Below are 175,159 nucleotides of genomic sequence, written 5' to 3' on the forward strand. Positions count from 1 at the left end.
AGGGGAAAGGGGAAAGGGAAAAGGGGAAGGGGGAAAGGGAAAAGGGGAAGGGGGAAAGGGGAAGAGGGAAGGGGGAAGGAAGATTTTCAGGCTTTCAAGGTGTTGTTTTTGCTCTTTGCTCGTCAGGATAAATACTATAAAGTTAGTACAAAACTCAAAAATATAGGCCTAAAGTATTATTTATACGTCATTCTCAACTCTTGAGCAAAAATATCAACGTATCCAAAAGCAGTTGATAGCCGGGGCGATCGCTCTTGGTGGTGTTTTCATAATTGGCACTTTGTGGTACTCGTTAGTGGAGGGCTGGTCATGGGAAGATGCAGCTTATATGACGGTCATCACCTTAGCTACCGTGGGATATGGAGAAACCCATCCATTGGGTAGCCGAGGACGGTTGTTTACAATTGCCCTGATTTTGTTGGGTGTAGTCAATATCGGTTACATTGTCAACAGATTTACAGAAGCAATTATTGAAGGCTACTTTCAACAAGGAATTCGACTACAACAACAGAGGCGGTTAATGGAATCCCTATCAGAACACTACATCATCTGCGGATTTAGTCGGACTGGTCGCCAAATTGCCAAGGAATTTAGAGCAGAAGGTGTACCCTTTGTAGTCATTGATTCGGAGATGGAATCTGTGCAAAGGGCGCAATCAGAGGGTTATACGGTATACCAAGGTGATGCAACGTTAGATGATACACTTTTGAAGGTGGGCATTCAAAGAGCAGTTTGTCTGGTTGCGGCGCTGCCTTCTGATGCTGAAAATTTATATACTGTTTTGTCAGCAAAAACGCTTAACCCAGAAATTCGGGCGATCGCTCGCGCCAGTACGGAAGAAGCTTTACAAAAGTTACAACGTGGTGGCGCAGATGAAGTAATTTCACCATATATTACTGGTGGAAAGCGGATGGCGGCTGCGGCTCTGAGGCCGCAAGTTTTGGACTTTGTAGATGGAATTTTGACTGGTGCAGACCGCCAGTTGTACATGGAAGAATTTTTACTCGACCCGGCTTTTTGTCCTTTTGTTGGTCAAACTTTACAAAAAGCGAGATTGCGATCGCAAACTGGGGCATTAGTGCTGGCAATTCGCCGCCTTGATGGTACTTTAATCGGCGGCCCCACCGGCGATACGGTGTTAATGCCGGGAGACCGGCTAATTGGTATGGGTACAGCTGAGCAGTTGCGTAACCTCAACCAAATTCTCGGCCCGATTAATTATAAACAACTGCGACGACCGAAAAATAGCTGATACAGCAGATTTCAGGGAAATGAGGTACAAATGCTAAAAACAAAGCCATATACCAGGAGACTTTCAACCTGTTCCTCGTTAAGAGTTCCCTGTTTCCTGCTGTAATTTGCTTTTTTATACTAAACGCTCCATTTGCAATGATTATTCCCTAATTGGGTAAATTTGCTTCCATTGGGATGCTTCCGTTTTTTATTTCTGGTCAATAGATGTATTAGCAGCCTTGAATTCCTGACCTTTCTGAATCTTTAAAACTTCAAGTTGTATACCTCTAGAAATAGCTTCATTAAATGCATTGTTTAAACGAGCTAAAGATTCATCAAAAGAATAACTACTGCCTCCGTAGACCATAGCAGCGGTTTTGTCGTCTAGTTCTACCAAATTTTCTTTTGTGATAAAATTTTCTACATTTATTCTGTTCATTTTAAATAATACTTTTTACAGCTATTTTGGTTAGAAAAATTATATATTAGACCCGAATTGATTACAAGCCATAGGACGGCACGGCTCATAATCCTTACCCAGAATATGTTTTAGGCATTTTTCATATATATTAAATATCCTCTAACCAGCGCAAAATACTAACTTTACTTTCTACCAAGCCTTTATAAATTAATGATTCTGGTGTCATAGACTCAATTGCAGCATAAAGTTTAGAATTTAATATTGAATCTTTTTTAACTACAGCACAATCTCTAAAGTAAGTACGAATAGTAAACAGCGCTGCTTCATATTCTGGTATTCCCCAAATTACCTGTCGCTCAATTCGCAGATAAAGCCTGGGATTTTGCAAATCAAAGTTTCTACCTTGCCATTGGCTAACTGACACATTAGGCGGTGGTTCGGGATGGTGGTTGAGGCGGGTATCGGTACTCAAACCCCAAGCAAAACGCACCATAGGTTTGTGGGTAATCATTGTATTAGCGATCGCTTTCCCTCGGCGATTTATTTTTTCCATACCCGCCACCGGTGCATGTATTTTGGCAAAATCCTGACCAATTTTTTTTTCGGCTGACCAGTGGTTGGGATAGCACAGATGGACTGCACTCAAGAAGCTGTTACCATCAGCTAAACGACAAATAATTCCTAAATCTTCTTGTACCTGTGCTGCTAAAGCATCAAGAGTAGAAGCGTAAGGAGGGACAAATTGGCTACCTTCAACTTTTTGTAACTGTAGCTGTGCATCGAAATAAAGTGTTTCTTTGGTGAGTCGGCTATGAAATTTGAGGGTGTTATCTATTAACTTTTCGCACTTAAAATAATTTGGGTGTTCTTGGGTGAGACGATTAATTATTAAACGAGCGATCGCACTAGCCACAGCTTGAGAATAATTGCAAGTTTGGTAATACTTACTCAATCTTTCCTCACGAGCTAAAAGCTTAGCTTGACGGTAGTCGCTAAAATTATCATCAATTTGAAATACCTGGCCATCAACCTGAGTGTTACCTAAACAGCAACCAAAGGGCATCATCCCTGGCTTAACTTCATAGCGTCCACTCATCAGGGGAAAGTAGTAAGCCGCATTATCAACAGCTTCCACCGTCCTAACTTCTTGGAACAAGTTGTTTAGAGACACAAATTTATAATCTTTGTTTGATTTTTCAATTTCCAATATAAAAGAAGAGGGAGAGGTTCTGATAAGCGCAAGCCCCTAACTACACTAGCGTGGTTGTTAACTATCAACAGTCAACAGTCAACAATCTAATCGATTAACGAGTGTTCTATTCGTACTAAATCCATCCTTTGGTTTCCTCATCATTTAATAATCTTTTCAATTTGAGATACTCCCTTTGTGCGGCTTGTAGGATGTGTTTCATCATCACTGGTTCATCGGTGTCGGCTGCTGTAAAAGCGGCATTCATGGCAATATTGCGGATATTACCGCCAGCAACCTTGAGTTGTGCTAATTTTTCGTAGTCTAAACCTTGGGTGGGTGTTTGAGGGGGGAAAATGCGCTGCCAAATTTCACTACGTGAGGAGGCTTCTGGGAAGGGAAAGGCAACCAAAAAGCGGATACGGCGTAGAAAAGCAGAATCTAAAGCATTTTTTAAATTTGTAGTCAAAATCGCCAAACCTTGATATGCTTCCATACGTTGGAGTAAATAAGATACTTCTACATTGGCATGGCGATCGCGGCTATCTTGAACTTCTGTACGTTTGCCAAATAAAGCATCTGCTTCATCAAATAGCAAGATTACTCCTCCGGTTTCCGCTGCTGTGAATATCCGCTCTAAATTCTTTTCTGTTTCACCTATATATTTACTGACTACGGCACTAAGATCGATGCGGTAAAGATCGAGACGAAATTGATTTGCTAATACCTCTGCTGCCATCGTTTTACCAGTTCCGCTTTCCCCGTGGAAGAGGGCGCTAATCCCTAAACCACGGCTACCTTTGCCAGCAAAACCCCATTCTTGGTAAACTTTCGCTCGTTGTCGCAGTTGAGTAGCCATATCTGCAAGTACCTGGCGTTGTTGTTCGGGTAACACTAAGTCATCCCAAGTGGCGGATGTATCTATGCGTTGGGCTAAACCATCAATGTGAGGGCGGGCTTGATGGCGGCAAAAATCCCACAGTAAGTTAGCGTCGAGAGTGTCAGCTGCTTTTTGAAGTTGGAATTGCAGACAAGCTGCTTGAATGGTGGCGTTACTGAGGTTAAATTGAGATACTAACTTGGTAATTTCTCCATTGAATTGTTTGGCTGCTGTACCAAGATGGGTTGCCCAAATTCCTGCTTGTTCTTGATAGCTCAGTTGCGGTACATCAAAGGTAATCAGATGATTTTGTTTAGCGTATAGTCGTTGTCCACTGGAAATAATCACAGGTGTTTGCAGATGTTCCACAAACTGAGAAACAGGGAAAGCAGGTTTTGGTTCGTTGGGGAAAATATCATCGCACTCAAGTAACAGCAGACTATTATTTAATAACGCTTCTCTTTCCCAACGTTGTTTAATTTGGTAAATTTCGTTGGGCGATTGGCTAAGCACCACCGCAGACATAACATGCAAATTATAGCCAAGGCGAATCGATACAGCTTTGGCAATGGCATATTTAGCGGTTATTTCCCCACCACACAATTGCAACGCCAAAGAAGAGGAGGAAAGCTCAGACCAAATAGTAACTAATTGTTCTACAATCTTTTCCTGGGAGGGAGCTAAGGGTATTTGCTCAAGGTGGAGGGGAAGGGGATGAACAAAACCGATTAATTGCTCGTCAAAAGCTGCTTCTCCCACAAGATAACTGAGAATTCGTGGATTGATGCGGAGGGGGGCTTGGGTGAGGGTAAAGCCCGTACCAATTTCAATTAATTTCCAGGATTGTAAGGGATTTTGCCCAGAAACCACAGACAAACTAGCTTGGGGAAAAGTGGTTAAAGCTAAGGCAAGGGTAGGATAATTGAGTTGCGGATTTCCCTGGAGTTTGGCACATAGTTGGCCGAGGGTGGGGTCAATTTCCAAAGCTGTGCATAAAAGCAGGATATCCCGTTCAAATTCCGTGAGGTAGAACAGGCGACATAAATTTGCTAAGGCGGATGTAGGTAATATTGTTTCGGTGGTTAGGGGCTGTGGCGCTTTATTTTCCAGCTTATTTTCTAGATATTGACGGATATAGCCAGTAGCTTGAATAAGTGTAGCAAGGTTTTCTTGATGCCAATGGGATATGGGGGATGTTTTCATAAGGCTTGAGAACTCCGATAATCGCCTATGATAAAACCAGTTCCACCCAGTTCATAGAGCCGTACCCTGCGGGAAGGCAGAGCCTACGCCCTTACGCTCGTATTCATATCACAAATAAAATGAAATGGTATAAGTCCTGAGTTCTAAAAGGTTCGTAGTAAGCACTTTAGTGCTTAAAAATCAAGGACTAAAGTCCTGACTACGAACATTTTTTTCTACAAAATTAATGCTATGAACCACTAGTAGTTCGCCAAGTCAACTTAGCGGGGAAAAGGGTAAAGGGGAAAGGGAAAAGGTTTTAAATCCCTTACCCTTTTCCCCTTTCCCTTTCCCCAGCCCTCACCCAGCAAAATTAATGGGACAGAGCACTAGGTGTACTTAGTAATCTTTGGTTAGATGCAAAGTAAAGGTCACTCAATTCTGCCAAAGAAACATCAGTGTGGGATTGTGGATTACGGAAGTAGGAATGGATGGGAAGGAATTCAGCGCGGGGGCGCGTTTTTGCTGAAGACACAATTTGTTCAAGCAAATTCAGGTAGTTTTCAGCAGTACATTCCCAGGTGTATGTCTTTAATACTCGTTGCTGACCAGCTTGGGCAAAATACTCCCACTCGTTGACATCACATAACAACCGCTCCAAGCCCCGCGCAATATCAGCAGGATCTTCTGGGTCAACGAGTACGCCATATTCCTTATTTCCCTGTCGCAAGCTTTCGCTAGGGCCGCCATTTTTGGTTGCTACCACCGGTAAACCTGCTACTGCTGCTTCTAAGGGAGCAAGTCCAAAGGGTTCGTAGAGTGCAGTCAGCGCAAATACCGAACGGCGTTTAACCATAAATCGATATGCTGCTGCTAGTGATTCTTGAGATTGATTTGGCAAGCCAAATGCAGTGATTTTTCCCCACAAGTCGTTTTCTTTGACTACCTCTCGAATGGGGGCTAATACTTCCTCCGTTATGTCGTCGCCAGTCGCCTCTCGTAAAGGATCGTCCAGTCCCCCTGTGAGTAACATTAAGTTAGCTCGTTCCTGGAGTGTGGGACTCATGGCGAAAGCTTGCACCAGACCTAATATATTTTTTTTCAGTTCTAATCGACTAGATGCGATGATTGCTGGCAAATCTTGACGTGACTGGGCAATATCTCGCGCCAATCGTTCCTGAATGAATTCCTGGGTAGCTTCCTCGTTTTCGGAACGCGCCTTTGCACCGAAAATCGAAAAATCTGCTCCTGGTGGAATCACTGCAAAGCGATCGTCGTTGTCTACATCCACTGCACCACCATAAACTGGATGAGAATACTGTTCAAAACGTTCGAGTCGCGTGCTAGTGATATTAATAGCCGAGCGATTCATACTCAAGCGTTCGGCTAAAATGCGATATTTGAAGTGGAATTGCTCGTTGATTTCTGTAATATTCTCCGGAGTGACCTCTAGTTTGTCCATTTTTTGAGCGCCGAGAGAATGAGCGGTAAAGGTAAAAGGTATGCCTGCCTTTTCCTCAATCAAAACACCACACAGTCCTCCATCACCGTAGTGGGCAGTCATGGCATCGGGTAAGCCGCCTTCTTGTTGATAGAATTGCAAGATGTTGGTTACCCAATCTTTAACTAGGTGAGGCCACAATAACTCTTTAGGTAAAAATTCTTTTGGCCCGGCTGTTAATCGGATAATCCGGACATTATCTACCCCTGGATAGGTGTCAATTACTTCAGCAAATTCTGGCCACTCCGGGTCAATAATTTGACGGGTGAGAATATCAACTTTGTGTCCCTGCTGAGCTATGGCTATAGCCACTTGCTTAACGTAGATCAGCTGACCACCAAAATCTGGGTGTTTGGTTATGTGACTATTGCCAGAATCAAAATTGCCTTGAGGGTTGAGAAATCCAATGTGCATCGCCCACTTCCTAATACAAATTAATTTCTACTAGAGGTTTTTGCCAAACATGGCAGCAGAACACTTTAGTGAGCTTGTTAAAACTCTCAAGACTCAAAAACACAAATAGCCAAGGTGTACACAAATACAAATGAGAAGTAAGTCAAAGGACTTTTATTGATTCCCTTCAACTTCAACCCGGCCAATCCGCGCATTTTCCTATGTTTAAGTTAATCGCTACTGTACTTGGCGTACATATACCCAATGGTATAAATCCTATGGCGATCGCTAACTTCTACTATTCTTTCTTGATACTGAATTAAACTACCACCCCTTCTAATTGTTCATCTGTTAATTCATATAATTGGCGTAACTTATCTAATTTTTCATCATCAGCTTGCCAGAAACCGCGGCCGTGTGCTTCTAACATTCTGCCTACAATATTGCGGAAAGCTTCGGGATTTGCTTGGCGTAATTTCTCAGCCATTTCTGCATCTAAAGCATAAGTATCAGCCGCTTGGTCATAAACCCAATTATCGGTAAAATCGGCAGTACCACCCCAACCAATTAACGCCGTCATGCGTTGAGAAATTTCAAATGCACCACCCGAACCTTGATTAGCCATTGCTTGGGCCCATTTAGGATTTACTAATTTACTGCGATATTCAATTCTGAGTAAATCGTCTAAATTGCGGGGGGTAGTATCTTTAGAGAAACTTTCTACAAAACTGGTTGTAACTTTTTGATTGCGTTGTTTTTCTGCTGCCTTTTTCAAACCGCCGGTATTAGCGTAATATTCTTGAATATCAGTTAAACCATATTCTACCGAATCGATTTCTTGAACGATGCGATCGCTTGTTTTTAATAATGCATTCAAAACTTCCGGTCTCGCTTGACCTTTATCGTTTCTACCATAGCTAAAAACATTCCGACTTTGCCAAGTATTCCCCAATTCTTCACCAGATTCCCAGTTACCATCAACTACTTTATCGTTCACCAAAGAACCAAAATCACCCGCCGGATTAGAAAACAATCTCGCCGACGCATTTTCTACACCTTGCGCCTGCAAAACTAAAGCATGTTTTCTAATAAAATTTTCTTCTTCCGATTCATCAACATCAGCCGCCCGTTGAAACAAATCATCCAACAATTCAATAATATTCACAAAACTATCGCGGAAAATTCCTGATAAATTTCCCAACACATCAATGCGGGGATGTCCAACTTCCGCCAAAGGTTTTAATTCATAACGAACAATTCGCCCAGTTCCTTCCTTTACAGGTGCAGCCCCCACCAATTCCAACAGAATTCCTAATGATTCACCCTTGGTTTTAATCGCATCTAATCCCCATAACATCACCGCCACAGTTTCCGGATATTTGCCATATTCTGCCAAATGCTGGGCAATAATCTTTTTCGCAATTTCCCTTCCCCTTTCATAAGCCCCAGGCGAAGGCATTCGATAAGGATCTAAAGCATGAATATTCCTCCCAGTTGGTAACACACCAACTCCATCCCGCAACAAATCACCACCAGGCGCAGGCGGAATATATTCCCCATTCAATCCCCTTAACAAATTCGTTAATTCATCCGTAGATTGCATTAACAAATCCCTGATTAATCTCTCCTCCTCTTCTCTGTGTTCTCTGCTTCTCTGTGGTTCGTTTCTTCCTTCCTCTTCCCCAAAATAAGCCTCCAAATACGAAGCCAATTTCTCCTCACTCGGTCTTTCCCCCAAAGTATGTAACCCCGAAGAAAATAACCGATTTTCTAAAACTTGCAAATATTCATATAACTCCACCAAATAATCTTCAAAAGCATGATTGCTAAACATGCGGATATTTTCCGGACTAAAGGCAATTCCCAACTGTTTCGCATCTTCAAAGGGGCAATCGGCATCTAAACCAGTGTCCACAATTTTCTTACAAATCACCGACTTGAGAGCATAATTTTTTTGGGTATCTTCTCGATATTCCGAGATTAAATCTCGCAATGCCATTAATTCCTTATACAAACCTGCACGTCCATAAGGTGGTACATTATGGGAAATTAACACACCATAACCGCGACGTTTTGCCAAAATCGACTCCGAAGGATTATTGGCAGCATATATATATAAATTGGGCAAATTTCCTAACAAAATATCCGACCAAGAATAGCCAGTATTTCCCAAAGGAGAACCAGGCAACCATTCCACAGTACCATGCATTCCAAAATGAACTATGGCATCAGCTTGAAACTCATTTTGCAGCCATTTATAGTAAGCAGCATATTGGGGATGGGGCGTTAAATCCCGTTCAAACATTAACCGCATGGGGTCGCCTTGAATTCCCAATGGTGGTTGTACGCCTATCCACACATTTCCTAATTGCACACCATTAATTTGGAATTCATCACCATAGGTTTTAATACCAGTTCCGGTGAGAGATTTCCATTGTTTTTCGATGCGAGATGTTCGCAGATATCCCAGCCATTTTTCTAATGTGCGGACGTTGACAGTATTTGTGGGGTGGACATCTTGTCCGCCATTCTCAAAGGGCAGGCGAGACGACTGCCCCACAAGCGAATTGTCTTCATCTGCTTCTTTTACCAAGCGAATTAATTCTTCGCCATCTTCTGGTAAATCTCCAATGGTGTAACCTTGGTCTTTGAGTGCAGCAAGAAACTTCAAAAGGCTACGGGGGACATTTAATAATGCAGCTGTGCCCACAGCCCCGTAACCTGGAGGAAAGCCATATAAAATGATGGCTATTTTTCGTTCCGATGCAGGTTTTTGCCGTAAAGCTACCCAGCTTTTCACCCTACCAATTAATCGCTGCACCCGTTCGGGAACTAAATAAATGTTTTCGCCCACTAAACCGCCAAGGGGAACGGTATCAATTGCGCCATCCAATTCTGGTAAAGCATACAAGACGACACTTTGCAAGCCACCGATTCCTTGACGCGTCCAGGAGTATATATCTTGAATTAATAGTGGTGCTGCAACAATATAAGGTACATTCTTGGCAGTGAGGATGCGCTTTGCTACATCTACCTGACGGCCTGCTTCCATTGAACCAGCAGGGCCACCCACCAGAGGAAAGCCAATTGTGGAAACTATCGCGTCTACCTTTACTGCTTCAGTTGAAAGTGAGGGCGTTTCGATATTACCTAATTTTCGTTGCCCAATTTCATAGTCCGTTGTCATCCAATCTCGTACCGCCACATGTCCTTCCACGCCGTTAATGAAAATCGGCAAAGGAATTAACCCGGCTGCTTCAAAACGGCGAATTAATTGCGGAATGTATGGTTGTTTTGTAATAACGTGTTTGCGGTAAAGAAGAATGCCTATAACTGGAGAGTGGGAAATTTTTTCTATGCTTTCTTTTTGATACCATTCCAAATATTCACGGGGCGATGCAAAAAACCCCGGATAGTCGGGATGCAGTAATCCCATATTCGGCGTTTCCACTGGCGGGGGAATGTCGCCGACTTTTAAACCCAAGTATTTTTCTGCCAGTGTCCAGAATAATGAAGCTACGTTTTCAGAACCGCCGGCATTCCAGTAACCATAGATAATTAGCCAGTTGCGTAAGTCTTGGACTTTTTGCACTGGTATGTATTTCAGGAGTTTCGGGCCAATTTTTAAGAAGCTGATGTAACCAGCGAGTTTGTCTTCTTCCCTTCCATTGCTAAATTTATCGAGGATGAATTTAACTGGTTTGGGCATTCCTTTGGGTTTATCGCCAATGGCAAAATCCCCCAGCTTGGTTAAACTCATTAATTCCAAGGCTGACTCAAACACCAGTCGGATGGGAATTTGGGCAATGCGATCGCGCAACCACACAACCTGGTCATAATCAAATAGTAAACTACCAAAAAACACATCCGCGCCATCGAGTGCTGCTTGTACTTCCTGGCGCTTGCTTGTAAGATCGCGATCGCTAAATACCCGAATATCCAACTGGGGACAGCCGGAGTTAGCCAAAAAAGCCGCTTTTCTGTATAAGTCGGCGTTAAATGATTCAAACCCAGCAACCAAGACGATGCGTTTCATGCCCATAAGGAAATTTTTCTTCACTTAAATTTTAAACGCGCTTCCAAGCTGATTGTTATACTAATCTGCGTTGTCAAAGGTAATTCTAACTCTGGGGAGATGGGAGAAATGCTATTGGAAAATTTTCAAATACTGCTAAAGGATGATTCAACTATAGGACTCATATTTGATTTGTGTGAAGCTAGTAGTACGCCAAGGCAACTTAGCGGGGGAAAGGGGAAAGGGGAAAGGGGAAAGGTTTTAAATCCCTTACCCTTTTCCCTTTAACCTTTACCCAACCCCACTTAACATTTTTGGGTCTTTTTACCTGTTCGGTGTTCTGTGTCTCTATGAGTAGTTCTTTCAATCAAACTAGATTCCTATAAGTACATTTGTCATAGCTTTCTACTTTTAACAAGCGTTATTATCTGAATAATGGGGGTAATTGCTGCATTTCAATTTATTGCAAGAATTACTAGGTGATTCTCGATTTTGATAAATTATGAGGGTTGTGTTTTTTCTAGCAATTTTTCTTTCTGGAATCTCTGGATTTAACCTAAAAATCTTTGATTACCTTTGGCATAGAAATTTATTTTTATGTCAGGTTACTAATGCTTAAAATAATGCAATATTTTTCAAAAAAAAACTTGAAAAACAAGTATTAACAAAATTTTTTATTTATAATTTTAAGAGTTTTGGACTAGTGTAAACAGAAGTCAATTGAGGATGGAATCATGAAATTTGGAATTGATAGCGGCCATAATTGTCCACCAGACACGGGAGCTAGAGGAATCAAAGTTGAGGATAATTTAACTTTAGATGTCGGCAATAGAGTTATAACCAAGTTGAGAGCTTTAGGACATGACGTTGTAGTATGTAAACCAAGTAGTGCGAACACAGTCACCGAATCACTTTCAAAAAGATGTGCTACAGCCAACGCCAGTAGAGTCGATACTTATGTCTCGATTCATTTTAATGCCTTTAACGGACAAGCTAATGGCACAGAAGTCTTTGCAACCAGTGACGCTGGAAGAAAAATTGCTAAACCTGTATTAGATGAAATCGTCAAATTGGGATTTTTTAATCGCGGCGTTAAAAGCGGTTCCCATTTGTATGTTCTCAAAAATACAAATATGCCTGCCATTCTTATAGAGTGTTGCTTTATTGATTCGGCAAAAGATATGAATCTTTTTAATCCAGAAGCAATGGCCAATTCCATCGTCAAAGGTTTAACTGGTACACTGCCAACAAGCCCAGTTACCCCAGTACCAGACGAAGAAGACAATATAGATACTACTATTAAGAGACTGCAACAAAACTTAAATCGACTGAAAGTAACTGATAAAAATGGTAAAACCTTAGTGGAAGATGGCATCAACGGCGCTAACACCAAATCTGCCACAGAAAAATTTCAGACTATTATCGGAGTGCAGCCTACTGGAATTGCCGATACAAATACCTGGAATGCCATAAATGTAATTTTGGCAAAACGAATCATTCGGGTAAACCATGCTGGAGGCGCAGTTGTCAGATACTTACAATACCGTGTAGGTGTTGAAGTTGATGGTGTTTACGGGCCACAAACAGAAGCTGCAATTAAAAACTTTCAAAGGCAAAACGGTTTGGAAGCCGATGGAATTGTTGGGCCTGCTAGTTGGCAGAAGTTAATTGGTTAAACTCAAGGTGTTTGAAGTTTAAAGTATGAAGGATGAGTTTACTGTTGACTGTCTTGTAATTCATACTTCATACTTTATGCTTCAACTTTGAGTGTGACTAACCACGGTTCCGTTCTAGCAGTAGCATCATTAACAAACTTAATAAAATTTGCTGTTCTTGGCGATCGCTGAGTTGATCCACAGCTTTGATGATAAATTTTCTAGAGAGGAAAGTGGGGATTTTCTCCAAACGCATCACAATTGTGCCATCATCTCGGCTCACCAAGTACACTGGATTAAAAACATAACCAGTGAACAAACCCAGAATTGGAATTTCTGCAAACAGGGCATCAGCAACTTTCACCCACGGGTTTTTCTCCTGGATGTTCAAAGTAGTGGTTTCGCCATCAAAAATGTCATAACGCGCACGCCAAATAGATTTTAATCCCCGTCGTTTTACTGAACCAATGTAACTACCATTACTATCTGTAAAGTCATAGCGTGCGGAGAAGTCAATAATCCGGTCTGCTTTGATGTAGTATAAGGGACGAGTTTGCTCTCCATCCGCAAAGATTGTAATTGCTTCCTTGAGCTTGAAGAGTTTCTGTTTAACATAGAAAATCAAATTATTTTGAGCATCAACAACAGATATTTGTGGTGCCAATGCCCACAATTTAAAGGTGAGTTCCAGAGGATATTGCATAGTTTTGGACTAGACAAGAAAATATGACTTTATTAATCCCAATTGTGGGGGAAAAGTAACATTGTTAGGTCATTTCCATCGCAACAGTGGATAGTCGTATGGGGCATAGAGCATCTTTCAAGGGTTGGTATTTAAAAAAGCCATAGATAAGCAAGTAAAATGCTTATCAGATAGGGGACAGCAGAAATACCAGTGTGGAACTTCTGGATGCTCCAGGGTGTGTAGGAGGAGAAATGCAGGTAGGAAAAAGTAAGGAATTAAGGCTTTCCACCACATCGTGGTGGCAATGCTCCTGTCAATTGGTCTATCTTACACAACTTTTTCATTACGATCGCCCGCAAACTTGGTTTGCGAACTATTCCTCAAACACAACGTGCCCTATCTAACCAACTGCACAAAGTTTTTTCTTTCTTTGTATGAAACCACCCTGCTCCCCGCTTGCGGGGAGGGGAGGTTTTGCGCTAGCAAAGCCGGGGTGGGATCAATACGGTTCGGATAAGCAGTATGAACTTACCTTGTGGTCTGGGAAAAGGTTAATGGTTCGACAAGCTCACCAACCGGGGTAAGGGGATTTGGATGTATTTGAAACCTTTCCCCTTTCCCCTTTTCCCTTTAACCGAACCATATTGGGGGTGGGATGACTGGGGATTAGTTAGTAATGGAGTAAGTTTGCTCTAACGTCATTACAAGGGTTTTACGTTAACTTGACACCAACGGTGAGGACACCAATCCCACAATAAAATCTATTACAACATTTTAGCCTTGCCACGCCACTACATTTATTTACATTACGTATGACGTTTTTTTTAGGTTGAGCTACTTATCAACAAAATGACTTTTCAAACATGCTTTGATAATTGTTATATTTTTCTCTAAAAAAATAATATACTACAAATAAATATTGTATATCATACATTCTATCAGTTACTAAAAAGTATAATTTTTAATTTTATATAAACAATATGACAATTTTTGATAATTTGATTGAAATTAACATATCTAAAAATTAGTAAATCTGCGATTATGAAGATGTTTAAAGAATCCTAAAAATGGGGTTTCGCTGCATGGCTAAATCTGAATTAATGGCATCTTTACAGCGGGCTTATAAAATTGCCAGAACATCACTGAAAACCGGCGTTCCCACAGATGAAATAGTTGACATTTTAAAACAAAAAACCACTCGCCGCCGCTTACTTTATGGAGGTTTGGGGTTGGCAAGTGCATTGGCTACAGCTACCTGGGGTAATGGCCGTGATTCTGCGGCTTTTGCAACAATTCCCAAAGTGCTGATAGTGGGTGCGGGAATTGCTGGTTTGACTGCTGCTTATCGCTTGCGTCAGGTTGGGGTTCCTGTGGACATCATCGAGGCCAGAGGCAGTGTTGGTGGTCGGATGCGTAGTTTAGCCAACGCGGCTGGTACTGGTGTGACAGTGGAAATAGGTGGAGAATTCATCGATACAGATCATAGAAAATTGCGATCGCTTGCTCAAGAACTGGGTTTAACAACCATCGATTTACTGGCTAGCGATAAAGCATTAGTACCAGAAATATGGTATTTTCAAGGTCGGAAAATTTCTGAATTAGAAATTATTAATTACTTTATTCCTTTAGCAGAAAAAATTGAAGCAGATTTAACTGCCATTGGTGATGGAGATGTGACTTTTCGCTCTTACAATCAGGCGGCTTTCATATTAGATAATACCTCCATTGCAGATTATTTGGAGCAAGCACAAATTAACCCCATTCTCCAAGAATTGCTCAAGTTATCTTACACCACAGAATATGGTCGAGAAGCCACAGAACAATCTTGTTTAAATTTAATATTTTTAATTGGCACTAACACCGATATATTCTCAGTTTACGGCGAAAGTGATGAACGTTTCACGATTCGTGGAGGTAACGACCAAGTACCGCGTTTACTAGCCAATTATGTAGCCAATGTTCTGCAAACCGACACAGAATTAGAAGCTATCCGTATTCTTTCCGATGGTCGTTATCGAGTTAGTTTGCGGTCTGGGTATAGAACCTTCGATCGCACCTATGAAAGAATATTACTGACATTGCCTTTTACCACCTTGCGTTTAGTGCAATTGGATGTGGATTTACCAGCATTTAAAAAGAAAGCGATCGCCCAATTAGGATATGGTACAAATGCCAAATTAATTACAGCCTATCAACAAAGATTGTGGCGTACTCAATATAATTCCACAGGAGCGACATTTACCGATTTAGAATTTCAAACTACATGGGAACCAACTCGCTACGAAAAACGCACCAAAGGTCTAATTACTAACTTTACCGGTGGCGAACATGGTTTATCTTTGGGCAAAGGTTCCGCAGAATTTCAAGCTCAAAAATTTTTACCACAATTAGATAAAATTTTCCCCGGAATTCAAAACCTGCGTCAAGGTGAAGCCATTCGCGCCTACTGGCCCGGAGAAAAATACACACGAGCTTCCTATGCTTGTTATTTAGTCGGACAATGGACAAGCATCGCCGGAGCAGAACAAAAACGCATAGGTAATCTATTTTTTGCTGGCGAACACTGTTCTTTATCCTACCAAGGATACATGGAAGGCGGGTGTGCCACAGGTGAAGTTGCAGCTCGAAGAATCCTCAAAGATTTAGGTTTCCGCAATATCCCTGCTTCACAAGAGTCAATTAATACCAATCAACTACATCGTTATCGAAAAATACCCAGGGCGCAACGTTTTTCTGATGATTTCACAGAATAGTAGTTTGCCAAGTTCACTGGGAGGGGCAAAGGGGAAAGGGCAAAGGGGAAAGGGCAAAGGGGAAAGGGCAAAGGGGAAAGGGCAAAGGGGAAAGGTTTTAAATCTTCACCTTTACCCCTTCCCCTGTCCCCAGACCTCACCCAGCATTTTTGGGTTGGTAGACCAATAGTGATTTGTTTCATTAATTTTGTAGGAAAAAATGTTCGTAGTAAGGACTTTAGTCCTTGATTTTTAAGTACTTTACTGCTTACTACGAACCCATCAGAACTAATGCGACAAACCACTAAATCTAACCCGCAAACCATCCTTCGGGCGATTAGGAATTCCCATTGTGTCTAAATTTTGATTGGGTAAGATTTCCCAATCATAGCTGCGTAGCAAATGAGCAGCGATAATTTTCATTTCCATTTTGGCAAAAGCTATGCCAATGCAAACACGTGGCCCCCCACCAAAACCAACTAAACTAAAGGGATATTGTTTGTGTTCTTGACGTTGGGGACTAAAGCGGTCTGGGTCAAAACGCTCTGGTTGAGAGTAAATTTCTGGTAGGCGATGAGTTAGTGCAATGGCATAACATAATTGCCAACCAGCAGGAACATGAAAACCTTTAAATTCAAATTCTTTAACAACACCACGAAATCCCGCGCCAACTGACGGACGCAGCCTTTCAACTTCCCATAAAACTTGGTCTAAATAAGGCATTTGCCCCAGCTGTTCTAAAGTTACAGAACTAGCATCAGCAAATTTTAGTTGTTCTTCCCTGGCGCGTTGCAGTACCTCTGGATGACGGGCTAATTCTAAACACAACCAAGTCAACATTGTAGTTGTGGTGTCATGTCCGGCAAAAAGTAATAGTACGGCTTGGGCGATGAGTTCTTTTTCACTGAGACTGTTACCATCTTCATCTTGGGCTTGTACCAACAAACTCAGAGCATCTTTAGTTGGGTTTTGTTGGCGTTCTCTCACCACCTGAGTTACATGCTCTAAAATTTGATTGCGAGCTGCTATGGCTTTACCAAATTTGGTAAATGGTAAAGGCAATGGATTAATTGCAAACAAGCCACTAGACAAAGTTGTAAACAAATTACTCAAGCGCGCACCTCCAGCCCCAGGAGGCGTACCCAATAATAATTCACTAGCAATATCGAATGTTAGTTGTTTAAATTCCCCAAACCAGCTGAACTCCTGCTGCTTTTCCCACTTTTGCAGATAACTGCGGGTGATATCTTCCATTGTGCTGACATAATGTGCCAATGCCGGCCCGTGCAACGCCGGCATCATCAAGCGGCGATTTTTGCGATGTTCCTTTCCATCTTGCAAAAAAAGTGATTCCCCCAGCAATATCCTGAAATTGGCAGGCCATCCCTCGCGCCAAGAAAAATTCTCTGTATGGCTTGACAAAACAAACTCTAAGGCCTCTGGCCCCACCATGAATACAGTTGGTCTACCAAAAATATGTGATTTGAAGATAGACCCATACTTTTGATAGCGTTTTTTACCAAACTGGCGGTCAAAAAAAAAGGAAAGTGTTTCACCTAATCCAGGTAAACCAAAGCTTCCAGGAGGAATTTGATTACTTTTCATCTTGTTATAAACTTAATATCAATCACAGCCAATATTAAAAAACAAAGCGATCGCAGAATTCGGATATTACAGCAATTTTCAGGTAAATACACCACGCACTAAGGGCGCAAAGTCTTGCACCCCTACAACAGATGTGGTTCAAATAGATAAAAACTGCTGTAATTACAGTCTACTGAAGATAATTTTAAAAGTCCCAAATCGGCATTGCCAAATCTAGTAGTTCGCCAAGTGAACTTGGCTTTTTAAAGGGGAAAGGGAAAATACCAAACATGCACCCCCTTTCCCCTTTTCCCTTTCCCCTTTCCCCTTTCCCCTTTCCCCTTTTCCCCTTCCCTTTTTCCCGACTTCTCTTAGAAGTCTAATTTACTATCTTTTACTCTGTCCCAGTTTTTTAGATATCAATGGGTTAACGATATCAAGTATCTGCTGTACTATCTTCGGTGCAAGCAATACAATAGCCACTGTATAAGTTATTGCACCTAACACTATGCAAATAACTAATAATGTTTGTATGTTAACAACATTTCTCAACAACTCCTTAGTTGCAAAAATTACACCTGTCATAGCCAGGACTCCAGTTAATGGAATCACGTACTGCTGTAGATAAGTAGTCAATTTAATACCAATGAGTTTGCGAATAAACCACAAATCTACAGGTGTCAACAAATAACTACGAATTACATAAACTGCTGCCACAGCGACAATTCCCCAGTGTACAGCAATGGCAAAACCGATAACATTCGCTATGGAATGCATAAAGTTTAGCCTCAGTTTCCAAGCTGGTTTACCCATCGCTGTGATTACAGTGGTGTGGAAGTAGGCAACTGAGTGAACAATTCCAATAAAGGCGAGTATTTGCATCACTGGAATACTTGGCAACCATTGTTCTCCGAATAAAACTCTGACTAATTCGGGTGCTAGTGCTGCCATGCCCAAAAAGGCTGGAAAAGAAATGAAGCTAGTAAGTTGGGTTACTTTGTAGAAACCACTTCTCAACTTTTCAGGTTCTTGCTGTAACCTAGAAAACGCAGGCATCGCTACCTGATTGATTACACCAGTTAATAACTGGGTAATAATTAACAGTAAACGGTAAGCGACGGAGTAATAACCCAAAGCAACTGGGCCTAAAAAATAACCTATCAGTAAGTCATCGGATCTGCGATTAACAAAGTTGAGTATTTGAGTGCCAACTACATTAATACCGAAGGAAAATAATTCTCCAAAATGTTTTTGAGAAAACTTGAATCTCGGTCGCCAATTGCTAGCCGACCAAAGAACTATCACCTTCACCAAACTATTTACTAACTGCTGACTAACTAGACTCCAAACACCAAAGCCCATAAAAGCCATGACCACGCCAACCACGCCACCGACGCATACCGCTACGAGTTCGCGTACCGCTAAGGGTTTGAAATCCAGGTTACGTTGAAAAATTGCTTCCTGAGTACTACTGAGGGAAATAATTAGAAAGCTGAGAGACAGCCAGCGAATGATTGGTGTTAACTGCGGTTGAGAGAAAAAGTCGGCAACTAATCCAGCCGACGCAATACTCAAACCTGTCATCACCAAACCGATACCCAAGTTAGTCCAAAAGGCTGTATCCAGATGTTCTGGTTCCAGTTCCTTACGTTGGATAATCGCTACAGAAAATCCTTGGTCAAGGAAAATAGTTACAAATGCCAGGAATATACTAGCTGAAGCAACTAAACCAAAGGTCTCAGGCCCAAGCAGACGGGCAAGCAGCGCAAAAACAACAAAAGCGATCGCTTGGCGTCCCCAATTCTGAATTGCAGACCAAAATACGCCTTTTAATGCCTTCTGTTGAAAATTCGATGATTTTTTGGGTGGTTCCATTGGTTAAGTCTCTAAAAAAATTAATTCCTTCTGCTTGTACTGATATAGCCACAACGATGGTTGTGATTTTTGCCAGCAAAAAACTGTTACTGCAATTAACTAAATCCCTTCATATCAGGCTTGTTAAATAAATTACATCAAAAATACTCAAACATTCTTCCACCTTGGGGCGAAAGTGCCAGAAATATCCTTGATTGAGAATAATGTTCTGTGTATGTTTAGGCATTCTTGTTGACAAGTGTCTTCAAGCACATGTTTCCTAACAATACCCTATTATGATTTTGGATTTAATCAGCTAATTTTTCCTGACTGGAATTAGAAACTCCAAATTTGACAGGTATCAAAATATCATCAATGAACTACAAAGTTAAATATATGACATAAAGTATTTTTTTACTCATTTAATTTAAGTATATTACTCACATTGTAGCTATCCTAACGCATCAAGCCTTAGTAACTAAAATCTAATACTCACGGAATTGCAAAAAATCAATTATTGAATTTTTGGTATCAAAATAGCTTTTTTTGGCTGTGTTAGCTTTTCCCATGTCTTAAAAGCAATGGGATATTTTTCTATTTATAAGGTTCAATATCCTCAGTCAGCCTTAAAAAACAGAAAATTTATCAAAGCTTTAAATTCTAATGGGTTAGAGATAGTAATTTGGGGTGGGAGTGGGGAGTGATATTATGTCCGGTTGAAGACTTATTATTAGGACTGACGCTCTTACGCGGGGAATTTTTTTGATAAGTGATTAGGCGGACATGATATGACGCACAAGAGAGAGATTTTGATAATCAGTGATTATCCGAAGTTGATATAAAACGTAGTTTTTGCTGTAGAGAGATGGAAAATAAAAATTATGAAATTACGTTTGATGAATGCAAATTGCCAAGCTCAAAAACTTAACACCAAGGATTTTCAGCCTTTTTTATTGTAAATTCGTGTCCATTGGGTTTCGTTCATCAAGTCATATCGTGTCTGAGTGGGATGCAATGGCTGTGGGAATCATAACTAATTATGCGGATATGATATCAACTTGGGAGAATTTTAAATTATCAATAAATAGAGGTGAATTTGATATATTTTTAAACAATATATGATAAAATCAGGCGCATTTCAGAGAACTCCAAAAAATCAATTATTTCAGTGAAAGCGTTGACTGTGGACTGTCAACGGTCAACAGTCAACACTCTTCTATGGAATATTTTTTGGCGTTGCATAATTGCGGGATGATTTGAGAATTTGCATCAAAATATAATCCCCGCGTCTCCGTGTCTTTGCGTCCCCGTGTCCCCGCGTCTCTATGTCTCCATGTCTCCGTGTCAGCCTAAATCATCCCATTATTCAGCAACGCCTATTTTTTTACTTGGAAGTCCCTTACTGCTAAATCTCTACCAGGACTTACGCAAAAATAACGTAATTGGGTCATTACGAGCGATAGCGTACTCCTACACAGAAGCAAGCTACGCACAGCGTCTCGTAGAGAAGTAATCCCCCCTAACGCTGGGATTGCTTCCCTACACTCCGTTTCGGTCGCAATGACAATATCGACGTTGCGTAAGTCCTATCTACTTCAAAATAAATCTAAATCCGTTACAGCACCAACACTACTAGAAGATACTAATTTGGCATATTTAGCCAACACGCCTTTAGTGTAACGTGGTGTAGGAGGTTGCCAATTAGCACGGCGACGCGCTAATTCTTCATCGGAGACGTTTAATTGCAATAAACGAGCTGGTGCATCAATGGTAATGCTATCGCCTTCTTGGACAAGAGCGATCGCACCTCCAACTGCTGCTTCTGGTGCAACATGACCAACCACCATCCCATAGGTACCACCAGAGAATCGCCCGTCAGTAATTAATCCTACGGCATCTCCCAAGCCAGCACCAATAATTGCCGAAGTGGGAGCCAACATTTCTCGCATTCCAGGGCCGCCCTTTGGCCCTTCGTAGCGAATCACTAAAATATCCCCTGGTTGAATTTTACCCGCCAAAATCGCATCCAAGGAAGCTTCTTCTGATTCAAATACCCGTGCGGGCCCAGTGATTACTGGCTTTTTCACCCCGGTAATTTTAGCTACTGCTCCTTCTGTTGCTAGATTGCCTCTGAGAATAGCTAAATGTCCTTGGGGATACATGGGGTTATTCCAAGGACGAATGACATCTTGGTTGGCAGACGGTTCCTCTGGAATATCTGCTAATATCTCTGCAATGGTTTGTCCGCTAATTGTAATGCAGTCTGGATGTAGTAAATCATGCACAAGTAGCATTTTCATGACTTGGGGAATGCCTCCAGCTTTGTGCAAGTCAGTAGCTACATATCTGCCACTTGGTTTTAAATCACACAAAACGGGGACGCGACCGCGAATAGTTTCAAAGTCGTCTATGGTTAACTCTACCTCTGCGGCACGAGCGATCGCTAAGAAATGCAACACTGCATTTGTGGAACCACCCACCGCCATAATTACAGAAATAGCGTTTTCTATGGATTTGCGGGTAATAATTTGTCGGGGTAAGATTTGTTTTCTGATGGCTTCCACCAACACAAATGCCGATTTTTCGGTACTATCAGCTTTTTCGGCATCTTCCGCAGCCATTGTGGAGGAATAAGGCAAACTCATACCCAGCGCCTCGAAAGCAGAAGACATGGTATTGGCTGTGTACATCCCACCACAGGAACCAGCACCAGGACAAGCGCGACTTTCAACTTCTAATAATTCTTTGTCGTCAATTTTCCCAGCACTGTATTGACCGACGGCTTCAAAAGAACTAACAACCGTTAAATCCCGTCCGTTGTAGTGACCAGGTTTAATGGTGCCACCATAAACAAAGATAGCTGGAATATTCATCCGCGCCATGGCCAGCATTGCCCCTGGCATGTTTTTATCACAACCACCAATGGCCAGTAAACCATCCATACTTTGCCCAGTACAGGCGGTTTCAATGGAATCAGCAATCACTTCTCGCGACACCAGGGAATATTTCATCCCTTCAGTTCCCATTGAAATCCCATCACTAATGGTAATTGTCCCGAACAATTGCGGCATCGCCCCAGCCGCTTTAATCCCAACTTCTGCCCGTTGTGCGAGTGTATTAATCCCCATGTTACAGGGGGTGATTGTACTATAACCATTGGCAATGCCCACAATGGCTTTGTTGAAATCTTCATCTTTAAAACCAACTGCACGCAGCATAGCTCGATTTGGCGATCGCTGCACTCCTTGGGTAACAATTTGGCTTCTCAAATTCTCCGACATCTTTTTTCCTTTCGTGCCATCATCGCAACTGTCGCGATTATATTACCTGATTTTCTCATGCCTGGGCAGCGCGATGGAGCTTAGACTTCTAAGAGAAGTAGGGAAAAGGGGAAGGGGAAAGGGGAAAGGGAAAGGGGGAAAGGGTAAAGGGGGAAAGGGAAAGGGGGAAGGGGGAAAGGTTTGGTATTTTCCCTTTCCCCAATAAAGATGCATCCCTTTGACCACAAGAGTGCAAAAAGAATTGAGTGCAAGAGGTCTGATGTATTTGAAACCTTTACCCTTTCACTTTTCCCCTTTACCCTTTACCCTTTCCCCTTTCCCCTTTACCCTTTCACCTTTCCCCTTTACCCTTCCCCCTTTCCCCTTTACCCTTTACCCTTTCCCCTTTCCCCAATTTGGAAGTTCCTTAAAGAATAATGTCGCTTCCTGCCAATCCTGCTGCTACGGAAAGCGCCGGTGTTCCCACTAATTGAATCTCAAAGTCAGCAGCAAGACCCGCATTGACGTTACCTTGGAGAATACCTCCAAAATAACGAAGTTGACCAACTCCGGTGAATGCACCAGCGCCGATGAAACTAAAGGCTTGGTTACCTGCTAACAATGTATTGGCGTCAATGGTGGAAAGATCGATTTGATCGCCTAGTCCAAAACCATTGCCAGAGAAGCCATTGATAACATCCCGAAGCACACCAGGTTGACTTTCAGTAATTGAGTTGAAGTCAAAAACATCGTTACCGGTTCCTCCGGTGAGAACATCAGTTCCGTTACCACCAGTAATGGTATCGTTGCCAGCACCGCCATTAATGTTATCGTTGCCATTACCACCGGATAATTGGTTATTTTGACCGTCACCAATAATGCTGTCATTGGCATTTGTACCAATGACGTTATCAAAGTTCACCGCAGTAAATGACAATGTTCCCAAAACAGGAACGTTATTAGCAGCCAAACTTTGGGTTTGCAGGTTAACAGTGATGGATACTCCAGGTAAAGATGCCGATGCATCTATAGTGTTATTTGCAACACTGGCATTTGCAATCACATTTTCGACTTTAAAGAGTTGGTCTTGCCCGAATCCGCCAGCTTTTTGAACTGTTCCAACACCTGACAAGGTAATGCTTTGATTCAGTTGACTGTAGTTTGCGGTATCAATACCATCTCCACCATTAATGCTGTCGTTGCCTAGACTAGCTATGAATGTGTCATTACCAGCACCGCCATTGAGGGTATCGTTGCCACCACCACCATTGATAGTATCGTTACCACCATTACCGTTGATAATATTATTGCTTGAGGAGCCAATAATCGTTTCACCACCTTGGCTACCTTCAACGTTCTCGAAACTCAGGATAGTTTCAGTGTTACCGCCGCTAACAGAGGTTACACCTGTAGCCAAGTTGATGGTGACTACTCCATCAGCAAAGGTGATGCCTGAGTAATCAATTGTGTCAACGCCAGTTCCACCATTATGAACATCGAAGTTCACAAAGTCGGTATCAATCACGCGATCGTTGCCGCTACCTCCATTGGTGGTGTCAGCTCCATCGCCACCATTGATGGTATCGTTACCGCCATTACCATTAAGGACATTAGTCGCTGAGGAACCAATGATTGTCTCACCACCTTGGCTACCTTCGACGTTCTCAAAGTTACTGATAGTTTCAGTATTACCATTACTAACAGAAGTCACGCCTGTAGCCAAGTTAATGGTGACTACTCCATCCGCAAAGGTGATACCAGAATAATCAATTGTATCGATACCAGCCCCGCCATTATGATTATCAAAGTTGACGAAGTCAGTATCAACAATGCGATCGTTGCCATTGCCGCCATTGGTGGTGTCAGCCCCAGCGCCACCATTGATGGTATCGTTACCATCTAACCCAGATAACACGTTATTGCCACTGTTACCGTTAATAACGTTGTTTCGAGCGTTACCTGTACCGTTAATTGCTGCACTTCCTGTTAATGTCAGATTTTCCAGGTTAGCACTCAAACTGTAGGTTACCGAAGACTGTACGGTGTCTACACCGCCTAAAGCATCACCAAATACTTCAGAAGCAACATCGAAAATGCTGTCTACGATGTAGAGGTCATCGTTGTCCCCTCCATCCATGTTGTCGTTGCCTGTACCGCCATTGAGGGTATCGTTGCCATTACCGCCTCTGAGGGTATCGTTACCAATACCACCAACAAGGCTATCATTACCATTACCACCAACAAGGCTATCATTACCACTACCACCGTTGAGGGTATCGTTGCCGTCACCGCCATCAATTGTATCGTTACCGCCATTGCCGTTGAGAACATTATTCACAGAGGAGCCAATGATTGTCTCACCGCCCTGACTACCTTCCACGTTTTCAAAGCTAGTGATGATTTCAGTATTACCATTAGTTACTGAGGTCACACCTGTTGCTAGGTTGATGGTTACTACTCCATCAGCAAAGGTGATGCCTGAATAATCAATTGTGTCAGTACCAGATCCACCATTATGATTATCGAAGTTCACAAAATCAGTATCAATAATGCGATCGTTACCAGTGCCTCCATTGGTAGAGTCCGCCCCAGCACCGGCATTGATGGTATCGTTACCAGAGACACTATTGGCATTACCACCAACAGCCCAGCCAAATATCGAATCACTTGCTGAAGTTCCAGATAACAAATCACCATTTGTAGTGCCAAAAATAACTGCCATAATATTGCTCCTTAATTAATAGTGTAAATAAATAGCCTCATCACTTCCTGACAAAGAAACGAACAGGAAAATGAACAGATAGCCATACCAAACCTGATTGAGGCAGGTCTTTGCTACCAAATCTTCAGATTTAAAAAGCAGTGCATATATAGATAATGTTGGCATCAAAAATTCTGCCAGCATTAATGTTGGTTGTTGATATCTTCACTGGTTATCAGACCAGACTGTGAAGAAAGAAGCAACTTTTTTTGTCTGCAACTGTGTGTATTTCTAAGATGCTATTACTTTATGTCAGAGTAATAGATGATGATAGTACCCTCAGGGGTACTATTTCTGTTGGTGGAAGAATAAGCCAGTGGAACATCAGGCAATATAGAGTCGCCAATTATAGTATATTTATACTATACTGCCAACGTATTTGTAAGCCGCTCGACATTTAAATTGCACCATCCAACCTACAACAGTCTTCACAAATTCAGGACTTACGCAAAAATAACGTAATTCCGTCATGACGAGCGATAGCGTACTCCTAAACAGAAGCAAGCTACGCACAGCGTCTCGTAGAGAAGTAATCCCCCCTGACGCTGGGATTGCTTTCCTACACTGCGTTTCGGTCGCAATGACAATATCGGCGTTGCCTAAGTCCTAAAATTAAAATATCCAAGCTAAATATGAAAAAGCCGATTGAATTTGTGAAAATGCAAAATCTAAAATCCAAAATCTAAAATTGATTGTTTTATGCAAAAAAATAACAAAATTGCTGTTGAATTTCGCAATGTTACCTTTAGCCGCAATCATCGCCCTTTAGTGTCAAATCTCAACTTTAGTATCAGCCAAGGAGAAGCACTAGTATTACTCGGTCGTAGTGGTAGCGGCAAAACTACAACAATGAAGTTAATTAATCGCCTATTCACACCTACACAAGGAGAAGTTTTATTTGATGGTATTCCTACAACTGAATGGAATGAAATTCAACTACGGCGAAAAATTGGTTATGTAATTCAAGAAATTGGTTTATTTCCTCATTTTACTGTAGAAAGGAATGTGGGTTTAGTTCCTTCTTTAGAAGGTTGGCAACCAAAAAAAATTAAAACGCGGGTTTATGAATTATTGCAATTAGTAGGTTTAGAACCTACTAAATTTGCAATGCGTTATCCACAGGAACTTTCGGGAGGACAACGGCAAAGAGTCGGTGTCGCCAGAGCTTTAGCAGCAGATCCACCAGTATTATTAATGGATGAACCCTTTGGCGCACTCGATCCAATTACCCGTATAGAAATTCAACAAGAATTCCGGAATTTGCAACAAGAATTAGGCAAAACAGTTGTTTTTGTCACCCACGATATTCAAGAAGCTTTTATTTTGGCATCTAGAATTGGTTTAATGTATGGCGGAGAATTGGTAGTATTGGGGACAAAAGATGAATTTATGCAATCTCAACATCCAGAAAGCCTTGCTTTTATGGCATGTTTACCAGACTTAAAAAATGCGTAATAAGGAAACTTATGAAAATTATGCTGAATTATGACTTGTAATTTATGAAAAATTTTTTCCTCGTTAAGTATGCACCAGAAATTCTTCAACATACTCTAGAACACTTTTTTTTAGTAGGCATTGCCATTGGAATTGCCATATTAGTGGGGATTCCATTAGGTATTTTAATTACACGTAAAACTTCTTGGCGTAAACCAATTCTCAGCATAGCCAACATTCTGCAAACTATCCCTAGTTTGGCGCTATTTGGCTTACTTATTCCCATTGCCGGCATTGGTGTAGTACCTGCAATTGTGGCTTTAACTTTATATTCTTTTTTACCAATAATTCGCAACACTTACACAGGAATAACTGGGGTAGATGCAGCAATTCGCGAAGCTGCCAGAGGTATGGGAATGACAGACAGACAATTATTATTACAAGTTGAGATTCCCTTAGCCATGAAAGTAATTCTAGCGGGGATACGAGTAGCAACTGTGATTGCTGTTGGTACTGCTACCATCGCAGCTGCAATTGGGGCTGGTGGGTTGGGAGTATTTATTTTTCGTGGGATATCACTAGTTAATGGTGAGTTAATTTTAGCTGGTGCTATTCCAGCAGCGGTAATTGCATTACTGGCTGATTTAGCAATTGGGTGGATAGAAAATCAATTAAAAATAGGCATAGATGAGTAGCAAATTAGGGGTCATATATATAGGAATTCGGTTTGATATTTGAAATGATTTGCGTAGTCAGGCAAAAGGCAACAGGCAACAGGCAATAGGGTTTCAGAGAATATAGGTATACGGAGTTATTTTCAAAAATCAAATAGGAGTCCTATATAAATGTAGAGACTAGCAATTACTAGTCTCTACCAACAATTTTTTGTGTAGCAAGGCTTTGCGCCCCTACCGCGTGGCCTATTTACCTGAAAATTGCTGTAAAAAAAGAATGTCACAGATACACACTGCAAAAACCTGATTCGATGGGCTTTCTTAATGTGTAAATTTTGAATTGGTATGAGAATTTAGAGTTAGAACTGGGTGAAAAATATCCTAATATGAACTAGGTGTACTTTGTTCCATTTGCTTGCGGAGGCTGAGTGGTCTCATATCAGTCCAAACTTCATCAATGTAAGCCAAACACTCTTCTTTAGAGCCAGTTTTGCCAGCATCTTTCCAGCCAAGAGGAACCTCTCTATCGGCTGGCCATATCGAATACATCTCTTCAGAGTTTACTACAACTTTGTAAACTGTCTTATCTACAGATGCATCAGTAGTTGTTGTCATCAGAACATTCGTACTGCTGAAATTAAAAGCAAAAGCAGGGGTTACTGGCCATGAAAAGACAATAGAAAGCAGAACACTAGCTACAACTGCTAGTTTGACGATCGCATTCTTCATAATTCAACTTATTTGTATTTTGTTGATACCGAAAGTTATTTTGTGACTTTTATTATCAAAGTGCAAGGACAGATAAGACAGTTAAGACAGTTAAGCAAATTTTTCATAAAAATTAAAGAATAATACCAATTTTGGATTTTTAATTTTAGATTCAAAGCCTTTACTAAAAAGCCGTTCCAAGAATTTGAAGCAATACTTCCTATGTCAATTTGGTATAAATTCTGTTTTTACTGGGACAGATTAGACGCTTGAGAGTTACTTCTCGATTGACTTTGATTTTCAGGTAAATGAACCAGATTATTTGTATATTAGTCCATCCCATTAATTTTGCGACAGACCGCTAGTCTGTTTTTCCTATTTGCTCTTCTTTTTGAAGTTGATGTTTTTGCCAGTTGTACTTTCGCAAATTAGTTTGCCACGACTCCATATAAGTGTAAAAAACTGGCGTTAAATAAAGCGTGAGAAACTGCGAGAACACTAAGCCGCCAACAACTGCTAAACCAAGGGGACGGCGTGTATCTGCTCCGGCTCCCAAACCAAGGGCGATGGGCAATGTACCCATTAGTGCTGCCATTGTGGTCATCATAATTGGGCGGAATCTCACCAAGCAGGCTTGATAAATTGCATCATAGGGAGTTTTCCCTTCTTGACGAGCTTCAATTGCAAAGTCAACCATCATGATCCCATTTTTCTTGACAATGCCAACCAGTAAAATGATGCCCACAAAGGCATAAATATTTAAGTCAACATCAAATATTAACAAAGTTAGCAGTGCCCCAAACCCAGCAGAAGGTAAGCTCGAAAGAATAGTCAGCGGATGAATGAAGTTCTCATAGAGAATTCCCAAGACAATATAAATTACGAAAATGGCAACCAGCAGTAGTATTCCTAAACCCTGAATTGAAGATTGGAACGCCTGGGCTGAACCTTGAAAGCCTGTACTAATAGTTGCTGGTAGTATTTGCCGAGAAATTTGTTCAATTTTTCCAGTAACATTACTTAGCGATATTCCAGGTTTGAGATTAAAAGAAAAGGTAACAGAAGCTAGTTGTCCTTTATGGTTAATAGTCAACGGCCCTACATCTTTAGTTAAAGTTGCTACAGCATTTAAAGGCACAAGTTGTCCATTGGGGGCACGAATCGAAAGCAAATCTAGGGCTTGGGAATTTTGTTGATATTTTGGTTCCACCCCCATAATCACTTGGTATTGACTGTCAGAGGCGTAGATAGTAGAAACTTGACGAGTACCATAGGCATTACTCAGGGCAGTTTCGATTTGATTAACAGTCAAACCCAGAGCCGACGCTTGGTCGCGGTTGATGTCTACTTTGACCTGGGGATTCTTGATTTGTAAGTCGCTGTTGACATCTTGTAATTCTGACAAGTTGCGGAGTTGATTTTCTAGAAGTGGAGCGTATTGATAAAGCTCTTGAATATTGGGACTTTGGAGAGTAAATTGATACTGCGCTTTTGTTTGTTGCCCGCCAATATTGATGGCAGGGGGATTTTGTAAGAAGACTTTGATTCCAGGTACACTTGACAACTTCGGTCGAAGTTCCTCCACTATTTCATCGGCACTGAGGTGGCGCTCGTGGCGGGGCTTGAGTTCGATTAACAGCCGTCCACTGTTAGCAGAGGCATTTGGGCCGCCGGCTCCCACACTGGAATTAATGGAATCGACATTAGGATCGCGGTAAGCGATCGCAGCTACAGCCTGTTGATGTTTTACCATTTCATCAAAGGAAATATCCTCTGATGCTTGAGTAGTTGCAGTAATTTGCCCTACATCAGCGTTGGGAACAAATCCTTTAGGTACAACGATAAATAGATAGATAGTCGCTACAAGAATTGCCCCTGAAATCACCATTGTTGTTCGGTGATACTTGAGCGATATCTTCAAACTCCAATCGTATCCCCGCAACAACAAATCAAAGAAACTTTCCGAAATATTGTAGAGACGAGTCTGGAAATTTTGGATTTTAGATTTTGGATTTTGGATTTGGGCATCGGGCGTTTCTCCCCCTGCTCCCCCTGCCTCCCCATCTCCCCATCTCCCCATCTCCCCATCTCCCTCATTCCCCTGATGATGAGGTGGACGCAAAAATCTAGAACACAGCATTGGCGTTAAGCTCAGGGAAATTACGCCAGAAACTAAGATGGCAACGCTGATGGTAACGGCAAACTCACGGAACAGTCGCCCTAAAATGCCTTCCATGAACAGTATAGGGATAAATACTGCTACCAAGGAAATGGTCATTGATAAAATTGTGAAACCAATTTCTCTAGAACCATTAAGGGCTGCTTCCAAACGACTTTCGCCCATTTCCATGTGGCGGACAATATTTTCTAGCATGACTACAGCATCATCCACCACGAAACCCACTGATAAAGTTAACGCCATCAGCGATAAGTTATCCAGGGAATAGCCAAGCAGCAGCATGACTGCAAAGGTGGCTACGATTGATAGCGGTACTGCCAAACTGGGAATGACTGTAGCCGAGATATTGCGAAGAAAGAGAAAAATTACCAGTACTACCAAAGCGATGGTGAGTAACAGCGTGAATTGTACATCATCTACGGATTCGCGAATTGATTGGGAGCGATCGTAGAGAATATTCATGTTCACAGCCGCCGGAATCTGTTTTTGGAAAGTGGGTAGCAGTTTTTTAATTGCATCCACCACCTCCACGGTATTAGTTCCCGGTTGGCGCTGAATTGCCAGAACGATCGCCCGCACGCCAGGATTTTGGATTTGGGTATGGGGAGTGCTGAGTGAGGAGTTAGGAGTTAGGAGTTGGGAGTTATTCTTTTTATTTCCTCCTGTCCCCATCTGTCCTATTTTCTGCTCTTTATTACCCTGTTTTGTCGGAAAATACCAGCTGGCAATCTTATCATTCTCAACGCTATCGAGTACTTGACCGAGTTCGCTTAGCTGCACGGGTGCGCCGTTTTGATAAGTTACAGTTAGGGAGCGATAGCTGGCGGCATCGTTGAGTTGGCCGTTGGCTTGAATTGTATAGTTCTGTTGCTGTCCGTAAAGTGTGCCGGTTGGTAGGTTGACATTTCCGTTAGCGATCGCATCAGCCACTTCATCGATGCCAATGCCTTTAGCACTCAATGATTCTGGATCGAGCTGAATCCTTACCGCGTACTTTTGCGAGCCGTACACCTGCACTTGCGCCACCCCATCCACCATTGACAAACGTTGTGCCAACAGTGTTTCGGCGTACTTATCTACTGTTGACAGCGGCAAAATAGATGAATTCAAGGAGATATAGAGGACTGGTTGATCTGCTGGGTTTACCTTGCGGAAAGAAGGGGGATTGGGCATATTAGTCGGTAACTGCCTCGCCGCTTTAGAAATAGCAGACTGTACATCCTGTGCAGCTCCGTCAATATCCCGATTCAAGTCAAATTGCAGCGTAATTTGTGCGCTACCCAAAGAGCTAGTAGAGTTCATTGAACTCAATCCGGCGATGCTAGAAAACTGCTGCTCTAAAGGAGTTGCAACGGAAGAAGCCATTGTTTCTGGACTGGCTCCAGGCAGGTTAGCCGTTACCTGGAGTGTCGGATAATCCACATTGGGCAAGTCACTAACAGGTAGCTGTTGGTAACTCATCAGTCCAAATATTAAGACGCCAACCATCACTAGGGTTGTCATGATTGGACGCCGGATGAATAGCTGGGAAATGTTCATGTGAGGAGTTAGGAGTTAGGAGTTAGGAGTTAGGAGTTAGGAGTTAGGAGTTAAGAGTTAAGAGTTAAGAGTGAGGAGTTAAGAGTTATTATTTTCCCCTCTGCCCCCTGCTCCCTGCCCCCCTGCTTTCCCTCCTACTTCGGGTTTCACCTGCACTGTGGCACCAGGTACTAGGTTGAATTGTCCATCGGTGACGATTTGCTCGCCTGGTTGCAAGCCTTGTTTGATTGCTGTTTGGTTGCCAATGGTGTCGCCTACGGTAATTGGACGCATTTCTACTGTTTTGTCTGGTTTGACTACAAATACAAATTGCCCTTGCTGTCCGGTTTGCACTGCTTGGGAAGGCACTGTTATGACATTGCGTTCTTCGGTTAGTTTGAGGACTACGTTGACAAACTGCCCTGGAACTAATCGTTCATCTGTGTTGGTAAATGTGGCTTTGAGTTGAATTGTGCCTGTTTGGGTATTAAGTCCGCTATCAACAAAGGTTAGTTCACCCCGTATCGGACGCCCTGTGTCTTTTGGAGGTATGGCAATGACTTCTAATTTGCCGTTAGCACTGTACTTCTTCAAATCTGGGAGTAACCTTTGAGGAATAGAAAAGGTCACGTAAATCGGTCGGATTTGGCTGATGGTAATTAATGGATCGGTGGCGTTGGCTTCTACCAAGTTGCCTCGATCGAGCTTCAGACTACCTGTACGTCCGGTAATTGGTGAGTAGATGGAACTGTAGGAAAGCTGAATTTTGGCATTGGCGATGGCAGCTTCGTCTGCTACTACTGCCGCTTGGGCGTTTTGCACGTCTGCTTGGGCTGCGGCTACGGCTGCTTGAGCGTCTGCGACACCGTTGCGATCTGCGTTCACTGTTGCCCGTTGAGCATCTGCTGTGGTTTGAAACTGATCTGCTTGTTCTTTGCTGATTGCCCCTTCCTTGAGTAAGCTGTTGTATCTTTTGGCCTGGACATCTGCGTTGGTGGCTTGGGCAACATCCTTGGCGACATTGGCTTTTGCTTGGTTGACTTGGGCGATCGCTTTCGTCACATTTGCCTGTGCCTGTTTCACCTGGGCTAAATCTTTGGCTTTAGCAGCATTAGCTTGCATCAGCGCTGCTTCTAAGGAACGGGAATCAATTTTAAATAACAAGTCTCCTTTCTTGACGTTCTGTCCCTGCTGAAAATAAACTCCAGTCAGTTGCCCGCCTACTTGGGACTTGACAGATACCGTGGAATATGCTTCTACTGTTCCCGTAGCCGATAGCTGTATTGGAATAGTTTTTTGAGTTGCAGTGGTAACCACCACTGGCACAGCCCGCTTTTTACCTGCTTGTTTGCCACTTGATTGAGCTTCGGAAGCGTTACAGGCAGAACATAAGTATGTCAAACCTAATATCACAAGCCATAACCGTCCTCTTGGAATCAAGCCAAAAAGACGAGGAATCATTTGAGTAACTAGAAATACAGGGGTTTTCGTCTTAATGGAGATGAAACAACGCATATTAAAAAATTAAAGGAAAGGGAAAGCACAGATATGTAGTAGTAAAGCAATGGTTTGAATATAGTCAACCAAAACTAAGCGACTGCATTAGCGATCGCCTGCTTTTAGTTGGTACTTAATTATCACAATGAGTGTCACCTATTTCCCTAAAGTAGGGTTTGTTGCCAAACATTGCATTTTCCGCAAAATCGTTGCGATCGATTTTTAGTGGATTCACTTAATATTAGTATTTCTAACTATTAGCGTACTAAATAATTTATTTTTTAGCTTAGCTCTTAAGAAGGAAATTTGTGTGAAGCTGGCTTGACATTCGTATGAATATCTGATGACATTTTGTCAATAATTTAATTCCAAATATCTGATTATTTATAGTTACTGTTAATTAAAAAATTTATAGCGATTCCCAGTTAAGTGAGGTACAGATACTATTTTGAAACCCTCCAGGGATGTGCAGTAAAGCGCAGCAAAAAGTCTGTAGCTTGCTTCCCACAGGTGCGCCGGCTTGGGGCGATAGAGTAGCGATTCGCTGTGCTTGCATGTATCTGGCTTCTCTTCTCTACGAGACGCTGCGCGAACGACGAACAGAACTTTTCAAGACAGAGGTACGCAGAGATTTGTACCCAGTAAACTAGGAAACGCTAAGGAAAAACTAAAAAATGAAAAAGTATTGTTTAAAATAGCAATACTTTGCCAATTAGAGGTTAACTTAATGAGATGTAGTGAGGCATTTAAAATGTTAATTCATTCGTTCATAAAATATAAGTTTGTTATTTTTGTATCAGTTTTTATTTTATTAGCAAATCCATTTAAAGTTATAGCCAGTTATGACCCCACTTTTACTAATTATCTAGAACAAATCAAGGATAAACTTCCCTCAGGATGGCAGATGCGTTTACCCTCTAAAATTCGTGTTAATAATTTAGTAGATGGAAAAAATAAGCAGTATTTAATTCGAGTTATTTGGGAAAACTCTTCATCCCGATTAACAGTTAATGTCTTTAGTTGTGACACTGGTGAATTATCTTGTTTGGTGGGTAGTTTTTCAGTAGATAGCAATACTTCAGTAAATGCCCAACAAGCATTTAAAAAACATAAATTAGCAGCAGCACCTATTACCCTAAAAGATGGTATCCAAGGATATTTCTTTGATGAATTAAAACAACAGCCTTCAACTGAATTTTCCTCAGTAATGTGGGAGCAAGAGGGTTTCCTCTATACCGTCGAATTTAATGCTCAAGAACGTCAAAATATTTTATATATGGCCTCTTCGATGGCCAAAGAGACACCAATTTATAGTGCGGTAGTTTCTACTGACACGAGATCTGAAGTTAATCAAACGGTATCTACTTCTCCATCTACTCCGTCAAATATTATCCAGCCTCAAGAAACTGTTAACAAGAAATACCTACTTCTGAATTTGAGCGATCGCCGTGTATATGTGTATAAAGATGGAAAATTACAAGCCAGTTATCCAGTTGCAATAGGCCGTTCCGGGTGGGAAACTCCTACTGGAACATTCGCAGTCATCAATATGGAACAAAATCCTATTTGGCAGAATCCTTTCACCCAAGAAATTATTCCAGCCGGTTCTCAAAATCCTCTAGGAGTTGCTTGGATTGGTTTTTTGTCGAATGGAGGTGCAGAAATTGGATTTCATGGTACTACCAATGAGAAATTAATCGGACAAGCTGTTTCTCACGGCTGCGTTCGGATGCGAAATCAAGACATCTTAAAATTATATCAACAGGTAACTATCGGTATGCCTGTCAAGGTAGTTCCGTAATGTAATCGTGATTAGTATCAATTTTTTTTTGCAGTGATGCAAAAATTTAGTATTATCGAAAATTAGATTTATTGTTATTTTGTATATTCAACTATAGGCGTATTCTCTAGCTTAATATTATCTGAAACGTTTGTTAAAATTATTGTTTTAGCTTGAGAAAACGCTATAGGACGATTACCAGAATTTAGATTTACTAGTTCAATACGTAACTGTTTAATACCTTGCTTTTGATTGGGAAGTGGTGGTTTATTAGCAAATTCAAAAATAGTTTGGACAGTTTTATTTTTACCAAAATCAACATCAATTTGCATCGGTTTATTTTTGACATTTATCACTTGATATTTTGCTTCGACACCAAAAAGTCCAAACTGAGATTTGTTAATGATAAATAATTTGTTATCCTCAGTAAAAATATAAAACATAGTTTCATTTGAAGATGGATCTTTTCCTTGCCACTTACCCTTGAGTTCTTTAATTACATCTTCCTCTGCTGTAGATTGCTCATTTGTCTCAGGTTTTTGATTTTGGTCAGAGGAATTAGTTGCGTCAGGTTTTTGATTTTGGTCAGAAGAATTAGTTGTCTCAGGTTTTTGATTTTGGTTAGAAGAATTATGTTCTGGATTAGTAGAAGTTTGAGCTAAGGAACCTGTTGGTGTAGCGATTGCCTGAAAACTCAAATTTGGCTCTAAAACAAGCAACATACTCCAACATAAACCAATTAAAAATTTTTTGTTTGGAATAAAAAATAAGACTGCCAAATTTTTCATAAATCGTACAATTTTTAAATTATAATTCAATTGGGAAAAATGCATTGACTTGATAGACATAACAACCTTTTGAGTATTGATTGAAGTACCACAGATTAATTTTGGATTTCCATTGAGAAATCATTACTATTTACCAACAACGTCCAGAGCGACCACTGGCAAGACAAGGATTAGTAATTGGAGGATTCTTTTTGCCAGTCGAAGAGTTATTAGGATTAGGTGTAGGCGTAGAATTGTTAGTTGAAGAGTTATCAGGATTAGGCGTAGGGTTAGAACTAGTAGTTGAAGAGTTATCAGGATTAGGCGTAGGGTTAGAACTAGTAGTTGAAGAATTATCAGGATTAGGCGTAGGGTTAGAACTAGTAGTTGAAGAATTATCAGGATTAGGTGTAGGCGTAGAATTGTTAGTTGAAGAGTTATCAAGACTTGGCGCAGAGATAGAACTGGTAGTTGAAGAGTTATTGCTATTATTCGCAAAATTAGAACGTCCAGTGCCTAAGTTCTCTAAAGCTTGTTTAACAGCTGGAATTTCTTCAGCTTTTTTTAGAAAAGATTCAATAGCGATGCCTCCACCGTCTCGTTGATGAATACCTACCAAGCTACCATTTTTGTTAACTACAGCACCACCACTACCACCACCACTAGTCCAAACCCCATCATATTTTATCTGCATGACTGGACTCAAATTAGCATAACCATTAAATTTCCCAATCTTACAGAAAAACTTTACCTTTGCCTCATTTCCATCCTGGAACTTAGGCCAACCAGCCACATAAACTATATCTTTTCCCAGCTGTAATTGTTTTGATTCTCCTAAAGGCAAAAAATCGGTAGTTAATGGAGTCTTTGATTCAAGTTGAATAATAGCTATATCATCAGATTTAGGAGAATTGTCTAATCGACGAAATTCTAGAGGATTATTATTACTATTTGGAAAATTTGCATAAACGTTAGTTGATGGGATATTACTAGTAAGAACATGACCGACAGAAAAGGCATATAGAGTTTTATTATCTTGGGCAAATAAGACAGCAGTGCCATAAGGTGAAGGTTTTAATTGAAACCCTTCTGAGAAATAGATAACCAGCAAATTTTTTTTCACACTTGCCTGAATTTCAGCAGGGCAAGTTGTTGTTTCTGTTTGTGAACTAGGTTGTGCCATCCCAATGTACGAATTGGAAAAAATAAAGGCACTACTGATTAATGCTGTGTGAATAATTAAACTTAATTTCATATTTCAGTCTTCTTTTACCAAGTTTTTTTACATCGAGTTGTTAGTCAATTTTAGTTTGACATCAAAACTTCTGGAGGAACCATTTTGAGAAAGTCATTTAGAGGAATTACATCTCCTGTTGAGGAATGAATCCCAATTAAATTGCCTGATTCATCAAGTATAATCCCGCTGCTGAGATTAATAGAATTGTTGTACATTAGTTTGGCTTCATTTTGCGAATTTACTACTTTTGTTAGTTTGCTTGGAGTTATATTCAATTGAATAGTTTTACCTAGAATAGTCGCACCAATTATATAAATAGAAGATTCTGGAGTTAAAGTATTGGGACTATAAGAATATCTTATAAATGGAACTTGATAATTTATAGAACTACTGAATTGTAATAAAGCTAATTTTAAATCGGGTCGGTTGCTAATAATCTTAGCTGGATATTGTTTTGTATCTAATTGATTATAAGTTCCTACTTCATAATAATCCTGAGTAAAAACCACATTAGAATTAGTTAAAACATAGTAAATTCCACCATGTTTTTTAGCAATTATAACTCCAGTACCAGAAAATTTAGTGGAGTCTGACAAGCTAGGTCTAATAATTTTGACTGTAATTTGTGCTGCTAATTTTTGTATATTTTCATTAGAAGCCTGCGATCCCAAAACCACAGGAGTTTTGATAGTTGTTGGTAGTGGGATACTAGTAACATTGTTACTATCTCTTTTTAAAGATAAAAACTGTAAGTCACGATGATTAACAATTGTTTGAATGGGAATTGCCCAACTTGAAGATTTTAAGACTTCTAGAGGTTCCGGAACTTGGGTTCCATCTCTATATAAATAGAGATTGCGGTTCACAAAAATGGCGGGTCTACCTTTACCATTAATACCAACGACTTTACCTTGTTCATTAAACAGTGGCCCTCCGCTCATCCCGTTTTGAACCTCTAGGTAATACCCCAATTGATAACCTTGTTTCATCGGCGCTTTAAGTTGAAGAGAAACATCTGCTAAGGAGGTGCAGAAAATGTTTCCTCTTTTGTGAGGGGGATTAGGAGTCATCGGAAAACCAGCAGCCAAAACTTTTTGTCCTTGTCTCCATTGTTCAATTTCAGCTGTTTGGTAGGATATTAAAGGGCTATTAAATTGTAAAATAGCTAAATCTAAATCGTTTTCAGCAGAACTATTTTTGCTAAAGATTTTGGAGACATTAGCTTCATAGGTCTGGTAATTGTTGCCGTCAAAAACTTGGATAGGGTAGCTTTTTTTATTCCCTTTGAGGACATGTCTATTTGTTAGGATGTAATAAACCGTACCTCGCTTTTGAATTAAAATACCTGAACCCCAAAATTCTCCATCTAATATTCTGACGGTATTTATTTTTGCAAGTTTACACAAGTTGCTCTCAGATAGAGGAATAGATGACTTCTGAGTTAAACTAAGCTGAAAAATAATTTGAGCTAATACAAGAAAATTAGGAGTTTCAATTAGTCGCATAAGTAACACGCTACTAAGTCCAACTCCTAATATGAATAAACGCCAGTTCATTTTTTGATTTGTTTACAGGATATGTTCATTTGTTCAATCTATACCTGATGTTAATTCCAACCAAATTAGGGTGATAGTTTTACTTAAGAATAGTTAGTTGGATCTTCGGCAAAGTCCGTTTCTCCCCCTTATACAACCACCGTCATAGGTGGAAGGTTCTTTAGGTCGGAGATTTTGGTTCATTTTGAAAACATCAATGATAAGAAACCCTTCTCTCATTTTTGTCAATCCTCCTGATTCTAGTAGTTCTCGTGTCGTTCTTTCTTCGGTTTGAGCCGCAATTTGCTCGATCGCTGGTTGGGCATCTTTTCGTGATTTGAGAGTATATAGTATTTGTCTATCAGGACACGTAATAGGTTTGCTTGTCTGAACTCTTGAGGCACACAGAACAGGTAGCCCAGCTTGAGCAGCATCCGAGCCAGAGGTACCAGGAACAATAAAATTCAAGTTGTTATCTTGCCTATTCTGCTCAAATTTTTGGGAAACCTTCTGACAACGTTCCTGAGGTGTTGCAACCTTAGAAAAGTAATTAGATACCCACAATATAAATACTAGTTCGCTAGTACCAGATTGATAAATGGTGGCTGGATCTTTACCACTAGTCCCACAATAGTAATACCCTGGTATACTTTGAGCCGTGCTGGTTTGGGTAACAATCGCAAGGCTACCGAAGGCCACAGCGATCGCAGTTATTTTTCGTGTAATAAATTTAAGTCTCATCGTTTACTCAATGCTCCTATGGAAATCAAATAGAAAGCTGCAAGAGCTTGAGTCTATTTTCGGTTACAAATCACCAAATTTAATGATTTTTGCATATAATTCACGTATTTTTTATAAAAACTCTAATTGATATTTTTCTCCGGACGAAAATTATTTTTTACACAAACCGAGAACCCCTCTTGAACAGTCAAATGGAGTTGTATAAGGCTTAAATGTCCGCCAATAACTAGCAATAAGAGCTAGACAAGCAGCCACAGCACTTACAACAACTGATACTAAAGTAATGTATACAACCACTGGCCGCTCTGAGGGTTTAAGATTTCGGGACATTTTCATTCGCTTCAGCAATTTCAGCGATACTTTATGATTGATATTATACGGTTTATATATACGCATTAGTGAAATTTACATTACACTTTTTGAAATATTTTATTAAGTATTTTTAACTACGATTAAGTATTTTATTTATCATAATTCAAATTTAAAAATCTTGTCCTACGAGTGTGAATGTAAAAACCCCGCTCTGCAAGAGTGTAGAGCGGGGTAGTTAGTAGTTATATGTAAATACAGCGTGAGTTCGGGTTTTTTTCTTGCTCAAGGACTACTCAAGTCAAGTAGCTTAATAGGTAAATTTATAGAAAGCCAAAGATATTAAGCTATGCGTAGTACTTCAAATTAAGGTAGGCATAGACCTGTAGCGCCAATACCATCTCCAGTTGCACATTTTTTGCGAATATCTGTAATTTCATTATTGATTCGTCCAATTTGGCGATCGCATTTTTCAATTTGCTCCTTTCCTGGCTCCAAAATCAAAGATTTAGAGTAATCTAAAATAATTCTATTAAGTTTTTCTAACGCTAGATCGTATTCAGCTTTAATTTTGTTTAGTTGTGAAATCCGTCTAGTTTGACCCTGTTGAAATTGTTCTAAGGCTTGATCTGCTGTATTCACTACGATCGCAGCTTCATTCAATAACTTTTGAGCTTTTTGTTCGTAGTCTAAACGTTTTTCTAAATTGCTCAATAGACTCCTATAAGAAGATAAATGCTCCTGTAACTTCACCGCAAGAGCGTTAGTAGCAGAAATTGACTCTAGAGTATTTATTGCCTTCTTCAAAACACTTTCTGATTCCTGAAGATCCTTAATACTTTTAGCATTGTCCATCAGTTTAATTGCTATTTGAGCAAAACCTTCTGCTTGAGTCAGTTGTTCTTGTACCTGTACTTTGCCTGTAGGTGTGGGTGTAGGTGTGGGTGTAGGTGTGGGTGTAGGTGTAGGTGTGGGTGTAGGTATTGTAGGTGTGGGTATGGGTGGCGGAGGTGGTGGCGGAGGCGGAGGCGGTGGTAGTATTGAGGTAATTCTACTCAATAGGAAAATTCCAAATACTGCACATAAACTAATAACGACATAAACTATTATCGCTGCTTGATTCCATGCTCTAATTTGCTTAACATCTCCCTTGCATTTAGGACAGGTGGTTGTATCTCCTAAATCTTCTTTTGCAACAAATTTAGGACAGTCATGTTCAGCGTCTCCTTTACATACAGTTTTAACAATTGGTCTTAAGTGGAGAAATTTCATTTTATTCAAAACTCTTTGCGTAAATAAATTACAACACGATTAGCTATTTTTTGATATTTCTGATATACAGAACTGTCTCTTCCATATTCTTGAAAACGTTCGCCAACACAAATTTTAAGTTGATTCTCTATTTTTTGTAAAACTTCATAATTAAGACGTGCATCCTGACATTTTTTCATGAATTTATCTGTTAATAACTCACGAGCAGTTCTAACTTGTTCGTTAATAGGATGATTGGCAATAGAATCATTTATAAAAATTGTAAAAACCTCATCCCATTGGTATCCTAGTACATAAGATTGAATTCCAATCAGCCCATCTTGTTCAAATTCATAGCGAATTTCATTTCTATTAGTTTGTTGATTTTTGATAAAACTTATCCAACCAAACGCGCGAGCTAGAACAAAAACTTCTTCAGCATTTTGAATTTGTTGCTGTTGCTGTTGTGTTAGCAGATAAAGATTATACAGATTAGGCACAACTTTTTTATCAATATGTAATGCCTGTTGATGCGGGTAACTTTCATAACGCTGCTTTAAAGTTGATAAACATTCGATAAAACGTAGAGGAAAGGCTTTCTTTTCTTGCAAAAAAGTAATTCTATTTCCATCATTAGCGTTATGAGTTTGATAAACTCCCACAGATTTTATATCGTCTATTACTACAAGATGGTTAGGACGGCCTTCATGTCCGATTTGTCCTTGATTCTTATCTAGATTGGGAACACTTATAATCTCAACCGATGTTGGAACTATTTGCGTATCAAGCTGTACTTCTGACGGAGCAAATTTCAGAAAAGATGTAGATAATCTTTTAACATCATTTAAAATTTGCTGGCGTTCTTCGCTGTTAGGATATTGATTAATAAATTTATCATAGAGTGTAAATTTACTGACGTTTGCTGGAAAAGTTTCGCTGCATACCCAATCATAAGCCGTTTGATACAAAAATCTTTCTAGATTGTGTTGTTTAATTATTTGCGTCAAATCTAAATCTTGTTGTCCTAGATTAATCCGAATCCGATTTTCGATTTCAGATTTGATAGTTTGATTATTGACTTGATTAGTTAGCTCTTCTAAGCCTATTTCATTAAAGATAACTTTACCGTTTTCTTGAGTTCCCTTACTTAATTGTTCTAGTAAATCTTTTAATATGCCATTGAGTTTATTGAGTAGTTGCTCGGCTAGATTTTTCCAGGTTCCTAAATCTTCTTGAATTTTATCGATTTCAGGAATTATTTTCCCTAAAAAATTTAATGCGTATTTATTAGCTTTCAGACCCGCAAGGGTTATTAAATAATCTTTAAGTTTATCACTAATCTCCTTACGATCTTGCTGAAAAGTCAGATATAAAAGGCCAACTTCCCTTTTTTTAACTGCGTCAAGAACTTTAGCTAAATTTTGCCTGCTTCTGGTAACTCTTTGCTCGTATCTATCATTAGATTGTTCGCCCAATCTAGCTTTAAATTCATCTATTATTAGCTTTAATTCCGATATAAATTTTTCAGTATATTCGATGCCAAAATCAGGATTAATTAAATAACTTGTTATCTTTTCTCTGGTGAGATTAACTGCAACTTCAACCGCTCCTTTAGCATCTTTATCTAGTTGTTGATAAAAATTAACTATGCCTATTCCTCTAAATTTTTCTTCTATATTTGTACGGATTATCTCAGTATTATCTCCTAATTTTCTTGCAGCAATTCCACTTAATTCTCTATCTATTTGGTTATTTATTTCAACTTCATAGTTAAAATAACTCTTATTTCCAAAAGGATCGCTATCTCCCAGCAAATGAGAGAGAGAAAGACGAATGCTATCTAGCTCAGTTTTTACTCGTTCATTAATATTTTTGGGATAATTTGTTTCAGCAGTCCAAGAAAAGACAACAATTGTAGCAAGTTTATAAGCTAAACACTTATAAATTGCTTCTCTAGGATAGCTAACAGTTGAAATGCCAAATGTTGAAAAATAAGAAGCGTGTTGATCTCCTGTTACTGGATCTCTTTTTAGATTTCCTAATGATGGGTTGTCCATAATAGCATCAACCCGATCTGCTGCTTCTCCACCTTGAATGTTTAAAAAGAGTCTCTGAGCAATTAATAGGGGTAAACTAGCCAAGTCAATAACTGTACCATCAGAATTGCGAGGTTCTAAAAGATAGCAATTATTATAGGGAACTTTCTCTGGTGCAAATGGATAATAATTTAGTTCTTTTAAGGCAGCATAAGCATTAGAATGATAACGTTCATGCCAACCTGTGATTGCAAGAGGTGGAATGACAAAAAAACCATAAAATTTATTTTGGTTATTCCCTTTTTGGTATAAATGCCAATTTTCTAAATCCCAAGAAAAAGGTAAAAACATACCACTTCCTGTTCCACCACTTAGTCCACAAATGAGATAAAATCTCCAATCTGTCAATTCTCTATGAGAGTGATTTAAAGCGTCATAGCAATTAGTACAAGCCTGTTGTACTCTTTGTTTATTTTCACTAAATTCATAAATCAGTCTGCCATAGGCACGAATACCTTTAGCTCCATTACCAGGTTCACCGATGTAATTACTAATAGTTGGAAGCCAAGCATCAATATCTGGATAATTTACTGAATTCTGTACTAATGGGCCAAGACGATCCCCTGTGATAATTATTTTTTCAGCAGGTGTCAAACTAATATTTTTACCTAGTACCGACCAATTATGTCGAGTAATATCATTAATATCTGTATCTATATAAAGAAATTTAACTGCTGATACTTCTGATGCTTGTAATCCCTGTTCATAGCGTTCTACAATCAGCCTACGAATTTCACGAATCGCTGTCAGTCCTGTTCCACCAATGCCAATAATGAGCGTTTTTTTCATAATTTATCACTAATTAGTAGAGTCTTAGGTTAGCTGTTGCAAATGCTGAAAAGGCTTTCGAGGATAAAGTTCACCTTTAGTATGAACTGAGGCGCAATATCAAAATGTGTGGACTAGAGTTACTGTCCACATTTATAGATTGGTATTTAAAACAGTCTTTATTCGGCAATCACACAACCAAATTAATACATCATTATTATGGGGTCAATAGACTGCTACTATTATTCACCTATAGTTCATAGTTCAAGGTTGCTTTGTAACACTGTTTGGTGTAGAAAATAAATAAAATTTTAGACTCCAAGTATCTCAAAGCCTTGATAAATCGTCAGTAGTTCAGGGCGATTAAAAAATAAAGTTTTAGAATTGAGGGTAACTCTGACTAGACAACCATAACTCAAAAATCTAGAAGTATGGAAAAACCACAAGGTTGCAAGTGGCCTTTGAGATACGTAGAGACCAAACAAAAGGCTTACCGTAGGGCAAGCCAATAAGAAGTCGAGAAATTGGATGATTTATTGTTTTGAGTTCCCTAACGCTCTTTCATCACTCTCTCTAGAGAAAAAAGCAATAATCCTTACTAAACAGGACTTATATCATGTCCGCTTGATTACTTATTAAACCCGAAAAACCCCAAAGAGCCAAAGCTACGCTTTGTCTCCCCTTAGCAAGGGGTGGGGTGCAATGGCTGTGGGAATCATAACTAATTATGCGGACATGATATTACAGCCAAAAGAAATAATTTTAGCCATAATATTAGAAAATAAAGCTCCAAACCCAGTTTATGTCTGTAGTTGAAAACTTAGCTGAGATTTTTATTTGACCAGAGTGATTTAAAAGCGCTAAGCTCAATCTACAAAAAAATGATGAAGGTTTTGGTGGGTGCTAAGTTCAATATTTTGTTCAAGCAGCGCAAACAAAAGGGGCAGACTTAGAACCCGCCCCTTTTGGTTGTGATATGCTGCGCCCAACGGCTGTTGCTATGAGCTTTAAACTATTAACTAAATCCACCATATCTTGTAAAGAAAGTGCTTGACGGGCGTCAGAAACAGATTTTTCTGGTTCTGGGTGACATTCAATTATTAACCCATCTGCACCGCAAGCGATCGCAGCTCTAGCTACCGGCGCTACTAATTCCCGTTTACCTACGGCATGGGAAGGATCTACAATCACAGGCAGGTGAGTTATTTGTTTGAGTGCTGCTACTGCACCTAAATCTAGAACGTTGCGGGTGTAATCATCGAAGCTGCGGATACCCCTTTCACACAACACCACATCAGGATTCCCATGACTGAGAATATATTCAGCAGCCATCACGAATTCTTCAATTGTCGCTGCTAAACCACGCTTGAGCAGTATGGGTTTGCCAGCTTGCCCTAAAGCTTTGAGCAAATCGAAGTTTTGCATATTGCGGCTACCAACTTGCAGCATATCAGCGTAAGCCGCCACAGATTCAATTTGGGAAATTGACATCACCTCAGTGACAACTGGCATATTGTACTGCGATCGCACCCCCGCCAAAATTTCCAATCCTTGCTCCCCCATACCTTGGAAAGCGTAGGGAGATGTCCGGGGTTTGTAGACACCACCACGCAAAGCTTGTACCGATGCAGTAGATAGCTTTTGGGCTACTGTCTCCATTTGTTCCCAGCTTTCAACCGTACAAGGGCCACCGATAATTACCAATTCCTCACCACCGAAAGCAACTTTTTCTGAAAGTTTAACGATTGTCTGATGGTTGGGATGAGATTGTGCAGCCAGTTTAGCGTTAATCATGGTTTAATTCTCCTAAGAAATTGAGTATTTGGAATTGAAAGTGTTGACCGTTGACTGTTGACTGTTGACCGTTGACTGTTGACTGTTGACTGTTTAGCAAGGAGTCAAGAATTATTCTTTCCATGCCCAATGCCCAATGCCCAATGCCCAATGCCCAATGCCCCATGCCCCATGCCCCATGCCCTAATAAAAAAACCCAGAACCTTGGAAAGTTCCGGGCGCGTTGTGCTTTATCGGCATTACGCTATTTACCCGGAACTGACTCTGGGCCAAAAGTAAAAGCCGTAAAACCAACTACTGAAATAACTCGTCACAATGAAATTCTCCTTAAAAAACAAAAACCGCAGAGTTCGCTCTGCGGTTCACCGGGGGGTTTCCATGTGGAAACTTAATTCACCGCCGGTGAACCACCCTAAACCAGAAATAAAAATAGGAATTTGTGTTAAACATTGGCGAGGCGTTTTAGCTGGAAAATTTAACTAAACTAGATAAATCTATGTATAGTAACATTAACAAAAGGAATTAGTGTTGTCAAGACCCCCACAACAGCTAAAAAAGCGATAAACTCAGTACAACTGGGGGAATCAAGACTATAAGCATTTCTTCATGAAATGCTTGGTGTAGGTTGCTTTTTGTAGAGGAGTCACCAAAATTCACTCATCAAGCTTGTTCTGATGCCTATGACAAGTCGTCTTTTGCGCGTCTAGGCTCAAAAGTGGCGCATCGTACCTGAAATGAGTTTTCAGATTTTTCTTTGAATTTAGACGCTTACATTTTAAGCTTTTTTATCCTCAATTTCCCAGAATTTGTATCATGAAGTTTTCGTTGATTGTTTGCCTAGAAGAAGAAAGTGGCTTGCCATACGACGTTGTGATAGTTATATAACTTTACAAGTATTGGTATGTCATAACTAAATAAATAGTGTAAATAATCAAAAATCAATGAAAAAACTTGAAAAGTCCAGATGAATAGATACAGCAAATTTACAGTGGCATAGCCTTTCAAAAATTGGGAAAGCTACGATTCCAAAATCAAAACATCTAATTTTCCTGACTTTTGTTTTTACCTTGCGAAAGCTAATTACAGACAATTGAGAAATGGCATACATTATTCTTTCCCAAGTCTTTATTCAGCAGATCAACTTTTTAGAATCAACAGTTTCATTATGCCCAGTCCCAAAATCTTAGCCAAATCTTTTGACTATCATGGAGTTTACCCCTGCCCAGTCTGTCGGATAGGTAAGATTTCTCACATGCCATTGATGGAAGCGATGGCTTGTGACTTTTGCCAAGAGATTTTTACGGTGAATCTAGAACTACAGCAAATCAAGATGCCTTCTAGGCAACCACCCTTGGTTTGGCGTTGGAATGGCTTTAGTTGGACAGAAGCCCAGTTAGAAGGGGTGGAATTGGGTTGGGGTTATGGACTAGCTGCTATAGCTTTTGTAGTCCTTCCTACTACTCTCATTGGCATAGTAGCTTATTATTTTCCTCCTAATATCAACGAGCCGATTACGTGGATGCCATATATTTGGACAATATTAACTTTCCTGTCACATTTATCAATTATTGTTTGGATTTTTATTGAAGTTTATCAAATTCCAGTTGCTGCATATTTGAGAGCGATCGCTCGATGGAGAAATGGGGAGATGGGGAGATGAGGGGGATGGGGAGATGGGGGGATGGGGAGACTTGTACTGAGCGGAGCCGAAGTATGGGGGAGACGCGGGGACGCGGGGACTCGGAGAATAACCAATCCCCATGCCCCATGCCCCATGCTCCATGCCCAATGCCCAATGCCCAAATAATAAAACATGCAGCCGATAGACCGCTGCATAACTCATAATTAAGTTGATTGTGTACCAAAATGACGTATGAGCGATCTGGAGCGGTACTATAGAATTTTGGAGTTAGAGCCTGGGGCAACGCTTGAGGAAGTGAACCAGGCTTATAAAGATTTAGTCTTTGTTTGGCATCCGGATCGCATTCCGAAGGAAAATCTCCGCTTACAACAAAAGGCACAGGATAAGCTCAAAGCAATTAATGAAGCTCGTGAAAAATTGCGCTCTGTAAAAACCAAGCATCAAAGCACACAGAAGCCATCGCCATCACCGTTTCATTATGAAACAACATCTCAAATTAAGCAGCCACCGTCAAAGCACAATCCAGATTTGAGTGGTAAAGACTATAGTCGAGCAAATTTGAGCAATAAAGACTTATCTGGCAGAAATCTCAGTTATGCCAACTTGAGCGGTGCTAATCTCAGCGATACTTTTATGCACAAAGTTAATCTCAGAGGAGCGAATTTATCTGAAGCTAATTTGTTTCGAGCCAACTTACTTTTAGCGGATCTCAGGGAAGCAAATTTACGTGCTGCTAATTTAATTGGTGCGGATCTTAGTGGAGCCGATTTACGGGGAGCCGATTTAACTGGAGCGCGAATTCGTTCTGGTGAAAGGCTTCTGGTTAAACTAATTGGTGCTAATTTAGCTGGAGCAATTATGCCTGATGGTGCGATTCATCAGTGATAGGGCAATATGCTTGGGTTAAGAAAGTTTGTTTGTGGAGGTAAGGGAACAGGGAATGGGGAATAGGGAATAGGGGAAGAAAAAACAGGTTTATCTTAACTGTATTGAGTGATGGCAAAGACGCAAAAACGTTCGCTAAATCAAGATTCATCCAAGCTATTTTCAATCCAAAATCTAAAATCCAAAATCCAAAATTGTATTACTCGCGCAGTGCGTAACCTACGCCACGTACTGTGTGAATTAGGCGTTTTTCCTTATTTTCTTCTAATTTCAGGCGTAGATAACGAATATAGACTTCGATAATATTAGAATCACCCATGAAGTCGTAACCCCAAACTTTTTCAAGAATTTGGTCTCTGGTAAATACTTGACGGGGATGTGAAAGCAAATATTCTAATAAATCAAATTCTTTTGCTGTTAATTCAATGCTTCTTTTACCACGAAATACTTGACGAGTGCGGCGATTTAAGCTTAAGTCTTCAAACTGTAATAAGTCTTCGTCGGTTTCTTGAGTACGGCGTAAATGAGCGCGGATTCTTGCTAGTAGTTCTTCTATACTGAAGGGTTTGACTACATAATCATCGGCTCCTGCATCTAATCCGGCGACGCGATCGCTAACTTCATCTTTTGCTGTCAATAAAATTACTGGTACTGTGTTACCTGTGGCTCGCAAACGACGGCAAATTTCCACACCTGAGAGTCCTGGTAACATCCAATCAAGGACGGCTAAATCTGGCGACGACTCCCGCGCCAAAGTCAATCCAGTAATTCCATCATGGGCTATGCTAACTTTGTATCCTTCACTACTCAGTTCTAATTCCACAAATCGTGCTAGTTTGACTTCATCTTCGACTAAAAGAATGTGTGCTGTCATTTTTTACTCCTAAATAAATGATTTCAAAATAAAGATGTTAAATTGACCTAGCTGTAATATATTTGATACCAAAATTTATATATCGTTCGCACTTTAATATGTATGAGCGTCAGAAAAATGAGTTTTTGCTGAATAAAGTGATAATTTTTGCTGAAAAACTGTAAAACCTGATTTTGCAAGCTTTTTTGTACCGTCTCAATTAAAATATTTTTCTCATAAAATTAACCTGGAAATCTCAGAATACTTTAATTAATGCATCAGCTAAAACTCAGTGTGATGTTGGAATCTAATCATTAAGAAGTTTAGTTGATACAAAAGCGAGGATTCGATAATGAAAGGTTTAATTTTTGGTAGTTTATCTGCTTTAATACTCACTACATCTACTGCGGCTATGGCTACACCTGTAAAGTATCAACAATCAAATTCTGATACACATACAGTTTCTCAAATTGCATTGAAGGTAAAGGTTCCTCATATCACTAATTCTGGTGTCAGAAATGATACTCATTTTATTAGAGTAGCAGTAGTTGGTATGTCTTTACAAGATTTAATGATTTCCCTACCAAGCCAGATGGAAAGCTTTAATAAAGTTAGAATTGTAAACCAGTCTGGACAAGAAATTGCAGCTAAAACAGAGATTAGTAAAGAACGTGTGTCAATCACTTTTGACCAGCCTGTAAATTCTGGTGGTTCTGTGGAAGTACAATTTACTGGCGTACAAAGAAGAATTCCACTTGAAAAAATCTTACTCTATGGAGTAACTGCAAAAAGAGTTGGATTAAACGGAGATATTCCTATTGGAACAGCCAGAATTGATATTCCTGATAAAGGTTAGAAGTGAGAATTCAGGAGTCAGAATTCAGAATTCAGGAGTCAGAATTCAGGAGTCAGGAGTCAGGAGTCAGAATTCAGGAGTCAGGAGTCAGGAGTCAGAAGTCATATATTTTAAGTGCGGACTTTGTTAGTCAAATCCGCACTTTTACATATAGAATAGCGTGCAAGTTAATAAAGAATATCTTTTCAAATTAAAAAACAGATACAAACCAATACGCTTAAATTAAAGGCTAATTATACAAAATCGTGGGTTTACAAGACGCGATAAATCGCCATTGTTACAAGTGTTTTGGTCTTATTTTAACTGTTTTGAAATATAAACTAATACACTTTACTGAAAACTTTGTTCTGACTTCTGAATTCTGACTTCTGAATTCTGACTTCTATTTAATTAAATTGGTAAAGTAATTGTAAAAATACTCCCTTCTCCTAATTTGGATTGTACGCTGACATTACCACCCATACCTTCTACAAGTGTCTTGACGATTGATAAACCTAAACCAGAACCTCCAGTAGTATGAGAGCGAGATTCATCTACGCGGTAAAATCTTTCAAAAATACGTGCTTGATGTTGTAGAGGAATTCCATAACCGTTGTCACAAACTTGAATAATTACTTTACCTGGAAGTTGGTCTAATTTAAAAATTATAGGCGTACCAGCTTCCGAATATTTTACAGCATTATCAATTAAATTCAGTAATACTTGTTTGAGACGACTGTAGTCTACTTTTGCTTCAATTGGATAAATTGTAGACTCAATATTAATTTGGCGATCGCTATATTTTTCTGCCATCACTACAATTTCTTCAACTAAGTCATTTAAAATATAAGATTTCATTTGAAAATGTAGGTGACCACTATCTGCTCTTGCTAAATCAAGTAAATCTTGTAGCAGGCGAATAGTACGTTCGGCTTCTGATGCAGCAGTTTCTAAAGCTTCTTGTTGAGTTTGAGTTAAGTTATTTTGCCGCCGTAAAACGCTTTGTAAGTAACCGTGTACAATTGTCAAAGGTGTACGTAATTCGTGAGAAACATTACTGACAAATTCTTTTTCTTGCTCCCACGATTGCGAAAGACGCGACAGTAACATAGTTAAAGTTTGAGCTAATTCTTTAACTTCGCTTGGTGCATTATCGAGATATAATTGTGGTTCTCCTAAATCTTCTGGGGAAATCACAGCAGCCATTTGATTTAGCTGACGCAAAGGCTGTAGGGAATGCTTAATATAAATGGCGATCGCAACTGTTAAAATAATAATTGCAAACACACTAATCATCACTAAACTCCGTACCATCGCCACTAACATTTTCTGTTCGCGGGTAATATCTTTAGCTATAAATAAATTCCCCAGTAACCTACCCTGCACTTCTATAGAACTACCACATAAAATAAAATAATTTTGATTAATTTGATAAACTTGTGCTTTAATTGGCATTTTCGTTAAAGACATTAACTCCGATACCAGAGAATTAGATAATAAAGTTAAAGTACTAGATTGTACCAAAATTTGATTTTCCGAATTTTTTACCCATAATAATGTATTGTGATTCGTTAAGTTATTGATAGCCTTCTGTAACCCGGTTTCAGGTTGCATCATTTCACTATAAATTTGTACATCTCGCGGTAAACGTTTAGCTACTTGTTCTATATTATGTTTATGATTATCAATTAAAACTTCTTGGGTTTTCCAACTCGTCCATGTAGCCACACCACCTAATACTAAAGCCGAAAAGCCAGCTATACCAAACGTTAGGCGTAACTGTAATGAAAATGGGTCTAGATTTAGCCAATTTTTTTTTATTTGCTTCACTGTTTTAATATTTTGAAAAATAAAATTGTGAGTAGAGAATAGCGTATATTAAGTTTTAATTTTTAGCTAAGTAAAACGACTTGAAAAAACCAAACTATGTGAAGTAATCTAAAAAGCTTGGTCTAAATAGTTCGTAGTAAGGACTTTAGTCCTTATTAAAGGACTGAAGTCCTTATTACAAACCTTTAATTATTTACACCATTCTACTTATGGCTAACCTACAAAAATTAGTTATTGCCAAAATTTTGCTGTCTTTTATTGTACTTTTATTTCAATTTTGATAGTCTCTCTAATTATAATTTATATGTAATTCATCTCAATTAAATTAATTTTGTCTGAGAATTACCTGAAAATTTTTTAAATACACGATTTCCGCAAAAATCAGGTAATTTCGTGATTACGAGAGATAGCGTAGTCATCCCCCCTGACGCTATGATTGCTTTCCTACGCTTTGTTTTGCTTGCAATGACAATATTGACAGTGCGTAAGTCTTCAAATCAACTGAACTTTTTTAAAGACAATAACCCTGGTGATTAAACAAACCAGGGTTATGAACGATTGTTTTGTGAATAAAAACTGAATTTTAGTAAGATATTTTTACCTGAGAACATTTTGTTTGCTGGGCTTGAATTTTCTGTTGAATCCCTGGTGGTAAGCCAGGTTTAATTTTGGTATAAAGACGAGCAAATTCCCGCACATAATGAGCAGCAACAATTGGATTTTCAATGACTAAAAGTGTCTCGTCGTTACCGTTATTGGCTGCATCAGACCAATTATGAGAACCTGTAATTACTGTTCGATTATCAATAACGGAAAACTTATGATGTAATAAATCTCCTTTTGGTAATGTAGGTACGCCTACAGTGGTAATTGGATTTTTCCAAGGATGATTGTCAAGTTCATATTTACATTTATTACTGAGAGCAACTCCCATCATATCTAATGCTTCGCTATAAGGACGATAAGCAAATTGTGGCTCAATTAAAGCTCGAATTTGGACATTTTGTTGATGTCGATTTTCCAAGATATTAGCTAGACGCTGTTCGGAAAAGACAAATAAAGCCAAATCAATAGATTTTGTTGCTGAATCTAAAGTTTTGCCAATTAAACCATTACTACTATGACTCCAAGGTTGAGTAGGAGAAGTAGGAGAAAACTGCACAGTAATTTTGGTTTGATTTAATGTGATTTGTTGGGGTAAGCGTTGTGGTTTTTTAAGGCCAAATCGACTATCTGGCTTACCTCCTGGGCCGTCGCCCCACATAATGTTAAACTCTTGTGTAAATAAAGATGCTAATTCTGGGCTATCAATTTGCAATAAATTATTGGCATTCCCTAAACTGCTAGGATTTGTATAATCACCAAAAGTATCGCTCAAGGTGAAATTGGCGGAAGTAATAATTACAATGCGATTATCTACAATTACAAACTTATGGTGCATTAAACTACTACCAGCTGAACCATCTGCTTTATCGTCCAGCCAGGGAATGTTTGCATTTTGTAAAATTATTAAAGCATCTCTTTGATTTATTTCTGCGGGAGTTAGTTGATTGTCGTGGTTAATATCGATGAATTGATAAAATTCTTGATAGCGTTCTCGCTCTCTTTTATCTAATTTACTTACTTCTTCTGGTGTAAAACTACTCCAAGGTCGGCTATAGGTATTTTCTAAAATTAACCTGACTTTAACTCCAGCTTTTTGTCTATCAACCAATGCCTGGGCGATTTTAGGTAAACGTAATTCTTGCACAGCTACATCTATTGTAGATTTAGCTTGAGAAATAGCATCAACAATTTGTTTTTCTAAGTCATCTCCCAACCGAGTTTGCTGGCGGTAAGCTTCTTGATATTCTGAAGCTTGAGAATGGTTAAAGTAAACTTTAACTAAGGGATCTTGTGGTAAAGCTGCTAGAAGTTTATTAGATGACTGGACTCGTTGACAACCGGCGAGGGCAAATATCGGTAAAAAGATATATAAAAAAAACCTTTGTCTAGATAAAAGTTGCACTGTAATCTGTTAAAAGTGGATTGAGAGGGGACATGTTTATCATTCCCAAAATTTGGGGTTATGAGATGAAGTAAAAAAATAGCTTTCCCAGGCAAGAAAAACTCACTCGAACATCCAAAATTACAGAGATTTTCTCAGATTTGCTAAAAAAATCAGCAGCCTATTGCCAGCGTGTGTTCTCATCATTATCGGTTATATGCAAATTTATCTAGATTACAGTGCGACTACTCCCACTCGCAAAGAAGCGATCGCAGTTATGCAAACAATCCTCACTCAACAGTGGGGGAATCCTTCTAGCTTACATGAGTGGGGAAAACGGGCTGCAACGGTTGTGGAACAAGCCAGAATCCAAGTTGCTTGCTTAATTAACGCCGCCACTCCAGAATCGATTGTTTTTACCTCTGGGGGTACTGAAGCAAATAATCTAGCAATTATGGGTGTGGCTCGCTTGTATACTGTTCCGCGACATATAATTATCTCCAGTGTCGAGCATTCTGCAATTTCTGAGACAGCGCGATTGTTGGAAATATGGGGTTGGGAAGTTACACGCTTAGATGTAGATACCAAAGGTAAAGTCAACCCCTTGGACTTAAAGGCGGCATTGCGACATAATACAGTGTTGGTTTCCATAATTTACGGTCAAAGTGAAGTTGGCACTGTACAACCAATTGCAGAATTGGGAAAAATTGCGCGATCGCATGGTGCTTTGTTTCATACAGATGCAGTGCAAGCTGCGGGACGTTTAGGCATAGATGTACAAGAACTTCCAGTAGATTTACTTAGCCTTGCCAGTCATAAAATCTATGGCCCCCAAGGTGTAGGCGCGCTGTATGTCCGTCCTGGCGTAGAATTGATGCCTTTATTATGTGGTGGCGGGCAAGAAATGGGATTGCGTTCTGGTACACAAGCAGTACCGATAATTGCCGGCTTTGGTGTTGCAGCTGAATTAATAGCAGAGGAATTACCAAAAGAAACACCACGGTTGATTCAGCTACGCGATCGCGCCTTTGACCAATTAGCTGAAATTCCTGGTTTAATTCCTACAGGGGATACCTGCGATCGTTTACCTCATCATGTGAGTCTGTGCTTAGAATACGCCGATGGCGAAAAACTCAGCGGTAAAACCTTAGTAAAACAGCTAAATCTTGCAGGTATTGGTATTAGTGCCGGTGCTGCTTGTCATAGTGGAAAACTCAGCCCAAGTCCCATATTGTTAGCAATGGGTTATTCCGAAAAAGCCGCCTTGGGCGGAATTCGCATCACATTAGGGCGTGATACCACCGAAGCCGACATTGATTGGACAACAATGGTATTAAAGCAAGTTTTAAAGAGACTAACCCCAGATTTATCTATTATCAAGCGTTGAGTTTTCTAACTAAAATTTCAGGCGTTGTTGAGAGACTATTTATTCTGATTCTCTTTATAGAGAAGGAGATTGGATTTCGGTTTCAGGATTGCAGGGTTTTGTACAGGTAATGAATATTGGATTTAGAACTACAACCTTGCATGTCTACCAATGGGGTTCCATTGTCAAAATGCCCAACTCTAGGATGATTACCGGAATTGTAGAAAATTGGTCACAAAATCCTGGTGAAGAATTAAAGTGGGGTATTAGTTTAACTCTCAAAATTGATAATATTTCTGCCCAACAAACTGCCAAAATTTGCAATGCTATTCGCGAAACACCTTCGTATATTCAGGGATTATCGCAAGAGATAATTGTCCGTTTTTCCAGAATTGAAAATAATGCTCGTGTCATTAACATTGTTGCCTTTGTTAATGATGATAAGCTTTATTATGATGCTGAGAAAAATTTGAATTTAGCTATCTTAGAAATCTTAGAAAAAGAAAGTATTGATTTCTTGTACGTGGATCTCCGAACCGATCCAGAAAAATATAAACAGAATCAGCTAGCAGCTAATAACTAATTTCATACCAAAAAAAGCTGTGAATGATGGTGGCTAGTAGTCTACCAACCCAAAAATGTTAGGTGGAGGTTGGGTAAAGGTTAAAGGCAAAAGGGGAAGGATAAAAAATATGAGTCCCTTTTCCCTTTCCCCCTTCCCCTTTAACCGAACTGTATTGGGGGTGGGGTGACGCGGATGGTGATGGTAAGCGAGAAAATTTCAAATCCTGCTTTAGCAAGGGTTTCACATTGCGTTTGTGTTGGTGCTAACGAAAATCACAGCCAATGCTGGAACAATAGAAGTAATGCTAAACCAACGATAATAAATCATGAGTGAACTTCCCAATAGTCTTGAAGATGCGATCGCCCAATCTCAGACAGCTGTCCAAGCCGCCCTTGCCGATGGTTGTAATCGCCTACAAGTTGATTTCCTGTTCCCAGAACTGAAACTCATGCCCGTGGCAGAACAATTTGTGCCGTTGTTTGCTGAATACGATTCTCGCTTGAAGATTTTCTTTGCTGATGCTGGGGCTGCGGCCTTAGCCCGCCGCGATTGGGCTGATGCACCATTTCAAATTTTGGATATCGGGACGGGGAGGGCTGCTTCGTTGCAAACAAAAATCCAGCCAGAGGATGAAATTTTCTTATTTATCTCTCCCACTTCCGTAGAAGTACCACAGTTAGAAAAGTTATGTGACGAAATTGGCGATCGCCCTTTAGTATTTTTAAATCCCCGCCTTGAAGATTCGGGAACTGTGGGTATTGGTTACGCAGCTAGAAAAATCCGCGATCGCTTCATTAATACCATTGAATCCGCCTATTACCTGCGGCCGATAGACGATCAAACCGCTTTATATCGCTGCTACCCAGGACAGTGGGAAATTTGGGTAGAAAACGGTGGTGAATATCAAAAAATTGCCGAATTACCCACAAAACCATCGGGGGATGAGTTGGATCTCATCCTGATGAAGGGACAACCCCAAACAACAACCAACGCTATACCAGCAAGAAAGCCGAATGTGTTTAAGAGTTTACAACGGTTTTTAAAAGCTTTGAGTAGTTAGGAAAAAGCAGAGGTAGCAGGAGAAAACTTAATCGCCTGCTGCCTCATTGTCAATTTTCTATTACTATGAAATTTCCTTAACTAGCCGGGAACTCCAAGGACACCAGAAGCCACCTGGTAAAAATGGGCCGCCTGCCTCATCTAAATGGTCTTCGGTGTATTCAATTGAAGCATCACAAACTTCTATCGCCACTTGAAAGAAATTGATAGACGCTGGGTCTAATTGGTAACTCCAACCTGGATTGTATGCGGCTGGTCTTTTTATGATTCTTCCGTATATATGGGTTGTATCTTTTTCTTTTCCACTGAGTATATCCCTCGCTTGTTGAATTTTACTCTCATCAGTAAGTTCCACAACAAATTGACCGCGAGAAGGTGGAGTTTCAAATACAAATCTGGCAGGAGTAGCGGCGTATGATGGTGAACTAAAACCCATAGCAAGGATAGCTACAACAGCCAACACAGTTAGTACTCGACGGATTAATTTTCTTGCGATCGCAATCATAATTTTCCCTATGTAGGTACAAATGTTGCGAGTAAGCTAACACGATCGAGAAAGTTACACAAGGACAGTTAAGACAGTTAAGACAGTTAAGAAAAAATTATTAAAAAAAATCAGAATTGTATGGAAAACTCAGTTTTTGCACGTGGGAAATTTGGGTAAAAAACGGCGGCGATTATCAAAACATTGCCGAATTACCCACAAAACCATCAGGTGATGAATTGGACTCATCCTGATGAAGGGACATGTCCAGTAAATTACTTGTGATATGTCATTGCGAGTGCAACGAAGTGGAACGACGCAATCGCAAGAATTCTGCGATTACTTCACTTCGCTATCGCTACGTACCCTGCGGGAACGCCAAGGGCGAACGTAATGACAAGCATTTAGCCGGACTTGATATTATATGGAAAAGTCTACGGAAAATCTAACTTCCAAACCAAGAATTCAAAGTCTCTCTCCTCGCAGGAGAGAGATTTAGAGAGAGGTTTTCCAGATACCGTGAAAAGTTAGGTTGATTGTTGGCTAGTATTTCCTTCTCAAATAGAAATTTAATGTTGAAAACCCTATACATTGTGCGACATTGCCAAGCAGTTGGTCAGGAACCTGACGCGCCTCTGACATCAGAAGGGTATATTTTGCCAAAATGCTGTCCGAACAATAAGAGTTAGGAATTTTAATATTAACTCCTAACTCCTAACTCCTAACTTTTTTAATTTGCTTGCAACGGCGCATTCAAGATTTTTTCAATGCGATCGCGTGTTTCTAGAATATGCGCTTTGGTATATTCATCATCAGAATTAACATCTTTGAGTTTCTCATCCAACTGTTTGAGTTTATACCATGCCAAAGTGCGAGCATCTTCTGGAACGTATTCTTTTCGCAAGACCATATTGCTTAAAATGTCTAAATACTTTCTCTGCAAGCCTCGCCGCAAGCTAGCAATCTTCATTGGTTTACCTTTTGGTTTGATGACTTCCGTCCAAATACCTGACTGTAATGTGTCAAATAATTCTGGAAGAGTCAATGCATTTTCTGGCTTACTTTTAAGTTCGATATCCTTGAGACGCGAAAGGCGATCGCCAGAGAGTAAATCTCGCAACACAGAACCCTGCAACAATAATACTAAATCGTGAATTGGATAATCCAAGCGACCAACTTGGGGATAACTACCCCAATGTCGCCAACGGGAAGGTGCTAATTTATTCAGTAGTTCTGGGGAAAAGCTGAGGGCATCTTCGGCAAATAGATATTTTTGCAGTGTTTCTAAAGCCTGACGTTGTTGATCTACTGGTACTGGTTCAAATGGTAATCGGCGTTGGCTAACTTCCAAGGGGATTTCGTTGGGGCGGACGCGGTAGAAAGACTGCCCGCCGATGTATTTTGTGGTGTAGTATATTTGCTGAAAATAGTTACCCAATACTGTAGTAAAACGTTCGCTGACATCGCTGTAACTATCTCCATCCACAGGGAAACGTTTATCCAGACGATCCCACATAACACGGGAATTATTCAATTGCCACTGAGAATAAAGTAGCACGTTGCCGCTATTATCCCAGGCATCAGCAGTTGGGTCGAGGTCATACACATCTTCGTCGGTGGAATAACTCAATTCAGGTTTGTAAGATTGTGCAGCAATTTCTTGTAAAACTTGCTTTTCTCCTATTGCATTTGATGTCTGAATTGGTATGTAGCCGTACTTAATCGCCCATTCATCATAAGGCCCCACCATACTAGGAAAGTAATCTCCCTGTTTTGTACCTTGGGGGGCAATGTTTGGGGGAATATAATCCATTACCGAAGTCGTCAAACCTTTAGTTTTGGTAATTTCTGTATTATTCATTTCTTCTGGTGGTAGCAAGGTACTACCACGGAAGTTATGGCGTAAACCAAGGGTATGTCCGACTTCGTGGGCGATGATTAAACGCAAATATTGGTTAATATATTCTTTCACCTGGATTTGATTGGGTGTAGTATCTGGCAGCAGTGACATTGCCAAGGAACCAAAGGCAAATTGATTCGCTGCTTCCATGCCATAACACAAATCGTACTCCCCTGCCATTTTAGATAAATGACGCAAAAACCCTTGACTTTGCTGGGGTACATTCCGATCTTTGGCATTTAAACCATTGGCGCAAAGTAAACGATTTTGCATCAATGCCGTTAAAGTAGTGGTATTTTGTGTATTTTGTACTTCGTTGGGTTGGATAATTTTGCGATATTCATTCTTGAGTGCCCGCACAAAACTAGCATCTACAATAATGTCTGCATCTAAAATTTCTCCGGTCAATGGATTAACACGCGATGGCCCCATTGCAAAGTATCCGTCTACCGTGTTAATCCAGCGAATCGTGTTGTAACGAATATCTGCTGGATCCCAAGTGGCGTCATCTGGCATTTGGCGGGCTTCAATGGCGTCCTTGAATCCGGCTTTGAGGAAGGCTTTGTTCCACATAACGATGCCTTCTTTAATGGCATCGCGGTATTCTAAGGGCACAGCGTTATCAATCCAAAAGACAATAGGTTTTTTGGGACGAGAAATTGCTGCTTTTGGGTCTTCTTTTTCCAAGTTCCAGCGGTTGATGTAACGCACAAAAGAATCGCCGCGATCGTCTTTGGATAAATCTTGGTAAGCGGTGATAAAATAGCCGATGCGATCGTCGGCAATGCGGGGGCGATAATTATTATCGGCAAGTTGAGAGAGGCTGTAGTGGATGCGTAACGTAAAACCACGGTTATCAGCTAGTGAGGCAAAGCTTGGCACTTCACTGTCTTTACCACTACCACCGGAGAAATTTAACACAGATTCAACTTCTATGTTTTGGGGAAAAGCTTTAGAATTACCGAAATATGACTGGTCTGTGGTTCCTGGAACTCCTAAACTTGAAGATAATCCCGCTAAGTCTGTGAGTAACAAATCCCCCAGGTCAATGAGAATGGTTTTGCGTTGCGGATGAATGCTTTTAATAGAAATATTATAGAGAACAGAGTCACTAAAGGAACGGGCAAGCGATCGCGCCTGCGGATCTCCCTCACGAGTCCGGAAATTGACATTGCGAATCACAAATTGTAAATTATTATCCACTTGCCGGAAATAAAACAAAAAATCTTGCAAAGGCATCCCGCTGTAAATACCCCGTTCGCCAATGCCCGATTCCAAGGTTGCCGCAGCCAGAAAATTTTTATTTAGTTGCTCTGGTTTAATTTCTAAATAAATTTTATTCTTTTCTTTATTTTGATAAAGGGTAAACAATCCTCCCTGCTTCACAGTATCTTTGATTACTTCATCAAAGGCTTGTAAATCATCCTTTGCTTCTGGTTTAGTACTAGAATTCGGTTTGGAATTCGGTTTTTGTGATGGTTTGATAACTTGTAAAAATGGTTGCTGTGTTATTTTTTTTAGGTCTTTTACTACCCACATAAAGGGTTGAGGCTCTACCTGTTGATGTTGATTAACTACCCAAACTTGCCCTGCTGCTAGTCTCTGTTGGGGACGGCTATTGCTATTTTTTAGTGATAAGCTTGAGTTTTTGTTGGAAAAAGTTTCGGTCTTTGAAGGGTGATGAGACTTTTGTTTACTTGTTAATACTGTCTGATGTTCGCTAGATAACTCCGAATTTACTTTATTCACAGCCAATGACTTGGCATTAGTCGTTACTATTCCTAAAAACAAACCTTGTAACAAAATCACATAAAAGCCAAATCTGGTCATTGCATTCATCCCCAATAACTATCTTTCGTTAAGTTTTAACTTTTGCAAAGGTACGCAGCCCTTGTGGTGTTGATTCAATACCTGCTTTATATCCAGCAGCAAAGTTTGACTTCAATTTTAATTGTCATTTTTTCGATTTTTTGTGTTGTTTTGCAGTAGTATTTTTCCTAATAATTGCGTCTCTCACAAAGAGTAAGTATTATTTTTACATCACACCAGTAAATATCGTGGGAAAAAAATATAACGAATTTGTCAAGACCGCAAAATTATGTGATTTTTGAAATAATTTTTCACTTGACAATTTATTGACATTAACAGTATCAGTTTTAGGCTGAAAACGCCTTCTAGCAGTACCTATGACAAGTCACACTACAAATTTAGAAAGCATATAATAGTAAATATTTATACGAGTATCTTCATCATGGGAACAAAACTAACTTAGTTCAGGATTATCGCAACAATTACTTTAAATGTATCAACGGACACAGAAATGTCAACATATTTATCTCAAGTCTGGAAACTGCTGATAAATTATGTGAGGGGTACAAGGTTACAACAGATGTCAAAAACTGCATCTTTGGAAACCGAAGCAGTTTTGCCTCTAAGAAAAAATATTAAAGAACCAGACGAAAGCCTTAAATTTGTTCAAGATTATTTGCCTGAATATTTATTGTGTGAAAAACTGCAAAAAAGTATCCAAAAATGGACATTAACAGGGAAAACTGAGAACTCTAACATAGACGAAAAGATATTGAGTAGGCAACCTGCTGGGTTATGCTTTGCAGTTAGCGATCGCCAACTACATGAAGAGATTTACAATTTACTGGGTGAAGCGGCGCTGAAACCCGAAATAGTCAACCAACTAATGGAATTGGTGGTTACAGATCGAAAAATCAACCCAGAACTACTTTTTTGGCGGTTAGAAGATTTTTATCGTCGTTGGTGTCAGGGAGAATTTATTGATGCCACACCAGAGGATAACCTACCTCAGAAAAAAATGTTACAGTTGGCAGCAAAAAATGTGGCGATCGGACTCAGACAGGTAGATGTATATACAGGGCTAAACGTCCTGATTTTACTACTAGAGTTACACCGCTACGCCCAAGAACAAGACCGACTCAAACAAAAAATTATTTTTTATCCTTCAGCTCAACCAGACACAGATAATTTTTTCACATCCGAACTACTGCGAATTGTTAACTACAGCGATGCCCTAGCAATTGGGAACTTTAGCACCATAATCGGGCAATTTCTCAAAAGTGGTAACTTTATCGGTGCTTACCTCGGCGATGCTAACCTCACCGGGGTAGACTTTAGCAACGCCAACCTCAGCCGTGCTTACCTTGGGGATGCCAACTTAACAGGAGTCAACTTTTGCGGTGCTAACCTGACCGCAGCAAACCTTGGCGATGCCAACCTCAGCGCAGCCAACCTCAGTGGTGCTAACCTCAGTGGTGCCGACCTCAGCAGCGCCAACCTCAGCGGTGCTAACCTCAGCGGTGCTAACCTCAGCGGTGCTAACCTCAGCCGCGCTGACCTTAGTAGTGCTAACCTCACTCGTGCCAACTTGAAAAGCGCCGACCTCAACCGCGCCGACCTCAGCAGTACCAACCTCAACTGTACTGACTTTAGTAACGCCATCCTTTTCGGTGCTAATTTGAGTGACGCCAACCTCAGCAGCGCCAACCTCAGCCATGCTGACCTTTGCCGTGGCGACCTCAGCGGTGCTGACTTGAGTCACGCCATCCTTAACGGTACGAACCTCAGCGACACAATTCTTTTCAGTACCAATCTGAAGGGCGCTATCCTCGTCGCCGCCGACCTCAGTTATGCCAAACTCAACGGCGCTAAGCTGAACAACGCCAGACTCGACGGTGCAATGTTCTTAGGTGCAGACCTCAGCAGCACAGACCTGAGTCGAGTCACTCTTAACGAAGCCGACCTCAGCGGTGTAATTCTCAACGACGCCGACCTCAGTGGTGCAGACCTCACCGACGCCATACTTTTTGGCACAGACCTCAGCTATGCCAACCTAAATAATGCCAACCTCAGCGGCAGTAACCTCAGTGGTGCGATGCTCAATGGTGCAAATCTGAGCCATAGTAATCTCAGTAGCGCCATTCTTGGAGGTGCTGACCTCAGCGACGCCAACATGGAACAAATGACCTGGGGTCAAAAGCAGCAGTGGGAAAGTGTACGGGGATTAGACACAGCAGTTAATGTGCCAGAGGCGTTGAAGGAAGAGTTGGGGTTGAAGTGAGGTGAGGGAAAGAGGAAGGGGGAAGGGGGAAAGGGGAARGGGGAAAGGGGAAGGGGAAAGGTTTCAAACACATCCAAATCCCCTTAACCCTTGATTTTTTCCCAGACTACAAGGGAAGTTTATACTGCTTGTCCGAACCGTATTGGGGACACGGGGAAATTTTTAGTCTTTGCGTTATTTGTAGTTGGTTATTCTCGTAGAAGAATTTTCAAGTTCAGAACACAAGTGTTTTGGTTGACAACACAACTACTTTGGTTAACAACACAAGTGCTTTGGTTAATAACACAAGTATTTTGGTCAACAACACAAGTATTTTGGTCAACAACACAAGTGTTTTGGTTCACAACACAAGTATTTTGGTCAACAACACAAGTATTTTGGTTCACAACACAAGTGTTTTGGTTCACAATACCAAATTAATAGGATAATGCGATCGCTATTTCTCTTCCTCTGTGTCCTCTGCGCCTCGGCGGTTCGTCATTCTTAATACACCCCATCAACCCTAAACTTTAGACTAGACTTTAAATACCAGTAATTATACGAATCCAAGCGAATGAAAAAGCGCTTATCACAAATATGGCAGCAGTTGAGGACATCCTTTTCGGTAGGAGAGACTGTAAACACCACAGTTGAAACTGGCCAAGCAGTTTTAGAAGCCGCAAAAACCCTTCAAGAACAAGGTGCCAGCATAGAACTCTTAAAACCTCTCCTGCAAAACTCATCCTCACTGCTAGATGTGTTGTGTTCGCCCTTAGCACAGGTGGTAGGTGCGGGTTTGCCATTCGTACCGCTAGGAATTGCCTTGCTGAAGTTTTCCCGCGACATAACTCAACAAGATCCTTCTTTAGCAGATTGTGTATTTATACTTAGTAAAGTAGCTTATTTAGAAAGTACCAAAGAAATTTTATCCTTATATTCATCTATTCAATTGAATGATGACACCAATATTAATCAAGCACTAACCAAACAACTACAAAAACTCAACGATATTGAATTAGATTATAAAAGTGCAAGCAAAGCTGTAACCTGTTTCCATGAATCAGAATTAGCCATAGCATTTAATGAAGTATTATTTGCACGATTAGAAGCAGCAAACATTCCCAACAATAATATTAATATTTTGACTCAAAGAGTAGCTTGGAATACTCATCGCTACATAATTCAAGCCTGGATAGAATCAGGTGATGCTATTAAAAATATAATTCAGCCTTCTTTTGGAGACTGGCAGAAAGAACAGCAAAAGTTCTCTAGCATTGATGAATACCTAAAAATTCATATTGCTAGCAAGCCATTAGAGCAAGTTTTTGACGAGAGTTTCTCATTTAAAGATATTTATGTACCTTTAAAAATCAAACCTGTAAATACAAATGGTGAAATAGATAAAAAAGCAGACTTTTTAGATTTAGAAACATGGGCTAAGGAAATTCTTCTAAATCCAAGTAAGCTAGAACAAGTGATGTTTGTTCAAGGAGGCCCAGGAAGAGGTAAAAGTGTCTTTTGTCGGATGTTTTCTGATTGGGTGCGGCAGCATTTACATCCAATTTGGACACCGATTTTAATTCGGTTACGAGATTTAGACTCCTTCGAGCAGCGTTTAGAAAACACTTTACAAGCAGAACTGAAAATTAGTTTTATTCAAAACGATAAAAATTGGTTAACAAATAAAAACACCCGTTTCTTGTTTATCCTTGATGGGTTTGATGAATTGCATATTGAGGCTAGAACCAACCTCAACCTAGAAGCATTTATCAAACAAGTATCTGGATTTCAGCAGGAGTGTAAAAATTACCAGGAAATGAGACATCGAGTATTAATTACTGGTAGGTCGATGTCTTTACAAGGTATTCCTCACTTGCCTCGTAATTTAGAGCGAGTGGAAATTGTCGAAATGGATGGACAACTCCAACAAAAATGGTTAGATAAATGGGAAGAATTACCAGCCAATAAAGGAAAAACCGCAGCCTTTGGACAGTTTTTACAAAGTGATAAATGTCCATCTGAGGTGAAAAACTTAGCCCAAGAGCCGCTGTTACTTTATTTGTTAGCAGCAATGTATCGAGATGGGAAATTGGCAATTGATAAATTAGAGCAAGCGAATCAACGCACAGCCAAAATTATAATTTACCAGGAGGCTTTAAACTGGGTACTGACGAAACAGCGTTCCGAAGCGGATGGCACTAATTTAAATACTGAGTTAACCCAACAGAAACCCGAAGATTTAAAACGTATTCTTACAGAAGCGGCTGTTTGTGTTGTGCAGTCGGGAGGCGAATTCGCTTCTATGTCAATGTTAGAAGCACGTTTACAAGATGACGAAACAGCAAAAGCTCTCATTGAAAAAGCTAAAGAAAAACTGGGTAACGAAGCTCTCAAAACAGCTTTAGCTGCTTTTTACATTCGTCCTGCTGATAAACAAGAAGGTGGGGTTGAGTTTTTTCATAAGAGTTTTGGCGAATTTCTCTTTGCTGAACGCTTGAAAACACGCCTGAAAGCTTGGACGCAATACTACGAAGCTGAAGACGGAAGACAACTAGTTATTCCTGAAGCCCAAATGAATTGGCAAATTTATGATTTATTGGGTTTTGGTAGACTCACACCAGAAATTATGGAATATTTGATGGGGTTGCTGACTGAAAATCAAAGTTTTCCTTGGGAACAGTTATTTAAACGCTTAGAAAAGTTTTATGGTAACTGGTGTAAGGGAAAATTTATTGACTCTGCTGAAGAGACTTTGCCTCAAAAAAAGCTGCGACAGTTGCAAAAGTATGGAATTCAAGAGCTAGGTCAGCGCCAGATAGATATTTATGCAGGGTTGAATGTGATGGTTTTGCTTTTGGAGTTGAACCGCTATGCTCAAGAACGAGATGATCTGAAAAAAGAAATTATCTTCTATCTGTCTGGTCAACCACAAAAAAATTCTTTGACATACCAACTGGTTCGCATCATTAACTACAGTGATTGCATTCAGTTGGGAACTTTTAATAGTGTAGTTGGGCAATTCCTCAGGGGCGCAGACCTCAGCCGCCCAGACCTCAGGGGTGCAAACCTCAGCCGCGCAGACCTCAACGACGCAGACCTCAACGACGCAGACCTCAGGGGCGCAGACCTCAGTGCCGCAGACCTCAGTGCCGCAGACCTCAGTGCCGCAGACCTCAGGGGCGYAGACCTCAGCCGCGCAGACCTCAGTGGCGCAGACCTCAGTGGCGCAGACCTCAGCGGTGCAGACCTCAGGAGCGCAAACCTCATCAGCGCAGACCTCAGAGGCGCAGATCTCAGCGGCGCAGATCTTAGCGGCACAGACCTCAGGGGCGCAGATCTCAGCGGCACAGACCTCAGGGGCGCAGACCTCAGCGGTGCAGACCTCAGCGGTGCAGACCTCAGCGGCGCATACCTCAGCGGCACAGATTTCAGCGATAAAGTTTTTGGAGATATCCGCTGGGATGAAAATACAAAATGGGATTATGTCAAAGGGCTGGATACAGCAGGGAATGTGCCAGAAGCCTTAAAACAACAGTTGGGGTTGAGTTTAGAAGAAGTATGAGGAAAGGAGTAGGAGAAAATTATTCATTACGATTCTTGTTTGTATGCAACACACTGTAGGGACGCACAGCTGTGCGCCCCTACGAATCGGTGTATTTTACTCAATTGATAAAATTTCACCGTCATCATTCGAGTTGCAAACTCGATTTTTCTACTTCCAATGCCAAAAGATGGGCATCTTCCCTTGAACAATCACCAATACTACCTCAAAGCTGGTTCTGAGAATGCTAACTGCACAACAGAGGGCTATGTCCCGCTTGCTAGAGTGTGAGTCGTTCACGTAAAATATAGTGCCATTGTTCCGGCAGTTCTCATGATATCATCTGCGTCGTTCGACACGTTAGAGTCTTTACAGGCGGATATCGCTGAATTAATCGTTCGTCTACCGACATTAAAAAATCGGCAATTTATTCAGCAAGCACTTGCTACTATTGTTCGCCTTGCTGATACTGAAATTGAGCGCCTTGATTGGAAAATCTTGTCGGCTGCGCTGGCAGATATGGAGCGAGGTTTCCAGCTGTTTTATGATTACCGACATGTTCGTAAAGTCACCATTTTTGGTTCTGCTCGTCTCGCAACAGATACACCAGAATACCAAATGGCGCTGGAGTTTGCTCGCTGTGTAACTAAATTAGGATTTATGGTGATGACCGGTGGCGGCGGCGGAATCATGCAGGCGGGTCACGAAGGTGCAGGACGAGAAAATTCTTTTGGCTTGAATATTCAGTTACCCTTTGAACAGGAAGCCAACCCATTTATAGATGGCGATCCTAAGCTAATTCACTTTAAATATTTCTTTACCCGCAAGCTGTTTCTTTTGAAAGAAAGTGATGCTGTGGCTTTGTTTGCTGGGGGCTTTGGTACTCAAGATGAAGCTTTTGAATGTATGACATTAAGCCAAACTGGTAAATTTGGCCCCGTACCTTTGGTTTTAATTGACCACCCCGGTGGTGATTACTGGCGCTCTTGGAGCGAATATATTGATAAGCAATTGGTTCATAAAGGTCTTGTCAGTCCTGACGATCCCAGCCTTTACACAGTGACAGACAACTTGGATGTGGCTTGTGATGCCATCACCCGTTTTTACCAGGTTTACCATTCTAGCCGCTACGTTGGCGATCGATTAGTCATTCGTCTCAAAACAGATTTATCAGATGCCCAAGTCGAGCAACTGAATACTGAATTTAATGACATTATTATCCAAGGAAGAATTGAAAAAAGTCAAGCTTTACCCCAAGAAGCTCAAGATGAAACTGTTGAATTACCCCGATTGATTTTGTATTTCAATCAACGAGATTTAGGGCGTTTGTATCAGATGATTGCAATAATTAATCAGATGGGTACTCCTTCACTGGAAGATGCAGCACATCCCGAAAGAAAGTAAGATTTATGGGTGGATTTTTCCACCCGTACCCCAATATTTTTGACGCCGTAAAAATAAATACAGGACTTACGCAAGTGTCACAAAAAATAAATTTTTTTTGCTTGTAGTAAGGACTTCAGTCCTTATTAGAGGACTAAAGTCCTTACTACAAACTTAAAATAATATGCCAGTTGCGTAAGTCCTATAAATAAAAAGGTTCAGGATTAAACAATCAAAAGTAAATCTGAATTCTGTTAATGCAGCGGGGCATAGCCCATTCTGAATTCTGACTCCTATTTTATAATCTTACCTCTATATTTATTTGTTTTATTTTAAGTAAATATAGGACTCCTATTTGATTTTTGAACAAGATTCAGTACACATCTATACCCTTCTTTTCTGTTCCCTGTTCCCTATTCCCTGTTCCCTACCTACGCAGATAATTTCAGGAATCAAATCGGATTACTATAGTCATGATTAAATCTAAGATGTCATTGCGAGCGAAGCGAAGCAATCGCAAAGTCTCTGGGATTGCTTCGCTTCGCTCTCTACGAGACGCTACGCGAACGCAATGACAGAACATATTATATTTATTTATGTCCATCTACTTATCAAAATTTTCGTGATTTATTTAGTACTTTCAATCTATTTTGACTTGAATATAATATTATTAAAAACAAAATTAAAAATTAAGCATTATATCATTGAATTATTTATGATTTGTGGCTGAATAAATGATTTTAATTTGACCACCAAATCGTTTGTAAAAAAAAATAACGAATTGGTGATTTTATAGCTAATACCAATTCTGTATGAAGATGCGCCAAACTATATGCAAAACAAACCGCAAAGGGCGCATTCGCGCAGCGTCTCGTCAGAGAAGGACACAAAGAAAGAAAGAAAATTAGGCGCACGCTCACAAAGAAATGGTATAAGTTATCCCATTGAAAATATGAATTTACATATCTAATGAAAAGTTAAATCAGAGGGCAGACGATCGCTAAAAATTCCCAATCATGCCCACAGCTTTTTAATTGGTGCAGCTTGTTCTGATGAATGGCGATCGCAATTCAAAGAACTAGAAAAAAATCACTGTGAAAATTAATCGAAAAAATGATTCAATATGGCAATGCAATTCGCTCTATCTACTTTATACTGGCTTTCAAGAGACGTGACTCTTGTAGTTCGTCTTTTTTTGGTAAAAAGTGTAACGAAAATCAAGTAATTAAACTTACTTCCCCATGAAAAAAACACCAGTTATGATGACTCAATCCCGAACGCGATAAAAAAACGTGTATATTAGCACAGTAAATAATACATTAACATCCTAAAACCGACATAGAGGAATAAAATATGCTGGAAATACTGGGTTCTGGTTTGGTGTCACTTTGGCTAGAAATGGCTGGGGTACACATCAAGCCTCTAGATGCCTTAGATGCATTGGCTTGGCAAAGTAGCCCCGGCTTAGTTCTCGCCCCCGATCCAAATCCAGCTGGGGCAACTACAGTACAGGCATATCTCAAGGAATTAATCACAGCCAAGGTGGTAGGACAAAATCTGGCTGAAAGTCAGGGCATTTGGATGCAGTCAGGGCCGATGCTCATGGCAAATCATCAAGGCACAACACCTCTACCAGCAGCTTCTTTAACTAAAATTGCCACTTCATTAGTTTCTTTGAAAACCTGGGGGCCAGACCACCAATTTGATACTTTGGTAAGTGTCACTGGGCCAATGGTAAATGGCGTTGTGCAAGGCGATTTGGTAATTACTGGTGGCGGCGATCCGATGTTTGTTTGGGAAGAAGCGATCGCCCTTGGTAATACTCTCAATAAAATGGGTATCAAGCAAGTAAAAGGAAATTTGGTCATTACTGGCAATTTCGCCATGAATTTCCAACGTCAGCCGATGCTGGCGGGTCTCATACTCAAGCAAACACTCAATTCTGCCACTTGGGGTCGCCCCGCTAATTACATATATTCCATCATGCCCAAGGGAACCCCCAAGCCGAAAGTCGTAATTGCCGGTGCTGTGAAATTTGAAGCACAACCAAACCCCCGACAAACTTTGTTGGTGCGTCATCGTTCGTTACCTCTAAAGCAATTGATTAAGGAAATGAACGTTTATAGCAACAATGAAATGGCAGAGATGTTGGCAGAGTCAGTGGGAGGAGCTGCTGTAGTACAATCAACTGCTGCTTATCTTGCCAGAGTACCGCAATCGGAAATTCAGTTAATCAATGGTTCTGGACTGGGGACAGAAAATCGCATTTCTCCAAGAGCTGCTTGTTCTATGCTCATGGCCATTCAACAGCAAGCAAGCGCCCATCAACTAAATCTCGCTGACTTATTTCCCATGTCTGGATTCGATCGCCGGGGCACACTCCACTCTAGACACCTCCCCTCTGCTACTGTAATTAAAACAGGCACTCTCCGCGATGTCAGCGCTTTAGCCGGAGTCATGCCCACCCGCGATCGCGGTTTGGTTTGGTTTGCCATCATCAACCGTGGTACAAATGTCTGGAGTTTACGTACTGAACAAGACCAACTTTTGCAACGTGTTGTCCAACAATTACAAGTACCTGCAAGCGTTCCCACTGCCCTCACTCCCCATTCAGCCATCAACTCTTTACCCCAGCTAGGTGCAACCACTCGCAACGAAATTTTATTCCCCGGTTAGTTTATTTTTAATTGAGCCACCATTTCAGAGAAGATTGTTAATTGTTGACGGTTGACTGTTCGCTGTGAACGGTCAACCCCAAAACCGGAATCATTTCTTTTTTGCAGCTCCTGAGAGGAGATTCCTGGGTAAAAACCAATACGCTTCGGTTAAGAAAGATCCTCTGTGAAGGTAAGGGAACAGGGAACGGGAAACAGGGGAAAGAAAAAACAGGCTTATCTCAGCTGTATTGGGGTAAAAACCGAACTTGTAAAGTGTAAATCCCCATAATAGCTTTTGGGGTAAATTTTCCATTAATTTGATTAGAGAACTCCAAAAATAAACAACAACTAAAAGTAGTTGATTGTTGACCGTTAACTGCGAACCGTCAACGGTCAACAATCGCAATAAATTTGTAAAAATAATTGTAAATAGATTTTTTACGACTAAGTAACAATTGAGCCTCTAAGTTTAGGTTGTGATTATGCGATTTCCCAAATTACCCAGGTCTATGCGTCAATTCGGCACTCATGTATTAGCGATCGCGCTAGGAGTTGTACTCACAATCAGCACATTACAGGTGTTGCCCTCCCAAGCCGAACCTGCCCCCATTGCTCCCAGTGTGGATAGTCCAGAAATCATTGCCCAACGACAATCACCAGCAACTTCCGCCATTGGTAGCAATAGCTTTGTTACCGCAGCAGTTAATCGTGTGGGCACAGCAGTAGTCCGTATTGATACTGAACGTACAATTACTCGCCGCATCGATCCATTTTTACAAGACCCCTTTTTCCGGCGCTTTTTTGGCGATGGTTTACCCCAACAAATGCCTTCTGAACAGCTGCGGGGTTTGGGTTCGGGTTTCATTATTGACAAGAGTGGGTTAGTTTTGACTAATGCTCACGTGGTGGATAAAGCTGATAAGGTAACAGTCCGGCTCAAAGATGGCCGCACCTTTGAGGGCAAAGTCCAAGGAATTGATGAAGTTACAGATTTAGCTGTAGTCAAGATTAACGCAGGTAACAATTTACCAGTAGCGCCCCTTGGTTCTTCGAGTAACGTACAAGTGGGAGACTGGGCGATCGCAGTTGGCAATCCTTTGGGATTTGATAACACTGTTACTTTGGGAATTGTCAGCACCCTCAAACGTTCCAGCGCCCAAGTGGGTATTAGTGACAAGCGTTTAGACTTTATTCAAACAGACGCCGCCATTAACCCCGGTAACTCTGGCGGGCCGTTGTTAAATGAACGAGGGGAAGTAATTGGTATCAACACCGCCATTCGTCCTGATGCAATGGGTATTGGCTTTGCTATTCCCATTGATAAAGCCAAAGCCATAGCCTCTGCACTGCAAAGAGATGGCAAAGTTGCTCACCCCTATTTAGGTGTGCAAATGGTCACCTTGACACCCGAACTTGCCAAGCAAAATAACAACGATCCCAATTCTCCCATTCAGATACCAGAAATTAATGGTGTTTTTGTTATGCAAGTTGTTCCCAATTCTCCAGCCGCATCTGCGGGTATTCGACGGGGGGATATAATTGTTCAAGTCGATGGAAAACCAATTACCAGCGCTGAACAATTACAGAATCTTGTAGAAGACAGTCGCCTTGGACAAGTATTACAAGTCAAGGTACAACGGGGTAATCAGACACAGCAAATTTCAATCCGCACAGGTGAATTGCAAAACGCTTCTTAATTGCAACATAGCCGATTGATTATCGTAGGGGCGCACAGCTGTGCGCCCTTACAGCATTTTTGTTGTATCAAATTTAAGTTAGAAAAATTATGTTTATTTTACAAGAGGCGATCGCTTGTCCTCTTTGTCATCAATCTTTAGCCGCCACACCACAGCACTGTGATACTTGCCACAATTACTTCCAAAAGGAACTCCAAAAAACTCCTTCATCGTTGATGGATTTAACCCCAGAAGCCGCACACCAACAGATAAAAGGCAATGCCATTCAAGCAAAACCTTTACGCACACAATTATTCCGTTCTCCTATAATTTCTTTTTTTTATGAACGCGTCCTACCACCAATTTGGGCAGCAGGACTGCGTAACCCTGGTGGTATTGATGTAGAGTTCGCCCAATGTACACAATTCTTTGGTGAAAACCCTGGAATCGTAGCAGATATTAGTTGCGGTACGGGTATTATGGCGCGACGCCTAGCACTGACAGGGAAGTGCAAACAAATCCTCGCTGTAGATTATTCGGAGGCAATGCTGTCACAGTTACAACAACAAATGAAATTAGATGGCATTTCATCCTCTGAAATCATAGTCATTCGTGGCGATGTTGAAGCACTACCTTTGGCGTCAGATTCCATAGATGCAATTTACGCTGGAGCCGCAATGCATTGCTGGCCTAATGCGGAAGAAGGAATTCACAACATTTACCGAGTGTTGCGTAGGGGTGGCAAATTGTTTGCGACTACTTTTCTCAAGCCATTTCCTAGCATTGTTTTTCGATTCTTTTCTGTAGACGAACTACGACATATTTTACTGAGGGCAGGCTTTAATTCCGAATACGTGCAGATAGAAGCTCGCGGACTTTATGCAATCATCCGATGTATTAAGTAATTCCTTATGATTTGTCCTTTTTGGCATCAGGAATTTGAGTTATTAAATATGAGAGCTATGTCTAAGGACAAGCCGCTCCGCGTCTAGGCAATTATAATACTTACAGAAAATAGCAGAAATCAATTGCATTCGTGCAGGGTCTAATTTTAGAGTAGTTAATAGCCGCAAACATTCTGCTTTTACTTGCGGGCGTTCTTGCGGTGAAATATTCATTTTTGCCATTAATGCTGCTGCAACTGGGTTTTGTTGGGTTAAATAATCTCGCCAACTAATTCTGTTTAATTGAATTCCTGCAAATTCAAACTTTAGTACATCTAAATTAGGAAACGTAATGCTGTGTATTTTTGGTTCTGGTCTGAGTGGTTCATCAAAAGAGAAAATTACTACGGGATAAATTGGTAAATCGTATTTTTCGTAAAGTCTGGCAAAGTATTTAAACATTCGTTTAGTGAAATCTTGCTGTGTATAAGATTGAGATTCCACATGAATTAAGAAAAAAGTATCTTTTTCTTGATATTTGACTTTTGCAAGTAAATCTATAATTTTTTTATCTCCGGCAGTCACATCGACAAGTACTTCCTCTGGTAAAAATTGAATGGAGTTTTTATCTATATCACAGGCAATATCAGGAAGAAATAGCTCGATGAATTCAGTAAAAAATGTAGAAATTAATTCTTTAAATAAGCGGTCACGATCGATAGTCATAATTTCTTCAATATAACTTTTGATTATGCTATCATTAGAGGGTAATTGACCGCCGTAGGTATTAGCTAAATAAACTATCTTAGTGGACAAAATCCATTCCCAAACAGTAAGTGCTATCTTCGTGAAATAAATCTTTGACACGAACAATTAGAGACGCGATTTATGGCGTCTTAAAAAAACAATTATCTACACCAATCACTACTGTTGATTAACCCCTGCCTTTTTTCAAGACACTCTACCAACAACTTTCAATCATTTACCAACAACCACTACTAGACCTTCATGAGCTAGCGATGCTTCAGGAAAAGCAGATTTGACATAGGCTTGAACTTTGTCTAGAAAATCATCATGGTCATCTGGGTGGTGATGAGAAATCACTAATCGTCTAACGCCACCATCTAGAGCCACATTGACTGCAACTTGCCAAAGTAAATCAGCAGAGTCATGGTCGTGAGATGTTGGCGGAGTGTAGGTAGCATTGGCAATCAACAAGTCAACACCTCGAACAAACTCTAAAATTCGCTCTCGTTCTACTTGGTCTGCATTTTGGTGCAAATCTGTGACGTAGGCAACACTATATTCCTGCCAACTCACTCGGTAGCCCATTGAACGCTGAGTTTGATTGATTAATGCAGTTGTAATAATCACATCATCTAGCTTCAGGTCGCTATCTGGAGTGAGATTGTAAAACTGTAATTCCGACTGCATTACCTGTAAAGGGTAAGGAAAGTGCGGCTGGAGCATCTGGTCGCACAGACATTGTTTAATTGAGGCACTATTTGAGGCAGCTGTGCCGTAAATATGGAAGCAATTTTCAGGAATAAATGCGGGAGCAAAAAAGGGAAAACCTTGAATGCGGTTAGATTGGGAATTGGTAAAAAATAAATGTGCTTCTAGTGGTTCTTGTACTTCTTGCCAAGTTTTACCAAGTATCCGTAAGCCAGTACCGCCATCAAAAATCAAGCGTTTTCCGGCTACATGCATTTCTACACAAGCAGTATTACCACCATAACGACTGGTGTTTTCGCTGGGAGTGGGAATCAAACCCCTGACACCCCAGAACTTTACTAGAAACTGACCTGCTGGACTATTGAGCAAGCTAGTTGATTTTTGAGGTATGTAACTCTCGGAACCCGACAACTCAAAATTAGACATTTTTTTTGAAATTAGACCTTACTGAGCAGGTCATCATAGCGCCGCACTTCTAAGAGCCTGTTGTTTTCGTCCACAATGACTACTGTAGGTGAGTAGCTTTTTAACTCCTCTGGAGTGAACTGCCCGTAAGTCATTATAATCAAGCGATCGCCAATAATGCCTAGACGTGCCGCAGCCCCATTTAACTCAATGATTCCTGAATTAGCTGGAGCCGGGATTGCATAAGTAATAAAGCGCTCGCCATTGGCATTATTCACCACTTGCACTTGCTCATAGGGTAAGATGCCAGCTTTTTCTAGTAGGATGCGATCGATACTGATACTACCCACATAGTTAATATTCGCCCCAGTAAGGGTGCAGTTATGAATTTTTGCCAAAAGGAGAGTGCGCTGCATTTTGATTTGGGGTTAGTGGCAGTTTTGCGATCTGTAACAAGCGAAAGTTATCAAAGGTGAGAAGTTTGGAGTGAGGAGTGAGGAGTGAGGAGTTTGGAGTGAGAAGTTTGGAGTGATGAGTGAGAAGTGAGGAATAAAAATTCATAACTCTTAACTTTTAACTCCTAACTGTTAATTCTCAACTCTCAACTCCTAACTACTAACTCTCAACTCCTAACTCCTAACTCCTAACTCTTAACTCTTCTATTATGCTTTATAAGCTTTGACGGATTTTTCGACTAAAGCAGCAACCTTATCTACATCTTGCCAACCGAGAATTTCAGTTACCTTTTTTTCCAAATTTTTATAACTACGGAAAAATTCAGCAATTTCATCCAAACGGTGTGGTGCTACGTCTTTCAGGGATTTTACATTAGCGTAGCGTGGGTCTTTGTCTGGAACACAAAGAATTTTTTCGTCGCGATCGCCTCCGTCAACCATCTCCAAAAAGCCAATTGGCCGTGCAGCAATAATGCAGCCTGGAAAGGTTGGTTCATCAACGATCACCATCCCATCTAAAGGATCGCCATCATCAGCCAAAGTATTTGGTACAAAGCCGTAGTCATAGGGATATTTCACCGACGAATAAAGTACTCGGTCTAGAGCAAAAGCTTCTAGTTCCTTGTCATATTCGTATTTATTTTTACTCCCACCAACAATTTCAATCAGAACGTTGATTAGGCCTGGTTTTGGTTGAGCAGGAATACGAGATAAGTCCACAAAAAACTCCTCTGATAACCGTAGATTATGGGGGCACTCAGCTTCACTCCCCGTGTAGAATTTTAGGGCAATATGGATCTCTTCCCAATAGATGGGAGTGTTGACTGTTGACTGATGACTGTTGAGTTAAGAGTTAGGAGTTAGGAGTTGAGAATTATTCTCCTTGTCTCCCTTATCTCCCTTGTCTCCCCATCTCCCCATCTCCCCATACTTCGGCTCCGCTCAGTACAAGTCTCCCCACCTCCCCATCTCCCCACCCCCTTACCCCAAACAATGGAAAAAGCGTTGCGAGCTAAACTTCGCAACGCTTTTTCCAAAAGGGTAGTAGGAATTTGCACTCTACAGCACTCGAACAAACGCAAGCATTAGTCAAACAGTTTTAGACATTGCTTGTGTTGTTTGTTAATCTTTGGTTTCTTGTAGGTTTTGGATCGCGGGTTGCTGGTTATTTTGAACATCATTTGAAGAATAATGCGCTATGACAAATACCGGTAGAGTAAGAGTCAACAAAGCGATCGCAGTTCCCACAATGTCTGCCAACCTGTGTGAGTATGTGTCGGCAGAACTGGCAGACGGACTATTTGAATTCATACAATATTCAAGTTATTCGGATTGTTGTGTACGTTGACTTTCAAAAGAGACTTTTGAAGTTATTTTAGCTAGTTTTAAACTCTGAGAGATGTAGCATTGAACTAGCTAAACCACTTTTATAACTGTCATAATAGCGATTTTATACATCCCATTCGGAACACAAAGTTACACCAAAATACATCATGTTAAATTTGACGATCGGTATTTTCAATTCTTTATCTGTGTTGTCTAATTAATTGCATAGTCATAACCTTTGCTGGCAGCATCATAGGTTACATTTTTTTCCCTGCTAAAAGATTAATTAGAAAAACGTATCTTTTAGATACTTCATAATTATAACATCTTTCAACGCCTTTGGTTTGCTTATCTTCATATAATTGAGAATTTGTAATATGGAATACAAAATTGTAAAAACAATGAAAGATATTTCTAATTTTTGATTGTTCTATATTAGTTACATTCAAAAATATTTGACACTAGAGAAAAAACGGTAGCAAATAATTTTTAACATTTTTCATCATCACCGAATAAATACAGAGCTATCATCTGTCTGATGTAGGATATATTCAGTAATATCACTAAATGAATATTTTCTAATTTAAATTTCTGAGTCTATTGATAGTCGTAGCAGATTTGTCAATCTATATATAGGTAGAAATCAAAACTAAATAAACTTAGGTTACAATACGGTTCGGTTAAAGGGGAAAGGGGAAAGGGGAAAGGTTTTAAATACATCCAAATCCCCTTACCCCTTAACCCCTTCGGGGTTCGCCAGTCGCTCATGGGGGAAACCCCCAAGACCGCGCTGGCTCACCTTTTCCCAGGCCACAAGGGAAGTTCATACTGCTTATCCGAATCGTATTGACTTAGGTTAGGGTTAACTTTAGGTTAAATTTTGGGGTTAAGCCAAGGCAGTTGGGAGATTAACAAGATGATATAGCAGTCCGATTTGATTAATGAATCGGTCTGTATGGGCAGGCAAGAGGCAATAGGCAACAGGGTTATAAAACAATACAACCAAAACACTTGTAGAGACGGGGATTTATCGCGTCTGGTAAAACCCACAAATTTTTACCACTAGCCCTTAACTAAACCGTATTGGGGCATAGGGGACAGTCAACAGTCATCTCCCCATATTCCCAAAGTTAGAATTACCTTTGATAACGCAGATTTGCATAAGAGTTTGTTTGTATAACTCTATGGCACAACAATTGTTATGCGCTTATTTTCTATAAGGCTTTGAGTTGGCGATTTCGCACGCGTTCGGGGCTTCCAGTGGGAATTGCAGCAATTAATTTTTGTGTATATTCTTGTTGAGGTTCTTGGTAGATGCTTTCGGCTGTTCCTTGTTCGACAATTTGACCGCGATTCATGACTAAAATGCGATCGCTCATGAATTTGACTACGCTTAAATCATGGGAAATAAAAATGTAAGTCAGCTGAAAATCTGATTGCAATTCTTTAAGAAGATTTAATACTTGTGCTTGTACAGAAACATCGAGCGCTGAAACTGATTCATCGCAAATAATAAATTTGGGATTTAATGCCAAAGAACGGGCGATGCAAATTCGCTGGCGTTGACCGCCAGAAAACTGATGAGGATAGCGGTTCATTGCATCTGCACTCAAACCCACTCGTTCTAAAAGTTCGGCTACGCGTTCCCGTCGTTGTTGTTTTGTCTTCCCAACTGAGTGAATAAATAACGGTTCCATCACCGCGTCCCCAACCTTCATCCGTGGGTCGAGGGAACTAAAGGGATTTTGGAAGACTATTTGCATTTCCCGCCGCAATTTTTGTAATGGTTCTCCTTTGAGATTGGTAATATCTTGTCGGTCAAAGATAATCTGACCGCTCATTGGTTCAATTAATCGCAGCAAGGTTCTACCAAGGGTCGTTTTGCCACAACCAGATTCTCCCACCAATCCCACAGTTTCCCCTGGTTTAACATTAAAGGAAACACCATTTACTGCCATGCTGTAGCGTTTAGTACCACCAAAGATTCCACGTACTGGAAAACCAACTTTTAAATTGCGAATTTCTAATAGGGGTTCTTTCTGTTCTAAGTTTACCAACCTTGCAGCCATCTCTTGGCTGCTTACTTGTGGAGGTTGTGTAGGTTCTTTTGGCTGAATTACTATTTGTCCTGTAGGTGTTTCTTCTACACTCATGTAGTCAGAAACCGTCAGTAATTTTTCGGGACGGCGGTCAAGGGTGGGGCGACAAGCTATTAAGCCTTTAGTGTATGGGTGTTGGGGATTGGTAAAAATTTGCTCAGAAGTGCCAGATTCGACGATTTTGCCTTTGTACATTACCGCGACTTGGTCAGCAATTTCAGAAATTAGCCCCAAGTCGTGGGTGATGAAAATCATCGCCATGTCACGGCTTTGCTGCAATTCTCGCAACAATTCCAAAATTGTTGCTTGTACAGTTACGTCCAAGGCTGTGGTTGGTTCATCCGCAATTAAAATTAATGGGTTGCAAGAAATTGCCATTGCAATCATCACCCGTTGCAACTGACCCCCAGAAAGTTCATGCGGGTAGCGTTCCAGCATGGCTTCTTTGTGTTCTTTAACCAACTGTGCCAACTTTGGCGTATCTGGTTTCGATGAATTGGCGTTGGTTTGATGCCAAGTTTCAATATACTGTTGTTGGATCTCTTCATCGCTAGGTAAAAGTTTTACCTCTTGTAGACCGGCGATCGCAATTTGTCTAGCTTCGGCAGCTGAGACATTTTGATGCCGCATAATTGCTTCTGTGAGTTGAAATCCAATGTTATAAACCGGATTCAGGGAACTCATGGGTTCCTGAAAAATCATAGCAATGTCGCCACCACGATGTAGCTGCATTTCTTCAGGCGACAATTTGACTAAATCCATCGCCTTGGCATTTTCTTGAGGACGAAACAAGATTTCACCACCAGCCACTCTACCGGGAGTCTGCAATAAACCCATCACAGCTAAGGATGTGACTGATTTGCCGCTTCCAGACTCTCCTACTATCCCCAGAGTCTCACCTCGACGCAATTCAAAGGAAATACCATCCAAAGCTCTGACGATATTGCCATCACCGGGAAATTCAACTTGTAGATTGCGAACCTCTAGGACAGTTTCTCTCATAGGAGTCGGGTAGGAGTTTTAACTGAAAATTATTTGGATTTTAACAGTAGTTTTGATGAGTATGTCAGTTTTTCCACTGCTGACATCATACTTTCCACAATATACACGCATCTCCAATGTAGAACTGCTTGGAATTTGCGGAAATTGCCATCACCTCATAGTATCTTATGTTTCCATGACTTCAGTGTTTACATCACTTTGCATCACGAATAAAACAGCCAGATAGCCTAAGGGCATAGGCTCCAGCTTACCGTAGAGTACCACCCTACGACCTTAGAGGTTCTTGCATGTGTATCAAGAGATATTCACAGCAATTTTCAGGTAAATAAACCACCTTGTAGGGGCGAACGGTTGTTCGCCCCAAACGGTTGTTCGCCCCGAAGGGTTGTTTGCCCCGAACGGTTGTTCGCCCCCACCAGAAATTGTGGTTCAAATAGATGAATTTTTACAACCGCAGACAAAAAAAATAGCACATCTTAAAAGATGGCTATTTCTAGAAACTGTCTAACCGTAATGATTAGTTAGCAAGTTGAATACACGTGAATTAGCAACTTTAGAACGGAATATCATCTGGGTCTGGTTCTTCTGGTTTCACTGCTGGGTAGGTGGTTCGTTCGTAATTCGCAGGTTGGGGTGTGGGTTCATAATTTGTCGGGGGAGTAACGCCAACAGGACTTGGTGCTGGGGTAGGTGCTGGACGTTGCGACTCGTAAGTGGAGAAATTTGTCTCTGGCTGACGAGATGGTGGTGCTTGTCGTGGCGACGAAGTTTCAGTAAATGATGGGGTTGGTGTTGACGAGAAGGATGTAGTATTAAAACTGCTGCCGACTGATTGAATTTGTTGTACTGTTAATTCAGCGCGTTTTTCTTTAAAACCTTCTTGACGGTCAACAGTATTCATACTCAAACGTCCCACCAAAATCACGCGATCGCCTTGATGATAATTTTGCTGAATTTCTGTTGCTAAATTCCCCCAACCAACAACTTTGAGAGTTGCTGGCGGGTCTTCTGGTTTTTGGGAATTGGGAAATTGTACTAACATTTCCGTGACTCCCAGATTATCTGCTGTGTAGCGCAGTTGCGGCTCGTTAATAATTTCCGCCATTAAAACGCAGCTGTTCATTAAGATTCCTCCTGACTGTAAAAAGTGCCTCTTAAAAAAGAGGAGATTTTTCTATATAGTGCCAATTAATATGAAGAAGAATTCAGAATTCAGAACTCAGAATTCAGAATTGAAAATTATTCTTTGTCAGTAATGAAGATTTGCCATATCAAAAACCAGAAAATTGAAAATTTGATTTAATGTTTCAGCTTTAATTCATCCACCACGAGTTACACATTTAATTCTGAGTTCTGAATTCTGAGTTCTGAATTCTGACTCCTGAATTCTGAGTTCTGAATTCTGAGTTCTGAATTCTGACTCCTGAATTCTGAATTCCATTCTTAGCATAAAAGCCAAGCGATCGCTTTGAACAGCATTAAGTATGCTGTTCGCCGCTTCCGCCTGACTGAGATGAGCATTGAATTCTGCATTTGAGTAGTATAATTGTACCATTCATTGCTAACATATCAAAAATTCTCAGCAAAAATTAAGTTTTCACGTGAACGGGAAAAACACCCAAACCAATCAACCTTCCTGGGAGGTCGCGCAAGATAGGTAAGCGTAAAAATGCAGGTGGTACAAAGGTGCGGTTTGAGGTGAGAACAGGGGCAAATACCCGCTTTTGGACAAAAGTTTGAAACGCCTGAATGATGCGTGTGGGTAACTCCCGTTGCTGTTGTACTTTTGCCAGGTCACTAAGTTGTACTTGTCGGTTCTTGAGTGGTTGAGTGAGTACGTTCGCCGCCACTACAGCATCTTGAATTGCGTAGTTAATGCCAACTCCGCCAACTGGAGACATGGTATGTGCAGCATCACCGATGAGTAATAATCCTGGACGATACCAGCGTTTGACGCGACTGGATTCCACTGAGAGAAAGGCTACTTGCGACCAATCATGTAAATTTGCGATCCGTTGCTGGAATTCCGGCACGACTTCCACAATAGATTTTTTTAATTCTTCCAAACCCGCAGCCCGGAGTTTTTGATAACCGCCTTTAGGAATCACATAGGCAACTTGCCACTCATCGCCACGGTCAAGCATGGCGATAATCTGACCTTGACCAAAGCGCCCCATTCCCCCCTCAGGATCTTCTGGCTGACGAGGAAGGCGGAACCAGAGGACATCCATTGGTGGAGAGGTATCAATGGACTCAAATTCACCCAAATTTCGTAAACGTGAGTGACGACCATCTGCGCCAACAGTGAGAATTGCCCGGACTTCATGCCAACCACCGCCTCCGCGATAGCGCACACCATGAACCACGCCATTTTCTGTAATTAATTCGTGGACATTTGCACCCATCACCAGATGGAAACTCGGATATTTTTGGGCTTCTTGGGTGATGAACTCCAGGAATTTCACCTGGGGAAGCATCGTAATATAGGGGTAGTGGGTTTTTAAATGGCTAAAATCAGCCAATGTCACAGAATCTTCAGGAGTTTGAATACTTAGGCGGCGGATTTTGGTATGGGGAAGTTGTAGCAAGCGATCGCTTAATTCCAATTCTTCCATAATTTCCATCACCGATGGATGAATTGTATCGCCACGAAAATCGCGATCGAAATCTTTATGCGCTTCCAATAACATCACAGAAATGCCTTGACGCGCCAGCAATAAGCTTAATACAACCCCCCCTGGCCCTCCACCTACAATACAACAATCAGTGGTTTGTACGTCTACAATGTCATGAGCAGCGTTAACATCTGGTTCTTGAGAAGAATTTGTAGGTATATGGGTAGTCATGACAACACCTCTTAACAGCCCTAAAATTCAGGGTAGTTTGCTTTTTATGGTGTAAGCTATTTTTTTAACTTTTCGTATTCACATAATTAGTCATTGGTCATGAGTCATTAGTCCAATGCCCAATGCCCAATTCCCAATTCCCAATTCCTAATCAAATAATTAGTTGTGGCCGAAGTTGTATTAGAAAACGTTTATAAAAGTTTTTCCCCGCGTCAAGGGGAAAGTGTGACCTCACAAACTCAATCTCCTCTCAAAGCAGGGGAAAAAACTGATGCAAGCCGAGAACGTGCAGAAAGCATCAATGTTTTGCGGCGGATTAACTTGACCATCGCAGATGGAGAATTTATGGTGCTGGTGGGCCCTTCTGGTTGTGGCAAAAGTACCTTGCTGCGGTTAATCGCTGGGTTAGAAGGGATTACAGGAGGTAATATTTGGTTAGGCGATCGCTTAATTAATGATTTACCACCAAAAGAACGCGACATCGCAATGGTTTTCCAAAATTACGCCCTCTATCCCCACATGACGGTGTATGACAATATCGCCTTCGGGTTACGCCGCAGGGGAGGGGAAAAAGAAGACGCCGGGACGCGGGGACGCGGGGACGCAGTGAGTTTTTTTGCGTCAGTGTTCTCAGTTTGGGCTGAAAATTTCCTTGTGGGGGCCACAAGAAAGTTACCGAAAGGACTGCGTTATATTTCTGACAAAGAAAGGGTTGTAGACGAACGGGTGCGTAGTGTTGCCCAATTGTTACAAATCGAAACATTGCTGAAACGGTTACCGAAACAGCTATCGGGGGGACAAAGACAGCGAGTTGCATTAGGAAGGGCGATCGCTCGGAATCCTCAAGTATTCTTAATGGATGAACCGCTTTCTAACTTAGACGCTAAATTGCGGGCGGAAACCCGCGCCCAAATTGTGAAATTGCAGCGCCAATTAGGGACAACGACGATTTACGTCACCCACGACCAAACCGAAGCGATGACAATGGGCGATCGCATTGCGATTATGTCTGAAGGTAAAATTCAGCAAGTTGCTTCCCCATTAGAAATTTACAATCATCCTGCCAACCTTTTTGTCGCAGAGTTCATTGGTTCGCCACCAATGAATTTTATTCCCGTAGAATTTCATGCCCCGCTATTAATTACCCATTCCCATTTTCGTTTTACACTTCCAGAAATTTGGGCAAATTCTTTACAAAAATATGATGGCAAAACTTTAATTTTAGGCATTCGCCCAGAACACTTAAACTTGAGTCTACCTGCTACTAAAAATCTACCCGTGCAAGTGGATTTAGTAGAAAATTTAGGTAACGATTCCTTTCTTGCTGTTAAGATTGCTGAACCTGATTCTCAACCGAAATCTATCAGCAATTATCTCCAAGTACGAATACCACCAGAGCGATTTGTCCAAGTTGGCGAACAACTTTGGTTGTCTTTAAATCCAGAGAAAATTCACTTTTTTGACCCCGAAACTGAATTGGCGATATTTCCCTAAAACTAAACTGAAAAACATCTAAATTGCATAATCAAATCAATCTCTTGTGGGGTGGGCATCTTACCTGCCCTAATTATAAATTTAACAAAATAAAAATATGTTAAAAGATATTATTGCAGTAGAACCGAGAGAAAATTATCAACTATATATCCGTTTTGAAGACGAGGTAGAAGGAATACTTGATATAAATAAGCTAATTAAATTCACAGGTGTTTTTGCACCTTTGCAAGATAAAAAATACTTTGCTCAGGTTGAATTAAACCACGAATTAGTCACAATCCAATGGCCATCGGGAGCCGACCTCGATCCAGATGTACTTTATGCAGTGATTAGCGATCGCCCTATTCCTAAGTATAAGTTAAGTCGTAGTGCTTGATAGAAAAATTTTGAATTAGCGATCGCACCCTCGATATATACTTAACAAAGCTTTCGCCGTCCCTTCTGGCAAGCATTACAAGCAGAAGTTTTCGGTTCAAAATCAATACAACCAATAGCTTGTTCTGTACAAGCTTTTTTTGGATGTACAGTACATTTAAGGCGGTAATCATTCGTAAAATAATCACAACCAGAACATGGAATTTGATGCAGCCTTTTTAAATGAATTATTCCTTTCTTCAAGGTTAACCAAACACTCGAAACACATACAATCAAAATTGTCCAAGTGCAAAAGGCACACAAAATCATAGCTAACATTGGTTGTCCTCATAACAATTCCAAAAAAATGCCCGCAGTTCACTGCGTTTCACCGCAGGCATAGGAGTTTATTTAGCTAGCGTTGAACGAATTTAGGATTCAGCAGTCATAATTCACAATCATTTGCTCAGTCAAGGACTACAAAATCCAAAATCTAATTAAGCATTAACTTGACGAGATGAACGCCAAGAATGCCAAACGTAACCTAAGAACGCCAATACACCAAGGAAAAACTGAATATCTGCTAATCCCAGACGTTCTGTTCCGTAAAATTCTGTTGGAAAAACTGTCGTGTTATATGCCACAAATGCCGCAGAAATCCAAGCCATCAAAGCTAAACCAAGCAAGCTGTAAGAAAGAATTTCTTCACCGCTTTCAATTGGCAAAATTCGTCTCACCCACCCAAAAGGCTGGACAAGAATATGCCACACACCACCAGTAATTAAGATAAAACTAATCCAAATGTGACCGCCAATGACATCTTCTAAGTTGTCAACACTTGCCATTCCTAAAGGCGTCCAATTACCATCTTTCAGACCAACTAAGTAACCAAAAATTGTCGCTGGGTTTAAATTAGGATTGGTAATTAAGCGGACATTTTGTACATTACTATCATAAATGCCACCAAAAACCGTGGCTTTTAGTACTAGCAAAAATGCGCCCAAACCGAGAATAATTAAGTGATGACCTAAAATTAAACCCAATTGCTTGGCGTCGTTCCATTCATAGTGAAATTTTGCTGCTTGTCCGCCAGCATTATATAAAATTGCTGGAGCGCGAAAAACATGAAAAAGTCCACCTGCACCCAACACAGCAGATGCAACTAAATGCAAAATACCAATTATAAAATACGGATAGGTATTGACTACTCCACCACCAGCACCTACACCCCAGCCCAAAGTAGCTAAATGAGGTAATAGAATTAACCCCTGTTCATACATTGGTATCCCAGGAACAAAACGCGTAACTTCAGATATTGTAATTGCTCCTGCCCAAAACATAATCAAGCCTGCATGAGCAATGTGAGCGCCCAATAATTGACCAGACAAATCAATTAAACGAGCATTACCCACTAACCAAGATAAATTCGTGTCTTCTGCTAAGGTTCTCTCAGTTGAAATTGTCATAGTTACATACCCTGATGAGCATTTTGAATTTTGAATTTTGGATTTTAGATTGTGATAATCCAAAATCCAAAATCTAAAATCTAAAATTTTTACGATTCGCTACCTATGGCATTTAAGGCCTTTTCAATTCGGCTAAAATCAACGCCAATTGCTCGTAAGGCGTGCCACAGATGACCTTGCAGGAAGAAGAAAGCTAGGAAGAAGTGAGCATTCGCTAACCATGCTCTAGAAGTGTAACCGCCGTTAGGTAACTTAATACTGTCGGCAAAATATGGGCTAACTCCAAGTTTGACTTCCAAAGGAGCGCCATAAAATTCCACGGGATAAGCTAAGGTATTCACTGCACAAAAGTAAGCTGCAACAAATCCCGCTAAGGCAATACCACCTAAAGAATAGGAAAGAATCGCTTCACCGGAGAAAATTAAAAGCTTTTTCGCCCAAGGTAAAGGTTCTATGAGGATGTGCCAAATACCACCACCAATGAGTAACAAACCTACGTAGATATGACCGCCGATTAAATCTTCTAAGTTGTTAACAGTGGCAAAGTGGGTTTGGTAGCCATAGATAACCAACGGGTTGAGGGTGGGGTCAGTGACAACTCGGACATCGTGAATTGTGGAGTCGTATATTCCTCCCCAAAACATGGCTTTTCCCACCAAAAGTAAAGCACCTACTCCCAAGAAAATTAGGTGATGCCCTAAGATGAAACCAAGTTTTTTCGGGTCATCCCATGTAAAGTGAAATTTACGAGCGCGACCAGTGGCGTCTTTTAAGTTTTTTGGAGCTTTAAAGGTGTGGAAAAGTGCGCCTGCACCAAGCACAGCTGAGGAAATTAGGTGCAAAGCGCCGATAACAAAATAGGGGTAAGTATTGATTACCTGACCGCCTTCACCCACACCAAAACCCAAAGTAGCTAAGTGGGGTAGCAAAATTAGTCCCTGTTCCCCCATCGGTACATCGGGGTTGTAGCGAGAGATTTCAAACCATGTAAACGCCCCAGCCCACAGTGTTGTCAGCGCTGCTTGTGCCACGTGAGCGCCGATAAATAAGCCAGAGAGGTTGGCGAAGCGGGCGTTACCATTCCACCAATCAAATTCGACGTTGGGATTACCGTATGTCTGCATTGTTAAGCTACTTCGTATTTGTTGCTAATAATACTCAACTAATTGATTCTGATTTCAGCAGTTAAATGTCTCGTTAGTGCAGCAAATCAGTTGCTATCCATTAGGATATGAAGCTTTTTAGCTTGTATAGAGAGCTTCTTCCAATTGGTAGCAGGTGCTATTGATTGTCGTCAGACATCGCTGCTAATTGCCAATCATTGAGATTACAAATTTAGTTTATTGAAAATTATTCTTATTAGTCAATGCTCTTTACAAAACTTAATCCTTAAAAAGAAGAATTCAGAATTTACGTCTGATGTGAATTATCCAAATCAACGAAATATCAATAATTATCCGTTCTGTAAAAATATTGCAATTGCTAGTAGGCTGTCCCATTAGTTCTGAAAAGTTCGTAGTAACCACTTTAGTGCTTAAAAATTAAGAACTAAAGTGCTTGCTATAAACATTTTTATTAATGGGACAGACTACTAGTCTGTACAACGATTCATTTGCCTGTGTATTCTTGTTAAAAATAAATAGAAAATTAAGCAGTAAAAACGAAGCAATAGTATTAACTACTGCCGCTCTAACTGCTCTTAGCTATCAAAAATATCAGTAGTAATTGATTCAGAATCTAGAATTATGAATTCTTCTTCAAAACTAACTTTTGGAAGTGCTAAAGGATAGTGTAGATGCTTCTACAAAATGGGAATCGTGGTGTTCCCAAAAATCCAAAATTTGTTCGCCAACCTCTTGCGGATAAAAGTAGTGAAAGAAATGATAGCCTTGTGGGCATTCCCAGAGTTTATCTTCTGGTTTCAACCAATTTAACCAATCATGCAATGCAGGCGAGTTAACAATTGGATCGGTTTTGCAGCCGCATATCATCATGGGCATAGAAACTCCACCTTTTGGTAAATAAACTAACTTAAATAAAGAGTGTGGACTGGGAGATTGTTCTAAATCTTTATCTAAGGCAGCGACTAATTTTTTAGCAGTTTTAGCTGGTTGATTGCCAAAAAGACTGCGAACGTTGCTTGCCAAAATTTGCTCGCGGCTGATGCTAAAAAGTTGTCGTTGAAAGTAATAGTGAGCGTGCCAAGTGTTGGCGGGTTGAGATGCTACAGCTAGTAGAGTTAGCGATCGCACTTTTTGGGGATACCGTCGAGCAAAGCTCAAAGCCATCGTACCACCCATACCATGTCCTGCTAAATGCACAGAGCGATCGCTGTATTCTAAAAATTCATACAACAACTCTACACCCTGGTCTATGGAACTACCTTCATCTATATTTTGTAGGTATTCCCAATGGGCAATTCTCCTATACTTAGATAAATATCCAACTAATGGTTGATCGAAACGCTGTAAAACAGAACTGGCACTCAACCACAAAACATCAAATGAATCAGACATAAATACCTATAACTTCTCAATTATCAATTTGTAAGAAAGAATTCAGGAGTCAGAATTCAGAATTCAGAATGATTGGAAAATCAAGCTAACTAGAATTTCTTGATTTTTTAAAATTGTCAAGGGTGTTAACTATTCTGACTTCTGAATTCTGAATTTTGACTTCTTTATAGGCGTACAATCGTACACCCCGAATTTCTACAAACCAAATTCTGTCTTCAATTGAGCGACCCAAGTTTTAATTCGTTCATCTGTTAAATCAGATTGGCTACCTGTATCAAGTGCCAAACCCACAAACTTGCCATTTTTTACAGCTCTAGATTCATTAAAGTCATATCCATCTGTTGGCCAATAGCCAACGGTTTTCCCACCTCGTTGAGAAATTTTTTCTTCCAGAATTCCGATGGCATCTTGGAAGTTATCTGCATAGCCAAATTGGTCTCCATCACCAAAATAGGCGACTAACTTACCATTAAAATTGATGTCATCGAGATCGGAGAAAAAGCTTTCCCAATCGCTTTGGAGTTGACCAATATCCCAAGTAGGAGAGCCAATAATTAGCAATTCATACTCATCAAAAGTGGAAGTATCAGCTTCATAAATGGGATGTAATGTGACAACATCACCACCAAACTCATCTCGAATTTGTTCGGCAGCAGATTCAGTGTTACCGGTTTGAGTACCGTAGAATAGACCAATTTTTTTAGACATGGTGACACCTCATATATGGATTGGCAATGCAATAATTCATGCAACGATACCCATACCAATTTGCATCTCAATCAAAAATCTCAAATCCAAAATGGTATGGTTTATCCAACTCAGAAAAATAAACTGCTATTACTTAATACTTAACAGCAGGAAGGCAAATAAGGCTCCTCCACAGCTACCTATCGTCCACCCAGCATTGAATTCGCTCCAAGATTTAGCTGTTTTCAAATTTTGGGGTAGTTCTCCTTGGGCAGGTTTGCGCCCTTGGAACGATACACTGCCATACAGCCACAAGCAAATCGATAAAATCAACAACAAACCGATGGTGGCAATTAGTCCTGCTTGGTTTGCTAACTCTGTATCCCTTAGTGGCCCTAGTTTGACAAACGGCCCAATCAAGAAATAACCGTGGGCCATACCAATTTCCAGCCCCCTGGAAAAGGAAGATAATCCTTGGCGGTAAATAGGAAGATTTGCTAACAAGTCCAGCGTGATATCAGAAGTATTCACTGGCGTATGTAAATTTCCGATTTCCGGTATCCCCGCAGCATTGACAACTCCCTGCTGAAAATCAAGTCCGGCGGCTGTGACGCGTACTCTCAATGCGTGCCAAATATGACCAGCTAAAAATACAATTGCCAGAGCAAAGTGACTCGTTGCTAGCCAAGTGCGAACAGTAATTATTCCTGATGCTGTGGTACTCAATCCCAACGGCCCATAGAAAACTGTGGGATAAACGGTATCATTGACGGTGACAAAGTATGCTGCCAACAAACCCATGTAAGCCAAAGCACCCAGACTATAGGATAGGTAAGCCTCACCAGACCAAAACAACACTTTTTTCGCCCAAGGAAAAGGCTTGGTGAAAATGTGCCAAAATCCTCCAGCAATGCAAAGTATTCCTACCCAAATATGTCCGCCGATGACATCTTCTAGGTTGTTAACTGCTGCTATTCCTTGTTGGCCAAAAGCACCAAACAGATAGCCAAAAATCCGACTTGGATTAAGAGTTGGTTCAGTAATGACGCGTACAGATGCCACTGCTGGATCGTAAAGACCGCCCCAAAATAAAGCTTTTGCCACCAATAACCAAGCCCCTAACCCCAACAACAGTAAATGAATACCGATGATGGTGGTCATCTTGTCTTCATCTTTCCAGTCGTAGCCAAAGAAGCCAAAAAACGAGTTATTTTCAGGTAACACTTCGGGGCCTAAAACGGCATGATAAATCCCGCCTGCACCAAGTACAGCAGAACTAATTAGATGTAAAACACCGATGGCAAAATACGGATAAGTATCAATAATTTGGCCGCCATCACCAACACCAAATCCCAAAGTTGCTAGATGTGGCAGTAAGATTAACCCCTGCTCATACATCGGTCGGCCAGAGTCGTATTTGGTGAGTTCAAACAAAGTCATGGCTCCGGCCCACAGAGCAATCAACCCAGCATGAGCAACATGAGCGCCTAAAAGTTTACCGGAGAGGTTAATAAATCGGGCATTACCAGCCCACCAACTGGATTGTTGGGGGTTTATGGTTGCAGTTGTCATGGTTAAATTGCCTCCCCACGAGTTGCACGTATGACTCTCCAGGTACGGAAGTCAAATCCAGCAGCACGTAGGGCGTGCCAGAGATGTCCTTGAAGAAAGAAAAAGCCCAGCCAGAAATGAGCATTGGCCAGCCAAACACGAGAGGATAGTAAATTTCCACTCTGGAAATAGGGAAAGCGGTCAAACCCAATACTCAAGGCTGGGCCATAAAATTCGGGTGGATAAGCTAGGGTGTTGACACAGACAAAATAAGCAGCAATAAAACCCATGAGAGCTAAAGCACCCAAACTGTAAGAAAGATATGCTTCTCCTGACCAGATAAAAAGCTGCTTTGCCCAGCCGAAAGGTTGAGTAGTAATGTGCCAGATACCACCGGTAATGCAGAGAATACCCACCCAAATATGACCGCCTACCAAGTCTTCTAGATTATTCACTCCAGCAATCCAGTGCTGGCCACCACCACCGAACAAATAGCCAAAAATAACTACGGAGTTCAAAGTAGGGTTAGAAACTATTCGCACTTCACCCACCGTAGCATCGTACAAGCCGCCAAAGAACATAGCTTTGGCAACTAGTAAGCCTGCTCCCACACCGAGCAACACTAGGTGAATACCTAAAATCGTAGTCATTTTATTCGCATCTTCCCAGCGATAGCCAAAGAAGGAAAATCTTTGTTCTAAAATGGCGGGGCCGCGTAGGGCATGGAAAATGCCGCCAAGTCCCAGAAAGGCAGAGCTAATTAAGTGCAATGCTCCAATGACGAAGTAGGGATAGGTATCTACTATTTGTCCGCCACTGCCTACACCCCAACCGAGGGTTGCCAGATGCGGCAATAGAATTAAGCCCTGTTCGTACATTGGTTGCGATCGATGGAAGTGAGCAAGTTCAAATAGGGTGGTTGCACCAGCCCAGAGAACAATTAAGCCCGCATGAGCAACGTGAGCGCCCAAAAGTCGTCCTGAGAGGTTAGTTAACCGAGCATTCCCCGCCCACCAGGGAATTGACTCTGGTTTTTGAACAGCCACGTTTGTCATGGCTTTATCTCCTGAGAAAGTTTGCAACTAGCTGAAATATATCGTTAGCTTAATGAATATCTATATCAATAAGCCTGAGGATATCCTACCAGAGTTATTGATAAATATTTTCATTTGTCGAGAATAAACTTTTGTAAAGTATTTCAGCTACTAATACTAAGTCGAAAACTAACAGCGACGGCTATCTTTGCATCAATACAGCACATATTTTTGTGTTGACTGTTGACGGTTAAGTGGTCAGCACTCAACGAATTTGGCAAGTGAGTGTGGAATTTAAAGGGGTAATAGCCGATGCAGTTTGATTTGGGAGGAAGTTGTGCGATCGCCTCCTTGGGATAAACTACATTAAACCGATAAACTTACAGTAGTTTTATTTTAAGGGTGACTAGCCGACTGTGCAAGAAAATAGTTTCTTGTGGTCAAAGGGGAAAGGTTAAAGGGGAAAGGGGAAAGGGAAAATACCAAACCTTTCCCCCTTTCCCCTTCCCTTTTCCCAACTTCTGCAAGAAGTCTGATATCTTCACCAAATATTCCCAGTTATTACTGATTTAAAATAACACATCGGTAAATGAAGCTAGATGAAGTGAGCTTTTTGCCGATATATGAAATTAACCCAAATACTAAAAATAGCTGTAATTCCTGTTTTGAGTGGATTTACCTTCGTCTCTGCTTCAAATACAGCCCTCGCTGACTATTTAAACAGTCAGGGTTCGGGGGGTGATTATCGCTATGAATTATGGTCTAGTGATGATAACAGCAGGTACTACTTAAAAATTTGGTTATATGAAGCAAGTCCAACAAGTAGCCCACACACTACAACTAGAGGATTCGATTCTACTAGGGAAGCTTTAATTTATTTTGATTGCAATTACGCCGAGAGAAGTTTACCAGAATGTCCTCGCTGATAATTCACGTCTGAATGCGCCCTGTAGAGACGTTGCAGTGCAACGTCTCTACAACGATAAATCAAGGGTTTTGGCGTCTAATCCACATAATGCGTCAATTAGAAATTACACTTCTGCGGGTTGATATTCTTCTTGTCTTTCCACAAAAGTCTGGACGCGGGTGCGGTAGTTTCTTACAGTCTCGTCTACCCAATCGCGATCGTTGCTATTTGCGTACAAATGTACTAAAGGTTCGCTGGCATCTGGTAAAACTAACAGCCAACTGTCATCGTAGGGTTGGCAAATTTTCACGCCATCGATGAGTTCTAGATTTTGGGCTGGGTGAGTTTCCACCAAGTAACGCATTAAAGCACCTTTGGCTGTCCAAGGACAGCGTACTGTATAGGTTTTGTGAATTACGCGGGGCAATTCTGACCTTGCAGTGGCAAGCGATCGCTCTTGTATCGTCAACATCTCAATGATCTTCGCAATGCAGAACATGGAATCAAATCCCGGATGCAGTTGCGGGAAAATAAAACCAGTTTCTCCGCTACCTCCCAAGACTACATTAGGATTTTTTTGGCAAGCTTCCATTAAAGCTGTGGGGTTGGCTTTGGTGCGAATTACTCTGCCATCATGGCGACGGGCGACTTGTTCAATGGCACTGGAAGCATGAACTGGGACTACTACTGTACCTCTGGGGTTAGCAGTTAAAATCATGTCCACCATCAATGCTGTTAACATTTCCCCGCGAATTGGGTAGCCTGATTCATCAACTAAAATCAACTGTTCGCCGTTAGCCGAGACTTGCACGCCAAAGTTAGCTTTTAGCGCTTCCACCACATGACCTAATTGAGTCAGCAGTCCTTCGCGGTCAGTTACCGACATGGCGGTTTTATTGACACTGGCATTCAATACCACAGCATCAGCGCCAAATTTATCCAACATTTGTGGTAGAACTGCCCCAGAAACGGCATACACATAATCAATTACCACTTTTGCTCGACTATTACGCAGTGTATGAACGTGCAAAAGTTTTTCAAAGGCAGTGCAGTAGGTGTCAATAACTTGGCTGGGGTAAGAAACATCGCCAATTTCATGAATCAGCGCCCGCCGCATATCTTCCTTAAAATAAGCCCCTTCGATTTTCTTTTCCAAGGCTTTGGTGATGTTAATACCCTTGGCATCCATGAACTCAATCAAAATGTAATCGGGGCGATCGGGGTGTACGCGCACATGGATACCACCTGCCACCTTCATGATGGGTATAACGGTGCGGGCGATGGGAATAGCTGTTGCATCCAGGTTTTGAATATCAACACCCACTGACATTAAACCAGCAATTAGCGATCGCGTCACCATTCGAGAAATATTACGCTGGTCGCGGGAAACAGTCACCTTAGAACCAGGTTTCAAGGTAGAACCGTAAGCAGCTCCCAATTTCACCGCAAATTCTGGGGTGATATCAATATTAGCCAACCCTTGGACGCCACGTTGCCCGAATAAATTTCGTTGGGCAATATTTCCCCAAATCAAGTTAATGTTTAAAACAGCACCAGACTCAATTTTTTTACTCGGCCAAACACGCACCCCAGGGCTGATTTGAGCTTCTTCTCCCACCGTAGAAAGGGAACCCACCACAGCAGCTTCTAATACATGGGAGCGGCGGTCTACACGAGTGCCACGGGAAATTACACAGGCAGAAAGATGTGCTTCTTCGCCGATGATTGCTCCATTCCAGACAATGGGACGTTTGAGGTTAGCATCAGCACCAATAGTCACATTATCGCCAATTACCGTTCCTGCTTCAATTTGCACTCTTGCCCCGATGCGGCAATTGTCACCAATCACGGCTGGAGTTTCAATTACGGCTGTTTGGTCGATGTAAGTATTTTGACCCACCCACAATTGAGGAGAAACTTCTTTGTAAGCGAAATCTAGTTGGACTTTTTGGTCTAATGCGTCATACTGAGCTTCGCGATAAGCATCCAAGTGACCGACATCACACCAGTAGCCTTCAGCAATGTAACCATACATTGGCTGTTCTTTTGCTAAAAGTAGAGGGAATAAGTCTTTGGAAAAGTCGCATTCAGTGTTGGTTGGTAGGTATTCTAAAACTTCTGGTTCCAGAATGTAAGTACCAGTGTTGACGGTATCAGAAAAAATTTCACTAGTAGAGGGTTTTTCTAGAAATCGCCGAATTCGTGCTTGTTCATCGGTAATTACCACCCCGAACTCAATGGGGTTAGGAACCCTGGTCAAAATTAAAGTAGCTTTTGATTGTTTTTGTTTATGAAATGCGATCGCTGCTGTCAGGTCAAAATCTGTGATACTATCGCCGCTAATTACTAAAAAAGTTTCATCAAGAAGTTCTGCAATATTTTTCACACAACCTGCTGTGCCTAGAGGCTGGTCTTCTTCCACAGCGTAGGTCATTTGGACACCAAAATCGCTGCCATCTTGGAAATAATCTCGCAAGACATCAGGTAAATAATGCAATGTTGCAATAATTTCTGTGATTTGATGTCTTCTCAGGAGATTGATAATATGTTCGGCAATTGGTCGATTGAGGATAGGCACCATTGGTTTGGGCAAATCGCAAGTTAACGGACGAAGCCGCGTTCCCGAACCGCCTGCCATAAGTACTGCACGCATAAATCCTCCTTAACTACAAAAAGCCTTTGCTGCTTGAAAACGTGTCAGATATATTATTTTCTTCTTTCTCTAGTCTCCTATGGATATTGAGATTTGAGGAACTTCCACAAGATGCATCTGTATTGGGGATGGGGAATAGGGTGTGGGGGAGGTAGGGAGTGTTGACTGATGACTGATGACTGTTGAGTTAGGAGTTAGGAGTTAGGAGTTAGGAGTTTGGAGTTTGGAGTTTGGAGTTTGGAGTTTGGAGTTGAGAATTATTCTCCTTGTCTCCCTTGTCTCCCTTGTCTCCCTCATCTCCCTCATCTCCCTCATCCCCCCATCTCCCCATCCCCCCATCCCCCCATCTCCCTCATTTATCTTGACAATGATAAAGTTGATATTCGTAGCCGTCTATGTTCGGTAGAGATTCAGTATTAGACATAACACATGTTTTGACTGCTTCTGCTGTGGGGGCATGAAAGTTTACTAGCCAGACATCGAAGGGTCGCGGTAGTGTTTTTAAAGTGTTTTCTAAAGCAATGGTAGAGGTATTCGGGTCTTGATTTTGATGGGCAAGGAGGAATAGGGGGTTTTGAGGTGAATTTTCCAGTTTGATTTCCCTGGCGATTCCCATCATTTCTCCAGTTTGTACGTAAGTTTTATGAGTGGTGGCAATTAATATTGGTGCTGATGATGTTTGTTGAATTAATTGCACAAAAAGGTCAGGGCGATAATATTTTTGATAGCCAAGGTTGCAGATTACTGTAATTGTGCTGATGAGTGACATTAACCAAATTAAGATTACGGCTTTTTTGCCATTGATTTTCCATTGACCAATGTTTTTGACAGTCAATTCTTTGGGAAGATGCCAACAAACGGCCAAACTAGCTGCTAGTAAAACGATAATACTGGGAAAATAGAAAAAGTGATACCGAGCGCCTCTGGTGAGGTCAATGCCTAAAAAATACGTAAAGATAAAAAACAAAGCCATTGCAGTTATAGTAACTACGGCTAAGATTTGAATCATTATCCGGTTTTCTGGCTGTTGTAGTTGAATTTTTATCCCACGCACTAAAATAGGTATTGCCCAAATAAAGAAAATCAACATCACCAGTCCTGAGGGAATTACAACCAATAGTTGTGCAGATTCAACTGGTAACAGCGAAATCATGGTAATCAATGTTCCTAAAGCTTGAAAAATTGGCGCAATCCAATCTAGTCCGTCACGGGAACCTCGAATCCATTGGGTTAAGTTATCGCGATTTCTATTTTCTAAAAAGATTGGTAACCAAATTAAACTTGCAACAAAAGTACCGATGGCAACTGCATAGATACGCTGCCAGTTAGAAGAAAACAAAGAAAATTTGACGTTAGTTTGTTTTTGCTGCCAAGCAAGGAATATCAAAACTACAACTTCGGTACAGAGGGTAAGGCTGAAGAAATAATGGGTAGCAAAACCCAAGGCATTAATTTCTACCCAAGCAAAGGCTACCCACATTGGTAATGGAGTACGGTTTTGTAAATGACGGGTGGCAATTACTAAACAAGTGAGGGAAGCAATTACCCATAGGGCTGCTAAGGTGTAGTGGCGTGCTTCTTGTGATAAAAAAACTGCGTAGGGACATACTGCCATCATGGCAGCAGCTAAGTTTCCTACCAATGGGGAACGGAATGCTATTCTACCTAATATATAAACACAAGGTATGGAGATAGCACCGATCAAAGCTGGGAGCGATCGCGCCGCAAATAGCGATACTAATCCTCCTTCATGGGAAAATAATTTCATCCACAGGTAAGCTATGACAAAATATAGCGGTGGATGGGTATCTTGTGTAAGTAAGTTTTGAATTATATGACTAATATTGGCAGCTGGGTTTGGTTGTAGCGGTTGTAATAAGATATCAGCTGCGATCGCTTTATCTAGGGGTATTCCTAAAAAATTATTCCCTAAACTAAAAACTAAGGTGCAAAATTCATCAGTCCAAGGAGGTTTTGCTGTTAAGTTACCAAGACGCAAGCCAAAACCGATAATGAACCACATCAAGGGATGAAACCAGCTAGGAAAAAGTGGAACATACCATTTGTGGGAAAACATCTGTTGCGGGACAGATTTTTTAACTCTTGGTGGTAGAATCTTAGCTGCATAAATGTGTAGCAACAAGATAATCTGTTTCCAAAAATAGGATCTATCCCGAAAAACGGTCATGGCCGAGCCTCACACTAATGGATTTGTAAATTTGACGTTTTAGATTCAAGTTCGTTCTCAAATCTAAAAACAAAAATGCAAATCTCAAATCCATCATTGTGATTATTTCACATCGGTAACGCGCCAGCTAAGCTTTAAGTTCACCCAGAAATTCCAAATAGTAGCAACTGCAATGGCAATTAAATTGGCAATATAACGATTAGGAATCACAAAATTAAAGACTAAATTTAATACCAGTACATTTAATATGAGTCCAGCAAGGCAAATGACATTAAATTTTAGAAACCGTTTGGCTCGTTGATGCCATTCTTGCTGTCTGGAAGTCACATCGGCAAATGTCCAAGCATCATTCCACAAGAAATTATTTAAAATTGCAATTTCACCAGCAATAATTTTGCTACGTGTTAATGGTAAAGCTAAGGTAGTGGGATCGCTCAGTAAGAATAGCACTGCCATATCAACAAATACGCCACTAAACCCAACTAAACCAAAGCGCAAAAATCGACCAACTGGAAAATTAACTTTTCTGCTGAATCGTCCAACTCTGCCTGTGGAAAGCCGTAACCTGATTAAGTGGTGTATGTAGTCTACGTATTGCTTCCATGTAACTTTACTTTCGCCTTCTTTGCGTTCGCAAAATACATATCCAACTTCGTCTACTTTGTTGACTTTTCCCCGGCCGATAACCTCTAGGAGAATTTTGTATCCTACGGGATTAAGTATTGCATTGGCGATCGCACTCCGACGCACCATAAAATAACCACTCATGGGGTCGGAAACTCTTCCCAATACACCTGGTAAGATAATTAAGCCTAATAACTGAGCGCCACGGGACAAGAAACGTCTGGCTACACTCCAACTGCTGACACCGCCTCCCTCTACATGGCGGCTGGCTACTGCTAAATCTGCTCCCTGCTCAATATTACGCAGCAGTTCTATCAATACCTCTGGTGGATGCTGCAAATCTCCGTCGATTACTCCCAACACACTTCCTCTGGCTGCTTGCCAACCACGAATCACTGCTGAAGATAAACCCCGTTCGTGTTGGCGTCGCATTACCCGCAACTGCGGATATTCTGTTGTCAAAGATTGGGCAATTTCCCAAGTCATGTCTGGGCTATCATCGTCTACGACAATTAGCTCATAGTTACCTGGAATTGATTCATCTAGTATCTCACTCAATACACTGACTATCTTCCGGATATTATCACGTTCTTTATAAGTAGGAATTACTAGGGAAAGACCGATGGATTCAGTACTAATATCTATACCCTTGGGAGGTAATTCTGGAATTTTCAGTAAACCAGTTGGAACTGTCAACAGTGAATTGGATGAGTTTGTTTTCATACTTTAAATAACATTACAACGATGGTAGATGTCGTGATGAATGGAACCAAACATCTGCTATTTTTATCGGCTCAATGTACTTGGTTTCAAGTTTGGCAATTACTTTTTTTACAGGCTGTTATTATAAAAGTTTAGTAATTTCCACATGCGAATTTCCAGTATTTTTACTAAATTTATCTAAATTTTATATTTTCCTGGCTATTCCTGTGCTGATCTTTATGTACTGAAAAAGGACTATTGATACCAGTAAAAACACAGTCTACCATTAAATTAAGTTATTAAGACTATTTTTAATTTTAAATTGTGCCCAAAATTTAGCTAGTGGTACTTCAGTACATTATGTTGTCAAGTCACAGATCTGGAGTTAAGACAGTTGGCTAATTTAAGTTTTCTAAGTGCCAGCAGAAAATCATCTTTCGATCAATAGAAAATTCTTATATTTTATCAAAATTTTCATATTTAATAATTAAAATTAATGATTTAACTCTTGACTAAATGACACATGTTTTGTAATTCACATTGTATTTTAGAGGCTAGTACTGCAAGGCTTAACGCTGTTTAATTTTTTTCTCCAGAGAAAAAAACTCAGAAATGATTTGTAAAGTAAAGTTTAAATTGTAGTAGCGTGGAAGCTTAAAATAGTGCATTAGCTTCACTCTAGTGGGATGGGCGTCTCGCCCCTCCGGGGCGGGCTAGAGAGCTTAACCCACAACAAATTTTATTGCAACATTTTAGCTGGGTCAGTCCACTACATTAATTTTATTTTTCACTTTATAAATAACCTCTAAAGTTAGTTTTTCTCTTGCCTTGTTGTTGAAAACTTAGCTGAAATTTTTCTTTAACCAGAATGATGAAAGAGTGTGAAATAGGGATACCATTTTAAAACAGTAATTGTAAACGCGAACGACCGTACCCTACGGGAAGGGAAAGCCTACGCCATACCTGTGTACTTCATTTACCTAAAAAACGTTTTATGGTGGTTAACACTCAACAATCAAAAATCCTATTTTAGTTGTGAAATATAGGTGTAAACTTCCTTTTTAATTGGTCATTTATCCTTGGTTGTGTCTCACTAATAATTTAGGATTGTTCGCCGTCAACATTCAACAATTAACAGTCAATAAACCTGTTGAAGAAGAACTCAGAAATCAGAATGGGCTAAACGCCCCGCTATCGCTAACAGGAGTCAGAATCAAGACGCTCTCTACGAGACGCTACGCGTAGCTTGCTTAAGAGCAGGGGTACGCAGACACGGCTTAGCTGCGCTATCAGTCGGGGATTCAAACCCGCGACTGATTGTTCGCGTAGCGTCTCCCCTTGGAAGAAGACCACCAAATTTTAAATTTGGAGGGGGTCTTAAACCCACTTATTCATTCACCAGTCGGACTCCAATTCGATTCTGAATTCTGACGACTGACGCCTCTATTCTTTCTTGATAATGCAGATATTCATCAAGATTTTTCACTTGTGCAATAATCATTTAAAGTTTAGTAATATATTGAAATTGAAAGTTTATGAAAATTAATAAAAACAAAAGAATAAGTGTTATCAGCAGTAAACATTGTATTGTAAATCTGTCAAAAGTAACACAAAAAAATCCCCCATTGGGGCATTGCAAACAGGAGAAAAGTTTTGTTTGTTATTAATTTATATGCTGTTACTTTATTACTTGTTTTGAGTAAGTAAAAATCTAAAATACAGGGTAGTTATGCATATTCCGGATGGATTTGTTTCCGTGCCAGTGGCGGGAGCTACTAGTTTAGCGAGTGTGGCAGCCCTTTTTGTGGCCTTGGGGCGATCGCAAGAGGCCTTTGGTGTGCGTCGCGCTCCTTTGTTAGGGCTAACCACTGCCTTTGTTTTCGCAGCTCAGATGATTAATTTTCCTGTAGCAGGAGGTACTAGCGGTCATTTATTGGGGGGAACTTTAGCGGCGATCGTTTTAGGCAGTCCTTGGGCAGGAATGCTGTCTATTGCCACAGTTTTAATTATTCAAGCCGTGCTGTTTGCTGATGGTGGAATTACAGCATTAGGGGCAAATATTTTGAACATGGCAGTAATTGGCGTTTGGGTAGGCTGGATTTTGACCCAAACCTTACAACGACTGTTTGGAGGGTCTAAAGGGCGTTTACCATTAGCGGCTGGTATTGGGGCTGGTGTTAGTGTAGTAGTAGCCGCCATCGCAGCAGCCATTGAATTAGCCCTCTCTGGAACTGCACCTGTAGCCGTGGTTTTACCAGCCATGACGGGCATACATATTTTGATTGGCATTGGTGAAGGTCTAATTACTGGTGGTGTACTCACTTACTTAGCCACCACCAGACCAGATTTATTACCAGGAGAACAGCACGAATTTCGTGGATGGTCAGTACCTATTGTCAGTATTTTTTTAATTGCAGGAGTATTATCACTGTTTGCCTCCGCTTGGCCTGATGGTTTAGAAAAAGTTGCGGAAAACTTAGGTTTCATTAACCTAGCTGACAAAGTACGGATAATTGTACCGACTCCCCTAGCTGACTATGGAATTGAAGGTTTAGGAGCAATTGGCACTAGCATCGCTGGACTTGTGGGGGCTGCGGTTTGCTTTGCTGTTGCCTTTGGCATTGCCAAGATAGTGAAACCAAAAAATGCTTAACCTTTCCTTACCGCTACGTTTGCAACTGTCCCTAACGATCGTGGTGGGGGCAGCTTTATTAAAGCATCATGCTTGGTATGGGCTGAGTGTGTATGCGGCGATCGCACTTTTGTGGGCTTGGCTGTTGCGCGCACCAATTCGCCAGTTGGGCGGATTACTCGGTACAGAGTTGATTTTTTTATCGTTGCTGACATTACCCTTGGGATGGCAGAAAGCTAGTTTTTTACTAGTTCGTTCCCTGATTTGTCTGCTTGCGATGAATAGTTTTTTGTTAACCCTACCACCACACAGTTTTGGTATCGCCCTCAAAAGCTTACCCGTACCAGCACCTATCAAAGAAAACTTACTTCTAGCTGGGCAGTATATGGAGATTTTGCTCTCAGAAGTTACACGTATGCAACGCAGCGCTCAATTACGAGGTTTAACTGGAACTGCGGTATGGCTGCGCTACACTAGTGCTGCAATGATTGGAGCCTTGTATCTCCGTAGCTTAGACAGAGCAGAACGAGTTTATGCAGCAATGGTAGCTCGTGGTTACAACGGACAATTACCAATAGATTCCAATCTCAGACCAAAAGAGCGTTTTACCCTGTTATTAGCTTGGGTCATCGCTGCCGCCATCACCGTAACTTCCTACAAAATTTAACTCCCCACTCCCTCACACAGGTAAATTTTGAAATCTTTAACTTCCAACTCCCAATCATTGAGCAATAAACCCCACGCCGCCGTAGTCGAGGTTGAGAACTTGGTATATGCATATTCCCGCCAAGAACCAGTATTGCAAAGAATTTCTTTTAGCTTGAACAAAGGCGATCGCGTGGCCTTGATGGGAGCCACCGGTTCTGGAAAAAGCACGTTGTTAGAAAACCTAATTGGCTTAAAAGAACCACAATCCGGGAAAATTACCATTAATGGCATCCCCGTACAACCGAAAACTTTACCCCAAATACGTCGTCAAATCGGTTTTAGCTTCCAAGATGCCAATGACCAATTATTTATGCCCACCATCTTAGAAGATGTCACCTTCGGGCCGCGCAACTATGGCATGTCAGCAGCAGCAGCTAGCGATCGCGCCCGTCAGTTATTAGCAGATTTTGGACTAGAAGCCTACGCTAATCGTTCTGCCCACGAACTGTCCGGCGGACAAAGACGCCTCGCCGCCCTCGCCGCAATTTTAGCCCTAGAACCAACGATTTTAATTTTAGATGAGCCGACTAATGGTCTCGATCCAGCATGGCGGCGTCATTTGGCACAAGTATTGTTCAAGTTACCCGTAGAAGTAATCTTAATTGCCTCTCACGATCTGCATTGGTTGGGTAGAGTTACTCAACGTGCCTTGGTGCTATCTGGTGGTCGCATTCAAATAGACAGTGACATTCAACCACTTTTGCAAGATGGTACGACTTTAGACCAGTTGGGTTTGCCGGTAGATTGGTGATTTGGGCATTGGGCATGGGGCATTGCGTCTTTATTCTGACTCTTGTTAGTGGTAGCGGGGCGTTTAGCCCATTCTGATTTCTGAATTCTTCTTCAACGTCTTCCATGCCCAATAACCAATGCCTCCTTTATGAGTAATATTAGATACTATATTCTCGGTTTGATTGGTCTTGGGGTGTTAATGTCCATTTCACATAAATATACTGTTTTTGCTCCTGTGAGCCTGAGCATTGCTTTGTTTATTACTAGTTGCAGCGAAACTAAAGTCTCCCAATGCGAGCGATTGATTAAACTTGTTAATGAAGGAACGTCATTAATTGATAAAAATAAAGGAACGCAAGTTATAACCAGTATTCAGCTATCTAAAGATTTGGAGTTTATTACTAAATCAATTCAAGAGTTGAATTTAACAGACCCCAAGCTCAAAGAATATCAAAGCAGTTTTGCTAAGATTTTTCAAAATCTTGGTCAAGCGATCGCCAAAGCAGGTAAGGCGTTAGGTTCAGCTAAAATAGCAGAAGCCTCCGCTACTGGTAGGGACAGAATTCAAAAAGCCAGAACCGAAATTGATTCATCACTCACGGCTGCTGAAGCTCTTGGTAAGCAGTCAGATAAGTTAGTCGATGAAATGAATAAATATTGTAAGCAGGCTGAATAGTGAATTAACTTTTGGCGTTGCTGAATCAGAGTATGAATTGACAGTCTCTGCGTGAGATAAATTCATACCTGAATTCAGCAACGCTGATTAAGTAATATGTCTTTTAACCTGATAAGCTTCTACATATTTTGCTGGAGAATAGGCAAACTCGCCTTTCCACTGCTCAATTAAGCGTTCCGCCAAGGTACGACCAGACACAGCAATTTCTTCTATGGAGTCGAGGTACTTTAAAACGATGGGTTGTTCAAGGCCTGCATTAATCCGTGCTTGCAGCCCTTCTTTTGCCAGCTTGAGCATTTCTAAGGCCAGTTCTCTGACTGAATCTTTACCATATTTCGCCTGCAATCCCTTGTAGCAGACTTCTGTTTGTGCTTTTTGATAATCCTCTATCCTTCGATTTTGAAAGAGTTTCCACAAAGATTCAAGAGATGGTTGATGATAAACTAATCCAGTCCAGAAAGCGCACGCACCACTAACCTGTTCCAAAGCCAGTCCATCCATTGAACGAATTTCGATTGTATTTCGCAACCGAATATCGGTGTAAATCGATGAAAAGTGACTGCGCCAGTTATCAAATGTGGGTCTGGTTCCATTGTCAAAGCCATGTTCTAGTACAGATGCAAAAGTCCGTCCGTGCATGGGTTGACAGATACCATTAACAACAGCGACTATCATGGGAACTTGAATTGCCCAATCAATATAATCATCAAAAGTCATAGAACCACTAAGGGCTGGGGTAAGACAACCACAACGTGCTGGATCCCATCTCAGCCAGTACCTTAACCGATGGGATAATGTACCATCAGCTACTCCCTCTTCTATGGGAGAGTTAGCGAACAGCGCATTAGAGACGGGTACGGCTGCTACTAGCGATCGCATCTTGCGATTCATATCTGCTTCAGAAACATAATCAAAGGTTAGTTGGGTTGATAGAGATCGTGCCATGATGCACTCTCCCAAAGAATCAATTCCCAATTTATTGAGATAATCTAAAATCAATCCATAACGATGGTTCGGTGACCAGTTAGTATCTTTGAGCTTGTCAAAGGGCAACATACTGCCAGCAATCAGGACAGCACCTAACTCTTGCGCTACCTCTGCCATCTTGAATATTTCTTGCTGTGTAGTCTGCACAAGGGTTGCAATATCTCCAATTGGAGGAGATGAATACTCCATCGTCCCCGCAGGTTCTAAAGAAATTTTAGTGCCGTCAGCTCTTCGCAGACCGTAAATATGACCTGCATCGACAATCGGTGTCCACTCATCGGTTTTGAGCAATGCTTCCAAGATGGCGGATATTCCCGTAGTCCCCTCATAAGGAATAGAAAGCCCTGTGTGAGGATTGACTACTCCTAATTCCACCTCGATCCCGATTTTCTCGGTTACTGTTTTGTCTTTAGAAAAGAATGTTAATAGATCTTGACGAGTTAATAATTGTTCATTGTTCATTGTTCATTGATGTTTGCTTCGAGTATGGGACGATTTACTACTTCTATAACTGTTGATTTTTCAACTTTTTCACCGGATTGCGCTAGGTAAATCCCCAACAAAACTACAAAAAAAGCGAACCAGTTGAGAAGACTTAAGTGTTCGCCAAAGATTACCCATCCCATAACAGCGGTGAAGATCGGTTCCAGAAGTAGGAATAGAGAAATGAAACTAGAAGAAAACTTTTTAATCTGATGGGCGAGAATCACTGAAGCGATCGCTTGGCAGAAAACAGCCAGGGAAACCACTGTCAACCAGCCTTGTATGGAAGAGGGAAACATTTTATCCTCGGTGAGCAATACCAAGGGAAATGTCCAACAACTCCTGATTAAGCAAGACCATAAGAGTATACCACTTGCTGGAAACTTAGCTCTGAGTTGTTCTGTTGTCAGCATATTTGTGGCAAAGAACACAGCAGAAAGTAACGCCCAACCATCACCAATGAGATTATCAGTACTCAATTGCCAATCTTCAAAACCAATGGCGATCGCTCCACCTATGGCTAAAGCCAAACCTATCAGAAATCGCTTATCAAAATAATGACCCAATACTAGCCATCCCCCAAAGGCTACGAACACTGGGGTAAAATTATGTAGTAGATTCGCATTAGCGACACCAGTTTGAGTCAAAGACCACACCCAGGCAAGTTGGCACAATTCCGTTGCAGTGGCAGCTATAAATAAAAGTTTTAAATCGCTGAGGGTGTATTTTTCCTGCGGTACAACTGATTTTTTAGACACTCTCCATCGCAAAACTTCAATGCTTCTCCAAAATCCAAGGACGATAGTAGCTATCCAGAAGCGATTAAATACCGTAGCATTGGGCCCTAAATCTCGTTCGCTCAATTTGATCAAGATTGCCGCCAAGGAAAACATAAATACTGCTATGAATACTAAAATACCTTCTATCAGAGTTGCACTTTGCTGCTGTGTTTCTGATTCAGCCGACTCCAATAAATGATTCATAATGATTTTTCTATGAACTACGTATACCAAATCGATGTTTGTAACTGGTAGCAAGTTTATATTACTCTTATATCTTTCTCATAGAAGAATGCAATCGGTTTAGTTAAGCCCACGTAGTGTAAGTATAGCTCTGGCTTTGTTTGTTTGTTCCATAGTTTTTACCCACTGACTAGCTATTGCCATTGCAATGGGTTGCTTTGATTTCCTAAGCGAACGTGAGTTCGATGAACCTCTCCCAAACGGCTTTAACATCCTGAGTTGGGTACGAAAAATTAGGTTTTTTAAACCTTTCCCTGAAGCGGGGAAAGGTTTGGAGAGGGATTCTTTGGAATCTAGGCGATCGTACAAAGCATAGTTCATCTGTTCCCAGATACCTCCTCCTTGCCAGCTACAACAATAACTGTAAAAAGGCGAACTAAGCTGAAAATTGCCTGCTAGAATATTGCATTAATATTTTCTTTTCAGAGAAAATAGCTGTATTAAGCTAATCGTCATTCATTTTTCCAGACTGATTCGCTTGTAGTAAGGGCTTTAGCCGTGGTTTTATGCAACTTAAATGCTGATTAGTTTATAGACTTCGAGCATGTTCGTAGTACAAAATTTCCACCTAATTTTATTAGTGGAACTAAATAAGCTGTTCCACATTTAACTTGCATATATTCGGCGGGCGAGACGCCCACCCCACAAGAAATGTACAATTTCAGATTATGCAAACTAGATGTGGTTTAGCTTATCATGCCTCTCTTCATTAGAGACTTACTTTTAATCATAATTATGTTAATTTATACTTTCTTTATAAAAAACTCTCACACTAACCTAAGTCAGGGAGAATAAGCCAAACTATATTAATAAATGTAAACACACTTGAAACCCTTACAAATGAAGAATAAATAATGAAAAATGACGATTCTTGCTAATTAGCTTTATTTGCATTACCTTACTTACTTTATTTAACCGTAATTGTTATATTTGTTAAAAATTCGTATGTTAACTTCTTTTTCAAAAAAATATTTCATTAGATCAATACAAATATAAATTAAGAAAAAAATAAGTTAATTTATCTTAGCATCATTAAATACAATAAATAATTTGCTACTCAGTAATAAGACAAAAAAACCAAAATACGTGAAAAACTCATTAAAATGATGTTATTTAATTTACTTTAAAATGTATTAATTCAATATTTATACTTAAAACATCAATTATCAATGAATGAGATTGCTAGTTGACTTTAAAATTCAAAAAACATATTCTGAATTTTCAAGCAAGACTAAAATAACTAGACATTAAAGTCAGTTTTTAGATACTTGTGAACATTGACAAAAATTAAAGGAGTCAACTCATGAAGAATCGCAAGAAAAATGGACAATATACTGGCTCTTTACTCGGTTAATCAACTAGATTAACTTGACGAAAGTCAGTTTTATTTACTTGTGAACATTGACAAAAATTAAAGGAGTCAACTCATGAAGAACCGCAAAAAAAATGGACAATATACTGGCTCTTTACTCGGTTAATCAACTAGATTAACTTTACAGAAGTCAGTTTTTAGATACTTGTGAACATTGACAAAAATTAAAGGAGTCAACTCATGAAGAACCGCAAAAAAAATGGACAATACACTGGCTCTTTACTCGGTTAATCAACTAGATTAACTTGACGAAAGTCAGTTTTATTTACTTGTGAACATTGACAAAAATTAAAGGAGTCAACTCATGAAGAACCGCAAGAAAAATGGACAATATACTGGCTCTTTGCTAGGTTAATCAACCAGATTAACTTGACGAAAGTCAGTTTTATTTACTTGTGAACATTGACAAAAATTAAAGGAGTCAACTCATGAAGAACCGCAAGAAAAATGGACAATATACTGGCTCTTTGCTAGGTTAATCAACCAGATTAACTTGACGTAAGTCAGTTTTATTTACTTGTGAACATTGACAAAAATTAAAGGAGTCAACTCATGAAGAATCGCAAGAAAAATGGACAATATACTGGCTCTTTGCTAGGTTAATCAACCAGATTAACTTTACAAAAGTCAGTTTTTAGATACTTGTGAACATTGACAAAAATTAAAGGAGTCAACTCATGAAGAACCGCAAGAAAAATGGACAATATACTGGCTCTTTACTCGGTTAATTAATCAAGTAAAGATAGCTTACAATGATGTAATTATGTTCTTCTAAGTGCAACAAAAGAGCATACTACCTTGTAATCTACTCTAATTATTTGGCTTAGAAAAACAATAAAGCATCTATGCTATGTAGGTTCTAGATAATTTAACTAGAGCAAAGTATTCCAGCATATCTTACTTATACCAATTTTCTGTGAAGGTGAACATTATTGTTACCCTTCCTAACCTCCAGCCAGTGGTGATAACAGACGTAACCTCTGCAACACACTGGCTTTTAAAAGCATAGCGGAAATACCGCAGACGGTGGGTTTTCTTATCATGTGTCTTCATCTAAAAAGGGTATATTGTATTTATATATATGCTGGAATCAATCTAGAAAAATTGTTTTTTCTTGTTACAAAGGCTTTGATTTTTTAATAGTTTCATAATTGCACATCAGTAATCATTCCTTAAAATATGCAGGTGATATTATGAAGACAATACCTATCTATCCCAGTCTTTTGCGTCAACTTGGTGACCCCGAAGAAAGTACTTTTTACTTTGTCACTAATTCTCATCTGCTCGATGTTTTTAAGATAGAGCCAGACACAGACTATAAAGATTTCAAAATGCTGAGTTACGATCCAGGTGATAGCTTCATAAAAATCTTAAAAGAACAAATTAATGAACCTGCTCATATTCTTGTCATTACACCAGATTGTTTATTTGAATCTGTACACCCAGATGATTTAGGCCAGAATCGTAAACTTTTAATTTTTGCTTGTAATTCTGCTCCAACTTCAATAGAAGCTGTTGAACACTTTTTAAGATGTGGCGAAAAAACAGATCCTGAAGAACAAGAAAAGATTTCAAACCAATTTTTTGAACGAGGTGAAACTGCTGATATTTTAAAGCTGGTTGACGAAGAATATGGAACAGTAGCTGAATTTAATCATTTAAGCGATAACTATGGATGGCATGAGCAATTAGGTATGTTAGGTTGGGGAGAACAGCAAATCTTTCCATCAGGAGAAATAGCTTGTTTTCTTGTACCATTAAAAGGTATAGATAAGCTTCCCGAACTTCAATTTGAATTAAATGGAGAAATACCTCTAAAAGGTTTTCCGGTAGTTCACTCAGGGCCTCCATCTTTCTTGCGAGAAGACCAACAAAGGATTTATGAAAAACTTTCTACCTTCAAGGATCATGCGGTCATTGCAACTATCAAAGATGGCATAGTAGTTGGAATGAAAGCAACCCATCCCTCTGTCCAACCAGCTTTAGAAATTCTCGAAGCAATGTTCATGGTTGATTCCAGATTTAGACAGATATTCGAGATTGGGTTTGCTATCAATCCATATATAGAGATATTACCTCAAAACTCAGCAATGAATGAGGTTTATGGTGGCGAAAAGGGCTGCGTTCATTTTGGTTTTGGAATGCTACCTTACACTCAATATCATTTGGATCTCATCTGTCCCAATATCAAAGTCCTGGGTAATAATAATGAATTGCTCCTGGGTGGAAATTGGAGCGGTAATTACAAAAACAAACAAAAGCCAACAAGGAAAATTGTGCCTCAAAGGGTAGCGCAATGTCCCTGTATTGGATGATAAACCGCGTCTGCTTTGAAACCCTTAGTTTTTTTTAATCGGGTTTTGTTTCCAAATCCTAAACTCTTCCCTGTTAAGAGTTTCATTTTGAAAAAGTCCACTTCTGAACTCGGACAAAGTTTAAATTTGCTTAGCATGAATGATTGTGCAGTAAATTAAGAGGATTAGCTAATGTCAAAGATTGCTATACGTCCAGGGCGTTTGCAGCAATTTGGTAACACAGAAAAAAACACTTCATTTTGTGTTGTCACCAACTCTAGCTTGTTAGACAAGATAAAAATTTCTCTAGAAAAAGACTACAAAGACTACAAATTAATCTCCTATGATGCAGGAGATGATTTTTCAAAAATACTAAACGAGCAAATACCTGAACCAGCTCATATTCTTGTCATTGCGCCAAATTGTTATTTCCGTTCACCAGAGCCAGAACATCTTGGCCCTCATAGAAAGCTCTGTATCATGGCTTGCAATTCTACTCCTACATCAGTGGAAGCAATTGAGCATTTCCTCAGATGTGGTGAAAACACAGATCCTTACGAACAAGAAGAGATTGCTGAGCAATTCTTTACTAAGGGTGAAAACGCAGGTTACTTCAAGTTTGTAGACGAAGAATATCAAACTGTTGCTGTATTCGAGCATTTAGATGATAGGTTACAGTGGCACGAGCAAGTAGGACGACTGGAATGGGGAGAACAGCAGTTATTTCCCTCAGGAGAAATCAGCGTGCTACCTGTAGATGTTTTTGCTCTTAACCTCAATGTCAAACTTAATATCAACGGAAAATTAGCATTTAAAGGGATTCCCGTACTGCATTCAGGTACGCCTTCATTTCTACCAGAGGATCAAGAACGAATTTTTCAGGCTTTGTATACAATGCGGGATCATGCTGCGATCGCAACTTTGCAGGATGGCATAATCGTTCACATAGAAGCATCTAGTCCATCTGTCCAGCCTGCTGTAGATATTTTGCAAGCCATGTATCAAGTAGATTCTAGATACAGAATGATTATCGAGATTGGTTTTGCAGTGAATCACCATTTAAAGCTATTTCCTGGAAATTCAGCGATGAATGAAGTCTACGCTAATACTAATGGAACTGTCCATTTTGGGCTGGGACTAATTCCTCACACCCAATATCATTTAGACATCATCTGTCCATCCATAAAAGTATTTTCTGAAAATGATGAATTGATATTTGGAGGCATACGATAAATTAGCTTCTAAATTATAGAGGATTGCCAATAACAATCCTCTTTTATCAAAATACTTTCCGCAAAATAGATTAACTATTGTCAGTCAATTACAATATCTTAATAAAGACTAGGTGAAGCTTACTAACTCTTGGATTGTTCGACCTAAATTAAAACATCAATCTCCCTTCCTGCGTCTATTTTGTATTCCTTATGCTGGTGGTAGTGCTTCCATATTTCACCATTGGTCAAATTATTTACCAGCAGATATCGAAATTTGCTCGATACAACTTCCTGGTAGAGAAAAGCGCCTGAAGGAGCCACCATTTACAGAATTATTACCTTTAATTGAAAGTCTGGCTCCTGTCTTACTTCCTTATCTAGATATACCCTTTGCCATCTTCGGCCACAGTACAGGAGCTATAATCAGCTTTGAATTAGTCCGTCAACTGCGTCACCAAAAAGCACCCAACCCCGTTCATCTGTTTGTTTCTGCTCGTGGCGCTCCCCAATTTCCTTTAAAGGAACCACCTATTCATCAACTACCTGAAGCTGCTTTTATAGAAAAGTTGCGTCGTTATCAAGGTACGCCAGAGGCAATACTGAAAAATCCAGAGCTGATGGAAATCTTTTTGCCTACCTTACGAGCCGACTTAGCTATTAATGAAACCTATATATACACCAGTGAACCCCCGCTTGAGTGCCCGATATCTGCGTTCGGAGGTTTGCAGGATATGGAGGTGAATCGTGATGATCTCGCTGCTTGGCGTCACCAAACTAATAGTACTTTCACTCTGCGTATGTTTCCTGGGAATCACTTCTTTCTTCATAGCGAGCATCATGCACTGCTGTCATGTATATCCCAAGACTTAAATTCAGTTTTATCTATTTAAATAATGTGATGATGGGAGTCAATTTATTATGTCCAAATTACAATCTCTGACGGAAGCAGAACGGCATCAATTATTGGTTGAGTGGAATGATACCAAAGCAGATTATCCCCAAGAGAAATGTATTCATCAGTTGTTCGAGGAACAGGTAGAGCGGACTCCCAATGCATTGGCTACAGTCTTTAAAGACCAACATTTGACTTATCAACAGTTAAATGAAAGAGCAAATCAGTTAGCAAATTACCTGCAAAAACTGGGTGTGGGGCCAGAAGTCTTAGTAGGAATTTGTGTCGATCGCTCTTTAGAAACCATCGTGGGAGTTCTTGGTATTCTCAAGGCTGGAGGTGCTTACGTCCCTCTAGATCCAGAATATCCACAGGAACGTTTAGCTTTTATGCTAGAGGATAGTCAAGCATCGGTGTTGTTGACTCAGCAGCGCTTAATCGAACATCTTCCCCGACACCAAGCAAAAGTTATCTGTCTGGATACCGACTGGCCAGCCATTGCTACAGAGAGTAAAACCCTAGTCTTGAGTTCAGTACGCTCAGACAATCTGGTTTATGCAATGTACACCTCAGGTTCCACAGGAAAACCGAAGGGTGTTCTTATTCAGCACCAAGGGTTGTGTAGTGTTATCCTGACATCTATTAAAGCTTTCGGAATCAACGATAGTGACAGGGTTTTACAGTTTGCCACCTTCAGCTTTGATGTTTCTGTATGGGAAATTTTTTCTGCCTTGGTTAGCGGAGCCACATTATACTTAATCGATCGCGAAACAATGCTCTCAGATCGAGAGTTGCTCGCGCTCATCCGTAACCAGCAAATGACTACAATCTTCCTTTTACCTTCAGTCCTCAAACGACTTCCTTCACAAAACTTACCAGCTTTACGCAGGGTAATTACAGGTGGAGAAGGGTTTTCTGAGGACTTTATCACGCGTTGGGCTAAAGGAAGGCAGTTCTTTTATGTCTATGGCCCCACAGAAGCAACTATCCTTCAATCTTTTATTGACTGTAGTGAAGTCTGTCCGCAAAAGGCGCTACTCGGTCGCCCAATTGCCAATTTTCAATACTATGTACTAGATTCCGAGCTAAAACCTGTGCCCATTGGAGTGATTGGAGAACTCCATATTGGTGGTGTCGGTTTAGCCAGAGGCTATTTGAATCAACCCGAACTCACCGAACAAAAGTTTATTGCTAATCCTTTTAGCCACGAAGAGGGAGCGCGTCTTTACAAAACGGGTGATTTGGTTCGCTATCAAAGCGATGGTAACTTAGAATTTTTGGGTCGCAGCGATCATCAGCTAAAAATCCGAGGCTTTCGTATAGAACTGGGAGAAATTGAGGTAGCCTTGGCTCAACATCCAGAAGTACGGGAAGCTGTGCTTATGGGTCGGGAAGATATACCAGGTGACAAACGCTTAGTGGCTTACGTAGTTCCTGTGAGAAAGCAAGCTGTAAATGTAAATCAGCTACAAGACTTTTTGCGCCAAAAATTGCCGGAATATATGATTCCATCTGCTTTTGTCATGTTGGATGAGTTACCGTTAATGCCCAATCAAAAGGTGAATCGTCAAGCCCTTCCCGCACCTACTCAAGAACGACCTGAACTTGAAGAACCCTTTGTGGCTCCTCGTACCCCGATTGAAGAATTACTAGCTGAAATTTTTGGGGAAATTTTAAATCTGGACAAGGTTGGTGTTTGCGATGACTTTTTTGAATTGGGAGGACATTCTTTATTAGCTTCTCAAGCGATCGCTCGGATATGCGAAGCTTTTGAGATGGACATTCCCCAGCGAACTTTGTTTGAAACCCCTACTGTTGCTGACCTGGCTGCGGTAATTACAAAAAAACAAGCTGGCAAAAATTGAAGACTTATTTAATATTTCCCCAAAAGAGGTTAAATATATGGTGACAACACAAATTAGTTCTTTCTACTTAACAGACGCAGAAAAAACTTTTTTTAATGAAAACGGCTATGTCGGCCCCTTCAAAGTCTACGAACCTGAAGAGATGAAAGAAATCTGGAAGAGAGTGAGAGTCGATCTTCTCGATACCAGTCGTGCGCCATTCACAAACAGTAAACTCAATTATGACAGACATTTAGATGTCTCAGATTTAAGCAAGCTAATTATCAAACCGGAAATTGTCCATCGACTCCAAAGCATTCTCGGACAAAATGTTCTGTGCTGGCGATCGGAATTTTTTCAAAAGAATAGTGGCGACGGAGGAACTGGTTGGCATCAAGTTGAACTCTATGGAGTGGGTGAGAAAAATCAAGCTGAATTAATGCCAATTGAAAGATATGAAAATAGACCCATTGAACTAGCAGCTTGGGTTGCAATGACTGATGTTCCAAGGGAAATGGGCCCTCTTAAATTCATCCCAGGTTCGCATAAACAGTGGTATTTTAATGAGCTTGGTGACATAACCCATCATCCTGAAAACATTAACAAGGATGGATGGTTTTATGGATACAATTACAATGAATTAAGGCTCGATCCCAACTGGGAACCAGACAAGTCAGAAACTGCTGTAGTCGAGATGAAAGCAGGAGAAGTTGTCTTATTTACATCTAAATGCGTACATGGATCGTTGCCAAATAAGGCAAGAAAAAGTCGAGTAGGTTACGCCATTCGCTATGTTCCCACAAATGTAATAGTTTACCCAAATATCACCACCTTTACCGAATTTGGCGAAACTTTAAGCACTGAGAAAACAGGTTGTGTTTTGGTTGCAGGAGAAGACAAGTACAAACACAACAATATCAAGACAGAAAATGCTCTTGGTGAATCATTTGTTCCCCTACCATAATCACAAGATAAGTAAGTTGGTGTCATAAAACCAAACTGTGTAAATAAAAGTAAATAAAGCTCAAACTCTTTTTCCCCCTGCCGTTAAATGATAACTTTTCAACCGGATATGATACTCATATTTGATTTGGTGAAAAAAACTTCCTTCAAGGCAGGGAGAGTTTCATCGAATTCACGTTATTTTATAGATTCAATTAGTGAATTTTCATCAAAAAATAATTACTGTTTTTAAGTGAACTATAAAAAATATGCATTCTATCCAAGAAATTTCAAGTCTGTGCAAGAAGTCACTATTTCAATTGGATGATGTTCGCTATCTTAATTGTGCCTATATGTCCCCACTATCAAAAAGTGTGGAAGCAGCAGGGATAGTAGGTATGCAAAGAAAAAGAATTCCTACTGCTCTCAAAAGAAGCGACTTTTATGAGGATAGCGAAAAAATCCGTCAGCTTTTCGCTCAAATGATTTTTGCTCAAGATCCATATCAAATAGCGATCGTTCCTTCACTTTCCTATGGAATGGCAATTATCGCAAAAAATACAAATTTCCAACGGGGTCAAAACATTGTTGTCACATCTGAGGAATTTCCCTCTAATGTTTACACTTGGCTGAGAGTATGTCAGGAACACGATTTAACATTAAAGATAGTTGAACCTGACAATCAACTCAATAATTGTGGTCATCAATGGAATGAAAAAATTTTAGAAGCTATCGATGGAGATACTGCTCTTGTAACACTGGGACATGTCCATTGGACAAATGGAACACTTTTTAATCTTAAAGAAATTGGTCAACGTGCTCGTGAGTGTGGAGCAGCTCTAATTATAGACGGTGCCCAATCTGTAGGAGCATTGCCGTTCAATGTATCAGAAATTCAACCAGATGCCCTTTTCTGTCCAGCCTACAAGTGGCTGATGGGCCCCTATGGAAATTGCCTTGGTTACTTTGGTTCTCGCTATTTAAATGGAATTCCACTAGAAGAAAATTGGCTCAATCGTTATCCCTATGATAGTGATAGCTTTCAGGATCTAGTTATCTACAGAGATGAATATCGTCCTAAAGCAATTCGCTACGATGTCGGTGAAATGAGCAACTTTATTTTGTTACCGATGATCGTCAGAGCGCTTGAACAATTAGTCGAGTGGGGTATTGACAATATTCAAACTTATTGCCGCAACTTAGTCAATCACAAATTTATTAACAAAATCGGCGAACTCGGATTTTTAGTAGCTGAAGAAGATAGTAGAGCAGCTCATCTAGTTGGTATTAGTTTGCCAGATAATATAGATTTGGAAAAGTTGCGGAGTCTTTTAATTAAAAATAAAATTTTAGTTTCTATACGCGGTCAGTCAATACGACTTGCGCCAAACATTTATAATGACGAAGATGACATGAATGCTTTTGTGGATGCATTGCGTCAGTTTCGTAATTAATATCATGTCTGGCTCATGACTTATGATTTAAATCCCTGCGTACCTCTCTGCCTTACTTTGCGTCCCTACCCTGCGGGTTACGCCTTTGGCGGTATGCGTTTCAAAATATTATCCGTACCTCACATAACAGAAAATCGCTATAGTACCGATCGCACAAAACACAAATGCCAAAGGGCGATCGTTATCTTGCAATAGTTAGAATTTCCAAAGTCCAGTAACTTTTATCACTCTTTTTTTAGGAATATTCCTGATACACGCCAACTTTGACTGTCAAAAGGAATGTTGGTGTAAGTCAAATGAAATACCAGGAGTGATATGAGTCTACTGATGGCGAGTGTGCTAGTAACAGCGCCATTATCTGCGCTCAATTTGCCAGAGCAGCCAGTAATTGAGCCAGATAATCAGGTGCAGGAGTCAACACAAAAAAATTTATCTGAAGTAGTTCCGCCTGTTGAAATTACACCGCCTGAATTTGTACAGCCAGATATAAGTACTTCAATAGTTGCCAAAGCTAAGTACGAAAATATACTTAAAAAAAGTAGAGAAAAAATTCAATTTATCAGTTCTTCTAACTCGCCTGAATCAAAAAATACCCAACCTCTACCAGACGAAGCTGACAAAAATTATTCCCATCCCCCCATCCCCCCATCCCCCCATCTCCCAATCTCCCAATCTCCCCAGACCGCAGACTCAGACGACCCAATGTCTCAAGTTAACTCGGTATCACAGCTTGAGGATGTGCAACCTGCTGATTGGGCTTTTGGTGCTTTGCAGTCTTTGGTAGAACGGTATGGCTGCATTGCGGGATATGCTGACGGTACTTATTTGGGAAATCGTAGTATTACTCGTTATGAATTTGCGGCTGGTTTAAATGCTTGTTTAGAGAAGATTAACGAAGCAATCACTAACAATAAACTTAACACTGTTAATGATGAAGATTTAATCCTGCTGCAAAGGTTACAAGACGAATTCAAAGCAGAGTTGCAACAATTACAGCAGCGTGTCGAAGTTCTAGAAAACCGGACTAGTGAATTACAAGCTAATCAGTTTTCCACAACTACCAGATTATTTGGTCAAGCCGTTTTTAGCGTTCAGGGAAGCAATACCACCGATGCAGATTTGTTTCCCAGAGATGGAATACCCGAACGCCAAGGAAAAACTAATCTGACTTTCACAAGTAGCGCCCAACTAACCTTAGCAACTTCATTTACCGGGCGAGATTTGCTGTTAACAGGTCTGTCTGCGGGAAATTTGGGTTCTAATGCATCGTTGTTATCTACAAATATGGGGCGGTTGGGTTTCGAGTCCAACACAGACAACAATCTGGTGATTAGTGATTTATCTTATAGATTTCTCGCTGCGGATAATTTGGGAATTGTCGTCGGTACGGCGGGAGTCAACCCCATCAACACTTTTCGCGGTATTAGCCCATTAGAAGGTTCTAGTGATGGTGCAATTTCTCTATTTGGTCAACGTAACCCAATTTTAGGCATTGGTAACGGTACTGGTGGTATAGGTTTTGACTGGCAAATTAGCGATCGCATTAGTTTGCAAGGTGTTTACAGTGCAGAAATTCCCAGTTTTCCTGGCAACATCAACCAAGGTGGATTATTTGGTGGTAGATTTACTACTGGCGCTCAGTTAAGTTTAGCACCTACTAATAATCTTGATATCGGCATACATTATCTTTATTCCCACTCCCCAGATGGACTATTGGGAACTGGTATCGGGGATTCTCAACTGATTTCTCCTTTTGCTGATGCTACAGCTTTCAATACCCACGCAGTTGGCGCTACCGTTGCTTGGCGAATTAACCCTAACTTACAGGTAGGTGGTTGGGGTGGCTTCACTTCTTCTAAACCATCCAATCTTTCTGGAAGCGTAGAAACCACCAATTGGATGGTGTTCGCGGCTTTTCCTAATTTGCTGCGTCGTGGGAATTTAGGAGGTGTTTTAGTGGGACAACCACCGAAAATTACCTCTAGTACTTTACCTGACGGATTTAACCTTCCCAACTTTTCTGATGGCGGGACAGCAGGGGGACGCACTGACACATCAATTCATCTAGAACTTTTTTACCGCGCCCAACTAAGTGACAATATTGCTCTAACTCCAGGCTTATTTGTTATTTTCAATCCCGATCACAACACTGCTAACGATGCTTTAGTGGTTGGAGCATTAAGAGCAACTTTCCGGTTTTAATTTTGTACTGATGTAAATGTAATCAAATACGCTTTTTTATTACTGACAAAATCAGTAAATAAATGCTTCTATTGACTAATGGAACGCAGAAAAAAAACATGCGTATTTTTTCATACGTGATTAAAGGAGCAAATTTTTCATGACCGTAAATTCATCAACTCATAACACTTGCAAAAATCCAAAATCTCAAATCCAAAATCCAAAATTCTATTGTGCGGTTGTTAGCAGCAGTAGTAGTTCGCCAAGTGAACTTAGCTCTTTAAAGGGGAAAGGGCAAAGGAGAAAAATTTTAAATCCCTTACCCTTTACCCCTTTCCCTTTCCCCAGCCCTCACCAAACATTTTGGGGTTGGCAGATTAGTGGTTTAGCCGCACTCATCGTTGCTTTAGGTGGAACAAGTGCTGTAGCTCAAATCACAATTCAAAGCACTGGGACATTATCAGGTACAATTCAACTCCCTACTAATAATCCGAATTTCAATCAAAGCATTACTCGTATTGACACAGACGACACAGGGACTTACTCGCGGAACTTGGGTACTAAAAACAATCCTAATTACGTCCCCATATACAAGTCAGACTATGTGAAAGTACAAACACGTAATGATGGTACTTTGCATTATTTTGTTGACTTTAAAGGAATTCCCATCATCTCCTTTAATGGCGTTCTGAATTCACCTGTTCTCTCTGACGGCGAGTTGACAGGTTTTAAATATCAGGGACAAGTAGCCGGAACTAAGTTTCAAGGGGTTGTTCAGGATGAATTTAATCTCACAAAAGCTTTATACACAGGTATTGTTACCGACCCAAAAACCGGAAACCAGTATCAGGGAACTTTTGAAGTCAGTGGATACGGGCCCAGGTATAGCGATCCTAATGGTGGCGCAACTCCTACAGTCTTCGATTTCAAGTCAGATCTCCCTGGTTCCCCAAAGGTGACATCCTTGGAAATGACTAACTCTTTTATCGGGAAATTGACAATTAAAGTACCTGCAAATGCAACTCTTATAACTCCTACACCCACAAGCGGTGGCGGTAGCAGCACACCCACTCCTACACCTGTAGTTAGCGGTGGTAGCAGTACACCCACTCCCGCACCTGTAGTTAGCGGTGGTAGCACACCCACTCTTCCAACGATAGTTAATAGTGGCGATGCAATAACTGTGACACCGATAGTTAACAGTGGCGATGCAATCACAACTACGCCAATAGTTAATAGTGGCGATGCAATCACTGTGACACCGATAGTTAATAATGGTAGTGCGATCGCTTCGCCGACGGCTACAACTTACACATCTGAATCCAATTCTCCATCACTGTCTACAGCACCTAACATAGAATTCAGTAGCGGTAATTTTCCAACAGTTAATCAAGTAGTGATAAATCCTGCAAACCTAACTCAAACTGCTTGTTCAAAAGATTCTGCTGATAGCTGTACAAAAGTGACTTTACCCAAACAAGCGATCGGCCCGCGCAGTCGAGTGCTGGTACGTTAGATATTTACACCAATTTGCACATCTTCAGATAACTTTCACTTTAGCTGGGGAGTATGAAAGGATTGGGAAGATTTCTTCACCATCTACCCATCTCCCCATGAAAACTTTAGGGTACTTCTGGAACTCGAATACAGGAGAATGAAATCAATATAATAGCTAAAATGGGGTAATATTCCAATTCAAAAGTCTACCATCGGCTATTCTGTCGCGTTTTACAGACCAGTACTCTGCCAACCCAAAAATGCGCTTGTTTCGGGCTGGGGAAAGGAGAAGGGGTAAAGGGTAAGGGATTTAAAACCTTTCCCCTTTCCCCTTTCCCCTTTCCCCCACTAAGTCACGAAAGCGAACTACTAGGCTTCCTTTTTGTGGTAGATTTTGCCCTAATGATTTTCTGGCTATACTAGTGACTTCAACCGATTGACTAAAAGGAATTCAGGACTGAGGACTAGAGACTAGGTAATAATATTAAAAGTACTATTTTCCCATTCCCAATACCCAATTCCCTTTTTCAATCACATTAACACTACAAAGTAAATTTAGAACAATTAAACATCTTCTGAGTTAACACCTATGAAAGAAGAATTGATAGCCAGAGTGGTACAGGTCTTACGAATTAATATGAGTTGGATGACTTGGAATTTATTTCTGGCTTTTATACCTTTAGCTTTGAGTGTATGGCTATTTCGTATTAAGCGTGGCCGCACTTGGCTTTGGTGGCTAGGATTCTTAGTCTTCTATGCATTTTTACCTAATGCACCATATTTGTTGACAGATGTAATTCACTTGATAGATGATATCCGCACGATCCAATCAGTGTGGATGATTACTTTAGTACTAATTCCTGTGTATTTGTTAGTAATTTTAGGTGGGTTTCAAGCTTATGTAATATCGTTAATTAATTGGGGATACTACTTGCATCGCATCGGCAAAAGTGAATGGATTTGGCGGCTGGAATTGATTACCCATGCTCTGTGTGCAGTTGGTATTTATTGGGGGCGTTTTTTACGTTTCAATAGTTGGGATTTTATCACTCAACCTGATGCACTATTAACCAAAGGTGTTGAGGAAATTCTTGGAAAACAACCACTGGTAATTATTGCCATCACTTTTGTAATCCTTGTGGGACTGTACTGGATTATGAAACGAGTAACTTTAGGTTTTGTACTGCAACCAAAAAATGGATATGCTATTAAAACACAAGCGGTAAATTCCAATACTCCCAACACTTAATTATGTAACCACACCTACCTGGTGTTTTTTAAACCAGTGTTAACTGTTGACTGTTGATTGTTGACTGTCAACGGTTAACAGTCAATCCCTTCAGGGAATTGAAAATTCACACATTATTAATTTCTCAACAGTCTATTTTGACCACACAATTTCTACCTTGTGCTTTTGCCTGATAGAGTCCTTGGTCAGCAGCAGCAATTAAGGTTTCGGGAGATGATTGATTATGAGGAATGATTGTTGCCACACCAAGGCTGAGGGTAATGAATTCACTGACTTCAGAACTCGGATGAGGCAATTGTAATGCACTGATATTAGTTTGGATTTCTTGAGCAACTGCGATCGCCTCTTCGGCATCAGTATTTGGTAAAATTACGGCAAATTCTTCTCCGCCATACCGAGCAACTAAATCAGCAGCATGTTTCACTGTCCGAGAGATTGTTTTGGCAACGTTTCTGAGGGCATCATCTCCTGCCAGATGTCCGTGAGTATCGTTATAAAGTTTAAAGTAATCGACATCACACAAAATCAAAGATAGTGAGTCTTGCTCTCGTGCTAATCTTTGCCACTGTGCATTGAAGGTGTCATCAAAACAGCGGCGATTTGCCACTTGTGTCAAACCATCGGAAGAAGCAAGGCGCTGCAATTCTTGGTTTGCTTGCTGTAATTGGTGGTAAAGTTCTGATTGCTGAATGGCGATCGCGGCTTGACTTGCCAACTGATTAAACAAGTTAATCTCTGATTGCTGCCACAGTCTAGTACTGGAGCATTGATGAGCAATTAACAATCCCCACAAACGCTTTTGCTGTAAAATAGGCACTACAAGATTTGCCCGAATTTCCAAGCTCCGCAATAGTTGAACATGACACGGTGATAGTCCAGCATTTTCAATATCTTCCGTGGCTCTAGTATTACCTTGTTGGTAGTAAATTGCACCTGTGGATTGAAAGCATGTATCCATCACATGAAATCCCAGAATGGACATACACCCTTGTGCTAAGGACTCTACAGCAACTAAGCCACTCCAATCGTGATTAAACTGATAAATTACTACTCGGTCTACCTCAAACAGTTGTCTGACTTCATCTGCTGTGGTTTGCAAAATTTCATCTAACTCCAGCGATTGCCGAATGCGCTGGGTAACAGCTGCGACAATTCGCTCGAACTCGGTTTGGTGTTGGACGCGCTGCTCGATTTGCTGATGAGATGTCGATGCTACACTCAAGGTTAAGGCATCAAAATGAGGAGTTGTAGTGGCAGGCACGGCATTAGGTTTGGCAATCAAATAACCTTGACCAAAGGTTGCACCTCGTTCTCGCAGCCAGTTCAGTTCTTCAATGCACTCAATTCCTTCGGCGACGGTTTGGATGTTTAACTTTTGAGTAATTTCTAGAAGTTTTTCAGTGATTGAGGCTTTATACAAGTCTTGATGTACATCTCGAATTAACTGCATGTCTAATTTGATAAAATCTGGACGTAATTGATGCAGCAAGTTCAAGCTGGAATAACCAGAACCAAGGTCATCAAGGGCGACTAAAAACCCACTATCCCGGTAGTATTGAAGCACGGCTTTGAGGTGGGCTAAATCTTGAGGATTGTCTGACTCCACGACTTCAAAGACAACTCTTTGATGGTTAATACCTGCTCGATCTATTGCTTCTACTGTACTGCGTAGGCAATAAACAGGGTCGTAAAGTGCCGTTGGTGCAAAATTAATGAAAATGCACCCACTCACTTGATGATGGCTAAATTCCTCAATGGTGTTGAGGCGAGCAACTCGGTCGAGTTGTGGTAGCAGTCCGGCTTCGCTTGCTAACTCAAAGATTGATTCTGGTGGTACTAAATTGCCTTCTTCATCCATCCCTCGCAACAGCGATTCATATCCATAAATCTGGGATGTATCTTGAATTGAGACAATCGGTTGAAAGTGAGTGGTGAATCGTTCCTTCGCTAACATTTCCACTAACCACTCGGACTGACTGAACTTAATAAACCGTTGCAATGAGGCGATATCACTAAAATCTTGTAGTTGGGGTTGGATAGCACCTTGAATGAAAAGAACTTGGGTTTCTCTTAATTCTCTGGGTGCAAGGAGTTGAGACAAGTTACGGGCAATTTCTTGAGCTTGTCCGGCTTTACAGTTCAAACTTAGACCTGGACGCTGGTGCATCAGTTCATACTTAATACTGAAGTTTTTCAAGTATGAGGTGACTTTTGTTAAAGTATGTGAAACGGGGAACCAAAGAAAGAACCTGCCTGCTTCCCCAGTCTCGCAGCGCACAATATTATGACAAGTACAAGTCTTGGAGAGAGGACATTTTTGGTTCATTGCTAACTACCTTGCTCAACCCGAATGATTTTAGTATTCCCCTCAAACTTCTGATAAAAAATGAACTACAGTTGAAGTAGATGAAGATTTGATGAGAATTAAAAAGTTAATTTGCGATTGGCGTAATCAACTTGGATTAACACGAATTATCCACCAAATAGTGATAGCAAGATGATTGATTTATGTTAATTAGATGAAAATTTTAAAATTTACTAACTTATTTTGTTAAAGATAATATCAGAGACTATCAAAATTATCTGATGAGAATATCTTGATGAAATAAAATTAAGGCAAATATCAAAGTTGGTATAGATATAGCAATTCTATTTGAGTTGTGAGAAATTTCAGTAGTAGTGGTTGATTGTTGACTGTTAACACTCAACGGTGAACAATAGCAAGATTTCACAAATGATTTAGGACTGCTATATAAACAAGAAAACTGTCTCGATAGTTTTGAGTATTTTCATCGAGATGTTTCTATTTTAATTTACGTCGTGCTGCTGCTAATATCAGGCGTTGTTCAGCACGCCCGATGGCCTGATACGTGCGCTCGATGGCTTCGGGTTCCACAGAAATGGAAGTTATGCCCCATTCTACTAAGCGATCGATAATTTCTGGATAAAGGACTGGTGCTTGACCGCAGATTGAACAAGGTATGCCAGCAGTTTTAGCCATATCAATTAATTGAGCGATCGCACTCATAACTGCTGGATGACGTTCGTTAAATACTTTTGCTAACTGTCCTTGTTCTCGGTCTACTCCCAACAATAGTTGGGTCAAGTCATTTGTACCAATGGAAATTCCTGCTACGCCAGCTTTGACATATTCTGGTAATAAAAACAGCACGCTTGGCACTTCTGCCATCATCCACAATTCAAATTCTGTTACCTGTGTTAAAAGAGCTTCCTCGACTTTGCGGCGACAAAAAACAAATTCTTCCACAGTCCGAACAAAAGGTAGCAGCAAATGAATGTTGTTATAACCAGATTGCTGTACGCTGGCTAAAGCTTTGAGTTCCAACTCAAACACACTGGAATTTTGCAGATAGCTAAAGGTGCCGCGTTCCCCTAACATCGATTGTTCAGAAGATTGTAAACTATTACTCAATGATGGTAAATCTGGCGATCGCCAATCTAAAGAACGATAAAAAACTGGTCTTGGTGCAAAGGCACGAGCAAACTCCATAATCTCCTCAGACCAACGCTCTAGCAATTGTGCTTGCCGTCCGCCTAAAATCCAACTCTGAGGATGTTGTCCGTCTAATATATTTAATATCATCAATTCTGAGCGTAGCAATCCTACCCCGTCAGTGGGCAAGCTTTTTACTTGCTCAATCAAGCTAGACTGACTCAAGTTAACCAGCAGTTTGGTAGCAATCATAGGTAGAGCAAAGGGGGATGAGGGGGATGTAGCTTTAGTTTCCCGCAGGGTGGGAGATGAGGGGGTATTTACTCCTCGCTCCCCCTTATCTCCCCCATCTTCCCGATCTCTCTCATCTCTGACTTCTCCTTCGATCCGATAAATTTCTCCTCTGTCGCCATCAAGCAAAAGTCTTTCCCCAGTTTGAATTAAGCTTGTGGCTGATGTTGCATTTACTACTGCTGCAATTCCTAATTCTCTGGCTAGAATTGCCGCATGACTAGTTAATCCACCTTGTTCTGTAATAATACCAACAACATGTTGTAATAATGGCAACCAGTCAGGTGTAATTTTTGGGACTACTAAAATTACACCTTTGGGGATTTGTTCGGGTTTTTGCTGAGAGTTGATGGTGACTAAAGCATTGGCTACAGTACGTCCGCCTGCGGCTGCTAGTCCTCTGATGAAGTATACGTGGGGGATGATGGATTGGGGACTAGTAACTTGTGTTAAATACAGCTTACTATATGTAGCTTGGCTGGCGATCGTCCATTTGAGAGTAAAAGTTTTACCTAGTTCTGCAACTAATTGAGTTGCTAACCCGATTATTTGTTGTAAATATTCTGGTTGTAAAGCGTACTGTTTTTGTTGGGCTTCTTGAAGTACGTAGGTTACCAGACAATTTTCCTCTGGTGTGAAGGCTGAATCTGCTAAAGGTTGGGAAAAAATTTTATGGGAAGGATGATTAACATCGTAAGCCAGCATTTTATTGCCGAGCTGTTGCTCTAAAATAATCCCAGTTTCATTTTGGATGTAATAGACATCTGGCAACACTTCGCCTTGAGCAATGGCAATTCCTAATCCCCAAGTAGCTTCAATTTCCCACCCAGAGGAATTGGCTTTAAGCAAGCCACTGGCGATGGCATTTTCCACAGGTTGTACTAAAACTGCCAGATTAATTTGTTGTAGGTTAATTCCTGTGTGCCGCCAATACAATAAACTTCTGGCACGAAATATTTGACTCCAAATACCTTTTAATGCTGTAGCAATGGCGTCTTGTTGGCAATGGCAAAATACTGACTCAAGTAAGCCGGATACATTTTCCATAGGCTGAATACTATCGGCTATTGACAAACTCGGTCGAAAAATCAAACAACTTGTTTGCCATTCTCTTGCTGCTGTGAAAATTTTATTCACCCACTCTTGTGATACACTTGCACTCAAAATTTCCTCGCGCAAACGTCCAGCCACCTGCTGAAGTTGACGCCAATTACTGACATCTAGGTGTAACGAAGAATAAGGTAAATCAGCAATTAATGATTCTGAACTGTTGAGATTTTCTAGAAATTGCCGCAAAGCTTCTGCCGAAACCACAAAACCAGGTACCACCGGATAGCCACGTTGGATAATTCTGCTTAAGTGAAACGCTTTGTCACCTACTTTGGCGCGGTCTTGTAGTTTAATTTGGTCTAGCCAGTAGAGTTTTTCCACTCAATTTGATTAGTTGTCAGTTATCTATTCGTAGCCACAGTACAGCCATTCCTGATTGAAAAATGCAAACCTACATTTATTGGTTAAAACAATATTTTTTTAGAAAAAATCCTTCAAAAAGTCTAAAACTGTATAATTATTGAATCCTAACCCATCGTATTCAGAATTGTGCATACTTTTTAAAAGCAGCTGGTGGGTTGCACAGCACCCGCTACAAATGAAAGAAACACTTGCTTTTTTCCCCACTCGTTACTCCCTAGTCTCCACTCCCCATGTTTCTTAAAAGATATATTACCAATTATCGTAGTAAATATAGTTATCCATACCAGAACCAACCTTGCCAAACACTTACTATCTTGCAACTAATGATTGGTTAAATATCAGTTTCCGACTATGCATAGCATTGCTGATTGGAGGAATTATCGGTTGGGAACGGGAAATTAGGCGCAAACCAGCTGGTTTAAGAACTCACATGCTGGTAAGTTTAGGTTCAGCTTTATTCACCATCATACCTCTGCAAACAGGTCAGTTACAGACTAGTCCTGATGCACTCAGCCGTGTGATTCAAGGAATTGCAACTGGCGTGGGATTTCTCGGTGCTGGAGAAATTGTGGGGCAATCTTCCCAGCCATCACAGCAATTGGAAATCAAAGGACTCACTTCAGCAGCGGCTATTTGGGTTTCAGCTGGTTTGGGAATTGCTGCTGGCTGTGGTTTATGGCAGTTGGGATTAATCGGTGGTATCCTGACTTTTTTAATTCTCAAAGTTTTTAAAGTGTTGGAGAAACATAATTAAAGCTTGCTGAATAATGGGATGAGTTAGGCTAACGCGGAGATGCGGGGATGCGGGGATGCGGGGACAGGGAGACGCGGTGACACGGGGACGCGGAGATTATGTCTTGATGCAAATTCTCAAATCATCCTGCAATTATGCAACGCCTAAAATCCTTACATTTCAAATTTTGAAATCCTTAAACCCACATTCTGCACCGGAAAGTGTCATAGTCAGTGATTACGTAAAAAATAAATAAGAAGTATAAAATTAAACCGTGATGAACAAAATTAGCATTTGAAAAACCATCAACTATGATTCCTATACTTGCATTGGAACTTGGATGAAGCCAGTGTAAAGTTCGCATGGGTGTATATGCGATCGCCAATAGAAACTTTTCATTCACCCAAAAATCCCACTAACACAGTGTATTTGCTGAGGTTTTACTCAAATTTAGACAATAAGCTGTATAGTGCATTCCTCACCTTGCTAGCAAAGAATGTCACTCTTGCTGACTATTTCGGAATTTGAAGAGAAACAAGTGTGAGGTAACCGAATATCATACTTCAAAACAATTATGACTGCATCATTTACAAATGCCACTAACTTTTTAGCTGGGATAACTGCTACTTCAGCAGACATGGAAGGCGATCGCGCAGTTGACTTGGTGGCAGGTAATTATATACAGCCTGCTAATCAACTGGTTTTTATTGATTCACAGCTAGAAAACTACCAAAATCTGGTATTAGGTGTTTTGCCTAATCTGACTGTTGTTGTCCTAGATGCCAACCAGGATGGTATTGAGCAAATTAGCCAAGTATTGGCATTGCATCAACAAGTTAGCAGCCTGCACATTGTTTCCCACGGCGCACCAGGGCGGCTTTATTTGGGAAACAGTCAACTGAGTTATGAAACGCTTCATCGCTATAGTTGGCAACTCATGGGTTGGGCTAATGCTTTGACTGCTGACGCACAACTGCTTGTGTATGGTTGTGAAGTTGCTCAAACACAGCAAGGCATGGCATTTGTACAGCGATTGAGCGAATTGACCGGTGCAGCGGTAGCAGCCTCAAATCACTTAATAGGAAGTCACACATTAGGCGGAAACTGGAAACTGAATATTTGTACCGGGGCAATTACTTCTGGTTTGGCGTTCCAAGAACAAGTAATGACAGCCTACTCCTCAGTACTAGGAAAAGTAATTCTTGACACCAGTTTCAACACCACTGGTAAAGTTACTACCGATTTTAACGGCAATGATGAAGCTAGTTACAGCATCGCTGTCCAAGATGACGGCAAAATTCTGGTGGCCGGATATAGCAATAACGGTACTGATAAGGACTTTGCCATCGTCCGTTATAACAGCAATGGTACTCTCGACACCACCTTCAACACTACTGGTAAAGTTATTACTGACTTGAACGGCAATGATGATGGTAGCTATAGCATCACCGTTCAAGATGACGGCAAAATTCTGGTGGCCGGATATAGCAATAACGGCACTGATGATGACTTTGCCATCGTCCGTTACAACAGCGATGGCACTCTCGACACCACCTTCAACACCACTGGTATAGTTACCACTGACTTTAACGGCAACAATGAGGGCGGTAACAGCATTGCTATTCAATCTGACGGCAAGATTCTGGTGGCCGGATATAGCAATAACGGCAGTGATGATGACTTTGCCATCGTCCGTTACAACAGCGATGGCACTCTCGACACCACCTTTAACACCACTGGTATAGTTACCACCGACTTTAACGGCACTAATGAGGCTGGCAATAGCGTTGCTATTCAATCTGACGGCAAGATTTTAGTGGCCGGATATAGCAATAACGGCACTAATAATGACTTTGCCATTGTTCGTTATAACAGCGATGGCACTCTCGACACCACCTTCAACACTACTGGTAAAGTGACTACCGACTTTAACGGTAAAGATGAAGGTGGCTACAGCATCACCATCCAAGATGACGGCAAGATTCTGGTGGTGGGAGTTAGTAATAACGGCACTGATGATGACTTTGCCATTGCCCGTTATAACAGCGATGGTAGTCTCGACACCACCTTCAACAGTACTGGTAAAGTTACTACCGATTTTAACGCCAGCAATGAGACTGCCAACAGCATCACCGTCCAAGATAACGGCAAGATTCTGGTGGCTGGATATAGCAATAACGGCAGTAATGATGACTTTGCTTTCGCCCGTTATAACAGCGATGGCACTCTCGACACCACCTTCAATACTACTGGTAAAGTTACTACTGACTTTAACGGCAATGATGAAGGTGGTAATAGCATTACTATCCAAGATGATGGCAAAATTCTGGTGGCGGGAGTTACCAATAACGATACTGATTATGACTTTGCGATTGCCCGTTATTCGGTGAATCAATCTCCAGAGTTAGCGAATGAAATTCAGGATCGAGAAGCCACCGAAGATAGTGTTTTTAACTTCATTATCCCAAATGACACCTTCAGCGATGCAGATGCCGGAGATATCCTGACTTACACTGCAACTCTGGAAAACGATCAACTACTGCCCACTTGGTTGAACTTTAACCCTGGTACTCTCACCTTCAGCGGCACTCCCACAAGTCAGGATATTGGTAGTCTTAACATCAAAGTTACTGCTAAAGATATTGCTGGAGATGAAGTCAGTGATGTGTTTACACTTGCAGTTGCCGAGAAGAATTCTGCGCCGACAAATTTAATATTTAGCATTGTCAGCGACGATAATGATGATGACGATGACGAACAGAAAATTATCGGTTTTTTCACTACTATTGATTCAAATCAAAATGATAAACACACCTATAGCTTAGTGACTGGTAATGGTGATAGCGATAATGAAGCATTTATCATTGAGGGTAATAGCCTCAAAATTAAATCTGATATCACCAAATCTAGTTATAAAATCCGCGTCCGCACTACTGACGTTGGCGGGCTTTATTTTGATAAGGAATTGGATGTTAATGCTAGCAGTTTTGGCTCTACAAATATCGAGATAACAACTATTTTCCAATTGGTTAATATTACTCAGAATATCTTTACTGTGAAAAGTAAAGATAAGGGCGGCAAAGGAAAACTTTCCATTAAAATTAAAGCCAACAAATCCAAAGAAGTAAATGAACTGTGTGTATTTAATGTTGATGACGATGAAGGTAAGATAGATGGTATAGCCCCTGGTGCAGAAGGTTATACAAAAGCCGCTCTTTTACGTTCTAAAGTGATTTTCTGTTCCCTTGGCAATCTGCCTAATGGTTTTAATAGCGATGACCTGACAAGTATCTTAGAATTTGAGTCTAATACCAGACTTCGATTTTATATGGTATCTCAGACTACTACTCAAACTATACTGTCTGGAAAAGCTTCTTTCTCAAATGTTGTTTTTTCTTCGTCTACCAACAACAGCACAGAACAGGAAGGATTTTCTCTAAATTTCCAAAATTTAGTTTTGACAGTTCAAGCAACAAATCAAGAGGTAACTTTAGGTACAAAGTTGCAAGGTAAAAAAGAAGGCGAACTGATTGATTTACGAAGTGTGACCAAATCAGTAAAAGCTGAATTTAAGGTTCATCGAGAGGCTGCATTTAACAATTGTGTTGGATTTTATCAAATTGCTGATGAAAGTGGTGGTATTGACACTAATAATGATGGCGTAGCAGATATTCTTGTGGGACAAGCTGGTTACGCTGAAGCTGCTGTACGTCAGCGTGTTACAGGCATTGATTTGACAGTAACTAACCAAGGTACAGCTTCTCATAGTGGCACTTTTGCGGCTGGTTCCCTGTTTGCACCGTTTATTATTGTCAATGGGAAACCCGATGCATTTCTTGGTGATATTCGCAATAATAATCCCAAGGTTTATTTTGCATTCTTAGGCGCTAACGCTGACAAGAAAGATCACATTCGATTATTGGGAAATAACACCTTTGGTTTTGAAGATTTACCAAATGGTGGCGATAGAGATTACAACGATGTGATTGTGCAAGTCAAATTGACTGCTAATGCTGTGTAATATCAATTTTGGATTTGATATTTGGGATGTAGCTAGACTTTGATGATTTAAGGGAGTTCCAAGTAAAAAAGTATTCCACAGAAGACTGTTGACTGTTGACAGTCAGCAGTCAACAGTCAACAGTCAACGACCTAAAAAATCTGTTGTCATACTTTGACATCAAAACCTCTTTCCTTTCAGGAGAGAGGTTTTAAATTATACTAAATGAAAAAAACACGGAGTTTGATTCGATCGGGAAGATAAGGTTATTTGATGTATAGCAATTAAAAAAATTTGGATATATAGGACTCATATTTGATTTGGTGAAAAAACTGAGTACACCGCTAAATTCCTTTTTTCCTGTTAAGAGTTCCCTCTCTACACAAATATGTTCATTAATCAAATCGGATTCCTATATATTAATCTAGTAAATTTACTGAAGTCAGTCATTATCTTTCTTCATAAATTTAATAGTTGATTCCTCTACGGTATTTTTCAAGTTGATTCATATTGAATTTAACTGGCAAAAAATGATGCGGAATTCTTTAACAATCAGGTATGGGTGCTGTTGCAATACTTGTCGGTTAAGGGGAAAAGGGGAAGGGGGGGCCCCTGAAGGGGATAAGGGGCAGGGGAAAGGGGAAAGAAAAACCTTTACCCTTTACCCTTTAACCCCTTCGGGGTGACGCTCCTTCGTCGCTAACGCTGACGCTAACGCCAGTCGCTCATGGGGGAAACCCCCAAGACCGCGCTGGCTCACCTTTTCCCAAAACCAAATTCCGAGTTGAAAATGCACAAAGCGATCGGTATTGGGTGCTGTTGGATGAGGAAAGCTTGCTGCTTTTCTTTATCAAAATAGCAATATTGGCGTTAGTCGTCAGAATTCAGTTGGATATTGGAGTTTGACTGGCGGATAGCGGAGCGTAAAGCTTGCGGTATGGCTTCCCTTAGAGCGAGTCCTCAAGCGTCGCGTCTGAATAACTGTGTTTAAGACCCCACCAAATTTTCAATTTAGTGGTGCTTCTAGGTGTTATGTCAGAATTCCCCATTGATAGCGCAGCGTTAGCGAGTCCGCGAGCGTCTTGATTCTGAATTGTGAATTCTGAATTTTGTATTCTTCTTTAACAGTAATACTGTTGTTCTGTGTATCAAAGAAATTGTAAAAAATCATTCAAAAATTTAAGGTTTTTTTTATTACTAATTTTTAATTAGGGTATTTACTTAGAAAACTATTTGTGATATTTTCGTGTTGATTATCATAACTAAAAATGCACCAAGCCAAATTTAGTAAAAATGCTTGGATGTATTAATTTTGTTGTGAATCTTCATTCTCTATAGTTGCAATAATAAACTCTGAATTTCAGCTTGTATAAATTATGTAGCATTAACCAAGCAATAATCTTTTCTCAATTTATTATTAAAACCAGGGAGTAGGAAGTAGGGTATATTCTTTTTTATCTTTGGTTGTGGGATTTTTCAGCGATTGACTGTCTTGGAAATCAGGAGTGGAAGGTGGGTACAGATGTGATTAATTGCTTCTGTAACGTAGCAGGCAAGGAAAGCTTTTCGATCCTTGCTTATGGGTTTTTACTACCATCGGTGTAGTTTGAAGAATTATTACAAACTGTGCTGATTTTGAATAATCTAACAGTAATAACCGTGGATATAAATGTAGGTTTGTAATTAGCAAATTTTGTTACCAGTGGAATTTGAATACCACATTGTCAAGTTAGAAGTGAGGCAGCGCAGTCTTAAATGTTTCTCAAAGCTGTAAATGGCGAACCTGGTGGAGTGAAGAATTATGTTAACTCTTCATCCCTAGCTCATAACTTGATGACTCATTTTTACCTTTTGACTTATTTGACATGACTTATATTAAGAACACTTTTCCGGAATTTCTCACAACCATAGAGGGGTTCGATCGCCTGCCAAATGAAGCGATCGCCAACATATCCCAACAGCTGCAAGCTTGGCGTTATCGGTTGGGTCAAAAAATCATCGGTAAAGAAAGCCTCCCGCAACAAATCACAATCATTTATGAAGGACAGGTGCGGCTGTTGGGATACGAACCCCAGACGCAAATTCCAACCACCTTGAAATTGTTGCAACCGGGGGAAATCATCGGCGAAATTGGTTTATTGCGCGAGATTCCTTGTGAAACAGCCATTGCCTCCACCGAGGTAGTATGTTTATCCTTGAATGCAGCAACATATATTCAGCTTTTAGAGTCATACTCAGCGTTTGCCGAGGCTCGTAAAAACCGCAGTAACTTAGTAGAAGTATTCGATATTCTCGGTGCTTACTGGCAAAAGCAAGCGATCGCCACATTAAACCTTAAAGAACTCACACAAACAGCTTTACTAGATGCGGTAATTCAGTACGTAGATCCAGGGAAAACTCCATTCAGCCAACTAAATAGCGATCGCGTTTGGTTTGTCAGTGGTGGTGGTAGCATCACCAATTTTGCAGCTGGCGATCGGCTAGAACCAGAGGACGATCGACACAAAATACACGTTATCGGTCAAACTCCCGCACGGTTACTTGGTCTCAATCCCTCAACTTTGATATTGCAAGATACTCGTCAGCTAGAACTTGCAGTTAGTGACACCCAACCATCCAGCCAAGAAGAACTAGATATTCCCTACGCATCAGATGAAATAGTTGTATCACAAACCATCAATCAGACCTCAAAAAATGCAGGAAAAGGCATAAAATATCCATTTTTTGGCGGTAAAGGAGAATTAAACACAACCTTTGCCTGCTTCCAAATGCTGGCGAAACACTTAGAAATGCCGTTTCGTCGTGAAGTAATTCGCCGCATTTTAAACGATCAAATCAAACGCCAGGGAAATATTTCCTTTCCAGCTCTTGCTTACCTAGCAGAGTTAATTGGACTCAAGGCGCAACTTGTAGATTTGCCGGTGGCCTCAGTCACCAGAATTCCCACGCCTGCATTAATTCGGTACGCTGATAATTTTGCGGTTTTATATGAAGCCGACGCCAACACAATGGTTGTGGGTGTTCCATCCGAAGGAATTGTCCGCTGCAAACCGGCTCAATTCGTTGAACAATTAGATACCGATCCCAATAACTTCCCGCCACAAGTTAGGGTATTACTGCTGTCCGCTACCAAAGAAACACCACAAGAACGTTTTGGTTTGCGGTGGTTTATCCCTTATTTATCACGCTATCGCCGAGTACTAATAGAAGTATTTATTGCTTCCTTTTTCGTGCAGTTGGCAGCATTGGCGAATCCCTTGGTGGTGCAGTTAATTATCGACAAAGTAATCACTCAAAATAGTATTGGTACTCTACATATTTTGGGGATTTTACTATTAGTAGTCGGGTTATTTGAAGCCGTATTAACTACATTGCGAACCTACTTATTTGTCGATACGACAAATCGCATCGATATGGGTTTAGGGTCGCAAATTATCGACCACTTATTACGTTTACCACTGCGCTATTTTGAAAAGCGACCGGTGGGCGAACTTTCCACTCGGATTAACGAACTAGAAAATATCCGCCAATTTCTTACCGGTACTGCTTTAACAGTCGGCTTAGATGCTTTATTTTCCCTGGTTTATATTGGTGTGATGCTGATTTATAGTTGGCAACTCACCTTGGTAGGTTTAAGCACAATTCCTGTATTTGTGATTATTACCTTAATCGCATCTCCAACTATTAGCAGACAACTACGTTCTAAAGCCGAGCGCAACTCCGAAACTCAATCTTATTTAGTGGAGGTGATGTCAGGAATTCAAACAGTAAAAGCGCAGAATATTGAATTGCGATCGCGCTTTTCCTGGCAAGAACGTTATGCTCGTTATGTCGCCGCTGGTTTTAAAACAGTAGTTACTTCTACTCTGGCTAATTCTACAAGTAACTTTCTCAACAAACTCAGCAGCTTACTAGTTTTATGGGTAGGAGCTTATTTAGTACTGCAACAACAATTAACTTTAGGTGAATTAATCGCCTTCAGAATTATATCTGGTTACGTTACTAGCCCAATATTGCGCCTAGCTCAACTTTGGCAAAGCTTCCAAGAAACTGCCTTATCCATAGAACGTTTAAGCGATATTGTTGATACACCAGAAGAAGCAGAAACAGACCGTTACAATATACCCTTACCAGCGATCGCTGGAGCAGTCAAATACGAGAATGTTTCTTTCCGATTTGCAACCAGCGGCCCTCTACAACTTTCTAACGTCAATGTCGAATTTGAACCCGGAAAATTTGTTGGAATTGTCGGACAAAGTGGTTCTGGTAAAAGTACCATGATGAAATTATTGCTGAGACTTTATGAAACCGAGTCCGGCAGAATTTTGATTGATGGTTACGATATTGCCAAAGTAGAACTTTATTCACTGCGGCGACAAATTGGTGTAGTTCCCCAAGAAACATTGTTATTTGATGGCACTGTTCAAGAAAATATTGCCCTGACAAATCTCGACGCCACAACCGAAGAAATTATTCAAGCGGCTCAGGTAGCTTGCGCCCACGAATTTATCATGAACTTGCCCAACGGTTACAACACACGGGTGGGAGAACGAGGTTCTGCACTTTCAGGGGGACAACGACAAAGAATTGCCATCGCTCGTTCTGTTTTACAACGACCAAAATTACTAGTTTTAGACGAAGCAACTAGCGCCTTAGACTATCCCACAGAACGGCAAATCTGTCTCAACTTAGCTAGAGCATTCAAAGGTAATACCGTATTTTTTATTACCCACCGCCTGAACACCGTTAGTAATGCAGACACTATCGTTGTTATGGATAACAGCAGGGTTATAGAAAAAGGTAGTCATCAAGAATTAATGGCTGCTAAAGGTCATTATTACTACCTGTATCATCAACAAGAAGTCAACTTATGAGTATGAGGGAGAATTCAGGAGTCAGAATTCAGTAGTCAACAATAACCGACTGTAGGGTGGACACTGTTTATCGATGCTAGTATCCACTCTACAAAATTTTTTTTCAATCCCAAATTCAAAATCCAAAATCCAAAATTACTATGACTCAACTTAATGGCAACCACACCAACGGTAATTATAAAAACGGAGCAAAACAAGATTCACCTGTTGTCACCAAACAACAGAAAGTTGCTTCAGAATCCTTAATTAAGTCAACTCCCCAAGAGTTTGAACAGTCCGTTATTTTGCGCCAATCTCCACTGTGGTCGCGTACAATTATGGTCACTTTAATGGCCTTAGCTTGTTTTGGAATTGCTTGGGCTTATTTTGCCAAAATCGAGCAAGTAGTACCAGCAACAGGGCAACTAAAACCCGAAGGAACAGTCAAAGATGTTCAGGCTCCTGTGAGTGGAGTGGTCAAAGCACTTTATGTCAAAGATGGACAAGAAGTTAAGGAAGGAGATTTGTTATTAACTTTTGATTCCATTGCCTCTGTTGCGGAATTAAATTCTTTGAATAAAATTCGTGTAGCGTTAACTAAAGAAAATCAAATTTACCGGCGATTATTGGGAGCAAGTACCGCCACCACATCAGAATTATTATTTTTGCGTAGTAACTTGCCGTCAGAAACTACTTTTTTATTAAAAAGTCGGGCTGCCCTAGTAGCAGAAAATGATTTATTGCGGACTCAATTAAGAAACTCCGGTCAAAATTATGCACTGGGAATTGACGAACAACAACGCCTACAAGCTGCCAAACAGGAATTAGATTCTCGTTCGGGGGCGGCGCGGTTAGAAGTGGAAAAAATCAGAAAACAACTGACTCAAACTCAAGTTAAATTAGAAGATAGTAAATCAAGTTTAGCTATTCAACAAAGAATTTTAGATAAACTAAAAATATTATCAGAAGAAGGTGGAATTTCTCAGCTTCAGTATCTCAACCAACAACAAGAAGTCCAAAACCGCACAGCTGAAGTAGCACAATTAGGCGAAGAAATCAAACGTCTCCAGTTCGACATTGAAAAAGGGCAGGAAGAGGTAAGCAATACAGTAGCTATCACTGACAAAAACGTTTTGGATAAAATAGCTGACAATAAAAAACGTATTGCGGAAATCGATAGCCAATTCATGAAAGTTGTGCTAGATAACGAGCAACGTTTAGCAGATATAAATAGTAAAATTTCCCAATCAGAGTTAAACGTCAAATATCAAGAACTCCGCGCACCAGTATCCGGAACAGTCTTTGATTTGCAAGCCAAAAACCCAGGATTTGTAGCCAATCCCACTACAAAACTGATGCAAATTGTACCCAATGAAAAATATATAGGTGAAGTTTTCATTACTAATAAAGACATCGGTTTTGTGCGAAAAAATATGAAAGTAGATGTCAGGATTGACTCTTTTCCTTACAGTGAATTTGGTGACATTAAAGGTGAAGTGGCCGGGATAGGTTCGGATGCTTTACCACCAGATCAAACGCATCAATTTTATCGATTCCCGGCAAAAATTCATCTGGATAGACAATCTTTAGTGATTAAAGGTAAAACCGTTTCTTTACAGTCAGGGATGTCTATCAGTGCTAATATCAAAGTCCGAGAAGAACGAACTGTATTGAGTCTGTTCACTGAGTTATTCACCAAGCAAGTTGATACTCTTAAAGAGGTGCGTTGATTTGTAGCTAAATTGGTGATTTGGGGCGAACGGCTGCATTGAGGATTTGGGGGGAACGGCTGAATTGATGATTTGGGGGGAACAGCCGTTCGCCCCTACTAATTATTTTGCTTGAAACATTAAATATGTGCCTCCCAAACCTTCGACAATTGTGCGTGTATTAGCAATCATCATTTTTTGATAAGTATCTGCTTCGCCTCCAGGTTCTCCGAGTCCCTCAGAATATAGCTGTCTTTTAGAAGTTTTCACGTCAGCTTCTGTGGCTACAGATTGAATTAAATTAGGGTTAATTGCTACTTCAGGAAAAATAGTTGGTACTTTAGCCTGTTTAATATTTTTAGCCAAATTATTTACTCGTAGAGTTGTCAGTTTTTCTTGACTGCTAATACCCTCCATTCCCCCTGCTAATGAAATACCGTATGCTTTGGCATAATAACCAAATGCATCAGAGGTGGTAACTAGCCTGCGTTGTTTGGTGGGAATACTAGCGATTCTTGATGCAATCCACTGATCTAATTGAGTGAGTTCATTGGTAATTTTTTGGGTGTTGTTTGTATAAAGTTCGGCATCACTAGATGTTAGTTTCTTCAAGTTACTATTGATGACTTCCACCATTGCGATCGCATTTTTAGTATTATGCCAAATATGCGGATCGTTCACCCTTTTACCACCTTGGATAAATTTTTGTGGGTTAGACACAGCAGCTTGAGCAACGGCTATTTTTGGTGCAGAATTTTTAGTGCTTTTAATTAATTTGATGACATTTGGCTCAAAATTATAACCAGTATAAAGAATCAAATTAGCTTGCTCAATAGCTTTACGATCTTCCGGTTTCGGTTTATAAATTTTGGCATTGGCGTTAGGGGAAATTAAACAAGTCAGATTAACTGTATTTTCTGCAACTTGTCTAGTTAAGTCACAAAGTAAACTTGTGGTTGCTACCACTCGCGGAAGATTTTCATTCACCTCAACACTAGTCTGAGTAAATGTAGTTCTTACAGCTTGATTCCCACACCCAACAAATCCAACTGTCAAGACAACAAGAATAGCTCGTAATAAATTATTTTTTGGTGATTTTTTTGACATCCTTATCTCCTACTGGATGCATAAAAAAGATAATCATTATTATTGAAGAATTCAACAAACAAGGTTTTTGCAAACAAAATGTAGCTTTACGCGACGGGCTGTAAAACTGCTAACGGTAAAAGCACCAAGATACGAGGCGATGCTGGGGTGTCTCTTTGGTAGAAAATATATTGCAGTCTTTAACCATCTGCATCAAGCAACTATACCATTGTGCTGATGTGCCGTCAAAATCGCAAATTGATTGTGGAAAGGAACATGGTGATGGCGTGGCGTATCCCTTATACGGGTTGCAGGGAGCAAAGCAATTCCTGAATCTAAGGCAATTGTAGCTGTGCTTTGATGAGGAGTGGATATGTATTTGTTACAAAATTGCAAAATAGAGGATTTTTCACCATTAATCAATTATTGTTGCTTCCGGAAAAAAAGCTATATTTAGGAAAAGCTAGCGATCGCCAACTCAGCAAACTCCAAAAAATGAATTATTTCACTTCAAGTCGTGGATTGTTGACTGTTAATTGTTGATTGTTAACTGTGAACCCTCAACAGTTAAACACCCCCGAATTTCCTATATTCCACTCCCCGCTTACCATATATCTATATAACTTCAAAAATCAAAGCCCATTACTTGTAAAATAACTCCTCAAAGCTGACACTAGTCAAAATAAACGATGGTCATTTTAGTTGTCACAATTAACACTTTCATTTCGTTGATATTACTCTATGTTGCTTTGCAGGTGTGGCAACTCAAGCAGCAACTAGCATCTGTAGCAGATACCTTAACTGCCTATGAAATTTGTACCCATACAACACTGCATGAAGCACCGGAAAATATTTATTTAAATCAGCAATATATTTATAACTTACGGCAGAGAAACCAAATACTAAAGATACAAATTCTACAAGTACAGCAAATTATCAGTCTGATTGTGTTAGGGCGACAAATCTGGCAGCGTTATTTTCGTAGACCACACTTAATATCTACAAAAACAAGGAACTTACAATTAAAAAAATAACCAATCACGAGTTTTCTGTTTCCTTTAGAAAAAGTCCACTTCTCAACTTGGACGAAGTTTAAATTCTGACTTGTGAATTATTAGAATAAAAGCAACATTTGTGGCTGATATTTTGTCAGGATAGTCACTAACACACTGTAACCAAGTCCTACGGGGCGGGTATCGGGTGTCGTGGAGTGGGTGTGGGGAAAGGGGAAAGGTTTGAAATCCCTTACCCTTTCCCCAGCCCTCACAAAATCAAGATGTAGCTGCATCTACACAGTGTTACATATAGATAAAATTGTTTAAGTCTTGCAAGGGAGGAAAACCCACCTAAAATGGGTCTAAGGAGAGAAACAACACAATGTCTAATAATCGTTCTGGAATATTTGTTGGCGGTTTGATGCTAGGGGCTACCATCGGTGCTTTAGCCGGTTTACTAGTTGCTCCACGCACAGGGCGCGAAACGCGTAAAATTTTGCAAAAATCTGCCAATGCCATCCCAGAATTGGCAGAAGACATATCCACAAGCGTGCAAATCCAGGCGGATCGTCTTTCTGCCAGCGCATTGCGAAACTGGGATGAAACTTTAGATAGATTAAAAGAAGCGATCGCCGCAGGCGTAGATGCAAGTCAGCGAGAAAGCCAAGTCTTAAAGCGACAAACATCACCAGAAGACTCAGACTCAATTCCCCAGAAATTAGAAAGCTTATAAATGATCTAACCGTGATTGACCCCCTGTTTTGGTTGGGATTTTCCTTACTCTTAGTCGCCACAAGCTTAACTGCCGTTTTAGTGGCGGCCATACCGGCTTTGCAGGAGTTAGCACGCGCAGCCCGGAGTGCAGAAAAGTTATTTGACACACTCTCGCGAGAATTACCGCCTACCCTAGACGCTATCCGCGTCACAGGTTTAGAAATTACTGACTTAACTGATGATGTCAGTCAAGGCGTAAAAAGTGCCAGTCAAGTTGTCAAACAAGTTGACCAAAGCCTTGATACTGCCAGAAAACAAGCTCAAAACCTGCAAGTAGGTACACGCAGCATCTTAGTTGGCGTCAAAGCCGCTTGGAGAAACTTCACGCGCCAAAAACCAACAAGACGAATTAGCGATCGCCTCGTCAGCAATGAAAAACCAACACTCACGTTGCGAGAACGAGAATTGTTGAGACAAGAAAATCACCGCATCAAGCCAGAAGTCTACCGCGCCAATGACAGCTACAACGACACTGCTAACTGGGAAACAGATTTTGATGATGAAGAGTGAATTATAAATTGGGCATGGGGTATAGGGCATTGGGGATTGGGTATTGGGGTGTTGACTGTTGACTGTTGAGTGTTCAGTGAGAAGTTATTATTCGTCTTTCCCTCATCCCCATGCCCCATGCCCGATGCCCCATGCCCCATGCCCCATACCCAATCCCCCAAAAACGTTTTGCTTTGATCCCTAAGATTAGAGTAAAGTAAACAAGTGTAAAGAAGTATGATTTTTCAGTACTCTTTTAAAACAACTTGTTCACTTTTACCTTTGATATTTCTATAAAAACGTTCATGCAGTCTTGTTTTTGGCGACGAATCCTGGTATCCATTGCAGTGTTTTTTCTGGCTGGGTCAATTTGGGTAATGCATTCTCCTCCAGCAATGGCTTATGACAATCCTGACTTGCTTCCAAAGACCTTTACCCCAGTTGTAGACTTAGCTAAATCTCTTCCCGAACTGCAAGAAGAAAAACTTGTCAAAGATTTAGAGCAGTTTGAAGCTGATACGGGCTGGAAATTACGAGTGTTGACTCAGTATGACCGCACTCCTGGTCGGGCAGTGATTAATTATTGGGGCTTAGATGATAAAAGTATTTTGCTAGTTGCTGATTCTCGCGGTGGCAACATCCTCAGCTTTAGTGTCGGTGACGCTGTTTATGAACTTTTACCCCGGACTTTCTGGATAGAACTGCAAACCAGGTTCGGCAATTTGTACTTTGTACGCGAACAAGGCGAAGACCAAGCCATTTTGCAAGCTTTAGAATCTGTTAAAGGCTGTTTACTCAAAGGTGGTTGCAATGTTGTCCCCGGACTGCCGCGAGAACAGTGGATTCTCACCTTGATTACTTCAGTAATTGGTGGGATAATCTGCGGGTTTGCAGCTCAACCCCGCGAACAAGGTCAAGTTTTTGCTTGGCAATGGGCTTTAATTTTCTCTCCTTTATGGGGAATCTTGTTTATTGCCTTTGGCATCGGCCCAGTAGTGACACGTACAAGCGACTGGTTACCCCTAGTTCGTAATATTTCTGGGTTTCTCATTGGCGCTTTAGTTGCTTATCTATCTCCTGTGTTCAGTCGGCCTTCTTCCACCAATGAGTGAGGAGGTAGGAGTGAGGAGGTAGGAGTGAGGAGGTAGGAGTTAGGAGTTAGGAGTGGTGAGGTAGGAGTGATGAGTGCTAACTCCTAAATTCTCAATTACAAATCACATCTGAATATGAATTAGAAACATCTCTTATTTCATAAGGGTTTCTAGATTCACCTAAAATCATTGTTTTGGGATTACTTATGAAATCACAAGGGTTTCAAGACTTAATTCACATTAAAGGTAACTCCAAACTCCAAACTCCAAACTTCTAACTTTTAACTCCCAACTCCTAACTCCCAACTCCTAACTCCTAACTCCTAACTCCTAACTCCTAACTCCTAACTCCTAACTTCTAACTCCCAACTCCTAACTTCTAACTTTTAACTCCTAACTCTCTGAAACTGATAAGCTGAAAGCTAAATATTTGAGAAGCTCAACAACAATGGAATGGCACGTAACTGATGCTCAAAGTTTAGCAATCATCGATAGTGAAATTGGCGATCATGTATTTTCACCAGCAGAGTATGAAATTGTGCGTCGGGTAATCTACGCCACGGCTGACTTTGAGTATAAGTCTTTGATTCGCTTTTCTGAGCGTGCCTTGCAAGCTGGAGCGGCAGCCTTAGCTGCCCGTACCACGATTGTGGTAGATGTACCAATGGTACAAGTAGGTATTGCTTACGATATCCAAAATACCTTTGCCAATCCAGTGTATTGCAGTATGGAAGCTTTGACACGCCCCCAAAAAGAAAAAACACGGGCTGCTTGGGGAATAGAAACTCTGGCCAAGCGTTATCCAGAGGGTATTTTTGTGGTAGGTCAAGCCCAAACCGCATTAACAGCATTAGTGGATTTAATCGAAGCTGAGGAAATTAGACCGGCTTTAATAATCGCGACTCCGGCGGGATTTGTAAATGTTGATGCCAAGGCGCGTTTACAAGAATCTCTGGTTCCCCACATCACCATAGAAAATCGCAAAGGTAATGCAGTTATAGCTGCTGCCATCGTTGACGGATTAGTAGATTTGGCTTGGCAAGCCTATGGGCAAGATAAGAATCGAGGCAGCTAAGGAAGTCGGCTCTGTGCTATTCTGTATCCAAAAGAGTATTCATAATTAGTGAATATCCTGATATTTTTATTGAATACTACCGAGTAAGGAGCTTAATACTGTGGTAACTGAGGGTTTAACTTTAAGTGCTTATATTGCAATCCCCGTAGTTTTAAGTCTTTTACTGGAGGGAGACAACATAAAAGTATCTGTAATTAAAAATGTTAGCCAACAGTCTATCGAACAACAAGCGATCGCTCCCAATCCCCAGCTAATTAGCACTAAAACAACTGGAAAAACATACTACGTTAGTGGCAAGGGAAACGACAAAAATAACGGACTTTCCACTTCATCGCCTTTTAAGACTATTCAAAAGGCAGCAAATCTCACCAAGCCCGGAGACACCGTACTCATCATGAACGGAGTCTACACAAATGCAAATCCCAAAGGAGATGTACTAACCATTACTCGCTCTGGAACTGCGAATGCATGGATTAAATTTAAAGCATATCCTGGACATTCCCCAAAACTTAAACTCAATGGATGGCATGGAGTTTTGATTAACAATGGAGCTTCATATATTGAAGTTAACGGGCTTGAAGTCATAGGAAATAATGCCAATGTTACTCTTGAATATGCCATGAGCCAGAAGAGTAATAGAGGGAATCCGCTTACAAATGGAAACTGTATTAGTGTAGATGGACGAAAAGGAAGCTATCCCCACCACATACGTATTGTTAACAACAAAACACATAGCTGTGGTGGTTCAGGCATTGGAGTCATTGAAGCGGATTATGTGACTATAGATAATAACGTCGTGTTCGATAATGCCTGGTACGGCGTTTATGCTAGCAGTGGCATTTCATTGCTACGTAACAGAGACTTTGATGATTATCAGGGATATAAGATATTCGTCACCAATAACAAAGTCTACAATAATCGGCAATATATTCCCTGGATTAAGACCGGAACTATCACCGACGGAAATGGCATCATTCTCGATAGTTTCACTAAGGAAAAAAACTCAACATACCCTCCATATAAAGGACGTACTTTAGTAAAAAATAATCTGACATTTAATAACGGTGGTTCAGGAATTCATGCATTTTATAGTGACAATATTGATATCATCAACAACACAGCTTTTTTAAATAATCAGACTCCAGAACTTAAACTAGGACAAATATTTACTCAGATGTCATCTGATGTGAAAATTTTAAATAATATTCTCTATGCTTTTCCTGGCAAACAAGTTAACAGCAACAGTAAAGGTAAAAACGTTACTTTTGATTACAACATATACCTGAATACTTCATCTGCAAATGTCAAAGGGCCTAACGATATTGTTGCAGATGCAAATTTTATCAAGGCACATTCCACTTTGAAAAAAATAGCTGGTGATTGGAACTCACAATTATCTAAGCAAAATCGCTCTGCACCAACTTCTATCAAACTTGATTCGGCAAGTGTTGTTTGCGAACCAGTGACTTATACTCTCAAAGATAAAGTCATCAAGGTGGGATGTTCGCGTTAGTAAATAAGCTGTTAACCAAAGAAAATTGCACATTAATTAGGGCGTGCTGAAAAAATTCTTTTTTGGGGATAGGGAACAATTTCACCCCTATTGTTTCCCATCTTTTGGACGCCAATAAATTGAAAATGCAAGGCTTTTAAGTCTTATATCCCTATTCTCTTGCACTTTTTTCTCCCAAAATAGCCACGAATGTCCTTAGAAACACAAATTACTAATGACTAATGACACAAAAAACAGCCGCTTTTTTGTGGAGGCGGCTGTTTTCAAATAACGGACTATAGAGTATTAGTAATCAAAGTCGCCACCAGCACCAGCACCAGCAGCAGGAGCGCCATCCTTGGGTTCAGGCTTGTCAACTACAATACATTCGGTTGTCAACACCATACCAGCGATGGAAGCAGCGTTTTGCAGAGCAGAACGAGTTACTTTTGCAGGGTCAACAATACCAGCGCTTAACAAATCTACAAATTCGTTAGTTGCAGCATTGTAGCCAACACTGAATTCCTTCTCTTTAACGCGCTCAGCAATGACAGCACCATTTTGACCAGCGTTTTCCGCAATTCTCTTCAGAGGTGCAGGTAAAGCGCGAGCTACAATTAACGCACCAATCAACTCTTCACCTGTGAGGTTGCCGTTAGCCCAGGTTTCCAAATCTGGAGCTAGGTGAGCGAGGGTTGTACCGCCACCAGGAACGATACCTTCTTCCACAGCAGCTTTGGTAGCGTTGATAGCGTCTTCTAGGCGCAGTTTCTTGTCTTTCATTTCGGTTTCGGTGGCTGCACCCACTTTTACCACGGCGACACCACCGGAAAGTTTAGCAAGACGCTCTTGGAGTTTTTCTTTGTCGTAGGAAGATTCGGTTTCTTCGATTTGACGACGAATTTGTTCGATACGAGCTTGAACTCCAACTTCGTTACCTTCGGCAACAATTGTGGTGTTGTCCTTGGTGATGGTGATGCGGCGAGCTTTACCCAGGCTATCTAACTTGGTGTTATCTAGCTTCAAACCAGCATCTTCGGTGATTAATTGACCGCCAGTTAACACGGCGATATCTTCTAGCATAGCTTTGCGGCGATCGCCAAAGCCAGGAGCTTTCACAGCAGCAACATTCAGTACACCGCGCAAACGGTTAACTACTAAGGTTGCCAAGGCTTCTTTTTCGATATCTTCGGCAATAATTACCAAAGGACGACCAGCACGAGCTACTTGCTCTAACACTGGTACGAGGTCTTGTACGAGAGCGATTTTTTTATCGGTGAGCAGGAGGAAAGGCTCATCGAAAACCGCTTCCATCCGTTCTGGGTCAGTGGCAAAATAAGGAGAGATGTAGCCTTTATCAAAGCGCATCCCTTCAGTAATTTCCAACTCAGTGGTCATAGATTTCCCTTCTTCTAGGGAAATTACGCCTTCCTTGCCCACCTTATCCATAGCTTGGGCAATCATTTGACCGACTTCTTCGTCGTTACCGGCTGAGATTGCACCAACTTGGGCAATGGCTTTGGAATCTTCTACGGGACGGGCATGTTCAGCAATTTTATCTACGAGGAAGGCGGTAGCTTTATCAATACCACGCTTCAACAAAATCGCATTAGCACCAGCAGCCACGTTCCGCAAGCCTTCTTTGACAATCGCATGAGCTAAAACGGTGGCAGTGGTGGTGCCATCGCCCGCAGCATCATTGGTCTTAGAAGCAGCTTGACGAATCAGAGCTACACCAGTGTTTTCAATGTGGTCTTCTAATTCGATTTCCTTGGCGATGGTTACACCGTCATTAACGATTTGCGGTGCGCCAAATTTCTTTTCTAGGACTACATTCCGACCTTTGGGGCCAAGGGTAACAGCTACAGCCTCAGCCAGAATGTCAATGCCTCGCTCCAGGGCGCGACGGGCGTTTTCGTTGTAGATAATGCGCTTTGCCATAGGTGTCTAAATTCAAGGAGTAAGTCAATTTTTTTTCAATTGGGCATTGGGCATTGGGCATTGGGCATCGGGAAAACTCTTTCCTATTCGCCATTCCCCTAACCCTACTCCCTTGTTAGATAACGACTGCTAAAATATCCTTTTCAGAAAGCAGTACATATTCTTCAGTACCAAGTTTGATGTCAGTACCAGCGTACTTAGAGTACAGAACCTTATCACCGACTTTAATTTCCAATTCTTGACGGCTACCGTCGTCATTACGCTTGCCAGGGCCAAGGGCGACTACTTCACCTACTTGGGGCTTTTCCTTAGCGGTATCGGGCAAATAAAGACCACCTGCGGTCTTTTCCTCAGAGGCGCTCACTTTTACGAAAACGCGATCGCCTAAAGGTTTTACTGTAGAAACGGTTAGAGATATTGCTGCCATATCGTTATTCTCCAGAGTTAGCACTCTCAACTCCTGAGTGCTAATCTACCCAAAAGCAGCCTACAATGGCAAGAATTTCTTAAGTACGGGTTCCCGAACTAGGATCTCTTGGGTGTACTTAAGTACAAATGCTTAATTATTTTTATTCTTCGGGTTCTGTTCCGGAGGCTGTGAATATTTTTATAGGGACTAGGGTATAGGACATGGGGCATGGGGCATAGGGCATAGGACATAGGAGATGAGGAGAATAACTATTAACTCCTAACTCCTAACTCTTAACTCTTAACTCCCAATCCCCAATGCTCCATTCCCCATCTCAGTAAACTTTATTTGCAAAGCTTGGAAATTGTTATAGAACTGTAATCAGGGAGCCGCTCTATGAGTAACAATAAGGTGATCCAGAAAAGCCATCAAATCCCCAAAACCACCAAGCCTCTTGAACATAAAGTCCTGAGTAATTGTGTAGAAAGTTTAGGAATGGGAAAAATTCAGCAACATACTTTTATTCGTGCTGAGCAACCACACCCTAACTACTGCTCAAAACCAGCTAGTCTGGAATCTTGGGAGTACTTAAAAAGCGACTCAAAGAGCAAAAACTTTAAAAGTCGCAAGCAAGTTATCCCATTTGTGTCCTTAGAACTCAAGCCAATTGCTTGCAGGTTTCTGGTTCTGGACTCATAATGGTGGTCTACCCTGATGGGGTCTGGTATCGCCAAGCAAACTCGGAAGTTATTGAGCGGATCGTTCAAGAACACTTAATCGGCATAATGGCGGTTGAAGAATATGCATTTTTAACCCATCTTTTGCCAGAAACTTCCCTGGTTTATTGCGAATGTCTCATGAAGGCTTAACAACCGAAGGATATGTTATGGCAGTAAGCTTTTAGAAAGTGCGGGTTGGTTTTGAGGTAGGGTCATCTTTAAGCCAATACTTAACTAGTGAGTCAGAAGGATTATTATTTTATCAGTGTTTTTTACCCCGCCCCTTTCAAAGCGATATATAATAGCGCATTATAGATACTACTGCTATACGTATCCTTGCTGGACTTTTGCTATCGAGCTAGTAGTCTCTTGAAAGTGCTCGGCATTTTTGAGACTTGAGACAGCAAAGGCAAGTTAAGTAGGCAAAAGGACAACATCTCACATAACCCACCATAGAGGATAAATATTCAAGACCTTGATTGACCGAAGCGCGACAAGTGCCACTGCTATGAAAGAGCCCAGCATGAAAGATCACAAACGACTTCTATTGATTGATGATGACCCTAACCTCATCTTGCTGGTGAAGGATTACTTAGAATTCCGAGGATATGAAGTCATCACCGCTGAAAATGGACGTGAAGCTCTGGAAATTTTAGAGCAAGATGTTCCAGATATGATCATCTGCGATGTGATGATGCCGGAAATGGACGGATATACTTTTGTGGAACAGGTACGGCAAAACGAACGCACCAGCTGGATTCCAGTTCTTTTCCTTTCAGCAAAAGGACAAAGTGCAGACCGAGTTAAAGGTCTGAACAAAGGTGCTGATGTTTATATGGTCAAGCCTTTTGAACCAGAAGAACTCGTAGCCCAAGTTGAGTCCTCCCTAAAACAAACTATCCGTTGGAAAGAACACCAAGCAAAAGGAGGCGAAAACGGTTCCCGCATCCAAGTCCCCTTTGATGTCCAATTAACCCCGACCGAACTCAAAGTAGTCCAGTTTGTAGCTAGGGGTTTAGCTAACCGAGAAATTGCTGAAGAACTTAACGTTAGTCAGCGTACAGTTGAAAGCCATGTGTCCAATATGTTGGGCAAAACCAATCTCCACAACCGCACTGAATTAGCGCGGTGGGCGATTGAAAATCAAATGGCGTAGACAATTTTAGATTTTGCGAAAAGTTAGAGCGCCGACTTCCGGCGATCTAAACTTTTCAAGACGGATTTTGGATTGATAATCTAAAATCAAACTTGGAAATTTCTGAGTGCTGATTTTCGCCGTTCAGAACTTTCCGCAAAATTCAAAATCTTAAATTTTTACAAAAATTACAGCCAGACCCCACTAGTAAGACCCTGAAATTATGACAAAATTTCAGGGTCTTAATTTTAAGTAGAGTAGACTTATACCAAATTAGCATAGGAAGTATTGTTTAAAGGTTTTGGAACAGCTTAGGCACAAAGGCTTTTAATCCAAAATCCCAAACTCGTACTGAGCCTGTCGAAGTATCTAAAATCCTAAATTGGTAATGCAATTGGAATTTCAATTGCAAATTCTGTTCCATAACCAAGTTCTGATTTTAGTTTTATATTTCCTTGATGTTTTTCAATAATTTGATAGCTAATTGCTAAACCTAGTCCTGTTCCTTTATTGACAGGTTTAGTTGTGAAAAAAGGATCGAATATTTTACTTTGGATTTCGGTATCAATTCCAGAACCGTTATCTTGAATTTTGATGATGACTGTTGCAAATTCCGTGGCTTCAGTGGTTATCAGAATTTGCTTTTGTTTATGTTCATCTAGCTCTAGTAAAGCATCAATGCTATTACTCATAATATTCATCAAGACTTGATTCAGTTGTGCTGGATAACATTGAACTAGTGGCAGATTTCCATAATTTTTAATGATTTCGATTTTTTGTTTCAGTCGATGGCTTAAAAGTAATAAAGTACTTTCAATTCCCTCATGAAGGTTAACAGCTTTTTTATCTGACTGGTCGAGTCGAGAAAAATTTCTTAATGAAAGTACAATTTCACGAATTCTATCGGTGCCTACCCTCATAGATGAGAGAATTTTAGGTAAATCTTCGATAATAAAATCAAGATTAAAATCACCAAACTCATCTTGCAATATAGAATGTAATTCTGGATTTTTTTGCTGATAAATTTCAATTAAATTTAACAGACAGTTAATATGATTATTCAAGTGGTTAAAATTACCATGAATAAAATTCACAGGATTATTGATTTCATGAGCTAAGCCTGCAACCATACGACCCAAACTAGACATTTTTTCTGTCTGAATCAATTGAACTTGCGTAGTTTGTAATTCCCGCAAGGTATGTTCTAATTGTTGTGCTTGAAGTTGGGCAGTAGCGGTTGCTGTGGTTAATGCTTTGAGGTTATTGTATGCTTTGGAATGATAACGAATGCGAGCAATTAACTCTATTGGATCGGGTAACTTGATTAAGTAGTCATTTGCGCCTTCAGCAAAAGCTTCTGCTTTGAGCTTTGCTTCTTCTTTACTGGATAACATGACGATGGGTACATCACGAGTTACTGGATGAGAGCGAAACCAACGCAGCAGCATTAATCCATCCATATCCGGCATCACCATATCTAAGAAAATTACCGTTGGTGCAATGGCGATCGCATCTTGAATAGCATGAGTTGGATTACTTGTGTAGTGAAGAAAAATATCTGTTTCTGTCCCAATCATCCGCCGAAAAGCTTCACTGATAATTACCTGATCGTCAATTAGCAAAAGCCTGACTGTGGATGTTTTCAAATCCGGAATAAATGGCACACCTTGTGGAGTTTGTCGTTCGCTCGGCTTCCACGATAATGTTGGTGTCTTTGGAGATCTGTGTAAAAGTGCTGTTTCTTGCAGATTCATTTAGCACCTTAAATTGGTGTTTGTTTTAATTGCTACTAACTAAACAATAAATTTGATTAGTTCCAGTGTCACAATTATATATCGATGTCTCTGTAGTGGCAGTAAAATAAAATACTTTTTAAACGTATATTCACAAATACTCTCGAAATATAGTGTTTTATTATACTAGTAATATGAGATTTTACGTTTTGTAAATATTAGTATCTTTTTTAACTATTTATTAAGTATTTGTATGTATAGCAACAGCCAAGGTGGTTAGCACATTGACAGACAAGAAAACTCAGATATCAAAAGACTTTTGACCCAGTCACCAGTCCCTTGCTATAAATTAGTTCATTAGACTTCTTGCAAAAGTGGGGAAAAGGGTAATGGGTAAAGGGGAAAGGGCAAATAAAAACCCTTTTCCCTTTAACATGAGTCCCTTTCCCCCTATGAGCAAAAGTTACTTTTGCACTCTTACTCCATGAGCTGTGCTCACAAGGAACAATAAAAATCAATATTCTCATGCCCAATGCCCAATGCCCAATGCCCAATGCCCTATTTTCAAGGCAGGTCTATTGATCTTAATATGTGGACTTTTAGCAAAATCTAGGCTTCTCCAATCAGATCGATGGCGGCCTTTAACAAAGTGTCATCATGAAAGCTACTTTTGGTGAGGTAGTAGTCTGCACCTGCTTCTAACCCTTGCAATCGGTCTTCTTCTCGGTCTTTATAAGAAATGATAATCACGGGTGTTTGCTTCAACTTAGGATGAGTTTTGATTTGGCTGGTAAGTTCAAAGCCGTTCATCCGGGGCATATCAATATCTGTGACCACTAAGTCGTAATTGCCGCTACGGACTACATTCCAGCCATCCATACCATTGACTGCTACTTCAACTTTGTAACCATTATTTTCCAAAAGTTTGCGTTCCATTTCCCGTACTGTAATGGAATCATCTACTACTAAGACGCGTTTGTAGGTTTTGTTAACTACCTGATAAGCAGACTGATTTACTTGAGAAAGTTGGCCGTTGGAAAATACCTTAGCAATAGAACGTACTAAATCTTCAACATCCACAATCAATACTGGCGAGCCATCATCCATTAGAGCAGCGGCGCTAATGTTGGGGACTTTACCAAGGCGGGGATCTAAGGGTCGGACAACCAAACTATGCTCGCCCAAAAACCGATCTACAACTAATCCATAACGATTGAGGCGATCGCCAATCACAATCACTGATAGAGATTCTATATTCACCGCAGGTGATGGTAACTCTAAAACTTGACTTGCTAAAATCAACTCCACAGGTTGATTATTCATCAGAAAAAATGGGCGGTTTTCTGACACAGCAATGTTAGGCCTAGACAAGATTGCCACCTGTTCAATGCGCGTTAACCCAAAGGCGTAGGGTTCCCCAGCAATTTCCACCAGCAGAGTGCGAATTACAGATAGCGTCAACGGTAACTGTAAGTGAAAGGTCATGCCTTTTCCTGGAGCAGACACAGCCCGCAGCGTCCCGCCGACTTCTCGCACAGTGCTATGAGCAATATCTAGCCCTACGCCACGACCGGAAATTTCGGTTACAGTGTCGGTTGTGGAAAAACCAGGCAAAAATAGGAACTCCATCAATTCAGCTTCGGTTAGTTGAGCTGCCATTTCTGGGTTTGTCAGTTGTTTGCTGATGACTGCTTGACGCAAAAACTCGATATCGATTCCCCGTCCATCATCTGAAACAGTGATAAACAACATACCAGCGCGATGGGCTACTTCAATACAAATTAATCCTTCTTCTGGCTTTCCCAGCGCTAAACGCTCTTGGGGCGATTCGATGCCATGATCGATGGCATTCCGCAAAATTTGAGTTAACGGAGCTTCCAGACGTTCTAAAATATCCCGGTCTACCAAAGTAGACTTACCCACAATTTCCAACTTCACTTGTTTGCCCAACTGCCTTGCCAAGTCCCGCACCATACGCGGAAATCCCTGTCCGCCATCAGCAAAGGAACACATCCGAGTGGCAATCACTTCTTGATAAAGGCGTTGGGCAAGGTTAGCAGCCCGTTGGGAAAATAATTCTATTTCGTTTTGGCGATCGCTCGTTAACTGACTACATTCGTTGGCTTTTTGACGAATTGCTGTGAAATTTTCCTTAATTTCTCGATCTAAAATTTGGTTGCCTAATAAGTCCTGTAACTTTTCTAGCATGTTAGACAACTCTAGTTGACTTGCTTTGAGTTTGAGTAAAGAACTGGCAAATGGCTCTAACCAGTTAGCTTCAACCAACGATTCTCCTGCTAATCCCATCAAACGGTTGAGATTGTCGGTATTCATTCGCACCGCTCGGTTTTGGATGATGTGCGGTGCTTCTTTTGATGTCAAAACTTGTACAGGAGCAGATATTGTCTCATGATTTGCTGGGGTTTCTGGGATTGCTTGTGAAGTGAAAATATTGGCAATGGCACTAACCACTGTTGTGATATTTATATCTGCTAATTGCTGCAAATCGGGATTGGCCATATGCAACAGCATATCCACCCCTTGCAGCAACACATCAACGCCATCGGCTGTTAAAGTCACTTTTTGTGCTTGAGCCGCCGCAAAACAATCTTCCATCACATGGGCTAAGTTAACCGCCGGTTCGATTTGGACAATGCGGGCTGCACCCTTGATGCAGTGGGCTGCCCGCATTAAGGCTGCCAGTTCTGGTTTGACATCGGATTTAGTCTCCAGCGCCAATAAACAATCATTCATGACTGCAACTTGGGCTTTGACTTCCATATTGAACAAATCAAGCAAAGAAAGATTGCTGACATCGGATTCATCTAACATCAATGCACCTTCCTCGCCAAGGTAGAGAATAACAGTTCATCATCCAAGTAGCTAACACTGAGCGATCGCTCTTGAGATGCAGGTTGCCAATGAAATAATCCTTTTGTATAGGTTTGGGTTGCTAAACTCATACTTTTAGGCGCATCTTGCAATTTATCCCCATCAAATCGGTGTACACCATAAAGTTCATCCACAGCAAAAACCCAAGGATTACCAGCTTTTTCCACAACTACCATACGCGAATACACCACTGGACTGAGTGCTGGTACTACTGTGTCAGCTACTTCGAGATTCAGTAAGTGGCTGAAAGAGACACACAAAAGTAACTCCCCCCGGATATTCACCAATCCCCGAAACATTTGATTGCTGCGGTGGGGAACGGTATGAATGACACTGGGAAGAGTCATTTCTTTAAAAACTTGGGCTGAAAGTGCCAGCCATTCCCGTTGTAGGCGAAAAATCACAACTGTCATTTGAGTTGTGTGGGAAGATTGTTCGCTAACTCTCGATTCTGCAAATAACTGAGTCCATTCCTGGCGATAATTTTCGGCAATGGAGCGTTCTAATAAGTGGCGACCTGCGGTAGAGTATATAGGACAATTGCGGCAGTGGGTGTGTGTAGCTAGCTGGGGACAGGAGCCATCGCCCCCTGTGCCGATAGAATTCCAACAACGTTCAATATTTAATTCCATAGCCATCTGGTTCATAGGAGCTGCTCAAGAGAATTGGTGAATTAGAGGTATGGCGTCTTCTGTTTTCACCTGAAAGCGGGCAATCTCTCGACGCAATCCCTGTGCTACCTGGTTAAGTTGGACAATGGCGTGATTAATTTCCCGCAAGGAATCGGTACTTTGTACGGAGGTGTTGCTCAATTGCACCATCGCATCACTAATTTGTTGCGCTCCCACAGATTGGGTTTCCATACCCTGGTTAACAAACTCAAATCGCGGATTTAGGTCTTGCACTTGTTGAATAATTTGCCCGACTTGTCTGCTAATAATGGCAACATCTTTTATAGTCAGCTCTACTTCTGTGGCGAATTTGTCCATTTCCATCACACCTGTGGACACTGAGGATTGCATCTGCTTAACCATCTGCTCGATGTCGAGAGTTGCAACAGCGGTTTGATCTGCTAATCGGCGAATTTCTCTAGCAACTACAGCAAAGCCCAAGCCATACTCTCCGGCTTTTTCGGCTTCAATTGCCGCATTTAATGACAGCAAATTTGTTTGGTCTGCCACTTTAGTAATTGTGACGACAATATTATTAATGTTGTTTGCCTTTTCGCTAATCACTCCCAATCGAGCAGCGATGTCATTAGTGGCTTCTGACAACTGCCGCATGGTGGTTTCCATTCGCAATAAATCTTTTTGGCTATCATTGGCTGCTGTTGTCGTGATATGTGAAATATTGGCAACTTGTTCCATTGCACTTACTAGTTCCCTGGAGGTAGCAGAAATTTCTTTGGTGGCGGCTGTCACTTCATTAGTAGATGCTACTTGCTCGATGAGGGTAGCTTCTAATTGTTTACCCGAAGCCGCTATTTGAGTAGCTGAGGTAGTCACTTGGATGCCCGAATGCTGTACCTGACGAATTAGAGTGTTAAGATTCTTCGTCATGGTTTGGAAAGCAGTTAAGAGTGTATTCATTTCATCTTTGCTGTTGGAGTTAGCTGCAATTTGAGTTGTTAAGTTACCCAAAGAAATTTGCTCTGCAACTCTAATAACATCAAAAATCTGAGATGCAATTTGTCGAGCAATGACAAACCCAATAACAATGGCCGTTATGGGGCCAATGGCAATTCCTATAGAAATCCAGAAAATGCTGCGAGCCACATTTTGCTCGACTTCTTTTTGTGTATCTGAGACGTAAGATTCATGGAGCTTCAAAAGTTTGTCTGCTTGGTCGGTAGTTATTTTAAATAATGGTTCTTCAGTATTTTTTACTTCATAGACAAGCTGATTGCGTAAATTAAATGCAGTTTGTACAGTAGGATAATTAGCCGCATCTTGTTGTTGGTTGATTAATTCTAGCTGTTTTTTCCAAGGATTTTTAATTCCGATTTGATTTAACTGTTGCTCAATATCTAATAATTTTTCATGGGATTTTTTCCAAGCTTCTAATTGCTCTTTCAAGAGTTCATAGTCTTTTGTTTCTTCTTCGCTAAATGGCGTTGCTTCGTACTGTTGGATGCCATCATTAATCTGTTTCCAACCGCTCTCAATTTGAGTGATGACACTCTCTCTTTCACTACCCGTAATTTCAGGATTCAATAATAATCTTTCTGCCGATTGAATTTGTGTTTGACCTTCTTTAATCTTCCATACCCCCGACAAGCTGGGTATATTATTCATGGTTAGGGCGTTAATTGACTGATTTAACTCGTTAGTAACGAACCATCCCAGCAAGGCCATTGTGAATACAAGCAATCCTATGAATAAAAATGAACCGATCAACCGTGTTTGTAAACTTATATTCTTGAACATTGGATATGGTACTATTCCTCTGCTACCGTAAAACACCTTCAATTATTAAAATTCCCAAATCCCAAACAAGATGAACAGTCTGTATTTCCCAGACAGAAATAAATTATTAAGTAAGCAACTAAGTAGAACATGGTAAATAATTAAAGGTTTGTTGTGAGAACTTTAGTTCTCAAAAAAGGACTAAAGTCCTTACTACGAAATGAATTTTATGATTTTTACATTACTTAATATGCTTTGTTTTTTTCAAGTTGTTCTACTTATAAGAATCCGGTTTGATTCGGATAACTATTCCTAGAGACTCTTAACAGCTAAAAAGGAATAAAAGTGTACGTAGCTTCACAAAAATCAAATATCAGTTTTATATAAATTTGGAATATTATACTTTTACCTGGAAGCGAGAAATTTCTTGACGCAATCCTTGGGCGACTTGATTGAGTTGAGCGATCGCACTATTGATCTCTCGCAAAGAATCAGCTGTTTGCAATGAAGTGCTGCTCAACTGCACCATTGCATCGCTAATTTGTTGCGCTCCTTGGGACTGTGTTTCTGTACCTTGATTTACTGCTTCAAAACGGGGTGCTAAATATTGTACTTGCTCGATAATTTGTCCCACCTGAGTACTGATATTGGCAACATCTTCTACACTCCGCCCCACTTCCGCAGCAAACTTGTCCATTTCCATTACGCCAGTAGATACGGAAGATTGCATTTGTTTAACCATTTGTTCAATATCTAAGGTAGCAACGGCAGTTTGATCCGCTAGTCGGCGAATTTCTCTAGCCACTACAGCAAAACCCAAACCGTATTCTCCAGCTTTTTCTGCTTCAATTGCAGCATTTAAAGACAGCAAATTTGTTTGGTCTGCCACTTTAGTAATTGTGACAACGATATTGTTAATGTTGTTAGCTTTTTCACTAATTACCCCAAGCCTAGCAGCTATGGAATTGGTGGCTTCTGCTAATTGGCGCATGGTAGTTTCCATTCGCAATAAATCTTTTTGGCTATCACTAGCGGCTGTGGTAGTGGCTTGTGACATTCCTGCGACTTCTTCCATCGTTTTCACCAATTCTTTGGAAGTCGCAAAAATTTCCTTGGCGGCGGCTGTAACTTCGTTGGTAGAAGCTAATTGTTCGGTAATTGTCGCTTCCAATTGCTTACCTGATGCTGCTATTTGAGTTGCTGAAGAAGTCACTTGTATGCCAGACTGCTGTACTTGACGGATAAGTTTATTTAAGCTCTGGATCATATTTTGGAAAGCTTTGAGAAGTTGTCCAACCTCATCTTTAGTATTAGTAGCACCTTCAACAACTGTTTGTGTCAAATCACCAACAGAAATCTTGTCTGCCACTTCCACAGCTTTAGCAATTTTTTTACTTAAAACTTTGGCAATGAAAAAAGTAGCGGCAAACGCAATTAATAATGATATTATTGATGCAATTAAAGTTAATGAACTGAGAAAAAACGAAGCAGATTTAGTTGATGTTATACTTTGTTCTAAAAATTGATTTTCATTAAGCTCAAATTCATTACCTATTCGTTCAAATTCCTCAATATTGAGTCTAGAATCTTGGAAAAATGTTACTATAACGGTATTGTTTTTATCTATTGCAGCTATTGGATTATTAAGAAAAATATCTTTCAATCTATTGTAAGTAAGATAAATTTGGTACATATTTTTTAATCTTTCTTTTTGTTTGAGATTCTCTATAGTCTTCTCTACTAACTCGAATGAATCTTGAAAGTCACGCCGATCTTTTTCGTATAAATCTAAAGCATCTTTATTGCTTTGAGGGTCAACGACATATCTGCGAATTCTGCGATCCATATTGATCAGATTAATATACATCCGACTTTTGCCAGCTAGAGCAGTTTGCGAAATACCTACTTGTCTAAATGTTTGTGATATTTGATTGGAAGTTGTATAGACCATGACACTAAAACCAATCATTAAAACTGTTGGGATGGAAAAACCAAGTAAAGTCAAGTCTTTGATTTTCCAATGGCTAAGCATTTTATCTTCCCTCAATTTTTAGTTGGATTTATTAAGTAGATGGGTAGGAAAATTTATCGTCTACTTAAACAGAGCTAGAATGTTCTGTTTTCACCTGAAAACGAGAAATTTCTTGACGCAATCCTTGGGCGACTTGATTGAGTTGAGCGATCGCATAATTGATTTCTCGCAGAGCATCTGCTGTTTGCACTGAGGTGCTGCTCAACTGCACCATTGCATCGCTAATTTGTTGCGCTCCCAAGGACTGAGTTTCCATACCCTGGCTTACAGACTCAAAATGTGGTGTCACATCTTGGACTTGCTGGATAATTTGCCCAATTCGCAAGCTGATACTGACCACATCTTCCACACTCCGTGCTACTTCTGCGGCAAACTTATCCATTTCCATCACACCTGTAGACACTGACGATTGCATGTGTTTAACCATCTGTTCAATGTCGAGGGTAGCTACTGCGGTTTGATCTGCCAATCGGCGAATTTCTCTAGCAACCACGGCAAAACCCAAGCCGTATTCTCCCGCTTTCTCAGCTTCAATGGCAGCATTTAACGACAGTAAATTTGTCTGGTCTGCGACTTTGGTAATAGTAATCACAATATTGTTAATGTTGTTAGCTTTCTCGCTGATTATTCCCAATCGCCCAGCAATAGCATTGGTCGCTTCTGACAACTGTCGCATGGTAACTTCCATGCGAAGTAAATCTTTTTGACTGCTGCTAGCAGCTGTGGTCGTTATTTGTGACATAGCCGCGACTTGTTCCATAGTGTTTACCAGTCCTTTGGAGGTAGCAGCAATTTCTTTGGCAGTAGCAGTTACTTGATTTGTAGAAGCTACTTGTTCGGAAATTGTCCCTTCTAATTGCTTCCCGGAGGCAGCAATTTGAGTAGCTGATTTGCTAACCAAAATGCCTGAGTTTTGCACCTGACGGATGAGAGTATTCAGGTTACCGACCATGTTTTTCAGAGAGTCCATTAACTTGCCAATTTCATCATTGGAAGTCACTTCGATTTCGGTTGTTAAATCACCAGCAGAAACTCGTTCTGCTATACCAAAAGCCGACTGTAAGGAGCGATTTAAGGAAGCACTGAGGATACGGATAATAATTAGTGAAATAATGATTGCTACAATCAAGATACACAAAAAATTGGCTATACTTATAAAGTTTGCAAATGCCTGAACCTGGCTTGCCTGCTTTTGTCTTTCTTCTAAAATTTGTTCTTCTATTTGCAGCATTGCGTCTAGCTGTTCTCTGATTTGATCCATGATTTTTTTGCCTCGATCGGAATTAATCAGAACTAGTAATTCTTGCTGTTTTCCAGATTGTTTGAGTTTGATTGTATCTGCTAATTCTTGAAATTTATCTCGAACATAAATTTCAACAACATCTAATTTTTTAACTTGTTGTTCGTTATTAAAAAGTTTATTCTTTAATTCTTTGATATTGTTTTCTACTTTATCAATAGCATTATTATATGGCTGTAGATAATTTGAATTATTTGTAATCAAAAATCCTCTTTGTCCCGTTTCAGCATCAACCAAATTTTTTTCTATTTCTTTTAAGTAAAACTTAACAGAATAACTATGGTTTAATAAACTAACAGAATCGATGAGAGAATCAGTTGTTGATTTAGAGATCAAGCTGGCAATACCTGTTAATAATAAAATCACTCCAAATCCACCCATTACAAACTGATTAATTCTTATTCCTTGTTGCATATTTATTAAAACTGTTTTTCACCAAATTGCTTCAACTTCTACAATTCCCAAATACCAAAGGAGAATAACGATTCAAATCGCTAATTTTGCAACAAATTATTAAGCAGCCATCATCTGTTTTATCTTTAAGCAGAGAATAAAAAGTTTGAGGCCCTTACCAAATCCATAGCAATCTTATTTGAGTGGTCAAAATATTCACTGATAGCTATTGACTTTCAAGAGGAACGGTGTATTTAAAATCAGTGGAGACCTGAACCCACCAAAAAGAATTGAGAATTAAAAATTAAACATTTTTTAAGGAAACTCCAAAAAATAAATGATTCCAATTCCGGTCGTTGACAGTCAACAGTCAGCAGTCAACAGTCAACTATCTTCTATGAAATATTTTTTACTTAGAACTCCCTAACTCTTAATTTTTAATGTTCACTTGTTTTTTAGTCGATGAATTCGTTGCCACAGAAGATTGGCGCTAGCAATATTTCCTTGATGTTCTCTAAGTAATGCTAGATGAGTAAGTGCCTCTTCGTGAGTAGGTTGCAAGTAAATTGCCTTTTGAAAAGATTGTGCTGCCTGTTCATTTTGTGCCATTGCTTGTTGCATCTGACCAAGAAGGACATAGGCTTCGATACTGGCGCGGTTTTGCCTGAGATAAGAATTGCACAGTTTAATGGCTTCGTCTAAGCAACCCCTATCGGCTAGGATTTTCGCTGTTTCTAATAAATTATCTGAAAGATTTTGAGTTGAAATTTTAGTATTTATTTTGGTAGTTTGCGCTGAAATATGAGATTTTGTGTGTTGTGGAAGAATTATATTTTTTAGGGGTAATTTGCGCTCAAAAAGATGATTTTTAACAGGATTATCTAGGCAAATATCAGCATGTTTAACAGGGTGAGAGGCGAGTGGTTTGTGATAAGCAAATGCTAAAGGCTGACGCACAGAAACGAAATATGAATTCAGCAACAAACCGGTTTCTGCATGACCAACAAATAACAAACCCTCTGGGGTAAGTAACTTTTCCAGAAATTTAATAGTGCGGGTTTTGTTGGGGCGATCGAAGTAAATTAATAAATTACGGCAAAAAACAACATCATAAGGCAGCGTATCCGCTAATAAATTATTATCTAGTAAATTACCTTGGATAAAATTCACCATTTGCCTGACTTGTTCGCATAGGTGATATCCTGCTTCAGTTAATTGAAAATAGCGGTGTTGAAATAATTGGGTATTGCCTCGAAATGAGTATTGATGATAGATTGCTCGTTGGGCTTTTAGCAGACATTTTTTGCTAATATCAACAGCATCGATGTGAATATTTGTAGGATTTAATCCTACTTCCAATAAAGCGATCGCAATGGAATATGGTTCTTCACCCGTAGAACACGGTAGACTCAAAACCCGCAATACACCTTGGGGATTTTTTGGCAACCACTCACATAATACGTAATGTTTCAGAAAGGTAAAAGATTCTGGTTCTCGAAAAAACCAAGTTTCTGGAACAATTACACTATCAATCAATGCTTCCCATTCCTGGCTAGATGCTTGCAATTTTCCCAGATAGCTAGCAATATCTCCAATACCGCAATCTAGCATCCGTTGAGAAATAGCACTAGCGATCGCATCAGCACCAATGGAATTTGCATCCAAACCAATCTTGCTTTTTAGTAAAGCTTCAATCACAGATTGTGCCATTTATTGACTCTTCAGGGCAATCTAAAATTCAGCATTGCGGCCACTTTCTGCCAAGAGATTCACTTGCTGTGTTTCTGACAACAAATTCTCAATGCGAAGACATTGAATCATCCCTTGAGTGTCTACAATCATCTTGCCCAAATATGGTGCTGCATCGATCTGAATATTGGAATCAACAAATTCCGACTCCGATTTTTGTAATGTTTCTACAATCTGTTCTGCCATTAGGCCTAAAATATAAGGTTCCCCGACTTCCGTAGAATTTTTTACCCAGTATTTGACTAATACAATCCGAGTACTGAAGTTTTCGCAACTGGGTTTCCCAGCCATTAACTCAGATAAGTCTATGACTGGTACAATACGTCCCCGATAGTTAAAAACACCTGCGATATATTCAGGTTTGTGGGGCAAGCTTTTAAGAATGACAAGGGGTATAACTTCTACAACTTGTCGGCTTTCTATGGCGTATCGCTCATTATTAATACTGAGAATTAACAATAACATGAGTTATCAAATATATGCATTTTTATTAACTATATGTTATTTTTGGGATTCGCTTGATAAAATACCCCTCTATACAAATAAAACCCGCGAATGCGGGTTTCAAAGTTTTTATTAATCTATCAGACGGACTTAGTTTGTGTAGACTTGATTTCTAATCGCTTAGTTTTCAACTCAAACTAAAACTCGGCACTTTGCGGTGTACGCGGGAAGGGGATTACATCACGAATATTTGCCATTCCGGTAATGAATTGCACAAGTCGTTCAAAACCCAAACCAAAACCAGCGTGAGGAACAGTCCCATAACGACGCAAATCTAAATACCACCATAAATCTTCTGGCTTCATTCCTTGCGCTACTACGCGACGTTCTAGAACTTCTAAGCGTTCTTCCCGTTGAGAACCACCAATAATTTCGCCAATTTTGGGTGCAAGAATATCCATTGCACGGACGGTTTTTTCGTCGTCGTTCAAGCGCATATAAAAAGCTTTGATTTTCGCTGGATAATCTGTAACAATTACTGGTTTTTTAAACAATTGTTCAGCCAGGTAACGTTCGTGTTCTGATTGTAAATCTAAGCCCCAGCTGACGGGATATTCAAATTTGACATCGGCTTTTTCTAAAAGTGCGATCGCCTCTGTATAAGTTAAGCGCTCAAATTGATTATCAATAATATTATCAGCTGTTGCCAACACAGAATTATCAATGCGCTGATTGAAAAATTCCATATCTTCTGGGCAAGTTTCCAACACATATTTAAAAATGTGTTTGAGAAACGCCTCAGCTAAATCCATATCGCCTTCTAAGTCACAAAAAGCCATTTCTGGTTCCACCATCCAAAATTCTGCTAAGTGACGCGAAGTATTGGAATTTTCTGCACGGAAAGTAGGGCCAAATGTATAGACATTGCTAAACGCCATGGCCATAATTTCTGCTTCTAATTGGCCGCTAACTGTTAGATATGTCGGTTTAGCAAAAAAATCTTGACTGTAATCTACTGCTTGATTATCAGTGCGGGGAATATTTTTTAAATCCAAACTCGTAACGCTAAAAAGTTCGCCCGCACCTTCACAATCGCTAGCAGTAATGATGGGTGTATGTACCCATAAAAAACCTCTTTCTTGAAAGAATTGGTGAATTGCGGCCGAACAAGCATTTCTCACCCGGAAAACTGCACCAAAAGAATTAGTACGCGATCGCAAATGTCCAATGGTTCGGAGAAACTCAAAGGAATGACGTTTCTTTTGCAGAGGATATGTATCGGGATCGGCTTCTCCGTATACTTTTACAGATTCTGTTTTTAATTCAATTCGCTGTCCTTTACCCAAGGAAGCCACCAACACCCCAGCAACCTCAACAGCAGCACCTGTGTTCAGTTTTTTCAAGGTAGCTTCATAATCTGGCAAATCCTGATTAATGACGACTTGCAAATTAGCTAGCGATGAGCCGTCATTAACTTCGATAAAAGCAAATCCTTTGGATTCGCGTTTTGTCCTCACCCAGCCTTGAACTAGAAGAGACTCATCAGGTTGACCACTTCGCAATATTTCTGCAATCCGTCGATTTACCATATTATGCAACTTATATTTCGTCTACGTAGGGACTAAACATATTAAAGAATGTTACCTGATTAATCCAATTCTAAATTGCGATTATCCAGCATAAGACTTTAATATCCAGCCTATGATAACGCCCATTCCACCAAAGCGGACGGCCTGCCAGAAAGGTTTTTTCAGACTACGCCAAGAAAATAACTGACTTTCTAAGTTGAGTTCTAGGATTTCTAACTGCTGTTTGATTTGCCGTAATTCTGCTTTAATTTCTGGTGTCTGGGATTTATGGCGCTTTAATTGCTCCTGACGCTGCTGGAATTGAGCCTTTTGCTGACCATCTCGCTGTACTTGATTGTAACGTTCTCTCAAGGACAAGAGCGATCGCTCTACTTCCTCAATTTGTTGCTCTAAATCTGGTTCCGGATTTTCCCCTGGCGGTTGTGATTGTTGAGACGGCTTCATTTACAAGTAGTAAACTAAGATTAAAAGTCAATTGTCATTTGTGATTGGTCATTTGTCATTAGTCATTTGTCATTGGTCATTAGTCATTAGTCTTTAGTCTTTTGTTCAATGCCTAATTACAGCAGTTGCTCCACATTTGGAGACAAAATGACCGCAATGTCCAATGCCTCATGCCCAATGCCCCATGCCCAATACCCAATGACAATTAACTATTGACAAAGGATTTTAAATCATGTCTCAATCTGCACAACTGCCGAAAACCAGTCAACTTAGTGAATTTAGTACTTTAGAACTAGCCCAAGCCCTGATGCAAAGACTCAGCATCTCTCCTGAAGATTGGCATCGCCTCAAGTCTAATCGCAATTCCCGCGCTAGCGAACAACTAGCAGCAGCTCTTGTTTACCTTTTAAACAATCAACCACAAGAAGCCCAAGCCAGATTAGAACAAGCTATTGGTTGGCTAGATAGGTCTATTTCTGCTCCTCCCTGTCCAACTCATGGAAAAAGTTAGGAGTTAAGAGTTGGGAGTTAATAGTTTTAGACTTTTAACTCATCACTCCTAACTCCTAACTACAATTACCGTCGCAGAGATAGTCCCCGACGATTTTCCATTTGTTTACAAAGCCTCAATTCTGTACCTTTGCGATTCCACTCTACCTGATCGAAAATTTGATGTAAAAGACATAGACCCCGACCACTTTCTGCTTCATCTGGTGGCAGATAGTCTGTTGGTTCTTCATCAGTAATGGGTGAGGGGTTAAACCCACTACCCTGGTCTGAAATTATCCACCAATATTGATTATCTATTAATGAAAAACGTACTACAACCCTTTTACTAGGATCGAGATTATTGCCATGTTTAGCTGCATTTACTAGGGCTTCTTGAAGTCCTAAACGTAATTCTGACTGTAATTTTGCTGGAATTTCTGCCAACAATAAGTCTAATATGGGACAAAGATAGAGGGTTGAGGCAAAACTAATAGTGCCCCAATAACGTCCAACTGGACGGAGCGAAATAGTAATCACAAGAGAAACCCCATAGCTTTCAGTTAGCTAGACATCAGTTTGGTGTCACAGGCACCCTGATAATAATTGAGGTGGTCATGCTGCCTTCAAACTTGCGTCTTTAAAACTAAATTTTGAAAATGCTAGGGAGCATTGATTCTATGAATGATTTGAGATTGCTGGAATATATAACGGCTGCAATAAATTAAATCTAGGAATGAGCAACTTAGAAAATTGCTATCAGTTTCATTGAGTATTGGCATACTCTAATTAATCGCCGATTTTTAATTTACACAATCCCATTCATACTTTTAGGAGTCAATGCAACTTTAATTTCTTTAAACAAAATGAATTTCTATTTTTAGGTTAATTCGATTTTAGCATTGTTAGTATGCAGTAGACTACAAATTTGAAATTTCAATTTTTTTAAAGGAATCAGCATCCTTACCCAAATGTCATAACACAAGAAAGGCAGCAGCTTCCACATGAGCAGTTTGGGGAAAAAAATCAGCAGGTTGTACCCGTGTGATTTTATATTGCCCATCTTCACAGAGTAATTTCAGGTCGCGGGCGAGAGTGGCTACTTTACAGCTGACGTAAACAATCTGAGATGGTTTCAATTGCCGTAAAGTTTCGATGACAGCGCCATCGCAACCTTTACGTGGTGGATCGAGAATTACGACCTCTGGTATTGTGCCCATTTTTGGCAGCAATTTCTCAACTGCCCCCACTTGAAATGTGACATTATCAATTTCATTACGCTGGGCATTGAAAATAGCTTGTTCCACGGCTGCTGCTTGCACTTCTAAACCTATAGCTTGGCGTACTTGTTTGGCCAGGGGTAAAGTTAAAGTACCAATACCACAGTAGGCATCAACTAGCAATTCGTGTCCTTGAAGGTTGAGTTGTGACTGAATTACCTGCAATAGTGCCTCTGCCGTTTCTGTGTAAACTTGGAAAAATGTATCTGGGCGCACTTGAAATTCCAGTCCAGCAAATTGTTCGCACAGGTGGGGTACTCCAGCGATGCAACGGGTTTCTAATCCAAAGATAGCATTTGTGCGATCGCCATTGCGATTCAGGCATACTCCCATTAGCTGGGGATAACGCTTTAACCATTCCTGGGCTTGGGTGGCAATTTCTGGTAAATTCCAGTCCTTCACCACCAAAGTCAGCAACATTTCGCCAGTATGGCGGCCGATGCGTAAACTCAAATGGCGAATTTGCCCAAGGTGGCGCTGTTCGTCGTAAATTTGCCAACCCCGCCGTTGAATATCCTGCTTGACTTCAGCAAGCATGGGATTTAAACGCGAGTCTTGCACTGGACATTGATTTAAGTTGATTAATTGGTGACTACCTTTTTGGTAGTAACCAGCTTGTACTTGTCCGGTTACCGATTTCCCCAGAGGATAAGTAGATTTATTGCGGTAGCCCAAAGCAGAACCAGCAGCTAGTACTCGATCTACTGGCGGTTGGGTAAAACCGCCTATGCGCTCCATTGCTTGGATAACTTGATTTTGCTTAGCTACAAGCTGGTAATCATAGTTAATGTGCTGCCACTGGCAACCACCACACTTGTCAGCCACAATACAAGCAGGCCGGATGCGATGAGGAGATGGTTGCAATAGCTTTTGTAGCTTAGCGTGGGCATATTTGGGTTTAACATGTGCTAAACGCACAAGAGCGCGATCGCCTGGTACAGTATCAGCAACAAACACTACACGTTCATCAGCACGTCCCACACCATCACCACTATCACTCAGATCGGCGATGGTTACTTCAATTAATTCACCTTGTTGCCAAATCATTTTAGTCATTAGTTATTGGTCATTAGTCATTGGTCAAACAGGGCATGGGGAAAGGGGTAAGAGGGAAAGATTAAATTTATTCCTTTTCCCTTTAACCTTTAACCTTTTCCCCTGCCCCCCATCTCCCCACTCGCAATGCCCCACGCCCCATTCCCCATTCCCCACTCCCCCTTCACTTGTGTACCTCAGACTCGCTAAACTAGCAGATAATATTTAAGGTGATTTCAATCATCATGACTGTAATTAGCCAAGTTATTCTCAAAGCCGACGACGAACTGCGTTATCCCAGCAGTGGCGAACTTAAAAATATCAAAGACTTTTTGGAAACCGGTGTACAACGGACGCGCATTGCTGCTACGTTAGCTGAAAATGAAAAAAAGATAGTCCAGGAAGCAACCAAACAACTTTGGCAAAAGCGCCCTGATTTTATCTCTCCCGGTGGTAATGCTTACGGTGAACGCCAACGTTCTCTATGTATCCGTGATTTTGGCTGGTACTTACGCCTAATTACTTATGGTGTACTTGCTGGCGACAAAGAGCCAATTGAAAAAATTGGTTTGATTGGTGTGCGCGAAATGTACAACTCATTGGGCGTTCCTGTCCCTGGAATGGTAGAAGCTATCAATTCCCTGAAAACAGCTGCCCTTGGGTTACTGAGTGCAGAAGACGCTGCTGAAGCTGCACCATACTTTGATTACATCATTCAAGCGATGTCTTAATCCAAAGTGTGTGCTGATTTTGGGAGAGACTTTTGCTGTATGAGAGTGGATACAGAATTTTAACACTCCATAGGCATAAGATTACCAATCCCATCCTAACTTCCCCACATTTGGTAGTAGCTGTGGCTAAATCTCTGTCAAGTTACTAACCGGTTGTGGGGAAATTTTATGGGCATGGGGTATGGGGTATGGGGAGATGGGGAGATGGGGAGCTGGGGACAAAATCTTCCCCTCTGCCCAATGCCCACTTGCCCTGAGCGAAGCCGTTCGCGTAGCGTCTCGCAGAGAAGGGATGCCCAATGCCCAATGCCCAATGCCCAATTACTAAAATGACAAAAAACCGACAGTCTTTGATGAAGGCTGTCGGTGATTAGTGTGTTCCCTATTAATGACTCGGCTAGAGTTCAGTTGTCTTTAATTATGCCTAGCTCGCAATGGGAATGAGACGATCCTAATCATCTATAAGTGTGATTGTCGTCACTTGATTGTTACAGCAAAACTGCATATACCCAAGAAATCACTGATTTATAGTCAATCTATACAAGTTTCGAGCTAAGAGTATATACGCTGGTAGATATTTTTTCAGTTTCAAAGCAAATAACGCCAATCACCCTAACTAGGGAGTAAAACATCAGATAGACGAATTCACAAACTCATGCCCCATTTGTCAAAGTGTTGTAAGAGAAAGAGCTATCTGCAAAGATAAAACTCTCAAAACCAGTCGTAGACAAGCTAATGAGGTTTCCATTGTTATTGAAACTGATGTTGGCAGTTTTAAGGGTATTGCCAGCAACAACACCAGATACGAGCAGTTGAGAGCGATTAAAAGCTGTCAAATCGAGGGTGTCAAAACCATCTCCACCATCAACAGTTGCAGCACCGAAGCCTTTAAAGTAGTCATCCCCAGCGCCCAGAGCAATCTTGATACCGCCGCCGATAGTCACTTTCTGTTGAACTCCATCTAGGATACTGGTAGCGACAACTTTGTCATTGCCATAACCAGTTTTAATGGTTCCCTGTCCATAAATTCCGTAGGCAGTACCACCGATGGTTGCTGTAGCCTGTCCGGTAAGAACGTCAGAATCATTGCCAGTATTGATGGTTCCATCGTTGAAGATGCCATAAGCTATGGAGTTGTTTCCAGAACTGTTGCCATAACCAGTAATTGTGTCTTTGCCCGATCCTGTAGTGATGGTGCCGTCTTTAGTGTTCTCGATGCCGATTCCAGTACCAGGGTTGCCCACAGTCTCAACACCGATGCCACCGTTGCCGCCACTACCAGTGCCAATGATTGTGTCTTCTCCGTCTCCGGTATTCAGTTGGGCACTGTTGCTAATGCCTGTCCCACTACCGCCGTTGCTCAAGAAAAAACCGTTGTCAGTGTCGATGCCAGCGTTGCCTCCAGTACCGTTACCGATGATAGTATCTTCTCCGTTCCCTCCATTCAGAGTGCTAGTATTAGCGATGCCGATGCCAGCACCGCCAGAGCCTAACCCGGCGCCCCTACCACCACTACCACCTATACCAGTACCTGAGATAGTGTCTTTTCCATTCCCTGCATTGAGACTGTCACTGTTGGCAATGCCTGTGCCACTACCGCCATTACCGCCGATCAAGCCATCGTCGCCGCTGCCACCAGTACCTATGCCGATGATAATGTCTTCTCCGTCCCCTACATTCAAACTACCATCGTTGCTAATACCGAATCCATTACCGCCGCGGCCCGCGATGCCGATGCTACTAAAGCCGCCGTTGCCGCCAGTACCGATGCCGTTAATTTTATCTTTTCCGTCCCCTGCATTCAGACTGCCACTGTTACTGATGCCTGTGCCAGTGCCGCCGTCGCCGCCTCCGTCGTTACCGTTTCCGCCTTGGCCACCAGTACCAGTGCCGTTAATTGTATCTTTTCCGTCCCCTGCATTCAGACTGCCACTGTTACTGATGCCTGTGCCCGTACCGCCCTCGCCAACGTTGCCCCTGCCCCCGCTGGCGTCGCCACCAATCCCTGTGCCATTAATTGTGTCTTTTCCATCCCCTGTATTGAGAGTACCACTGTTAGCAATGCCGATTCCTGTACCGCCGTCATCGCCGTCGCCAAAGCCGCCGCTGGCGTTGCCGCCAGTACCAGTGCCGATGATAGTATCTTCTCCATCTGCTGCATTCAGAGTACCACTGTTGCTGATGCCGATGCCACTACCGCCTTTGTTGCCGATGCCCCCGGTGGCGTCGCCGCCATTGCCGCCAGTGCCAGTGCCGGCGATCGTGTCGTTTCCCTTCCCTGCATTCAGAGTGCCACTGTTAACAATACCTGTGCCAACTCCACCACTCCCAGGAATGTCAACTTTGCTACTGCCACCGTTACCGCCAGTACCAGTGCCTGCGATCGCGTCATTTCCCTCCCCTGCATTCAAACTACCGCTGTTAGCGATGCCTGTCCCAGTTCCACCGTTCCCGCCGTTACCGCTGTCAACATTCCTGCCATTACCGCCAGTGCCGATACCAGCGATCGTATCTTTTCCATTCCCTGCATTCAGACGACCACGGTTGGCAATGCCAGTTCCAGTACCGCTGTTAGTAGAGCCGCCAATCCTACCAGTACCCGTACCCTTAATGGTGTCGTTTCCTGAGTCTGTAGAAATTAAGCCTCCAGTTAAAATATCGATACCTATGGCCACAGATACATTTAACTGTTCTCCGATCAAACTATCGCAACCAGCAGTGCCGATGAAATTGGGTGGAAAGGTAAGTCTAGACATAAGTAAAATCCTCTCAATTAGGTTAGTAAGGCCACTTTGCTCATTTAGATGAGCAGTCTTTCAAAAAATTTCCAAAATTGTTTCTCCAAAAGCCATTCGGTGATTGAGTCTTGTGCTATTAAAGTCAATTAAGCACAATGAAATTCCAAAGCATTAAACCCGTATTCGCAGGTGCGTAGGTGTAGCCTGCGGCAGGCATCGCGTCCTATAAATTTTCTCTACCTTCAATTAATAGACTTCTTGCAAAAGTGGGGTAAAGGGTAAGGGGTAAAGGGGAAAGGGCAAATAAAAACCCTTTTCCCTTTAACATGAGTCCCTTTTCCCCTATGAGCAAAAGTTACTTTTGCAAGAGGTCTAATGGCTACGTCTTACAGGCTGATACCATTTCCAGATTATAGAAATCACCTACGCAAGTTACAGAAAAATAAAATTTTATGGCTTTATAACTAACAGTATAATTACTAATATTTCAGTATTTATTACAATGTGTTTAACTTATTACAAATCTTTGTTAAATAAATTTCTGTATTCAGTTAATCTTTAGTATCTAGCTATGAACCATTTTAGAAGTACACCTACAGGGCAAGTAAATCGATAGAATAATGCTCTGTACAATTGGTGCATTATTTCCATGACTGCCACATCTCCTGCTCCCTTTTCCCCTGAAGAAATCGCTGCTGAAGGTATAAAGCCAGAAGAATACGCAGAAATTGTCCGTCGTTTAGGGCGTCATCCCAACAAAGCCGAACTGGGAATGTTTGGGGTAATGTGGTCAGAGCATTGCTGTTATAAAAATTCTCGACCTTTACTCAAACAGTTCCCTACCGAAGGTCACCGCATCCTTGTGGGGCCTGGTGAAAATGCTGGTGTTGTAGATTTAGGTGACGGACTGCAACTAGCCTTTAAGATTGAGTCCCACAACCACCCCTCAGCTGTTGAACCTTTTCAAGGAGCTGCAACAGGAGTAGGAGGTATTCTCAGGGATATCTTTACGATGGGTGCGCGTCCCATAGCCATCTTAAACTCGCTGCGTTTTGGTTCCCTAGAAGATGCCAAAACCCAAAGGTTATTTTCTGGCGTGGTTTCAGGAATTTCCCATTACGGTAATTGTGTGGGAGTCCCCACGGTTGGTGGTGAAGTTTACTTTGATGCTGCTTACTCCGGTAATCCCTTGGTGAATGTAATGGCGTTGGGGTTAATGGAAACCCCAGAAATTGTCAAATCTGGAGCATCTGGTTTGGGAAACCCTGTGTTATATGTTGGTTCCACCACCGGGCGCGATGGTATGGGAGGCGCGAGTTTTGCCAGCGCAGAGTTGACTGAACAGTCAATGGATGACCGCCCTGCTGTGCAAGTGGGCGACCCGTTTCTGGAAAAATCCTTAATTGAAGCTTGTCTGGAAGCTTTTAAAACAGGTGCGGTTGTCGCCGCCCAGGATATGGGAGCAGCAGGAATCACCTGTTCTACTTCAGAGATGGCGGCAAAAGGTGGTGTGGGAATTGAACTAGATTTAGATAAAATTCCCGTGCGGGAGCTAGGGATGGTTCCCTATGAATACTTGCTCTCAGAATCTCAAGAACGAATGCTGTTTGTTGCCCACAAAGGCAGGGAGCAGGAGTTAATAGACATTTTTCACCGTTGGGGACTCCATGCTGTGGTTGCTGGTACAGTGATTGCCCAACCCATTGTACGAATTCTCTATCAAGGTAAAGTAGCAGCAGAAATTCCCGCTGAAGCTTTGGCAGAAAATACGCCGCTTTACCAACGAGATTTGCTGGCAGAACCACCAGAATATGTCCGTAAAGCTTGGGAATGGACTGCTGATTCTTTGCCTAGTTGTACAATTGCTGGCATCGAACTCCAAGGACGCTTGCAAAGCTGGAATGATATTCTCTTAAGTTTGCTTGATACACCAACCATCGCTTCTAAAAGCTGGGTATATCGTCAATACGACCATCAAGTCCAAAACAATACCGTAATTTTACCAGGTGGTGCAGATGCGGCTGTTATTCGTTTACGTCCACTGGAAGAGGACAAGGGGACAAGGGGACAAGGGGGACAAGGGGACAAGGAAATTCCCAATGCCCAAAGCGCAGTTGCAGCTACTGTAGACTGCAATTCTCGTTATGTTTATCTCGATCCCTATGAAGGAGCTAAGGCAGTGGTGGCGGAAGCCGCACGCAATCTGAGTTGTGTGGGGGCTGAACCTCTAGCTGTAACAGATAATTTGAATTTTGGCTCTCCAGAAAAACCAATTGGTTACTGGCAATTAGCAGAAGCTTGTCGCGGTTTAGCAGAAGGTTGCCGGGAATTGGCAACACCAGTTACAGGTGGAAATGTATCTTTGTACAATGAAACCCTTGATTCCCAGGGCACTCCCCAACCAATTTATCCCACTCCTGTTGTGGGTATGGTGGGCTTGATTCCCGATATCACTAAAATTTGCGGTCAAGGTTGGCAAACAGTAGGGGATGTAATTTATCTTTTAGGATTGCCTTTAACATCGCCACTCAGTTTGGGAGCATCTGAGTATTTAGCCGCCATCCACGGTACTGTTGCCGGAAAACCCCCACAAATAGATTTTGAGTTGGAACGTGGAGTACAGCAAGTTTGTCGTCATGGAATTCGTAATGGTTGGGTACGTTCTGCTCACGATTGTGCCGAGGGAGGAATAGCGATCGCTTTAGCAGAATGTTGCATTTCTGGCAAGTTGGGTGCCCAAATTAATTTAGAAATAACACCAACTCAATTTCGCCTAGATGAGGTGTTGTTTGCCGAAGGCGGTAGTCGAATTTTAGTTTCCATAACACCAGAACACCAAGAAATTTGGGAATCATACTTACAGGAACATCTGGGACAACAGTGGCAAAAACTCGGCATAGTCGTTAATTTCGAGGCGGGTTTGGGGGTTTTAACCACTGACAACCAACCCTTAATCAAAGTTAATATTGAACATATCAGCGATCGCTATTCTCAGGCGATCGTCAGGCGTCTCGCTATCCACACCACTACTCCCAGTTGAAGCACTTAGGAGCTGAGGTCAAGAGTTAAGAATAAAAAATATAACTCTTCACTTCTAATTTCTTAACCTTCACGAACACAATTACGGTACTGTTTTAATGGATGGTTAAAGATTTATTAAGAATCCTGCGACTATCTATCGACATAATCCCAGTGACTCGACTACCAAATTTTAGATTTTAGATTTTAGATTTTGGATTGGAGTATTTTACTCAGGTTTATGTATCATCCGTCTTTAGCGGGTTAAAGCAATCTCAAATTATCAACCCGTATTCTTTCTGGGGTGCGGTCAATCCAAAATCGTAAATCTAAAATCCAAAATTGACAGACCCCCCACCAGGAGCAAAGCTAGCATGACTTCTATTCATTCTGTCACTTTGGATGAATACCCCGACCAGACCAACAACGCAATCAATAATTATGAAAATCATCCCGACAAGCCAGAAGAAGCTTGCGGTGTTTTTGGTATTTACGCGCCAGGAGAAAACGTTGCTAAACTAAGCTACTTTGGATTGTATGCACTCCAACACCGGGGTCAAGAATCAGCTGGTATTGCCACCTTTGAGGGTACGAAAGTCCACCTGCACAAAGATATGGGCTTGGTATCTCAAGTATTTAACGAATCCATCTTAGAACAGTTACCTGGTAGCCTTGCTGTTGGTCACACTCGTTATTCAACTACAGGTTCTAGCCGCAAAGTTAACGCTCAACCCGCCGTCGTTGAAACCCGTCTGGGTTCATTAGCACTTGCACATAATGGTAATTTAGTCAATACAGTACAATTGCGTCAAGAGTTGCTGGATAACAAATGCAACTTAATCACCACAACAGACTCAGAAATGATTGCTTTTGCCATCGCTCAAGCCATCGACGCAGGTGCAGATTGGTTAGAAGGTGCCATTGAAGCATTTCATCGCTGCGAAGGAGCCTTTAGTTTAGTTATTGGTACTCCGAATGGGGTTATGGGGGTGCGTGACCCCAATGGCATTCGTCCTCTAGTAATTGGCACTTTGCCTGGTAATCCAGTGCGTTACGTTTTGGCTTCGGAAACCTGTGGTTTGGATATTATTGGAGCCGAATACCTGCGGGATGTAGAACCTGGTGAATTAGTTTGGATGACAGAAGAAGGTTTAGCTTCCTATCATTGGAGCCAACAGCCCCAGCGAAAATTGTGTATCTTTGAGATGATTTACTTTGCCCGCCCCGATAGCATTATGCATAACGAAAGTTTGTACAGCTATCGGATGCGATTAGGGCGGCAATTAGCAAAGGAATCTGCTGTAGATGCCGATATTGTCTTTGGAGTTCCTGATTCTGGTATCCCTGCGGCCATTGGATTTTCTCAAGCTTCTGGTGTCATGTACATGGAAGGACTGATTAAAAATCGCTATGTCGGGCGAACCTTTATTCAACCAACCCAGACTATGCGCGAATCAGGTATCCGCATGAAACTCAACCCACTTAAAGATGTACTGGTGGGCAAAAGAGTGATTATTGTAGATGACTCCATTGTGCGCGGTACCACCAGTCGCAAACTGGTTAAAACTTTGCGTGAGGCTGGTGCAATAGAAGTACACATGCGAATTTCTTCTCCGCCAGTAACTCACCCTTGCTTCTACGGCATCGATACTGATTCTCAAGACCAGCTAATTGCTGCCACCAAATCAGTAGAAGAAATTGCCAAGCAACTGGAAGTAGATAGCCTTGCTTATCTCAGCTGGGAGGGAATGCTAGTAGCCACAGGAGAAGACACCAATAGTTTTTGTTCTGCCTGCTTTACTGGAAATTATCCAGTAGCCATTCCTGAGCAAGTGAAGCGTTCTAAGTTGATTTTGGAAAAAGAAAAGGTAGTGGTATAGAGGATTGAGCGAGTGGGGAGTTAGGAGTTAGGAGTTAGGAGTTAGGAGTTAGGAATTGGGAATTATTCTCCTTGTCTCCCTCATCTCCCCATGCCCCAT

123 protein-coding genes and 1 pseudogene are annotated in these 175,159 nt (G+C 40.8%); 57 read left to right on the forward strand and 67 right to left on the reverse strand.

Features of this window, described 5'->3' with window-relative positions:
* Both VF06_RS41970 and VF06_RS08515 read left to right on the forward strand, forming a co-directional pair.
* A pseudogene (locus VF06_RS41970) lies at positions 1-204 on the forward strand (hypothetical protein); the annotation flags it as partial.
* 31 nt (positions 205-235) lie between these two features.
* Positions 236-1,252, forward strand: coding sequence for a potassium channel family protein (locus VF06_RS08515; protein WP_099069193.1), 1,017 nt, complete (start codon positions 236-238; stop codon positions 1,250-1,252).
* 189 nt (positions 1,253-1,441) lie between these two features.
* On the opposite strand, the gene VF06_RS08520 is transcribed toward VF06_RS08515, so the two are convergent.
* The 5 genes from VF06_RS08520 to bchH form a co-directional block, all read right to left on the reverse strand.
* Positions 1,442-1,672: a hypothetical protein gene (locus VF06_RS08520; protein WP_099069184.1), complete on the reverse strand. Its 231-nt coding sequence runs from the start codon at positions 1,670-1,672 to the stop codon at positions 1,442-1,444.
* A gap of 130 nt (positions 1,673-1,802) precedes the next feature.
* The gene (locus VF06_RS08525) at positions 1,803-2,750 is read right to left on the reverse strand and encodes a heme-dependent oxidative N-demethylase family protein (RefSeq protein ID WP_180267489.1); all 948 of its coding nucleotides are present in this window, start codon (positions 2,748-2,750) and stop codon (positions 1,803-1,805) included.
* Between the two features lie 229 nt (positions 2,751-2,979).
* Positions 2,980-4,926 (reverse strand): ATP-binding protein, encoded by a 1,947-nt coding sequence (locus VF06_RS08530; RefSeq protein WP_099069183.1) that lies wholly within the window; start codon positions 4,924-4,926, stop codon positions 2,980-2,982.
* Between the two features lie 352 nt (positions 4,927-5,278).
* Positions 5,279-6,820: a glycosyltransferase gene (locus tag VF06_RS08535; protein WP_099069182.1), complete on the reverse strand. Its 1,542-nt coding sequence runs from the start codon at positions 6,818-6,820 to the stop codon at positions 5,279-5,281.
* A 298-nt stretch (positions 6,821-7,118) separates the two neighbouring features.
* Positions 7,119-10,835 (reverse strand): magnesium chelatase subunit H, encoded by a 3,717-nt coding sequence (gene bchH / locus VF06_RS08540; protein WP_099069191.1) that lies wholly within the window; start codon positions 10,833-10,835, stop codon positions 7,119-7,121.
* A 713-nt stretch (positions 10,836-11,548) separates the two neighbouring features.
* On the opposite strand from bchH, the gene VF06_RS08545 reads away from it, so the two are divergent.
* Entirely contained in the window at positions 11,549-12,490 is a 942-nt protein-coding gene (locus VF06_RS08545) for an N-acetylmuramoyl-L-alanine amidase (RefSeq protein WP_099069181.1), read from the forward strand.
* Between the two features lie 97 nt (positions 12,491-12,587).
* Here VF06_RS08545 and VF06_RS08550 read toward each other — a convergent pair whose 3' ends face one another.
* Positions 12,588-13,172 (reverse strand): LURP-one-related family protein, encoded by a 585-nt coding sequence (locus VF06_RS08550; RefSeq protein ID WP_099069180.1) that lies wholly within the window; start codon positions 13,170-13,172, stop codon positions 12,588-12,590.
* Positions 13,173-14,236: 1,064 nt separating this feature from the next.
* Between VF06_RS08550 and VF06_RS08555 the strand changes: the two genes are divergently transcribed.
* A complete protein-coding gene (locus VF06_RS08555) occupies positions 14,237-15,907 on the forward strand; it encodes a flavin monoamine oxidase family protein (protein WP_099069179.1) in 1,671 nt (556 codons plus the stop codon).
* A gap of 267 nt (positions 15,908-16,174) precedes the next feature.
* Here the strand turns inward: VF06_RS08555 and VF06_RS08565 are convergent, their stop codons facing one another.
* From VF06_RS08565 to VF06_RS08585, 4 genes are all read right to left on the reverse strand, one after another.
* Entirely contained in the window at positions 16,175-17,491 is a 1,317-nt protein-coding gene (locus VF06_RS08565) for a cytochrome P450 (protein ID WP_099069177.1), read from the reverse strand.
* Between the two features lie 366 nt (positions 17,492-17,857).
* A complete protein-coding gene (locus VF06_RS08570) occupies positions 17,858-19,345 on the reverse strand; it encodes an MOP flippase family protein (protein ID WP_099069176.1) in 1,488 nt (495 codons plus the stop codon).
* Between the two features lie 1,574 nt (positions 19,346-20,919).
* Positions 20,920-22,605: a dihydroxy-acid dehydratase gene (gene ilvD, locus VF06_RS08580; protein ID WP_099069174.1), complete on the reverse strand. Its 1,686-nt coding sequence runs from the start codon at positions 22,603-22,605 to the stop codon at positions 20,920-20,922.
* Between the two features lie 406 nt (positions 22,606-23,011).
* Positions 23,012-25,306, reverse strand: a complete 2,295-nt coding sequence (locus VF06_RS08585) for a beta strand repeat-containing protein (RefSeq protein WP_099069172.1) — start codon at positions 25,304-25,306, stop codon at positions 23,012-23,014.
* 738 nt (positions 25,307-26,044) lie between these two features.
* Here VF06_RS08585 and VF06_RS08590 point away from each other — a divergent pair.
* Both VF06_RS08590 and VF06_RS08595 read left to right on the forward strand, forming a co-directional pair.
* Entirely contained in the window at positions 26,045-26,800 is a 756-nt protein-coding gene (locus VF06_RS08590; RefSeq protein ID WP_099069171.1) for an ATP-binding cassette domain-containing protein, read from the forward strand.
* A gap of 44 nt (positions 26,801-26,844) precedes the next feature.
* Positions 26,845-27,474 (forward strand): ABC transporter permease, encoded by a 630-nt coding sequence (locus tag VF06_RS08595; RefSeq protein WP_099069170.1) that lies wholly within the window; start codon positions 26,845-26,847, stop codon positions 27,472-27,474.
* 360 nt (positions 27,475-27,834) lie between these two features.
* Here VF06_RS08595 and VF06_RS08600 read toward each other — a convergent pair whose 3' ends face one another.
* From VF06_RS08600 to VF06_RS08610, 3 genes are all read right to left on the reverse strand, one after another.
* On the reverse strand, positions 27,835-28,068 hold the full coding sequence (locus tag VF06_RS08600) for an MbtH family protein (protein ID WP_099069190.1): 234 nt from the start codon (positions 28,066-28,068) through the stop codon (positions 27,835-27,837).
* A gap of 454 nt (positions 28,069-28,522) precedes the next feature.
* Positions 28,523-31,879 carry an efflux RND transporter permease subunit gene (locus tag VF06_RS08605; protein WP_099069169.1) on the reverse strand — a complete coding sequence of 1,119 codons (3,357 nt, stop codon included), beginning with the start codon at positions 31,877-31,879 and terminating at the stop codon, positions 28,523-28,525.
* Between the two features lie 78 nt (positions 31,880-31,957).
* The gene (locus VF06_RS08610; RefSeq protein WP_244918184.1) at positions 31,958-33,319 is read right to left on the reverse strand and encodes an efflux RND transporter periplasmic adaptor subunit; all 1,362 of its coding nucleotides are present in this window, start codon (positions 33,317-33,319) and stop codon (positions 31,958-31,960) included.
* Between the two features lie 500 nt (positions 33,320-33,819).
* Here VF06_RS08610 and VF06_RS39025 point away from each other — a divergent pair, with 500 nt between their 5' ends.
* Positions 33,820-34,005: a hypothetical protein gene (locus tag VF06_RS39025; RefSeq protein WP_143861628.1), complete on the forward strand. Its 186-nt coding sequence runs from the start codon at positions 33,820-33,822 to the stop codon at positions 34,003-34,005.
* A 101-nt stretch (positions 34,006-34,106) separates the two neighbouring features.
* Complete coding sequence (locus tag VF06_RS42515; protein WP_244918185.1) at positions 34,107-35,156, forward strand: L,D-transpeptidase; 1,050 nt, start codon at positions 34,107-34,109, stop codon at positions 35,154-35,156.
* A 74-nt stretch (positions 35,157-35,230) separates the two neighbouring features.
* On the opposite strand, the gene VF06_RS08620 is transcribed toward VF06_RS42515, so the two are convergent.
* The 8 genes from VF06_RS08620 to VF06_RS42520 form a co-directional block, all read right to left on the reverse strand.
* Positions 35,231-35,983 (reverse strand): hypothetical protein, encoded by a 753-nt coding sequence (locus VF06_RS08620; protein WP_099076550.1) that lies wholly within the window; start codon positions 35,981-35,983, stop codon positions 35,231-35,233.
* 70 nt (positions 35,984-36,053) lie between these two features.
* On the reverse strand, positions 36,054-37,157 hold the full coding sequence (locus VF06_RS08625) for a trypsin-like peptidase domain-containing protein (protein ID WP_099069166.1): 1,104 nt from the start codon (positions 37,155-37,157) through the stop codon (positions 36,054-36,056).
* A 50-nt stretch (positions 37,158-37,207) separates the two neighbouring features.
* Positions 37,208-38,695, reverse strand: coding sequence for a S1 family peptidase (locus VF06_RS08630; RefSeq protein WP_099069165.1), 1,488 nt, complete (start codon positions 38,693-38,695; stop codon positions 37,208-37,210).
* A gap of 93 nt (positions 38,696-38,788) precedes the next feature.
* The gene (locus VF06_RS08635) at positions 38,789-39,415 is read right to left on the reverse strand and encodes a COP23 domain-containing protein (protein ID WP_099069164.1); all 627 of its coding nucleotides are present in this window, start codon (positions 39,413-39,415) and stop codon (positions 38,789-38,791) included.
* A gap of 675 nt (positions 39,416-40,090) precedes the next feature.
* Complete coding sequence (locus tag VF06_RS40475; RefSeq protein ID WP_099069163.1) at positions 40,091-40,996, reverse strand: hypothetical protein; 906 nt, start codon at positions 40,994-40,996, stop codon at positions 40,091-40,093.
* Between the two features lie 5 nt (positions 40,997-41,001).
* On the reverse strand, positions 41,002-43,860 hold the full coding sequence (locus VF06_RS08645) for a tubulin-like doman-containing protein (protein WP_099069162.1): 2,859 nt from the start codon (positions 43,858-43,860) through the stop codon (positions 41,002-41,004).
* A 900-nt stretch (positions 43,861-44,760) separates the two neighbouring features.
* Positions 44,761-45,633: a 3-deoxy-7-phosphoheptulonate synthase gene (aroF, locus tag VF06_RS08650; protein ID WP_099069161.1), complete on the reverse strand. Its 873-nt coding sequence runs from the start codon at positions 45,631-45,633 to the stop codon at positions 44,761-44,763.
* Entirely contained in the window at positions 45,626-45,757 is a 132-nt protein-coding gene (locus VF06_RS42520) for a hypothetical protein (protein ID WP_257208116.1), read from the reverse strand. The genes aroF and VF06_RS42520 overlap by 8 nt, the downstream gene beginning before the upstream one ends.
* Here VF06_RS42520 and VF06_RS40485 point away from each other — a divergent pair.
* From VF06_RS40485 to VF06_RS08660, 4 genes are all read left to right on the forward strand, one after another.
* The gene (locus tag VF06_RS40485) at positions 45,756-46,025 is read left to right on the forward strand and encodes a hypothetical protein (protein ID WP_180267486.1); all 270 of its coding nucleotides are present in this window, start codon (positions 45,756-45,758) and stop codon (positions 46,023-46,025) included. The two genes, VF06_RS42520 and VF06_RS40485, sit on opposite strands and share 2 nt — an antisense overlap.
* A 773-nt stretch (positions 46,026-46,798) precedes the next feature.
* On the forward strand, positions 46,799-47,293 hold the full coding sequence (locus tag VF06_RS08655) for a hypothetical protein (protein WP_096535370.1): 495 nt from the start codon (positions 46,799-46,801) through the stop codon (positions 47,291-47,293).
* A 5-nt stretch (positions 47,294-47,298) separates the two neighbouring features.
* A complete protein-coding gene (locus tag VF06_RS39040) occupies positions 47,299-47,478 on the forward strand; it encodes a hypothetical protein (protein ID WP_143861629.1) in 180 nt (59 codons plus the stop codon).
* A 28-nt stretch (positions 47,479-47,506) separates the two neighbouring features.
* A complete protein-coding gene (locus VF06_RS08660) occupies positions 47,507-48,160 on the forward strand; it encodes a pentapeptide repeat-containing protein (protein ID WP_099069160.1) in 654 nt (217 codons plus the stop codon).
* 199 nt (positions 48,161-48,359) lie between these two features.
* Here VF06_RS08660 and VF06_RS08665 read toward each other — a convergent pair whose 3' ends face one another.
* Complete coding sequence (locus tag VF06_RS08665; RefSeq protein ID WP_099069159.1) at positions 48,360-49,034, reverse strand: response regulator transcription factor; 675 nt, start codon at positions 49,032-49,034, stop codon at positions 48,360-48,362.
* 331 nt (positions 49,035-49,365) lie between these two features.
* Between VF06_RS08665 and VF06_RS08670 the strand changes: the two genes are divergently transcribed.
* Positions 49,366-49,869: a DUF2808 domain-containing protein gene (locus VF06_RS08670; RefSeq protein WP_099069158.1), complete on the forward strand. Its 504-nt coding sequence runs from the start codon at positions 49,366-49,368 to the stop codon at positions 49,867-49,869.
* Between the two features lie 390 nt (positions 49,870-50,259).
* On the opposite strand, the gene VF06_RS08675 is transcribed toward VF06_RS08670, so the two are convergent.
* Together VF06_RS08675 and VF06_RS08680 are read right to left on the reverse strand one after the other, a co-directional pair.
* The gene (locus tag VF06_RS08675; protein ID WP_099069157.1) at positions 50,260-51,678 is read right to left on the reverse strand and encodes a sensor histidine kinase; all 1,419 of its coding nucleotides are present in this window, start codon (positions 51,676-51,678) and stop codon (positions 50,260-50,262) included.
* A gap of 583 nt (positions 51,679-52,261) precedes the next feature.
* A complete protein-coding gene (locus VF06_RS08680) occupies positions 52,262-53,686 on the reverse strand; it encodes a phospholipase D-like domain-containing protein (protein ID WP_099069156.1) in 1,425 nt (474 codons plus the stop codon).
* A 196-nt stretch (positions 53,687-53,882) separates the two neighbouring features.
* Here VF06_RS08680 and VF06_RS08685 point away from each other — a divergent pair, with 196 nt between their 5' ends.
* From VF06_RS08685 to VF06_RS08695, 3 genes are all read left to right on the forward strand, one after another.
* The gene (locus tag VF06_RS08685; RefSeq protein WP_099069155.1) at positions 53,883-55,052 is read left to right on the forward strand and encodes a cysteine desulfurase family protein; all 1,170 of its coding nucleotides are present in this window, start codon (positions 53,883-53,885) and stop codon (positions 55,050-55,052) included.
* 37 nt (positions 55,053-55,089) lie between these two features.
* Positions 55,090-55,614 (forward strand): mechanosensitive ion channel domain-containing protein, encoded by a 525-nt coding sequence (locus VF06_RS08690; RefSeq protein ID WP_099069154.1) that lies wholly within the window; start codon positions 55,090-55,092, stop codon positions 55,612-55,614.
* Positions 55,615-55,921: 307 nt separating this feature from the next.
* The gene (locus VF06_RS08695; protein WP_099069153.1) at positions 55,922-56,656 is read left to right on the forward strand and encodes a DUF1995 family protein; all 735 of its coding nucleotides are present in this window, start codon (positions 55,922-55,924) and stop codon (positions 56,654-56,656) included.
* Between the two features lie 63 nt (positions 56,657-56,719).
* Here VF06_RS08695 and VF06_RS08700 read toward each other — a convergent pair whose 3' ends face one another.
* Entirely contained in the window at positions 56,720-57,160 is a 441-nt protein-coding gene (locus VF06_RS08700) for a BP74-related protein (RefSeq protein WP_218963830.1), read from the reverse strand.
* A 242-nt stretch (positions 57,161-57,402) separates the two neighbouring features.
* Between VF06_RS08700 and VF06_RS39050 the strand changes: the two genes are divergently transcribed.
* The gene (locus VF06_RS39050; RefSeq protein WP_143861630.1) at positions 57,403-57,588 is read left to right on the forward strand and encodes a hypothetical protein; all 186 of its coding nucleotides are present in this window, start codon (positions 57,403-57,405) and stop codon (positions 57,586-57,588) included.
* Positions 57,589-57,869: 281 nt separating this feature from the next.
* On the opposite strand, the gene VF06_RS08705 is transcribed toward VF06_RS39050, so the two are convergent.
* Positions 57,870-60,869: a zinc-dependent metalloprotease gene (locus tag VF06_RS08705; protein WP_099069187.1), complete on the reverse strand. Its 3,000-nt coding sequence runs from the start codon at positions 60,867-60,869 to the stop codon at positions 57,870-57,872.
* 490 nt (positions 60,870-61,359) lie between these two features.
* Between VF06_RS08705 and VF06_RS08710 the strand changes: the two genes are divergently transcribed.
* The 6 genes from VF06_RS08710 (at position 61,360) to VF06_RS08740 (ending at position 73,270) form a co-directional block, all read left to right on the forward strand.
* Positions 61,360-63,129 (forward strand): pentapeptide repeat-containing protein, encoded by a 1,770-nt coding sequence (locus VF06_RS08710; protein ID WP_099069152.1) that lies wholly within the window; start codon positions 61,360-61,362, stop codon positions 63,127-63,129.
* Between the two features lie 553 nt (positions 63,130-63,682).
* Positions 63,683-66,670, forward strand: a complete 2,988-nt coding sequence (locus VF06_RS08720; protein WP_099084271.1) for a pentapeptide repeat-containing protein — start codon at positions 63,683-63,685, stop codon at positions 66,668-66,670.
* A 312-nt stretch (positions 66,671-66,982) separates the two neighbouring features.
* Positions 66,983-68,053 carry an LOG family protein gene (locus VF06_RS08725; protein ID WP_099069149.1) on the forward strand — a complete coding sequence of 357 codons (1,071 nt, stop codon included), beginning with the start codon at positions 66,983-66,985 and terminating at the stop codon, positions 68,051-68,053.
* A 1,332-nt stretch (positions 68,054-69,385) separates the two neighbouring features.
* Entirely contained in the window at positions 69,386-70,708 is a 1,323-nt protein-coding gene (locus VF06_RS08730) for a D-alanyl-D-alanine carboxypeptidase (protein WP_099069148.1), read from the forward strand.
* Between the two features lie 463 nt (positions 70,709-71,171).
* Positions 71,172-72,386, forward strand: a complete 1,215-nt coding sequence (locus VF06_RS08735; RefSeq protein ID WP_099069147.1) for an HhoA/HhoB/HtrA family serine endopeptidase — start codon at positions 71,172-71,174, stop codon at positions 72,384-72,386.
* 89 nt (positions 72,387-72,475) lie between these two features.
* Entirely contained in the window at positions 72,476-73,270 is a 795-nt protein-coding gene (locus VF06_RS08740; protein ID WP_099069146.1) for a class I SAM-dependent methyltransferase, read from the forward strand.
* Between the two features lie 42 nt (positions 73,271-73,312).
* Here VF06_RS08740 and VF06_RS08745 read toward each other — a convergent pair whose 3' ends face one another.
* The 10 genes from VF06_RS08745 to VF06_RS08785 all read right to left on the reverse strand — a co-directional run bounded on the left by VF06_RS08745 (position 73,313) and on the right by VF06_RS08785 (position 82,837).
* Positions 73,313-74,065, reverse strand: coding sequence for an RpnC/YadD family protein (locus VF06_RS08745; RefSeq protein WP_306419426.1), 753 nt, complete (start codon positions 74,063-74,065; stop codon positions 73,313-73,315).
* 162 nt (positions 74,066-74,227) lie between these two features.
* Positions 74,228-75,130 (reverse strand): MBL fold metallo-hydrolase, encoded by a 903-nt coding sequence (locus VF06_RS08750; RefSeq protein ID WP_099069144.1) that lies wholly within the window; start codon positions 75,128-75,130, stop codon positions 74,228-74,230.
* Between the two features lie 11 nt (positions 75,131-75,141).
* Positions 75,142-75,525, reverse strand: coding sequence for an aspartate 1-decarboxylase (panD, locus tag VF06_RS08755; protein ID WP_099069143.1), 384 nt, complete (start codon positions 75,523-75,525; stop codon positions 75,142-75,144).
* A gap of 246 nt (positions 75,526-75,771) precedes the next feature.
* The gene (locus VF06_RS08760; protein WP_099069142.1) at positions 75,772-76,284 is read right to left on the reverse strand and encodes an inorganic diphosphatase; all 513 of its coding nucleotides are present in this window, start codon (positions 76,282-76,284) and stop codon (positions 75,772-75,774) included.
* 402 nt (positions 76,285-76,686) lie between these two features.
* On the reverse strand, positions 76,687-76,875 hold the full coding sequence (locus VF06_RS08765; RefSeq protein ID WP_099069141.1) for a TLTLP motif-containing protein: 189 nt from the start codon (positions 76,873-76,875) through the stop codon (positions 76,687-76,689).
* Between the two features lie 1,229 nt (positions 76,876-78,104).
* Positions 78,105-79,991, reverse strand: a complete 1,887-nt coding sequence (locus tag VF06_RS08770; RefSeq protein ID WP_099069140.1) for an ABC transporter ATP-binding protein — start codon at positions 79,989-79,991, stop codon at positions 78,105-78,107.
* 317 nt (positions 79,992-80,308) lie between these two features.
* Positions 80,309-80,452, reverse strand: a complete 144-nt coding sequence (locus VF06_RS40495) for a hypothetical protein (RefSeq protein ID WP_180267532.1) — start codon at positions 80,450-80,452, stop codon at positions 80,309-80,311.
* A gap of 92 nt (positions 80,453-80,544) precedes the next feature.
* Positions 80,545-81,114 (reverse strand): single-stranded DNA-binding protein, encoded by a 570-nt coding sequence (locus VF06_RS08775; RefSeq protein WP_099069139.1) that lies wholly within the window; start codon positions 81,112-81,114, stop codon positions 80,545-80,547.
* Positions 81,115-81,309: 195 nt separating this feature from the next.
* Positions 81,310-81,546: a hypothetical protein gene (locus VF06_RS08780; RefSeq protein ID WP_099069138.1), complete on the reverse strand. Its 237-nt coding sequence runs from the start codon at positions 81,544-81,546 to the stop codon at positions 81,310-81,312.
* Positions 81,547-81,580: 34 nt separating this feature from the next.
* On the reverse strand, positions 81,581-82,837 hold the full coding sequence (locus VF06_RS08785; RefSeq protein ID WP_099069137.1) for an FAD-dependent oxidoreductase: 1,257 nt from the start codon (positions 82,835-82,837) through the stop codon (positions 81,581-81,583).
* A gap of 165 nt (positions 82,838-83,002) precedes the next feature.
* On the opposite strand from VF06_RS08785, the gene VF06_RS08790 reads away from it, so the two are divergent.
* Together VF06_RS08790 and VF06_RS08795 are read left to right on the forward strand one after the other, a co-directional pair.
* The gene (locus VF06_RS08790) at positions 83,003-84,331 is read left to right on the forward strand and encodes an ABC transporter ATP-binding protein (protein WP_099069136.1); all 1,329 of its coding nucleotides are present in this window, start codon (positions 83,003-83,005) and stop codon (positions 84,329-84,331) included.
* Between the two features lie 97 nt (positions 84,332-84,428).
* The gene (locus VF06_RS08795; RefSeq protein ID WP_099073103.1) at positions 84,429-84,707 is read left to right on the forward strand and encodes a DUF2442 domain-containing protein; all 279 of its coding nucleotides are present in this window, start codon (positions 84,429-84,431) and stop codon (positions 84,705-84,707) included.
* Positions 84,708-84,748: 41 nt separating this feature from the next.
* On the opposite strand, the gene VF06_RS42530 is transcribed toward VF06_RS08795, so the two are convergent.
* The 7 genes from VF06_RS42530 to VF06_RS08830 all read right to left on the reverse strand — a co-directional run bounded on the left by VF06_RS42530 (position 84,749) and on the right by VF06_RS08830 (position 91,960).
* Positions 84,749-85,024 carry a hypothetical protein gene (locus tag VF06_RS42530; RefSeq protein ID WP_099069134.1) on the reverse strand — a complete coding sequence of 92 codons (276 nt, stop codon included), beginning with the start codon at positions 85,022-85,024 and terminating at the stop codon, positions 84,749-84,751.
* A gap of 158 nt (positions 85,025-85,182) precedes the next feature.
* Positions 85,183-86,151, reverse strand: coding sequence for a chlorophyll a/b binding light-harvesting protein (locus VF06_RS08805; RefSeq protein WP_099069133.1), 969 nt, complete (start codon positions 86,149-86,151; stop codon positions 85,183-85,185).
* 89 nt (positions 86,152-86,240) lie between these two features.
* The gene (locus VF06_RS08810) at positions 86,241-87,275 is read right to left on the reverse strand and encodes a chlorophyll a/b binding light-harvesting protein (RefSeq protein ID WP_099069132.1); all 1,035 of its coding nucleotides are present in this window, start codon (positions 87,273-87,275) and stop codon (positions 86,241-86,243) included.
* Positions 87,276-87,914: 639 nt separating this feature from the next.
* A complete protein-coding gene (locus VF06_RS08815; RefSeq protein WP_099069131.1) occupies positions 87,915-88,667 on the reverse strand; it encodes an alpha/beta fold hydrolase in 753 nt (250 codons plus the stop codon).
* A 195-nt stretch (positions 88,668-88,862) separates the two neighbouring features.
* Entirely contained in the window at positions 88,863-89,375 is a 513-nt protein-coding gene (fldA, locus tag VF06_RS08820; RefSeq protein WP_099069130.1) for a flavodoxin FldA, read from the reverse strand.
* 129 nt (positions 89,376-89,504) lie between these two features.
* A complete protein-coding gene (locus VF06_RS08825; protein WP_099069129.1) occupies positions 89,505-90,926 on the reverse strand; it encodes a chlorophyll a/b binding light-harvesting protein in 1,422 nt (473 codons plus the stop codon).
* Between the two features lie 2 nt (positions 90,927-90,928).
* Positions 90,929-91,960, reverse strand: a complete 1,032-nt coding sequence (locus VF06_RS08830; RefSeq protein WP_180267531.1) for a chlorophyll a/b binding light-harvesting protein — start codon at positions 91,958-91,960, stop codon at positions 90,929-90,931.
* Between the two features lie 602 nt (positions 91,961-92,562).
* Between VF06_RS08830 and VF06_RS08835 the strand changes: the two genes are divergently transcribed.
* The gene (locus VF06_RS08835) at positions 92,563-92,865 is read left to right on the forward strand and encodes a hypothetical protein (RefSeq protein WP_180267530.1); all 303 of its coding nucleotides are present in this window, start codon (positions 92,563-92,565) and stop codon (positions 92,863-92,865) included.
* A 105-nt stretch (positions 92,866-92,970) separates the two neighbouring features.
* Here the strand turns inward: VF06_RS08835 and VF06_RS08840 are convergent, their stop codons facing one another.
* The 4 genes from VF06_RS08840 to VF06_RS08850 all read right to left on the reverse strand — a co-directional run bounded on the left by VF06_RS08840 (position 92,971) and on the right by VF06_RS08850 (position 99,034).
* On the reverse strand, positions 92,971-95,499 hold the full coding sequence (locus VF06_RS08840) for a mannose-1-phosphate guanyltransferase (protein ID WP_099069128.1): 2,529 nt from the start codon (positions 95,497-95,499) through the stop codon (positions 92,971-92,973).
* A 208-nt stretch (positions 95,500-95,707) separates the two neighbouring features.
* On the reverse strand, positions 95,708-95,830 hold the full coding sequence (locus tag VF06_RS42535; RefSeq protein ID WP_257207661.1) for a hypothetical protein: 123 nt from the start codon (positions 95,828-95,830) through the stop codon (positions 95,708-95,710).
* A 21-nt stretch (positions 95,831-95,851) separates the two neighbouring features.
* Positions 95,852-97,576 (reverse strand): glycosyltransferase family 39 protein, encoded by a 1,725-nt coding sequence (locus tag VF06_RS08845; protein ID WP_099073023.1) that lies wholly within the window; start codon positions 97,574-97,576, stop codon positions 95,852-95,854.
* Positions 97,577-97,789: 213 nt separating this feature from the next.
* Positions 97,790-99,034: a glycosyltransferase gene (locus VF06_RS08850; RefSeq protein ID WP_099070704.1), complete on the reverse strand. Its 1,245-nt coding sequence runs from the start codon at positions 99,032-99,034 to the stop codon at positions 97,790-97,792.
* A 1,708-nt stretch (positions 99,035-100,742) separates the two neighbouring features.
* Here VF06_RS08850 and VF06_RS08855 point away from each other — a divergent pair.
* The 4 genes from VF06_RS08855 to VF06_RS08870 all read left to right on the forward strand — a co-directional run bounded on the left by VF06_RS08855 (position 100,743) and on the right by VF06_RS08870 (position 103,761).
* A complete protein-coding gene (locus tag VF06_RS08855) occupies positions 100,743-101,666 on the forward strand; it encodes an energy-coupling factor ABC transporter permease (RefSeq protein ID WP_099070703.1) in 924 nt (307 codons plus the stop codon).
* Positions 101,659-102,312 carry an energy-coupling factor transporter transmembrane component T family protein gene (locus VF06_RS08860; protein ID WP_099070702.1) on the forward strand — a complete coding sequence of 218 codons (654 nt, stop codon included), beginning with the start codon at positions 101,659-101,661 and terminating at the stop codon, positions 102,310-102,312. Before VF06_RS08855 ends, VF06_RS08860 begins: the two co-directional genes overlap by 8 nt.
* Before the next feature lie 27 nt (positions 102,313-102,339).
* The gene (locus VF06_RS08865; protein WP_099070701.1) at positions 102,340-103,104 is read left to right on the forward strand and encodes an energy-coupling factor ABC transporter ATP-binding protein; all 765 of its coding nucleotides are present in this window, start codon (positions 102,340-102,342) and stop codon (positions 103,102-103,104) included.
* A gap of 180 nt (positions 103,105-103,284) precedes the next feature.
* A complete protein-coding gene (locus VF06_RS08870; protein ID WP_099070706.1) occupies positions 103,285-103,761 on the forward strand; it encodes a hypothetical protein in 477 nt (158 codons plus the stop codon).
* 87 nt (positions 103,762-103,848) lie between these two features.
* On the opposite strand, the gene VF06_RS08875 is transcribed toward VF06_RS08870, so the two are convergent.
* The gene (locus VF06_RS08875) at positions 103,849-105,210 is read right to left on the reverse strand and encodes a glutamate-cysteine ligase family protein (protein WP_099070700.1); all 1,362 of its coding nucleotides are present in this window, start codon (positions 105,208-105,210) and stop codon (positions 103,849-103,851) included.
* The gene (locus VF06_RS08880; protein ID WP_099070699.1) at positions 105,207-106,214 is read right to left on the reverse strand and encodes a DMT family transporter; all 1,008 of its coding nucleotides are present in this window, start codon (positions 106,212-106,214) and stop codon (positions 105,207-105,209) included. The genes VF06_RS08875 and VF06_RS08880 overlap by 4 nt, the downstream gene beginning before the upstream one ends.
* Positions 106,215-108,776: 2,562 nt before the next feature.
* Between VF06_RS08880 and VF06_RS08890 the strand changes: the two genes are divergently transcribed.
* The 10 genes from VF06_RS08890 to VF06_RS08930 all read left to right on the forward strand — a co-directional run bounded on the left by VF06_RS08890 (position 108,777) and on the right by VF06_RS08930 (position 121,192).
* A complete protein-coding gene (locus tag VF06_RS08890; protein WP_143861631.1) occupies positions 108,777-109,940 on the forward strand; it encodes a hypothetical protein in 1,164 nt (387 codons plus the stop codon).
* A 171-nt stretch (positions 109,941-110,111) separates the two neighbouring features.
* On the forward strand, positions 110,112-111,152 hold the full coding sequence (locus tag VF06_RS08895; protein WP_099070696.1) for a M29 family metallopeptidase: 1,041 nt from the start codon (positions 110,112-110,114) through the stop codon (positions 111,150-111,152).
* Between the two features lie 112 nt (positions 111,153-111,264).
* The gene (locus VF06_RS08900) at positions 111,265-112,023 is read left to right on the forward strand and encodes a thioesterase II family protein (RefSeq protein WP_099070695.1); all 759 of its coding nucleotides are present in this window, start codon (positions 111,265-111,267) and stop codon (positions 112,021-112,023) included.
* A 28-nt stretch (positions 112,024-112,051) separates the two neighbouring features.
* Complete coding sequence (locus VF06_RS08905; protein ID WP_099070694.1) at positions 112,052-113,890, forward strand: non-ribosomal peptide synthetase; 1,839 nt, start codon at positions 112,052-112,054, stop codon at positions 113,888-113,890.
* Between the two features lie 37 nt (positions 113,891-113,927).
* On the forward strand, positions 113,928-114,833 hold the full coding sequence (locus VF06_RS08910; protein ID WP_099070693.1) for a chlorinating enzyme: 906 nt from the start codon (positions 113,928-113,930) through the stop codon (positions 114,831-114,833).
* 376 nt (positions 114,834-115,209) lie between these two features.
* Positions 115,210-116,265 (forward strand): aminotransferase class V-fold PLP-dependent enzyme, encoded by a 1,056-nt coding sequence (locus VF06_RS08915; protein WP_180267529.1) that lies wholly within the window; start codon positions 115,210-115,212, stop codon positions 116,263-116,265.
* Between the two features lie 15 nt (positions 116,266-116,280).
* Complete coding sequence (locus VF06_RS39060) at positions 116,281-116,460, forward strand: hypothetical protein (RefSeq protein ID WP_143861632.1); 180 nt, start codon at positions 116,281-116,283, stop codon at positions 116,458-116,460.
* A gap of 132 nt (positions 116,461-116,592) precedes the next feature.
* The gene (locus VF06_RS08920; RefSeq protein WP_244918006.1) at positions 116,593-118,467 is read left to right on the forward strand and encodes an iron uptake porin; all 1,875 of its coding nucleotides are present in this window, start codon (positions 116,593-116,595) and stop codon (positions 118,465-118,467) included.
* Between the two features lie 139 nt (positions 118,468-118,606).
* Entirely contained in the window at positions 118,607-119,962 is a 1,356-nt protein-coding gene (locus tag VF06_RS08925) for a hypothetical protein (RefSeq protein ID WP_244918007.1), read from the forward strand.
* A gap of 570 nt (positions 119,963-120,532) precedes the next feature.
* Positions 120,533-121,192, forward strand: coding sequence for a DUF1361 domain-containing protein (locus VF06_RS08930; protein WP_099070690.1), 660 nt, complete (start codon positions 120,533-120,535; stop codon positions 121,190-121,192).
* 124 nt (positions 121,193-121,316) lie between these two features.
* On the opposite strand, the gene VF06_RS08935 is transcribed toward VF06_RS08930, so the two are convergent.
* Both VF06_RS08935 and VF06_RS08940 read right to left on the reverse strand, forming a co-directional pair.
* Positions 121,317-123,518 (reverse strand): EAL domain-containing protein, encoded by a 2,202-nt coding sequence (locus tag VF06_RS08935; RefSeq protein WP_099070689.1) that lies wholly within the window; start codon positions 123,516-123,518, stop codon positions 121,317-121,319.
* 477 nt (positions 123,519-123,995) lie between these two features.
* Positions 123,996-126,368: a putative PEP-binding protein gene (locus tag VF06_RS08940; RefSeq protein ID WP_099070688.1), complete on the reverse strand. Its 2,373-nt coding sequence runs from the start codon at positions 126,366-126,368 to the stop codon at positions 123,996-123,998.
* A 337-nt stretch (positions 126,369-126,705) separates the two neighbouring features.
* Between VF06_RS08940 and VF06_RS08945 the strand changes: the two genes are divergently transcribed.
* The 4 genes from VF06_RS08945 to VF06_RS08960 all read left to right on the forward strand — a co-directional run bounded on the left by VF06_RS08945 (position 126,706) and on the right by VF06_RS08960 (position 137,726).
* Positions 126,706-127,164, forward strand: a complete 459-nt coding sequence (locus VF06_RS08945) for an MgtC/SapB family protein (RefSeq protein ID WP_099070687.1) — start codon at positions 126,706-126,708, stop codon at positions 127,162-127,164.
* Positions 127,165-127,717: 553 nt separating this feature from the next.
* The gene (locus tag VF06_RS08950) at positions 127,718-131,164 is read left to right on the forward strand and encodes a DUF4347 domain-containing protein (RefSeq protein ID WP_099070686.1); all 3,447 of its coding nucleotides are present in this window, start codon (positions 127,718-127,720) and stop codon (positions 131,162-131,164) included.
* Positions 131,165-133,008: 1,844 nt separating this feature from the next.
* Positions 133,009-136,017, forward strand: a complete 3,009-nt coding sequence (locus tag VF06_RS08955) for a peptidase domain-containing ABC transporter (protein ID WP_099070685.1) — start codon at positions 133,009-133,011, stop codon at positions 136,015-136,017.
* Positions 136,018-136,157: 140 nt separating this feature from the next.
* On the forward strand, positions 136,158-137,726 hold the full coding sequence (locus VF06_RS08960) for a beta-barrel domain-containing protein (RefSeq protein ID WP_099070684.1): 1,569 nt from the start codon (positions 136,158-136,160) through the stop codon (positions 137,724-137,726).
* 102 nt (positions 137,727-137,828) lie between these two features.
* Here the strand turns inward: VF06_RS08960 and VF06_RS08965 are convergent, their stop codons facing one another.
* A complete protein-coding gene (locus tag VF06_RS08965; RefSeq protein ID WP_099070683.1) occupies positions 137,829-138,812 on the reverse strand; it encodes a metal ABC transporter solute-binding protein, Zn/Mn family in 984 nt (327 codons plus the stop codon).
* Between the two features lie 668 nt (positions 138,813-139,480).
* On the opposite strand from VF06_RS08965, the gene VF06_RS08975 reads away from it, so the two are divergent.
* From VF06_RS08975 to VF06_RS09000, 6 genes are all read left to right on the forward strand, one after another.
* Positions 139,481-139,825 carry a hypothetical protein gene (locus tag VF06_RS08975; protein WP_099070681.1) on the forward strand — a complete coding sequence of 115 codons (345 nt, stop codon included), beginning with the start codon at positions 139,481-139,483 and terminating at the stop codon, positions 139,823-139,825.
* A gap of 343 nt (positions 139,826-140,168) precedes the next feature.
* Positions 140,169-140,519, forward strand: coding sequence for a YtxH domain-containing protein (locus tag VF06_RS08980; protein ID WP_099070680.1), 351 nt, complete (start codon positions 140,169-140,171; stop codon positions 140,517-140,519).
* 11 nt (positions 140,520-140,530) lie between these two features.
* Positions 140,531-141,070, forward strand: a complete 540-nt coding sequence (locus VF06_RS08985) for a hypothetical protein (protein WP_099070679.1) — start codon at positions 140,531-140,533, stop codon at positions 141,068-141,070.
* 284 nt (positions 141,071-141,354) lie between these two features.
* Positions 141,355-142,161 carry a TPM domain-containing protein gene (locus VF06_RS08990; protein WP_099070678.1) on the forward strand — a complete coding sequence of 269 codons (807 nt, stop codon included), beginning with the start codon at positions 141,355-141,357 and terminating at the stop codon, positions 142,159-142,161.
* A 427-nt stretch (positions 142,162-142,588) separates the two neighbouring features.
* Complete coding sequence (locus VF06_RS08995; RefSeq protein WP_099070677.1) at positions 142,589-143,215, forward strand: precorrin-8X methylmutase; 627 nt, start codon at positions 142,589-142,591, stop codon at positions 143,213-143,215.
* 100 nt (positions 143,216-143,315) lie between these two features.
* The gene (locus VF06_RS09000; RefSeq protein WP_099070676.1) at positions 143,316-144,728 is read left to right on the forward strand and encodes a right-handed parallel beta-helix repeat-containing protein; all 1,413 of its coding nucleotides are present in this window, start codon (positions 143,316-143,318) and stop codon (positions 144,726-144,728) included.
* 285 nt (positions 144,729-145,013) lie between these two features.
* Here VF06_RS09000 and groL read toward each other — a convergent pair whose 3' ends face one another.
* On the reverse strand, positions 145,014-146,648 hold the full coding sequence (gene groL, locus VF06_RS09005) for a chaperonin GroEL (RefSeq protein WP_099070675.1): 1,635 nt from the start codon (positions 146,646-146,648) through the stop codon (positions 145,014-145,016).
* Between the two features lie 115 nt (positions 146,649-146,763).
* Positions 146,764-147,075 carry a co-chaperone GroES gene (gene groES, locus VF06_RS09010; protein ID WP_073640427.1) on the reverse strand — a complete coding sequence of 104 codons (312 nt, stop codon included), beginning with the start codon at positions 147,073-147,075 and terminating at the stop codon, positions 146,764-146,766.
* A 680-nt stretch (positions 147,076-147,755) separates the two neighbouring features.
* On the opposite strand from groES, the gene VF06_RS41975 reads away from it, so the two are divergent.
* Positions 147,756-147,926 (forward strand): hypothetical protein, encoded by a 171-nt coding sequence (locus VF06_RS41975; RefSeq protein ID WP_218963825.1) that lies wholly within the window; start codon positions 147,756-147,758, stop codon positions 147,924-147,926.
* Positions 147,927-148,254: 328 nt separating this feature from the next.
* Positions 148,255-148,932, forward strand: a complete 678-nt coding sequence (locus VF06_RS09020) for a response regulator transcription factor (protein ID WP_012407592.1) — start codon at positions 148,255-148,257, stop codon at positions 148,930-148,932.
* A 356-nt stretch (positions 148,933-149,288) separates the two neighbouring features.
* On the opposite strand, the gene VF06_RS09025 is transcribed toward VF06_RS09020, so the two are convergent.
* The 10 genes from VF06_RS09025 to VF06_RS09070 all read right to left on the reverse strand — a co-directional run bounded on the left by VF06_RS09025 (position 149,289) and on the right by VF06_RS09070 (position 163,892).
* Entirely contained in the window at positions 149,289-150,665 is a 1,377-nt protein-coding gene (locus VF06_RS09025; RefSeq protein ID WP_099070674.1) for an ATP-binding protein, read from the reverse strand.
* Between the two features lie 588 nt (positions 150,666-151,253).
* On the reverse strand, positions 151,254-153,476 hold the full coding sequence (locus VF06_RS09030) for a hybrid sensor histidine kinase/response regulator (protein ID WP_099070673.1): 2,223 nt from the start codon (positions 153,474-153,476) through the stop codon (positions 151,254-151,256).
* The gene (locus tag VF06_RS09035; protein ID WP_099070672.1) at positions 153,476-154,183 is read right to left on the reverse strand and encodes a chemotaxis protein CheW; all 708 of its coding nucleotides are present in this window, start codon (positions 154,181-154,183) and stop codon (positions 153,476-153,478) included. The genes VF06_RS09030 and VF06_RS09035 overlap by 1 nt, the downstream gene beginning before the upstream one ends.
* 9 nt (positions 154,184-154,192) lie before the next feature.
* A complete protein-coding gene (locus VF06_RS09040) occupies positions 154,193-155,962 on the reverse strand; it encodes a HAMP domain-containing methyl-accepting chemotaxis protein (protein ID WP_099070671.1) in 1,770 nt (589 codons plus the stop codon).
* A 376-nt stretch (positions 155,963-156,338) separates the two neighbouring features.
* Positions 156,339-157,973 carry a methyl-accepting chemotaxis protein gene (locus VF06_RS09045; protein WP_099070670.1) on the reverse strand — a complete coding sequence of 545 codons (1,635 nt, stop codon included), beginning with the start codon at positions 157,971-157,973 and terminating at the stop codon, positions 156,339-156,341.
* A 64-nt stretch (positions 157,974-158,037) separates the two neighbouring features.
* A complete protein-coding gene (locus VF06_RS09050) occupies positions 158,038-159,687 on the reverse strand; it encodes a methyl-accepting chemotaxis protein (RefSeq protein ID WP_099070669.1) in 1,650 nt (549 codons plus the stop codon).
* 423 nt (positions 159,688-160,110) lie between these two features.
* Positions 160,111-161,376: a CheR family methyltransferase gene (locus tag VF06_RS09055; protein ID WP_099070668.1), complete on the reverse strand. Its 1,266-nt coding sequence runs from the start codon at positions 161,374-161,376 to the stop codon at positions 160,111-160,113.
* A gap of 21 nt (positions 161,377-161,397) precedes the next feature.
* Positions 161,398-161,880 (reverse strand): chemotaxis protein CheW, encoded by a 483-nt coding sequence (locus VF06_RS09060; RefSeq protein ID WP_099070667.1) that lies wholly within the window; start codon positions 161,878-161,880, stop codon positions 161,398-161,400.
* A gap of 176 nt (positions 161,881-162,056) precedes the next feature.
* Positions 162,057-163,448 (reverse strand): asparagine--tRNA ligase, encoded by a 1,392-nt coding sequence (gene asnS / locus VF06_RS09065; protein WP_099070666.1) that lies wholly within the window; start codon positions 163,446-163,448, stop codon positions 162,057-162,059.
* Positions 163,449-163,529: 81 nt separating this feature from the next.
* Positions 163,530-163,892 (reverse strand): sll0565 family protein, encoded by a 363-nt coding sequence (locus VF06_RS09070; protein WP_099070665.1) that lies wholly within the window; start codon positions 163,890-163,892, stop codon positions 163,530-163,532.
* Positions 163,893-164,124: 232 nt separating this feature from the next.
* On the opposite strand from VF06_RS09070, the gene VF06_RS09075 reads away from it, so the two are divergent.
* Positions 164,125-164,403: a DUF6439 family protein gene (locus VF06_RS09075; protein ID WP_099070664.1), complete on the forward strand. Its 279-nt coding sequence runs from the start codon at positions 164,125-164,127 to the stop codon at positions 164,401-164,403.
* A gap of 65 nt (positions 164,404-164,468) precedes the next feature.
* On the opposite strand, the gene VF06_RS09080 is transcribed toward VF06_RS09075, so the two are convergent.
* Together VF06_RS09080 and rlmD are read right to left on the reverse strand one after the other, a co-directional pair.
* A complete protein-coding gene (locus VF06_RS09080; protein WP_099070663.1) occupies positions 164,469-164,918 on the reverse strand; it encodes an ATP-binding protein in 450 nt (149 codons plus the stop codon).
* A gap of 434 nt (positions 164,919-165,352) precedes the next feature.
* Positions 165,353-166,714 carry a 23S rRNA (uracil(1939)-C(5))-methyltransferase RlmD gene (gene rlmD, locus VF06_RS09085; RefSeq protein WP_099070662.1) on the reverse strand — a complete coding sequence of 454 codons (1,362 nt, stop codon included), beginning with the start codon at positions 166,712-166,714 and terminating at the stop codon, positions 165,353-165,355.
* A gap of 224 nt (positions 166,715-166,938) precedes the next feature.
* Here rlmD and VF06_RS09090 point away from each other — a divergent pair, with 224 nt between their 5' ends.
* Positions 166,939-167,424 carry an allophycocyanin subunit alpha-B gene (locus tag VF06_RS09090; RefSeq protein WP_099072800.1) on the forward strand — a complete coding sequence of 162 codons (486 nt, stop codon included), beginning with the start codon at positions 166,939-166,941 and terminating at the stop codon, positions 167,422-167,424.
* A gap of 196 nt (positions 167,425-167,620) precedes the next feature.
* A complete protein-coding gene (locus tag VF06_RS42540; RefSeq protein WP_257207614.1) occupies positions 167,621-167,752 on the forward strand; it encodes a hypothetical protein in 132 nt (43 codons plus the stop codon).
* Between the two features lie 325 nt (positions 167,753-168,077).
* Here VF06_RS42540 and VF06_RS09095 read toward each other — a convergent pair whose 3' ends face one another.
* Entirely contained in the window at positions 168,078-170,180 is a 2,103-nt protein-coding gene (locus tag VF06_RS09095) for a beta strand repeat-containing protein (protein WP_099072801.1), read from the reverse strand.
* Positions 170,181-170,811: 631 nt separating this feature from the next.
* Here VF06_RS09095 and purL point away from each other — a divergent pair.
* Both purL and purF read left to right on the forward strand, forming a co-directional pair.
* Entirely contained in the window at positions 170,812-173,202 is a 2,391-nt protein-coding gene (purL, locus tag VF06_RS09100; RefSeq protein WP_099072802.1) for a phosphoribosylformylglycinamidine synthase subunit PurL, read from the forward strand.
* Positions 173,203-173,554: 352 nt separating this feature from the next.
* Positions 173,555-175,060: an amidophosphoribosyltransferase gene (gene purF / locus VF06_RS09105; protein ID WP_099072803.1), complete on the forward strand. Its 1,506-nt coding sequence runs from the start codon at positions 173,555-173,557 to the stop codon at positions 175,058-175,060.
* Positions 175,061-175,159 lie beyond the last annotated feature (99 nt).

This window comes from Nostoc linckia z4 (genome assembly GCF_002608075.1).
In the GTDB taxonomy this organism is placed as follows: domain Bacteria; phylum Cyanobacteriota; class Cyanobacteriia; order Cyanobacteriales; family Nostocaceae; genus Nostoc; species Nostoc linckia.

Excerpts from the sequence above, each read along its gene's own strand:
- VF06_RS08520 (WP_099069184.1), bottom strand. The coding sequence starts at position 1,672 with ATGAACAGAATAAATGTAGAAAATTTTATCACAAAAGAAAATTTGGTA.
- VF06_RS08525 (WP_180267489.1), bottom strand. The coding sequence starts at position 2,750 with ATGAGTGGACGCTATGAAGTTAAGCCAGGGATGATGCCCTTTGGTTGC.
- VF06_RS08530 (WP_099069183.1), bottom strand. The coding sequence starts at position 4,926 with ATGAAAACATCCCCCATATCCCATTGGCATCAAGAAAACCTTGCTACA.
- VF06_RS08535 (WP_099069182.1), bottom strand. The coding sequence starts at position 6,820 with ATGCACATTGGATTTCTCAACCCTCAAGGCAATTTTGATTCTGGCAAT.
- bchH (WP_099069191.1), bottom strand. The coding sequence starts at position 10,835 with ATGAAACGCATCGTCTTGGTTGCTGGGTTTGAATCATTTAACGCCGAC.
- VF06_RS08545 (WP_099069181.1), top strand. The coding sequence starts at position 11,549 with ATGAAATTTGGAATTGATAGCGGCCATAATTGTCCACCAGACACGGGA.
- VF06_RS08550 (WP_099069180.1), bottom strand. The coding sequence starts at position 13,172 with ATGCAATATCCTCTGGAACTCACCTTTAAATTGTGGGCATTGGCACCA.
- VF06_RS08555 (WP_099069179.1), top strand. The coding sequence starts at position 14,237 with ATGGCTAAATCTGAATTAATGGCATCTTTACAGCGGGCTTATAAAATT.
- VF06_RS08565 (WP_099069177.1), bottom strand. The coding sequence starts at position 17,491 with ATGAAAAGTAATCAAATTCCTCCTGGAAGCTTTGGTTTACCTGGATTA.
- VF06_RS08570 (WP_099069176.1), bottom strand. The coding sequence starts at position 19,345 with ATGGAACCACCCAAAAAATCATCGAATTTTCAACAGAAGGCATTAAAA.
- ilvD (WP_099069174.1), bottom strand. The coding sequence starts at position 22,605 with ATGTCGGAGAATTTGAGAAGCCAAATTGTTACCCAAGGAGTGCAGCGA.
- VF06_RS08585 (WP_099069172.1), bottom strand. The coding sequence starts at position 25,306 with ATGGCAGTTATTTTTGGCACTACAAATGGTGATTTGTTATCTGGAACT.
- VF06_RS08590 (WP_099069171.1), top strand. The coding sequence starts at position 26,045 with ATGCAAAAAAATAACAAAATTGCTGTTGAATTTCGCAATGTTACCTTT.
- VF06_RS08595 (WP_099069170.1), top strand. The coding sequence starts at position 26,845 with ATGAAAAATTTTTTCCTCGTTAAGTATGCACCAGAAATTCTTCAACAT.
- VF06_RS08600 (WP_099069190.1), bottom strand. The coding sequence starts at position 28,068 with ATGACAACAACTACTGATGCATCTGTAGATAAGACAGTTTACAAAGTT.
- VF06_RS08605 (WP_099069169.1), bottom strand. The coding sequence starts at position 31,879 with ATGAACATTTCCCAGCTATTCATCCGGCGTCCAATCATGACAACCCTA.
- VF06_RS08610 (WP_244918184.1), bottom strand. The coding sequence starts at position 33,319 with ATGATTCCTCGTCTTTTTGGCTTGATTCCAAGAGGACGGTTATGGCTT.
- VF06_RS39025 (WP_143861628.1), top strand. The coding sequence starts at position 33,820 with ATGTGCAGTAAAGCGCAGCAAAAAGTCTGTAGCTTGCTTCCCACAGGT.
- VF06_RS42515 (WP_244918185.1), top strand. The coding sequence starts at position 34,107 with ATGTTAATTCATTCGTTCATAAAATATAAGTTTGTTATTTTTGTATCA.
- VF06_RS08620 (WP_099076550.1), bottom strand. The coding sequence starts at position 35,983 with ATGTCTATCAAGTCAATGCATTTTTCCCAATTGAATTATAATTTAAAA.
- VF06_RS08625 (WP_099069166.1), bottom strand. The coding sequence starts at position 37,157 with ATGAAATTAAGTTTAATTATTCACACAGCATTAATCAGTAGTGCCTTT.
- VF06_RS08630 (WP_099069165.1), bottom strand. The coding sequence starts at position 38,695 with ATGAACTGGCGTTTATTCATATTAGGAGTTGGACTTAGTAGCGTGTTA.
- VF06_RS08635 (WP_099069164.1), bottom strand. The coding sequence starts at position 39,415 with ATGAGACTTAAATTTATTACACGAAAAATAACTGCGATCGCTGTGGCC.
- VF06_RS40475 (WP_099069163.1), bottom strand. The coding sequence starts at position 40,996 with ATGAAATTTCTCCACTTAAGACCAATTGTTAAAACTGTATGTAAAGGA.
- VF06_RS08645 (WP_099069162.1), bottom strand. The coding sequence starts at position 43,860 with ATGAAAAAAACGCTCATTATTGGCATTGGTGGAACAGGACTGACAGCG.
- aroF (WP_099069161.1), bottom strand. The coding sequence starts at position 45,633 with ATGATTAACGCTAAACTGGCTGCACAATCTCATCCCAACCATCAGACA.
- VF06_RS40485 (WP_180267486.1), top strand. The coding sequence starts at position 45,756 with ATGCCCAATGCCCAATGCCCAATGCCCAATGCCCAATGCCCCATGCCC.
- VF06_RS42520 (WP_257208116.1), bottom strand. The coding sequence starts at position 45,757 with ATGGAAAGAATAATTCTTGACTCCTTGCTAAACAGTCAACAGTCAACA.
- VF06_RS08655 (WP_096535370.1), top strand. The coding sequence starts at position 46,799 with ATGCCCAGTCCCAAAATCTTAGCCAAATCTTTTGACTATCATGGAGTT.
- VF06_RS39040 (WP_143861629.1), top strand. The coding sequence starts at position 47,299 with ATGGGGAGATGGGGGGATGGGGAGACTTGTACTGAGCGGAGCCGAAGT.
- VF06_RS08660 (WP_099069160.1), top strand. The coding sequence starts at position 47,507 with ATGAGCGATCTGGAGCGGTACTATAGAATTTTGGAGTTAGAGCCTGGG.
- VF06_RS08665 (WP_099069159.1), bottom strand. The coding sequence starts at position 49,034 with ATGACAGCACACATTCTTTTAGTCGAAGATGAAGTCAAACTAGCACGA.
- VF06_RS08670 (WP_099069158.1), top strand. The coding sequence starts at position 49,366 with ATGAAAGGTTTAATTTTTGGTAGTTTATCTGCTTTAATACTCACTACA.
- VF06_RS08685 (WP_099069155.1), top strand. The coding sequence starts at position 53,883 with ATGCAAATTTATCTAGATTACAGTGCGACTACTCCCACTCGCAAAGAA.
- VF06_RS08695 (WP_099069153.1), top strand. The coding sequence starts at position 55,922 with ATGAGTGAACTTCCCAATAGTCTTGAAGATGCGATCGCCCAATCTCAG.
- VF06_RS08700 (WP_218963830.1), bottom strand. The coding sequence starts at position 57,160 with ATGATTGCGATCGCAAGAAAATTAATCCGTCGAGTACTAACTGTGTTG.
- VF06_RS39050 (WP_143861630.1), top strand. The coding sequence starts at position 57,403 with ATGTCCAGTAAATTACTTGTGATATGTCATTGCGAGTGCAACGAAGTG.
- VF06_RS08705 (WP_099069187.1), bottom strand. The coding sequence starts at position 60,869 with ATGACCAGATTTGGCTTTTATGTGATTTTGTTACAAGGTTTGTTTTTA.
- VF06_RS08710 (WP_099069152.1), top strand. The coding sequence starts at position 61,360 with ATGTCAACATATTTATCTCAAGTCTGGAAACTGCTGATAAATTATGTG.
- VF06_RS08725 (WP_099069149.1), top strand. The coding sequence starts at position 66,983 with ATGATATCATCTGCGTCGTTCGACACGTTAGAGTCTTTACAGGCGGAT.
- VF06_RS08730 (WP_099069148.1), top strand. The coding sequence starts at position 69,386 with ATGCTGGAAATACTGGGTTCTGGTTTGGTGTCACTTTGGCTAGAAATG.
- VF06_RS08735 (WP_099069147.1), top strand. The coding sequence starts at position 71,172 with ATGCGATTTCCCAAATTACCCAGGTCTATGCGTCAATTCGGCACTCAT.
- VF06_RS08740 (WP_099069146.1), top strand. The coding sequence starts at position 72,476 with ATGTTTATTTTACAAGAGGCGATCGCTTGTCCTCTTTGTCATCAATCT.
- VF06_RS08750 (WP_099069144.1), bottom strand. The coding sequence starts at position 75,130 with ATGTCTAATTTTGAGTTGTCGGGTTCCGAGAGTTACATACCTCAAAAA.
- panD (WP_099069143.1), bottom strand. The coding sequence starts at position 75,525 with ATGCAGCGCACTCTCCTTTTGGCAAAAATTCATAACTGCACCCTTACT.
- VF06_RS08765 (WP_099069141.1), bottom strand. The coding sequence starts at position 76,875 with ATGAATTCAAATAGTCCGTCTGCCAGTTCTGCCGACACATACTCACAC.
- VF06_RS08770 (WP_099069140.1), bottom strand. The coding sequence starts at position 79,991 with ATGAGAGAAACTGTCCTAGAGGTTCGCAATCTACAAGTTGAATTTCCC.
- VF06_RS08775 (WP_099069139.1), bottom strand. The coding sequence starts at position 81,114 with ATGAACAGCTGCGTTTTAATGGCGGAAATTATTAACGAGCCGCAACTG.
- VF06_RS08780 (WP_099069138.1), bottom strand. The coding sequence starts at position 81,546 with ATGGTACAATTATACTACTCAAATGCAGAATTCAATGCTCATCTCAGT.
- VF06_RS08785 (WP_099069137.1), bottom strand. The coding sequence starts at position 82,837 with ATGACTACCCATATACCTACAAATTCTTCTCAAGAACCAGATGTTAAC.
- VF06_RS08795 (WP_099073103.1), top strand. The coding sequence starts at position 84,429 with ATGTTAAAAGATATTATTGCAGTAGAACCGAGAGAAAATTATCAACTA.
- VF06_RS42530 (WP_099069134.1), bottom strand. The coding sequence starts at position 85,024 with ATGTTAGCTATGATTTTGTGTGCCTTTTGCACTTGGACAATTTTGATT.
- VF06_RS08805 (WP_099069133.1), bottom strand. The coding sequence starts at position 86,151 with ATGACAATTTCAACTGAGAGAACCTTAGCAGAAGACACGAATTTATCT.
- VF06_RS08810 (WP_099069132.1), bottom strand. The coding sequence starts at position 87,275 with ATGCAGACATACGGTAATCCCAACGTCGAATTTGATTGGTGGAATGGT.
- VF06_RS08815 (WP_099069131.1), bottom strand. The coding sequence starts at position 88,667 with ATGTCTGATTCATTTGATGTTTTGTGGTTGAGTGCCAGTTCTGTTTTA.
- fldA (WP_099069130.1), bottom strand. The coding sequence starts at position 89,375 with ATGTCTAAAAAAATTGGTCTATTCTACGGTACTCAAACCGGTAACACT.
- VF06_RS08825 (WP_099069129.1), bottom strand. The coding sequence starts at position 90,926 with ATGACAACTGCAACCATAAACCCCCAACAATCCAGTTGGTGGGCTGGT.
- VF06_RS08830 (WP_180267531.1), bottom strand. The coding sequence starts at position 91,960 with ATGACAAACGTGGCTGTTCAAAAACCAGAGTCAATTCCCTGGTGGGCG.
- VF06_RS08835 (WP_180267530.1), top strand. The coding sequence starts at position 92,563 with ATGAAATTAACCCAAATACTAAAAATAGCTGTAATTCCTGTTTTGAGT.
- VF06_RS08840 (WP_099069128.1), bottom strand. The coding sequence starts at position 95,499 with ATGCGTGCAGTACTTATGGCAGGCGGTTCGGGAACGCGGCTTCGTCCG.
- VF06_RS42535 (WP_257207661.1), bottom strand. The coding sequence starts at position 95,830 with ATGGGGAGATGGGGGGATGAGGGAGATGAGGGAGATGAGGGAGACAAG.
- VF06_RS08845 (WP_099073023.1), bottom strand. The coding sequence starts at position 97,576 with ATGTTTTCCCACAAATGGTATGTTCCACTTTTTCCTAGCTGGTTTCAT.
- VF06_RS08850 (WP_099070704.1), bottom strand. The coding sequence starts at position 99,034 with ATGAAAACAAACTCATCCAATTCACTGTTGACAGTTCCAACTGGTTTA.
- VF06_RS08855 (WP_099070703.1), top strand. The coding sequence starts at position 100,743 with ATGCATATTCCGGATGGATTTGTTTCCGTGCCAGTGGCGGGAGCTACT.
- VF06_RS08860 (WP_099070702.1), top strand. The coding sequence starts at position 101,659 with ATGCTTAACCTTTCCTTACCGCTACGTTTGCAACTGTCCCTAACGATC.
- VF06_RS08870 (WP_099070706.1), top strand. The coding sequence starts at position 103,285 with ATGTCCATTTCACATAAATATACTGTTTTTGCTCCTGTGAGCCTGAGC.
- VF06_RS08875 (WP_099070700.1), bottom strand. The coding sequence starts at position 105,210 with ATGAACAATGAACAATTATTAACTCGTCAAGATCTATTAACATTCTTT.
- VF06_RS08880 (WP_099070699.1), bottom strand. The coding sequence starts at position 106,214 with ATGAATCATTTATTGGAGTCGGCTGAATCAGAAACACAGCAGCAAAGT.
- VF06_RS08895 (WP_099070696.1), top strand. The coding sequence starts at position 110,112 with ATGTCAAAGATTGCTATACGTCCAGGGCGTTTGCAGCAATTTGGTAAC.
- VF06_RS08905 (WP_099070694.1), top strand. The coding sequence starts at position 112,052 with ATGTCCAAATTACAATCTCTGACGGAAGCAGAACGGCATCAATTATTG.
- VF06_RS08910 (WP_099070693.1), top strand. The coding sequence starts at position 113,928 with ATGGTGACAACACAAATTAGTTCTTTCTACTTAACAGACGCAGAAAAA.
- VF06_RS08915 (WP_180267529.1), top strand. The coding sequence starts at position 115,210 with ATGCAAAGAAAAAGAATTCCTACTGCTCTCAAAAGAAGCGACTTTTAT.
- VF06_RS39060 (WP_143861632.1), top strand. The coding sequence starts at position 116,281 with ATGACTTATGATTTAAATCCCTGCGTACCTCTCTGCCTTACTTTGCGT.
- VF06_RS08920 (WP_244918006.1), top strand. The coding sequence starts at position 116,593 with ATGGCGAGTGTGCTAGTAACAGCGCCATTATCTGCGCTCAATTTGCCA.
- VF06_RS08925 (WP_244918007.1), top strand. The coding sequence starts at position 118,607 with ATGACCGTAAATTCATCAACTCATAACACTTGCAAAAATCCAAAATCT.
- VF06_RS08930 (WP_099070690.1), top strand. The coding sequence starts at position 120,533 with ATGAAAGAAGAATTGATAGCCAGAGTGGTACAGGTCTTACGAATTAAT.
- VF06_RS08935 (WP_099070689.1), bottom strand. The coding sequence starts at position 123,518 with ATGAACCAAAAATGTCCTCTCTCCAAGACTTGTACTTGTCATAATATT.
- VF06_RS08950 (WP_099070686.1), top strand. The coding sequence starts at position 127,718 with ATGACTGCATCATTTACAAATGCCACTAACTTTTTAGCTGGGATAACT.
- VF06_RS08955 (WP_099070685.1), top strand. The coding sequence starts at position 133,009 with ATGACTTATATTAAGAACACTTTTCCGGAATTTCTCACAACCATAGAG.
- VF06_RS08960 (WP_099070684.1), top strand. The coding sequence starts at position 136,158 with ATGACTCAACTTAATGGCAACCACACCAACGGTAATTATAAAAACGGA.
- VF06_RS08965 (WP_099070683.1), bottom strand. The coding sequence starts at position 138,812 with ATGTCAAAAAAATCACCAAAAAATAATTTATTACGAGCTATTCTTGTT.
- VF06_RS08975 (WP_099070681.1), top strand. The coding sequence starts at position 139,481 with ATGGTCATTTTAGTTGTCACAATTAACACTTTCATTTCGTTGATATTA.
- VF06_RS08980 (WP_099070680.1), top strand. The coding sequence starts at position 140,169 with ATGTCTAATAATCGTTCTGGAATATTTGTTGGCGGTTTGATGCTAGGG.
- VF06_RS08990 (WP_099070678.1), top strand. The coding sequence starts at position 141,355 with ATGCAGTCTTGTTTTTGGCGACGAATCCTGGTATCCATTGCAGTGTTT.
- VF06_RS08995 (WP_099070677.1), top strand. The coding sequence starts at position 142,589 with ATGGAATGGCACGTAACTGATGCTCAAAGTTTAGCAATCATCGATAGT.
- groL (WP_099070675.1), bottom strand. The coding sequence starts at position 146,648 with ATGGCAAAGCGCATTATCTACAACGAAAACGCCCGTCGCGCCCTGGAG.
- groES (WP_073640427.1), bottom strand. The coding sequence starts at position 147,075 with ATGGCAGCAATATCTCTAACCGTTTCTACAGTAAAACCTTTAGGCGAT.
- VF06_RS41975 (WP_218963825.1), top strand. The coding sequence starts at position 147,756 with ATGGTGGTCTACCCTGATGGGGTCTGGTATCGCCAAGCAAACTCGGAA.
- VF06_RS09025 (WP_099070674.1), bottom strand. The coding sequence starts at position 150,665 with ATGAATCTGCAAGAAACAGCACTTTTACACAGATCTCCAAAGACACCA.
- VF06_RS09030 (WP_099070673.1), bottom strand. The coding sequence starts at position 153,476 with ATGTTAGATGAATCCGATGTCAGCAATCTTTCTTTGCTTGATTTGTTC.
- VF06_RS09035 (WP_099070672.1), bottom strand. The coding sequence starts at position 154,183 with ATGAACCAGATGGCTATGGAATTAAATATTGAACGTTGTTGGAATTCT.
- VF06_RS09040 (WP_099070671.1), bottom strand. The coding sequence starts at position 155,962 with ATGTTCAAGAATATAAGTTTACAAACACGGTTGATCGGTTCATTTTTA.
- VF06_RS09045 (WP_099070670.1), bottom strand. The coding sequence starts at position 157,973 with ATGCTTAGCCATTGGAAAATCAAAGACTTGACTTTACTTGGTTTTTCC.
- VF06_RS09050 (WP_099070669.1), bottom strand. The coding sequence starts at position 159,687 with ATGCAACAAGGAATAAGAATTAATCAGTTTGTAATGGGTGGATTTGGA.
- VF06_RS09055 (WP_099070668.1), bottom strand. The coding sequence starts at position 161,376 with ATGGCACAATCTGTGATTGAAGCTTTACTAAAAAGCAAGATTGGTTTG.
- VF06_RS09060 (WP_099070667.1), bottom strand. The coding sequence starts at position 161,880 with ATGTTATTGTTAATTCTCAGTATTAATAATGAGCGATACGCCATAGAA.
- asnS (WP_099070666.1), bottom strand. The coding sequence starts at position 163,448 with ATGGTAAATCGACGGATTGCAGAAATATTGCGAAGTGGTCAACCTGAT.
- VF06_RS09070 (WP_099070665.1), bottom strand. The coding sequence starts at position 163,892 with ATGAAGCCGTCTCAACAATCACAACCGCCAGGGGAAAATCCGGAACCA.
- VF06_RS09075 (WP_099070664.1), top strand. The coding sequence starts at position 164,125 with ATGTCTCAATCTGCACAACTGCCGAAAACCAGTCAACTTAGTGAATTT.
- rlmD (WP_099070662.1), bottom strand. The coding sequence starts at position 166,714 with ATGACTAAAATGATTTGGCAACAAGGTGAATTAATTGAAGTAACCATC.
- VF06_RS09090 (WP_099072800.1), top strand. The coding sequence starts at position 166,939 with ATGACTGTAATTAGCCAAGTTATTCTCAAAGCCGACGACGAACTGCGT.
- VF06_RS42540 (WP_257207614.1), top strand. The coding sequence starts at position 167,621 with ATGGGGAGATGGGGAGCTGGGGACAAAATCTTCCCCTCTGCCCAATGC.
- VF06_RS09095 (WP_099072801.1), bottom strand. The coding sequence starts at position 170,180 with ATGTCTAGACTTACCTTTCCACCCAATTTCATCGGCACTGCTGGTTGC.
- purL (WP_099072802.1), top strand. The coding sequence starts at position 170,812 with ATGACTGCCACATCTCCTGCTCCCTTTTCCCCTGAAGAAATCGCTGCT.
- purF (WP_099072803.1), top strand. The coding sequence starts at position 173,555 with ATGACTTCTATTCATTCTGTCACTTTGGATGAATACCCCGACCAGACC.